The sequence below is a fragment of the Stenotrophomonas sp. YJH_SMC_10 genome, from assembly GCF_059371555.1.
Map to the genome: position 1 here is coordinate 1 of NZ_JCAFUS010000002.1, position 224230 is coordinate 224230.

The window sequence follows — 224230 nt, forward strand, 5'->3', positions numbered from 1 at the left end:
ACGCGAAGCCCTTTACATGGCGGCCCTGACGGCCATCCGGTACGAGCCAAGACTGCGCGCGTTTTACGCTGGCCTGAAGGCCAAGGGCAAAGCGAGCAAGGTGGCGCTCGTGGCGGTCATGCGCAAAATGCTGGTGATCCTCAACGCCCGTAAGCGGGACGCCGAGGTGGCCCTCGGCTGCCCCTGACAAGACAGTTGCTACTGCACTGCGGTTGCCACCCTGCCTGGACACGCCGTTCAGTAGATCCACGCCATGCGTGGATGGGGCCTCCGACATCGCGCCATGGTGCGAACCAAGGTTCGCACGCAACAGGAGGCAGTTCGCTCGCATTGACGCCGTTCAGTAGATCCACGCCATGCGTGGATGGGGCAACCTCAATACACATCGCGCCGGTAACGACCGGCCAGCAACAGCGCTTCCTTGCCCGCAGTACCCAGCACCTGCTCGATCACCGCATCCACGGCCGGGGCCATGCCCTGCAGGCTGCCGCAGACCAGGATCGTCGCGCCGTCATCCACCCACTGCCGCAGCGTTGTTGCTTCGGCCAGCAGCCGGTCCTGCACGTAGCGATGCGCACCGCCATCGCGGCTGAACACAGCATCCAGCCGCGCCAGCGTTCCGCTCGCCAGCATTGCCTGCAGCTCGTCGCCGAAATGGAAGTCGTGTGCGGCGGTGCGCTCACCGAACAGCAGCCAGGTGCGGCGTGCGCCCTGCTGGGCACGTTCGTGCAGGTGGGCGCGCAGGCCGGCGATGCCGGTGCCGTTGCCGATCAGCAGCAGCGGCACATCGGCGGGCACGCCATGGAAATTGTCGTTGCGGCGCAGGCGCAGCTGCACCGGCTCGCCGATGGCCACGTGGTCGCACAGCCAGCCGCTGCCGATGCCGGGCGTGCCGTCGGCGCGCAGCTGGCGGCGCAGCAGCAGCTCCACCGCGCCGTCGGCCATCACCGAGGCGATCGAGTACTCACGATGCGGCAGCGGCTGCAGGGTCGCCAGCAATGCGGGCAGGTCACCCGGCGGAACCAGCGAGGGCAGGTGCGAGCGCGCGACGCGCGCCAGCAAGGTCTGCCCGTCCTCCAGCACGGTGTCCGCATCGAAGCCCTGCGCGTGCAGCCAGGCGCGCGCGCTGGCGCGGGCATGTTGCGGGCCGATCTCGGCGATGTCGCCGGCCTGCCACTGCGCCTCTGCGCCGGCCGGTGGCTGCAGGCGCAACCAGTACACCGGACCGCCGGGGCTGCCCGGGTTCAGATGCTCGCGCTGCAGCAGCGTCCACGGCTGGTACGCGGCCGGGCTCCAGTCGGGCAGTTCACTGGCGCCGCCGCCGAGTTGCCCCAGCAACTGCTGCCAATGCCGCAGCGCCGCCGGATCGGCGTTGTCGACTTCGATCGCATCGAACAGTGGATGCGCGCCATGCTGGCGCAGCCATTGGTCGAGCTGGTGGCCGAATCCGCAGAAGTGGCCATAGCTGCGGTCGCCCAGTGCGAGCACGCCGTACTGCAGGTGCTGCAGTGACGGCGGCGCGGCCATCACCCCGCGCAGGAAGGGCAGGGCGTGGTCGGGCGGATCGCCCTCGCCGGTGGTGCTGGCAATGAACAGCGCGCGCTGGCTGTCGGCCAGCAACGCGGCGTCGACGTCGTGCAGACCGCGCACGCGCACGGGCATGCCGGCGCCGCGCAGGGCTTCGGCACTGCGTTCGGCCAGCTCGCGGGCAAAGCCGGTCTGGCTGGACCAGACCAGCAGGAGGGGCGCGGTGTCTCCGGTTGCGGCATCGTCGCGCGGGCGCCCACGCCACCACAGTGCAGCGCAGGCCAGCGCATACAGGGCCGTGGCGAGTGCCGCGATCTGCAAGTGTCGAATCGGTGGCGCGCCCTGCCACCATGCCTCACCGAGATGCAGGCGCAGCAACGCCCCGCCGATCAGCGCCAACAGGAGCAGGGCCAGGGTGTTGCCGAGCCACGCGCGCGACCGGCGTCCGCTCATGCGCCCTGCTCGTCGAGAAGACGCTGGAAGGCACTGCTGAGGAACTCCTGCGGGCCGCCTGCAGCGCGCTGCAGGTAGCGCGCCGCCAGGCCTTCGCGCTCGGCCAGCGCCATGCCCTGGTCGCGACCGAGTACGGTCAGCGCGGTTGCCCAGGCATCGGCGTGCATCGCATCGCCGGCCACCACCGTGACTGCCGCAGCGACCTGGCGCACCGGCCTGCCGGTACGCGGATCGAGGCTGTGGCTGTAAGCCTCGCCATCGGCGTGGTACTGGTGCCAGCGATCGCCGGAGGTGGCCACCGCCCGGCCATCCAGTGCCAGCACGCGAGGCGGGGTATCGGTCCGCGCATCTTCTTCCGGTGCGGACTCCACCAGCACGCGCCACGGCTGGCCATCCGGTTTCCGGCCATAGCCGGCCAGTTCGCCACCGACCTCGATCAGCGCGGCAGCGATGCCTTGTCCGCGCAGCCACGCGGCGACGTGATCGACGCCGAAGCCCTTGGCGATCGCGGAGAGATCCAGTTCCAGCCTACCCGGTTGCAGCAGCGCATCGCCCTGCCACTGCAGGCGCTGCCAACCGCAGCGCTCACGCGTGGCCTGCAGGGTGGCGGCATCGGGCTGGCGGCGTTCACCGGCATGTGCACCGAAGCCCCACAGTGCAACCAGCGGACCGACGGTGGGATCGAAGGCGCCGTCACTGGCCGCAGCGATGGCCTGTGCGCAGGCCAGAACGTGGCGGGTCTCGGCCGGCAGCGTGCACCACTGGCCGGCAGCGGCATGATTGAAGCGGCTGAGGTCCGAGCCGGCTTCCCACGTGCTCATCTGCGCGACCACATCATCCAGGCGCGCCTGGATGCCGGCATGCAGCGGATGCAGGTCGCGCTGGCGTGGCGCGACCAGCGACACGCTCCAGGTGGTGCCCATGGTGGTGCCGCCGAGGCGGGCGATGTCGAGCAGGGGATCGGTCATGGGGGTCTGCTGCAGGCGCGATGCCGGGGCCTGCCCGGCATCGCCGCCCACGTCGTTACTGCGGCAGCACTTCCAGCGTGGCGACGTAGCTCAAGCGGCGCTTGGCGGCCTGCTTCACCGACGTCTTGTTGTCCTCGGTACCGGTTTCCAGCCAGTACATGCCGGCTTCCGGCCAGGTCACCTTGATCTCGCCCTTGGCATCGCTGGTGACCTTCAGCTCGTCCTGCGCGTTGCGGTAGCGGGTGGCGCCACGCACGATCTCGAATTCCAGGCCGGCGGTCGGCTTGCCGTCGACCAGCACGCGGAAGGTCGCTTCCTCGCCGGCAAACAGGTCGTTCGGGTGGCCGACGGCCATCAGCTCGATGCCGCGGTTGGTCGGCTTCAGGGCGGTATCGTTCGGCGCACCGTTGGTGACGAAGGTCTCCACGCGGCCGACCGACTGGCTCAGTTCCAGCTTCTTCGCGTCCTTGGGCAGTTCGCCAAGGGTGGCGACGCTGCCGCGCCAGCGCTTGCGCTCGCCGTTCTGCTCGTAGGTGGCGAACAGGCCGTCATTGACCGACGCAATGCGGTAGGTACCCGGTTGCTTCAGTTCGATGTCGAACACGCTGCGGTACTTGCCGGTGGCCGCGTTCTGCGGCTGCACGGTGCTGCCGTCCGGCGCGGTGATCACCAGCGACTCCAGGCGCAGCGGCACGTGGTTGAAATAGAACAGGTCGTTGGAGACCGCACCGTCGACGGTGATCCACGGCGCGTTGCCGGCGATCACGGTCTGCGAGGGCAGCAGCCAGGCCTTGTGGGCCAGGGCGGAGAAGGGAAGGGCAGCGGCCAGGGCGGCGGCGAGGACGAGCGTGCGCTTCATGCGGAAGACTCCAGTTGGAAGGGGTCGGATCCCTTTCCAGCGGAAAGGGCTCTGACCCCGAGGGATAGGGCGATGGGGTCAGAGCCCTTCCTGCGGAAGGGATCCGACCCCGGCTCAGGCGGTTACGGTTTGACGGCGAGGGTGACCTGTCCCAGCTCGGTGGCGCCCTGCGCCTTGCCGTTCTGCGCGGTGGTCGCCGGCCAGGTGAAGGGAATCTTCAACAGTTCACGGCCGCCGACTTCGCGCACCGCTTCCACCACCAGGGTGTAGTTGCCCGGGGCCAGCTGCTTCAGGGCCGGCTGCCTGTCGTTGAACGACAGCGCGTGCTTGCCGGCCGGGCGGGTCGGGCCGGTCACGCCATCCACCGGAACCTGCAGGGTGCGGCCGCTCTTGCGCCACCACTGGCGCAGGTCGGGAAGCCACTTGGTGCCGTGGCCTTCGCTGTTGCTGGTCTGCTGGTACCAGACCGACAGGTTGGCCGCGACCTTCTGGTCGGCGCCTTCCAGCCACACCGCCACGTACGGGCGGTGGTACTCGGCCACGTTGAGCTTGGGCACTTCGACATTGATGTCGAGGGTGGCGGCATAGGCCGGCGAGGTGGCCAGCAGGCCGCTGAGGGCGATGGTCAGGGTGACGCGCATGGGGCGGCTCCGGGAACGGGGGAAAGTCAGTGGATCAGCAGCAGGGCGATCAACAGCGGGATCATCAGGCCCAGGCCGACCAGCGGCCAGGTCATGCGCCGCTGCCGCGCATGCAGGTGCAGCAGGAACAGCCCGGTGATGCAGAACACCAGGCAGGCCACGGCGAACAGGTCCAGGAACCAGCCCCAGGCCGGGCCCGCGTTGCGGCCCTTGTGCAGGTCGTTGAGGTAGGACACCACGCCGCGCGAGGTCGATTCGTACTCCACCGCGCCGGTCTGGCGATCGATGCTCAACCAGGCGTCGCCACCAGGGCGCGGCAGCGACAGGTAGATCTCTTCGGCCGACCACTCGGCCGGGCGTCCGCCGATGGCGATGCCGAGCTGCGCGTCCAACCATTGGCGGGCCGGGCGCGGAATCGGCGCGTTGCCGTCCTCGCGCGTGCCGAGCTGGCCCAGCAGCGCGGCCGGCAGCTCCAGATGCTGGTTCTGCACCTGGGGCCTGGCTTCGATCTTCGCCGCATGGTTGAGGGTCAGGCCGGTCACCGCGAACAGCAGCATGCCGATCAGGCACACCGCCGAACTGATCCAGTGCCACTGGTGCAGCGTCCGCAGCCAGAAGCCACGGTTCTGTTGCTGCGCCACGGTGGAAGAGGCAGGACGGCTCACGGCACGGTTCGGGGCGGACGGGGACTGCCCATTACATCATTGATGAGAATAGCTCGCAATTGCGTGTCGTTCTGTATCCCTGGAGCAGGTATTGCGGGTTGCCGGCCAGCTGCCAGCACTGCCGATCGGTAGATCCACGCCATGCGTGGATGAAGCGGAGCCGACCAGGGTCGGCACCCACCGGGGCAGGGCGCGGCGATCAGAACGTCGCGTTCAACGAAATCCAGTAGCTGCGGCGCTGGTCCTTGGTTGCGTAGTCGTCCACGCAGTTGAACTCGCTCTGGCTGATCAGCAGGCACGACTGCGAGACGAAGTCCTTGTCGAACAGGTTGTTGACCCGCGCGTTCACCGTCAGCCAGGGCGTGGCCTTCCAGCTGCCACCGAGGTGGAAGATCGTGTAGTCCTCGTAGTAGCGGGTGTGGCGGGCGCCGTCGGCGTCCAGCAGCGTGTCGCGGTAGCGGTCGTAGCGGCCTTCGCCGGTCAGCGACAGGCTGATCGCTTCGTTGAGCTGCCAGTTGAGGCTGGCATTGGCCATGTGCCTGGCCGGCATGGTACCGCTGATCGGCAGACCCTTCTGCGCGCCGCTGGTCTGCTCGCTCCTGGTCCAGGTGTAGTTGCCGCGCAGCTGCAGGTTGTCGAGCAGGTCGACATGCGCGGCCAGTTCGGCGCCACGGGTCTCGGCCTTGTCGATGTTCACGCTCTGGGTGAAGGTGCTGTAGCCCAGGGCCGCCCAGCCCGGGCCGATGTCCACGCAGTAGCCGCTGCCGGCGCGGGCCACTTCGCAGTTCGGGAAGGTGCCGCCGCTGGCGATCTTGTCCTCGAACGTGTTGAAGAAGCCGGTGACATTGAAGCCCCAGCGCTGGCCCTCGTAATAGGCCGCCAGCTCGTAGTTGGTGCTGGTTTCGGGCTTCAGGTTCGGCGAACCGACCAGCGGCAGCACGCCCTGGCCACCGAAGCCGGTGATGCCCGGGAACAGCTGGTCCGGTCGCGGGGTCTTGTAGCCGGTGCTGACGCCACCCTTGAAGGTCCACGCATCGCTGGCGTTCCACACCAGGTAGCCACGCGGACTGACGTGGCTGCCGAACACGTTGTGGTCGTCGTAGCGCAGGCCGAAGGTGGCGGTGAGGGTGTCGGTCAGCGCCCAGTTGTCCTCGGCGAACAGCGCCCACATGCGGTGCGTCTGCTTGACGTTGCTGCGGTAGCCGGCGCCGTCCATGCCGAACACACCGTCGACCATGTCGGTGTCGTTGTATTGGCCACCCACGGTCAGCGTGTGCGCGCCGAAGTCCAGGTCAAGCATGGTGTCGAGCACGTAGCCTTCCAGCTCCATGGTCCGCAGCGGACGCGGCAGGAATGCCTGCAGGCGTGCCATCTCGCTCGGGTTGAGGGCGGCCAGTGCATTGCCACGGCCGGCTGCACAGTTGCTGGCGGCGCCGGTGCGGCGGCAGACGTCATTCCACAGCGCCTGCAGGTTGGCGCGCTCGTCCAGGGTCAGCGGCAGCGAGCGGCCCAGGTTGCTGCTCCTGCTGTGGGTCAGCGAGGTCTGCCAGGTGCCGAAGCTGTAGCGGCCCTGGTGGGTCAGCGACAACTGGTCGCGCTCGTAGCGCTGGTAGGCGGTGTAGCCCACGCGCGGCTGCACCACGCGGCGGGTGAGCGTGCCGTTGCCGTTCGGGTTGGGAATGACCGCGTTGCCGACGCGCCACAGGCTGGCCAGGCTGTCGAGGGTGCCGGTCTGGCCCTCGCGGTTGTCGAACTTCTGCCGCGACACGTCGTAGTCCAGCCACAGTTCGTGGTCGTCGTTGATGCGGACGTCCAGCCGTACGCCGCTGTTCCAGTTGGTGTTGGCGACCGACTTGCCACCACCGCCGAAGCCGATGCTGCGCTCCCACAGCGTGCCATCCGGCAGCGGCAGCGCATCCCATTCGGGGTTGGATGCCTTGGCATCGTAGTAGCTGCCGCGTACCGCCAGGCTCAGGCGATCCTTCAGCAGCGGGCCGCTGAGGTAGAGGTCGGTGGTGCGTGCGTCGCCGAACTGGTCGTCCTGCTGCACGGTGAAGCCCTGGGTCAGCGCGCCGTGCCAGCTGTCCTGGTTGCGGCGGGTGATGATGTTGATGACGCCGCCCATCGCGTCCGAACCGTACAGCGTGGACATCGGCCCGCGCACGACTTCGATGCGTTCGATCGCATCCAGTGGCGGCAGGTAGGCGAACTGGCCGCCACCGAAGTTGTTCGGATAGATCTGGCCGACGTTGCTCTGGCGACGGCCGTCGATCAGCACCAGGGTGTATTCGGACGGAAGCCCGCGCATCGACACGGTGGCGCGGCCGTTCTTGTCGGTGGCCTCCAGGCCGACATCGATGCCTTCGACGTCGCGCAGCGCATCGACCAGGCTGGTGTACGGCCGCCTGCTCAGTTCCTCGCGGCTGACCACGCTGATGCTGGCCGGGGCATCGATCACCTTCTGCTCGAAGCCGGCAGCGGTGACCACCACCTCGTCCAGCGTCTGCGGGGCGCCGGAAGCGTCACCGTGGGCGAAAGCGGGGCTGGCGAAAGCCGCCAGCACGGCGCTGGTCAGCAGGGTGCGGGACAGGGACGAACGGACACGATGGCGCTGGGCCATGGCAGTTACCTCGAAGGATGCAGGGGGGCGCGATGCCGCGCGCGAACGGCGTGGCAGGCACGGAAGGCCCGGTCAGGGGCGGCAGGGATGAAGCAGGCAGCGGCGCGCGGGCACGACCGCGCAGGCGGTCACGTCGGGCCGTGGATCAGGCGAGCGGCGGCGCCTGGCCGCGTTGCTGGCGGCGCCCGGGCGCAGCGGCCCAGGGCGTGTCCGGAGCGGCCAGCGGCCAGTCCGGGCGCACGCCGGGCATGGCCGGCGTGGCGGGTACGAGTTCAAGCTCGGTGCGCAGCCATTGGCTGGCCAGCAGCAACGGCGTGCGTGCCTTCTCGGCTGATTTCACCGGAGCGGCAGCACATCGGCGCAGCTTGGCCGGTGCTTCTTCCAGCAAGGTGCCTTGGCCGCCGCGCTCTTCCAGCGGCATCTGCACGGCCATTCCTGCTTGGGCCTGTGGCAGCAGCGGCAGCGCGCCCAGCAGCAACGCCAGCATCGCCACCCATGCCAGCAGGCTGGCCAGCGCAGGACGCTGGCCGCGCATGGCGGTACCCATCGTGCGATGGATCAGTGGGCGAGGGCGAAGCGGGCGCAGCAAGCGAAGATCCCCAGGGGCCTGCCGGCAGGGGCCGGCATCAACGGGGCGTGATTGTAATGAGAGCCGTTAGCTGTTGCAAATGAGAATGATTGCCAAAGTGTCGCAGGCCGGCACGGCCAGGCTCAGACTTCGCTCCAGCGCCGCAGCAGGTTGTGGTACACGCCGGTCAGCTGCAGGATCGCCTCAGCGTCGGCGCCGGTCTGGCGCAGGCGCTCGATCGCGCCATCCATTTCCCACAAAAGGCGGCGCTGCACATCGTCGCGGATCATGCTCTGCACCCAGAAGAACGACGCCACGCGTGCGCCACGGGTGACCGGCCGCACCTGGTGCAGGCTGCTGGACGGATAGACGATCAGATCGCCGGCCGGCAGCTTCACTTCGTGCTCGCCGTAGGTGTCGCTGATGACCAGCTCGCCGCCTTCGTATTCGTCTGGCGCCGACAGGAACAGGGTGCAGGAGATATCCGAACGCAGCTGTTCGCCGTTGGCCAGGTTCATCACCGCGCCATCGACGTGGAAGCCGTAGGTGCCGCCGCCGCTGTAGCGGTTGAAGCGCGGGGGCAGGTACTTCAGTGGCAGCGCGGCGCTGAAGAACAGCGGGTGCCGGGCCAGCGCGACGAGGATGACCTCGCCCAGTTCGCGGCGCAGCGGCGACGCCTCGGGTAGCTGCTGGTTGTGCTTGGCCTGCGCGCCCAGATGGCCGACGGTTTCGCGGCCATCGGTCCAGTCGGCGGCATCGAGGCGGCGGCGGAAGTCGGCCACCTGGTCGGCGCTGAGGATGTCGGGGATGTGCAGCAGCATGCGGGACTCCTCAGAGCGACGGTGGCGCAACCAGGGCGCGCACCTGTGGATGCGGCGAGGCGGCCAGTTCCGGCACGATGTGCGCCATGAACGCCGGGCTGCCGTGGGCCAGTGCAAGCTGCAACCAGTGCACGGCCTGCTCGACCTGGCCGGCCTGCAGCAGGATCGAGGCGTAGTTGGCCTGGCCGCGGAAATCACCGGCCTCGGCCGCGCGCTGGTACCAGGCCAGCGCTGCCTGCGGATCGGCTGCGGTATCCAGCCCGTCTTCGAGGTGGCGGGCCAGCAGGTTCATCGATTTGGCATGGCCCAGGTGCGCGGCACGGGTGTACAGGGCCAGTGCCTGCGCGCGGTCCTGCGTGACGCCGCGGCCGGTGGCCAGCAGGTTGGCCAGGTTGTACAGGCCCCAGTCCAGCCCGGTGTCGGCTGCGCGCCGGTACCACACCGCCGCCAGTGCCGGATCCGGCGCGGTGCCCTGGCCCAGTTCATGGCAGCGGCCAAGCATGTTCATCGCCATCGGTGCGCCGTTGTTGGCGGCGGTTTCGTACCAGAGCAGCGCAGCCGAAGCATCCTGCGCGGTGCCTTTGCCTTCCATGTGCATCTGCGCAAGCAGCAGTTGTGCCTCGACCTGTCCGGCCTGCGCGGCGTCGCGGACGCGTGCGAACGCGGCCTGCGGATCGTGCTGCAGCAGCTCGGCCAGGGCGTCGCTGTCGATGGGGGTACGGTTCGCCATGGGGTGAGTATCGCCGGAAACAAAAACGGCGGCAGGAGAACCTGCCGCCGTGGTGGAACGAAGCTACATCAGAACTTCACGTTCAGTGCCAGGGTGGCCGAGCGACCCGGGGCGATGCTCGCGTAGTGCGAGGCATAAGCCTTGGTGAAGTAGGTCTTGTCGGTCAGGTTCTGCACGTTGAGCTGCAGGCTGATGTTGTCCTGGATCGCGTAGCTGGCCATCGCGTCGAAGCGGGTGTAGCTGGCGATCCACTTGGTGTTGGCAACATCACCGTACTGCTTGTCGGAGTAGAACGCACCGGCGCCGAGGGTCAGGCCGATCGGGAAGCGGTAGGTGGTCCACAGGTTGGCGCTGTGCTTGGCGGTGTTCGGGAACACGTTGCCGTTGTACGGCGAGGGCACGTAGACGTTGGACGGGCAGGTACGACCGACCGGTGCGCCACAGACGAAGCCGTTGTCCTTCAGTTCCGAGTCCAGGTAGGTGTAGCCGCCGTACAGGCTCCAGGCCTCGGTCAGCTGGCCGGTGAAGCCGAGCTCGAAGCCGTTGATTTCCTTCTTGCCGGCATTCTGGCTGGTGCCGTTGTCGACGGTCACGCGCGCGTTGTTCATCACGGTGTGGAAGATCGCCGCGGTGAGGTTCAGGCGCTGGTCGAACAGGTCCCACTTGGTGCCCAGTTCGAGGTTCTTCGTATCCTGCGGCTTGAGGTCGGCCACGGCGGCGCTCAGGCCGTCCGAACCATCGCCCCCGTCCATGCCCGGCGGCGTCGAGGAGGTGCCCCAGGACAGGTAGATGCTGCCGTTGGCAGCCGGCTTGAACACCACGCCGGCCTGGTAGTTCAGGAAGTCGTTGCTGTTGCGCACGCGGGTCGGCGCCTTGCCGGCCACCGGAGTGGTCAGGGTGGTGCGGAAGTCGTCGTAGCGCAGGCCCAGGTTGACCATCCACTGCTCATTGAGCTCGATGGTGTCGAACACGTAGGCCGAGGTGGTCTTGGTGCGCTGCTCGACGTCCAGTGCCTTGTCGCTGCGATACACCGAATGGGTGGCCGCCCACGGATCGCGCGGGTCCGGGTTGGCGAAATCGGTACAGTTGTAGCCGGTGGCCGCGCCGGTGGTCGGGCACTTGCTGTTGCCGGTGAGCGGGTTGCTGGTGCCCGGGGTCATCAGGTAGCTGCCGCGGGTCATCTTCTCGTCGCTGTACTCCACGCCGGCGCTGTAGCTGTGCTTGAGCACGCCGGTCTGGAAGGCGCCGGTCAGGCCCAGCTGGTCGGCGAAGCTCCTGACGTCGACGGCACGGCTGTTGGTACGGCGCCACAAGGTGCCGTAGTTGTTCGGGTTGCCCTGGCTGTCGTCCGGCTGGGTCCACAGGTAGTCGTTGCTGGTGTTGCCCAGGCGCGCGATGTTGCGCAGCTTGTGGCCGCCGAAGTCGTAGCTGGCATCCAGGGTGCTGATGTCGGCGCGGGTACGCTGGAAATCACGGTCGACCAGGCCGTAGTAGTTGTTGCGGTCCGGCACCATCGGGCGGCCGTCGACCCACTTCGACGCCGGCGCACCGCTCGGGTTGCCGTACGGGAAGCCACCGGCGTCCGGCAGGTCGTCGCTCTGCATGTGGTAGTGGCTGGCGATCAGCTGCGCCGGGCCGTTCAGGCCGAACGCGATCGACGGCGCGATGCCCCAGCGGCTGACGTTGGCGGCGTCGCGGCCGGCGATGTCCGATTCGTGCTTCATCAGGTTCAGGCGCGCGGCGATGCCATCGCCCAGCACGTAGTTGGCGTCCACGGTGCCGCGCGCGTAGCTGTCGGTACCGATGCCCATGCTGGCGCTGGTCTCGTTCTTCAGCTTCGGCGTCTTGCTTACCAGGTTGAGGCTGCCACCGCCGGAATCGCGGCCGCCGTAGGCCGAGCTCGGGCCCTTGACCACTTCCACCTGCTCCAGGTCGAAGATTTCGCGGGTCTGCGAACCGACGTCGCGCAGGCCGTCGACGAAGACGTTGCTCTGCGAATCGAAGCCACGGATGAAGGGGCGATCACCGGTGGGGTTGCCGCCTTCGCCGGCGCCGAAGGTGATGCCCGGCACCATGCGCAGCGCATCCTGCAGGTTGGTCGCACCGGTTTCGGCGATCAGCTTCTCCGACACGATCGACACCGACTTCGGGGTGTCCAGCAGTTCGGCGGTGAACTTCGGCGAGGACGGATTGAACCAGCTGCCGCGCACCTGCACCTTGTCCAGCTCGGTGGCATTGCGGGAGCCGGCGTCGGCGCTGTCGGCAGCCTGCGCAGCCAGCGGCGCGAAGCCCGCAGCCAGGGTAGCGGTGGCGAGCAGGGAAACGCGCGGGGCGTGCTTGCGGGACGTGATGTAGGTCATGGCGATGGGTCGTGGCGTGGATCGGGAAAGGGCGAGGGGCGAAGCGCAGGCAGCGCGTCGACACATGGAAGGCTTCTTCTGCAGGACCGGGCCGATGCCCGGCTGGCAGGAAACGCAATCAGGCGCACGGCAACGGCCGCAGGGCGCCTCAGCTGGCGTGCGGTGCGGGCGGCGCGTGGCCGGGGTTCAACCGCAGTGCGGGATCGTGCCGCTGCCAGCGCAGGGCGTCGGAGCGCCACAGCGGAATGTGCGCGACCAGGACGGCACGCGGGGGAGCCAGTGCGGTGCAGGGCGCGGCGCCCTCGCCATCCAGCGGCGGCTCCGGTGCCGGGGCGGCATGGTGCGGGCATTCGTCCACCGGCGGGGCGGGCAACGGCATGGCTTGCTGCAGCCCTTCAGCGTGCGCCTGCCAGCCGTGGGCCGCAGGCCCGTTGCCGCGCCCTTCGTGCAGCGCCGACCAGCCCAGCAGCAGCGTCAGCAGCGCGGCCACGACCAGCGGCCACCCTTGGCGGGCGAGCTGGCACAGCGTGGCGGTGGGCGCGGGCGAAGCCATGGCGCAGGGGCGGCGTCGTTACGAAGGTGTTACGTAGAATAACATCAACGATAATGATTCGCATATGCGCAATTGGATGAGCGGTCTGGAGGCCCGGAGAGGGTCGTGAAGGCCCCTCAGTGCGCTCCGCTGGCTTCCACCCCTTGGGCGGAGTCGCCGGCGGCCAGGGGGCGCTTCAATCGCGGTCGTCGCGGGTCCAGACGGCGTCGTGTTCGCGTTTCACCGGGAACTTGGGCACCGGCGTATAGGCCGGTGCGCACAGGGCGCGGCCATCGCGCACGTCGAAGCGCGCGCCGTGCAGCACGCATTCCACGCTGCCTTCGGTGGTGTTGAACTCGCCTGAAGACAGCTCGAACTCTTCATGCGTGCACTGGTCTTCCAGGGCGTACAGCTCACCGTCCAGGTTGAACACCACGATCGGCGCGCCGGTCACTTCGTCGAACACACTCTTCATTTCGCCCGGCAGCAGCTCGTTGCCGGCGCAGACGAAGGTCCAGGTATCGCTCACGCGGCGGCTCCGGCCAGCGGCTTTTCCAGGATCTCGAAGCGCAGGTCGTCGCGCTTGGGGATGCCGAAGCGCTCATCGCCGTAGGGGAATGGCTTCTTGATGCCGGTGCGCTGGTAGCCACGACGCTCGTAGAAGGCGATCAGCTCATCTCGCACGTCGATCACCGTCATCTGCATCACCGGTACCTTCCATTCGCGTGCGGCGTGCGCTTCGGCGGCGTCCATCAGCTGCTTGCCGACGCCGCCGCCCTGCTGCGCCGGGTCGACCGAGAACATGCCGAAGTAGCCCTTGCCGTCGACATCGGCGACGTGTGCGCAGGCCACCAGCTGGTCCCCGCGCTCGGCCAGCAGAATGGTCGAGCGCGGCCGGTCCAGGTCGGCCTGGATGCCTTCGGCGTCGATGCGGGCGCCATCCAGCAGGTCGGCTTCGGTAGTCCAGCCGACGCGGCTGGCGTCGCCCCGGTAGGCCGAGGTGACGAGGGCGATCAGGGCGGGGATGTCGGCCGGCGTGGCGGCGCGGAAGGTCAGGGTGCTCATGGCCCCATTCTAGGTGGGGTGTGGGCGGGCGCAAATGGGGGAGTGGGGTCAGATCCCTTTCGCAACGCGAAAGGGATCTGACCCCGGCATCTACTGACTCAACGGCAGGCCATGGACCGACTGGCACGGGCCCGGAATCGGCAGATGCTCGGGGTCAGATCCCTTTGCGCAGCGAAGGGCCCTGACCCCCTGCTACCAGGAGCAGCCCATGCCAAGGCCACGGCGCATCGATGCGCCCGGATATCCGCAACATGTCGTCCAGCGCGGCAACAATCGTCAGCCCGTGTTCTTTGCGGATGGCGACCGCGTCGCCTACCTGCGCCTGCTGTGTCATCACGCAGGTCAGCAGCAGTGCCGGGTCCACGCCTATGTGCTGATGGACAATCACATCCACCTGCTGGCGACACCCGATGTGTCCGGCGGCTTGTCTCGGATGATGCAGGCGGTAAACCGGGCCTACGTGCGCCGGGTGAACGATCGACAGGGCCGCACGGGAACCCTGTGGGAAGGACGTTTCCATTCCACGCAGGTGGATACGGATCGCTATCTGCTGGCCTGCCAGCGCTACATCGAGCTCAATCCGGTGCGGGCGGGGAGGGTGGCGCATCCCGGCGACTATCGCTGGTCCAGCTATCGGGCCAATGCGCGAGGAACGTGCAACGCGCTGCTTACACCACACCCGGCGTTCGATTTGATGGCCTTCGATGTGGAAGAGCGGCGAAGGCGGTATGTGGAGTTCATTGCGCAGGGCATTCCTGCGGGTGATCTGGTCGCGATCCGCGCAGCGTTGCAGTCACAGCGCCGGTTGGTGGGGACGTTGCTGGGGTCAGAGCCCTTTCGCGATGCGAAAGGGATCTGACCCCGGTCTTCCGGGGTTACCCCAACAGCTTCCGCACCTTGGTCAGCGCCGTCATGAACCGCTCGATCTCGGCATGCGTGTTGTAGAACGCGAGCGAGGCGCGGCAGGTAGCCGCGACGCCGAAGTACTGCAGCAGCGGGTGTGCGCAGTGCTGACCCGAGCGCACGGCCACGCCTTCCAGATCCAGAAGGGTGGCCAGATCGTGCGCATGCGCGCCATCGATGAGGAACGAGACCACGGCGGCCTTCTCCGGTGCTTCGCCGATGATGCGCAGGCCATCGACGCGGCGCAGTTCTTCGGTGAAGTGCGCCAGCAGTTCGGCTTCGCGGGCTTCCACGTTTTCCTGGCCGAGCTGCTGCAGGTAGTGGGCGGCCACGCCCAGTCCGATGAAACCGGCGATGTTCGGGGTGCCGGCTTCGAACTTGTGCGGGGCGTCGTTGAACACGGTGCCCTCGAAGCTGACTTCCTTGATCATCTCGCCGCCACCCAGGAACGGCGGCATCGCGTCCAGGTGCTCGCGGCGCGCCCACAGTGCACCGGTGCCGGTCGGGCCGCACATCTTGTGGCCGGTGATGGCGTAGAAATCGCAGCCGATCGCGGCGACGTCGACCTTGCGGTGTGGCACTGCCTGCGAGCCGTCGACCACGGTGATGATGCCGCGCTTGCGCGCCTCGCGGCAGATCTCGCGCACCGGGTTGACCGTGCCCAGCACGTTGGAGACATGGGTGACCGCCAGCAGCTTGACCTCCGGGGTCATCGCCGCGCGCAGCGCATCCAGGTCCAGTGCGCCGTCAGGCGTGATCTCGGCCACGCGGATGGTGGCACCGGTACGCTGCGCGACCAGCTGCCACGGCACGATGTTGGCGTGGTGCTCCATGCGCGACACCAGGATCACATCACCGGCCTTCAGCCGCGGCAGCGCCCACGAGTACGCCACCAGGTTGATGGCGAAGGTGGTGCCGCTGCACAGCACCAGCTCGCTGGGGCGCACGTTGAGGAAGCGCCCTAGCGTGTTGCGCGCGCCTTCGTAGGCGTCGGTGGCCTCGCTGCCCAGCGCATGCACCGCGCGGCTGACGTTGGCGTTGTAGCGGCGGTAGAACTCGTCCACCGCGCCGATCACCTGCACCGGCTTCTGGCCGGTGTTGGCATTGTCGAAATAGACCAGTGGCTTGCCATGCACTTCACGCATCAGCAGCGGGAAGTCGAGGCGGACGCGATCCCAATCGGGCGCGCCGGTGCGTTCTTCGATCGGGCGCGGGGTGGACAGGTTCATGCCACACCTGCCTCGGCCAGGGCCTTGTCCAGGCGGCGTGCCAGCTGCGCACGCAGCGCGTCCGGCAGGATCTTCAGCGGTTCGTGGCAGAACGCGGCGCTCAGCAGGGCCTGCGCCTGTGCCTGCGGCAGCCCGCGCGAGCGCAGGTAGAACAGCGCGTTGGCATCGAGCTGGCCGACGGTCGCGCCGTGCGCGGCCTTCACTTCATCGGCGTCGATCACCAGCGTCGGCTGGGTGTCGATCTCGGCATCGGCCGACAGCAGCAGGTTCTTGTTGGACAGGTTCGCGTCGGTGCCGTCGGCACCTTCGCGGATCTGGATGCCACCATGGAACACCACGCGGCTGCGGTTGGCGGCGACGCCGCGCCACAGCAGTTCGCAGGCGGTATCGCGCGCGATGTGGTCGATGCCCAGGCGGGTTTCGACGTGGCGGCGGCCGTTGCCGAGCAGCACGCCATTGGCGGTCAGCTGGGCGTTGTCGCCTTCCAGGCGGACGTTCAATTCATGGCGGCTGAGCGCGGCGCCCAGTTCCAGGTCCACGCGGTGGTACTGCGCGTCGCGGGCCAGCACCGCGTCGGTGCGCAGGAAGCTGGTCTGGCGTGCGCTGCCGGCCTGCACGCGGGCGTGCTTGAGCACGGCATCGCGGGCGACGTGGGCATGCAGCACGGTGTTGTCCAGGTGGGCGGAATCACCGACGCTGAAGCGGTGCTCGACCACGCCCAGGCTGGCGCCGGCGCGCAGTTCGATCAGGTGGCGGTGATGCCAGGCCAGGTCGGTATCGCCGGCGACGCTGGCAAACACCAGCTGCAGCGGCACGTCGACCTGTACGCCTTCATCCACGCGCAGCACCACGCCTTCATCGGCCAGCGCGGCATTCAGGCGGGCGAAGATCTCCTCGCTGCGCTCGTAGCGGCGGCCAAGGAAACGCACGGCGTCTTCGCCGGAGGCCAGTGCGGCCGACAGCGGCTGCAGCTGCACGCTGGCCGGCAGGGCCTGCACGTCGCTCAGCGCGGCGTCCAGGCGGCCATTGACGAACACCAGGCGCGGCGCCGGAATGTCCTCCAGCAGCGCAGCGTCCAGCGCCGGGCCCTGCAGCGGTGCCGCTGCGAACGCACGGCGTTCCAGCTGGCGCAGCGAGGTGTACTTCCAGGCTTCGTTGCGGGCGGCCGGCAGGCCGTCGCGCAGGGCCGCATCCAGCACTTCGCGGCGCGCATCGCTGCCGCAGAAGGCCTGGGCCATCGAATCAAGCAGGGCGCTCATCAGACCGCCGCCTCGGGCACGACCCGGTCCTTCAGGAAATCATAGCCGTGCGCTTCCAGTTCCAGCGCCAGCTCGGGGCCGCCGCTCTTGACGATGCGGCCATCGGCCAGCACGTGCACCACGTCCGGCTTGATGTAGTCCAGCAGGCGCTGGTAGTGGGTGATGACCAGGAACGAACGGTCGGTGCCGCGCAGTGCGTTGACGCCGTCGGCCACGCTCTTCAGCGCGTCGATGTCCAGGCCCGAGTCGGTCTCGTCCAGGATCGCCAGCTTCGGTTCCAGCACGGCCAGCTGGAAGATCTCGTTGCGCTTCTTCTCGCCGCCGGAGAAACCTTCGTTCACGCCGCGGTGCAGCAGTTCGTCCTTCAGGTGCAGCACGGCCAGCTTCTGCCGCACCAGCTTGAGGAACTGCATGGAATCGAGTTCTTCCTCGCCGCGCGCCTTGCGCTGGGCGTTCAGTGCCGCGCGCAGGAAGTAGGTGTTGTTCACGCCCGGGATTTCCACCGGGTACTGGAACGCCAGGAACAGGCCGGCAGCGGCGCGCGCTTCCGGGTCCAGCTCCAGCAGGTCGACGCCGTCGAACTGCACGCGGCCTTCGGTCACTTCGTAGCCATCGCGGCCGGCCAGGACATTGCCCAGGGTGGACTTGCCGGCGCCGTTCGGGCCCATGATGGCGTGCACCTGGCCGGGCTTCACATCCAGCGACAGGCCCTTGAGGATTTCCTTGCCGCCGATGCGGGCGTGGAGGTTTTCGATCTTCAGCATGGTGGGGATTTCCGTGGGGCGGGCCAGGGCCCGCCGGTAAAGAGAATGCGTTTGCGAGGGGCAGGGGCGGGCGCTCAGCCCACCGAACCTTCCAGCGAGACTTCCAGCAGCTTCTTGGCTTCCACCGCGAACTCCATCGGCAGTTCGCGGAACACCTGCTTGCAGAAGCCATCGACGATCATCGACACCGCGTCTTCCTGGCTGATGCCACGGGCGCGGCAGTAGAACAGCTGGTCGTCGGAGATCTTGGAGGTGGTGGCCTCGTGCTCAACGGTGGCGCCCGGGTTCTTCACCTCGATGTAGGGGAAGGTGTGCGCGCCGCACTGCTTGCCGATCAGCAGCGAGTCGCACTGGGTGTAGTTGCGCGCGCCGTCGGCGTTGCGGTCCACCCGCACCAGGCCGCGGTAGGTGTTCTGGCCGCGGCCGGCGCTGATGCCCTTGCTGACGATCTTGCTCTTGGTGCGCTTGCCGACGTGGATCATCTTGGTGCCGGTGTCGGCCTGCTGGCGGTGGTGGGTCAGCGCCACCGAGTGGAACTCACCGACCGAGTCGTCGCCCAGCAGCACGCAGGACGGGTACTTCCAGGTGATCGCCGAACCGGTTTCGACCTGGGTCCAGGTGACCTTGCTGCGCGCGCCACGGCATTCGGCACGCTTGGTGACGAAGTTGTAGATGCCGCCGACGCCGTTCTCGTCGCCCGGGTACCAGTTCTGCACCGTGGAGTACTTGATCTCCGCATCTTCCAGCGCCACCAGCTCGACCACTGCGGCGTGCAGCTGGTTCTCGTCGCGCATCGGCGCGGTGCAGCCTTCCAGGTAGGACACGTAGGCCTTGTCCTCGCACACGATCAGGGTGCGCTCGAACTGGCCGGTGTGGCCGGCGTTGATGCGGAAGTAGGTGCTCAGCTCCATCGGGCAGCGCACGCCCTTGGGAATGAACACGAAGCTGCCATCGGAGAACACCGCCGAATTGAGCGCGGCGAAGTAGTTGTCACCGACCGGCACCACGGTGCCCAGGTACTGGCGCACCAGCTCCGGGTGTTCCTTGATCGCCTCGGACATCGAGCAGAAGATCACGCCCTTCTCGGCCAGTTCCTTGCGGAAGGTGGTGCCGACGGACACCGAGTCGAACACCGCATCCACCGCCACGCCGGCCAGCTTGGCGCGTTCGTGCAGTGGCACGCCCAGCTTGTCGTAGGTGTCGAGCAGTTCCTTCGGCACGTCGTCCAGCGAGGCGTACTTCGGGCCCTTCGGCGCGGAGTAGTAGCTCAGCGCCTGCAGGTCGATCGGCGCGATCTCCAGCTTGGCCCAGTCCGGCATCGGCAGGGTCAGGAAGTGGCGGTAGGCGTCCAGGCGCCACTGCGTCATCCACTCCGGCTCCTCCTTCTTGGCCGACAGGGCACGGATGGTGTCCTCGTCCAGGCCCGGGGGCAGGGAGTCCGATTCGATCTCGGTGATGAAGCCAGCCGAATACTTGCGGCCGAGCTGTTCGTGGATCTCGCGGTTGGGCGTGTCGTCGTGGGCGACGTTTTCGATGGTTTCGGTGGCCATGGGGGCTGCCTGTGGATCAGGAGACGACATCGACAGCGATGGTGCGGCGCTGTTCGTCATCGGCAAGGGGAAGAGGGGGCAGGATCTGGGCGAGGGTGACATCGCGCAGGGCCTCGGAGACCACGTCGTTGATCAGCCGCCAGCTGCTGCGCGCGCCGCACTTGGGCGCCATGCCGCACTGGTGGTGGTCGTGGCTGCATTCGGTCAGGGCCAGCGGCCCTTCCATTGCTTCGACCACCTCGAACAGCGAGATCTCGATGGCCGGGCGGGTCAGCCGGTAGCCACCACGGACGCCGCGCAGGCCTTCGACCAGGCCGGCCTGGGCCAGCGGCTTGAGGACCTTGCTGACGGTGGGCGGCTCCAGGCCGGTGAATTCGGCCAGCTCGGTGGCGCTGAGCACCTCGCCCGGACGGGCGGCGAGCACGGTCAGCACGACGGTGGCGTAATCGGTGAGCTTGGTGACGCGCAACATGGGGATGCGAGTGGTTCTTAAAGCGGACTGAAATTGTACGCTTTTATTCGCCACCATCCAACCCGGGCATTCAGCCGGCGCTGGGGCCGCGCCGGGAGGACACGCCGGGGCCGTTGCCGGGCCGCAATCCTGCGCCAACGGGGTGATTTTCGCAAATCACCCGGAATGGGCGAGAATCAAGGTTCCATCCGCTGCAAACAGCCCGTGCCGATGCCGAAGAAGATCCAAGCCCGCAAGTCCGCCATCCATGGCAACGGCGTGTTCGCCGTGGCCCCGATCAAGCAGGGCGAGCGCGTGATCCAGTACAAGGGCCTGCTGCGCAGCCACGGCGACGTTGATGCCGATGACAGCGGCGACGTCGAAAGCGGCCATACCTTCCTGTTCACCCTCAACGATGACTGGGTGATCGATGCCAACTACAAGGGCAACGACGCGCGCTGGATCAACCATAGCTGCGACCCGAACTGCGAGGCCGTGATCGAGGAAGACGAGGACGGCGACAGCCGCGGCGACAAGGTGTTCATCGAGGCGCTGCGCGACATCACGCCCGGCGAGGAACTGACCTACAACTACGGCATCACCCTGGCCGAGCGCCACACCGCCAAGCTGAAGAAGATCTGGGAGTGCCGCTGCGGCTCGCCCAAGTGCACCGGCACCATGCTGCAGCCCAAGCGCTGACCCTTCCGGCGGTGCCGACCGCTGGCCGGCACGGATGCTCTCCACCTGCCGTGCACGGCAGGGTCACCGCCATGCAAGGCAGGTTCGTCCACGCTGTGCGCTCCCCAACTGGAGCGCACCCATGGCAGAACGATTGAAGGGCAAGCAGATCGCCATCCTGGCCACCCACGGCTTCGAGCAGTCCGAGCTGACCGAGCCCAAGCGGCTGCTGGAAGCGGAGGGCGCGCGGGTCAGCGTGGTGTCGCCCGCGAAGGAAGCGACCATCAAGGGCTGGAAAGAGAAGAACTGGGGCGACGCTGTCGCGGTCGACATTCCGCTGGATGAGGCGGATCCGGCGAGCTTCGATGCCCTGGTGCTGCCCGGGGGCGTCATCAATCCGGACACGCTGCGTACCGATGATGCCGTGCTCGGTTTCATCCGCTCGGTGGATGAAGCCGGCAAGCCTGTGGCGGCGATCTGCCATGGCCCGTGGCTGCTGATCAACAGCGGCCTGGCCGATGGCCGCGAGCTGACCTCCTGGCCGTCCCTGCAGCAGGATCTGGCGAACGCGGGTGCGAAATGGCGCGATGCCGAGGTGGTGGTCGACGGCAACGTCATCACCAGCCGCAAGCCGGACGACATTCCGGCCTTCAGCGAGGCGGTGGTAAAAGCGCTTGCCGCCTGACGCGTACCGGTAGTGCCGGCCGCTGGCCGGCAGATGCAGTCACTGCGCTGCCGGCCAGCGGCCGGCACTACCTCATTGGCCCGGTAGGACCTTACTTGCCCAGTACGCCTGACGGCACCAGGTTGCCCAGGTTCTGGTTGAACGTGACCACCAGCTTGCCGTTCTTCACCTGGGCCGACTGCACCTGCAGGGCGCCGAGCACCCCGGCCACGGCCGGGTCCAGCTTGTAGATCGGCTCACGCTGGGCGTAGTCGCTCAGCCACGCGTTGAGCAGGCTGCGGGTACGCGAGTCGAGGCGGCCACCCTGGCTGGCCGGGGTGAAATCGTCCACGCTCGGTTGCTGCAGGTGGAAGCCCTGGGTCTGCGCGTCATAGCGCAGGCCGCTGCTGAGCTTGACCGTGCCCAGTTTGGCCGGACTGCCGCCGGCAGTGGCCAGCGCCACATCCATGCCCAGGTTCAACCGTTCGCCGGCCGGCAGGCTCAGCTGTGGGTGGCTCATGGTCAGCGCGATCAGGCCGCCGAGGGCGTCCTGGGTGCGCGGGAAGCTGCCGTCCAGGTACTGCTGCACATCGCTGGCGCCGACGGACAGTTCGCGGCCGGAGATGGAAGGGGCGGCCTGTGCGCCGATCGCCGCAGCGATCAGCACGGTGGAGGCCGCGAGGCGGGTCATCAGGGAACGCAGGCGCATGGCAGTGACCGGTGAGCAGGATGGAGTGGATCAAAGAGTAGCCGCGCAGGCTGAATCGCGCGTGCATGCTGCAGCAACGGTTCAGTCCAGCGTTGGGCGCAGTTGTGCCGAGTGGATCTGCCAGGCACTGCCATCGCTGCTGGGCTGCACGCGGTACCAGCCGCTGAAGCGGAAGGTGCCGTTGGCGGTGACCGCGCGGACCTGCACCGGCACCTCAAGCAGCTGCGGTGGCTGCCGATCATCGCGCGCGATCGGGGGATCGCTGTGCAGGCGCAGGGTGCGCAGGTCCTGCAGCTGCCGCAGCGCGGCGTCGTCGGCGCGCCGTGGATCGCCGGGCGGAATCGTCCAGGCGGCGTCACTGGCGGCGCGGTCGCGGTTGAGCAGTGCGGCGACGTAGCGGTTGAGCATCGTCGAAGGCGGCTCTGCGCCGTCGTCGACGGCAGCCAGCAGCGGGATGTCGCTTGCCTGCAGCGCCGGCGGCTGCGGGCCAAGCGCCGGGTCGGTGGCCGCAGTGGCCGCAACGTCCTCGGACGCGTGGGCGCGTTCGCCGGTTACCTCGGCGGCCGGGCGCGAGCAGCCCGGCAGCACCCAGGGGGCGATCAGTAGCGGGATGATCTGGAACAGGGCCCTGCGCATGCCTGCCTCCTCCCCGAGGCAACCGTGGCGCGGCAGTGTACCGATTGGGCGGGGATCAGCGCGAGGAGGGCAGCTGCTCCAGCGCGTCCAGCGCCGGCAGCACCCGGGCGGCGATGGCCGCCAATGCGTGGCCGTCGGTCCCGGCGTGGCGCTGCACGATGTCGCGCAGCAGCTGGGTGGCGATCACCAGCGTCGCGCGCTCGTCGCCGCTGATGCCGGCGGTACGCGGGGCCGCTTCCAGCAGGCGCATCAGGTCGCGGCTGGCGCGATGTTCCAGTTCGATGGTGCAGCGCCCGGTGCACTGCAGCCCGTCCTTTTCGATCGGGGTCACCGAGATCCGGTAGCGGGTGGAGGGGCTGGCCATGAGGATGTGCTCGCCGTAGCTGTGGAGGATGTGCCCACCATAGGCAAGGCCACGGCCGGCGGCGACGGCCACCGCTGCACGCAGTGTTCCACCCGGTACGTTCCAGCGCCTGCCGGGGCGGCGCCCGGCCAATGGCGACGGGCTTGAACGGGGATCGCCCAGCGTGCGGCAACGCTGTGTTGCGGATTGCTCCGGGGCGACGTCCCGCGCATGGCGCGGATTCCCCGCAGGGCACGCGCAAAAAAAAACGGGACGGCCAGAGCCGTCCCGTCGGAATCCGCGTCGGGCGCGCGCTTAGAGCGCGGCGTCCTTCAGCTTCTTCAGCGGACGCACCTTCAGCTTGGTGGTGGCCGGCTTGGCGGCGAACCACTGCTCTTCCTTGGTGAACGGGTTGATGCCCTTGCGCTTCGGCTTGGCCGGCACATTGACGGTGGTGATCTTCAGCAGGCCCGGCAGGGTGAAGGAGCCTGCGCCCTTCTTGTGCACGGAGGAGGCGACGGCACTTTCCAGCGAGGCCAGCACAGCGCGGACGTCCTTGGCGACGACGCCGGAGGCTTCAGCGATGTGTGCAACCAGGCCGGACTTGGTCAGCACTTCCTTGATCGGCTTCGGAGCGGCCGGCTTGGCGGCTGCCTTCGTCGCGACTTTCTTCACTGCCTTCTTCGGGGCAGCCTTCTTAGCGGTCTTTGCCATGGTTTCCTGTTCCGTGAACGGTTGGTTGTTTGGTCGGCGCCGAACCCCGTCGGCAAGCGCAATGTAGGGCAACTCCGGGGCGCCGCCAATAGCCCGAAGCGCGGAAAGTGCATGTTTTTTCATATCCAGGCCGGTTCAGTACATGGCCGGCGGTGGGGATGGGGGCGTAGTGGCGCGCGCGGTGAGCGGCCCCTGTCCATCGAGCGGATGCGCGAAACCACTGAAAACAAGGGAAAAATGCGCTCCGGGCTGGCGAGGAAGTGTCCACGTGCGGGTGCGGGGACGACGTCCGGCCTGCGGCGGAGCGACGCAGGGCTAACGCGTGGCATGCGAGGGTGACCGTTCATCACCGCCACGCAGGAGCAGCACAATGGGAATCTCGCGACACGCCACCGCGCACTGGGAAGGCGATCTGAAGTCGGGCAAGGGAGCGTTGAGCACGCCGCAGAGCGGGCTGCTGGACAAGACCCGCTACGGCTTCAACAGCCGTTTTGGCGACGAAAAGGGCACCAATCCGGAAGAGCTGATCGCCGCCGCGCACGCGGGCTGCTTCACCATGGCGCTGTCGGCCAAGCTGGGCGAAGCCGGCTTCACCCCGACCTCGCTGGACACCGAGGCGAAGGTCGACCTGTCGCTGGAAGGCGGCCCGCAGCTGTCGCAGATCCGGCTGAAAGTGAAAGCGGTGGTGCCCGGCATCGACGCGACGCAGTTCCGCGCCATTGCCGATGACGCCAAGCAGAACTGCCCGGTATCCAAGGCGCTCAGTGCGGTGCCGATCAGCCTGGAAGCCGAACTGGGCTGAGCCGAGGTAGTGCCGGTCGCTGGCCGGCAATCGCATGATGCCGAGATCCATGTAGCAGCCGGCCAGCGTTATGGCGGCCTTCCTGGCCGCCACCCTCCGGGCCGTCGCGTCCGACGTTGGCAGTGGCTCGTGCCGCTGCCTTCGGCTCTACCACCCGCCAGCGCGATCACCAATCAAGGGTGCCGGTAATCACCGTCTGCACCTGGCCGCCCGACCAGACCTCGCCGTCCTCATCGACCCGCAGGGTCAGGCGCGCATCGTGGCCGACCTCGCGGCCCTGGCTGACTTCGAACGGTGCACGGCCGTGGGGCAGGGCCTGGCGCAGGTCCAGCCACGCGGCCAGCACTGCATTGGCAGCACCCGAGGCGGCGTCCTCGAAGCGCCGGCCATTGCCGACGAAGGCACGCACGGCCAGGTCGAATCCCTCGCGGCCATCGCTGAAGGCATAGGCGAACACGCCCATGCTGTCGGTGGACTCGGCCAGCGCCGCCACCGCGTCCCAGTCCGGGTGCAGAGCGCGCAACGCCGCTTCATTGGCCACCTGCACCAGCCACCAGCTGCGTCCGCCCTGCATCCGCGCCGGCGGCAGCGTGCCCAGCGGCCAGTCCTTCAGCGCCGCCTGCAGGCGCGGGTCGGTGGCCTCGGCGATCTCCGCCAGCTGCGCGCGCGGGGTGCGGATGGCGATGCGCTGCTGCGTGCCCTCGCCGCTGACGCGCAGGGGCAGGGCGCCGGCAATGCCGTCCTGCACCAGCACGCCATCCACGGCTTTGGCCAAGCCTGCCTGCAGCACCGCATGCGCCGTGCCGACGCTGGGGTGGCCGGCGAACGGCACTTCCTTCTGCGGGCTGAACATGCGCAGCCGGTAGCTGGCACCGGCGGCCTGCGGCGGGAACACGAAGGTGGTTTCGGGCAGGCGCGTCCAACGCGCGATGGCCTGCATGCTGGCGTCGTCCAGGCCCTCGGCATCGAGTACCACGGCCAGCGGATTGCCGGCACCGGCGCGCGGGGAGAACACATCCAGCTGCAGGAAACGGCGGGTGGTCATCGGGGAGGAACTCCAGTAAACAGGTGGCATAGCGTAGCGCGGGGCACCAAATAGGGGACGGAGGGAATTAAGTCGCTTTTGCCCCATGTGCCATAAGCGACTTAATTCCCTCCGTCCCCTTTTTTTGTGCGTCCCCTTTTTTTCGTGCGCTACCAGCGGACGCGGCCGTCGATGACCGGCTGCACCTGGCCGCCGATCCAGACCGTGCCCTGCGCATCCACCTCGACGTGTACGCGGCCATCGCGGCCGACTTCGCGGCCCTGGCTGGCAATGTAGCGGCCCTCGACGCCGGGCAGGGCATTGCGCTGACGCAGCCAGGCGCCGATCAGCGCGTTGGCGCTGCCGGTGACCGGATCTTCCGGCACGCTGGCGGCATCGGCCGGGCAGAATGCGCGCACCACGCGGGCGTGGCCGCTGCCGGCCTCGTCGGCGAACACCGCCACGCCGGTGGCGTCGGTGGCCAGGCTCCAGTCGCGCAGGGCAGTCATGTCCGGTGCCAGCCCGCGCACGGCAGCGGCGTCGCGCAGCGGCAGCAGCCACCAGCGTGCGCCGTTGTCCCAGAGTTCGGGGACGTGCCCGCGGGCGGCCAGTGCCAGCAGTGCTTCAGGTGCCCCCTCTGCGGCCGTCGGCAGCTGCCGCGCCGGCGGGCTAGCCAGCTGGATTTCCAGTGCCCCGGCCGGGCCGCTCACCCGCACCGGCAACAGTCCCGCCGCGCATTGCTGCAGCAGGGCGCCATCACGCGGTCGGGCCAGCTCGCAGGTCACCGCCGCCCAGGCCGCGCCGACGCTCGGGTGGCCGGCGAACGCCAGCTCGCGGGTCGGGGTGAAGATGCGGATGTGGTAGTCGGCGCCGGGCACGCTGGGGCGCAGGAAGAACACGGTCTCGGACAGGTTCAGCCAGGCGGCCAGGGCCTGCATCTGGCTGCCGGAGAGCGCGTCGGCGTCCAGGATGGCGCCCAGCGGATTGCCGGTGCCGGGGCGGGGGGCGAAGACATCGAGCTGCAGGTAACGAAGGACGGCCATCTACGGGGGTATTGCGCTTAGAATCAAAGGTTCCGCCCCCAAGGGCGGCTTCCCCACATTCTACATAGCCAATCCATGTCAGCTTCCCCCCTTGTCGATCGTTGGATCGTACTGAAGTTCGGCGGCACCTCGGTGTCGCGTCGTCACCGCTGGGACACGATCGGGAAGCTGGCAAAAAAACGCGCGGAAGAGACCGGCTCGCGCGTGCTGGTGGTGGTGTCGGCGCTGTCCGGTGTCACCAACGAACTGACCGCGATTGCCGATGGTGCGCCCGACAGCCGGGACCGGGTGGCAGCGCTGGTCGAACGCCATGAAGGCTTCCTGGCCGAGCTGGGCCTGGGCCGCGAGGTGCTGGCCGAGCGTTTGGCGGCGCTGCAGGGCCTGCTCGACGATGCGCGCGCGGCCACCCGTCCGCTCGCTTGGCAGGCCGAAGTGCTGGGCCAGGGTGAGCTGCTGTCGTCGACCCTGGGCGCGGCCTACCTGCACGCCTCGGGCCTGGACATGGGCTGGATGGACGCGCGCCAGTGGCTGGACGCGATGCCGCCGCAGCCGAACCAGAGCGAGTGGTCGCAGCGACTGTCGGTGAACTGCCAGTGGCGTGCCGATGCGGAGTGGATGCAGCGCTTCCGCGCGCAGCCGACCCGCCTGCTGATCACCCAGGGCTTCATTTCGCGGCATGCCGACGGCGGTACCGCCATTCTCGGCCGCGGTGGCTCGGATACCTCGGCGGCGTACTTCGGCGCACTGCTCGGCGCCAGCCGCGTGGAGATCTGGACCGATGTGCCGGGCATGTTCAGTGCCAACCCCAAGGATGTGCCCGATGCGCGCCTGCTGACCCGGCTGGACTATTACGAGGCGCAGGAAATCGCCACCACCGGCGCCAAGGTGCTGCATCCGCGCTCGATCAAGCCGTGCCGCGACGCCGGCGTGCCGATGGCCATCCTCGATACCGAGCGCCCGGAACTGCCGGGCACCAGCATCGACGGCAGCGCCGCTCCAGTGCCCGGGGTAAAGGCGATCAGCCGCCGCAACGGCATCGTGCTGGTGTCGATGGAAGGCATCGGCATGTGGCAGCAGGTCGGCTTCCTGGCCGATGTGTTCAACCTGTTCAAGAAGCACGGCCTGTCGGTGGACCTGATCGGTTCGGCCGAAACCAACGTCACCGTGTCGCTGGACCCGTCCGAGAACCTGGTCAACACCGATGTGCTGGCCGCCTTGTCGGCCGACCTGTCGCAGATCTGCAAGGTGAAGGTGATCGTGCCGTGCGCGGCGATCACCCTGGTCGGCCGTGGCATGCGTTCGCTGCTGCACAAGCTGTCGGACGTGTGGGCCACGTTCGGCCGCGAACGCGTGCACATGATTTCTCAATCGTCCAACGACCTGAACCTGACCTTCGTCATCGACGAGGCCGATGCCGATGGCCTGCTGCCGATCCTGCATGCCGAGCTGATCGACAGCGGTGCGATGCCGGTGGAAGAAACCGAAGTGTTCGGCCCGCGCTGGCGCGAGATTGCCGGCACCGTGCGCCCGCGCGGCACGCCGTGGTGGCGCGGCCAGCGTGCGCATCTGCTGCAGCTGGCCGATGCCGGTACGCCGCGCTACGTCTACCACCTGCCGACGGTGCGCGCCCGCGCCCGCGCGCTGGCCGCGATCAAGCCGATCGACCAGCGCTACTACGCGATCAAGGCCAACAGCCACCCGGCCATCCTGCAGCTGCTGGAAGCGGAGGGCTTCGGCCTGGAGTGCGTGTCGCACGGCGAGCTCAAGCATGTGTTCCAGCACCTGCCGGAGCTGTCGCCGCGGCGCGTGCTGTTCACTCCCAGCTTCTGCCCGCGCAGCGAGTACGAGGCGGCGTTCGCCCTGGGCGTGACCGTGACCGTCGACAACGTGGAAGCGCTGCAGCGCTGGCCGGACCTGTTCCGCAACCGCGAGCTGTGGCTGCGCGTCGACCTGGGCCGGGGCGAAGGCCACCATGCCAAGGTCCGCACCGGCGGCAAGGATTCCAAGTTCGGCCTGCCGATCGCCCGCGTGGACGAGTTCGTGCGCGCGGCCACCGAGCTGGGCAGCCGCGTGGTCGGCCTGCATGCACACCTGGGCAGTGGCGTGGAAACCGCGCAGCACTGGCGCCTGATGTGCGATGAGCTGGCCGGTTTCGCCCGCCGCATCGGCAGCGTGCAGACCATCGACATCGGTGGCGGCCTGCCGATTCCGTACAGCGACGAAGACGAGCCGTTCGACCTGGACGCCTGGGCCGAGGGCCTGGCCGAGGTCAAGGCGCTGCACCCGGCATTCCGCCTGGCGATCGAGCCGGGTCGCTACCTGGTGGCCGAATCGGGCGTGCTGCTGACCCATGCCACCCAGGTGGTGGAGAAGGACGGCGTGCGCCGCGTGGGCCTGGATGCCGGCATGAACACGTTGATGCGCCCGGCGCTGTACGACGCCTGGCATGACATCGAGAACCTCAGCCGGCAGGGGGGGTATGCCGAAGCGGCGTTCGATGTGGTCGGGCCGATCTGCGAATCCAGCGATGTGTTCGGCAAGCGCCGCAAGCTGCCGGTGTCCACTGCGCCGGACGACGTGATGCTGATCGCCGATGCCGGTGCCTACGGCTATGTGATGGCCAACACCTACAACCAGCGGGCGATGCCGCGCGAAGACGTGATCGAGTGATTGCCTTCCGCACCCTGCACCCGCCCACCGACACGTCCCGCGCGCATGCGCGGGCCTGTGCCTGACCGGATACACCATGACTGCTTTCGACAAACACCAGGTTTCCCGCTTCCGCTTCGTCCGCTGCGACTTCGCTGCGGATACCGGCGTGGCCCGGCTGGTCTACGCCTTCGATGACGGCCCGGAGATGGTGGAGACCATCACCGTGCCCGGCGCCCCGTTCGTGCTGGACCCGGCGCGTGCGGCAGCGGTGCAGCGCGCGCTGCAGCTGCTGCACCTGATCGCCGGCGTCAGCTACTACAAGGCCGGCGTACCGGATACGGTCAGCATCGACAGCTACAGCATCGATGCCGATACCGCCGCGCTGGTGGAGACCATTTACCTCAACGGCCTGGGCGAATTCGCCTACCGCAACGGCCTGAACCTGCGCGGCCGCTTCCGGTTGCCGGTGCAGGGCGAGGCCGTGCAGGCGCCGGCGCTGGGCCTGCAGCCGCACGCGCTGGTGGCCATCGGCGGCGGCAAGGATTCGCTGGTCAGCATCGAAGCGCTGCGCCGTGCCGGCGTGGACGAGACGGTGACCTGGATCGGTGGCTCGCAGCTGATCCGTGCGTGCGCCGAGCGCACCGGCCTGCCGACATTGAACCTGGGCCGCACGCTGGCACCGGAGCTGTTCGAGCTGAACCGCCAGGGCGCCTGGAACGGCCATATCCCGGTGACGGTGGTGAACTCGGCGATCATGGTGCTGGCCGCGTTGCTGCACGGCGTGGACCAGGTCGTGTTCTCCAACGAGCGCTCGGCCAGCTACGGCAGCCAGATTCCAGGCACCGGCGAAGTGAATCACCAGTGGTCCAAGGGCTGGGCCTGCGAGCAGGCGTTCGGCAGCCATGTGCAGAAGTACGTGGCGGCGGACCTGCAGTACTACTCGCTGCTGCGGCCGATGTCCGAGCTGGCGGTGGCCCGCCAGTTCGCCAAGAGTGACTTCTACGACGCGCATTTCTCCAGCTGCAACCGCAACTTCCACATCCTCGGCGAGCGCCCGGTGAACCGCTGGTGCGGCGTCTGCCCGAAGTGCCATTTCGTGTTCCTGGCGCTGGCCCCGTTCATGCCCAAGACGCGCCTGGTGCGCATCTTTGGCCGCAACCTGCTGGACGATGCCGAGCAGGCCGGTGGCTTCGATGCGCTGCTGGAATTCCAGGACCACAAGCCGTTCGAGTGCGTGGGCGAAGGCCGCGAATCGCGTGCGGCAATGGCGACGCTGGCGCAGCGCCCGGAGTGGAAGGAAGACGTGCTGGTGAAGCGCTTCTGCAATGAGATCCAGCCGCAGCTGGATGCCGCCGAACTGGAACTGGCACCGCTGCTGCAGCTGCAGGGCGAGCACCGTGTTCCGGCCGCGCTGTGGGAACGGGTGCGTGAAGATTTCGAAGCTTGAGGGAAAGCGCGTTGCGCTGTGGGGATGGGGCCGTGAGGGCCGTGCCGCGTTTGCGGTGCTGCGCGCGCGCCTGCCCACGCTGGCATTGAGCCTGTTCTGCCCGGCGTCCGAGGTCGAAGCGGCGCGTGCGGAAACGCAGGGTGCGCTGGACGTTCGCGGTGAGCCGTCGGCCGAGGCGCTGGCGGCGTTCGACGTGGTGATCAAATCGCCCGGCATCAGTCCCTACCAGCCGATCGCGCTGCAAGCAGTGGCGCAGGGCACCACCTTCATCGGTGGCACCGCGCTGTGGTTTGCCGAGCATGCAGGTGCTGATGGCATCGTGCGCGACACCGTGTGCGTGACCGGTACCAAGGGCAAGAGCACCACTACCGCGCTGGTCGCGCACCTGCTGCGCGCGGCCGGCCACCGCACCGGCCTGGTCGGCAACATCGGCCTGCCGCTGCTGGAAGTGCTGGATCCACAGCCCGCGCCCGAGTACTGGGCGGTGGAGTTGTCCAGCTACCAGACCGGTGAGGTGGCACGCAGTGGCGCCCATCCGCAGGTGGCGGTGGTGCTGAACCTGTTCCCGGAACACCTGGACTGGCACGGCAGCGAACAGCGTTACATCGAGGACAAGCTGCGGCTGGTGACGGAAGCCGCACCTCGCATCGCCGTGCTCAATGCCGCCGATCCGCACCTGGCTGCGCTGTCGCTGCCCGAGAGTGAGGTGGTCTGGTTCAACCAGCCGCAGGGCTGGCATATGCGCGGCGACATCGTGCATCGCGGCGAACAGGCCGTGTTCGATACCCGCAACACACCGCTGCCGGGCCGCCACAACCGCGGCAACCTGTGCGCGGTGCTGGCCGCGCTGGAGGCACTGGGCCTGGACGCGGCGGCGCTGGCACCGGCGGTGCAGGATTTCCGCCCGCTGCCGAACCGCCTGCAGCGCATCGGCGTGGCGAATGGCCTGACCTACGTCAACGATTCGATCAGCACCACGCCGCATGCCAGCCTGGCCGCGCTGGAGTGCTTCGCCGGGCAGCGCATCGCGCTGCTGGTGGGCGGGCATGACCGTGGCCTGGACTGGACCGATTTCATGCAGCACATGGCGCACGATGTGCCGCCGGTGGAGATCGTGACCATGGGCAGCAACGGCCCGCGCATCCACGCGATGCTGCAGCCGCTGGCCGATGCCGGTCACTTCGGCCTGCACGCGGCGGGCGATCTTGCCGAGGCGATGGCGCTGGCACGTACCGCGCTGGGCGAGCAGGGCGGGGTCGTGCTGCTGTCGCCGGGCGCGCCGAGCTTCGGGGCCTACCGCGACTACGTGGCGCGCGGACGTCATTTCGCCGCGCTGGCTGGATTCGATCCGGACAGCATCAGCGCGATTCCGGGGCTGGGTATCGCTTGAAGGTAGTGCCGGCCGCTGGCCGGCAACCTCCGGAGAAACTCATCCACGCATGGCGTGGATCTACTGTAGAGCCGAGCCCATGCTCGGCTGGATTTCAGTAGTCCTGATCGATGAACGCGTAATCGCCGTCAATCAGCTGCTCCAGGTAGGCGTCGAAGCTGGGCGCGATCACCGCGTAGCTGTCCGGATCGTGCAGGTAGCGCACCACTTGGCCGACCGTACCGCCCGGTGCGGGATCGAAATCCAGGTGCAGCATCGAGGTGCCGCCATTGTTCATGCAGTGCGAGAAGCACAGCCGGCGGCTCATCGGCAGATCGGCGTCGATGCCCTTGCCGAGGATCTCCGGCTCGTCATCCAGCCATTCTTCATAGATGGAACGGATGCTGTCGTCCCACTGCCGCTGGTCCTCGAAGATCTGCGCGACCGAGCGCAGGTAGTACGGATAGCCGCCGTCCTCAACGTCAGAGCCGAGCATCAGCACGCAGACCTCGCCGCCGGGGTACTCGCGGAAGTGGGTGCCATCCACGCGCGACAGCAGTTCCACCAGGCTGTCCGGCACCTGCGGCCACTGCACGCGCAGGCGCTGCAGGTCTTCGGCGCTGGCGCCCCGGACGTGGACCCATTGCGAGGCGTCGTCAGCAGGCAGGCGCGGGATCAGGCCAGACAGAAAGCGGTCAACAACGTTCATGCGGAAAAAAGGGGACGGAGGGAATTAAGTCGTATCCAACCACACCTGCGTCACGTCGCCAATGCAGAATGCGACGCGGGAGGGGCAAATGCGGCTTAATCCCCTCCGTCCCCTTTTTCTTGCGGAGCAGGCGCATGAATCGTTGGCGATGCGGTGTTGCGGTGATGCTGGGGCTGGCGGCGATGCCGGCGTGGGCGGCAATGAAGACCCAGCCGGTGGAGTGGAAACACCAGGGCACGACCTTCAGTGGCGTGCTGGTCTATGACGATGGCGAGCACGGGAAGCGTCCGGGCCTGGTGATGGTGCCGAACTGGAAGGGTGTGAACGAGTCGGCCATCGAGAAGGCCAAGCAGCTGGCCGGCGACGACTACGTGGTGCTGGTGGCCGATGTCTACGGCAAGGGCGTGCGGCCGAAGACCGATGCCGAGGCCGGGCCGGTGGCGACCAAGCTGCGCAACGACCGGCCGCTGCTGCGCGCACGTGCGCTGGAAGCGGTGAACGTGCTCAAGGCCCAGGCCGGCAAGGTGCCGCTGGATGCCGGCCGGATCGGTGCGGTGGGCTTCTGTTTCGGCGGTACCACCGTGCTTGAACTGGCTCGCGCCGGTGCGCCATTGGCCGGTGTGGTCAGCCTGCACGGCGGGCTGGGTTCGCCGCTGCCGGCGCAGGCCGGTGGCAGCCACCCGTCGGTGCTGGTGCTCAACGGCGCCGAGGACAAGAGCGTGACCGCCGAGGACATCGCTGGTTTCCAGAAGGAAATGGATGCGGCCAAGGTCGATTGGGAGTTCACCAACTACAGCGGTGCGGTGCACTGCTTCGCCGAGCGCGATGCCAACAGCCCGCCGGGGTGCCAGTACAACGAGCGGGCGGCGAAGCGCGCGTGGAAGGCGCTGGATGAATTCTTCGAGGAACGTTTCGAGAAACGCTGATCGGTGCAGCGGTAGTGCCGGCCGCTGGCCGGCATTCCCGTGGCATCGGCAGCCTCAGGAGGTTGCCGGCCAGCGGCCGGCACTACAATGCGGTCGATGCGAGGGGTCGGCACGGAAACATCAATGCGAGCGCTGCACCGCGTAGCGTGCCAGGCCGCGCAGGGCGGCCACGGCATCGTTGTCGCCCAGGCCATCGAGCGCGCGCTCGGCGGCCTCGGCATATTCCTCGGCACGCGCGCGGCTGTACTCCAGGCCGCCGGTAGCACGGATCGCGGCCAGCACTTCCGGCATCGCCGAGGCGTCGCCGTCCTGCACGATGGTGCGCAGGCGTTCGCGGGTAGCGGCGTCGGAGTGGGCCATCGCGTGGATCAGCGGCAGCGTGGCCTTGCCCTCGGCGAGGTCGTCGCCCAGGTTCTTGCCCAGCTCCTCTGCGTTGGCCGAGTAGTCCAGCACGTCGTCGGCAATCTGGAACGCATAGCCCAGGTGCATGCCGTAGTCGAACAGGGCCTGCTGGGTCGCCTCATCCACGCCGCTGGCCAGCGCGCCCAGGCGGGTGCCGGCGGCGAACAGCACCGCGGTCTTGCGCTCGATCACGCGCAGGTAGGCGGCCTCGTCGGTATCCGGGTTGTGCACGTGCAGCAGCTGCAGCACTTCACCCTCGGCGATGCGGTTGGTGGCATCGGCCAGGATCTGCATCACCGGCATGCGCTCCAGCTCGACCATCAACTGGAAGCTGCGCGAGTACAGGAAGTCGCCGACCAGCACGCTGGGCGCGTTGCCCCACAGCGCGTTGGCGGTGCTGCGGCCGCGGCGCAGGCTGGATTCGTCCACCACGTCGTCGTGCAGCAGGGTCGAGGTATGGATGAACTCGATGATCGCCGCCAGCTGGTGGTGCTCCGGCCCGGCCTGGCCGACCGCATGGCCGGCCAGCATCACCAGCATCGGGCGCAGGCGCTTGCCGCCGGCGGAAATGATGTGGTCGGCGATCTGGTTGATCAGCACGACGTCCGAGGACAGCCGGCGCCGGATCAGGGCGTCGACGGCGGCCATGTCGGCCGCGGCAAGCGACTGGATCTGGGGCAGGCCCAGGGCGGGACGGGTGTCTTCGGTGATGGTCATGCGATCAGGCTTTCAGGCTCACCACTGATTATAGGCGCTGGCCGTGAATTCGGGCGCAAACCGGCCCGCGCGGCAATTCCAGCCCGGCCTGCGCGGCCCTCCGCGTGAATACGTATGCAGGTTGCGCCATGCCCGGGAGCCCGCCGCTAAGCTTGCCGGATCAGGATTTCGGCCCGCTGCCGGCGGGTCCCGCATGCCCGGAGGGGGGCTGTCGATGTCGCACTATCCATGGTGGCGCGGAGCCGTCATCTATCAGATCTACCCGCGCAGTTACCTCGATGCCAACGGCGATGGCGTGGGCGATCTGCCCGGCATCATCCAGCGCCTGGACCACATTGCCGCGCTGGGCGTGGATGCGATCTGGATCTCGCCGTTCTTCAGGTCGCCGATGGCCGACTTCGGCTACGACATCGCCGATTACCGCGACGTTGATCCGCTGTTCGGCAGCCTGGACGACTTCGACCGCCTGTTGGCCAAGGCCCACGGCCTGGGCCTGAAGGTGATGATCGACCAGGTGCTGAGCCACACCTCGATCGAGCATGCCTGGTTCCGCGAGAGCCGCCAGGACCGCAGCAACCCGAAGGCCGACTGGTACGTCTGGGCCGACCCGCGCGAGGACGGCACGCCCCCCAACAACTGGCTGTCGCTGTTCGGCGGCTGCGCCTGGCAGTGGGAGCCGCGCCGTGAGCAGTACTACCTGCACAACTTCCTGGTCGACCAGCCGGACCTGAACTTCCATCACCCGGACGTGCAGCAGGCCACCCTGGACAACGTGCGCTTCTGGCTCGACCGCGGTGTGGATGGCTTCCGCCTGGATGCGATCAACTTCTGCTTCCACGACGCACAGCTGCGCGACAACCCGGCCAAGCCCGCCGACAAGCGGGTGGGCCGCGGCTTCAGCCCGGACAACCCGTACGCCTACCAGTACCACTACTACAACAACACCCAGCCGGAGAACCTGCCGTTCCTGGAGCGCCTGCGCGCACTGCTCGACCAGTATCCGGGGGCGGTCAGCCTGGGCGAGATCTCCTCGGAGGATTCACTGGCGACCACGGCCGAGTACACCCGCGATGGCCGCCTGCACATGGGCTACAGCTTCGAGCTGCTGGTGGACGACTACAGCGCCGCTTACATCCGCGATACGGTCTCGCGTCTGGAAGCGGCAATGACCGAAGGCTGGCCGTGCTGGGCGGTGTCCAACCACGATGTGGAGCGCGCGGTCAGCCGCTGGGGCGGCCACCCCGCCGACCCGCGCCTGGCGCGGATGCTGGTGGCGATGCTGTGCTCGCTGCGCGGTTCGGTCTGCCTGTACCAGGGCGAGGAGCTGGGCCTGGCCGAGGCCGAGGTGCCGTTCGAGGCCCTGCAGGATCCCTATGGCATCACCTTCTGGCCGAATTTCAAGGGCCGTGACGGCTGCCGTACCCCGCTGCCGTGGACCGATGCACCGCTGGCCGGCTTCACCACCGGCCAGCCCTGGCTGCCGATCCCGGCCGAACACCGGGCCGCGGCGGTCGCCGTGCAGGAGCGCGACCCGCATTCGGTGCTGGCGGCGTTCCGCGCGTTTCTGGGCTGGCGGCATACCCAGCCGGCCCTCCTGCACGGCAGCATCAGATTTCTTGAAAGCGCCGAGCCTGTGCTGCTGTTCGAGCGTATGCTTGCAGATGAAACCCTCCTGCTGGCCTTCAACCTGTCGGCCGAGGCGGTGAGCCATCCGCTGCCGCCGGGTAACTGGCAGCAGGTGGCGGTGCCGGGTCCGGATGCGGGCACGGTGCGGGGCAATGAACTCCAGCTGCCGCCGCGCGCGGTGTATTGCGCCCGACGCAGCTGACCGTTTTCTCCGGTGGCGGTACTTGCGGGGACGGGGCCGAAGTGCCCCGTCCCTTTTTTGTGGGTGGGGTTCCGGCGAAAGGCATCCGCGCAGAAGAAAACCCGCTGCCTGCGCAGCGGGTTTCCGGTCCTGCTCCCTTTGTGTTGCCGGCCAGCGGCCGGCGCTACCGTGTCCGAGCTGCCGGCCAGCGGCCGGCACTACCGGGTCCGGGCTGCCGGGCAGGGCCCGGCGCTACCTCAGAACTTGTAGTTCACGCCCAGCATGTAGGTGCGGCCCCACTCGATGTACTCCAGCGGGCGGTCCTTGCTGCCGGCGTAGGTGCGGTACGGCTCATTGGTCAGGTTGCTGCCCTGCAGTAGCAGGGTGAGACCGCGCAGGGTGCTGCTGTCGCTGAAGGTGTAGCTGATCTGCGCGTCGGTCACGTTCTCGCCGACCACGTAGCGCAGGCTGCGGTTGCCGTTGAAGTTGCCGATCTCGCCGATGAAGTCCGAACGGCGGCGCTGGCTGACGCGTGCTTCAAAGCCACTGCGCTCGTAGTAGGCGGTGAAGTTGTACACGCGCTTGGACAGCCCCGGCAGGCTGATCGGATCGCTGCCGACGCTGGACGCGCTTTCCGGGTCCAGGATGGTGATGTCGCTCTTGTTGAAGGTCGCGCTGGCCTGCAGGCCGAAGCCACGCAGGTTGTCGGTCAGCATGTCCAGCGGGAACGATGCGGTCAGCTCCAGGCCCTTCAGCGTGCCGCCCTTGCCGTTCTGCGGTGCGGAGAAGGTGCCGGTGGTCAGCACCGGCACGGTCATGCCCGGCGGCGGTACGTAGCTGCCCAGCAGCGCGGTGAAGTCGTAGTTGTCGACCGACTGCGTGTAGACGTAGCTCTTCAGGTCCTTGTAGAAGATCGCGGCGGCCACGTAGGCCTTCTCGCCGAAGTACTTCTCGTAGGACAGGTCCAGTGCGGTGGCGCGCCACGGATCCAGCAACGGGTTGCCGCCACTGCCGCCGGGGCGGCCGGTGGCGGTATCCACGCCGAACTCCAGGCCGGCACGCATCTGGTCCACGCGCGGCCGCGCAACCTGCTTGGCGGCGGCGAAACGCAGGGTCTGCTGGTGCGGGAACATGAAGGCCAGGTTCAGGCTCGGCAGCCAGTCATTGTAGGTGCGGCCGTTCGAGTACGGCTGCACGTTGTTGCCGGCCGACTGCGAGCTGTCCCAGTAGCGCGAATCCGAGCTCTGGTCGGTGTGCTGCATCTGCACGCCGATGTTGCCGCGCACGCCGACTTCGCCGATGTCGGTGTTGATGTTCAGGCGCGCCCAGGCGGTGGTGATCTTCTCCTGCACCGTCCACGACTTGGGAATCAGGTAGTCCAGGTTGTCGACCGGGTTGAAGGTCATGTAGCGGCCGACCGCGGCCGGCACGTTCCAGGCCGGGATGGTGCCGAGGCCGGCGAAGCCGAGGTTGACCGGGCGGTACTGCAGGTCCGAGGCGATGTTGGCATCGCCCTGCGCACCGAGCAGGATGTTGCCCTCGGACTGGGTCTTCACCTTGCGGCGGTCGGCGTAGTTCACGCCGATGTCGATGTCCGGCGCCCAGGAGGCGATGGCATCGGGCAGGGCGATGGTGGCGGCCAGCTTGCCACCCTTCAGGCGGTCTTCCACCTGCGGCACCTTGCCATAGCCGGAACCGTAGATGGTGTTGGTCAGGAACAACGCATCGGGATTGGAGTAGTTCAGGCCCGGGCGGATCTGCGAGAAGCCATCCTGGCGGATCGTCACGCCGATCGTGTCCAGCTGTGGCATCGGGGTCAGCTGCAGGTTGTTTTCCAGGTTCAGCTCATCGCGCGTGGCCTTGGAGTAGTTCAGGTCGGCGACCAGCTTGACGCCACCGAAGTTGAACTCGTTGTTCCAGCCAAACGCATCGATCTTGTCCTTGCGCTTGTTGTACATGCCACGCACCAGCGGATACACGCCGCTGGCGGTGCCGCCGGTGAACGAGCCGTTGGCGTTGATCTGCGGGTTGCTGATCAACAGGCCCGGCGTATAGCCGCCGTTGTAGTTGCTCAGGTTGAGCTCGAACTGGTTGGCGGTGTCGATCTGCTCGGCTTCGGTGTGGAACGCATCGAAGGTGCTGGTCCAGCTGTTGTTCGGGCGGAACTGGATGGTGGCCATCACGCCGTCACGCTTGTTGTTGCCGGTGCGGCGCAGCGCCTTGATGCCATCGGAGAAGTAGGTGCCGGCACCCACGCCCGGGCGGTCGCCCTTGTCGGTGTGCTCGGTGGTCCACGGCTCGTACAGGCCGACCTGGTTCTCCTGGATCGGCATGTCGCTGTGCGCGTAGCCGATGGCGATGCCAAGCGTCTTGTCCAGGAACTGGTCGATGTAGCTGGCGCTGAAGCGGTTGCCGTACGGATCGGTGTTGGCGGCGCGGCCCAGCGAGCTCTTCTGGTAGCGGCCACTGACCGCGATCACGCGCTCGCCGAAGCTGAGCGGGCGCGCCGTCTGCATGTCGATGGTGCCCGACAGGCCCTGGCCGACCAGCGCCGCATCCGGGGTCTTGTACACGGTCACGCCGTTGACCAGTTCGGACGGGTACTGGTCGAACTCGACGCCGCGGTTGTCGCCGGTGCTGACCACTTCGCGGCCATTGAGCAGGGTGGTGGCGAAGTCCGGCGACAGGCCGCGCACGCTGATCACCTGCGCACGTCCGGCGACGCGCTGTGCGGCCAGGCCGGGCAGGCGCGAGATGGACTCGGCGATGCTGACGTCGGGCAGCTTGCCGATGTCTTCGGCGGAAATCGCCTCGACCACCGAGGTGGCGTCCTGCTTGACCGCGATCGCGCTCTCGATGCCGCGGCGGATGCCGGTGACCTGCACCGTATCGAGGTTGGTGGCGGCGGTGCCGGCCGGCGTGGTGGTGTTTTGCGTGGACTGTGCCGACGCCAGTGTCGGCGCCAGGACAACGGCCAGCGCGATGCTCAGCGCGCTGCGCTTGTGGTTCAACATTTTCCCCTCCCAGGCAATGTTGCAGATCGATTTGTGAGCGTTCCGGCGGGGCCGTGAACGTGCGACGCGGTGGCCGCTGTCGTCGCCGCTATGGTAGGCAGCGCATTCTTCGCGGGAATCACCCTGCATACGTATTCAATGGCGTCTGCAGGGATGTAATCGCTTTCAGGTGCTGCTTGCGGTAGTGCCGGCCGCCGGCCGGCAATCGCACTCACCGGGTTGTCAGCCGGCAGCCGGCACTACCCGGGCGTTCAAAGCGGTGTGAAGCGAATGGCCTGCCCGCCACCCGGCGCCAGCACCAACGTCAGCAGGTCGGCGCTGGTCACCTCGCGGATTTCGCGGGTGAATGCGAATGGGTTGCTGCGGAAATCCGCGCCCTCGCCATCGCGGTAGATCTCGGCGCGATAGCGCACGCCTGGCTCCAGGAAGCCCAGCGAGACCGGCAACACGCGGCCGTGTTCATCCGTGATGCTGCCGAGGAACCAGTCGCGGCTGTTGCGGTCGCGGCGCACGATCGTCACGTAGTCGCCCACTTCGCCATCGAGCACGCGGCTCTGCTCCCAGTCCACCGCCACGTCCTCGATGAAACGGAACGCCTCGCGGTGCTGCAGGTAGTGTTCGGGCAGGTCGGCGGCCATCTGGATCGGGCTGTACAGCACCACGTACAGCGCCAGCTGCCGCGCCAGCGTGCTGGGGATGGCCTGGCCGTGGTGGCCCTTCAGGCTGAGGATGCCGGGGGTGTAGTCCATCGGCCCGGCCAGCATGCGGGTGAACACCAGGTTGACCTCGTGCTCGGGCGGGTTCGGCGGCTGGCCCCAGGCGTTGTACTCCATGCCGCGCGCGCCTTCGCGCGAGATCCAGTTCGGGTAGGTGCGGCGCAGGCCGGTGTCCTTGATCGGTTCATGCGGGTTCACCGACAGGTGCCGGCGCGCCGCCTCCTGCACCACCTTCAGGTGATGGCGGGCCATGAACTGACCGTCGTGCCACTCGCGCCACAGCGGTCCCCCCGCAGGATTGCGACGATCGACCTGGCCGTCGTCGCACACATAGCCGGTCTTGAACTGGTCCACGCCCAGCCGTGCATACAGGTCCAGCGCGGCACCCAGCTGGTCCTCGTAGTGCTCGATGGCGCAGCCGGTTTCATGGTGGCCGATCAGGTGCACGCCCTTCTTCAGGCCATACGCCGACAGCGCTTCAATGTCGAAATCAGGCGTGGCGCGGGTGAAATCGAAGTCGTAGCCATTGCCCACCCACATGCCATCCCAGCCCGGATTCCAGCCTTCCACCAGCACGCCGCGGAAGCCGTGCGCGGCCGCGAAGTCGATCACCTTCTTCGTCTTGGCGGTGGTGGCCGCGTGTTTCGGCCCGGTCGCCCAGCTCTCGTTGTCCAGGTGCATCGACCACCACACGCCGAGGTACTTGGCCGGCTTCACCCAGCTCACATCACCCAGCGCATTGGGTTCGTTGAGATTGAGGATCAGGTCCGATTCGACCAGGCCGCCGGCGCGGTCGGCGATCTGCAGCGTGCGCCAGGGCGTGGCGAAGGGCAGGGTGCGGCGCACCTTCCAGCCTTCGGCCGAGGGCGAAAGCTGCGCGCGCAGGCGTTGTCCCTCGGTCCGGCGCAGCCACATGCCGGCATAGTCCACCAGCGCCGCTTCGTGGATCGCCACGTGCAGGCCGTCGCGACTGCGCAGGGTCATCGGCGTATGCACCAGCGGCACTTCGCGCAGCGGCGTGCGCTGGTACAGGTATTCGTAGTGGATCGGCTCGCCGGCGGGAATCCACCAGGCGGTTGATTCGGGCGCGATGGCGAACTCGGTCAGTTCGTCATCGATGATGGCCTCGCGCAGGTTCGGTTGTTCAGGGAACACATAGCGGAAGCCAAGGCCATCATCGTAGACGCGGAACACCACATCCAGCCGCCGCTTGCTGCCGGTGGTTTCGGCGAGCTGTACGGTCAGCTCGTTGAAGTGGTTGCGGGTGAGCCGGCGTTCGCCCCATGGCTGTTCCCAGGTGTCATCGACGCTGCGCCGCTGCTGGCCCAGCAGGGCGAAATCGCGGTCCAGGCGGCCGTCGCGCAGGGCAAAGCCGAGCTTCGAATCCTCCACCACGGTGTCGCCCAGGCGCTCGACACGGTAGCGGGCGGTGCCGCCATCCAGCAGCAGACTGACCTTCAATACCTTGCCCGGCGATTCGACGCTGGCCACCTGTGGCGCGGCCTGTGCCAGCGTGGCCCACCCGATCAGGGCCAGGCCGAGCATGTGCGCGAACACCGCGCGTACAGCAGTGGATGACATCGGCAGTTCCCCTCCCAAGGCGCCGTTGGCAGACCCGGACCATAAGCCAGCGCGGCGGGCGCGCCACCGCGCGATGCCATGAATACGTATGCAACTGGACGCAGCTGACAGCCCCGCGTCTACCATGGGGCCAGGGCACCTTGAGGGAGGGGCCGCGCCCGCCCGCCGGCAACGACGGTGCGGACCTACAACGCGTGCAGAGAGGGAGGGAGGCCGACGGGCGCAAGCCGGTCCGCCGCTTCGATGCTGAAGATCATTTGCCTGACCGCTGCCCTGGGGGCAGCGCTGGGTTCGACCGCGCAGGCGGCCGACCTGCAATTCGACGGCCGCAACGCGCGCGCCGAAGCGGCTGCCAAGGGTGGCTTCGTGCTGCATGCGCCGAAGGGAGAGGTGCGCATCGCGCCCATGCCGATGCGCAGCCACACCGACAGCGTCATGTTCGATGCGTTGTTCGCGCTGGCCCAACAGGAGATGGACCAGGACCGGGTGGACGCGATCCGCGATCCGGCGTTCGACGAGGGCCGGCCGGTCCCGTGCGACTGCTTCCAGACCGGTGCGCGCTGGCCCTATGTGTGGACCCGCGATGTCAGCTTCGCCGCCGATCTGGCGCTGGCGCGGCTGGACCCGCAGCGGACCCGGCAGTCGCTGCAGTTCAAGCTGTCGGCCGCCCGTGACGGGCGTACGCCCGGCCTGTTCGTGGCGCAGGACACCGGTTCCGGCGGCAGCTGGCCGATCAGCAGTGATCGCGTGGTGTGGTTCCTGGCCGCGCGCCATCTGCTGGCGGATCGCGCGTTTGCCGACCAGGTCTGGCAGGCGCTGCAGGGCACGCTGGCACAGGACCGCGCAATGGTGTTCGACGCGCAGATGGGTCTGTACCGTGGCGAGACCTCGTTCCTGGACTGGCGCGAGCAGACCTATCCGGACTGGACCCGCGAGGACGTGCGCTTCATCGGTGATTCCTACGCACTGTCCACCAACGTGCTGCACTACCAGGCACTGCGCCTGGCCGAACGCCTGGCCGGGCAGCACGGCGACGCCCGTGCGGCCGACTACAGGGCGTGGGCCGATGCGTTGGCGCAGCAGATCGATACACGCTTCTGGCGCGAGGACATGGGCCAGTACATGAGCTACATCGGCGAAGCCGCGCACCCGGTGCCGTACGCCAAGGTGGATCTGCTCGGCCTGTCGCTGGGCATCCTGGCCGGGGTGCTGCCGCCCGAGCGCGCGCACCGCGCGCTGGCCGCGTACCCGAGGACACCGGCTGGCAGCCCGGTAGTGTGGCCGCAGGAGGCGCAGCAGCCGATCTACCACAACCGCGCGATCTGGCCGTTCGTCAGCGCCTACGCGCTGCGCGCGGCGCGGCAGCTGGACGATGCGCCGCGCATCGCCGCCGAAATCCGCTCGCTGATGCGCGGCGCCGCCCTGGCCGGTTCCAACATGGAAAACTACGAACTGGTCAGCCAGGCCGTGCACGTCGAGGAAGGCGCGCTGAGCGGCCCGGTGGTCAATTCCGAACGCCAGTTGTGGTCGGTGGCGGGGTACCTGTCGATGGTGGTCGAAGGCGTGTTCGGCGTGCAGGACGATGGCCGCGTGCAGCCCAAGCTGCCGGCCGCGCTGGTCCCCGAACTGTTCGGCAAGCACCGCCGCATCTCCCTGGAGGCCGATGGCAAGCGTTATGTACTGGAGCGCCCGAAGCAGGTGGGTGATGGCCTGCTGGTGGCGGGCACGGTGAAGACGCGGGGCACCACGACCACCGTACAGCTGGTGGCCGCGCCGTCGCGTACGTTGCCCGCCAGCACCGCCGATGCCAATGCGCGCGCGCCGGCGACCCCGGCCGTACCGCAGGTACGACGCAGCGGCAAGGGGTGGTCGGTGCCGGTGGCCGAAGGCCAGGTGCTGTGGCGGGACGGCCGGGCGGTGACAGCGATCACGCAGGGTGTGGCACGCATCGTCGATGATGGCCTGCAGCATTGCCTCAGCCTGACCATGCGCGACGGGGCGTTGGAGTCGCTGCACAGCCCGATGCGCTGCGTCGGTCCGCAGCAGCTGCTGAAGGGCGCAACGCGCTGGCAGTTCACCCCGGCCAAAGCCGGACAGGTACGCCTGCGCCTGCAGTACAGCAACCCCAGCGGGCCGATCAACACCGGGGTGACGGCTGCAGTGAAACAGCTGGCGCTGCAATGCCCGGGCCAGCCGCTGCAGCGGCGTACGGTCACCCTGCCGCACAGCGTAGCCGTGCAGGATTCGACCTCGGCGACGTTCCCGGTGACCAGGGGCCGCTGCACGATCACGCTTGAAGAGGGGTTCAACATGAGCGCGCTGCAGCACTTCGCGCATTACACCGGCGGCAAGGGCGGGCGCGATGGCGTGGTGAACCAGGCCCAGGTGCGGGCACTGACAGTGGCGCCGGTTGCGGCCGCAGAGGGCGCACCATGAACCGTCCGGCCAAGCCGCAGCTGTCGTTCTGGCAGATCTGGAACATGTGCTTCGGGTTCCTCGGCATCCAGTTCGGCTTCGCCCTGCAGAATGCCAACGCCAGCCGCATTTTCGAGACGCTGGGCGCGGACATGGATGCGGTGCCCGGGCTGTGGATCGCGGCGCCGCTGACCGGCCTGCTGGTCCAGCCGGTGATCGGCTACCTGTCCGATCGCACCTGGACACGATGGGGGCGCCGCCGTCCGTTCTTCATGATCGGGGCGGTGCTCACCACGCTGGCGCTGCTGGTGATGCCGAACTCACCGACGCTGTGGATCGCCGCCGGCACGCTGTGGGTGCTGGACGCGTCGATCAACGTATCGATGGAGCCGTTCCGTGCCTTCGTCGGCGACCAGCTGGCGCCGCGCCAGCGCCCCGCCGGCTACGCGATGCAGAGCTTCTTCATCGGCGTGGGTGCGATCGTCGCCAGCTTCCTGCCCTTCATCTTGGCTCATTTCGGTGTCGCCAACACCGCAGCCGCCGGGGAAGTGCCCGACACCGTGCGCTATGCGTTCTATTTCGGCGCGGTGGTGCTGCTGGCGGCGATCACCTGGACAGTGGCCAGCACCCGCGAATACTCGCCGGCAGAGCTGGCCGGTTTCGATGATGCCGAACCTCCGGCACACCACGCAGCAGCGGTGATCAGTGGTCCTGCACCGTGGACGCAGGTGGCCTTGTGGCTCGGGCTGGGTGTGTTGCTGGCCCTGCTGATCACCTGGCGGCAAGGCGACAGGATGCTGTACGTGCTGGCGGGCCTGTGCGCCGGCTATGGCCTGTTGCTGGCGGCCGCGCGCGCGTTGCCGGCCACCCACATGCTGGCCGCCATCGTGGGTGACCTGCGCGCGATGCCGATCACCATGCGTCGCCTGGCGTGGGTGCAGTTCTTCTCGTGGTTCGCGCTGTTCGCGATGTGGATCTACACCACCGCCGCAGTGGCGGGCACCCATTTCGGTTCGACCGATCCACAGTCGGCGGCCTACAACGAGGGCGCCAACTGGGTGGGTGTGCTGTTCGGTGCCTACAACGGTTTTGCCGCGCTGGCCGCAGTGCTGATTCCACCGTTGGTGCGTGCGATCGGCCTGCGCTGGAGCCACCTGGTCAACCTGTGGCTGGGCGGCGCCGGCCTGGTCTCATTGATGTTCATCCGCGATCCGCACTGGCTGCTGCTGTCGATGGTGGGCGTTGGCTTCGCCTGGGCATCCATCCTTTCGCTGCCGTATGCACTGCTGTCCGACAGCGTGCCGGCATCGAAGATGGGCGTGTACATGGGCATCTTCAATTTCTTCATCGTGATCCCGCAGCTGGTCGCTGCCAGTGCGCTTGGCTTTGCCCTGCGTGCCTGGCTGGGCGGCCAGCCGATGCAGGTGCTGGTGCTGGGCGGCTGCAGCCTGTTCGTCGCCGGCCTGTGCGTGCTGCGGGTTCCGTCCCGTCCGGAGGTGGTGTGATGCGTGGTGCGCTGTCTGTTGCTGTTTCCCTTGTACTGCTGGCCGGCCAGGCGGCGGCCGCGCCGCGCCCGGACTACGTCGGTACCACCGAGCCGTTCGCCAGTGATGCGGTGTACTTCGTGGTCACCGACCGCTTCGTCAACGGTGATCCGGCCAACGATCATCGCGACCAGGGCGGCGCGCACCGCACCTTCGATATTCCGGTGCCGTGCCCGGACAAGGTGGACGGCAATATCGGCTACCTCGGCGGTGACTTCCGTGGCGTGCTCGACAATGCGCAGTACATCCGCGACCTCGGCTTCGGCGCGGTGTGGATCACGCCGATCGTCGACAATCCGGACGAGGCGTTTACCGGCAGCAAGCCGATCAGCTGCACCAGTACGCTGACCGACCGCGGCAAGACCGGCTATCACGGTTACTGGGGCATCAACTTCTACAAGCTCGACGAGCACCTGCCCAGCAAGGACCTGGACTTCGCCGGGCTGGCCAAAGGGCTGCATGGCGCGGGCCTGAAGGTGGTGCTGGACATTGTCGGCAACCACGGCTCGCCGGCCTGGACCATGCCAACGCGGCAGCCGCAGTTCGGGCAGATCTTCGACAAGGAGGGCAGGCTGATCGCCGACCACCAGAACCTGCCGCCCCAGAAGCTGGATCCGAAGCACAACCCGCTGCACGCGTTCTACAACAACATCGGACCGGTCGACAGCAAGGACGGTTCGATCTTCGACGGCAATCTGGCCGAGCTGTCCGACTTCAACCAGGACAACCCGGCGGTGATGGATTACCTGGTGGGCGCCTACCTGCAATGGACCGCGCAGGGCGTGGATGCACTACGCATCGACACCATCGGTTGGCTGCCGCACCCGTGGTGGCACGCCTTCGTCAAGCGCATCCGGGCCGAGCATCCGGGCATGTTCATGTTCGGCGAGGCGTTCGACTACGATGCCGCGCGCATTGCCGAGTACACCTGGCCGGCCAACGCCAACGTCAGCGTGCTCGACTTCCCGTTGCGAGGGGCGCTGGAGCAGGCCTTCGGCACCGCCGGCAAGGGCTTTGAAGTCCTGGCCGAGCCGCTGTACCTGAGTGGCGGTCCCTACGCCAACCCGTACGAGCTGATGAGCTTCTACGACAACCATGACATGCCTCGCCTGCAGGCGAGCGACAACGGCTTCATCGATGCGCACAACTGGCTGTTCACCGCGCGCGGCATTCCGGTGGTCTACTACGGCTCGGAAACCGGCTTCATGCGCGGCCGCGCCGAGCACGCCGGCAACCGCGCCTACTTTGGCCAGGAGCGTGTCGACGCCGCGCCGCAGAGCCCGATCTTTGCGCCGCTGCGGCGCATCGCCAGGCTGCGTGAGGCCACTCCGGCGCTGCAGCGTGGCCTGCAGGTGAACGAGCGGCTGCAGGGCGACGAGGCGGTGTTCTTCCGCGTACTGCAGCACGGCGACGTGGCGCAGACCGCGCTGGTGCTGTTGAACAAGGGCGACCAGGCCCGGACCTTCACCGTGGCGCGTTACCTCCAGGCGGGCCGCTGGCGCGATGCGCTGGGCGGCGGCGAGGTGAAAGTGAAGAACCGCCTGCAGACTGAAGTGCCCGCGCACGGGGTGAAGGTCTACGTGCTGGATGCGCCGGTACAGCAGCCCGCGCTGCAGGCCGAGCTGGACAAGGCGGTGGCCGACCAGAAGGCGCGGGACGTGCGCCTGGGGCGGTAGTGCCGGCCGCTGGCCGGCAACCCATGAATCCATGGTCCCTTCAGATGCCGGCCAGCGGCCGGCACTACCGGGGCGACCCTATGCGGCACAATAGGCCCCCCTCACGCCGTGCCGCACCGCCATGACCGACCTCGCCCCGCAGACCCCGATCGAAACCCTGCTGAAGGCGGCGATGGACGGCGCGGTGCCGATCCGCGCCTTCATGGAGGCTTTCGTCGCCTCCGAGGTGGTGCTGCTGACCGGCAGCCTGGTGACCCCCGATGGCAGCGGCTTCGACCCGCTGCTGTTCGACAAGCAGGGCACCCTGCACGTGGCCGTGTTCACCGATCAGTCGCGCGTGGGCATCTACAGCCAGCAGGCCGAACACCAGATCCGCTGGCGGATGCTGGACGTGCTGCGCCGCGTGCCGGGTGGCTACGGCGTGGTGATCAATCCGGGCACTCCGCTGGGCTTCGAGATCTCGCCCAGCGGCGTCGGCGAGATCCTGAAGGACTTCGCCCCGGGTTGATTGTAGAGCCGCGGCCATGCTCGGCTGCCGTTCGCGCAATGCCGGATCCGTCGAGCACGGCGCGACTCTACACAGAGCTTCCCTTCGGGCGCCGTACGTGATCCCCTTGGTCAACACCGGGATCGAGGCGCTGCCATGGAATCGAGGGAATTGCCTGCCGACGCACCGGCACGATCACGCCATTCCCGCTCCGCGCTGGTCTTCCTGATCGCGGCCATTGTCGCCGCGCTGGTGTCCATGCCCGTGCTGCGCGCGGTGGGCATGGTGCTGTGGCCGGTGTTCGTCATTGCCTGGCTGATCAACCTGGGCGCGGCCTGGCATCTGGCCCAGTGGGCGCACCAGCGGGGTCGTTCGGCCTGGGCATTCGGGTTGCCGGCGGCGCTCGGCACCGTCGCCTCGATCGTGGTCTTCGTGCTGCTGGCGTTGCTGGGGCCAAAGCCCCCGGTGCGCTGAACCTTCGCGGCGGTCGTGGACAATGTGCCGAGCATGGCTCGGCACTACAGTAGGGCGAGCCAAGTCAGGCCACTCCAGGCCCCGCATGTGTTGCGCGGAGCGCCGGCGCATCGGTCGGCACCCCGTTCCTCACATCGTCACCTTGCGCCGGTTGTCATCGCTCACCCGGTCGATCAGCTTGTTGTACGGGTCAAAGCCCGCTTCATCCGGCTTTTCATCCACCGTCACCGTGATCTTCGGTGCGGCGCTGGTGATGTGGTGGCGCTGCAGGTACAGCACCTTCTGGTCGCGCTCCTTGCCCGACGGCCCGTTGGCGAATACGCCGACCTCGACCCAGTCATCCATCGTTCCGTCGCTTTCCTTGCCCTTGCCGTCGGCGTACTGCTTGGCCGCGTGCAGGTCCAGTGTCACGTCGTAGCGGCCGTCATCGCGCTTGCGGGCGCTGGCGGCCATCACCCGGTTGTCGTAGAAGCTGATCTTCTCGAACAGGTCGGTGACCAGCTGCTGGCGGTCGGCCGGGGTCTCGGCGCGGATGTAGCCCAGCAGCTCGCGTGAGGTGGTGTACGGCGGCTGCTGGTAGCCCTTGTCCTGCAGGAAGCGCTTCAACGCACGGTTCAGCGCCTGCTCGCCGATCTCCTCGCGCAGGCGGTAGAAGGCCAGCGAACCTTTCTGGTAGTGGATGTACTGCTGGTTTTCCACGCGTTCCAGCGGCTGTTCCTCGATGGCTTCGCCACCGCGGCCGGACAGGTAGCCGTCCAGTTCGCGCTTGAGGAACTGGCGCATGTGCTGGCGGCCGTACTCCTGCTCCATCACCATCAAGGCCGAGTACTGCGACAGCGATTCGGACAGCACGGTCGCGCCCTGCACGTTGGCGCCGATCACCTGGTGCGCCCACCACTGGTGCGCGATCTCGTGCGCGGTCACGTAGAACACGTAGTCCACCTTGTCCGGGTTGCGCAGGTCGGCGATGAAACCGATGGCCTCGGAATAGGGGATGGTATTGGCGAACGACTGCGCGAAGCGGGCATAGCCCGGGAACTCGATGATGCGTACCTGGCGGTGCTGGTACGGGGTGAAGTTCGCCTCGTAATAGGCCAGCGACTTCTGCACCGCCTCGATCATCCGGTCCACGTTGTAGCCGTGCGCCGGATCGAAGTAGACCTCGATCGGGATGTCCTTGTACTTCGCCTTGCGCACCTCCCAGCGTGCCGAGAGATAGGCATAGAAGTTCAGCATCGGCCGGTCCATGGCATAGCTGAAGCAGCGCCGGCCGTCGACCGTGGTCTCGTGCTGCAGGTAGCCCGGGGCCAGCGCCACCTGGTCTGGTGCGGTGCAGACCGTGGTGCGGAAGTCGAGCCAGTCGGCATCGTTGGCAATGTAGGTGTTGGCGCGCGCCGCTTCGTCCTCCAGCCTGGGCATGCGCCGGGGTTCACCCAGGCCGCGCTTGCGCCGCTCGTTGCGATCGGTGATTTCGGCGCCTTCGTTGTAGCCGAACGAGGGCAGCACGCGGCTGTTGAAGAAGGTGCCGTTGTCCACGATGTTGCTCGGCGCCTGACCGGCGGTGATGCCGTTGGGTTTCTGCACCACGCGGAAATGCACGTTGCGGGTTTCGCCCGGTTGCAGCGGCTTCTGCAGGCGGTAGATGCGGTAGCCGAGATCGGCATCGCGCAACGACAGCGTCTGCCCACCCAGGTCGACGTCGACCAGCTGCTTGTCATCGCCCATCGAAACATGCACGTCCTGGATCGGCGTGGCATGGGTATTGCGCACCGTCCAGTTCGCATCGATCACCATCGACTGCGATTCCGGGAACAGGTCCACGCGGTTGTCCACTGCCACGATGCGTGGCTGCGGCAGGGTGCGGTACTTCGACAGCTCGCGCTCGTAGCGGGCCTGGAGGTCCAGCTGCTGGTCGGGCGAGATGAACTCGTTGCGGATATTGGTGCTCCAGTACAGCCAGCCGCCCACGCCGGCGAAGGCCAATGCCGCAAGTCCGGCGAAGACGCCGGTCGGGCCGCGCAGGCGGCGGCCGGCCAGGGCCAGGCGCTGGCGCAGGCCCTGGCTGACACCGCGCACCCAGAACGCCGACGCCAGGCACATCAGGGTCAGCAGGAACAGTGCCCAGTAGCCCTGGAATGCCAGCTGCCCCGGCAGGAAGTGGCCGTAGCCGTTCATGTCCGAATAGGGAGCGTTGGGCCAGCCACCGAAGTTGTACAGGTTCTGCGTGTAGTCCAGCATGCCGAGCACGCCCTGGCCGATCATCACCACGATCAGCAGCGCGTAGCCGAGGAACTTGTTGTTGGTGAGCACCTGCAGCACCAGGGCCAGGCCTCCCATCAGGAGGTAGATCACCGAATCCATCGCCAGGCTGCGCAGGTACAGCAGTGGCTCCAGATGGGTGTAGCCCTTGACCAGCTGCACGCCCATCGCCGCCAGCGCACCGGCGGCCTGGAAGCAGATGATCACTGCCAGCAGCGCGGTGAACTTGGCCAGCAGCGGTACCCAGTTCGGCACCGGCATGGCATCGGTCACTTCGTTGATGCGCGCGCTGCGTTCCTTCCACACCAGCTCACCGGCGAAGAACAGCACGATGATCACCAGCAGCCAGCTGAAAGCGCCCTGCAGGCCCATGATCATCTGCGAGGTGACCGGCCAGATCGAGGTGCCGTACAGGGTCTGCCGGAACAGCGCGTTGGGCAGGAAATTGGCCATGCCCAGCACCAGCAGCACGATGAACGGCACGCTGCGCAGTACACCGCGTGTATCGAAGCGCACCTGGCGCAGGAACTGTTGCCACGCGGTGGTCGCGCTGAACGCCGGAACCACGCGCGGCAACGGGGTGCGGGTGGGCCGAAGCGCTGCGGCGTCGGCAACCGGCTGCGTCTGCCGGCGGCCCCAGCGACGACGGCCGCTGCCGCTGCGCTCGGTGCGGAACAGGGCGAACGTGGCGGCGAACAGCAGCGCCGTCACGCCCAGCCACAGCGCGCGGTTGGCCAGCAGGTAGCCTGCCAGGCCGGGAACGCCGCTGTTGTGCTCGGCGGTGGACCAGTAGCGGATGGTGCGCGACAGGGCGCGCATGCCCAAAGGCTCGCTGAGCACCGCCAGCCAGGTGTTGTCGATGTCGCGCAGCACCGCCGCGCTGGCGCCGAACAGCACCAGGTAGGCCACCAGCCCGATGTAGACCCACAGGATCGAACGCGTGACCGCCGCCAGCAGTGACAGCAGCGCGGTGGTGAACAACAGGTTGGGAATGACGATGACCGCAAAACTCCAGGCATAGCCCTGCCAGCTGATCGGCCCCATGCGCTCGGCGTCCACCCAGGGCATGAACGGTGCCAGCCAGAGCCCGAAAGCGACCAGCAGGTAGAACAGCAGGCCGGTGGCCAGGGCCGCGGCGATGCGCCCGGCCAGGTAGTCGCGGCGTTTCACCGGGCTGGCGAAGATCAATTCGGCGGTGCCCAGTTCGAAGTCACGCAGCAGCGCATTGCTGACGAACAGCGCAGTCACCAGCATGCCGAGCAGGGTGAAGATCCCCAGCATCTGTGCGATCACGGTCGGCGCGTTGCTGTGCACGTTGCCGCTGCCGCCACCGATCTGTACGGCGTCACTGGACGCGGCGGCGAAGGCGAGCAGGGCGAACAGCCCGGCCAGCAGCCACAGCAGGGGCGAGCGCAGCTGCTCGCGCAGCTCGAAACGGAAGAAGTTGAGGATCATGGCGTGCTCCGCTCAGGCTGCCGCGCGGGCACGGGCCTGCAGGCGCAGGCGCTGGAAGTACACGTCCTCGAGGTCGGGGGCCACGGCCGCGAAGCCGTCGCCGGGGTCGTTGGCGCTGTGCACATGGATCACCGGGCGGCCACCGACCAGTCGGGTCGACAGCACCACATGGCGCGCTTCATGCTCGGCCAGCTCCGAAGGATCGACCTGCTTGCGCCAGACCTGGTGCTGCAGGGCGTCGATCGCCTCGCTGGGGCGGCCGCTCAGCAGTACCTGGCCCTTGTTCATGATCGCCATCGTCGGGCACAGGTCGGTCACGTCCTCGACGATATGGGTGGACAGGATCACCGCCACGTTCTCGCCGATCGCGGCCAGCAGGTTGAGGAAGCGGTTGCGTTCCTCCGGGTCGAGGCCGGCAGTGGGCTCGTCGACGATCACCAGCCGTGGGTCACCCAGCAATGCCTGGGCAATGCCGAAGCGCTGGCGCATGCCGCCGGAGTAGGTGCCGAGCTTGCGCTTGCGCGCGTCCCACAGGTTCACCTGCTGCAGCAGCCCTTCGACCACTTCGCGGCGCTGCGCGCGCTGGGTCAGTCCCTTGAGCACCGCGAAGTGTTCCAGCAGGTCCAGCGCGCTGACTTTCGGGTACACGCCAAAATCCTGCGGCAGGTAGCCCAGGCGGCGACGCACCGCGTCCTTGTCGCGCAGCACGTCGATCGGTGCCTCGCCCGGAATGCTGAGGACGGCCGTACCGCTGTCGGCTTCCTGCAGGGTGGACAGCGTGCGCATCAGCGAGGACTTGCCAGCGCCGTTGGGCCCAAGCAGGCCGAACATGCCGCGCGGGATGTCCAGGCTGACGTTGTTGAGAGCGTGCACGCCGTTGGCGTAGGTCTTGGACAGCGAATCGATCTTCAGCATGCGACGTACACCTTTCCCTGGACGTTGTCTGCGCGTTATCCGCGCAATCGCCCCGGTCCGCATCCGCCGTTGGTCATGGGGGGGAAATCCCGCCGTCGCGCGTTGGCAGGGACAGCGCTTACCCGCGCAGGGACGATTCGCGTACCACCAGCTTCACCGGAATGCTCTGGCTGTCCACCGGCTGCCGGCCGATCAGCGCCAGCAGGCGTTCCACCAGCAGCTGCCCTGCCTGCTTGGTGTCCTGCTGCACGGTGGTCAGCGCCGGGGACACCGAAGCCGCCAGCGGGATGTCGTCGAAGCCGGTGACCGCCACGTCCTGCGGTACGCGCAGCCCGGCGTCGCGCAGGGCGCGGATCGCGCCGATGGCGATCAGGTCGCTGGCCGCGCAGATCGCATCGACCGGTTCAGCGCGCGCCAGCAGCGCCTGGCAGGCCTGCTGGCCAGAGGCTTCGGTGGTGATGGCGTCGTGCTGCAGCGCCGGTTCGGCGGCCAGGCCATGTTCCTGCAGGGCGGCGACGTGGCCGCGGTAGCGCTCCTGGAATTCGGGGTAGTGGCTGGAGGCATGGCCGAGGAAGGCGATGCGGCGGCAGCCCTGCTGCAACAGGTGGGTGGTGATGTCATGCCCGCCCTGGAAGTTGTCGCTGCCGATCGAGACACCGGGCTGGCCGGGCAGGGCGGCGCCCCAGCGCACGAAATGCGTGCCCTGTTCGACCAGCCGCTGCAGGCGGTCGCGCGATTCGTGGTAGTCGCCGTAGCCGAGCAGGATGATGCCGTCGGCCTTGTTGCTGTCCTCGTAATCGGCCTGCCAGTCGGTGGACAGCTGCTGGAACGAGACCAGCAGGTCCTGCCCATGCAGCGCGCAGGCGCGGGTGATCGAGCCCAGCATCGAATGGAAGAACGGGTTGATCAGCGAGTCGTCGTTGGTCGGGTCCTCGAAGAACAGCAGGGCCAGCGTGCCGGCATTGCGCAGGCGCAGGCTGGAGGCATTCTTGTCGACCTTGTAGTTCAGCTCGCGGGCAATGCGCAGGATGCGCTCACGGGTCTCGGCGTTGACCATCGGGCTGCCACGCAGGGCCCGCGACACCGTGGGCTGTGAGACTCCGGCCAGGTGGGCGATGTCCAGGGAGGTGGCTTTGCCTTTGATCGTCATGTGCGGGCGGAGCGGGCAGGTGGAAGGTGCCCGGGCATGATGCCATGCGCGGACGCGAATGCCCCTCTCAACGTCGGCCTGGGCGCAGGTAAGTCATTGCCGGACAAGGAAATCAGTCTGATCCTTCGGTGCGGTCGGGGTGTCCTGACCGGGCGGATGGCGGCGGCAATGGTAAGATGCGTCGTTCTCGCATTCCCCCAAATTTCACCAGGGGCGGCCCAGCGTACTGCACCCCGCCCGGGGCTGTGCTATCACTGGCGGTCTGCCCCTGGACAACGGACGAAGGTACCTATGGCGCGCGGCATCAACAAAGTCATCCTGGTCGGCAATCTCGGCAACGACCCGGACGTGAAGTACACCCAGGGCGGCATGGCGATCACCCGCATCAGCCTGGCCACCACCAGCGTCCGCAAGGACAAGGATGGCAACCAGCAGGAGCGCACCGAATGGCACCGCGTGGTGTTCTTCGGCAAGCTCGGCGAGATCGCCGGCGAGTACCTGCGCAAGGGCAGCTCGGTCTACGTCGAAGGCAGCCTGCGCTACGACAAGTACACCGGCCAGGACGGCGTGGAGAAGTACTCCACGGACATCATCGCCGATGAAATGCAGATGCTGGGCGGCCGCGGTGAAGGCGGCGGCGGTGGCGGTGGTGGCAACTACGGCGGCGATCGTCCGCAGCGCCAGCAGGCGCCGCGCCAGGAGTACGGCGGCGGCGGTGGCCAGCGTGGCGGCCAGGGCGGCGGCTATGGCAACCAGGGCGGCAACCAGGGCGGCGGTTACGGCAACCAGGGCGGCAACCAGCGCCCGCAGCCGCAGCAGGCGCCGCCGATGGACGACTTCGCTGACGACGATATTCCGTTCTGATCGGACGCTCGCCTGCAGCAGAAAAGAAAGCCCCGCTCATGCGGGGCTTTTCTTTTTCCGCGATTGCATCGGAGTTGTGCCTCGCAGCATCAGTTTTCGTGCACCGCAACTTGCAAGCATCCAGTTTCCTCCCCTATGGTGCAATCGATTGCATTGCTGTGAATCGTTGCGTTTGATACCGGTTGGGAGGCCGGGAGGTGGATGTCCATCCATACAATCAGACCGGTCCCGGCAGGTGGGCTGACACGGCGTGATGCGCTTCGTATCGCTGTCGCTGGAAGCGTGGCCCTGGGTACTACAGTGGGCGCGCGGACTGCATTCGCCACCACTGCACCGCTGAAGGGCAACCTGAAGCATTCCGTCGCACGCTGGACCTTCCCGCAGCTGTCGGTCGCCCAGCTCTGCGCGACGGTGAAGGACATCGGCTTCGCCGCCATCGACCTGGTTGGCCCGGAAGACTGGCCCACGCTGAAGGCCCATGGCGTGTACAGCTCGATGTGCAATGGCGCGGAGCTGGGCCTGACCCAGGGCTTTGCCGGCCGTGAGTTCCACGACCCGCTGGTGGAGCGCTACACGCGGCACATCGATCTGGTGGCCGATGCCGGTTACCGGAATCTCATCTGCTTCTCCGGCAACCGCAACGGCATGGACCCGCATGACGGCATGGCCAATGCCGAGGCTGGCCTCAAGCGCATCCTCGGGCATGCCGAGAAGCGTGGCGTCGTGCTGGTGATGGAGCTGCTCAACTCCAAGGTCGATCACCGCGACTACCTGTGCGACCACTCGGCCTGGGGCGTGGAGCTGTGCCAGCGGCTCGGCTCGGACAACTTCGGCCTGCTGTACGACATCTACCACATGCAGATCATGGAGGGCGACATCATCGCCACCATCGGCAAGCATCACGCCTGCTTCAAGCACTACCACACCGCTGGCGTGCCTGGCCGGCATGAGATCGGAGATCAGCAGGAGCTGAACTATGCAGCGATCTGCCGCGCGATCCGCGACACCGGTTTCGAGGGGTATGTGGCGCAGGAGTTCATGCCTGCCGCGCCCGATCCTGTTGGTTCATTGCGCGAGGCGATCCGCCTCTGCGACGTCTGAAACGATATCCACCCAGGTGAGAGACCCATGGCAGATAATCACTACGACGCCATTGTTGTTGGCTCGGGAATCAGTGGCGGCTGGGCAGCGAAGGAGCTGACCGAGAAGGGCCTGAAGGTCCTGATGCTGGAACGCGGGCGCAACATCGAGCACGTCAAGGACTACGTCAACGCGATGAAGGAAGCGTGGGATTTCCCGCATCGCAACCGGCCGACGCAGGCGATGAAGGCCGCGTTCCCGGTGCTGATGCGCGACTACGGCCTGGCCGAGAACCTGGAAGGAATGTGGGCCAACGAGCAGGACTCGCCCTACATCGAGACCAAGCGCTTCGACTGGTTCCGTGGCTACCACGTGGGCGGGCGCTCGCTGATGTGGGGCCGGCAGAGCTATCGGTTTTCCGACCTGGACTTCGAAGCCAACCTCAAGGATGGCATTGCCACCGATTGGCCGATCCGCTATGCCGACATCGCGCCGTGGTACGACCATGTGGAGAAGTTCGCCGGCATTGCCGGCACGCGCGAAGGACTGGACGTGCTCCCGGACGGCGAGTTCCTGCCGCCGATCCCATTGAACATCGTCGAGAAGGACGTGGCCGCGCGGATCAAGAAGGCCTTTGGCGGAACGCGGCACATGATCCACTCGCGCACGGCCAACATCACCCAGCCGATGCCCGAGCAGGGGCGCGTGAACTGCCAGTACCGCAACAAATGCATCCTGGGCTGTCCCTTCGGTGCCTACTTCTCGACCCAGTCGGCGACGCTGCCGGCGGCGATGAAGACCGGCAACCTGACGCTGCGGCCGTTCTCGATCGTCAAGGAAGTGCTCTACGACAAGGACCGCAAGCGTGCGCGTGGCGTGGAGGTGATCGACGCCGAAACCGGGCAGACCTACCAGTACACCGCCAAGGTCATCTTCCTCAACGCGTCGTCGTTCAACTCCACCTGGCTGCTGATGAATTCTGCGACCGACGTCTGGGACGGGGGACTGGGTTCTTCGTCGGGCGAGCTGGGGCACAACGTGATGGACCATCATTTCGGTGCGGGCGCCTCGGGCCGGGTCGAGGGCTACGAAGACAAGTACTATTTCGGCCGCCGGCCCTGCGGCTTCTACATTCCGCGTTTCCGCAATGTCGCGTCCGACAAGCGCGGCTACCTGCGCGGGTTCGGTTACCAGGGCGGTGCCAGCCGCACCGGCTGGTCGCGCGAGATCGCCGAGCTGAACATCGGTGCCGATCTGAAGGAGGCGCTGACGGTGCCGGGTGACTGGCGCATCGGCATGACCGGGTTCGGTGAAATGCTGCCGCACCACGACAATGCGATCCGCCTGGACCGCGACCGCAAGGACAAGTGGGGGCTGCCGGTGCTGGCGATGGATGTGTCCATGCGTGCCAACGAACTGGCGATGCGCAAGGACATGGCCGCCGATGCCGCAGAGATGCTGGAGGCGGCCGGGGTCAAGGACGTGAAGATGCACGACAACGACTACGCCCCGGGCAAGGGCATCCATGAGATGGGGACCGCGCGCATGGGACGTGATCGGAAGAGTTCGGTATTGAACGCGCACAACCAGGTCTGGGATGCGCCCAACGTCTACGTCACCGACGGTGCCTGCATGACCTCCAGCGCCTGCGTGAACCCCTCGTTGACCTACATGGCGCTGACCGCGCGCGCGGCCGACCATGCGGTGCGCGAACTGAAAGCGGGGAACCTGTGATGGACCGCCGCGAACTGCTGAAGATGATCGTCGCCGCCACCGGTACGGCCATGGTCGGCCTGCCGGCCCTGGTGCATGGCAAGGTTCCGGCAGCCGGGGCGATGCCCGCGTTCTCCGACGCCGATATCGGCATGCTCGACGAGATCGCCGAGACCATCCTGCCGCGGACCCGGACACCGGGTGCAAAGGATGCCGGCGCCGGCCTGTTCATGGCCACGTTCGTCAGCGACTGCTACACCGCCCGCCAGCAGGCAGCGTTCCGCACCGGCCTGGCCGACATCAACACGCGCGCAGGCGGTCGTTTCGTCTCGCTCACGCCGGACGCCCGCACCGAACTGCTGCGCCGCCTGGACGCGGAAGCCAGGGCACGCCCTGCCGAGGTGACCGAAACCGGGACGCCCGAACAGGGCGAGGCCATGCCGCATTACTTCACGATGATCAAGCAGCTGGCCATTTTCGGCTTCTTCACCTCCAAGGTCGGCGCGACCGGAGTGCTGCAGTACGTCGCCGTGCCGGGACGCTACGATGGCGACCTCGCCTATGTCCCCGGTACGCCGGCGTGGGGGACCAGCTGATGGACAACACCAGGATGATCCGCACAGTGCTGGCCACCGCCGGCCTGCTGGCCACGGCATCGGCATCGGCATCGGCATCGGCGCAGGACAGTGCCGACACTGCGCGCGACCCGAAGAAGACCGAAGTGTGGACCCCCGTACCCGCTGTCGTGGCCACGCCGCCAGGCAAGGCCCCCTCCGACGCGATCGTGCTGTTCGATGGCAAGGATGTGTCCGCGTGGGAATCGGAGCAGGGCGGGCGCGTGCCTTGGAAGGTTGCCGGGGGCACGATGACCGTCGTTCCGGGCAGCAAGGGCATCCGTACCCGGCAACGCTTCTGCGATATACAGCTGCATGTCGAATGGCGCACGCCCACTGACACGAAGGGCTTCGACGGCCAGAACCGCGGCAACAGCGGGATCTTCCTGCAGGAACGGTATGAACTGCAGGTGCTCGACAGCTACAACAACCCGACGTATGCCAATGGCCAGGCCGGCTCCATCTACAAGCAGGCCATGCCGCGGGTGAATGCCTCGCGCGCGCCGGGCCAGTGGCAGGCCTACGACATCCTCTGGAAGGCACCGCGCTTCTCGGCGGGAGGCGGGCTGATTTCGCCTGCGCGCATCACGGTGCTGCACAACGGCGTGCTGGTGCAGGATGACACCGTGCTGGCAGGCAAGACCGAGTACATCGGGGCGCCCTCGTATTCGCCCCATGCCTGTGCGCCGCTCTATCTGCAGGAGCATGACTCCAGGGTCAGCTACCGCAACATCTGGGTGCGCGAGCTGTAGCCCGGTCCGTTACTTCGCCAGGTAGCTGGCGATGTCATCGATCTCCTGCTGCGACAGCTGGGGGAAGGGCGGCATCAGGCCGCCGCCCTTCCTGATCTTGTCCTTGATCTGCGCGGCATCCAGGCGCTTGCTGACATCGGTGAGCGCCGGGAACGCACCCGGCATGCCAGCGCGGTCCGCGCCATGGCAGGCGGTGCAGTTGGCGGAGTAGAGCTTCGCTCCGGCGGCAGGGTCGTCCTTGCACCACGCAGCGGTTGCCAGTGTCGTGCCGCACAGGAGCACGGCCAGGGGCAGGATCGGTTTCAGGCGGATGTCCAAGCAAGGCTCCTTTGCGGATCAGCGCCGCGCACGAGCGGGCTGGCTGAGGGTCAGGTGTTCACGCAGGTAGTCCGCGCCGGTCTGGATGACCTTGCCCGGATCGCGTGGCTGGTCGTGCTCGACGATGTACCACTTCACGTTGGCCGCCGCTGCGGCAGGCAGGATCGCGTTCCAGTCCAGCACGCCCTGGCCCACCGCGGCGAATCCGCCTTCGTCTTCGGCCTGGCCCTTGGGCGCATTGTCCTTGGCATGCACGGCGAACAGGCGGCCGCTGAACTTGCCCAGCATCGCCGCCGGGTCCAGACCCGCACGCGCGACCCAGGCCAGGTCCAGCTCGGTCTGCAGCTCGGGCCCGGCCGCCGCGAACAGCAGCTCCAGTCCGGTCCTGCCTTCGAAGTCGGCCAGCTCGAAGTCGTGGTTGTGATAGGCCAGCTGCATGCCCTTGCCGCGCAGTTGCCTGGCGATCCGGCCCAGGTCCTGGCCCAGCGCGGTCCAGCCTGCGGCATCGGCCGGCCGGTCCTTCTGATCCAGGTAGGGCACCACCAGCGTGGTGTTGCCGATCGCGCGGTTGAACGCCACCACGCCATCAAGGTTGTTGCGCAGTTCGGTCAACGGGACATGCGACGAAACCGCCTTGATCGCGTAGCGGTCCAGCAACTGCTTCAACGCCTGCGCGCTGACGTTCTGGGTACCGACCGTTTCCACCGCGCGCACGCCCGCGTCGTGGACGATCTTCAGCTGCTGGTCCAGTGAGCCGGCGTTGCGCAGCGTGTACATCTGCACGGCGATGGGTTGCTGCGGGGCTGCTGCGTTCCGCGCGAAGGCGGGCAGGGCAGCGAGCAACAGCACGACAAGGCTTGCAGTTCTACGCACACGGATGTTCATCATGGGGTCCTCCCGGGATTCAACCGATGGCGGTCCAGGCGCGTGACCTGGCCGATGCAATGACACGATCGACGATCTGCGCCGAGCGCAGGCCGTCTTCGAAGGTGGGCAGGCCCTGCGGCCGCTCACCTTCAATGGCGCGGTAGGTGTCGGCGACGAACGCCTCGAAGCACTGGGCGTAGCCCTGCGCGTGCCCGGCCGGCAGCACCGACAGCCGGCGCTGTTCGGCACTGCCCGCGCCGGGCCCGCGCACGAAGATCTCCTCGCGCTGGTCGGGCAGGCCGATCCACAGCCGCTCGGCATCCTCCTGGTCGAAGGCGACGCTGGCGTTGGCGCCGTCGATCTCGAACCAGAGGCGGTTGCGGCGTCCGGCCGACACCTGGCTGACGGTCAACGACGCCAGCGTACCGGCCCGGGTCCTGAACATCGCGGCCGCCACGTCCTCGCTTGCGACCGCCTGCATTGCGCCCCCCGCGGCCGGTGTGCTGAAACTCTGCGCGCTGACCGCGCCGCGTTCGGCGATCACGGTGGCGAATGCCGCGCTGACCTCGGCGAAGCGTTCGCCGCTGACCCATTCGACCAGATCGCACCAGTGCGAACCGATGTCGGCGAACACGCGCGACGTGCCTCCCAGCGCAGGGTCCACGCGCCAGTTGTTGCTGGCCGGGTCCAGCAGCCAATCCTGCAGGTAGCTGCCATGGATCAGGTGCAACGGCCCCAGCTCACCCTGCGCGATGCGCGCGCGGGCCTCACGCACCACCGGGTGGTAGCGGTAGACGAACGGCACCGTGGCAACCAATCCGGTCGAGGCGGCCAACGCGGCCAGCTCCCGCGCATCCTCCAGCGTGGTCGCCAGCGGCTTCTCGCAGATCACGTGCTTGCCGGCCTCCAGTGCGGCCTGGGCCATGGCACGGTGCAGGTGGTTCGGCGTGCAGACGTGCACGACCTGCACCTGCGGGTCGGCCACCACCTGTTCGATGTCCCGATAGGCGAGCGGAACATTCCACGCCTCCGCCGTGTCGCGTGCACGCTGGGGGGAGGACGCGGCCACGCCACGGATCTGCGCACCGGCCAGCAGCGCCGCGCGACGATGCACGGCGCCGATCATGCCGGTGCCGATGATGGCGATTCCAAGCTGGGGCATCGGCCGGTCTCCTCAGGGTGTGGATGGTGCGGCCGCAGCCACCGGCCGGTCGCGGAACAGCAGCAGGAAGGCGACCAGCACCACCAGCGCGACGCCGGCCGGGAACAACCAGATCTGTTGCCAGTCCGGGCCTGCGGCGGTGGTGAAGTGCTCGACCACGGCACCGGACAGGAAGGTGCCGATCAACATGCCAACCCCATAGGTGGCCAGGGTGATGAAGCCCTGCGCGCTGCTGCGCGCGGCAGCGCCGGCGTGCGCATCGGTGTAGATCTGGCCGGTGACGAAGAAGAAGTCGTAGCAGATGCCGTGCAGCACGATGCCGATCACCAGCAGCGAGAAGCCGCCCCCGGCATCGCCAAAGGCGAACAGGACGTAGCGCACCACCCAGGCCGCCATGCCCACCGCCAGCATGGTCTTCACCCCCAGCCGCACGAACAGGAAGGGCATGGCCAGCATCAGCAGCACCTCGGAGACCTGGCCCAGCGACTGCAGGCCCGCGGCACCGCGCACGCCCAGGTCGTTGAGATAGGGGTTGGTGAAGTTGTAATAGAACGACAGCGGGATGCAGATGGCGATGGAGGCCAGGAAGAACACCAGGTAGGCGCGCGACTTCAGCAGCCGCAGCGAGTCCAGCCCCAGGATCTGCCCCAGCCCGGCGTCGCGCTGCTGTGCCAGTGGCGGTGTGTGTGGCAGGGTGAACGCATACAGCCCGAGCACCAGCGACGCCAATGCGGCCATGCGGAACGTCAGCTCAAGCCGATGCGCCTGCTCCCACCCCAGCCAGCCGATCAGCACGCCTGCGATGATCCAGCCGATGCTGCCGGCCACGCGCACCAGCGGGAACTGCTTCTCGGGCGACTGCATGTGCCGCATGGCCACGCTGTTGGCCAGTGCCAGGGTCGGCATGAACAGCAGCATGTAGCCCATCACGCAGGCCGAGAACACACTGAAGCTGGTGGCGGTGGACGCCAGCCACATCAGCACCGCGCCGGCCAGGTGCAGCACCGCGAGGATGCGCTGCGCCGCGAAGTAGCGATCCGCGATCAGGCCGACCAGGAACGGCGCCACGATGGCGCCGATGGACTGGCTGAGGAAGGCGGTCGCTACCTGGCTCGCACTGGCCTGCAGCGGGCCCTGCACCAGGTAGGTGCCGAGGGTGACGAACCACGCCCCCCAGATGAAGAACTGTAGAAACATCATCGCGCCCAGGCGCGACATGGCGTGCGTCATGGCTTGCCCTCCCGGGGCGGTCTTGGCTCAGATTCCCAGCATGCGGTGCAGTGACGCGGCGTCGGTGCCGCTGTCGGCAAAGTCGTCGAAGGCGCGTTCGGTCACGCGGATGAGGTGGTCGCGGATGAAGGCGGCGCCCTCGCGCGCGCCGTCTTCGGGGTGCTTCAGGCAGCACTCCCATTCCAGTACCGCCCAGCCGGGGAAATCGTACTGGGCGAACTTCGAGAAGATCGCCCTGAAGTCGATCTGGCCGTCGCCCAGTGAACGGAAACGGCCCGGACGATCGATCCAGTCCTGATAGCCGCCATACACGCCGCTGCTCGCGCTGGGACGATACTCCGCGTCCTTGACGTGGAAGATGCCGATGCGCGCGTGGTAGCGGTCGATGAAGCCCAGGTAGTCCATCTGCTGCAGCAGCAGGTGGCTGGGGTCGTACAGGATCTTCGCGCGCGGGTGGTGGTCCACCACGTCGAGGAAGCGTTCAAAGGTCGCGCCGTCGTGCAGGTCCTCGCCGGGGTGGATCTCGAAGCACAGGTCCACGCCGCAGGCGTCGAAGGCATCCAGGATCGGGCGCCAGCGGCGGCCGAGTTCGGCGAAGGCTGCATCCACCAGCCCGGGGGGGCGCTGCGGCCAGGGGTAGAAGTAGGGCCAAGCCAGTGCGCCGGAGAACGTGGCGTGTGCGGTCAGTCCCAGCCGCTGGCTGGCTTTGGCGGCCAACAGCAGCTGCTCCACCGCCCAGGCCTGGCGGGCGGCCGGATCGCCGCGCTTTTCCGGCGGCGCGAACCCGTCGAACAGCGCGTCATAGGCGGGATGGACGGCCACCAGCTGCCCCTGCAGGTGGGTCGACAGTTCGGTGATCTGTACGCCATGCCCGGCCAGCATGCCGGCAATGTCGTCGCAGTACGCCTGGCTGCGGGCGGCCTCGGCCAGGTCGAACAGGTGGGGCGCGGAGGTGGGGACTTGTACGCCAGAATAGCCCAGACCCGCGGCCCATCCGGCCAGCGTGTCCAGCCGATCAAAAGGAGCTGCGTCGCCGATGAACTGCGCCAGGAACAGCGCTGGACCCTTGAGCGTCTTCAACGTGATTCGCCCTCGATGCAATCGATTGCATTATCCTAGCAGGGCCTTACGCAGGACCTGTTGTGCAGTGCACAGCGGGCAGGAGAACTAACGCCATGGCCACCATCTACGACATCGCAAGACACGTCGGCGTGTCCGCCGGTACGGTGTCGCGCGCGCTTTCGCGGCCGGACAAGGTGCTGCCGGCCACCCGCGCGCGGATCGAACAGGCGGCCGCCTCGTTGGGCTATGTGCCCAACACGGTGGCGCGCACGCTCAAGACCCAGCGCAGTGGCAAGATCCTGGTCACCGTCCCGGACATCGCCAATCCGTTCTTCGCGCAGATCCTGCAGGGGGCGGAGGAGGCCGCGCAGGCGGTCGGCTATGCGGTCCTGCTGGGCGATACCCAGCATCAACCCGACCGCGAGGAGCGCTACGCGCAGATGCTCAGGCGCAACGAGGCCGACGGCATGATCGTGCTCGGTCATCGCCTGCCGCCCACCGCGCGCGAGATCGTCGAGCAGCGTGGCGCCGCCGCGCCGGTGGTCAACGGGTGCGAGTTCGACCCCGCACTGGGCATCCCCAGCGTCCACATCGACAATGCGGCCGCCGCACGCACCGTGATGGAGCATCTGTACGCGCTGGGACACGAGCGGATCGCCGTGGTCGGCGGGCCGCCCGACAACCCCCTGCACCAGCAACGGCTGGAAGGGGTCCGCGCGGCCGGCAGGGCGCGTGGCCGCCTGCGCCAGCTCAGCATCGTGCCGGGTGACTTCTCCGTGGAGTCCGGGCATGCGGCGGCAATGGCGCTGCTGCACGCCACGCCTGTTCCGACCGCGGTGTTCTGCTTCAGCGACCAGATGGCGCTGGGCACCCTCGCGGCCTGCCGGGACCTGGGCATCCGCGTGCCGGACGACCTGTCCGTCGTCGGCTTCGACGATCTGGCGTCGTCGCGTTACCTCACCCCGCCGTTGACGACCGTCCGCCAGCCCATGCGCGAGATCGGCGAGCGCGCGGTCAACCTGCTGCTCGCGATCATCGATCAGGCCGATGTACCGCTTCAGCAGACGCTGGAGTTCAGTTTCATGCTGCGCGGTTCGACGGCGGTGCCCAGGCCCGGGTGAGCGCGGAGCGGGGCGGCGGCGGGTAGCCATCCGGCGGTCGCGGCAGCGTGCAACCTTGATCCCGAATTGACGCCGGGCTGTCAGACTCATCGCAGGCAGCCCGGCAAGGGCCGTAGCAGCAGGTGCGATCGTCCAAGGGGGTCGGCAATGCCGTTCTTCACCGATTCGACGGAAGGCGCGGTCGAAGGCATTGGCGCGGCACGGCGCATTGGCTGGATGCGCTTCGTTGGCAATGGACTGGGGGCGATCCCCATCGCCTCGATCATGCTCGAACGGGGGGACGGCGGACCGGCGTGGAGCCTGCTGCTGCTCAACGCAATGGCGTGGCCGACACTGGCCCTGTTGCTGACCCGGCGCTCCCGCCAGCCGGCAGTCGTCCAGTTCCGCTGCATGGTGGCCGATTCCTTCTTCGGCGGTGGCTGGATCGCGTTCATGGCGCTGAGCGCCGTGCCCAGCGCGCTGTTCGCTGCACTGCTGGTGGCCGACAAGATCGCCGCCGGTGGCGTGCGCCTGGCGATGCGCGCCACGCTGGCGCTGCTGCTGGGCTTCGCGCTCGCCTGGTGGGCGCTCGGGTTTCCGTACCAGCCGGTGACGTCGCAGCGCACGATCGTGCTCAGTGTGCCGTTCCTGTTCGTCTATGGCATCGGCCTCAGCATCCTCAGCTGGCAGCTGGCGCGCCGGGTCAAATCGCAGAACCGCCAGCTGCAGCGGCTCAGCCGGATGGATCCGCTGGTCGAGCTGGCCAACCGTGGATTCCTGATCCTGCGCGCGCAGCAGGCACTGGACCGGGCGCAAGGCCAGGGCGGCTTTGCCTGCCTGCTGATGCTCGATGTGGACGACTTCAAGCGCATCAACGATTCGCATGGCCACCGCGCCGGCGACGAGGTGCTGCGCCATGTCGCGGCGACATTGCGCACGTTCGCGCGGCCGGGGGATACCCCGGCGCGGCTCGGCGGCGACGAGTTCGTGGTGCTGCTGCACGACTGCGCGCCCGCCGATGCGATGCACGTGGCCGAGCGCGTGCGCCTGCACCTGCTTGAAGCCGCGCGCCAGGCCACGCCGGGCGTGGAATTCAGCGTGAGCATCGGCATTGCCGCCACGCCGCGCGGGGGCAGTGTCGAGGACTGGCTGGCACTGGCCGACCGCGCGCTCTACCACGCCAAGCGGCAGGGCAAGAACACGGCCAGCTACGGCGAATGAGTGCAGCGGGCGGCGGCAGGGCGGCCACCGGATGAACGCGTAATACCCGTTCAGCCTGCACGCCGAATCGGTGGGTCAATCCTCTACCATGGGCCACCCCGCCCGGACGCGCTCCCATGCAAGATGCTCTTGTTGCCCCGCCCAAGCCCCCGATTGCCAGGATCGCGGCCTGGTTGATGATGCTGCTGGGCATGTGGCTGGCGCTGAAACTGGGCCTGGTGGTGACCCTGCTGTCCGGCCTGCTGGTGTTCCAGCTGACCCACGTTCTGGCGTCCACCGTGGAAGGCAGGCTGCCGCCGGGACGGGCACGGGCGATCGCGGTGATCGTGCTGTCGGCGATCATCATCAGCGCGCTGGTGCTGGCCGGGATCGGCGTGGCCTCGTTCTTCCGCAACGAGACCGGCGGCCCGGACGCACTGCTGGCGCGGCTGATGGAGATCCTCAACACCTCGCGCCACCAGGTGCCGGCGCTGCTGCAACCCTACATTCCCGAAGACATGCCAGCGCTGCGCGCGGCGCTGAACGACTGGGCCGCCGAGCATCAGCGCCAGCTGGGCGTGGCCGGTACCTCGGTGGTCCAGGTGGGTGTGCGCGTGCTGATCGGCATGGTGCTCGGCGCCATGATCGCGCTGTATGACGAACTGCCGCTGCCGAAGATGGGCCCGCTGGCGCAGGAGCTGATCGGGCGCACCAGCCGCCTGGCCACCGCCTTCCGCCAGGTGGTGTTCGCGCAGGTGAAGATCTCGCTGCTCAACACCGTGTTCACCGCCATCTTCCTGCTGGGCGTGCTGCCGTTGTTCGGCATGCACCTGCCGCTGTCCAAGACCCTGGTGCTGATCACTTTCCTGGCCGGCCTGCTGCCGGTGGTGGGCAACATCATCTCCAATACCATCATCACCATCGTCGCGCTGTCGGTCTCGTTCTACGTGGCGGTGGCGGCGCTGCTGTACCTGATCGTGATCCACAAGCTGGAGTACTTCCTCAACGCGCGCATCGTCGGTGGCGAGATCCAGGCCCGCGCGTGGGAACTGCTGCTGGCCATGCTGGTGATGGAAGCGGCCTTCGGCCTGCCGGGCCTGGTCGCCGCGCCGGTGTTCTATGCCTACGTGAAGCGCGAGCTGGTCGACCAGCGCTGGATCTGACGCGGCTGGGCAGGACGCCATTGCCACGATCCGAGTGCCGGCGAGGCCTTGCCGTTGGGTTCGCGGCGGGTGCGCCATACCCACGGGCACGGTTGGCCCGGTAGCGGCTTGGCGCCCGCGTAGCCGGCCGCTACAGTGAGCGCACTTCAGGGGAATATTGCATGGCCCGCAAGGCGTCGCCCATTGGATTGCGGACCTGGGTCTGGATCCTGGCCGGGCTGTTCGTGGTCTGTACGCTGCCCTTGATGGCCATCGCGCTGGTGCAGGGCACGCTGCGCTTCACTGCCGCCGAGGACAATCTGGTCAGCCTGCGCCAGCTGCGGCAGACCTTTGACCTGGCCAACCGGGTGTCGGCCGAACGCGGCCCGGCCAACAGCCTGCTGGGGGCAGACCCGGCCGATGCGGACGAACAGGCACGGCTGGCAGCACAGCTGGCGGTCGCGCGCCGGCGGGTCGACGCCGCCCTGCTGCAGCTGGACACCGTGTCGAGGGCCGATCCGGACGTGGTCGGCGCGCACGGGCTGCTGGCCGACGCGCGACGTCGCCTGCACTCGGCGCGGGCCGCGGTGGACCGGGTGGCGGCACAGCCGCAGGGTGCACGCCGGGTGGAGGACGTGGAGCGCGCGATCAGCAGCATGTTCGCCGTGGTGGACCGCCTGCACGTGCTGACCTCGGCGCAGATCAACGCACTGGTCAGTGCCGACCGCGAAGCAGCGATTCCCGCGATGCAGGGCCAGGTGCTGATCGACCTGCGCGAACATGGGGGCCGCCTGGCCTCGAACGTGATGGCGCCGGTGGCGGTCCCGGGGGCATGGCGTGATGAACAGGTCCGCGCCGCATTGCAGACCGAAGGCCGCCTGCTGGAGCTGTGGCGGCTGGCCGGCAGCCATGAAGCGGTGTACCGCAGTGATCCGGGGCTGTCCTGGCATTGGGACATGGCGCGCCGGCAGTTCTTCGGCGAATCGCTGCCGATGATCGAACGGCTGATCGACGATGGCCGGCGCGGCGTGCGCCCGCCGTGGACCGCCGCCGAGTTCACCGCACGCTATGTGCCGACCCTGCAGTCGCTGGAAGCGCTGCGCGATGGTTACCTGACCGTGGCCATCGCCCGTTTCGAGCACGCCCGCAACCGTGAAGCCATGCGCCTGGTGGTGCTGGTGGCAACGGCACTGGGTACGCTGGTGGTACTTGGCGTGGCCCTGCGCATTGCCCACCTGCAGATCCTGCGGCCATTGCTGCAGGCGCAGAAGCAGGTGGTCCAGATCGCCTCGGACGCGCCCGGTCCGGCGCAGCACGTGACCCACCCGCTGGCCGAGATGCAGCGCCTGTTTGATGCCATCGAAGTGCTGCGCGAAAAGTCGCGGGAGCGCTCGGCCCTGACCAGCGAGCTGCGCCAGCTGGCCGGCACCGATGAACTGACCGGGTTGTTGAACCGGCGCGCGCTGGACGAGAGGGTGCAGCAGCGCCACGCTGACGGCGGCAACAGCGCGGTGGTGATCCTGCTCGACGTGGACCGTTTCAAGGCGATCAACGACGGCCATGGCCATGATGCGGGCGACCAGGTGCTGGTGCAGGTGGCGCGCCTGCTGCAACGGCACCTGCGGCGCAGCGACAGCGTTGCCCGCTACGGTGGCGAGGAGTTCCTGGTGCTGCTGGCCGATGGCGATCTGGCCGGCGGGCGCCAGCTGGCCGAATCGCTGCGCGTGGCACTACAGCAACTGGACATCGCACTGGCCGGTGGCAACGTACTGCGCGTTACCGCCAGCTTCGGTGTGGCCGAGGGCGGGACCGATGCACTGGGCTGGCGCACGCTGCTGCGCGCTGCGGACGCGGCCATGTACCGGGCCAAGGCACAGGGGCGCGACCGCGTGCGCGTGGCCGGCGGTGGCCGCAACCTGCGCTGAGCAGTGCATCAGCCGATGCGTGCATGCACGCGCCGAAGCGTCCGCGCGATCATGCGGCGCGCAATCGGCCGTGGCACCGACAGCCCGCGCCAGCGCAACGCGCCCACCCGGAAGGTAGCGCTGGCGGTGGCCAGCACCTTGCCGGTCGGATCGGTCAGCCAGCCGCGGGTGAAGGCGATGCTGCCCTTGCTGTGCTCGACTTCGCCCCAGCCGATGATCCGCCCGGGCCGCGCCGGGCTGACGAAGCTGGTCTTGGACTCCACCGTGACCGCGATGCGATTGGCCGGCAGCGTGGCGTAGATTGCCGGCCCCATGCAGTCATCGAGCATCGCAGACAGGAATCCCCCCTGCACGTTGCCCATCGGGTTGGTCAGCAGCGGGCGGGCCTCGAATTCGACCTGGATGCGGCGCCGTGCATCGTCGTAGTCGACGAAGCGCCAGCCAAGCAGGGTGCCGGCCTGGGAACGCGGCAGATCACCGTTGACCACGCGGTAGAAGATCGATTCGGGATTCATGGCGGAGCCTCGTGGGGAGGGGGGAGGGGAACTCACCGGGACAACGACAGCACGGCCAGCACGAAGCCGAGGAGCGACAGCAGCACCACGGCCGCGCCGGTGGATACCGGGGTACGCGCACCGGTGCGTCGCCGCACGCCGGAGGCGACCAGCACCGGCGGGACGGTGGCGACCAAGCAGAACAACTGGAACGCCAGCAGCTGTGGCAGCGCGAAGTGACCGCCGAAGAAGATCAGCCAGGCCAGCATCACGCCGGCGCCGGCCAGCGCGATCCAGCCTGCCCCCACCACGCGGATGAGGGCCATCACCAGCACCTGCATGCGGGGTTCAACCGCAGCCCAGGGCAGGCCGACCGCCTGGCCGTGGTAGGGCATGAAATCGGAACGCCTCAGGTAGGCCGCGGCGAACAGCGCGACAATGACGAACGCCAGCAGGTAGCAGCCGAACGCGAGCCAAGCGAACAAGTCCATGTGGAGGCCATGCGGTTGCGGAGGAGTCGCCGCCCGCACGCCGGCGGCCATGCCGGTCGTGCGACGGGGTTGCGCGATTCTGGGGCAGCACGCCGTTAGGGACGCGTCGCGGCTTGCAGGGCCGTTCCTCCATCTGCCGTTAACGCCAGTGTGGTGTTGAGGCATGCGTCACGCACGCGCCATGCGCTCTATCTCGTTTCCTGTGAAGAGGCCGCAACTGGCCATCCACGCTTCGGTCACCGCGCTGCGCAGAGGCTGGGATTCCATCCGATGAAGGACGACGTCATGACCCAGCTCACCCTGCCCGAACTGGCCAAGAAAATGGCCGGCATTGATTTCACCCTGCTGCAGACCCATGCCGGTGGAGAGATTGCCGGCCGTCCGATGAGCAACAACGGCGACGTGGACTATGACGGTGACAGCTGGTTCTTCACTACCGAAGACACCGACATGGTGAGAGAGATTGAAGCTGACCCGGCCGTTGCCCTGGGGTTTTCCGGCAGCAAATCGTTGCTGGGCAAGCCGCCGCTGTTCGTGCACGTGCAGGGCAGGGCTGCGCTGGTGCGCGATCGCGCCACGATGAGCCAGCACTGGGTGAAGGACCTGGAGCGCTGGTTCGAACAGGGCGTGGATACACCGGGGCTGGTGCTGATCCATGTGCGCGCCAGCCGCATCCACTACTGGGATGGTGAGGACGAGGGCGAGCTCACAGTCTGACCCGGCGGTGGTAGGGCAACGCAGCCGTTGCGCGCCGCGCCCGGGCTTTGCCATCCTCCCCGCTGCGTTCCGCACCGTGGAGTTCCAATGCGCCCTGCCATCTGGCTGATCCTGGCCCTGCTGCCTGCCCTGGCGGCAGCGCCGCCTGCACGCGCAGCCAAGGCCAACGCACAGCCGCAGGACTCCTTCAGCGAGTTGTTCGATACCGCCTGCATGCAGCACATCGGCGCGCCGGCGCGGTTGCAGTCGTTGATGGAATCCAACGGGCTGTCGCCGCTGCCGCCGGCCGAGGCCGCGACCCTGCTGCAGGGGCAGCCGGGCGTGGCCTGGATGGTGCCGTTGGCCAGCGGCCGTTATGCGGTCAGCTGGGCCGATGATGGCACCTGCTCGGTGTATGCGGAGAAGGCCGACGCGGCAGTGGTGCAGAAGGGTTTTGCACGATTGGTGCAGGCCGCACCGAAGCCCTTGCAGGCACGCTCGCTGCCGGGCCGTGGGCCCTTGTCGGCCGACCAGGTGGCGATCCAGTACGGCTGGGCCGCGCCGGGACAGGCCAAGCTGCAGGCGCGCTTCCGGCTGGTGACGCGGCAGGCGCCGGAGGCTGGCGTGCAGGCGATGGCCTCGGTGACGCCCGGTGAGGCGATGCGGGAGCAGAGCACGCCGGGGCCCTGATCGGAACCCCCGAGCACGGTTCAGCCTTTCACGCTGGTTGTGGTATATCGTTTATCGATAAATCCACCCGGGGCGGCGAGGCCGCTCCAATGCCGGAGGCCGCTTGACCGCTCGTCCCGCCCGCGCCAGACCGGCGCGAGGCCTGTTTACCCTGGCCCAGGCCGCCGTCCAGGCGGTGCGCGCGATGTGCTGGCTGGGCATCCTGGCCGCACTGCTGGCCGTGCCGCTGGTCGCCCACGACCGCCGCTGGCTGCTCGACAGCGTCCATGACGCCGGTGCCGCCGCCGCGCACGGCAATGACCTGTTCCTGCATTTCTGCCTGGGCCTGGGCGCAATCGTCGCGCTGCTGGTGCTGTGCCTGCTGTTCCTGCGCCATCTGCTGCGGCTGCTGAAATCGGCGGCGCGCGAGCGGCCGTTCACCCACGCCAACGCACAGCGCCTGCAGCGCATGGCCTGGCTGATGCTGGCGATGGAGCTGCTGTCGATCCTGATCGGCGCCTACGCGGCCTGGATGGGCCCCGACTTCACCTGGATGGAGGTGGGCGGCGGCATGTCGATCACCGGCCTGGTGGCGGTGCTGATGCTGTTCGTGCTGGCACGCGTATTCGCTGTGGGCGCGGCGATGCGCGATGACCTCGATGGTGTCATCTGATGGCGATTGTCATCACCCTGGACCGCATGCTGCAGGAACGGGGCATGACCCTGTCCGAGCTGGCCGGTCGCATCGACATCACCCTGGCCAACCTGTCGATCCTGAAGACCGGCAAGGCGCGCGCCATCCGCTTTTCAACCCTTGATGCGATCTGCCGCGAGCTGCAGTGCACGCCCGGCGACCTGCTCGGGCATGACCCGGCGCAGGCGCAGGACGCGGACTGAGTGGACACCCTTTTCCCCTACCTACTGAAGAAACGGACCTGAAATGGAATGGTTGGCTGACCCCTCGATCTGGATGGGCCTTGCAACCCTGGTCGTGCTGGAGATCGTTCTCGGCATCGACAACCTGGTGTTCATCGCGATCCTGGCCGACAAGCTCCCACCGCACCAGCGCGACCGCGCGCGGGTGATCGGCCTGGCGCTGGCGCTGCTGATGCGGCTGGTGCTGCTGGCTGCACTGGCCTGGATCATGAAGCTGACCGCGCCGCTGCTCACGCTGTTCGACCACAGTTTTTCCGGGCGTGACCTGATCCTGCTGGGCGGTGGCCTGTTCCTGCTGTTCAAGGGCACCATGGAGCTGCACGAACGGCTGGAAGGACGCGAACATCACGAGGACGGCAAGAAGGTCTACGCCAGTTTCGCGATGGTGGTGGCGCAGATCGTGGTGCTCGATGCGGTGTTCTCGCTGGACTCGGTGATCACTGCCGTCGGCATGGTCGACAACCTGGGCGTGATGTATACGGCCGTGACCATCGCCATGGCGCTGATGCTGCTGGCCAGCAAGCCGCTGACCCGCTTCGTCAACAAGCATCCCACGGTGGTGGTGCTGTGCCTGGGCTTCCTGCTGATGATCGGCTTCAGCCTGGTGGCCGAAGGGCTGGGCTACAAGATCCCGAAGGGCTACCTGTACGCAGCGATCGCCTTCTCGATCCTGGTCGAGGCGTTCAACCAGTGGGTGCGTTTCAACCGCGAGCGCAACGAGCGCCGCCTGCCGTTCCGCCAGCGCACCGCCGATGCCGTGCTGCGCATGCTCGGCGCGCGCCCGGCCAATGGCCAGGACGATGAAGGCGTGGACGCGCAGGTGGACGCTGAAGAGCGCCTGCAGCCGGCCGAACACGAGATGATCCGCAGCGTGCTCGGCCTGGCCGATCGCCCGGTGTCGAGCGTGATGACCGTGCGCGCCGACGTGCAGTGGATCGACCTGGCGCGTGGGCAGGAGGACGTCGTGGCGCGCCTGGTGGCGTCGCCGCATACCCGCCTGCTGGTGGGTGAGGGTGACCTGGACAGCCTGCGTGGCGTGGTGCAGAGCCGCGATCTGCTGGCCGACCTGCTGCAGGGCAGGCCCCTGCACCTGGAAGGCAACCTGCGCGAACCGCAGTACGTGCTGTCCAGCGCCAGCGCATTGCAGGCGCTGGAGCTGATCCGCCAGCATCCGGTGCCGCTGGCCGTGGCGGTGGACGAGTACGGCAGCGTGGAAGGACTGGTGACCGCCAACGACCTGCTGGCGGCGATTGCCGGTGACCTGGTCGATACCCAGGACGAGCGCTATGGCGTGGTCGCGCAGGGCGAGGGCCAGTGGGAGGCCGACGGTGCATTGACCCTGGACGACCTGCAGCGCCTGGCCGGCGTGTCGCTGCCGCGCAGTGCCGACTACATGACCATCTCCGGGCTGGTGCTGGAGCAGCTGGGCCGGCTGCCGGACATCGGCGATGCGGTGGAGGTGGCGGGCGTGCGCATCACCGTGCTGGCGATGGAGAAGCGCCGTATCGCCCGCCTGCGGGTGGAACGCCTCGACGGAATGGCCTGACCCACCTGTTGTTGTAGAGCCGAGCCCAGGCTCGGCTCTACACAGCACGACCCGCAGCCGTCACCATGGCGGCCCGCTTTCTTTCCAGGATGGTTGCAGTGCTGAGTACGATCGGTTTGTTGATGGGCCTGTATGTGGCCTGGCGCCTGTTCTGGCCACTGCGCATGCCCACTTGGCTGAAGGTCGTGCTGTCGCTGCTGCTGGTGGGCGTAGCCGTGCAGCTGCGTATCGTCGCCACCTTCTGGGGCACGATGGCGTCGCCGGAAATTCCGAAGCTGGCCATCGCCACGCTGGCCACCGGCTCCACGGCGGTGTTGCTGCTGGCGTTGCTGATGCTGGCGATGGATGTGGGCCTGCTCGCGTCCCGCCTGCTGCGCTGGCCTCGTGCGGTCGCCGCATTGCGCACGCGGCGCTTGCGGCCGGCGGCTGGCGTGCTGGCCCTGCTGGTCAGTGGTTATGGTGTCAGCCAGGGCATGGCAGTGCCCCAACCCCGGCAGATCGACGTGAGCATTGCCGGGCTGCCCGCTGCGTTCGACGGCTATCGCGTGCTGCAGCTGACCGACATCCATGCCAGCCGTCTGCTGACCGGCGACTGGGTGCGCAGGGTGGTGGATGAGAGCAACGCATTGACGCCGGACCTGATCGTGATCACCGGCGATCTGATCGACGGCAGTGTCGGGGCCCGCCGTGACGACGCGCGCCCACTGGCGGACCTGCGGGCGCCGGACGGTGTCGTCGCCATCACCGGCAACCACGAGTATTACGCGCAGTACCAGGCATGGATGCAGGCGTTCCGCGCGCTGCACATGCAGGTGCTGGAGAACAGCCACCTGCAGGTGCGGCGTGGCGACGCGGCGCTGACCATTGCCGGGGTCACCGATCCGGTGGCCGCACGCTACGGCCTGCCGCTGCCGGATCTGGACGCCGCCTTGACCGGCGCCGATCCCGCCGCGCCGGTGATCCTGCTCGATCACCGCCCGCGCAATGCGGGCGAGGCAGCGGCGCGCGGCGTCAAACTGCAGCTGTCCGGCCATACCCACGGCGGGCAGATCATCGGCATGGACCAACTGGTGAAGCGGGCCAATGGTGGCTTCGTCTCCGGCCGCTACGACGTGGATGGGATGACGCTTTACGTGAGCAATGGTGCGGGCCTCTGGGCCGGTTTCCCGGCACGCATCGGCGTGCCGTCGGAGATCACTCTGGTGACACTGCGCCGCGCACCGTGACCTGAAGTGGGTCAGATCCCTTTTCCTGGGGAAAGGGATCTGGCCCCGGGTCGTCACGCCGTCCGCAGCGGTGGCCGCGCATGCGCGCTTCGGCGCAGCGCCTGCGCCCGCTTGGCGATCCAGCGCACCACGAAGGCGGTGAACAGCAGTGCCGACGGCACCGCATACCAGACGTTGCCCGGCACGCGCTTGAAGTACGAGTAGGTGAACACCGCCGCGATGATCCACATGCCGGTGACGTGCAGGCGACGCCAGGCGGTGGGCCCCATGCGCCGGGCAAGCCCCCGGTGCGAGGTGATGGCCAGCGCCAGGATGGCGAGGTAGCCCACCGTGCCTGGAAAGTTGGCCAGCGCGGATCGTGCAGGCCAGAACGCCGGATTGAGGATGCCGAAACTGGTGATGGCGACTGCGTGCAGCAGGTGCGAGAACGCGAAGGACAAACCGACGGTGCGCCGTTCGCGCAGCAGGAACCGGGTGAATGGGCCCGGTAGCAGGCTGGCGAACGACGATGCCGTGAACGCCGCCAGGAACAGCAGGAACGACGTGCGTGCAGTGACCCGGATCGCCGCACGGCTGCCTTCGGCTGCATCGGGATGCAGGGCGAAGGCCGCCAGCGCGAACGCGATCAGGACCACGGCGATGGCCACGAACAGGCGACAGCCGTGCAGGAAGGGAGTATTGGATGCAGCCATGGTGAGACCTCGAAGTAGGGGGCGGGTCGTGCCGGCCGCCGGCCGGTCAAGGAACGGGTAGTACCGGCCGCCGGCCGGTCAAGGAACGGGTAGTACCGGCCGCTGGCCGGTCAAGGAACGGGTAGTGCCGGCCGCTGGCCGGCAACCTCAGGAAGAAGGCAATGCAACCAGCACGCCTGCCGCGCACAGTTCGTCCAGAACGGGCGCGCAGGCCACGCGCAATGCATCCGTTGCCACGCCATGTGCCTGGGACAGCGCCCGCAGTGCCGCTTCCACAGCGGCGCCGTCGTCACCGAAGACCGATAGCAGCGCGTAGGCCAGCGGCGACAGTTGCTCGACCTGCAGGCTGAAATCGGCGAGGCGCCGGATCAGCAGCAGCGTGGGCGCAGCGCTCAGCACCGACCCCGGCCCCTCGTCCTCGTGCACCGGCCACTGGTAGCCAAGCACTCTTGCCAACGGCGACACCGCCAGCACATCACTGCCCACGGCAGCGCGGCACAGCGCACGCCCGGCGTCACGCGCTTCGATGTACAGCGACTGCCGTGTGCTCTCGTAGTGCGCCAGTTCCGCCGCCCAGCCCGGCAGTGCCAGCGTGTCCTGCACCGCCAGCCAGGCCGCGAACTCGTCGGCGATCCGTGGGAACAACGGGGTCTGGCAGGTGTGGCGGGCGTAGTAGTGCTCCACCGTGTCGCGCCAGCGCGGCGTGCCCAACTGCTGTCGCAGGTGCGGCAGGCTGCCGGCCAGCAGAGTGTCCAGGCTGTCGATGCACAGGCGGCGGTATACCGCCAGCCTGCGTGCCTCGATGCCATCGGGTGCGGCCGCTGATGGGTCGCGCACATGGTCGGCCCAACGCCGTTGCAGGGTGGCCAACGACTCAGCCATGGACCACCTCCGGCCAACGTGCCTCAACCTGCACCTGGCGGATCTGCGCAACCTCGGCCAGCAGCTCGGCCAGTGGCGGGAAGTTGAAGTCGCGTTCGAGCAGCGTGGGACGCACGCCCACCCGCATGTAGGCCTCGCGCAACAGCGCCCAGACCACGCCTTTCACCGGCGCACCATGGGTATCGATCTTGAAGCCATCGTCTTCATCGAAGTGGCCCGCCACGTGCAGCGAGGCGACACGCTGGGCCGGCACGCGGGCCAGGAATTCGAAGGCGTCGTAACCGTTGTTGCAGGCGTTGACGAAGACGTTGTTGACGTCCAGCAGCAGGTCGCAGTCGGCCTCGGTGAGCACGGCGTTGATGAAGTCGATCTCGCTCATGTCCGCGCCGGGAACGGCGTAGTAGGAGATGTTCTCCACGGCGATGCGCCGCCCCAGCACGTCCTGCACCTGGGCGATGCGACCGGCGACATGGTGAACGGCCTCGGCAGTGAATGGCAGTGGCAGCAGATCGTAGACGTGGCCACCGGCGGCGCAGTAGCTCAGGTGTTCGCTGTACAGCTGTACCTGGTGCAGGTCGAGGAAGGCACGGGTCTGCGCCAGCAGGGTACGGTCCAGCGGATCAGGACCGCCCAGCGATAGTGACAGGCCGTGGCAGGTCAAGGGGTGCCGCTCGCTCAGCTGGCGCAGCGCGGCGCCATGGGCACCGCCGACGCCGATCCAGTTGTCGGGGGAGACCTCGAGGAAGTCGATGCTGCCGGCCGGTGTTGCCAGCAGTTCGTCGATCAGTCCGCGGCGCAGGCCAAGGCCGGCAGCAGTGGGGGGCAGGGGCAGGGACATGGCGGATGCTCCAGCGAGAGGGCGCCGCCCTGATGGCGGCGCCGGTTGGACGTCGATCAGTCGGCAACGCGGGCGAACAGGCCCTTGGGCATCGGCTTGCCGTTGGCGGTGTAGACGCTGCGCAGGTAGTCGTGCGCCTCCTGTTCGCTGATGTAACCGTCGTGGTCGGTGTCGATGCGGTCGAATTCGGCGGCACGCGTGGCAGCCACAGCGTTGAACTCGGCACGCGAGACCCGGCCGTCGTGGTCGCGGTCGGTGCGGGCAAACGAGGCGTCGCCGCACTTGCCTTCGCCACACTGGCCCTCGGCTACCTTGGCCTTGCCGGCGGGCTTGCCGGTGGTGGTCTTGTTGGCCCCGCACTTGCCTTCACCGCACTTGCCTTCGGCGGCGGCGCTCATGGCCACCGCGCTGATCGCCAGCGGCTGGATCGCCGCGGCCTGGCCGGCCAGCAGCAGGCCACCGGCCAGGGCGATGCCGATGGCACCGATGCGCGGCAGGCGGGAGGAAGAAGTGTTCTTGGTCGAGACGGACATGGTGGTGACTCCTTGGGAAAGCACGCGGGGCGTGCGGGATGGACGCCGCCGAAGAGGCGACGGAAAGCGAAGCGCGCGGGAACAGGGGAGTCGCCTCAGGCGGCGCGGCGACGGCGCAGCAGATGGCCCAGCAGCAGCACACCGCCGAGCAGGGCACCGCCGAAGCCGATGCCGGGCAACAGCGCGGCAACCGGCAGCAGCAGGGCGATCAGGCTGACGCCCCAACCCAGGCCGTCATTGCCTGCCGTGGCGCGGCCGGGGCCGGCCAGCAGCCGGTCCACGCTGAGTGCGCCACCGCCGTTGAGGATCAACGGCAGCAGCATGGCCAGGAACAGCAGCGGCAGCTTGAAGTTGCCGTAGCCCTGGTCGGTGATCGCATAGCCCTGCCAGAGTTCACCCAGGCCGTTCCATTGGTCGGGCCAGTGCACGGCGGCGATGGCAACGATGGTGAGCACCCAGAAGACGTAGGCCACCGAGCGCGTGGCCAGGCCAAGCAGCAGCATCACTGCACCCACCAGTTCCAGCCACGTGGCCAACTGCCAGTTCAGCGACGCGGGCAGGGTGGAGAACGGGAACGGGAAGCGGCCTTCCAGGTCGGCGAACCAGTTCTGGCCGCCCAGCTTCTCGCGGCCGGATTCAAAGAACTCCCAGGCCAGCAGCGTGCGCAGCGCCAGCGGTGACAGCCAGCGGCCGACGGCGTCCAGTCGGGGGGTATATACGGAAGAGGCGGTGCTGATCATGGTGGTGTCCTGCGGGCCAGTGGTCGATGGAGGCCATTTCAGGCGGCGCAGGTATCGGCAACGTGTGCCGTTTTCCGGAGTTTTGTCAGCGACTGTGGCCGCGCCCGGGTTTCGTACAGTCAGATACAAAGACGATGCGTTGAGCCACATCGGGTCGTTGCGCGCCTGCGTGCGGGGAGCGATATCCACCCGGCAGCGCCCGGCCACGACCGGCGCCGGAATGTATCCCACTGTAGAAACCCGCCTGCGCCCTACAGTCCGGTACAACTCCGCGCCACGGAGAAACAGCGCCGATACACCGGCAGGCGGAAATGGCCACTCCCAACACCGGAGTGCTTCCCCATGATCCGTACCTCGTTGCTCGCCGCCGCTCTCGCCCTTGCCGGCGCCGCCGCCCCCGCCTTCGCTGGCCAGGCCGATACCGCTGCACCGCCCACCGTCATCCTGGTGCACGGCGCGTTCGCCGATGGCTCCAGCTGGAGCAAGGTCATCAGCACGCTGCAGGACTGGAAGCTGCCAGTGGTGGCCGTGCAGAATCCGCTCACCTCGTTGGCCGACGACGTCGCCGCCACCCGCCGCGCGATTGCCGCCGCGCCCGGCAAGGTGGTGCTGGTCGGCCACAGCTGGGGTGGCACGGTCATCACCGAAGCGGGCAATGACCCGAAGGTGCAGTCGCTGGTGTACGTGGCGGCCTTCGCGCCGGATGCAGGGCAATCTTCGGCGCAACAGGGCGAAGGTTTTCCGGTCGGTCCGGGCCTTGCCCGACTGCAGGAAAGGGACGGCTACCTGACGTTGCCGGCCGATGCCATCGCCCAGGACTTCGCGCCGGATGTGATGAAGAAGTCCGCCACGCTGCTGTACAGCACACAGGTCCCGTTGAAGGCCAGCGCGCTGAGCGACGTGGTGAGCGTTGCGGCGTGGCGCAGCAAGCCGAGCTGGTACGTGCTCAGCCGCGATGACCGCATGCTGTCGCCGCAGCTGCAGGCCGCGACCGCACGTCGCATCGGTGCACAGCTGCAATCGATCGGTAGCAGCCATGTGTCGCTGCTTTCGCATCCGGCGCAGGTGGCTGACAGCATCCTGGAAGCGGCGGGAGTGAAGCCGGCAGAGCTGCCGCTGGCCGAGCAGGGGGGCTGAGCGATGACCGCGCTGCGTGCGTACGCGCTGCCGTTGCTGATGGGACTGCTGGGTGGGGCTGCGCTGTTGATGGCCTGGCCGAGCCCGGAGGCCGATGCGCAACCGGCCCAGGCCGTTCCCGCTGCCGGGTTCGATGGTGGCGGGCCCTGGCACAACAGCACGCCGCTCACACTGGAGCAGTTGCGGGGGCAGGTGGTGCTGGTCGAGTTCTGGACCTACACCTGCAGCAACTGCCTCAACGTGGCGCCGTATGTACACCAGTGGCATGCACGCTACGCGCCGCAGGGGCTGCGGGTGATCGGCGTGCATACCCCGGAGTTCGCCTATGAAGGGCTGCCTGGCAACGTGCGCAAGGCCATCACGCGGCTGGATATCACCTGGCCGGTGGTGCAGGACAACCAGTACCGGATCTGGAATACCTGGGGCAACCGCTTCTGGCCCGCGCTGTACCTGCTCGACCGGCAGGGGCGGGTGGTCTACCGCCATTACGGCGAGGGCGACTACGCACGCACTGAAACCGAGATCCAGCGCCTGCTGGCCAGCCCCTAAGCCGCGCTACCATGGCCGCGCAGCGCGGCCCTGACCTCCGTCTTCATCGAGAACGCAATGAACCACGTACCGCATATCCTGGTCGTCGACGATGACAGCGAGATCCGCCAGATGCTGGCCGATTACCTGCAACGCAACGGCCTGCGCGTGAGCCAGGCCGACGGCGGCCGGGCCATGCGCGCGCTGATGGATACCCATGCCGTGGATCTGGTGGTGCTGGACGTGATGATGCCGGGCGAGGACGGCCTGAGCCTTTGCCGCAACCTGCGCGCCGGCAAGCATCGCGCCGTGCCGGTGGTGCTCTGACCGCCCGCGACGACGAAACCGACCGCATCATCGGGCTGGAAATGGGCGCTGACGACTACGTGACCAAACCGTTCTCTTCGCGCGAACTGCTGGCACGCATCACTGCGGTGATCCGCCGTACCCGGATGTTGCCGCCGAATCTGCAGGTGAGCGAAGCCGGTCGCCAGCTGGCCTTCGGCGAGTGGCGCCTGGATACCACCGCACGCCATCTGCTGGATGCGCAGGACACCGCATATCCACTCAGTGGCGCCGAGTTCCGCCTGTTGCGCGTGTTCCTCGACCACGCCAATCGGGTGCTCAGCCGCGACCAGCTGCTCAGCCTCACCCAGGGTCGCGATGCCGAACTGTTCGATCGCTCGATCGACCTGCTGGTCAGCCGCGTGCGCCAGCGCCTGGGGGATGACGCGCGCGAGCCGACCTACATCAAGACCGTGCGCAGCGAAGGCTATGTGTTCAGCGTGCCGGTGCAGTTGCTGGGGCCGGACGAATGAACACCGCCGCACGCCGCCCACGCTGGCCGCGCACGCTGTCGGCGCGGCTGCTGCTGGTGCTGCTGGGCGGACTGGCGCTGGCCCACGCACTGTCGTTCGGCCTGCTGTTCTTCGAACGCGACCAGTCCACCCGCAGCATGATGCTGCGCAACCTCGACGAGGATGTGGCCGTGAGCGTCGCGTTGCTGGAACACCTGCCCGCAGACCAGCGCGCGGCCTGGGTGCCGCGGCTGGAGCGGCGCACCTACCGTTACCTGCTGCGCCCGGCTGCGGCCGGACCCGGGCTGCAGACCGATCGCGCACGCCAGGTCACCACGGTCATCGATGACAGCCTGCAGCACCGCTATCCGTTGCAGGCGCGCCAGGTGGCTCGCCTGCCGGAGCGGTTCGAGGTGGAACTGCGCCTGCACGACGGCACCCCCGTAACCATTGAAGTCACGCCGTCGGGGCTGCCGCTGGCGCGTTGGTTGCCCGCCGTGCTGCTGGTGCAGCTGGCGCTGCTGCTGGTGTGCGCGTGGCTGGCAGTGCGCCTGGCCATGCGGCCGCTGCAGCAGCTGTCGCATGCGGTGGAGCATCTGCAGCCGGGCAAGGACGGGCCGGCACTGCCTGAAGATGGCCCTGCGGAAGTGGGCGGCGCGGCGGCCGCGCTCAACGCACTGCAGGCACGCATTCGTGGCCATGTCAGTGAGCGCCTGCAGATCCTGGCCGCGATCTCGCATGACCTGCAGACCCCCATCACGCGCATGAAGCTGCGGGTGGAGGCCCTGCCTGAAGACAGCACCCAGCAGCGGCTGCTGGCCGACCTCGACCACCTGGGGCAACTGGTGCGTGAGGGCGTGGCCTATGCGCGCAGCAGCCACGTCGCCAGTGGCGCGCCAGTGGCGATGGACCTGGGCGCATTCCTGGCCAGTGTCGTCGGCGACTACGAGGACATGGGCAAGCCGGTCAGTGGTGGTGCGCCCGCTGGACTGGTCGTGCAGACCTGGCCGCAGCCGCTGCGCCGGGTGGTCGGCAATCTGGTCGACAACGCGTTGCGTTACGCCGGTGCCGCCGAGATCGAGGCCGGCCGTGATGACGCCGGCAGAGTGTGGATCAGCATTTCCGACCGTGGCCCTGGCATTCCCGAGGACCAGCTGCAGGCAGTGCTGGCGCCGTTCCATCGGCTGGAAAGCTCGCGCAACCGCGATACCGGTGGCACTGGCCTGGGACTGGCCATCGCGGTGCAGCTGGCGCAGTCGCTGGGCGGCTCGCTGCAGCTGTACAACCGGGAGGGCGGCGGGCTGCGGGCGGAATTGCAGTTGCCGGGCTGAGTTGCTCGGTCCTTGGGTTCGCGGGCAGGCGCACGCCTGCTTCCGCTTCGACGACGAGGGCGTCACCGGCCATGAAGTCCAGTACATGCCGGCAATGGATGGCCGATGACCGGTATTTCACCCCGTCCGTGCCACGCTGCATGCAACGTGCCCAACCAGGATCGAAGCTGTTGAAGGCGAAGAGGCAATGACCGCGGCGCGGCAGCGCTCGATGTGGGTGGCGGGCCTGTCCACGGTGGTGGAGTGGTACGACTTCACCCTGTACCTGTATTTCGCCACGGTGTTGTCGCGGGTGTTCTTCGGTGGCGGCGAACAGGCCCTGCTGGTCACCCTGGCCGGCTTTGCCGTGTCCTACCTGATGCGCCCCTTGGGCGCGCTGTGTTTTGGCCACCTGGGTGACCGGCTTGGCCGGCGCTGGATGCTGCTGGCCTCGATGGCGTTGATGGCTGCGGCGATGCTGGCCACCGCGCTGCTGCCGACCGCGGCCACCGCAGGCACCCTGGCGGGCGTGCTGCTGCTGGTACTGCGCTGCGTGATGGCGTTCTCGGTGGGCGGCGAATACACCGGTGTCGTGGCGTACCTGCTGGAAAGCGCACCGGCGCGACGGCGGGGCCTGGTGACCTCGCTGGCCTCGGCGGCCAGTGAGGTGGGCGCGCTGCTGGCGGTAGCGATCTCCGCGCTGACCGTGGCGCTGCTGCCCACCGCGCAGCTGGACAGCTGGGGCTGGCGCATTCCGTTCTTCGTCGGCGCGGCGCTGGCCCTGGTGATCCTGGTTGCGCGCTCGGGCATGCACGAATCGCCCGAGTTCGAACGCCAGCGGCGCGAGGGCAGCATCCCGGCCACGCCGCTTCGGCACGTGCTGCGCAACCATCCGCTGGCGGTGGCGCGCACCTTTGCGATCTCCGCCTTGGGATCGATCACCTACTACGTGGGCATCACCTACGTACCGGCCTTCCTGCATGCGCGCGGCCACGATGAGGGCGATGCCCTGTGGCTGTCGACGATCGCGGCGGTCGCGGTCATCGCCATCACACCGTTGTGTGGCGCGTTGTCCGACCGGGTCGGACGACGGCCGATGTTGTTGGGCCTGACCGTGCTGGCGGCGCTGCTGCCGCTGTCCCTGTTCGCGTGGATGGCACAGGCGCCGCCGCTGGGCATCGCGTTGGCCGCGGTGCTGCTGGCCTGCGTGGCCGGCGGCGTAAGCGCGGTGGCGGCACCGGCCACGGCCGAGCAGTTTCCCGGCGAAGGCCGGGTCAGCGGTCTGGCGCTGGGCGTAACCATGGCTACGGCGGTGTTCGGCGGTGCGACGCCGTGGCTGGCGCAATGGTGGGTGGAACGCAGCGGCTGGGCAGCAGCGCCAGGCGCGATGATCGCGCTGGTGGCGGTGCTGGTGCTGCCGGTGCTGTGGACCCTGCCCGAGACGGTCCCGGGCAGGGCCAAGCGCTAGCGGGTCAGACCTTGAGGGTCTGCTCGATGTCGGCCAGTACCGCGGCCGCATCCACGCCGATGGCGATCGACTGCACCACGTGGCCGTCCCACACGCTGGGACCGAATGCCAGGCCTTCCGGCTTGGGAATGGTCATGCCGCGGGCAACGCCGTCGGTGGCCACGCGCACGCTGGCGCGTTCGAACTGGAACAGCTCCGGTCGGGTCAGCGCGATGCAGGCGCAGCAGTCGTGCACGACCATGCCCTTGTGGCCGGCCTGCAGGTAGAAGTCCACGTAGTCCTGCGACAGCGCGCGCACCAGTTCGGCATCGGCACCGCCGATCGCAGCCAGCGTGTCCAGGCCGTCACGGTCCATTTCCACGCGGGTGGTCACGTCCAGGCCGATCGCGGTGACCGGCCAGCTGGCGGTGAACACCACGTCGGCCGCTTCGGCGTCACCCCAGATGTTGGCCTCGGCGGCCGGGGTGATGTTGCCGTTGACATGGAAGGCGCCGCCCATGATCACCACCCCGCGCACCAGGCCGGCGATGTCCGGGGCCTGCTGCAGCGCCAGCGCCAGGTTGGTCATGCGGCCGACCGCGACCAGGGTCACTTCGCCCGGATGGGCGCGGACCAGATCGATGATCAGCTGATGGGCCGGGCGCGCATCGGCGGCCACGTCCAGACGGGCCGGCACCGGATGGTTGCCCAGGCCATTGTGGCCATGGATGTGCACTGGCCAGGCTTCCGGGGTGGCCTCCGGCTGCAGCGGGCCTTCGGCGCCGCGTGCGACCGGAGCGGCAAAGCCCCAGGCCTGCTTGAGGTACAGCGCATTGTGCGTGGTCGACTCCACCGAGGCATTGCCGAAGGTGGTGGTGACGCCGATCAGGTCAATCTGGGCGTGCTTGTGCAGGTACAGCAGGGCCAGGGCGTCGTCGACGCCCGGGTCGGTATCGAAAATGACTTTCAGCATGTTGTTGTTCTTCTTCTTCCGTGTGGTGCGGGGGGCGCCGGCGGCCCGCAGGCAGGCCGGCGCGCCCTGCATTGTCCCATCTTCATGACGGGCAGGGCCATTGCCGGAGGGGCAGGCCATAATGCACGCAGTCCAGGCACGGAGTCGCCGAATGCTGATCGTTGCCCTTCTGCTGGTGCTGCTGGTGCTGGGCCTGAACGTGGTGGCCACCGTGGTGATCGCCAGGCGCGATGGCCTGTCGGCGGGCGGCCGGACCGTGCAGTTGCTGCTGGTCTGGCTGCTGCCGGCGGTCGGCGCGATCCTGTGCATGGCGGCGGCCACGGCCGACGGCTCCGGGATCCGGGGCGACAACAGTCTCGGCGGTGGCTACGATCACGCGGGCGGCTACTCCGGCGACGGCGCCAGCCAGCACAGCCATGGCAGCCCGGATTGCGGCAGCGACGGTGGCAGCGGCGACGGCGGCAGCTGCGGTGGTGGCGATTGACGAGACGTTACGGGATGCCGGCCAGCGGCCGGCACTACCCAACCACGGCCACGTCCGGTAGTGCCGGCCGCTGGCCGGCAACCACATCCGCTCAGCCGCCGCCTTCGGCGGGCAAGGGCCCCCGGCACGTTCAACAGCCCAACCAAGCTCACGTCCGGTAGTGCCGGCCGCTGGCCCGCAACCACATCCCCTCAGCCGCCACCTTCGGCGGGCAAGCTCCCCCGGCACGTTCGACTGCCCAACCAAGCTCACGTCCGGTAGTGCCGGCCGCTGGCCGGCAACCACATCCGCTCAGCCGACGCCTTCGGCGGGCAAGCGCCCCCGGCACGTTCAACGGCCCAACCAAGCTCACGTCCGGTAGTGCCGGCCGCTGGCCGGCAACCACATCCGCTCAGCCGCCACCTTCGGCGGGCAGGCGCCCACGGCACGTCCAACAGCCCAACCAAGGCCCCGTCCCGGTAGTGCCGGCCGCTGGCCGGCAACCTCTTCCGCTCAGCCGCCGCCTTCGGTGGGCAACGGCGCCGGTACGTTCAGCAGCCCGCCTGCCGCCACATAGGCGGCCAAGGCCTGGCCCTGGCTGAGCAGGTGGCGTTCCATGGTGCGTTCGGCGGCCTGCGCGTCGCGGCGACGGAAGCACTCCATCAGCTCGCGGTGCTCGGCCAGCGATTGCGCGGTGCGCCCCGGGGTCAGCAGCTGGCGGCCGCGATGCATCTTCAGGATGCGGTGCAGGTCGTGGGTGATGCGGATCAGCCACGGATTGCCGGCGTAATGCTGCACGGTTTCGTGGATCAGGTAGTTGTTGCGGTAGTACTCGGCGATGTTGCCCTCGGCCGCCGCCGCTTCCATCGCCGCATGCAGGGCCTCCAGCTGTTGCACGCCGGCATCGTCGATGTGCCTGACCGCCTCGTGGGCGCAACGGCCTTCCAGCATGGCCATCACCGGGAACAGCTGGTTGAGGTCTTCCAGCGTCAGCCGGGTGACCCGGCTGCCACGACCGGCATCGATCTGTACCAGGCCTTCGGCTGCCAGCAGCTTCAACGCCTCGCGCAGGGGCGTACGGCTGATACCCAGTTCTTCGCACAGCGCGGGCTCGTCGATCCACTCGCCCGGCGGCAACCGGTAGTCATAGATGCGCTCGCGCACGTGTTCGGCCACCTCTTCGTACAGAGGCGCGCGCTTCTTCGGTGACCGCGGGGCAGGGGCAATGGCCATGCGCAGAGTGTAACGCCAGGTCGCGCCGGCCAGCGGCCGGCACGACCCGATGGCAGTTACATCCAGCCCGGCACCACGAACACCAGCCAGGCCAGCAACGGCCCCAGCGCCACCACCAGGCCGCTGTACACCAGGAAGCGACGGAACAGGCTCTCGCGCTCTTCCTTGGCTGCCGAAGCCACCACCAGTGCGCCATTGGTGGAGAACGGGCTGACATCGACGATGGTGGACGACACCGCCAGCGCGCAGATCACGCCAGCGGCGCTGAGGTGACCCTGCATCAGGAACGGCACGGCCAATGGAATCGTTGCGCCGAGCACCGCGGCCGACGAGGCGAATGCGGAGACGATGCCGCCGACGTAGCAGACCAGAAGCGCGCCGAGCAGCGGGATGCCGATGTCGGAGACGCCGTTGCCGATGAAGTCCACCGCGCCGGCATGTTCCAGTACGCCGATGTAGGTCACCACGCCGCAGATCAGCAGCACGGTGGACCAGCTGATGCCGTCGACCGCGCCCTTCTGGCTCTGCGGCGACAGCAGCGCCAGCGCCACCGCCACGGTGATCGAGACCAGGCCGACGTTGAGGTTGTAGATCAGCGCGGCCACGCCCAGGCCGAGCAGGCCGATCAGGGTGAACAACCGCTCGCGGGTCAGGCTGACCGCATCCAGTGCCGCCGGATCGTTGGACAGGGTGCCGCCGCCCGCCGCGACCAGCGCGCCATGGCCTTCGATCGCGAACTGGCGCGATGACGCCTGCGGGCCACCGGCCATCGCCAGTTCCGCACTGCCGATCGTTCCTGCTGCGGTGATCGAGCCGCGACGCAGCAGGGCGATGCCACCGAAAGCGAAGAAGCAGATCGTCGCCATCATGAAGTTGAAGCCCAGGCTGGTCAGGAACACTGCCATCTCGGTCACTTCCAGCCCGGCTTTCTGCACCACGCCATTGGTGATGCTGCCGTACACGCTGATGGGCGAGAAGCCGCCGGCCTGCGCACCATGGATGACCAGCAGGCCCATCATCAGTGGGTTGATGTTGTACTGCTTGGCAAAGCGCAGGGCGACCGGGCCGATGATCGCGACCGCCGCCGGGCCCAGCGCGCCGAACGCGGTGAGGACCGCGGTGATCACGAACATCACCCACGGAATGGCCACGATATGGCCGCGCACCGCTTTCACTGCCCAGTGCACCAGCAGGTCAATGGTGCCGTTCTTCTGCGCGATGGCGAACAGGTAGGTGATGCCGACCAGGGTCAGGAACAGATCGCCGGGAAAGCCGGCCAGGACCTCCTTGCCGCCCATGTCGACCCACAGCCCGCCGATGATGAAGGCCAGCGCGAAGGCGACGGCCCCCATGTTGATCGGCATTGCCGTGGCGACGATGAACATGATCACCAGACCGATGATCGTTGCGATTTGTGGACTCATGCGCCCTCCCAGACACGTGACTCACGTACAGCGCGGATGGAGACCCGCCATCCCCGGGGTAAGGCGACGTACAGCGTGTTGCGTGATACGTACTGCTCGAACCCGTTACTGCCGCCGTTCCAGCGCACTGCGGACCCAGGCCGCGGCGCCTTCAAGGCTCTGGAACTCTTCCACCGCGCGTACCTCACAGCACGGATAGGCCGGCGCGACCATGCGCGCCAATGCGTTGCCCGGGCCCAGCTGCAGGAACACCCGCGCGCCACGCTCGAAGGCCTGGCGCATCACCTGCGCCCATTCGATGGTCTGCGCCAGCTGCGCCGACAGCGTGTGGACCGCCGTTGTGCGATCCCGCACCGGTCGCGCGTCGATGCCGGCCAGCAGGGGCAGGCGTGGTGCCTGCATCTGCGCTGCTTCGAGCACGGCGGCAAACGATGCCACTGCGCCGGCCAGCAGTGGCGTGTGCGCGGGCACATGGACCGGCAACGGACGGATTTCGGCGCCGAAGGCCTGTGCGTCTGCCGCCAACGCGAGTAGCGACGGCCGTGCACCCCCCAGGATGAAGTGGTCATCACCATTGGCAATCGCGATGAACGCGCCGTGCGCATCGCACAGGCGCTGTGTGGCAATGCGGCCCAGCCCCAGGACTGCCTGCAGCCCGGCACCATCCGGACTGGCGGCATCCATCAGCCGCGCGCGCTGCGCGGCCAGGGCAAGGCAGGTCGTGGTGTCGAAGCTGCCGGCGATGGCATGTGCGGCCAACTCCCCGATGCTGTAGCCCGCGATCACTGTCGGCGTCGGCAACGCCTCGCGCAGGCCCTGCCAGTGCGCCAGGCTGGCCGCGCACAGCAGCGGCTGCGCCTGCGCATTGTCAAAGCGGTCGGCGGCCGCCGCGGCGGCGAATGCATCGCGGCCCAGCAGTTCGTCCGTGGCATCGAGCACCGGCCGCGCAGCAGCAACGTCGCGCACGCGATCGAACATCGCCGCATGTTGCGCGCCCTGTCCAGGGCAGAGCAGGGCAAGGCTCATGTGCCCTCCTGCTGCAGCAGGAACAGGCTGCAGGCAAGCAGGTCGGCGCTGCCACCGGGGCTGAGGTGGCGTGCAACGAAGGCGTCGGCGATGACGTGCAGGCGCCGCCGCCAATCGTGTGCGAAGGCACCACCTTCGGCCAGGAAACGACGGGCCTGCTGCTGCGCCCAGCGCAGGCCTTCAGCACCACCGCGATGCAGCAGGTTGAGGTCGTCGGTGTGTGCGACCAGCTGCATCAGCGTGTGGCACATCGCGGCCTCGCGCGCCAGCCCATTGGCCAGTGCATCGCGCAGGACCGGCAGCGCCACCTCGCGCAACAGCGGGTAGCCGGCGGCGGCCTGTTCGCGCACGCCTGGCACCTTGTGCAGGGCGCGCGCACGTTGGCCCGGGCTGCCTGCATCCAGCGGTGCCCGTGCGAAGTCCGCAGCCCAGCGACGGACCTCCAGGCAGACCTGCTCACCGGTGCCCGCATGGCCCAAGCGGGAGCGGCAGGCCGTGGCGGCCGCCACCAAAAGGCCGAGACTGAAGACCGCGCCACGATGGGTGTTGATGCCGCCGGTCGCGCGCAGCATCGCGGCTTCGGCGGCAATGCCACACCGGCGCATCGCCTCGAAGTCCGCCCCGGCTGCACCGAGGCGGGCCACGGCGGTGAAATAGTGGCGCAGTGCGAACAGGCTGCGCAGGAACGTACGCGCATCCATGTCGTGATGGCTGCCGCGGTCGAACGGCGTGACCAGTCCCGGTTTCGGTGCCAGGGCCAGTTCTGCATGCAGGCTGGCAACGGCGAGGCGCCCCAGGCGCGCGCAGTCCACGGCGGCGGCCGGCCGGGCAGTCGGCTGCGCGACGGCGTTCATGCGCTCACCCCGGCGGGGGCGAATACGGACTCTCGCAGTTCCAGCGCGGCGCCGGCCGGGCGCTTGACCAGTACCTCGCGACTGCGTCCCGCGTATTCCCGCCAGTTCACGGCGGCGCCGTCGGCCAGGCACAGTTCGCCATCGACCCGTCGGCCGTATCGCGTTTCCCATGCCTGCAGCCTTGCGGCCAGGGCATCGGCCTGCGCGGTGGTGTCGATCCGCCACAGCAGATCGATGTCCGAGCGCGCGTGCACATAGTGCAGTCCAGTGAGGTGCTGCCAGGCGAACGCTCCGAATACGCGCGCTGCGGCGATGTGCTGCAGTGCCTGCAGGGGCCGCTGCCAGTCCTGCACCAGGTCGCCTTCCAGCACCGCCTGAAGCGCCGGTGGTGGCGCAGTGCGCAGCACATCGTGTGCCGGCACGCGCAGGGCCAGGCGCAGTTTGCCCTCGGCGGGCGGCAGCGGTACGCCCAGACGCAGGCGGGGATCGGCATCGTCGGCGGCACGCCGGGCGACGATGGCCGGCAGGCCCTGCGCAAACCAGGCGGCCAAGCGCGGTTCATGCGCGGCGATGTCTGCCTGCCAGCCGGCGTACGCTGACAGCCAGACCAGCGTATGGCGGGGCAGCCGCTCAGGCATCGCCCTGGCTCACGGCTGCGGCCACGCGTGCGGCCAGCATGCGACCGCCGCGCTGAGCGCCGCGTGCGGCACGCAGGTCGCCTTCGACCGGCGCGCGCAGGGCCCGCAGCAGGTGCTGGGCAAGGTCGCCTTCCCACACCGATTCCACCACGCCCATCGCCACGTAGTTGGCCACGCCCGGTGCGAACACCGGCGAGCTCTGGCTGAGCGCCTGCAGCTTCTCCAGCGGTTGCTTGGTCACCCGTGCCATCGCGCGCAGGTCCATCACCCGCACCTGCGCATCGGGCAGGGCGTGAATGTGGTCGGCCATCAGGCCGAAGGACAGGAAGCCACCGCTGACCGATTCGCCGTAGACCAGCGTGACGAGGCGCGCGCCACGCCGGCGTGCCAGGTCGAGCGTCTGCGCCAGATGTGCAAAGTAGCCATTGATGCCCAGCAGCTCATCGCGCCGCGCCAGGCGCTGGCCGGCGGTATCGGCCAGCATCACGATCGGCCGCTGCGGGTGCGCGGCGGTGCTGGCCAGCACGGTTTCGGCCAGGATGAGCGCATGGTCGACGCCGACCTCGATGCGGTCGGTGGTGCCGATCACGGTCACCTCGCCATCGTCGGTGGCTGCGCTGCCGGTCAGTACCGAATCGTCCACCGCAATGGCGTGCCCACGAGGGAACAGCGCATCGAACAGGGTCTGCAGCGGTGCACTCATGGCAGGCTCCGGCCAGCGGTGGCGGCGAGGAAGGCATCGGTGTCCAGCACTGGCAGCCGCTCGGGTTCGGCGATGCCCTGGCGGGCCCATATCTCCAGACCGTCGCGGCAATCGCCCCAGGCCTGCACGCGTGCCTTCAACGCGGCGTGGCGGGCCTGCAGGGCGCCCAGCGCCGTGTCGGTATCGCTGCTGCTGGTGTCGGGCTGCAGCGCATTGGCTGCGGCCTGCGCGAACGCTGCGATGGTGTCGGGCACCAGCACCTGCGCCTGGTCGATCAGGTACCGGTGCTTGCCACCGGTCACGCGCCAGACCAGCGCGCGATCGCGTGAGTCGAACTCTTCCACGCCGCGTACGGTCTCGATCACTTCCGGGCCGGACAGCGACAGGCGCCCCTCTTCGGACATGATGACCGTGGTGCAGCAGCGGGCGACAATGCCCATGCCGCCGAAGGCGCCGTTGCCGCTGCCGATCAGCGCGATCACCGGCACGCCGGCAGCGCGTGCACCCAGGGTGGCGCGCATGATTTCGGAAATGGCGATCAGCCCGGCATTGGCTTCGTGCAGGCGCACGCCGCCGGTATCCAGCAGCAGCAGCACGCCGTCAGGCCGGGTGTCGGCGGCGCGGCGCAGCAGCCCGGTCAGCTTGGCGCCGTGCACCTCGCCCACGCCGCCGCCCATGAATGCACCCTGCTGTGCGGCCAGCAGCACGCGCTTGCCCCGCAGCGTGGCTTCGCCGACCACGATGCCGTCGTCGAACGCCGCGGGCTGGTCGAGTTGGGCCAGGTGCGGGCTCGTCATCCGCCGCGCCGGGCCGAGGAACTCGCGGAACGAACCCGCGTCGACCAGCCCGGCAATGCGTTCGCGTGCATCGGCTTCGTAATAGCTGTGGCGTTGTACGTGGCTCATGGCTTGCCTCCGGCCAGCAGGGTTTCCACGGCCTGGTCCAGGCGCAGGCTGACCACCGCCGGGGTGGCACCGGCGTCATTGATCGACACGCGCACGTCGCGCAGCGGATGGCGTTGCGCGAAGTCGGTGATCACCGCCTGCCAGATGCTGCCGAAGCCCGGCGCAGCGGTGATGATGCGCACGGTCATCGCACCCTCCTGTGCCACAGGCTCCAGCAGGATCTCCAGGTTGCCCGAAGCCAGCACGCCCACCAGCACCGCATCGTGCGGGAACTGCACGCGGGTGCGGCCGTCGAATCGATAGTCGAGGGTTTCCATGCTCAGCCCCTTACCAGTTGCGGAAGCGCTTGGGCGGGTCGTACAGGCCGCCGGACCAGCGCACCAGGTCCTTCACCGACCGCGCCGCCAGCAGGTCACGGCTGGCATCGCGCACCGAGATACCGAGGTCGTCGGGACGACGGATCACGCCGCGGTCGCGCAGGTTCTCCACCATCGCGCGGTCGCGGCCCATGCCCACTGCGGTGTAGCCGGCCACGCCCCGGATCGCCTGTTCGCGTTCTTCCGGGGTGCGGCACAGCAGCAGGTTGGCGATGCCTTCCTCGGTCAGCACATGGCTGACGTCGTCGCCATAGATCATCACGGGCGGCAGCGGCATCTGCGCGCGCTCGGCCAGTTCCCAGGCATCGAGCCGTTCGACGAAGGCCGGTGCCATGTGCTCGCGGAAGGTCTCCACCATCTGCACCACCAGCTTGCGCCCGCGCGGCATCTCGCCCGGGCGCGCGGCCTGCTGGCCGGCCTTGATCCAGGCGTCGCTGGCATGGCGGCGACCACGTGCATCCGAGCCCATGTTCGGCGCGCCGCCAAACCCGGCGATGCGGTCGCGGGTGGCGGTGGAGCTGTTGCCCTGCAGGTCGACCTGCAACGTCGAGCCGATGAACATGTCACAGGCATACAGGCCGGCGGTCTGCGAGAACGCGCGGTTGGAGCGCATCGAGCCATCGGCACCGGTGAAGAACACATCGCTGCGTGCGGCGATGTACTTCTCCATGCCCAGTTCGGAACCAAAGGAATGCACCGACTTCACGAAGCCCGATTCGATTGCCGGAATCAGCGCCGGATGTGGATTGAGCGCCCAGTGCTGGCAGATCTTTCCCTTCAGCCCGAGTGATTCGGCGTAGGTGGGCAGCAGCAGTTCGATGGCGGCCGTGTCGAAGCCGATGCCATGGTTGAGGCGGTTGACGCCGTACTCGGCGTAGATGCCTTTGATCGCCATCATTGCCATCAACACCTGGATCTCGGAGATCTGCGCCGGGTCGCGGGTGAACAGCGGTTCGATGTGGTTGGGACGCGGCGCCTGCACCACGAAGTTGACCCAGTCGGCGGGGATATCGACGCGAGGGAGGGTGTCGACGATCTCGTTGACCTGGGCAATGACGATGCCGCCACCAAACGCCGTGGCCTCGACGATCACCGGGGTGTCTTCGGTATTCGGCCCGGTGTACAGGTTGCCGTGGCGATCCGCGGCCTGTGCTGCGACCAGCGCTACGCGCGGGGTCAGGTCGATGAAGTAGCGGCCGAACAGCTCCAGGTAGGTGTGGATGGCGCCGATCTGGATGCGCCCCTCGGCCACCAGGTTGGCCAGCCGCACGGACTGCGGGCCGGAGAACGAGAAGTCCAGTTTCGAGGCGATGCCACGCTCGAATACATCCAGGTGCGAGGGCAGGGACAGCACCGACTGCACCATGTGCAGGTCATGGACCCGCGCCGGGTCGAGGTCGGCCAGCGCCTGGGCGAGGAAATCGGCCTGCTTCTGGTTGTTGCCCTCCAGGCAGACCTTGTCGCCGGGCTCCAGCAGCGCATGCAGCAGGTCGCCGATGTCGCTGGCGGCAACGCTGCGTCCCCGGGCCCACGGCGCGGCCCGTTCCAGGCGCGTCTGGCGACTGCGTTCCAACGTATCCCAGCTCGGGTTCATCGACCGGCTTCCGATGGGTGGTGAAATAATTACGCCATAATTATGGAGGTGCGCGCAACCTGCAGTGCAGCAAAAGGAAGGGCCCGCGCGAGGCGGGCCCATTCAGGGATCCGGGTAGTGCCGGCCGCTGGCCGGCTCCACGCGATGCGGGAGGACGGGGAGCCGGCCAGCGCCCGGCACGGCCCTTTCCAGTCGCTCAGAACTTCCAGCGCAGGCTGGCCGACACGAAGCGCGGCTCGCCGTAGTTGTTGTAGTCCAGGTTGGCCCAGTAGGTCTTGTCCAGCGCGTTGCGCACGCTCAGCGTCGCGGTCCAGTTGTCGCTGATGCGGTAGTTGGCGTTGAACTGCACCAGGGTGTACGCCGGCTGGTTCACCGTCACCGTGCCGCCGAGCGGGTAGGCGATGTTGTAGCCCTGCACTCTGCTCTGCCACTGCAGGCCACCGCCGACGCTCAGGCGCTCGAGCGCGCCGCGCAGCTGCAGCTGGGTGTTGAGCTGCAGCAGGTCCTTGGGCGGATTGGCGTACAGCAGGTCGGTGGCCGCGCGGGTCACCTTGACGTGGGTGTAGCCGGCATTGACCGTCCAGCCCGGCAGGATCTCGCCGTTGACGTCCATCTCCCAGCCGCGCGCCTTGGTGCCGTTGACGCCGATGTAGGCCGAGCTGCCGTCGCTCAGCGTGCCTTCCGGCACCCCCATGTCACGCACCGCGTAGTTGTCCTGCTTGGCTTCGAACACCGCCGCATTGGCGGTCAGGCGGCCCTCGAACCACTGCGTCTTGATGCCCGCTTCCAGGTTCGAACCCTGCACCGGCGCCAGCAGGTTCTCGTTGCGGTCCTTGTAGTTCTGCGGATTGAAGATCTCAGTGTAGCTGGCATAGGCCGACACGTTCGGGGTGATCTCATAGACCAGGCCCACGTACGGGGTGACCTCATCGCTCACCTTGTAGGCACCACTGGTGCCGGTGTAGGCGCCCGCCGCGTTGTAGGACCGGCTGAGGGTTTCCCATCGGCTCAGGCGCGCACCGGCAATCAGCGACAGCGGATCGGCCAGGTGCAGGCGGGTGGCCAGATAGACGCCGCTCTGCGTGGTCTTGGCCACGCGGCGTGCGCCGGTACGGGTGTAGGTCACCTCGGAGATGTCGCCGTTCCAGCTGTGCACGTTGGGAATGTAGTAGCAGCGTTCGCTGCCGCAGCGGGCCCAGTCGGTCGGGAAGTTCAGCGCCACGGTGTTCGTGGTGCCTTCCAGGTCCGACCATTGCGCGCCGACCGTGAGGTCGTGGTCGCGGCCGAACAGCGGGAAGCTGCCGGTCAGATAGGCATCGACATTGCGGCGGGTGTCCTTGGAATCACCGGCGGCCGCGCGCAGGTAGATGCCCGCGCCGGTCACCGGGTCCGGGTTGCCGGTGCCGTACAGGCGCACGTTCTGCACGTTGCCGCGGGTGTAGGCGGTGTTGACCTTCAACAGCCAGTTGTCGCCGAAGCGCTGTTCCAGGTTGGCGAAGGCGGTGTTGCTCTCGCGCTTCCAGTAGCTCCACTTCGGCGACAGGTTGGTCGAGCGCGGCAGGTGCGCGAAGTTGCCCTGGTTGTCGAAGAACGGCACCGTGCCCCAGGTCGAGCCGGTCGGGTTGTTGTCCTGGGTCTGGTAGCCAAGGGTGACCGTGGTGCTGTCGGTGACATCGCCTTCCAGCACCGCCATGCCGGCCATCTTGTTCTCGTCGTAGCGGTCGTAGTACAGCCCGCGATCGGTATAGGCGGCGACCACGCGGCTGCGGAAGCGGCCGTCATCGGTCAGTGGTGCGGTCACGTCGGCTTCCATGCGGCGGTAGTCCCAACTGCCGGCACTGACCGAGAACGATGCGTCGAATTCCTTGCCGGGGCGCTTGCGCAGCAGGTTGACCGTGGCCGACGGCACGCCGGCGCCGCTGAGCAGGCCGTTGGCACCGCGGATCACTTCGATGCGGTCGTAGAAGGCGGTGTCGTATTCCTGGTTGGTCGAGCCGCTGTAGGTGGGAATGCCGTCGACCTGGAAGTCGGTGATGGCAAAGCCGCGTGCGTAGTACAGCGGGCGCTGGGTGTCATAGAAGGACACGCTGACGCCGGTCACGTTGCGCATCACGTCGTTGATGCTGAACAGCGATTCGTCCTGCAGGCGCTGCAGGCTGATCGCGGTGGCCGACTGCGGGGTTTCCTGCAGGGTGATCGGCAGGCGCGTGGTGCTGGCCGGCGGAGCGGACTGCTCGGCACGCACGCTGACCCGGTCCAGGGTCTTGGCGTCGGCCGTGCCGTCGGCGGCGGCGAACGCGCTGGGCGTGGCCAGCAGGGCCATCGACGCAAGCAAAGCGGCCGGCAGCAGCGCACGGCGGGGCAGGCGGTTACGGAAGGTCAGGGACATGATGGGCTCGAAGCGTTGAGTCGGGGAAGGGCGGCAACAGTCGTCCAGCACCCGGGGCGGCGGCTTCGGGCACGGTCAGGTTCATCCGGGAGACGCGCGGTTACCGCGCAGGATGCAAATGTAAATAATTCCCAACAACATTACAATTCGCTTCATTGCGGGGCGCTGCCACGCTCAGCGCCGCTGGCAGGGTCGGACTCCGTTGCGGAAGGCACTGGGCTCCGGACCGTCGCCGCACAAACGCAAACGGCCACCCGAAGGTGGCCGCCTGCCTGCATCACGGGGAACGCGCCGGCTTACAGCGCCTGCAGTTCCTCGTTGGCGTTGCGCTTTTCCTTGGCTGGCGCCGGGGCCACTGGCGGTGCCGCGGCGGCCGGGCTGGGCGATGCGGCGTTCGCATCCACCGGCACCTCCAGGTACGGCAGGTGCAGGGTCTGGCTGGTCAGGGTACGGATCTCGTTCACCAGCGCGGCGCTGTCGTTGAGCTTGCGCCCGTACGACGGCACGATCTCGCGCAGGCGGGTTCCCCAGCCGGCCTTCATCTGCTCCGGGAAGGCCTTGGCCATCAGGTCCAGCATGATCGGCGGCGAGGTCGACGCACCCGGCGAGGCACCGAGCAGGGCCGCAAGGGTGTGGTCCTTGTCGGTCACGATCTCGGTACCGAACTGCAGCACCGGGCCCTTCAGCGGATCACGCTTGATGATCTGCACGCGCTGGCCGGCGGTGACCAGCTTCCAGTCGCCCGGCTTGGCATTGGGGAAGTACTTGACCAGCTCGGCCTGGCGGTCGGCATCGTTCAACCGCGCCTGGCCCATCAGGTACTGCACCAGGTCCAGGTTGTCCTTGCCCACTTCCAGCATCGGGCCGACGTTGTTGTGGTTCACCGACGAGTACAGGTCCCACCACGAGCCATGCTTGAGGAACTTGGTGCTGTACAGCGCGAAGGGCCCGAACAGGACCACCGGCTTGCCGTCCAGCTTGCGTGCATCCAGGTGCGGCACCGACATCGGCGGTGAACCGGTCTCGGCCATGCCGTAGGCCTTCACGCCATGGCGCGAGGTCACGTCCTGGCCCTGGAAGGCGAGGAACTGGCCACCGACCGGGAAGCCGGCGTAGTCCTTCGACTCCGGAATGCCGGACATCTGCAGCAGCTTCAGCGCGGCGCCGCCGGCACCGATGAACACGAAGCGGGCGTGGGTGGTGGACTCGGTGCCGGCCTTGAGGTCCTTCACCGTCACGTTCCAGCTCTTGTCGGCGTTCTGCCGCAGCGCGGTCACTTCATGGTTCAGGTGCAGGCTGAAGTTCGGGCTGCGCTGCAGGCCGCTGGTCAGCTGGCGGGTGATCACACCGAAGTTGACGTCGGTGCCCAGCGGCATCCAGGTTGCGGCAACCTTCTGCTTCGGATCGCGGCCTTCCATCAGCAGCGGGGCCCATTGCCTGATCTGCGCCGGATCCTCGGAGTACTGCATGCCGTAGAACAGCGGGTTCTTCACCAGCGCCTGCTGGCGCTTGTGCAGGTAGGCGATGTTGTCATCACCCCAGACGAAGCTCATGTGCGGGGTCGGGTTGATGAAGTCGCTGGGCTGGCTCAGCCGCCCCTGCTTGACCTGGTGCGACCAGAACTGGCGCGAGACCTCGAACGATTCGGCGATGCCGACCGCGCGCTTGGTCTCGATGCTGCCGTCGGGCAGTTCCGGGGTGTAGTTCAGTTCGGCGAACGCCGAGTGGCCGGTGCCGGCGTTGTTCCAGCCATCGGAGCTTTCACCGGCGACGCCGTCGAGGCGTTCGTAGACCTGGATGTTCCAGTCCGGCTGCAGTTCCTGCAGGTAGGTGGCCAGGGTGATGCTCATGATGCCGGCGCCGACCAGCACAACATCGACGGGCTTGTCGTTGCTGGCGGCGGGCACCGAGCGCTGGGTCAGCGGCCAGTACAGGAACAGCGCGGCGGCCAGCAACAGCAGCACGAGCAGGGCGAGAAGAGCCTTGCCAAATTTCTTCATGGGGGCGGGATCGTTGGCGGAGGGGAAGGGGTCAGGATGCGCGTGGGGCAGGGAAAGGGCGTGAAGAAACAACGCCTTGCAGCATCCAGCGGTGATTCTAACCGGCACCGGTCTGTTTTTGATGCAACGCAGCATCCGACCTTTCGCGGCCCCGTCGCAGGCAGCGTCGGGCAAGGCCAGGCAGCGCCCGAGTCAGACCCGTTCGATGATCGGCCGATCAGTATCCGCATCACCCATGGACCCGGTGTGGAAAAAGGGGACGGAGGGGATTAAGTCGCATTTGCCTTGGATGTCGTATCGGCCTAAAGCGACTTAATCCCCTCCGTCCCCTTTTTGCGCTGTGCGTCAGCGCTTGCGCCGGATCAGCGCCGAGGAGGCATCCAGCACGGCGCGGGTCAGCAGCGCCATGGTCTGTACGTCGCCCTTCCAGTGCTGCCAGTACAGCGGCACGTCTTCCCACGCGCGCTGGCGTACGTAGACCAGTCGCCCGGCGTCCAGGTGCCGCTTGACCAGCGGCAATGGATTCATCGTCCACCCCATGCCGCCCAGGTTGGCCTGCACGAAGGCGCGCGTGGACGGAATCCACCACGTCGGTGCGGTGCTGGGCAGGTCGTCGCCGGCCATGCGCCGGGCGAAGCGCGACTGCATTTCGTCCTTGCGGTTGAACACCAGTACCGGCGCCTGTGCCAGCGCCTGCGCGGTCACGCCCTTGGCGAAGTGGCGTTCGCGGAATTCGGGGGTGCAGGTCGCTGCATAGCGGATGCTGCCCAGCGCATGGATCTGGCAGCCCTGCACCGGCTCGTCCAGCGTGGTCACCGCGCCCAGCACCGTGCCCTGGCGCAGCAGCTCCACCGTGTGGTCCTGGTCTTCCACACGCAGGTCCAGGGTGGTGCCGGTGGTCTGCGCGAACTGGTAGGCGGCCTGCGGAAACCAGGTTTCCAGGCTGTCGTGGTTCACCGCCACCGGGATGCTGGCCTGGGGCAGGTCCTCATCGGCCAGGCCCATGCGGTGCAGCGCATCGTGTTCCAGCAGGGCGGTCTGCTCGGCCAGCTGCACCAGCAACTGGCCCTCGGCGGTGGCGGTGGCCGGGGTGCCACGCTTGACCAGCAGGCGGCCGATCCGGTCCTCCAGCGCCTTGACCCGCTGCGAGATGGCCGAAGGCGTGACATTCAGCGACTGCGCGGCGCGGTCGAAGCTGCCTTCGCGGATCACCGCGGCCAGGGCGCGCAGCTGGGCATGATCGATGCGCATCGAATTAAGCTCCGCTAATGTTGGTTTAGGAAGTTTAGCTCGTCTTTTTCATGTTGCGGCGCGACAATGGCGCCCGTTCCGGTGCTGTCCGCCTTCGCGAGGCACCGTCCCCCCAAGCAATACAAGGCAGTGAATCCCATGTTCTCGGTCATCTCCGCCAGCACCGGCCTCGGTGCCTGGTTCTCTGGTGCAGCTACCGGCATCGGCCTGTTCGCCGTGGTCGGCGCCCAGAGCGCCTTCATTCTGCGCCAGGGCATCCTGCGCAAGCACATCGTGCCGGTGGTCGCCACCTGCGCGGCCATCGATGCCATCTTCATCTTCGCCAGCGTGGCCGGCCTGCGCACGCTCACCTCGGCGCTGCCGTGGCTGACCAGCGCCGTGCTGTGGACCGGCGTGGCCTTCCTGGCCTGGTATGCGATGAAGTCGGCACGCCGTGCGATCGCCGGTGGCGGTGGCATGGGCGACGCCGACAGCGACGACGGCAGCCGCCGTGCGGTGCTGATCGCCGCGGTCGGCTTCTCGCTGATCAATCCGCACTTCTGGCTGGACATGATGGTGATCGGCTCCATCGCCGAGAACTTCGGCAACGCCCGCATGGCCTTCGCCGCCGGCGTGGTCACCGCCAGCTGCCTGTGGCTGACCGCGCAGGGCCTCGGCGCGCGCCTGCTGGCGCCGCTGTTCACCAAGCCCAGCACCTGGCGCGTGCTCGACGGCACCATCGCGGTGATCCTCAGCATCCTGGCCCTCATGTTGGCGGTGCGCGGGGTCCACTGACCCGGCGCACGCCCCCCGAACCCACGTCCTGACTCTCTCTCCAAGGTAGTGGCAACGACGGCACCGGCAACGGTGCCGTCGTCTTTTCCGGCTCTGGCGGGAAACCCATGGCCCTGCCTAGAATCGGCCACCAGGACAAGGTGTCCACAGGAGCAGGGGAAGGATGCACAAGACGATTCTGGCGGCCGCACTGGCCGTCATCGGGGGCGTTGCCGCAGGCAGCGTGGGGGCGGTGGACCTGACGCAGTACCTGCGTCGGGAGAGCTTCACCGATATCAAGATTTCGCCGGGGGGCGAGTATGTGGCGGCGACGGTGCCGATGGAGGACGCCACCGCGATCGCCGTGCTGCGGTTGAAGGACAAGCAGATGGTCGGCAGTTTCCGGCCACCCAGCCGCAACCATGCGCAGGAATTCGACTGGGTCAGCAACGAGCGCCTGCTGATCGGCCTGGCGCAGAAGTGGGGCTCGCTCGACCAGCCCAATCCCACCGGCGAACTCTACGCCATCGATGCCAACGGCAATCGCGGCGAACTGCTGGTCGGCTACCGCGTGGAGAGCAACGGCCCGGGAACCCGCATCCAGCCGAAGAAGGTCGAAGCGGTGGCCGCCTTCCTGGCCGACGACCTGCCGGGCGATGAGCGCAACGTGCTGGTAACCGTATGGCCGCTGGCCGAGGATCCGTTCACCCGCGTCGACCGCATGGATGTGACCACGGGGCGTCGCTCGCGGGTGGCGTCTTCGCCGGTACGGCGCGGCGAATTCACCACCGATGGCGCCGGCGAAGTGCACTTCGTGCACGGCTCGGGCAGCGACAACGTCAACAAGCTGTATTTCCGCGAACGCAGCGGCGACACCTGGAAGCTGATCAACGACGAGGCCGTCAGCAAGCGCATCGAAACCGCCCTCGGCTTCTCGGCCGATGACAGCGTGGCCTACCTCAACGTCGAGCAGACCCAGGGCCCGGATGCGATCGTCAGCTGGAACCCGCAGACCGGCGAGCGCGCCACGCTGCTGCGCGACGAGGTGGTCAACCCGTACCGCATCATCCATCGCCCTGGCACCCATGTGCCGGTCGGCGCCCTCTACCTGGGCGATACGCCACGTACCCGGTTCTTCGACGAGAAGTCGCCGGAGGCACGCCTGTATCGCAGCCTGGAAGCTGCCTTCGGGGGCGCCGTCTACATCACCTCCAGCACCCGCGACGGCCGCGTCGTGCTGGTGGAAACGTGGTCGGGCTCGAACCCGGGCGATTTCTACGTGTACGACACCGTGGCGCGCAAGGCCGACCATCTGATCAGCCGCAGCGACTGGATCGACGTCGAGCGCAGCGCCAGCGTGAAGCCGATTGCATTGAAGGCCCGCGACGGGCTGCCACTGCACGGCTTCCTGACCCTGCCGGCCGGCAGCAACGGCCGCAACCTGCCGATGGTGGTGATGCCGCATGGTGGCCCGTTCGACATCTTCGATTCCGGCCAGTACGACCGCGAAACCCAGATGCTGGCCGCCGCCGGTTATGCCGTGCTGCAGGTCAATTTCCGTGGGTCGGGCAACTACGGCCGGGCCCACACCCAGGCCGGTGCGCAGCAGTGGGGCGCGGCGATGCAGGATGATGTCACCGATGCCACCCGCTGGGCGATCAGCGAAGGCATCGCCGACGGCCGTCGCATCTGCATCTACGGTGCCAGCTACGGGGCCTACTCGGCGATGATGGGGGCCGCGCGCGAGCCCGGGTTGTACCAGTGCGCGGCCGGCTATGTGGGTGTCTACGATCTGCCGATGATGTACACCCGCGGCGACATCCAGGACCGCGGCTCAGGCGTGACCTACCTGCGCGAATGGCTGGGTGACCCGGCCAAGCTGGGCGCGGTGTCCCCGGTGAACCTGGCCGAACGGATCAAGGTGCCGGTGTTCCTGGCCGCCGGTGGCGAAGACAAGCGCGCGCCGATCCAGCATACCGAGCGCATGGAAGCGGCGCTCAAGCGCGCCGGCACGCCGGTGGAAAGCCTGTACTACAAGACCGAAGGCCACGGCTTCTACACCGAGGCGCACCGCAGCGAGTACTACGACAAGCTGCTGGCGTTCCTGGCGCGCAGCCTGGGGGGCAAGACCGCGACGACCGCGCCCGCGGCCGGCAAGGACAAGGCGCCCTGAGCTGACAGGGCGGCGGATGATCGTTCCGCCGCCCTGGTTTTCCACATGTGCGCGGGTTACTTCACCCCGTGCATCATCTTCTTCAGCAGCGGCGCGGCGAGGAAGGCGGCCAGCGCGCAACCCAGCCCGATCCACATCAGCAGCCAGAACAGGTGCGCATAGGCGCCTGCGGCAGCCACCATATCCAGCGATTCACCTTCCGGCACCTCGATCGCGGCCAACTTGCCGAACAGGGCCGCCAGCGTTTCCGAGAACGCGGTAGCCAGGAACCAGGTGCCCATCATCAGGCTCATCACCCGCGGCACGGCCAGCTGGGTCACTGCCGACAGGCCGACCGGCGACAGGCACATCTCGCCGCTGGCCAGCAGGAAGTAGGCCAGCACCAGCCACCACACGCTGGCCATCTCGCCGGTGGCGCCGACCTGCTGAGCAGCCAGCGCCAGCGGCACGAACGACAGCGCGGCAATCACCAGGCCCCAGGCCGACTTGACCGGCTTGCCCGGTTCCCAGCCGCGGCGGTCCATCCAGGTCCACAGCGCGGCGAAGGCCGGTGCCAGCAGCACCAGGAACAGGCCGCCGAGATAGGTGAGCGAACCGGCGGTCTGCGGAATCACCAGGCAGTCGCGCACCAGCAGCACCAGCATCAGCACGACAATGGCGGCAAAGAACGCGCGCGGTGCGGCCGAACCCGGGCGCCGTTCCGACAGGCGCGCGCTGACCACGAAGCCCAGCGGTGCCAGCAGCAGCGAGAGGATCGACCACGGCAGCGGCGTGCCGCCGGTGATCACCAGCGCGGGCACGATGTCCTTGGTCAGCAGGCGGTCGGTGAAGGTCACCCACGAGCCGTAGGACTGCTCGTACATCGTGAAGAACACCAGCGCCAGGAAGATCAGCACCATCAGCGCGATCATCTGCTGGCGCTGCACCGGCGTGCATTTCGTGCCGGTGAACCAGGCGAACCAGACCAGCACGCCGCCCAGCACCACCACCATCAGCATCAGCGCCAGGCTGATTTCACCGCCCAGCGCGAACGCGCCGTTGCCGGCAGCCCACATCAGCCACGCCACCGGCAGCACAGCAAGCACCGCGCACAGATAGATGAGCCATTCGCGCGGCAGGCCCAGCACCTTCTGCTTCAGCGCCGCCGGTTGCGGTGGTTCGGCATGGCCCTGCAGGTACTTCTGGCCCCACAGGAACATCGCCAGGCCGGCCAGCATGCCGACGCCGGCCGCACCGAAACCGTATTTCCAGCCGTAGGCCTCACCGAGGAAGCCGCACACCAGCGAAGAGAACAGCGCGCCCAGGTTGATGCCGGCGTAGAACAGCGAGAAGCCCGAATCACGGCGCGGGTCGTCCTTGGCGTACAGCTTGCCGACGATGGTGGAGATGTTCGGCTTCAGGAAGCCGACGCCCATGATGATCAGCGCCAGCGACAGGTAGGTCACCGCCAGCGCCGAGGTGTCGCGCACCACTTCGCCGTTCACCCGGTACGCGGCGTGGCCTTCGAAGGCCATGCCGAGGTGGCCGAGTACCAGCAGGATGCCGCCGAACAGCACCGCCCGGCGCATGCCCAGCCAGCGGTCGGCCAGCATGCCGCCGAACACCGGGATGCAGTACACCAGGCCGCCATAGGCACCGAGCAGGTCCAGGCCGGCCTTGTCGCCGAACAGGTGGTACTTGGTCAGGTACAGCAGCAGCAGCGCCTTCATGCCGTAGAAGGAGAAGCGCTCCCACATCTCGGTGAAGAAACAGACGTAGACGCCCTTGGGATGGCCCAGGAAGTCGTCGGAAGCGGAGGCGGCAACGGTCATCGACGGCAGGGACAGCGGAAAGGCCGCGATTATAGGCCTCCGGGCCTGGGCGGGCAGCCGCTGGTGGATCCACGCCATGCAGGGATCGCGCTTCCCCGGCGGCCGCCGCTCACAGGTATCGCAACCATGGCAGATCGCGCCTTCGCGCTTTGAACCGCGCGAAGGCCCGCGTCGGCGGGTACAGCCCCACGGCCAGGGCACAGGCCACCAGCAGCAGGCCGCTGACCGAATCCAGCGCATACAGCGTGCCCTGGGTCGGGCCCCACGCGGCCAACGCGGCCAGGTACAGCCCCTTCAACACGTACAGGTGCAGCAGGTAGAAGAACATCGGCGCGGCGCCGATATCGGCCAGCGGCTGCAGTGCCCGCGCCAGCGGCGGCCATTCGTACAGCCGCAGCAGCAACAGTCCCACCCCCAGGGTCAGCAGCAGGAACTGCAAGGACGGCGGGTACTTGGTGACGTTGAAGATGCTCAGCCAGGTACGCAGCGTGGTGGCCTGGTACTGCCAGGGCGCATCGCCGTAGTCGTTGGCGAAGCGCAGCAGCACGAACAGGGCCAGCGCGCCGACGCCCGCCCACAGCAGCCAGCGCTGGCGCTGCTCCGGCGCGCGCTCGCGGCCGAACCAGGGCCCCATCAGGTAGCCCAGCGCAATCACCCCGATCCAGGGCAGCAGCGGATAGGACGTGCGCAGGCGCAGCGTGCCGGCCTCGATCCAGTCACGCTGGTGCAGCACCTTCCATACCACCGCCAGCAGGCCGTTGCCCTGCACCCGCACACCATCCAGCAGGTTGTGCCCGGCCACCACCGCGACCGCGACCGCCAGCAGGACGGGGCGGGGCAGCCACAGCAGGCCGGCCAGCGCGATCATGCTCAGCCCGATGGCCCAGATCACCTGCAGGTACAGCGTTTGCGGCGGCAGCTGGAAGGTCCAGGCGAAATTCACCAGGGTCAGCTCCAGTACCACCAGGAACAGCCCGCGCTTGAGCAGGAACGCGGCGGTGGCCCCGCGCGGATCCGCCTGGCGCTGGCCGTACAGCCAGGCCGACAGCCCGGTCAGCAGCACGAACACGGGGGCGCACAGGTGGGCCAGCAGGCGGCAGGCGAACAGCGCAGGGGAGACCGTGGCGGCGTCCATCGGGTCGCTCACCTGGTGCTGCAGGAAGAAGGTCTCGCGCACATGGTCGAGCAGCATCAACAACATGACGGTGCCGCGCAGCTGGTCGATGGAGGCCAGCCGGAGAGAGGGGGAAAGGGACACGTGCGAGATTTTCGGGTGCGACAAGATATAACATAACATAATTGCGGCGGCCGTCAGGGCTGGCAGACGGCCGCGCTCCAGCCAGTGTTCTTGTCATGGTTGACGGGGATCACCCGAGTTGATCCATCGGGTGCAGCTTTCAGGCAGAACCTGGCCCTGTAGCCTCTGATCGGCCCATTCGTGGGAGCGTTGAGGTAGACCTCATACAGCGTTCCAGGAAGCAATGGCTGCGGAGACCTGAGCAGTTTGGCGGATGCGGGAAGAGCGCCGTAGACGATGCACTGCCCGGTCGCGAGCAGCTGTGAGGGAGCCGAGTCATACATGAACGACCAGGTTTCCGCCGTGTCGCCCTGATACACCATCAATGCGTGCAATCTGCGGGGTGATCGCATCCATTCCAGTGCCCGCGACGGCAGGCCAAAGCAGGGTTTACCCTCTCGATCCTCGATCACGGCGGCGCCGAATCCGCTGTAGGCGTTTGCATCGCCGATGGGCAGCAGCGTGCACAGGGTGGCGCTTGCTGCAACAACGGGGGCGCGCATCATCTTGATCAATGGGACATCTGCCATCCGGTCTCCTCCTGACGGAGTGTGTGGGGCCGTGCACGGTGTCGGACTGCGTGAATCGACTCAAGTGGGCGTCTAGCCCGAAATCCGTTGCCTGGGTGCACCGCCCGCTGGGGCGAGGCCGCCGGGCGCGGGCCACCTGTCCCGATGAAGCGGCGCACCGTGCATCACTTGGCCAGACACGACACCTCTGAAGGGGGCGAGCGCCTGCCGCAGCGCATCGTCGCGCCCCGGCCGGACGACCGGTACCAAGCGCACTGGACTTGCCGCCCCCTGAACGCTAGCGTGGCAGGGATTTTTTGCCAGCAGGGGCTTCCATGAACCACGACGCTGCGCCCAAGCAGCTCACCTTCCGCGCAGTGGCCCTGGCCATCGTGCTGGCGGTGGTGCTGTCGGCCGCAAACGCCTACCTCGGTCTGTTCGCAGGCCTGACCATCGCCACCGCCATTCCCGCCGCGGTGATTTCCATGGGCGTGCTGCGCCTGCTGGGCGGTGGCTCCATCCTCGAGAACAACATCGTGCAGACCGGCGCCTCGGCCGGTTCGTCGATCGCCGCCGGTGTGATCTTCACCATCCCGGCGCTGGTGATCATGGGCTACTGGCCGGACTTCAAGTACTGGTGGGTGCTGGGTATCGCCGGCCTCGGCGGCCTGCTGGGCGTGCTGTTCTCGGTGCCGCTGCGCCGTTCGATGATCGTCGAAGATCCCCTGCCGTTCCCGGAAGGCAAGGCGGCGGCGGAAGTGCTCAAGGCCGGTGAGAACCCGGGCCCGGGCCTGAAGATCCTCGCCATTTCGGCGGTGATCGGTGCCTTCGTGAAGCTGGCCGCGGAAAGCGGCATGCGCCTGATTCCCGATGCCTGGGCCACCTCGGCCTACGTCGGCAGCTCCAAGGTCACCGCCTTCATCGGCACCAACCTGTCGCCGGCACTGCTGGGCGTGGGCTACATCGTCGGCCTCAACGTCGGCATCGTGGTGGTGTCCGGCTCGATCCTGACCTGGCACATCGCCATTCCGATCTACCAGGCGTTCTTCATGAACACCGATCCGGCACTGGCCGCGTCGGTTGCTGCTGCTTCCTCGACCGAGGCCGCGTTCGCCATCTGGGGCGCGAAGATGCGCTACCTGGGCGTCGGCGCAATGCTGATCGGCGGCATCTGGACCCTGATCTCGCTGCGCAAGTCGCTGCTCAACGGCGTCAAGAGCGGCTTTGCCGCGGCCCGCAAGAGCGGTGGCCCGGTGCTGGCGCACACCGAGCGCGACCTGCCGATGAAGTGGATGCTGGTCGCCCTGGTGGTGTTCGTGCTGCCGCTGCTGGCCCTGTACCAGGCCATCGTCGGCCAGTGGCACGTGTCGATCCCGATGACCCTCATCATGATCGTCGCCGGCTTCCTGTTCGTCTCGGTCTCGGCCTACCTGGCCGGCCTGATCGGCTCGTCCAACAACCCGGTTTCGGGCATCACCATCTCCACCATCCTGTTCGCTTCGGCCGTGCTGGTGGTGCTGCTGGGCGCCGATGGCCTCAAGCCGGTCGGTGCTGGCGGGGCGCCGCTGGGTGCGGTGGCCGCGATCATGATCGGCGCGGTGGTGTGCTGTGCCGCCGCCGTCGGTGGTGACAACCTGCAGGACCTCAAGGCCGGCTACATCGTTGGCGCCACCCCCTGGAAGCAGCAGCTGATGCTGGGCATCGGCGCGTTCTCGTGCGCGCTGATCATGGCCCCGGTGCTGAACCTGCTGGCCACCGCCTACGGCATCGGCGTGAAGTCCGAGCTGCACCCCAACGCGCTGGCTGCGCCGCAGGCCAACCTGATGGCCTCGGTGGCCAAGGGCCTGTTCGGTGGTGAACTGCCGTGGACGTTCATCGGCATCGGTGCCGTGGTCGGTGCCGCCATCATCGCCTTCGACAGCTGGCTGAAGGCGCGCAACGCCCGCTTCCGCGTGCCGGTGCTGGCCGCCGCCATCGGCATCTACCTGCCGCTGGAGCTGATGGTGCCGATCTTCCTCGGCGGCCTGATCGCCCACCTGGTCGAGCGCTTCCACAAGGTGCGTGCCGATGACGAAGAAGGCCGCGACCGCGTGCACAAGCCGGGCGTGCTGTTCGCCGCTGGCCTGATCACCGGCGAAGCGCTGATGGGCATCGCCATCGCGATTCCGATCGTGGTCAGCAGCCGCGCCGACGTGCTGGCCGTGCCGTTCCACCTGCCGGGCGCACAGTGGATCGGCCTGGCCGTGCTGTTCCTGGTCGGCTGGCTGATCTACCGCACCGGCAAGTACGCCAAGGCGTAAGGGAAGGGTAGTGCCGGCCGCTGGCCGGCAACGCCAACGCAATGCCGGCCAGCGGCCGGCACTACCGCAGACCCCGCTTCGGCGGGGTTTGCCTTTTCTGGCGGCTGCTCGATCACGGCCATGACCGATGGCCTTGGCAGCCCCGGCCGCACGGGCCTACCATCGGTTTTTTGCCGTCCTGCGGAGACCCCGATGAAACTGCGTCATGCCCTGCTGCCACTGAGCCTGCTGGCCGCCCTGCCCAGCGTCGCCGCTGCCCGCGGCCTGGACGTCCGCGACATGGTGGCCATGGACCGCGTCTCCGCACCGGTACTGACCGCTGACGGCGGCACCGTGGTGTTCGCCAAGCGCAGCGTGGACGCCAACCTGAAAGCCTCCACCGCGCTGTTCGCGCGCAACCTGCGCACCCGCGACGCAGCGCCGCCGAAGCAGATCACCCCGGCCGGCTGGAACGTCAATTCCGCTTCGCTGTCGGCCGATGGCCAGACCGTCTATTTCCTCAGCGCCAAGAACGGCAGCCAGCAGTTGTATGCACAGCCGATCGGTGGCGGCACCCCGCGCCAGCTGACCGACTTCCCTGTGGACGTGGACAGCTATCACGTGTCGCCGCAGGACGACCGCGTGCTGTTCAGCGCCGGCGTGTTCCAGGCGTGTGCCTCGGACCTGGCCTGCACCGAGAAGAAGTTGAAGGACGCGGCCGGCGCCAAGGCCAGTGGCAAGGTCTTCGATTCGCTGTTCGTGCGCCACTGGGACACCTGGAACGACGGCCGCCGCAACACCCTGTTCGTCGCGCCGCTGCCGGCAGCCAAGGCCGGCGCGGTCAAGGGCGCGTCGGCGCTGAGCGCGACCATCGACGGCGATGCCCCGTCCAAGCCCTTCGGCGGCAATGATGACTTCGCGTGGTCGCCGGATGGCGCCAGCGTGGTGGCCAGCATCCGCGTGGCCGGCAAGCAGGAGCCGTGGTCGACCAATTTCGACCTGTACCGCTTCGACGCCGCCGGCAAGCAGGCGCCGGTCAACCTGACGGCCTCCAACCCGGCCTGGGATGCCGGCCCGGTGTTCAGTGCCGACGGCAAGACCCTGTTCTACCGCGCGATGAAGCGCCCGGGCTTCGAGGCCGACCGCTTCGGCCTGATGGCGATGGACCTGGCCAGCGGCAAGACCCGCGAGATCGCGCCGCAGTGGGATCGTTCGGCCGGTGGCATCACCCTGTCCGCCGACGGCGCCAGCATCTACACCACCGCCGATGACCTCGGCGAGCACCCGCTGTTCCAGATCGACGTGGCCAGCGGCAAGGCGACCAAGCTGATCGGCGATGGCAGCGTGACCGCGGTCGATGTGGCCGGCAACAGCGTGGCGATCACCCGCAACAGCCTGAAGAGCAACGACCAGGTGCTGGTCGGCCTGCTGCCGGCCGCGGGCGAAGCCATCGGCGAACTGCGCGCGCTGACCCCGGCCGCCGGTGAGGTGCTCAAGGACGTCAGCTTCGGCGACTACGAACAGTTCGAGTTCAAGGGCTGGAACAACGACACCGTGCATGGCTACGTGGTCAAGCCGCACAACTACCAGGAAGGCAAGTCGTACCCGGTCGCGTTCCTGATCCATGGCGGCCCGCAGGGCAGCTTCGGCAATGGCTGGAGCTACCGCTGGAACCCGCAGACCTATGCGGGCCAGGGCTACGCGGTGGTGATGATCGACTTCCACGGCTCCACCGGCTACGGCCAGGCGTTCACCGATGCGATCAGCCAGCACTGGGGCGACCGCCCGCTGGAAGACCTGCAGAAGGGCTGGGATGCGGCGCTGAAGAAGTATTCCTTCCTCAACGGTGACAAGGCCTGTGCGCTGGGCGCCAGCTACGGCGGCTTCATGGTCAACTGGATCGCCGGCAACTGGAACAGCCCGTTCAAGTGCCTGGTCAACCACGACGGCGTGTTTGACCAGCGCATGATGGGCTACGCCACCGAAGAACTGTGGTTCACCGAGTGGGAGCAGGGCGGCACGCCGTACCAGAAGGCCGCGAACTACGAGAAGTTCAACCCGGTCAACCACGTGGCGGACTGGAAGAAGCCGATCCTGGTCATCCACGGCCAGCAGGACTTCCGCATCCCGGTCGAGCAGGGCCTGGCCGCGTTCACCGCCGCCCAGCGCCAGGGCATCGAATCGAAGTTCCTGTACTTCCCGGATGAAAACCACTGGGTGCTGAAGCCGAACAACAGCATCCTGTGGCATGACACCGTCAATGCCTGGCTGAAGCAGCACATCGGCAACTGAGGGTTGTGGCGCCGCCCTCCGGGGCGGCGCTTCTGTTTTCTGGTAGTGCCGGCCGCTGGCCGGCAACCGCTTGCCGCTTCCCACCTGTACGAGATTGCCGGCCAGCGGCCGGCACTACCCAGAGCGCCTGCATGCCCTCGAACGCCCTGATCCAGAATGACATCGTCGTCTTCGGTTTGATCGCCGCCACGCTCGGTGCCGTGTTCTGGACCGCCTCGCGCGAGCAGGGCCTGTGGAAGCGCTTCTACACCTTCGTGCCGGCACTGCTGCTGTGCTACCTGATTCCCGGCATCTACAACACTGTGGGCCTGATCGACGGCCAGAACACCCGGCTCTACAACCCGATCGCGCGCGACATCCTGTTGCCGGCGGCGCTGATCCTGCTGACCCTGGCAGTGGACATCAAGGGCATCCTGCGGCTCGGCCCGAAGCTGGTGCTGATGTACCTGGGCGCCTCGGCCAGCATCATGCTGGGCGCAGTGGTGGCGTTCCTGGTGATGCGCGCGATCCATCCCGACACCGTGGCCGGCGACACCTGGGCCGGCATGGCCGCGCTGGCCGGCAGCTGGATCGGTGGCGGCGCCAACATGCTGGCGATGCGCGAAGTGTTCGACGTCAATGCGACCACCTTCGGCCAGTTCGCGGTGGTCGATGTCGGTGTCGGCTACGTGTGGATGGCGGCGCTGATCTTCCTGGCCGGGCGCGCGGCGAAGATCGACGCACGCAGTGGTGCCGATACCTCGGCCATCGACGAACTGAAGGAGCGCATCGCGCGCTTCCAGGCCGAGCACGAACGCATTCCCAGCCTGACCGACCTGATGCTGATCGTGGCCGTGGCCTTCGGTGGCGTCGGACTGTCACATGCGATCGGTGCGCCGCTGGCGGCCTGGTTCAAGGCCAACGTCAGCTGGGCCTCGCAGTTCAGCCTGGACGCGCCGTTCGTGTGGGTGGTGGTGCTGTCGACCACGCTGGGCCTGAGCCTGAGTTTCACCCGCGCACGCAACCTGGAAGGGGCGGGGGCATCGCGCCTGGGTTCGTTGCTGCTGTATTTCCTGATCGCCTGCATCGGCATGCAGATGGATCTGCTGGCGCTGCTGGATCGCCCGTGGCTGTTCCTGCTTGGCCTGATCTGGATCGCCGTGCACATCGTGCTGCTGTGGTGCCTGGGCAAGCTGCTGAAGGTGCCGTTCTTCTATTTCGCCATCGGTTCGCAGTCGAACATCGGTGGCCCGGCCTCGGCACCGGTGGTGGCGGCCGCGTTCCATCCGGCGCTGGCACCGGTGGGCGTGCTGCTGGGTACGATGGGCTATGCCACCGGCACCTACCTGGCCTACATCGTCGGCATCACCCTGCGCGCACTGGCCGGGCAGGGCTGATGGGGTAGTGCCGGCCGCTGGCCGGCAACCCGGTGATGCCTCACGGGTTCATGAGGTTGCCGGCCAGCGGCCGGCACTACCGATGCGCTACGCCACCGGCAAGCCGCGTTCGACCAGCCACGCCTTCGCGTCTTCGGCGTCCTGCTCGAACCACGCTTTCGTAGACCCCAGCCGATACGTATACCCCCAGGCATCCATGTCGGCCATCAGCCGCTGGCTGCCGACGCCGGGCAGCTGCCCGGCCAGCACGATCTGCAGGTAGCAGGTGGCGTCTTCCTCGGCCACCGAGTCGGTGGCGTCGGTATGCACCTGCGCCCGCCGCTCCGGCGGCAGCACGATCAGGTGGCAGGCCTCGTGCAGCATCGAGTGCACGGGCGTGTCGTCGCGCACGTACACGTTGCTGGCGATGATGCCGGCCTCGGGCTCGCCCCAGTAGCTGCCGGGAATCGGCTCGCCGGCCGCCACGTGGTGCAGCCGCAGGCCATGCGCGGCGAGCAGGCACTGCGCATCGGCGAAGGCGATGTCGCCCACGCAGGTGATGTCCACGGCGGTTGTCGTATCGGTCATGCGGGTCAGGCAGCCCCGCCCATGCAGGCACGGGCGGGGCAGGGGATCAGGGTTTGTCCGGGCCTTCCGGCAGCGCCACGGAGATGTCCAGCACATCGTGCTGGCCATCCTTCACCAGGTCGACCTTCACCGCATCGACGTCGATGTTCACGTACTTCTTGATCACTTCCAGCAGCTCGCGCTGCAGCAGCGGCAGGTAGTCCGGGCCACCACGGTGGCTGCGTTCCTGCGCGATGATGATCTGCAGGCGGTTCTTGGCGGTTTCGGCGGTGGTCTTCTTCGCTTTGAGGAAATCAAACAGGCCCATGCTTACCCTCCGAACAGCTTGCTGAAGAAGCCCTTCTTCTCGACGTTGGTGAAGCGCATCGGGCGTTCTTCGCCGAGGATGCGCGCGACGGCGTCTTCATAGGCCTGGCCGGCAGCGGATTCGACATCCAGGATGACCGGCTCGCCCTTGTTGGAGGCGTTGAGCACGTCGCCCGATTCGGGGATCACGCCGATCGCCTTCAGGCCGAGCACTTCCTCGACGTCGGCGATGCTCAGCATCTCGCCGCTTTCCACGCGCACCGGGGTGTAGCGGGTCAGCAGCAGGAAGGCCGGCACGTCCTGGCCGGATTCGGCCTTGTGGGTCTTCGAATCGAGCAGGCCGATGATGCGGTCGGAGTCGCGCACCGACGACACTTCCGGGTTCACCACCACCACCGCGCGGTCGGCGAAGTACATCGCCAGGAAGGCGCCCTTCTCGATGCCGGCCGGCGAGTCGCAGATGATGTAGTCGAAGCCATCGGCGGCCAGGTCCTTCAGCACCTTGCCCACGCCTTCCTGGGTCAGTGCGTCCTTGTCGCGGGTCTGCGAGGCAGCCAGCACGTACAGGTTGTCGAAGCGCTTGTCCTTGATCAGGGCCTGCTTGAGGGTCGCTTCGCCGTGCACGACGTTGACGAAGTCGTACACCACGCGGCGTTCGCAGCCCATGATCAGGTCGAGGTTGCGCAGGCCGACGTCGAAGTCGATCACGGCCACCTTCTTGCCGCGCCGCGCCAGGCCGCAGGCCAGGCTCGCGCTGGAAGTGGTCTTGCCGACGCCGCCCTTGCCGGAGGTGACTACGATGATTTCAGCCAAAGGACTTCTCCTGATGATTCTGTTTGGGTGCTGCGTCAGTCCAGCGCAGCGATCTTGATCTGGTCCTGTTCCAGCCACACCTGCACGGCCTTGCCGCGCAGGTTGTCCGGGACATCGTCCAGTACCTTGTAATGGCCTGCAATGGCGACCAGTTCCGCATGGAAATCACGGCAGAAAATACGTGCCGCGGTGTTGCCCTGGGCCCCTGCCAGCGCGCGGCCGCGCAGGGTCCCGTAGATATGGATGCTGCCATCGGCGATGACCTCGGCGCCGGCGCCGACGGTGGCCATCACGGTCAGGTCGCAGTTTTCCGCGTACAGCTGCTGGCCCGAACGCACGTTGCCCAGCTGCATGCGGCCCGGCTGCGGCGCGGCGGCGTCGGCCACCTTGGCCACCGGCGCTGCCGGGGCCGGCTTCGGCTCGGCACGGGCTGCCCGGCGCGGTTCCGGTGCGGGGGGCGGCGGGGCCTGCTCGGCCTCGGCACGCTCGTACTGCGCGCGGAACTTGGCGAGCAACGGCAGGCCGAGCTGCTGCGAGAGCAGGTCGATCGCGCTGGTGCCATAGGCCAGCGCCACCGGCAGCACGCCGGCGCTGCGCAGGCCGTCGACCAGCGCCTGCGCGGTGGCCACGTCCGGCACCTGGCTCAGGCCGCCGAAGTCGAGGATCACTGCGGCGCGGCCGAACAGCTTCGGGGCGCGGGTCACGCGCTCGCGCATTTCCTGCACGAGGCGCTCGACGTCAAGGGTACGGATGCGCAGGTTGGCGATGCCCACCTGGCCGATCTTCAGTTCACCGGCCTGTTCGTAATCGAAATTCACCGCCACGCTCAGGTCCCCGTCGGCCGCTGTGCCTGCGCCGGCAGTTGCCGGGCGCGTGTCCATGCCACATCCGGCAGCTTGCCGCCGTAGGTCTCCTTGACCCAGGGGTAGCTGCACAGTTCCTTGGCCAGCATGCTGGCGCGCACATCGACCTGCGGCATGGTGTTCTGGCCCAGCTCGCGGAAGCCGAAGCTGCCGTGGAAGAGCAGGGCGGCATCGGCGCCATGGTCGAGGAAGACTTCGCAGGTCATCTGCGGGTAGCGCAGCTCGGCGAAGCTCTGCGCGTCGGCGTAGAACGCACGGCCGACACCACCGCCACGGCGGCGGCTGGCGACCACGATGCGGTCGATGTAGAAGAACGGGGTGTCCAGCTGCTGCTTGAACCAGGCGAAATTGCTGCTGTCGTGCTGGCTGTCGCTGCCGAAGCCGATCAGGAAGCCGGCCAGGTTGCCGTCGCGCTCGGCGACGCGGAAATACTCAGCGGTCTCATAGAACAGGCGCAGGCGTGCCGCATCCAGGGGAAGGATGGCCAGGCCAGCGTTGTTGTTCAAAGCCAGGACGGAATCGAGCTCGTGCTCGCGCACGTCGCGGATGACAATCGACATTGTGACTCCGTGGGGTAACGCGGTTGGTCCATCAAGGGACCCTGCGCACGATTATTGCATGACCGGGGTGGGCTGCGGCATGAACAGGCGACCGGGCAGGCATGACTTCCGTGGGAGTGCGCGAGGCAGCCCGGGCCCGTAGAGTGCTGGCATGTTGGGAGTCCTCAGCCATACCCGCGTCCTCCGTCTGGCCGGCCTGTTCACCTGGGTCATGGTCGGCCTGCCGCTGGCCTACTCGCAGTTCGAGAACCTGCACAGCCGCAGCGACATGGGCGGCTGGGCGATCCTGCTGTTCGTCGCCTATCTGTCTTTCGGCACCGCCTATTACTGGCTCACCCGCATCCTGCGCAGCGACAGCCATACCAGCTGGCTGGACCGTGGCCTGCTGCTGCTGCTGACGATCTCGGCGCTGGGGGTCAGCTTCCTCAGCGGCTCGGGCCTGGGCAGCATCCTGATGATGGTGGCCGCCGGGGTCATCCCGTGGATGCTGTCGGTGCGGTTGGGAGTGCTGTGGCTGCTGGTCAGCCAGCTGGCGGTCGCGCCGGTCTACTACATGCTGCTGCGCTTCCCGCTGTTCGAAGCAGTGATGCAGTCGCTGCTGTATGGCGGCTTTTCCATGTTCATCTTCGTGACCAGCCTGGTCGCGCGACAGCAGACCGAGGCCCGCGACGAGCAGCGCCGGCTCAATTCGGAGCTGCGCGCCACCCGGGCCCTGCTGGCCGAGAGTGCGCGGGTCAACGAGCGCACCCGCATTTCGCGCGAGCTGCATGACCTGCTCGGCCACCAGCTGACCGCGCTGACCCTGAACCTGGAGGTGGCCGGCCACCTGGCCGAGGGCCAGGCGCTGGACCACGTCAAGCGCTCGCATGCACTGGCCAAGCTGCTGCTGGGCAACGTGCGCGAAGTGGTCAGCCAGCTGCGCGAGACCGGCGCCATCGACCTGGCGGCGGCGCTGCGCCCGCTGACCGAGAACGTGCCCTCGCTGGACATCCAGCTGGACATCGAGGATCCGCTGAACGTGGAAGACCCGCAGCGGGCCCACGTGCTGCTGCGCTGCACCCAGGAGATCATCACCAACGCGGTGCGCCATGCCAGTGCCCGCCACCTGTGGATCAAGGTGTACCGTGAAGCCCCCGACCGGGTGGTGGTGGAGGCCCGCGACGACGGCGTCGGCGCGGATATGGTCAACGTGGGCAATGGCTTGCGCGGCATGCGCGAGCGCCTGCAACAATGTGGCGGCCAGCTGCAGATCGAGACCCGCCCCGGTGAAGGCTTCCGGCTGCGGGCAACGGTGCCGGCAACGGTGCTGGTGGCCGCCCTTACCAAGGTTCCTGAAGGAGTGCGTTGATGATTCGCGTCTGCCTGGTCGACGACCAAACCCTGGTGCGGCAGGGAATCCGCTCCCTGCTGGCGCTCGACGACGGCATCGAGGTGGTGGCCGAGGCCGGCGACGGCCGGCAGGCGGTCGAGCTGATACCTCAGGTGCGCCCCGACGTGGTGCTCATGGACATGCGCATGCCGGTGATGTCGGGCCTGGAGGCCCTGCAGGTGCTGTCGCGGCAGGAACAGCTGCCGCCGACCATCATCCTCACCACGTTCGACGATGACCAGCTGGTGCTGGCCGGGCTCAAGGCCGGTGCCAAGGGCTACCTGCTCAAGGATGTCACCCTGGCGCAGCTGGTCGGTGCCATCCGCACCGTGGCCGATGGCGGTTCGCTGGTGCAGCCGGCGGTGACCCAGCGGCTGCTCTCCGGCCTGGAGCACATGCGCAACGAGTTCGTCAGCCTGGACCGGCCGGACCCGCTGACCGACCGTGAGACCGAGATCCTGCGGCTGATGGCCAGTGGCTTCTCCAACAAGGAGATCGCCAACTCGCTGGGCGTGGCCGAGGGCACCATCAAGAACCACGTCTCCAACATCCTCTCCAAGCTGGGCGTGCGCGACCGTACGCGGGCCGTACTGAAGGCGTTTGAACTCCAGTTGGTCTGAGAAAAATCCTTTTGGTACAAAGACTTGGGTGGCGCCCAGGGGTTCCCGCCAAGGTTGCCCCCTACTTGCCGGGCAGCGGTATGCGTTACCCTTCGAATTCTTTGTCCATACAAATACGCAGCCGGCACGGAAACCGGTGCGCCAATCCCGATAAACAATGCCCGCGAAGCCTGCTAGGATTGGCGCTTCGCTTCAATCAACCCGGCCGTGGGATCGGCCCCGGAGACTCTCTGAATGACCCGTATTATCGAGTTCCTGATCGCCTTGGGGATCGTGGCTGGCCTGTTCGTCATCATTGGCGTATGTCTGCCGGGCGAGCGTCACATCACCGAAAGCATCGAGACCAACCGCAAGATGACGATCGTGTACGACACGGTCAGCAGCCTGCGCCGCTTCAAGGACTGGAACCCGCTGGTACTGCGCGATCCCGCCGTTGAACTGAAGCTGTCCGGCCCGGCGTCCGGTACCGGTGCCACCCTCGACTTCAACTCCAAGGACCTGGGTACCGGTTCCTGGAAGATCACCGAAGCCGAAGAGAACAAGCGTGTTGTGATCGCCATCGAAGACGCCACCAAGGGTCACGACAAGGTCACCACCTTCAACCTGGAGCCGACCGGCAAGGGTGGTCGCAACGTCAAGATCACCCAGGACTACTCGGTGAAGTACGGCTTCGACCTGTTCGGCCGTTACGCCGGCCTGTATGTCAGCCGCCAGATCGGCGATGACATCAAGCTGGGCCTGTCGCGCATCGCCAACATGCTCGCCAGCGTTCCGAACGTCGACTACCGCACCCCGGAAGCCCCGCTGACCGACCTGGCCATCGTGGAAGTGCCGGCCGAGAACCTGCTGGTGGTCAACGCTGGTAACGTGGACCGCGGCCAGGATTCCATCACCAAGTCGATCAAGGACAACCAGGAGTGGATCAAGCGCGTGATGGAGGCCAATGGCCTTGAAGCCGCCGGTCCGTTCCGCATCATCACCACCGACTTCGGCCAGGAGAAGTACGCCTTCGACATCGCCCAGCCGGTGAAGAAGAAGGGTGCCGAAGGTGCTGCTGCCGACGAGCTGACCGTCAAGATCGACGGCGGCGCACCGGTCAAGTACGTGCACGTTGCTCCGCACCGTTCGGCGCATGCGGCCTACACCGGCCACATGGCGGGCCTGGACGTGGCCCGCAACGGCCTGCGTGCCTGGGCCGTGACTTCGGGCAACGAAGTCATCGACCGCCCGTACGAAACCTGGAAGGACGGCATCGACAAGTCGTTCACCCCGGAAGGTACCTACGACATCTACTGGGCCGTCAAGTAAGCCTCGGCTGTCCCATGTAGTGTTGGACACGAAAACGCGCCGCTGACTGCGGCGCGTTTTTTTTATTCCGCACCCGGTGACGGGTGCTGCGCAAGGAGCCTTCATGTTCAACCTTGAACGTCGCGCGCGTAAGCCGTCCCTGCTGGCCTGCGTGGGTGCGCTGCTGGCCGCTGCCTCGATCGGCCTGTCTGCCTACGCATCGCACGGCGTAGCCGACCCGCTGGCGCAGCAGCACCTGAACCTGGCAGCGCTGTATGCGTTCGCGCATGGCGCGGTGCTGGTGGCGCTGGGGCCGCGCGCGCACGGAGCGATCGCGCACCTGGCGCTGTACGTGCTGCTGCTGGGCGTGCTGCTGTTTTCCGGCAGTCTGGTGGGCGGGGCGTTGTGGCAGTGGCCGACGCGGATGGCGCCGATCGGCGGCACCAGCATGATGGCCGGCTGGGTGTTGCTGGCGATCAATGCGTTGAGGCGGTGAGGGCAATCCGGGGTACAGCCGAGCATGGCCCGGCATTACATGGGGGCGTTGCGCGGCAGCGGCTGTAGAGCCGAGCCATGCTCGGCTTCGAGCGAAGCGGTCCGCTTTTGTCTCTGCTCTCTCGTTCCATTCCGCGTGCGGGCGCCACGCGGGGCTCAGCCGTTGGCCCGTCTCCAGCACCAGTGCCAGGGTTCGTAGACGATGCCGTGCGGGTTGTCACGCGGGTAGCTCAGATGGAAGCCATGCCTGCCGGCATGGGCCTGTAGCCAGGCGAACGCGTCGGTGGCTTCAAATGATTCTTCGGCCGGTGCATCGCCCGGTGTGCCGATGTCCAGCGCGTGGCCGCTGTGGTGTTCGCTGAACCCCGGTGCGGCATTGACCTTCAGGATCTCCGCCACGCTCAGCCCGCGTGCCAGCTTCCGCTCGAAGATGCCCAACTGGTAGGCATGGCTGCGGAAGCCGGAGATTGCGTCGAGCGCGATGCCCTCCCGTGCCGCGTGCAGGCGCATCCGCCGCCATCCCTGCGCGGCACCGCGGCGCAGCCACAGCGGGCGGCCGAACCGGTCACGACCGGCGAAGTGCAGCAGGCACGGTTCGGGCTCCAATGGCAGGCCGCTGTCGTCGGCATAGCGCTGGGCATCCAGGCCCAGCTGCTGCAGGCGCTGCTGCAGGCCCGCCAGTGGCAACCACTGATCCTGCAGCGCAGCGCCGAACGGCCGCGCCGCCGCTGCATCGAGCAGCGCCAGAGCCTCCTCGACCCCGGGTTCACGCGGCAGGCGCGGTACCAGCGAATGCACGCCATGCGTCGTCACCGCCGCCAGGAAGCGGCCATCGCGCTTGCGCCGCAGCACCCACTGTGCCTGCGACAGCAGGCGGGCATCCAGGGTGCTGCGTGCGCGCAGCAGGTGGGCGGGCCACAGCTCGATGGCCTCGGTATTGATCAGCAGGGGCGCGCGTCGTTGCATCGCCGCAGCTTACTGCCGCGGCGCCGGTGCGGCCACCTTGCGCAGTGCGTCCAGCAGTACCTGCGGCCGGTCCAGGCTGAGCAGCAGCGCGCTGCCGTCGCGTACCGGCAGCACCAGAACGCGGCTGCGGTCGGTGACCAGGGCAAAGCCCTTGCCGCCGCCCTGCAGGCGGAAGTGCCCGGAGTAGAAGCCCGGCATCGCATAGCCGTTGGTCTTGAAGCGGATGCCATAGCGGCGGTCGCGGCCAAGATCGATCACCTCGGCCTGGTCCAGCCGCAACTGCGTCACCGGGATACGGCGGCGGTACATCGTCGAGCGCACGTCCAGCACGTCGTCGGCCAGTTCCACCCGGCGGCGGAAGAACGCCGCGCCCAGCCCGACGCCGAGCGCTGCAATGACCAGCAGGCTCCAGGCGGCGCTGCCGCCCATCCGGAACCAGGGCGGCGACAGCGTCACTTCAATCCAGGGTGCCGTCGCCGGTGCCTTGTACAGCTGCGCATACAGGCAGGCCACGAAGGCGGCGAGCAGGGGCAGCACGATCCACAGCACGCGCAACGGCGAGCTTTCGGCCACCTCGTACTGCTTCGGATCGCTGGCACTCATGGTTCAGGCCTGCTTCTTGAACACCAGCATCGCCGGGCGCATCGGTGCCGGGATGATGATGTTGACCAGTTCCCAGCCCAGCTGGCCCTGGCGGGTCAGCTCGGCCTGGACGTCCTCGGCCTTGAGGACGCCCATCATGGATGTCTTGACCTCGATGGTCTGGTAGCTCCAGCGCGTGCTCATTCCTTGTCCTCCGGCGATGGCGTGGGTTTTGGCAGGCGTCCTGCCTTGCGCAGGGCGTCGCGCAGCACGTACTCGATCTGCGCGTTGAGGCTGCGCAGCTCGTCGTCAGCCCAGCGCTGCGCGGCGGCCAGGACCTCGGCGTTGATGCGCAGCGGATAGGCTTTCTTCTCACTCATGAAGACTCCTGGCGGGGCGGTGGGGCGCCCCGTTGCGAGGGTGGTTCAGTACAGCGAACCGGCGTTGACGATCGGTTGGGTGCCGCGGTCCGAGCACAGCACGGTCAGCAGGTTGCTGACCATGTGCGCCTTGCGTTCCTCGTCCAGCTCAACCACGCCGTTCTTCTGCAGTTCGGCCAGGGCCATTTCGACCATGCCCACCGCACCGGCCACGATGCGCGTGCGCGCGGCGATCACCGCGTTGGCCTGTTGCCGCTGCAGCATCGCCTGGGCGATTTCGGCGGCGTAGGCCAGGTGGCTGATGCGCGCATCGATCACCTGCACGCCCGCGTCGGCCAGGCGCTCGGCCAGTTCGTTCTTCAGGTGCTGGGAGATCTCGCTGGCGTGGCTGCGCAGCGCCAGCTGGCCGTCCTCGTGCTGGTCGTAGGGGTAACTGGTGGCCATCGCGCGCAACGCCGATTCGGACTGGATATGCACGAAGCTCTCGTAGTCGTCCACGTTGTAGACGGCCTCGGAGGCGTCGACCACCTGCCAGACGATCACCGCGGCGATCTCGATCGGGCTGCCATCGAGCTCGTTGACCTTCAGCTTGCCACTCTCGAAGTTGCGCACGCGCTGGCTGACCCGGCGCTTGGCATAGAAGGGGTTGTTCCAGCGCAGGCCGTTGTCCTTCACGGTACCCACGTACTTGCCGAACAGGCTCAGCACCGCGGCCTGGTTGGGCTGGACGGTGTACAGGCCGGCCAGGATGAATACGCCCAGGACCCCCAGCAGCGCACCCAGCAGCATCAGCAGCAGGTTGGGCGAGCCGGTGCTGGCCTTGGCGGCCACGCCCAGTACGAACAGGGCAGCGCCGGCGAGGGCGACGAGCAGGGCACCGGCCAGCGTGCCGAGGCCGTTGAGGGAGGCAAGCGACTTCTCTTTCATGGCGGTACGTCCTTGAGGATTCGATTCAAGATATCAAAGTGATATCACATTTGGGCAACCGTTCGTCGGACGCCCTGCCCGGGGTGCCCGGCCAGCTAGAATGCCCCTCCGCCTTCACACCGTTGCTGGAACCGCCATGGCCAAGCTTGGAACTCCGTTGTCCCCCTCCGCCACCCGCGTGCTGCTGCTGGGCTCGGGCGAACTCGGCAAGGAGGTGGCCATCGAGCTGCAGCGGCTGGGCGTGGAGGTGATCGCCGCCGATCGCTATGCCGATGCCCCGGCCATGCAGGTCGCGCACCGCTCGCACGTGATCGACATGCTCGATGCCATGGCGCTGCGTGCGCTGATCGCCCAGGAGCAGCCGCACCTGGTGGTGCCGGAGATCGAGGCCATCCATACCGAGACCCTGGTCCAGCTGGAGCAGGAGCAGGGCCTGCGGGTGATCCCGACTGCGCGCGCCGCACGCCTGACCATGGATCGCGAAGGCATCCGCCGCCTGGCCGCCGAAACCCTGGGCCTGCCGACCTCGCCGTACCGCTTCGTCGATACCGAGGCCGAGTACCGTGCTGCCGTGGCCGCCATCGGCCTGCCGTGCGTGGTCAAGCCGGTCATGTCGTCCTCGGGCAAGGGCCAGAGCACCCTGCGCAGCGAAGCGGACATCGCCCCGGCGTGGGAGTACGCACAGACCGGTGGCCGCGCCGGCGCCGGCCGCTGCATCGTCGAGGGTTTCATCGACTTCGATTACGAGATCACCCTGCTGACCGTGCGCCATGCCGGTGGCACCTCGTTCTGCGCGCCGATCGGCCATCTGCAGAAGGACGGCGACTACCGCGAAAGCTGGCAGCCGCAGCCGATGTCGAGCGCGGCACTGGCGCGTGCCGAAGAGATTTCGCGCGCGATCACCGACGACCTCGGCGGCTGGGGCCTGTTCGGTGTCGAGCTGTTCGTGAAGGGTGATGAGGTGTGGTTCAGCGAAGTGTCGCCGCGCCCGCACGACACCGGCCTGGTGACGCTGGTATCGCAGGAGCTGAGCGAGTTCGCGCTGCACGCGCGCGCCATCCTTGGCCTGCCGGTTCCGGTGATCCGCCAGAGCGGCCCGTCGGCCTCGTGCGCGCTGTTGGCACACGGCGAGGGCGTGCCGTACTTCAACAACGTCGCCGCCGCACTGCAGGTGCCGGACACCGCCGTGCGGCTGTTCGGCAAGCCGAGCGTGCATGGCCACCGCCGCGTCGGCGTGACCCTGGCGCGCGCGGCAACCATCGACGAAGCACGCGCCATCGCGCGTGACGCCGCCGACGCCATCGGCGTCGAACTGCGCCCGTAAACCAAAAAAGGGGACGGAGGGGATTAAGTCGTTTGTGCCACAAACGACTTAATCCCCTCCGTCCCCTTTTTCCACCGTGCAGTCGACCAACAGTCGACTCTACCCAGTCGACGCTACCGCACGTCCACCCACACCAGGTGGTGGTCGCTGCCGTCGGCGATCTTCGCTTCCGGGCTCTCATTGGCCGGCCAGAAGATGCCGCTGCCCACGTACTCGAAACCGGTCGATGGCAGCACGTAGTCCAGGCGCATCGTGCCGGACTTCGGGCCGAAATCGCCGGTGGCGTGGAACGGTGCGCCCTTGCGCTCGATGCCCTTGGCCGCATAGGCCAGGCTGGTCTGCTCGCCGCCGACGCTGCGCGGGGTGGGGTAGCGCAGCACGCGGGCGTTCTCGATCAGCTCGACGATCGCCTCATGGCGGCCATCGCCATCGGCCGGGTCATTGTTGAGGTCGCCGAGGATCACAAAGCGCGCATCCTGCGCCAGGCCGCCGCACTGGCCCTTGTCGTCGCACAGCCAGGGCTTGTCACCTTTGGACAGGTATTCCTGCCACAGGCGCAGTTCGTCATGGTTGCGCGCCGCGTTGCGCTTTTCCGGGCCATCGAACACCGGCGGGGTCGGGTGCGAAACCAGCGCGTGCACCACGCCGGCCGGGGTCTTCACCGGCACGTCCCAATGCGACTTCGACGACAGGCGCAGCTGCGACCACACATGATCGTTGTAAAAGCTCTGGCCGGTACGTGGGTCGACCGGGCGGATCGCACCGGGCATCGCGCTCCACTTCAGCAGCTGGAAGCTGCGCACCTTGGCTTCATCGATCGGGTAGCGCGACAGTACCAGCATGCCGTACTGGCCCGGGTGCAGGCCGTAGCCCCACGCGTCATTGCCACGGCTGCGGCCTTCGCCGCCGACCACGCCGTTGTTGTCCAGGTCCAGGCCGCTGGGCACGCCGGTGTTCACCGGGGCCAGGTAGCGGTAGGCGAAGTGCAGCGGCTTGCCGCCACCGGGCTGGGCCACTTCCAGGTAGCGCTTCTGGAACAGGTCGGCGGCGCGATGGGCATCGTCGAAGTCGAACTCGTTCAGCAGCACCAGGTCCGGGCGCACCTGCTGCAGCACCGCGGCGATCTTGCGCGCGTGCTCGCTATCGCCTTCCAGCTCCTTGATCAGGCCGCCGGCGTCATCGGAGTACAGCGAGGTGTTGTAGGTGGCCAGGCGCAGCGCAGCGGACGGCTTTTCGGTCATCGCAGGGGACGTGGCGAAGGCAGGGGCCGTGGCGCCGCAGAGCAGGGCCAGGGCGAGGATCAGGGGATGGCGTCGGGTCATGTTCATGGGCCGTATTGTGCACCCGGCCCGGTGTCAGCGGTTTGTCAGCGCCCGTCCAGATCATTGTCGAAATCGTGCCAGCGGCGGCCGTCATACGCCTCCAGCGGATGGAAGCGGCGCTTGTAGTCCATCTTCTGGTGGCCGCGGATCCAGTAGCCCAGATACACGTGCGGCAGCCCCTCGCGGCGTGCCCATTCGATCTGCTGCAGGATCGCGAAGGTGCCCAGCCCGCGCGCGGCGTGGTCCGGGTCGAAGAAGGTGTAGACCGCCGACAGCCCGTGCTCGGTGACGTCGGTCACCGCCACCCCCAGCAGCTGGCTGGGCTGGCCGTCGTGGCCGGGCAGGCGCATCTCCATGAAGCGGGTGTGCGACCAGCTGCCGATCAGGAACTGCTCGAACTCGTGCGGGCCGTGGTCGTCCATGCCGCCGTTGGCGTGGCGGTGGGTGAGGTAGCGGTGATACAGCGCGAACAGGTCGTCGCGGGCGGTGGCGGCGGTGATCCGCACCTCCAGGTCGGCATTGCGGGCGGCGCAGCGGCGCTGGCTGCGGTCCGGAGCGAAGCGTGCCACCGGGATCCGCACTGCGACGCAGGCCTGGCAGTGCGCGCAGTGCGGCCGGTACACCAGGTCGCCACTGCGGCGGAAGCCCCAGCTCAGTGCCAGTGGATAGAGCGCGCCGAGGCGGCGGTCGTTCGGGTCCAGCACCAGGTCGCGTGCCACCCGGTCCGACCAGTACCCGCAAGGGTGCTCGCCGGTCTGGAAAAGTCGCAGTTCGTCGTCTCTGTCGCCATGGATCGCCATGGACACAGCATAGCCCCAGCCCGTCGCAGTGGCGGCGACTGTCCGCCGGATGAACGGAACCGGCAGCGGCGTCAACCGATGTCGCGTCCGGGCGTTGTTGTCCCTCGAGGGTGAAGTGATCACCCCGACGCTGTTCCCATCCCCAGGAGTGACCTCATGATCCGTACCCCCCTGCTGCTGGCCCTGTTGCTGGGCACCTCTGCTTCCGGAATCGCGCTGGCCGCCGACACCCCGGCCACGCCGGCACCGCGCCCGGCCAAGCTGGACACCAACGGTGACGGCGTCATCGACCGCAGCGAGGCGGCCGCCAACCCGCGCCTGGCAGCGAAGTTCGACGAGCTGGACAAGAACAAGGACGGCAAGCTCTCGCGCGACGAACTGCCGCGCTGGCAGCATGGCCGCCGCGGCCATGGCGGTGAGCGCTGGGCCACGCTGGACGTCAACAAGGACGGTCGCATCAGCCGCGAGGAAGCCAAGGCCGATCCGCGCCTGGCCGCGCGTTTTGACCAGCTTGATCTGAACAAGGATGGCTACCTGGACAAGGCCGACCGCGAGCTGCGCATGAAGCAGCATCGTGATGCCTGGTTCGCTGCCGCCGACACCAACAAGGACGGCCAGCTGAGCAAGGCCGAGTTCGATGCGGCCAAGGGCCCGATGCATGGCGGCCCCCGCCATGGCGGCCCGCGTGACGGTGGCGCACCGGCGCCGCAGCGCTGAGGCTCAACGCAGTGAATGACGACAACGCCGGCAGAGTGCCGGCGTTGTCCGTCATACGTTTCCGCTGCGCATCAGCGCATACACCACCAGACCGATCACGAAGACGTTCGCCCCGATGATGCCGGTGCGCCCGTAGACGGATTCGTATTGCCAGTTGGTTCCGCTGCGGCTGCGCCGCGCCGAATCGCGCGCGATCATGGGGGCCATCAGGCGCTGCAGCGGCACCAGGCACTGGTAGTTCACCGTACCCAGGCCGATGACGAGAATGGCAAGTTGCAGCCACAGCGGCACCTGCAGCATCAGCGAGACCAGCAGGCTGGTGCAGACGACCATCGCAGTGAACGTATTGAGGTGCACGAACCGTCGCACGGCCGCCCGCTCCTGCGGGGTGTCTGCAAAGCGCAGCAGGAAGCGGCCCCCCAGATAGCTGCCGATGATGCCACCGACGACGCCCCCGGCAACGGCGGCCCAGTTGCTGGCGGGTATCAGGTGCAGCTGGCTGGCGGCGGCCGTCAGTGAACCCATGGCTGCGCCGCCTGCGGCACTGACGCCGCCCAGGCCCAGCTTGCTGCCGCCCACGCCGACGCCGGTGCCGAGCAGGATCGCGGCGCTGGCGGTGCCGGGCGCGGCCACCAGGACCATCGACACCACCGCGGTGGCGAATGCAGCGCTCGGCGCGCTGCTGCGTGCGAACTCACCGAAGCGCTGCAGCAGGCCGTCGCGGACCAGGGCGCGGGCGCGCGACAGGCGCTTGCGCACGGCTGCGTCGCTGAGCCCGAGCAGGTCGGCCACCTGCTGCGAACGCTGGCCTTCGCGGTAGTACAGGAGCAGCACTTCGCGGCTGTCGGCGGGCAGCGCCGAGATGATGTCCTCGGCGGCGATCTCTTCCTCCACCCGCTGCAGGCGGTCGGCGGCACCCGGGGCCGGGTCGGCAGCCATGCCCATCGCCACCTCGGCCGCCTCGCCGGTCAGCGGTCGGCCACGCTGGGCACGCAGCCAGTCGCGGGCCAGGTTGCGGGTGATCTGCCGCAGCCAGGGCAGGAAGCTGGTCGAGCTGCGCAGCTGGTGCAGCTGCTGCCAGCCCTTGACGAAGGCTTCCTGTGCGATGTCTTCGCTGGCCTGGCGGTCGCGGGTGATGGCCAGCGCGATGGCAGTGACCGTGTTCTGGCAGGCCAGCACGATGCGGCCGTAGGCGTGCTGGCAACCGCTGGCGGCGGCGGGCAGTTCGCGTTCCAGGGTCTGGTCGATCGATGCGGCGAACGTCGTCATGGCGGCGGCTCTCCTGCTGGGATTGTGTCCCATGACGGAGCCGCGCGCGAAGTGTGACCGGCTTTCTGCACGGTCGTGCCGGCCCCCGGCCGGCAACCTCACGACAAAAAAGGGGACGGAGGGGATTAAGTCGTTTGTGCCACAAACGACTTAATCCCCTCCGTCCCCTTTTTGCAGTTGCCGGCCAGCGGCCGGCCGACCCGTGGGTTATTTCGATGGCTGGATGCGGACCCGGACTTCTTCCTCTTCCGGCGCTGCCTGCGGGGCCGGCTGGGCCGGCTGCGTCTGGGGAGCGGGCGCCGGCGCCACCGGGGCCGGGGCCGGGGCGCTGCGGTGGCGCAGGCCGATCACCAGCGCCACACCGGCGATCACCACCAGCAGGGCGATGCGGATGCGCCAGGCCCAGCTGCGGCCGCCGCCGCCCTGTTCCGGGGCATCGCGGAAGGCGAACTCGGCGGTCGGGTGGTCGCGGCGGGTGGTGTCGAGCAGGCGCGCCTCGCGCAGGATCTCGCGCGCGCGCGGCTGGTCGTAGGCGCGCACGATCCACACCGCCGGGTAGGCGTTGGCGTTGCCGAGGTCGGTATAGCTGAACTGCCCACGGCGGCGGGTCTTGTAAGAGCGCCCGTTGGTCACCTTGACGTCGATGCCATGCCCGCGCAGGAGCTCGGCCACGCCTTCGACGGTTTCCACACGCTGGCTGCTGAAGATCTGGCGCATCGGATCACTCCTTGGCCGGCACGGCGGCCGCCGCTGCCTGGTCGGGTACGACGCGGATCAGGCCTTCCTGCGCGGTGCTGGCCACCAGCACGCCGTTGCGGGTGAAGAACTGGCCGCGGGCCAGGCCCCGCGAATCCTGTGCGCTGGGGCTGTCCAGCGAGTACAGCAGCCAGTCGTCGGCACGGAACGGGCGGTGGAACCAGATCGCGTGGTCGAGTGAGGCCATCTGCACGTGGGGGTGGTAGTAGCTGATGCCGTGCGGGAAGGTCGCCGTGCCCAGCAGGTGGAAGTCCGAGGCGTAGGCCAGCAGGGCCTGGTGCAGCTCCGGGGCATCGCCGACCGGCTCGCTCAGGCGCAGCCACACCTGGTGGTAGGGCGGACGCTTGGGCGGGTTCAGTTCGTCGCGCGGATAGACATGGCGGAACTCGAACGGACCTCCACGCGACAGCCAGCGCTGCACCTTGATCGGCAGGCGTTCCAGCACCTCGGCCGGCAGCGGCCGGTTCGGTTCGATGTCCTCCGGCTGCGGCACTTCGGGCATCTTGTGCTGGTGCTCGGCGCCGGTCTCGGCCTGCTGGAACGAGGCCGCGCAGAAGAAGATCACCTTGCCGTGCTGGATCGCGGTGACCCGGCGTACCGAGAAGCTGCCGCCTTCGCGGGTACGGTCCACGTCGTAGACGATCGGGTGGTCGATGTTGCCGGCGCGCAGGAAGTAGGCGTGCAGCGAGTGCACGTGGCGGCCGTTGTCGACCGTGGCTTGCGCGGCGGCCAGCGCCTGCCCCAGCACCTGCCCGCCGAACACGTACTTGGTGCCGATGTCGCGGCTCTGCCCGCGGAACAGGTTGTCCTCCAGCCGCTCCAGCGTGAGCAGGTCGATCAGCTCGGAGACGACGGGTTCGGGCATGTCGTTCAAGGGGGCGGCCACAGCAGTGAAAGAGGGCCTGATTATACCGGTCAGGGCGGCGGCCCCATCTTCGGTAGTGCCGGCCGCTGGCCGGCAACCTCATGATCCTCTTGGGGGGGCTGCGGATGCCGGCCAGCGGCCAGCACTGCCGTTTACTTGCCCAGCCGGGCGACCAGCGCCTGCAGGGCGTTCTGCGCATCCGGGGCGAACCAGGCTTCGACGAAGCGGTCGAGCTGGATCAGGTCCGGGTGCAGCGCTTCGTGCAGGTCAGCGCGGGCAATCGCGCGCGTCAGCAGCATTGGCTGGCGCGGCTGCCTGAGCAGGTTCTGCAGCCAGGCCACGGCACGTGCCACCACCAGATCACCTTCGGCCAGCTCATCGACCAGGCCGATCTGCAGCGCCTGTTCGGCCGGCACCAACGCGCCGGTGGTCAGCAGCGCGCCAGCGCGGTGCACGCCCACCGCACGGCGCAGCAGGCGCTGGATGCCTTCCGGTGCAATCAGGCCGACCTGTACTTCGTTCAGGCCGATGGCATACGGGCGCGACGGATCGGCGCTGCGCGCCATCACCCGGTAGTCGCAGCACAACGCCAGCACGCAGCCACCCGCCGGGGCGTGGCCGGTGATCGCCGCGACCACCGGAATGCGGCTCTCGGCCAGCGTGCGCACGGCGCCAAAGAAGGCGTTCCAGGTGTCCAGCAGCTTGTGCTTGTCATCGCCATGCGAGAGCAGGTGCGGCACGTCCATGCCGCCGGTGAAGACGCGCTCGCTGCCCGACAGCACGATGCCGTGCGCGTCTTCGGCCATGGCCAGCTCGATGGCATGGATCAACTGCCGGCACAGGTCGGTGTCCAGTGCATTGACCGGCGGCCGCGCCAGGCGCAGTTCGCGGATGGGGCCATGGTTGATCACCTCGATGAGCGTCGTCATGCTGCGGTCTCGTTGCGAAGAAGGAACCTGGGCGATGATAACCAAACCATTCGTTGGCGTACTGTTGGTGCTGTGTGCGGCCGCAGCATCGGCTTCCGCTGCTGAGCCGGCCTGCGTCACGATGGAGCGGGGCTGGGCGCGGCTGCCACCGAATCCAGCGATGCCGATGACCGCCGGCTATGGCGTGATCCACAACGGTTGCAGCAGCGCGGTGGCAATCACCGGCGCGACCAGCAGTGGATTCGGAGATGTGTCGCTGCACGAGACCACGATCGTCGACGGGGTCAGCCGGATGCGGGCCGTTGAACGCCTGCCATTGGCGCCGGGCGCGCGTGCCGAGCTCAAGCCCGGTGGCCTGCACCTGATGTTGATGCAGGGCAAGGGCGCGCTGAAGGAAGGCCAGGCGCTGCCGCTGCGGCTGCAGCTGGAGGGCGGTGGTGAAGCGAACGCGACGTTGACCGTGCGCAAGGTCGCGCCGTAGCGGGATGGTAGTGCCGGCCGCTGGCCGGCAGCACGGGCAATGCCGGCCAGCGGCCGGCACTACCAAGGGGCTTACGACCAGTCGCACGAGACCGGCTCGTACAACATCACGATCGCATCGGTGAAGGTCGCGCCGTAGCGGGATGGTAGTGCCGGCCGCTGGCCGGCAGCACGGGCAATGCCGGCCAGCGGCGGGCACTACCAAAGAGGCTTACGACCAGTCGTACGAGAACAGCACGGTGCGGCTTTCCGGCTCGTACAACATCACGATCGCATCGGCGAAGGTCGCGCCGTAGCGGGATGGTAGTGCCGGCCGCTGGCCGGCAGCACGGGCAATGCCGGCCAGCGGCCGGCACTACCAAAGAGGCTTACGACCGGTCATACGAGAACAGCACGGTGCGGCTTTCCGGCTCGTACAACATCACGATCGCATCGGCGAAGGTCGCGCCGTAGCGGGATGGTAGTGCCGGCCGCTGGCCGGCAGCACGGGCAACGCCAAAGAGGCTTACGACCAGTCGTACGAGAACAGCACGGTGCGGCTTTCCGGCTCGTACAACATCACGATCGCATCGGCGCCGGTGGCGCACCAGTTGTAGCCGGCTACGTCGGCCACGGCGAAGAATTTGTTGCCATTGCGGGTGATGATCACCGTTTCGGCATCGTCCGCAGCGTTGGGGTCATCGGCCGCCTCGGTGAAGCCCAGTTCGAAGGCTGCGGGAATCTCCGCGGTCTCGGTCCAGTTGCCGAAACCAATGGGGCCACCCAGCGTATCCAGGTAATCGCGCTCGCTGGCCTCACCCTTGCCATAGCGCGAGTAGCAGGCGAGGCGACCGTGCGCGGCATGGTAGTCGCGGGCCTTGGCGTAGCTCTCGCGCATCTGCGCGATGTGTTCCTGTGCGTCCTTGTCCTGTACCGCATCGCCGATGAAATAGCCCTCGTTGCCAAGGAAGCGCATCTCGTTGCCGGCGGTCAGTTCGAAGGCGATCCAGTTGGTGCCGGTGAACTCGTTGTGGTGTTCTTCGGTGGTCTCGCCGATGCAGCCGTCATACGGCTCGATCGGGCACAGCATCGTTGCCACCTGGCCGGCCAGTTCCGGCCGCAGCAGGCCCAGGTCGATCTTCAGCAACGGCAGCAGATGCTGGCCGAGCCAGGCCTGGTCGGCGGGGAACACGTCGGTGGGAAAGGGGACCATGCCGGGCAGCAGGTCGCGCAGTTCGGTCTGGTGGATCATGTCAGTCCTTTGATCAGTGTCGGTAGTGCCGGCCGCTGGCCGGCAACCTCATTGCCGCCGAAGCGTGCCGACCAAGGTCGGCACCTACCAGGGTGTGTCAGGTAGAGGCGTTGCGGATCGCGTCGGGCAGCGGCGCGCTCTTGCCGGTCTGGGTATCCATCCAGACCACCACCACGTTGCCGTCGGAATACAGCTTCGACGCGTCCTGCTGGTCGACGATGCGGTGGCCGATGGTCACGCTGCTGTTGCCCAGGCGCTCGACGAACAGCTCGACCAGGATGTCGTTGGGCCACACGATCGGCAGCCGGTAATTGACGTTGGTCGCGGCCACCACCGGTGCGATGCGGTCGGTCATCGACACGCCGTCCACGCCGAGCATCCAGCGCACGCGCGCCTCCTCCAGGTAGGAAATGTACTTGGCGTTGTTGACGTGGCCCATGCTGTCCATGTCGCGCCAGCGCACGCTGATCGGGATGCGGGCCAGGATCTTGTGTTCGCTGCTCATCAGGCGTCCTTCTTCTTGCTGGCAGTTGCGGTCTTGCTGGTCTTGCCGGTGCTCTTGGCGGCCACCGCCTTCTTCGCCACCTTGGCGGGCTTTTCAGGCTTCACCTTGCGCGGCGGGCGGGCGTCGGGCTTGTTGGCCACGGCGGCCGGCTGCTCCGGGCGCGCGCTGGTGGAGGGCAGCATGCGGGCCAGGAACTGGCCGGTGTACGACTGCGGGCAGGCGGCCACGTCTTCCGGCGTGCCGGTGACCAGGATGGTGCCACCGCGATGGCCGCCTTCCGGGCCCAGGTCGACGATCCAGTCGGCGGTCTTGATCACGTCCAGGTTGTGCTCGATCACCACCACCGTGTTGCCCTCGTCGCGCAGCTTGTGCAGCACGCCCAGCAGCGCTTCGATGTCGTGGAAGTGCAGGCCGGTGGTCGGCTCGTCGAGGATGTACAGGGTGCGGCCGGTATCGCGGCGCGACAGCTCCTTGGACAGCTTCACGCGCTGTGCTTCACCACCGGACAGCGTGGTCGCGCTCTGGCCCAGCTTGATGTAGCTCAGGCCGACGTCGACCAGCGTTTCCAGCTTGCGTGCAATCGACGGCACCGGTTCGAACAGCTTCAGCGCATCCTCGACGGTCATTTCCAGCACGTCGTTGATGTTGAAGCCCTTGTACAGGATCTCCAGCGTCTCGCGGTTGTAGCGCTTGCCATGGCAGACGTCGCAGGGCACGTACACGTCCGGCAGGAAGTGCATCTCCACCTTGATCAGGCCGTCGCCCTGGCAGGCCTCGCAGCGGCCACCGCGCACGTTGAAGCTGAAGCGGCCCGGCGAGTAGCCACGTGCACGGGCTTCGGGCACCTGTGCGAACAGTTCGCGCAGGGGCGTGAACAGGCCGGTGTAGGTCGCCGGGTTCGAACGCGGGGTGCGTCCGATCGGCGACTGGTCGATGTCCACCACCTTGTCGAACAGGTCCAGGCCATCGATCTCCTTGTACGGGGCGACCGGGTGCGAGGAGCCATTGATCTCGTTGGCGGCCAGCGAGAACAGGGTGTCGTTGATCAGGGTCGACTTGCCGGAGCCGGACACGCCGGTCACGCAGGTCAGCAGGCCCGACGGAATCGCCAGGTCCACGCCCTTGAGGTTGTTGCCGCTGGCCCCGCGCAGGTGCAGGGTCATCTTCGGGTTCGGCTTGTGCCGGCGCGCCGGGATCTCGATCGCGCGCTTGCCCGACAGGTACTGGCCGGTCAGCGAGCGCGGTGCCTCCAGGATGTCCTGCAGCGTGCCCTGGCCGACGATCTCGCCGCCATGCACGCCCGCGCCCGGGCCGATGTCCAGCACGTAGTCGGCCAGGCGGATCGCGTCCTCGTCATGCTCCACCACGATCACCGTGTTGCCCAGGTCGCGCAGGCGGGTGAGGGTGCCGAGCAGGCGTTCGTTGTCGCGCTGGTGCAGGCCGATCGATGGTTCGTCGAGCACGTACATCACGCCGACCAGGCCGGCGCCGATCTGGCTGGCCAGGCGGATGCGCTGCGCCTCGCCACCGGACAGGGTGTCGGCCTTGCGCTCCAGGGTCAGGTAATCCAGGCCGACGTCGACCAGGAAGCCGAGGCGTTCGCCGATTTCCTTGACGATCTTCGCGGCGATCTCGCCACGCCAGCCGGGCAGGCTCAGTTCGCTGAAGAATTTCAGCGCCTCGTCGATCGGCAGCACCACCAGCTCCGGCAGCGGGCGGTCGGCCACGAACACGTTGCGTGCCGCCTTGTTCAGGCGCGCGCCATGGCATTCCGGGCACGGCTGTTCGCTGATGTACTTGGACAGCTCTTCGCGCACCGCCGGCGATTCGGTTTCCTTGTAGCGGCGCTCGAGGTTGGGAATGATGCCCTCGAAGCGGTGCTTGCGCTGGGTGCGGCCACCGGCTTCGGTGAAGTAGGTGAAAGTGATCGCCTCATCGCCGCTGCCGTACAGCACGGCCTGCTGCACGTTCTGCGGCAGCGAGTTCCATGCCGCGTCGACGTCGAACCGGTAGTGCTTGGCCAGCGAGGCGATCAGCTGGAAGTAATAGGCGTTGCGACGATCCCAGCCGCGCACCGCACCGGCGGCCAGCGACAATTCGGGGTGCACCACCACGCGCGAAGGATCGAAGAACTCGGCCATGCCCAGGCCGTCGCAGCCGGGGCAGGCGCCCATCGGTGCGTTGAACGAGAACAGGCGCGGTTCCAGCTCCGGCAGCGAGTAATCGCAGACCGGGCAGGAGTACTTGGAGGAGAACAGCGTCGGCGAAGCGTCGGCACTGTCCAGGCTCTGCACCGAGGCCATGCCATCGCCCAGCTTCAGCGCGGTCTCGAAGCTCTCGGCCAGGCGCTGCTTGATGTCCTCGCGCGGGCGGAAGCGGTCGATCACCGCCTCGATGGTGTGCTTCTGGCGCAGCGCCAGCGGCGGCACCGCGTCGATTTCATGCAGTTCGCCATCCACGCGCACACGCACGAAACCCTGCGCGCGCAGCTGGTCGAACACCTGGGCGTGCTCGCCCTTGCGGTCGCGGATGACCGGCGCCAGCAGCATGTAGCGCTGTTCCGGGTCCAGGGTCAGCACCTGGTCGACCATCTGGCTGACCGTCTGCGCCTCCAGCGGATAGCCGTGGTCCGGGCAGCGCGGGGTGCCGACGCGGGCGTACAGCAGGCGCAGGTAGTCGTAGATCTCGGTGATCGTGCCGACCGTGGAACGCGGGTTGTGCGAGGTCGACTTCTGCTCGATCGAGATCGCCGGGGACAGGCCCTCGATGTGGTCCAGGTCCGGTTTTTCCATCACGCTCAGGAACTGGCGCGCATAGGCCGACAGCGACTCGACGTAGCGGCGCTGGCCTTCTGCATAGATGGTGTCGAACGCCAGCGAGGACTTGCCCGAGCCGGACAGGCCGGTGATCACGATCAGCTTGTCGCGGGGCAGGTCGAGGTCGAGGTTCTTCAGGTTGTGCGTCCGCGCGCCGCGGATGCGGATGAAATCCATCGCCATGGGGGATCCGGTTGTGGGGGCGTTGGCTGGGTGCCGGGCCAGCAGGGAACGGCAATCGGTCAGCCTACCGAGGTGACCAGATGGGGGCAATGGGCCACAATGCCAGCCCGGTGTCTCATCGGGTGAGACAGGCCGTCAGGCAGGGGTCAGATCCCTCTTCACGGCGTGACAGGGGTTCTGGCGCTGTTCCGGTCCCGTCTCCTTCGGCGTTCAGGGGTTGACTTGACCCGCGCCCGCTGATCTGCGTACAATCCCGCTCCTGTCCGCCCTCGATGGCGGCAGCTCAGACCACAATAACTACAGAGGAAGGCCTGGTCATGTACGCAGTACTGGTCACCGGCGGTAAGCAATACCGCGTGGCGCAGGGCGAAAAGCTCCGCATTGAAAAGCTCGAAGTCGAAGTCGGCAGCGAGATCAAGTTTGACAACATCCTGATGCTGGGTGACAGCGACGGCGTGAAGCTGGGCGATGCGCTGAAGGGCGCTGCCGTCACCGCCAAGGTCCTGTCCCAGGGTCGTGCTGACAAGGTCCGGATCATCAAGTTCCGTCGCCGCAAGCACCACATGAAGCGTCAGGGTCACCGTCAGTACTACACCGAAATCGAGATCACCGGCATCGCCGGCTAAGCATCAGGAGAAGCAGTCATGGCACATAAAAAGGGCGTAGGCTCCTCGCGCAACGGTCGCGACTCCAACCCGAAGTACCTGGGCGTCAAGATCTTCGGCGGCCAGGCCATCGAAGCCGGCAACATCATCGTGCGTCAGCGCGGCACCCAGTTCCACCCGGGCACCGGCGTTGGCCTGGGCCGTGACCACACCCTGTTCGCCCTCGTGGACGGCAAGGTGGAGTTCTCGGTCAAGGGCGCCAAGAAGCGTCGCACCGTCAGCATCGTCTCGGCCGACGCCTGATCCAGGCATCGCCGGCACCCGTGCCCCGGCATGGGAGTGCTGCATGAAGAGCCCCGCTTCGGCGGGGCTTTTCGTTAGAGTTGAAGCAAGACCGGCTGGGCCGGGTTGCCGGCCCGCAGCCGGCATGACATTCAAGGCGGCGGCCAGCAGGCCGCGCCCATCGCAGGCATCGAAACAATGAAACTGGTAGACGAAGCAGAAATCGAAGTGTTCGCCGGCAACGGCGGCAACGGCTGCATTGGCTTCCGTCGCGAGAAGTTCATTCCGCTCGGCGGCCCGGACGGCGGCGACGGCGGTGCGGGCGGCAGCGTGTACATCCGCGCCGACGAAAACCTGAACACCCTGGTCGACTTCCGCCATGACCGCATCTTCAAGGCGCAGCGCGGCGAAAACGGCATGGGCCGCCAGGCCTATGGCAAGGGGGGCGAAGACCTGACCATCACCGTGCCGGTCGGCACCGTGATCATCAACGTTGCCACCGATGAGATCATCGGCGACCTGACCCGGCACGGCGACCGCCTGCTGGTGGCCAAGGGCGGGCGCGGTGGCCTGGGCAACATGCACTTCAAGAGCTCGACCAACCGCTCGCCGCGCCAGGCGCTGCCGGGCGAGCCGGGCGAAGAGCGTACGCTGAAGCTGGAGCTGAAGCTGCTGGCCGATGTCGGCCTGCTGGGCTTCCCCAATGCCGGCAAGAGCACCCTGATCCGTGCCGTTTCGGCGGCAACGCCGAAGGTGGCCGATTACCCGTTCACCACGCTGTATCCGAACCTGGGCGTGGTGAAGGTGGAGAACCACCGCAGCTTCGTGATTGCCGACATTCCCGGCCTGATCGAAGGCGCGGCCGATGGCGCCGGTCTTGGTGCGCAGTTCCTGCGCCACCTGCAGCGCACCCGCCTGCTGCTGCACCTGGTCGACATCTCACCGATGGAAGGCGGCGTGGAAGGTATTTCGCCGGTGGAGCAGGTGCGTGCGATCGAGCGCGAGCTGGAAAAGCACGACCCGGAGCTGCTCAACAAGCCGCGCTGGCTGGTGCTGAACAAGGCCGACCTGATGTTCGAAGACGAGGCGCAGGCCGCGGCCGAGCAGATCGTCGCCGAGCTGGGCTGGAAGGAGCCGTGGTTCCTGGTTTCCGCGCTGGGGCGCGAAGGCACCTTCCCGATCATGAGCCGGATCATGGCCTTCTTCGATCGCCAGAAGGAAGAAGAACAGGAAGCCCGCGACGCGCAGTAACGTCGACGGCTGGCCGACTGGCGTTGGCAGAAACCCGGCTCCGGCCGGGTTTTTTGTTGGGTAGTGCCGGCCGCTGGCCGGCAATCCCGGTGAACCGCCGGCCAGCGGCCGGCACTACCGGTCGCGCGGGCCCGCTGGGATCGCCCGGATCGCGCAGGCAACAAAAAACCCGGCCGAGGCCGGGTTCTTGTCTGCTGCCGCGCCCCGAAGGGCAGGGCGGCAACGCCGGATCAGGCGGCCTTGAGGGCCTTGATGCGGTCGTTCAGGCGGCTCTTGTGGCGAGCAGCCTTGTTCTTGTGGATCAGGCCACGCGCGCTGAAGCGATCCAGGATCGGCTGGGCAACGGCGAAGGCGGCTTCAGCGCCGGCGGCATCGTTGGCGTCCAGCGCCTTGATCACTTTCTTGACAGCGGTGCGCAGCATCGAGCGCTGAGCCACGTTGCGCGCGTTGCGCACGACGGTCTGCTTGGCGCGCTTCTTGGCGGACTTGATATTGGCCACGGTGGTGGTTTCCTGAAAAAATCGGTGTTATGGGAACAGCAAGCTGGCTAGTATGATGGCCCGAGAAATGCACGTCAAGTCGATTGTCAAGAGGGACGCTGAGTGAGTTCACCGAAGATGTTGCGGGGCCTGCTGTCGTTCAGCAGCATGACCATGGTCTCGCGGGTGCTCGGACTTGTCCGTGACCAGGTGATCACCACCACGTTCGGCACCAATGCGGTTACCGATGCGTTCTGGGTTGCCTTCAGGATACCCAATTTCCTGCGCCGGCTGTTCGCCGAGGGGTCCTTCTCCACCGCCTTCGTGCCGGTGTTCACCGAAGTGAAGGAAACCCGCAGCCACGCCGAACTGCGCGAACTGATGGCCCGTACCGCCGGCACCCTGGGCGGGGTGCTGATGCTGGTGACCGCCCTGGCGCTGATCTTCGCACCGCAGCTGGCGGTGGCATTCTCAAGTGGCGCTGATACCGACCCGGTCAAGCAGACCCTGCTGGTCGACCTGTTCCGGATGACCTTCCCGTTCCTGCTGTTCGTGTCGCTGACCGCGCTGGCCGGTGGTGCGCTGAACAGTTTCCAGCGCTTTGCGATGCCGGCGCTGACCCCGGTCATCCTCAACCTGTGCATGATCGCCGGCGCGCTGTGGCTGGCGCCACGCCTGGGCGGCACGCCGGAAAAGCAGATCCTGGCGCTGGGCTGGGCGGTACTGGCCGCCGGCATCCTGCAGCTGCTGTTCCAGCTGCCCTCGCTGAAGGGCATCAACCTGCTGACCCTGCCGCGCTGGGGCTGGAACCATCCGGGGGTGCGCAAGGTGCTGACGCTGATGGTGCCGACGCTGTTTGGTTCGTCGGTGGCGCAGATCAATCTGCTGCTGGATACCCTCATTGCCGCCAAGCTGACCGACGGCTCGCAGTCCTGGCTGTCGCTGGCTGACCGCTTCCTGGAGCTGCCGCTGGGCGTGTTCGGCGTGGCCCTGGGCACGGTGATCCTGCCGGCGCTGGCCCGCCACCACGTCAGCACCGACCGCGAGGGCTTCTCGCGCTCGCTGGACTGGGGCCTGCGCATGACCCTGCTGATTTCCGTGCCGGCCATGCTGGGCCTGGTGCTGCTGGCCGAGCCCCTGATCGCCACGCTGTTCCAGTACCGCCAGTTCACCGCCTTCGATACCCGCATGACCGCCCTGTCGGTATACGGCCTGAGCTTCGGCCTGCCGGCGTTCGCGCTGCTGAAAGTGGTGCTGCCGGCGTTCTATGCGCGGCAGGACACCAAGACCCCGGTGCGTGCCGGCGTGGCCGCGCTGGTGGCCAACATGGTGTTCAACTTCGCGCTGCTGGCGGTGCTGTACCAGGTAATGGTGCCCGACGCGCTGAAGGCGCAGGGCGTGATGACGGCGATCGGCAAGCAGCCGGGCCTGCACCTGGCGCTGGGCATTGCCAGTGCGCTGTCCAGTTACCTGAACCTGGGCCTGCTCTGGTACTGGCTGGGCAAGACCGATGTCTACCAGCGCCGGCCGGGCTGGGGCCGCTATCTGGTGCGGCTGCTGGTGGCCTGCCTGGCCATGGTCGGCGTGCTGCTGGCCCTGCTGCACTGGGTCCCCGACTTCACCGGCATGGACAAATGGCACCGGATCGGCGGCCTGATGCTGCTGGTCGGCGGCGGCGGCCTGACCTATCTGCTGGCCATGCTGGCGATGGGCTTCCGCCCGCGCGACCTGCGCGGTCATTGATCGCGGCGTGTGGCGGCTATACTTCAGGGTTACACCATTGAAGCGGCGGCCCCGACCGGGCCGGAACGAGAGTTGATGAGCAGGCTGTTCAGAAGCGTCGAGGGCGGGGAGCTGTTCCCCAACGGAAGCGTGGTCTGTATCGGTGCATTCGACGGCCTCCACCTGGGCCATCGCGCACTGGTCCGCCACGCCGTTGCCCGCGCGCGCGCCTTGGGTGTGGCCGCAGTGGCCGTGGCATTCGAGCCGCTGCCGCGCGAGTTCTTTGCGCAGGGCACGCCACCGCCGCGGCTGACCCTGGCCCGCAGCAAGGTCGAGATCCTGCACGAGCTTGGCGTCGATGCGGTCGGCCTGCTGCGTTTCGACGCGGCGATGGCGGCGATGCCGGCCGAGGCCTTCGTGCGCCAGCTGCTGGTGCACCGGCTGGGGGCCCGCGAAGTGTGGATCGGTCCGGAGTTCTGCTTCGGCAACCGTCGGCGCGGCGACCTCGCCCTGCTGCAGCGGCTCGGCGCAGAGCTGGGTTTCAGTGCCGGCGAGATCGAAGCGGTCGACCTGCACGGCGAGCGCATTTCCAGTACGCGCATCCGCCAGCTGCTGAAGGACGGCGATTTCGCCCGCGCCAACGACCTGCTCGGCCGTCCGTACACGATCAGTGGGCGGGTGGTGCGCGGGCGCCAGCTCGGCCGTACGCTGGGTTTCCCCACCGCCAACCTGCGCTTCCCGAAGACCCCGGCGCTGTCGGGCATCTACGCGACCTGGGTGCACGGCGTGTTCGACCAGCCGTGGCCCTCGGTGTCCAGCTTCGGCACCCGGCCGACCGTGGACGGCGTGGAGCCGCTGCTGGAAGCCCACCTGTTCGATTTCCAGGGCGACCTGTACGGGCGCCACATCGACGTGGAGTTTGTCGCCAAGCTGCGCGACGAAGAGAAATTCAATGATCTGGCGGCACTGACCGACCAGATGCACCGCGACGCCGAACAGGCGCGCGCCCTCCTTTCCGAACATAGATTGCGAGCCACTGCGTGAGCCAGGACTACAAGACCACCCTGAACCTGCCAGCCACCGAATTCCCGATGCGCGGCGACCTGCCCAAGCGCGAGCCGGGCATTCTGGCGCGGTGGGAAGCGCAGGGGCTCTACCAGCAGCTGCGTGACAACGCCGCCGGCCGCCCGCTGTTCGTGCTGCACGACGGCCCGCCGTACGCCAACGGCCGCATCCACCTGGGCCATGCGGTCAACAAGATCCTGAAGGACATCATCGTCAAGTCGCGCTACCTGGCCGGCTTCGATGCGCCCTATGTGCCGGGCTGGGACTGCCATGGCCTGCCGATCGAGATCGCGGTCGAAAAGAAGTGGGGCAAGGTCGGCACCAAGCTCGACGCGGTTGAATTCCGGCAGAAGTGCCGCGAGTTCGCCGAAGAGCAGATCGACATCCAGCGCGTGGACTTCAAGCGCCTGGGCGTGACCGGCGATTGGGACAACCCGTACAAGACCCTGAGCTTCGACTTCGAAGCCAATGAGATCCGTGCGCTGGCCAAGGTCGTCGCCAACGGTCACCTGGTGCGTGGCGCCAAGCCGGTGTACTGGTGCTTCGACTGCGGTTCGGCACTGGCCGAGGCGGAAATCGAGTACCAGGAAAAGGAATCGCCGGCGATCGACGTGGCCTACGCCGCGCGCGATGCGCAGGCCATCGGCCAGGCGTTCGGCGTGAGCGTGCCGGCCGATGTCGAAGTGGCCGTGCCGATCTGGACCACCACCCCGTGGACGCTGCCGGCCTCGCTGGCGGTGTCGCTGGGCGCGGAGATCAACTATGTGCTGGCCGAAGGCCCGGCGCACAACGGCAAGCGCCGTTGGCTGGTGCTGGCCGCCGCGCTGGCCGAGCGCGCGCTGCAGCGCTACGGCGTCGAGAGCGTGGTGCTGCACGGTGAAACCACCGGTGCGGCGCTGGAGAACCAGCTGCTGGCGCACCCGTTCTATCCGGAGCGCGACATCCCGCTGCTCAATGGCGACCACGTCTCCGACGAGGACGGTACCGGTGCGGTGCACACCGCCCCCGGCCATGGCCAGGAAGACTTCGTGGTCAGCCAGAAGTACGGCCTGCTGGACAAGTACAACGCCGGCCAGGTGACCCCGATCGACGGCCGTGGCGTGTACCTGGAATCGACCCCGCCGGCCGGTGACCTGGTGCTGGCTGGGCAGCACCTGTGGAAGGCGCAGGAGGCCATCGTGGGCGTGCTGCGCGACAACGGTTCGCTGCTGGCCTTCCACCCGATCCGCCACAGCTATCCGCATTGCTGGCGCCACAAGACGCCGGTGGTGTTCCGCGCCACCCCGCAGTGGTTCATCTCGATGGACAAGGCCAACCTGCGCAGCGATGCGCTGGCCGCGATCGACACCGTCGGCTGGTTCCCGACCTGGGGCAAGGCGCGCATCCAGAGCATGGTCGACGGTCGCCCGGACTGGACCATCTCGCGCCAGCGTACCTGGGGCGTGCCGATCGCACTGTTCACCCATCGCCAGACCGGCGAGATCCACCCGCGCTCGGTGGAGCTGATGCAGCAGGTTGCCGACCGCGTCGAAGCCGAGGGCATCGACGTGTGGTATTCGCTGGACGCTGCCGAACTGCTCGGCGCCGACGCGGCCGACTACGAGAAGGTCACCGACATCCTCGACGTCTGGTTCGATTCGGGCGTGACCCATGAAGGCGTGCTCGCCGCGCGTGGCTTCGGCAAGCCGGCCGACCTGTACCTGGAAGGGTCGGACCAGCACCGCGGCTGGTTCCAGTCCTCGCTGCTGACCGGCGTGGCGATCGACAAGCGTGCCCCGTACAAGCAGTGCCTGACGCACGGCTTCACCGTGGACGAGCACGGCCGCAAGATGTCCAAGTCGCTGGGCAACGGCATCGAGCCGCAGGACATCATGAACAAGCTGGGCGCGGACATCCTGCGCCTGTGGATCGCCTCGGCCGACTACAGCAACGAGATGTCGCTGTCGCAGGAGATCCTCAAGCGCAACGCCGACGCCTACCGTCGCCTGCGCAACACCGCACGCTTCCTGCTTGGCAACCTGGACGGCTTCGATCCGGCCCAGCACCTGCAACCGCTCGAGCAGATGGTCGCGCTGGACCGCTGGATCGTGCATCGCGCGTGGGAGCTGCAGGAGAAGATCAAGGCGGCCTACGACGGCTACAACATGGCCGAGATCGTGCAGCTGCTGCTGAACTTCTGCAGCGTGGACCTGGGCTCGCTGTACCTGGACGTGACCAAGGACCGGCTGTACACGATGCCGACCGATTCGCACGGTCGCCGTTCGGCCCAGAGCGCGATGTACCACATCGCCGAAGCGTTCACCCGCTGGGTGGCGCCGATCCTGACCTTCACCGCCGACGAGCTGTGGGGCTACCTGCCGGGCGAACGCGCCGGCCACGTGCTGTTCACCACCTGGTACGACGGCCTGGCGCCGCTGCCGGCCGATGCCCAGCTCAATGCCGCCGACTTCGACCAGCTGCTGGCCGTGCGCGAGCAGGTGGCCAAGGTGCTCGAGCCGATGCGCGCCAACGGCGCGATCGGTGCGGCGCTGGAAGCGGAGATCACCATCGCCGCCAGCGAAGAGCAGGCCGCACGCTGGCAGCCGCTGGCCGATGAACTGCGTTTCCTGTTCATCAGTGGCGACGTGCAGGTGCGCCCGGCGACGACCGACGAGGTGTTCGTCAGCGCCCAGCCGACCACCAAGGCCAAGTGCGTGCGCTGCTGGCACCACCGCGCCGACGTCGGCAGCAACGCCGACCATCCCGAGCTGTGCGGCCGTTGCGTGAGCAACGTGACCGGCGCCGGCGAAGTGCGGAGCTGGTTCTGATGGCCGCGCCCCGTCCGCATCCGAACGCCCTGATCTGGCTGCTGCTGTCGGTGGCCATCATCGGCCTGGACCAGTGGTCCAAGGCCTGGGTGCTGTCCAGCCTGCCGGAGTTCCAGCCGGTGGTAGTCATCGACGGCTTCTGGAACTGGTACCGCACCTACAACACCGGCGCGGCATTCAGTTTCCTGAGCGACGCCGGTGGTTGGCAGAAGTACTTCTTCACCGCGCTGGCCATCGCCATCAGCGGGCTGATGGCCTGGTGGCTGCGCGGCACCGCCCGCGGCAACTGGAAGGCCGCGGTGCCGTATGCGCTGATCATCGGCGGCGCCATCGGCAACGTGATCGACCGCCAGGTGCACGGCCACGTGGTCGACTTCATCCAGTGGTACGTGGGCAGCTACACCTGGCCCTCGTTCAACATCGCCGACTCGGCCATCGTGGTGGGTGCCATCGGCATCGCCCTGTTTGGCCTGTTCGACGGCAAGTCCGCCAAAAAGGCGGATAATGCCAACCCGAAACCGTAAGCCGGCTGCCGCCGGGAGACTGAACTGATGGATGTGCTGCTCGCCAACCCGCGTGGTTTCTGTGCCGGTGTCGATCGTGCGATCGAGATCGTCAAGCGCGCGATCGAAACGCTGGGCGCGCCCATCTACGTCCGCCATGAAGTGGTGCACAACCGCTTCGTGGTCGACGACCTGAAGCAGCGCGGCGCGATCTTCGTCGAAGAGCTCGACGAGGTTCCGGACAACAACACGGTGATCTTCAGCGCGCATGGCGTGTCCCAGGCCGTGCGCCAGGAAGCCGAACGCCGTGGCCTGAAGGTGTTCGACGCCACCTGCCCGCTGGTGACCAAGGTCCACTTCGAGGTTGCCCGCCACTGCCGTGCCGGCCGTGACGTGGTGCTGATCGGCCACGCCGGTCATCCGGAAGTGGAGGGCACCATGGGCCAGTGGAACCGCGAAGCCGGGACCGGCCAGATCTACCTGGTCGAGGATGTCGAGCAGGTCGCCACGCTGCAGATCAACCAGCCGGACAACTTCGCCTACACCACCCAGACCACGCTGTCGGTGGATGACACGCGTGGGATCATCGACGCGCTGCGCGAGCGCTTCCCGGCGATGCAGGGCCCGAAGAACGACGACATCTGCTACGCCACGCAGAACCGCCAGGACGCCGTGCGCGACCTGGCCAAGCGCTGCGACCTGGTGCTGGTGGTCGGTTCGCCGAACAGCTCCAACTCCAACCGCCTGAGCGAGCTGGCCCGCCGTGAGGGCGTGGAGTCGTACCTGATCGACGGCGCGCACGAGATCGACCCGCGCTGGGTGGAAGGCAAGCAGCACATCGGCGTCACTGCCGGCGCCTCGGCGCCGCAGGTGCTGGTCGACGGCGTGCTGGCGCGCCTGGCCGAGCTGGGGGCCAGTGGCGTGTCCGAGCTGGATGGCGAACCGGAATCGATGGTGTTCGCGCTGCCGAAGGAACTGCGGCTGCGGTTGGTCGACTGACCGCGGAAGCGCCTCATCCACGCATGGCGTGGATCTACTGAAACTGCTCTGGTGGGTGCGAACCTGGGTTCGCACGCTTTTTCGCATGCAAGGATGGGCGGCCTGCCCATGACCTTTGGCCATGGGGCAGGGCACGCTACAGGCCTAGCATCGGAGGATTCCCCGCTGTTGGAAGCTGCCTGATGAAGACCCGAGCCCTGGCACTGTCGTTGCTGTTTGCGCTGGCGGCCACGCCCGCGCTGGCGCAGGCCTCGCCGCCGGGGGATGCCGCAGCCGCCGGCCTGCTGCGCATCGATGTCGACGCGCGTGACCTGGCCCGGCGCATCTTCAAGGTGACCGCCACCGTACCGGCCAAGCCCGGCCCGATGACCCTGCTGTACCCGCAGTGGATTCCTGGCAACCATTCGCCCACCGGCCCGATCGACAAGCTGGCCGGCCTGCGCGTGACCGCCAACGGCAAGCCGCTGGCCTGGCAGCGCGACCAGTACAACGTCTATGCCTTCAAGGTGAACGTACCGGAGGGCGTCAGCGAGATCGTCGCCCACTTCGATTTCCTGTCCTCGCAGGGCGGCAGCCAGGGTCGGGTGGTGATGACCCCGGAAATGCTCAACCTGCAGTGGAACGCCAACTCGCTGTACCCGGCCGGCGTCGATGCGCGCCAGCTGCAGGCGCAGGCCAGCGTGACCCTGCCCAAGGGCTGGTCGTTCGCCACCGCTCTGGAGACCGCACGCCGCGACGGCGACACCGTGGTGTTCAAGCCAATCTCCTACGACCACCTGGTCGATTCGCCGCTGTTTGCCGGCGAGCACTACCAGCGCATTGATCTCGATCCGGGCGCGAAGGTACCAGTGCACCTCAACGTGTTCGCCGACGACGCCAAGTCGCTGAAGCCGAGCGAGGCGCAGATCACGATGCACCGCGCGCTGGTGCAGCAGGCCGACAAGCTCTATGGCGCGCGCCACTACAACCACTATGAGTTCCTGCTGGCATTGACCGACCGCCTCGGTGGCATCGGCCTGGAGCATCACCGTTCCAGCGAGAACAGCGCCGACCCGGGTTACTTCACCGAGTGGGACAGCAACGCCTGGATGCGTGACCTGCTGCCGCACGAGTACACCCACTCCTGGAACGGCAAGTACCGTCGCGGCGCCGACCTGGCCACCGCCAACTTCAACGTGCCCATGGGCGACAGCCTGCTGTGGGTGTACGAAGGGCAGACCCAGTTCTGGGGGCAGGTGCTGGCGGCACGCTCGGGGTTGTGGTCGGCTGCGCAGGCGCGCGACATGCTGGCCAATGTGGCCGCGACCTATGACCGTGGCCGCCCGGGCCTGGCCTGGCGTCCGCTGCAGGACACCACCAACGACCCGACCATCGCCCAGCGCCGCACGCTGCCGTATCGCAACTACCAGATGAGCGAAGACTATTACTCCGGCGGCCAGATGCTGTGGCTGGAAGTGGAAGGCAAGCTGCGCGAACTGAGTGGCAACCGCCGCAGCCTGGATGACTTCGCGCGCGCCTTCTTCGGCGTCGGCAATGGCGACTGGGACGTCAACCCGTACACCTTCGACGACGTGGTCGCGACCTTGAACGGCATCGCGCCGTACGACTGGGCGACGTTCCTGCGCGGGCGCCTGGACGGCCACGGCGCGTTGACCGGTGGCCTGGAGCTGGCGGGCTGGAGGCTGGTCTACCGCGATACGCCGAACGATGCCTACAAGGCGCAGGAGAAGCGCGCCAAGGCCGCATTGCTGGCGTACTCGCTGGGTGCGACGGTGCTCGACAACGGTACGGTCGGCGACGTGATCTGGGACAGCCCGGCCTTCAACGCCGGCCTGGCGCCTGGCATGAAGGTGATTGCCGTTGGCGGACGCGAGTACAGCAGCCAGCGCTTGAAGGATGCGGTAGCTGCGGCGGCGAAGGACAAGGCGCCGATCGTGCTGTTGGTGAAGCAGTTCGACCGGATCGACGCGATGAACATCGACTACCACGGTGGCCTGCAGTACCCGGTGCTGGAGCGTATCGCCGGCAAGCCTGACCGCCTTGCGGAGCTGTGGAAGGCGCGATGACGCCGCGCGCCCGCGATGGCGTGATCCTGCTGATGGCGATCCTCGCCATCCTCGGCGCGTTCCTGGACGGTGACGGGCGCTGGCTGCACTGGCTGGCCAAGCCCGCGACCACGCTGCTGATCGCGGCCATCGCCTGGCGGGTGTGTGATCCCGCGCAGCCGTTCTACCGGCGCGCGGTCCTGGCTGGCATGCTGCTGTCGTGCGTGGGTGACATCGCGTTGATGTTGCCGGTGGATGCGTTCGTGCCGGGGCTGGTGGCGTTCCTGCTGGCGCACCTCTGCTACATCGTGGCCTTCCGCGACGGCCTGCGCGCGGGCCGCGGACTGTTCGCCGCCGCCGTGCTGCTGGGTGCCTTTGCCATGCTCAACGTGATGGGCCTCTGGCCGCACCTCCCCGCACCGATGCGCATTCCGGTGCTGGCGTATGTGGTGGTGCTGGCCTCGATGGCGGTGCTGGCCCTGGCACGGCAGTGGCGCCGGCCACCGCCCGCTGCCGTGGAAGCCAGCAGCGCGCGCTGGGCGGCCGCCGGTGCGCTGCTGTTCGTCGCCAGCGATTCACTACTGGCTTGGGACCGCTTCGCCGGCGGCCTGCCACTGGCCAGCCTGCTGGTGCTCTCCACGTACTACGGCGCGCAGTACGCCATCGCCCGCTCGGTGAAATAGAAAAAGGGGACGGAGGGGATTAAGTCGTTTACAGCACCGTGGCGTAAACGACTTAATCCCCTCCGTCCCCTTTTTTTGGGGGGGCTATCGGTGGCTTACGTTGCCGGGCCGGCCCTGCGCATCGAACGACAGTCGTGCGGACTGGCGATCACCGGCGACCTCGTCCGGCAGCCAGGCCAGGGTGCCGCCCTTGCGCACGATCACATAGACGTGGCCGACGTCACCCGGTGTGCCCATCAATGCGTTGCGCTGTGCCTGCAGCGCCTGCGCCACGCGGGGTACGGCCTCGAAATCGATGTTGGCCAGCGCCGTGCTGCTGCGGCGCAGGGTGATGGTGGGCGCGAAGCGTTGCGGATCGACCGGGTCGCCCTTGCGCCATTGACCACGCTCGAAGTGGTAGCTGTCGACGCGGGTCGGCTGCTGCGGATCGACCAGGTCCAGGTTGATGCGGCCGTCGTCGTAGAAGTGGATGCTGTGGAACACCGTCAGCCGGTGCCCAGCCAGCGCAGGCATCTGTTCCAGTGCCTGGCGGGCGGCCAGCAGGTAGTCCGCATCGAACAACCGGTTGTTGCGTTCGGGCACCAGCGGCGGCCGCGGCTCGGTCATCGGCGCGAGCGACGCGGGCCTCTCACGCGCGGGCGGCATGGCGATCGGCGCGCTTGCGCTGTCGGCCTGCACCGAATGGCCCAGTGTTTCGCCGATCGTCTGCAGCGCACCACCGGCAACGGCGGCGCCGGCCAGCACCAGCACAACGGTGGAAAACACCACGGGTGTGGAAGGCGGCTGCTTCATACTCCCTCCAGGCGCACGTTGCTGCGGTCATCCGGGTCGTACAGCAGCGTGACCCGCTCGCGCGGGAGGCTGGCCAGCTCGATCAGCGGGATGAAGCGGCGCACGCGGGCCTGCTGTACCTCGCCTTGGCGGTCGATGTACTCCAGCTGGAACTCCACCTGCGGCTGCTCGTTGAGATAGGTGCCGGTCTGGCGCACCTTCAACACCCTGGCCTCTACGCCGATGCCGCGATACTTCAGCGCGTCACCGCGGGCATCGGCCTGTAGCAGCCGGCCGAGCAGGCGCAGGCCCAGCGCGTAGCCGCACAACACCAGTGGGCACACCAGCAGGGGATGGCCGAAAGACAGGAAGGTCCAGCCCAGGCCCTCGCTCTGCAGCCGATAGGCGACCACGTAGGCACTGGCCACCGCCACGATGCCGATCACCGCACCGACACCACGGCGCCAGAGGCTGCCGACATCCAGCTCCGGTTGCGCCCCCTCCAGCACCACATTGGGAAACGCGCCTGGCGCGCGGCTCAGGCGGGCCTCGATGCGCTTGCCGGCCACGAAACGCTGCAACTGCGGCTTGCTGTCCACCACCAGGAGTTGTTCGCTGATCGAGGTGCCGGACAGGTTCTCGAAGGCCAGCTGCAGTTTCCATTGCGCCAGGCCACGCACATGCACGCCGGTCTGCTCGGCCTGTTCGATCAATGCGTCGCGCGCTTCACCGTCGGCCAGGATCGAGCGCACGCGGTGCAGGGCACGCGGCGGGCCCAGCAGCAGGTAGTGCAGGAAGGCGAGCAGCAGGGCCAGCCACAGGATCACCGACAGCGCGAGCAGCAGCAGGGCCAGCCAGGGCGCGCTGCGGTCGGCCAGTTGCACCGGCCACGACGTGCCGACGTAGAGGATGCAGGGGAAGGGCAACGCGAAGAACAGCAGGAACGCGCCCCAGAACCAGAGATAGGCCTTCATGGGGGGGTGGGACCGATGGAACAGGTCGCGTAGGGTACTACGCTCAGCGGATCTGCAGCGTCAGCAGGAAATAGCGGCCGAGTGGATCATCCAGCCCCGGCATCTGGCCACCATTGCCGACCAGATAGTTCACCGGTTGCGTGTCGAGCACGTTGTGCACGTCCAGCGCGGCGACCACGCGCGGCCCCAGCCGTCGTGCGAGATGCAGGTTCCAGCGCAGCTGCCGGGGGTTCATGCAGTGGTTCTGCTCGCGCTGTTCCTCCGGGCATTCCGCACCGGGCAGCCAGGCGCGCGTGCGCCCGACCTGGTTGCCGCGCAGGGCAATGTCCCAGCTGCTGTTCTGCCACTGCACATTGAGCACCGCGGCCATCGTCGGCGTGACATGGCCGCGCAGGTCCACGGTAGCGTCCTGGCCACGCTCTCGGCGCAGCGCCTGCTGCTTCAGTGCATCGAGCGAGAACAGCCACTGGCCGGTGCTGCCGGTGTCGATGTGGTATTCCCCACGCAGTACAAAGTTGCGCGACGTGGTACGGCCGATGTTGTCGAAGGACAGGCGCAGGTTGTACAGGCGTCCCTCCTCGTCCAGCTCCCAGGTGCTGCGGTTCCACACCGCATCGGCCGGTTGCAGGGCCAGGATTTCATTGCGCAGCTCGACGATGTTGTGGGTCAGCGACAGCGAGAACGTGTCGGTCGGCGTCCAGGTCGCGCCGAGCGAATGGCTGCGCGACCGCTCGGCCTTCAACGCATCGTTCTCCACCACGTCCACGGTGACGCTGCAGCGCCCGTTGCCGCTGCTCTGCGCGCAGTCGGGCAGTGCGCTGGAGGCCGGCAGCTCGATCGCACCGAAGTAGCCCGGGGGGCGCCGCTGCTCGAACAGGCTGGGGGCCCGGTAGCCGCGCCCGCTGGCGAGCAGGAAGGACCACCGGGGCGTGGGGCTCCAGCGCACGCCCACGCGGGGGGAGAAGGCCTGGTAGTCGCCGTCGCGGTCCCAGCGTGCGGCCAGGTCCATGCGCAGCGTGTGCGCCAGGGGCAGGCCGAGCTCGGCATAGGCACCGCCGCTTCGGCGCGACAGGTGGCGCTGTTCCTGCGGCAGGCCCAGCGCCAGGTCGCCCTGGCTCAGCAGGGCGTCGGGATGCGAGGTCCAGCGCTCCTGGCGCAGGTCGATGCCGGTGGCCAGTTGTGCAGCACCGCCGGCCAACGGCATCAACTCGCGCTGTATGCCCCACCAGCCCTGCCACTGCTCGGTACGCCCGCGATTGCGGATCGAGGGGAACAACTGCGCGGCGGCCTCCGCCGGCAGCGAGGTGAAGCCGGGCAGGAAATCCAGCGTCTCCGCCGCGCGCAGCAGCGGTTCGGCACGCACCGTACCCGACGTGGTAAGGGTGACATCGCTGCGCTGTGCGCTGATCCCGGCCTCCCAGCTGCGCCGGCCCTGGTCGCGGCCGATGCCGACGGTGACGTCGGCGTCGGTGGCGCGTACATGCGGGCGCACGTTGCCGGCTTCGCGCAGCACGCTGTTGAAGGTGAAGCCATACAGGCCGATGGCAACGGCGGTCGGGCCCAGGTCGAAGCGTTGCCGGTTGTGGCTGGCCCGCGCCTCGGCGTAGGCATAGCGACCTTCACCACGCTCATGGCGATAGCGCAGGTAGGCCGCGGCGGTATCCGAAGCCGGTTGCAGCGAGCGCGGGCGCGCGCTGTCGAACCAGCAGGCACCGTCGCGTCGCTTCAATGGACCTTCGCAGCGCTTTGCCGGCCAGTAGCGTCCATCGCGGAACGCGCCGATCAGGTACTGCGAGGTTTCCGCATGCCACTCGCGGCGATCACCGGCCACGTGCTCGATGCGGTGCAGGTCAATGCCGGCGAACCAGCGATCCCCCCCTTCGCGCACGCCACCGGTCGCCGCCTGCACGCGATACTGGCCGGCGTCGCCGCGTCCGCTCAGGCCGGTCTGCAGCATGGCCTCAGGGCCGTCGGCCTGGTCGCGCAGGATGATGTTGACCACGCCGGACATCGCGTCGGCGCCATAGATGGCCGAGGCGCCGCCGCGCACCAGTTCGATGCGTTCGACGAAGCTGAGCGGGATGCCGCCCAGGTCGGTGAGGCCGCCCTGTTCCAGCGACACCATGGGATAGCGTGGCAGGCGACGGCCATTGACCAGGAACAGGGTCGCACGCGGGCCCATGCCGTCCAGGCTGGTGGTGGTGGCCGCACCGACCGGCAGGTATTGCGAATCGCCACCCCGCGAGGTGCTCATCGCCGGGTGCCCGTTCATGCCCGGCAAGTGCCGCAGCAGGTCGAACAGGCTGCCGTAACCGCTGCGCAGGATGTCATCGCGGTCGATGATGGTCACCGGCAGCGTGGTCTGCACGGAGGTGCGTGGCAGTCGGCTGCCGGTGACATGGATCGGCGCCAGTTCCACCTGTGGTGGCGCCTCGGCCGCTTTGCGCGGTGCAGGGACGGCGGGCGCGGCGCGCACTGCGACCGGCGGTGGCGACGGTGGCGCGGAGTGGATGCGGCGTATGACGAACCCGCCTGAGGGTGTGCGCAGGATGTTCACCGGCATGCCCGCGACCAGTTGCTTCAGGGCTGCGGCCGCATCGCTGTGGCCGCGGGTGCCGGAGGTGCGCAGGCCGTCCAGCTCGCGGGCGTCGAACAGCAGCGCGATGCCGCTCTGCCGTGCCCATTGCTGCAACGCCGGCGCCAGGGGCCCGGCACCCACGTGCAGCTCCAGCGTGCCGGCCTGTTCGGCCGCATCGGCAGGCGGCAGGGCGGCCAGGCTCAGCGAGATGCAGAACAGGCTGCGGAGCAGCCCCGCCTGCAGCGCGCCCGGTACTGCCATCACTGCAAGTCTCCTCAGTACGTGCGGCGCAGTTCCAGCGCGCCATCCGGTCGCGTCTGGCCAGCCACCGACCAGCCCAGTTGCAGTGCCGACAGCAGTTCCTGCGCGTCGCCGGCACGGAAGGTGCCACTCACCGCCAGGTTGGCGATCTCGGGATCGGCGATCACCAGCGACGCGTGGCCGTAGCGGTTCATGCGCTCGACCACGATCGACAGGGGCGTGGCATCGAACACCAGCTGTCCCTGCAGCCAGGCTTCGGCAGCCGCATTGGACGACAATGCCGGGCCGGGCTGGATGCGGCCCGATGGCAGCACCTGCAGCTGCTGGCCGGGTGACAGGGTGTGCTGGGCGCTTCCCGTGCTGACTTCCACCGCGCCTTCCAGCAGCGCGACTTCGACCAGGCCGCTGCGCAGGCGTTCCACCTGGAAGGTGGTGCCGATGTCGCGGATGGTGCTGTCGCCGACGCGCAGCTGCAGCGCCTTGCGCGACGGCGCGACCTGCAGCTGCATCCGGCCCTGTTCCAGCACCAGCTTGCGATGGCGCCAACCGAATCGCGCGTGCAGGGTGGTGCCGGCATCGAGGGTGACGGTGCTGCCATCGGCCAGCGTCTGCTGCCGGGGCTGGTGCGAATCATTGGCGTAGCGCAGCGGCGTGGGGTTGCCGTCGACGGCGACCATCCAGCCGATCCCGATCGCCAGGCAGATGCCTGCGGCAGCGGCCAGCGCTGGCAGCCAGCGACGTCGCGCCGGCCGCGCCGCTCGTGCCGCGGCGGTGCGCAGCCACGGATCGGCGGCCAGTCCTTCGCCCTGCTGGAACAGGGTCTCGGCCTGGATCCAGGCGCTGACATGGGCCGGGTCTTCGGCCAACCAGTCCTCGAACGACTCGCGCTCGCCCGGCGTACAGTCCGGCGCTTCCAGCCGCGCCACCCAGGCGCTGGCGCGTTCAAACAACAGGGTGTCTTCCCTTGGCCTGGCGTGGCTCATCCGTTGTCCCTGTCGTTGTGCAGCGGATCCGATCCGAGTTCCTGGCGCAGCCCCTGCAGGGCACGGGCGATGTGCTTTTCCACGGTCTTGGCAGTAATTCCACAGTGCCGCGCGATCTGCGTGTAGCTCATGCCGGTGATCCGGTTGAGCAGGTACACCTCGCGTGCGCGCTCGGGCAGCTTGAACAGGGCCTGCCGCAGCAGGGACAACATCTGCCCGGACTCGGCCTGGCGCAGTGGATCAGGCGACGTGCTGGAAGGCTCGTTGCCGCCATCGTGCTCGGCGAGGGACAGATGCGGCCGCGACTGCGACGAACGGCCGCGATCTGCCAGGCGGTTGCGGGCGATACGATACAGCAGCAACCGCAGCTCGTCGGCGCTGTGCGCGCGATAGCGGATCAGCCGCTCCATGCAGTCCTGCGCGATGTCCTCGGCGTCCTCCGGCCCGACACCGCGCGTGCGCAGGAACGCGCACAACGGCGCGCGCTCTTCCCGTACGAACGCAATGAACGCGTCCGCAGGCACGGACAGGTCCGGCGCGCGATGGATCAGAGGAGAGGGGGCGGACAGGGCTGGCCTCGGACGTCGGTGGCGGGTGCGTCTTCGAGTTTTACGCGACGATGACCGGATGGGGAAGAGTGTGCGTGGCCCCTGATTCCATTGTGAATGCATTCATGTTTCGACGTCCGCGCCGCTGGGGGAGATCGCGCGGTCCGGACGTTGAACTCCTGACCCGTGTGTTGCGGGTGGAGAGAGACCACATGAAGCACTCGAAGTTGAGCCTGGCCCTTGCGGGCCTGATCGGCATCACCGCCATCACGGCGGTTGATGACGTCATGGCAATGAATTATCACGTGCAGGACGACCGCGTCTTCCTCAGCGGCGGGGTCACCGTCGCCGACGTGGTGGCGCTGCCCGCGCTGCTGGCCAAGGCGCAGGCCGAAGGGCGCCCGATCCGCGAGGTCGTGCTGCGCACATCCAATGGCGGCGCGCTGATCGCCGGCGAGTGGCTGCAGGCGGTGATCCGCACCCAGGGGCTGGATACCATCGTGTCCGGCCACTGCATTTCGTCCTGCTCGATCATGCAGTCCGGCGGCGTCAACCGTTACCTCGGTGGCGATCTGCCGCTGGTCGATTCGGTGCAGATCCATGCCGCCAGCAGCGGTGGCAGGATCACCTACGCACCGTCTGCGCGCATGACCCAGATCTACACCGGCAACTACGGTGGCGGCATGGATGCGGGCCTGCTGCACAAGGCCATGTATGAGGTGGTGCAGCCCAATGGCCTGCTGGTGTTCCGCGACCCGGCGCGCACCACGGGTACCTCGGTCACCTTCGATCCGGATGGCAGCGGCAGCAAGCTGCAGTCGTTCCCGGGCCAGGACATCCGCAGCAACACCATCATCAACACGGTGGGCTACCGCGATCCGGGCGACACCCTGCGTGTCACCAGCAACGTCAGTGGTGACATCAACCCGGGCTACCTGCGCACCGCGCGCCAGCTGCAGGCCTTCGTCGACGACGATTTCGCGCGCTGGAACACCGATTGGGCCAGTACCTACATCAACTATGCGGTGAGCCTGTACAACGTCTCCACGCGCGGTCCGAACGGCATCGGTGCACAGTCGCTGCAGCAGCTGCTTGCCGATCCCGACCTCCAGGACGCGTTGCGCGGACAGCTGCGGCTGGCTGATCTGGATGCCTCGACCCTGGCCGGTTCCGCCGGCGTGATCCGTGTCAGCAATGGCGCCACCTGGCGCACTGCGGAAACCACCGGCGCTGATTTCATGCTGGTCGACAACGGCACCCTCGCACTGGAGGGCGGCGCACTGCGCACTCCCGAGCTGCGGGTGATGCCGGGCAGCATCGCGGTCGGCCATGGTGACATCGCATCGGTGGGCGTGGACACCGACGCGCTGCTGGACGGCACCGGCCCGTCCTACCGCGAAGACGGCTTCAACCGTCTGCGCGTGTTCGGCACGCTGATGCCGCGCGGTGGCGATCTGGTGACCCACGGCTACGTCAACATCATGCCCGGCGGGCAGGTGCTGTTCGATGTTACCGAGGCCGGGGGCGCCGGCAGTGGCCGGTTGCGCGTCGGCAGCTTCCACGATGGCGGTGCCGAAGCGGGGGCGCTGGTGATCGCGCAAGGCGCACACCTGGCCTTGAACGTCGCCCAGGGCTTCTATCCCGGTGCCTACCGCCGCGACCTGGTGGAGGGGCCGATCTACCAGGGTGGTTTCCAGGATGTCGTGCGGCTCGGCGATGCCGGCTACAGCGCCAGCATCACTGCGGGCGACGTGTTCCGCCCGCGCCACAATTCGCTGCTCAGCTTCAACGTCAACCAGACGGCCGATGGCCTGTGGCTGACCGCCAACCCGGGCTTCGATCAGCTGGGTCTGTTCGCCAACGGCACCTCCGGTGATGGACTGGGGCGCGCGCTGGCAGCCGCATCGGACCGCCAGGACAGTGGCCTGAAGTCGCTGCTCGGCGCGCTTCAGTTCACCGACCGCGATGTGATCGCACAGCAGGCTGGCGCCCTGCGCGGTGATGCACATGCCAGCCTGCGCCTGGCCGACAACGCACTGCTGGGCAGCATCGGCAACGTGGTGCAGCAGCACCAGGCGGCGATGCGCAGTGGCGGCGATGCCGATGGCCTGGCCTCGCAGGCGGCGCAGTCGGTCTCGGCGCAGCCGGGCATGCGCCATGGCAGCCTGTTCAACCAGTTGGCCATGCATCTGGTCGAGCCAGCGGGCGAGGCTGCTGGCGACAGCGGCGTAGCGGGTCGCAGCCGTGGCCTGTGGGCGCGCGGTTTCGCCAGCCATGGCCGCATCGACGCCGAGGGTGGCGTGGCCGGCCTGAGCCATAACATCGGCGGCATCGTGGTCGGTGCCGACACCCGCGTGGCCGATTACCGCGTGACCCTCGGCGTCAGCGCGGCCGCGGCCGACATGTCGACCAAGGCCAGCTCCGGTTTCAGTGGCGACGTGCGCGCGCTGGATGTGGGCGGCTACCTGGATGCGACCTATTCGCGTGGCTACCTGTCGGCGGCCGTGCGCTACACCGACCTGCGCCACGACACCCGCCGCAGCCTGTCGGCCATCGAGGGCCTGCAGCAGCCGTTGCGCGCCCGATACAGCAGCGATGCGATCTCGGCGCGGGTCGAACACGCGTTCTCCTTCACCACCGGCAAGGGACTGGTGATCCAGCCGCTGCTGCCGGTGGTGGACTACGCGCGGACCTCGGCCACCCGCTTCAACGAAGGGCAGGGCGCCGGTGCGCTGGTGGGGGGCAGCGGCAGCCTGGAGAGCATCCGCGTGGGCGCCGGCCTGCAGCTGTTCAAGACCTTCGAAGGCAACAACGGCGAGCGCATCACCCCGCGTGCCCGCGTGGTCTGGCAGAAGGAGCTGGGCGATTCGCAGGCGCGCTACAGCACCGGCTTTGCTGCGGCCCCAGACCTGGTGTTTGGTGCCAGCAGCCAGGCCGTGGGCGAGCAGGTGCTGGCCTGGAACGTGGGCGTGACCAGTCGCGCCAGCGAGCGCCTGTCGATCATGGCCGACTACGTGGGTGAGCGCCGCGACGGGCAGATCCAGAACGGCGTGATGCTGGGCCTGGGCTACAGGTTCTAAGGGGGACTCGGCTCCGGCGACATCCTTATCGCCGGGGCCATCCCACCAGGGCAGGTGCTGCGGTATGGTCGGCAGGGAACTCCCGCCAGGCCCGTCCATGCAGATCGCCGTTTTCAGTGCCCGCCCCTACGATCGTCGTTTCCTCGACGAGGCCAACCAGCGCGATGCGGCCGGGCAGGGCTTTGCCTTCGTGTACTTCGATGCCGCGCTGGACGTGCATACCGCAGCGCTTGCGCAGGATTGCGCCGCCGTCTGCGTGTTCGTCAACGACCGCCTGGACGCGCCGGTACTGCACGCGCTGCATGCCTTGGGCGTGCGCGCCGTGCTGCTGCGCTGCGCCGGCTTCAACAATGTGGACCTGGCCGCCGCGAAAGCGCTGGACCTGTTCGTCGCGCGGGTACCGGCCTATTCCCCCGAAGCCGTGGCCGAGCACGCGCTGGCGCTGGTGATGACGCTCAACCGGCAGACCCATCGCGCCTACAACCGCGTGCGCGAGGGCAACTTCATGCTCGATGGCCTGCTCGGACGCACCCTGCATGGGCGCACGGTCGGCATCGTCGGCACCGGCAAGATCGGCCTGGCTACCGCGCGCATCTTCCACGGCATGGGCTGCACCGTGCTGGGGTACGACCCGTATCCATCGCCGGCCTTTGCCGGCGTGGGCGAAGGGGTTGGACTGGAGGAGCTGCTGGCGCGCGCCGATATCGTGTCGCTGCATTGCCCACTGACACCCGATACCCAGCATCTGATCAACGACGCCTCGCTGGCGCGGATGAAGACCGGCGCGATGCTGGTCAACACCTCGCGCGGCGGGCTGGTGGATACCCATGCGGTGATCCGCGCGCTGAAGTCGCGGCGGCTGGGGCACCTGGCCATCGACGTCTACGAGCAGGAAAGCGCGTTGTTCTTCCAGGACCTGTCCGGCGAGATCATCGACGACGAGGCCTTCCAGCGCCTGATGACCTTCCCCAACGTGCTGGTGACCGGCCACCAGGGCTTCTTCACCGTGGAGGCGCTGCAGGAAATCTCGGCGATCACGCTTGGGAACCTGCGGGATTTTGCCGGGGGGCGGGCGTGTGCGAACCGGGTGGGGGCGAGCTGAGCGGGGTGGATTGACCGCCGGGGCGCGCAGCCCGTAAAATCGCGGGCTCCGCCGGAATAGCTCAGTTGGTAGAGCGGCGCATTCGTAATGCGTAGGTCGCAGGTTCGACTCCTGTTTCCGGCACCAGTTGTAGAAAAGCCCCGGCCTTGGTCGGGGCTTTTTGTTTGGCCGGTTAGCGGCGCGACGCCATCAACGCCGCGCCATCCCCGCATCCTTCGCCAGCCACCACGCGAGCTGCCGGAGATAACCACCTGCAGCTCCCGCCAATGCGCCAATCAGCAGGCGTGCAAGCGCCTTGGTCCCACGCGAGGCCCGCTCACGCACCCCTGGCAGTGCCGCCACCAGCTGCGCACCCAGCAACAGCACCAGCACCAGCACGTCCAGCCCCAGCGCGTCCACCACCGGCAGCAACGGCAGCAGATCCGGATTGCAGGCGAGCACGATCACCAGCGCGGCACCCAGCACGGCCATCACGCGGCGCCCGGCGGGCAGGGTGGTCCAGTGCAGCAGTCGGTTGATCAGGTGCATGGCATTCCTTGTGTCATGTGCCGAAATCCTCATCAGGCCCGATCGGCCGCACCGGCTGCCGCAGCACGGTTTTCAATCGTGCCGCCTCGGTCCTGCGCGGGTCGTTCAGGTAGATCTCATGATGGGGGCCGGCAAAGGTGTAACCCAGTGCGGGCATTACTTCGTCATGCAGGTGCGCCAGGACGGGTCCTTCGTCGTCGTAGGCGCCCACGTGCAACGTCTGCAGGCTGGGGCCTTCGGCAAGGCGTTCATGGCGGAGGCTGGGCGGGGCATCTCCCAGCTTCGCGCGCGCCTTGCTGATCGCCGCTTGCCACTGCGCAGGCCGGATGTCCTCAGGCGTGCGGATCATCACGGTCCAGGCCCACTCATCCTTGCGCCGCGCGACGAAGCTGGCCGGGTCCTCGGCGCTCCACAGCGCCTCCAGCGGTGGCACCACGTAGTCGCGCCCTTCGGCCTTCAGCGCGAACTTTAGTGCATAGCTCACCGAATACAGCCACTGCACGGCCTGTGCGTAGGCGGGAGCGGTGTTCGGGTCGCCGCGACCATCGACCATCACGTAGGGCAGGGGGGGTACATCGACCGGTACGAACCTGCCGGCGGGCGGTTGATAGAGCGCCTGGTCGCGCTTCCTGAAGTCGATCTTGTCCATCGGGGGCTTCCTCCTGTGCCGAGCATCCCATTCCGGTCACCCGGCCGCACGCTGAACCGGTTCAGGTGACTTTGCCGAACGAGGGCGAAGGGCCCCGCGAACGCCCGGGGCCGGGATGCCGCCCTGGGTCATGCGCCCGTCACACCTGCGCGGTGCGACAACGTGTCGCAGCCAGATTCGGGCCTTTCCTGCGCTCGATCAATGTCAATGCCTTTCTTAAATGGTGGGTGACGGCCTAAAATTGAAAGGCTGACTCGACCCCACCTCCCTGCCTGTCTTCCGGACCGGTGGGACCGGCTTTGGCCGGAACAGGCAGGGACGGGGAACGGCATTCCCTCGCAATTGGATCGACCGATGATTCCGTTGAAAACCCTTGGGCGCTGGTTGCGCCCGGGCCTGCTGCTTTCGTTGCTGGTGATGCTCACCGGCTGCGATGCCGTGGCCATCCTCAGTCCGAAGGGCCAGATCGGCCAGGATGAGAAGACCCTGCTGATCACGGCCACCGTGCTCATGCTGCTGGTCGTCATCCCGGTCATCATCATGACCCTGACGTTCGCTTGGAAGTATCGCGCCTCCAACACCAAGGCCCGCTACGAGCCGAAGTGGTCCCACTCGACGGCGATCGAGGTGGTGGTGTGGTCGATCCCGTGCATGATCGTGCTGGTCCTGGCGGTCCTGACCTGGCGCTCGTCGCACGCACTGGACCCGTACCGTCCGCTGGATTCGGACGTCAAGCCGGTCACCATCGAGGCGATCTCGCTGGACTGGAAGTGGCTGTTCATCTATCCGGAAGAGAAGGTGGCGGTCGTCAACGAAATCAAGTTCCCGGTCAACACGCCGCTGAACTTCAAGATCACGTCCGATTCGGTGATGAATGCGTTCTTCATCCCGCACCTGGGCAGCATGATCTACTCGATGGCTGCGATGGAGACCAAGCTCCACCTGATCGCCAACGAGACCGGTGAATTCCCGGGCATGTCCTCGCACTACAGCGGCGCGGGCTTCGCCAAGATGCACTTCACCGCCTACTCGGTCACCGATGCCGAATACCGCCAGTGGCTGGACCAGGTCCGCGCCGGCGAGCAGACCCTGGACAAGGCCTCGTTCAAGGCGCTGGGTGAAGCACGCAACGCCGAGTGGTATCCGGTCACCTACTTCGGCAAGACCGAAGAAGGCCTGTTCGACTGGGTCATCGCCAAGCACATGGGCGACAACAAGCATTACGGCATGAAGCACTCGCATGCCGGTGCCGCCGCTGCCGATGCCGCCACCCATGAAGCGCACGAGGGCCATGCCCCCAGTGACGCGCATGATTCCAAGGAATCGGGTGAAAACCTGGATGCCAACGAACACGAACACGCAGGCCATGCCGGCCACGCGGGTTCGGGAGAATGAACATGTTGGGAAAACTCTCTCTTGAGTCGATCCCCCACGATCCGATCGTGCTGACCACCCTGGTCGGCGCGATTCTTGGTGGCCTGGGCGTCGTCGCCCTGATCACCAAGTTCAAGCTGTGGGGCTATCTGTGGAAGGAGTGGTTCACTTCGGTGGATCACAAGAAGATCGGCGTGATGTACCTCATCGTCGCCTTCGTCATGCTGCTGCGCGGTTTCTCCGACGCCATCATGATGCGTACCCAGCAGGCCATCGCCGTCGGTGGCTCGGAGGGTTACCTGCCGCCGCACCACTACGACCAGATCTTCACCGCCCACGGCGTGATCATGATCTTCTTCGTGGCGATGCCGCTGATCACCGGCCTGATGAACCTGGCCGTGCCGTTGCAGATCGGTGCGCGCGACGTCGCGTTCCCGTTCGTCAACTCGCTCAGCTTCTGGCTGTTCGTGTCCGGTGCGGTGCTGATCATGCTGTCGCTGTGGATCGGTGAGTTCGCTGCCACCGGCTGGCTGGCGTTCCCGCCGTTGTCGGGCATCGAATACAGTCCAAGCGTCGGCATGGACTACTACATCTGGGGTCTACAGGTCGCAGGCCTGGGTACCACGCTGAGCGGTATCAACTTCTTCATCACCATCCTGAAGATGCGTACCCCCAGCATGAAGCTGATGCAGATGCCGGTGTTCACCTGGACTGCCCTGGTGACCAACGTGCTGATCGTCGCCGCGTTCCCGGTGCTGACCATCACCCTGGTGCTGCTGACCCTGGACCGTTACCTGGGTACGCACTTCTTCACCAATGACGGCGGCGGCAACGCCATGCTGTACATCAACCTGATCTGGATCTGGGGTCACCCGGAGGTGTACATCCTGGTCCTGCCGGCGTTCGGTGTGTTCTCCGAAGTCATCGCGACCTTCTCGCGCAAGGCGCTGTTCGGTTACAAGGGCATGGTCTACGCCACCGCCTGCATCGGCGTGCTGTCGTTCATCGTGTGGCTGCACCACTTCTTCACCATGGGCTCGGGTGCCAACGTCAATGCCTTCTTCGGCATCACGACGATGATCATCTCGATCCCGACCGGCGTGAAGATCTTCAACTGGCTGTTCACCATGTTCCGCGGTCGCGTGCACTTCACCACCCCGGTGCTGTGGACGATCGGCTTCATGGTCACCTTCGTCATCGGCGGCATGACCGGCGTGATGCTGGCGATCCCGGCCATCGACTTCGTGCTGCACAACAGCCTGTTCCTGATCGCCCACTTCCACAACGTCATCATCGGCGGCGTGGTGTTCGGCATGTTCGCCGGCATCACCTACTGGTGGCCGAAGATGTTCGGCTTCCGCCTCAACGAGTTCTGGGGCAAGTGCGCGTTCTGGTGCTGGTTCATCGGCTTCTACGTGACCTTCATGCCGATGTACGTGCTGGGCTTCATGGGCATGACCCGTCGCCTGCAGAGCACCGTCAACCCGGCCTACGAGCCGCTGCTGCTGGTTGCCGCCTGCGGTGCGTTCATCGTCGGCGCCGGCATCCTGTGCCAGATCATCCAGGTGGCCGTGTCGATCCGCGACCGCAAGAAGACCGTCGACCTGACCGGCGACCCGTGGGATGCCCGTACGCTGGAGTGGGAAACCTCTTCGCCGCCGGCCTTCTACAACTTCGCGACCCTGCCGGACGTCACCGAGCTGGACGATTTCTGGGAGCGCAAGCAGCGTGGTGAAGCCTGGCCGAAGCCGGCCAAGTACACCGACATCCACATGCCGCGCAACACCGGCACGGGCGTTGTCATCGGTGCCTTCAGCCTGGTGTTCGGCTTCGCGATGATCTGGCACATCTGGTGGCTGGCCATCGTCGGCTTCGTCGGCATGATCGCCACGTTCATCTACCGCACCTTCGACCAGGACGTGGACTACTGGGTCCCGGCCGCCGAGGTGGAACGCATCGAGAACGCACACCGCAAGCACCTGGAAGCCCAGGGCCTGGTGAAGTCGGAGCTGAAGGCATGAGCACCAATACCTCGACCCTGAGCCACGGGCACGCCGCGCAAACGGCGGCCCATGGCCATGACGACCACGAGCACCACGACACCGGCGGCAACACCGTCTTCGGTTTCTGGGTGTACCTGATGAGCGACTGCCTCATCTTCGCCTCGCTGTTTGCCACCTACGTGGTGCTGTCCGGCGGTACCGACGGCGGCCCCGGCGCGAAGGACCTGTTCGAGCTGCCGTTCGTGGCGTGGGAAACCGCGCTGCTGCTGACCTCGTCGCTGACCTTCGGCCTGGGCATGATCGCCATGCACCGCAAGCAGGTCGGCCAGATGTTCCTGTGGCTGGCGGTTACCTGGCTGCTGGGCTTCGGCTTCATGTGCATGGAAGTCTATGAGTTCCAGCACCTGATCCATCAGGGCTACGGTCCGGACCGCAGTGCCTTCCTGTCGGCGTTCTTCGCCCTGGTCGGTACCCACGGCCTGCACGTCAGCGCCGGCCTGCTGTGGCTGCTGGTGATGTTCGTGCAGCTGAAGAAGTACGGCCTGACCCCGACCAACAAGACCCGCATGGCGTGCCTGAGCCTGTTCTGGCACTTCCTGGACCTGATCTGGATCGGCGTGTTCTCCGTCGTCTACCTCAATGGAGCGCTGTAATGGCACATGACAACCACGCACACGACCACGGCACCGGCGGCGAAAGCCACGGCAGCGTGAAGTCGTACCTGATCGGCTTCGTGCTGGCGGTGGTGCTGACCGTCATCCCGTTCTGGATGGTGATGTCGGGCGACTTCTCCCGCACCGTCAACGGTGTGGTGATCGCGGTTACCGCGGTGCTGCAGATGCTGGTCCACCTGGTGTTCTTCCTGCACCTGGACCGCTCGTCGGAAAGCCGCTGGAACGTCAACGCTGCGGCCTTCACCATCGTGGTGATCGGCATCATCGTGGTCGGCACCCTGTGGGTCATGCACAACATGAACGTGCACATGATGCACTGACGTCCTGGCGACGTTGCCACGCAGAAAGGCCGCCCTCGGGCGGCCTTTTTGTTGGCGGGTGGAGGGCAGCACGTGCAACGCATGCCAGGGGGTAATGCCGGCCCGGAGATCCACACCATGCGGGGATGGGGTCAGAGCCCTTGCCCGCGGCAAGGGATCCGACCCGGCAGTGCCGGCACAGGGGGGTAGTGCCGGCCGCTGGCCGGCAATTACGCGAAGCCGGCCAGCGGCCGGCTCTACCAAGGGATCCACCCCTTACGGGCATGGGGTCAGGGCCCCTGCCCGCGGCAAGGCGCCGGCACAGGGGGTAGTGCCGGCCGCTGGCCGGCAATTGCGGGAAGCCGGCCAGCGGCCGGCTCTACCAGGAGATCCACCATGCGTGCATGGGGTCAGAGCCCTTGCCCGCGGCAAGGGATCCGACCTGGCGTGGCCGGCACAGGGTGGTAGTGCCGGCCGCTGGCCGGCAATTACGCGAAGCCGGCCAGCGGCCGGCTCTACCAGGGGATCCACCATGCGTGCATGGGGTCAGAGCCCTTGCCTGTGGCAAGGGATCCGACCCGGCAGTGCCGGCGCAGGGGGGTAGTGCCGGCCGCTGGCCGGCAATTGCAGGACGCCGGCCAGCGGCCGGCGCTACCAGAAGATCCACAGCACACGTGCATGGGGTCTCACCCCACCCGGCGCAGGAACTCGTCGGCGTCCATCGGCCGGCCCAGGTGGTAGCCCTGCAGCTGGTCGCAACCCAGCTCGCTCAGGTACTCGCGCTGCGCCTGCGTCTCCACGCCCTCGGCCACCACCTGCAGCTGCAGGGTGCGACCGAGCGCGATGATCGACGAGACGATGGCGGCATCTTCGGCGTTGCATTCCAGGTCGTGCACAAAGGCGCGGTCGATCTTCAGTTCGGTGGCGGGCATGCGCTTGAGGTACAGCAGGCTGGAATAGCCGGTGCCGAAGTCGTCGATGGCGATATGCACGCCCATCGCGGTCAGGTCGTTGAGGATCGCCAGGCTGGCATCAACGTCCTTCATCGCCGTGGTCTCGGTGATCTCCAGGGTCAGCCGCGCCGGTTCGATCCGATGCCGCTGCAGCACCTCGCGCACGCTGTCCAGCAGTGCCGGCGAGGCGAACTGCAACGGCGAGAGATTCACTGCCATGGTCCATTCCGCATGCCCCGACTCGTGCCATGCCCGCAGCTGCGCGCAGGCGCGGTCCAGCACCCAGTCACCGATCGGCAGGATCAGGCCGCTGCGCTCGGCAATGGGAATGAACACATCCGGAGCCAGCAGGCCCAGCTCCGGATGCTGCCAGCGCAGCAGCGCCTCGGCGCCGGTGGCCGGTGCGCCGGCGGCAGGGAACTTGGGCTGGTAATGCAGGATCAGTTCGTCGCGTGCGATGGCCTTGCGCAGGTCCTGCAGCAGGCGCAGCTGGCGGTTGGCGCTGAGCTGCATCGACGGGGTGAAGAAGGTGTAGCCGTTCCGCCCGGTTTCCTTGGTGTGGTACATGGCCGCATCGGCGTGGGCCATCAGCTCGCGCTCGTTGCTGGCGTCATCCGGATACAGGGCGATGCCCAGGCTGGCACTGACCTGCAGTTCAGCCGCATCCAGCGTGAACGGTTCGCCGGCGGCGGCGATGATGCGCTCGGCCACCACCACCGCATCGTCGGGAGTATCGATGGCCAGCACGATCACGAACTCGTCGCCGCCGAGGCGGGCGAAGGTATCCTGCGGCCGCAGCTGGCCCCCGATGCGCTGTGCCACCGCCACCAGCAGGCGGTCGCCGAGCTGGTGGCCGTAGGCATCGTTGACCGCCTTGAAGCCGTCCAGGTCGCAGAACATCACCGCCACTGCATGGTTGCGCCGCCGCGCCTTCTCGATGGCCTGCTCGATGCGGTCCTGCAGCAGCATGCGGTTGGGCAGCTGGGTCAAGGGATCGTGCAGCGCGGCCTGGATCAGCTTGTCGTTGGCGTGCGCGAGCGAATCGGCCAGCAGCCCGGTGCGCACGCGCATCTGCCGGTCGAACAGCGAGGCGACCAGGGCGATGCCCAGCGTTGCCACCGTGGTGACGATCACCAGCACGGCCAGCCAGCGTGTATCGATGCCACCGCTGCCGACCGCGCCACAGACGCTGCCTTCGGGGAAGCGCGCGGCAGCCATGCCGGTGTAATGCATGCCGACGATGGCCAGCCCCATCACCAGCGAAGCGAGCGCGCGCAGCAACAGGGTGTTGCGCTGCTCGGCGCGCAGGCGGAAGGCGATCCACAGCGCCGCGCCGGCCGCGCCGATGGCCACCGCAATCGAGGCAGCGAACCAGCCGGGGTGATAGTCGATGCCGGGCTGCATGCGCATCGCCGCCATGCCCAGGTAATGCATGGTGGCGATGCCCAGGCCCATCAGCACGGCACCGGCCAGCAGCCGGCGCCAGGGCAGGCTGGGCCGCGACACCAGCCACAGCGCATACGCCGAGGCGCCGATCGAGACCGCCAGCGAGTACAGGGTGATGCCAAGGTCATAGCCCACCGGGATCGGCAGGTCGAAGGCCAGCATGCCGATGAAGTGCATCGACCAGATGCCCAGCCCCATGGCCGCCGCGCCGCCGGCCAGCCACCAGCGCGCCACGCGCCCCTCGGCCGTGGCCAGGCGCCCGGCCATGTCCAGCGCCGTGTACGAAGCAAGAATGGCCACCAGCAGGGAGATGGTGACCAGGCTCTGACTGTAACTGCCAGTCATGTTGAATCCAGTGGGGAAGGGAGGGGGCGCCCGCAAGGCGCACGCCCGCGACCCCTATCGGCGCGGGTGGGCAGGACTTGAGCGGTCGCAGCAGCTGCGACCCGGCTCGGCTATCCTGCCACGCCCGTTCCCGTTGCAGGAAATCACCCCGATGGCAAAAGCCCGTACCGCCTACGTCTGCAATGAATGCGGCGCCGAATTCAGCAAGTGGCAGGGCCAGTGCACCGAGTGCAATGCCTGGAACTCGCTGTCGGAAATCGTGCTGGAAAGTGCGGCGGCAACCAAGGTGCTGGCGTCGCGCCGGGCGGGCTGGGCCGGCAAGGTCGATCCGCCGAAGATCACCGCCCTGAAGGACGTGGATCAGACCGAGCATCGCCGGGTCACGACCGGCATCGGCGAGTTCGACCGCGTGCTGGGCGGCGGCCTGGTCGAAGGCGCGGTGGTGCTGGTGGGCGGTGACCCGGGCATCGGCAAGTCGACTTTGCTGCTGCAGGCGGTGGCGAAGATGGCGGCCGAACTGCCGGTGCTGTACGTGACCGGCGAGGAATCGCTGGCCCAGGTGGCCGGCCGTGCGCATCGGCTGGAGCTGCCGCTGGATGGGGTCAACGCGCTGGCCGAGACCGGGGTCGAATCGATCCTGCAGCATGCCTCCCGGGCCGGCCCGCGACTGATCGTGGCCGACTCCGTGCAGACCCTGTGGACCGAGAGCCTGACCGCCGCGCCCGGTTCGGTCAGTCAGGTGCGCGAGAGCGCGGCGCGGCTGGTCCGGTTTGCCAAGGAAACCGGCACGGCCGTGTTCCTGGTCGGCCATGTGACCAAGGAAGGCGGCATCGCCGGCCCGCGCGTGCTCGAGCACATGGTCGATGCAGTGCTGTATTTCGAGGGCGAGAGCGGCAGCCGCTTCCGCCTGCTGCGCGCGTTCAAGAACCGTTTCGGTGCGGTCAACGAACTGGGCGTGTTCGCGATGGGCGACAAGGGCCTGAAGGAGGTCTCCAACCCATCGGCGATCTTCCTGTCCGGCGGCAGCACCCATCAGCCGGGCAGCTGCGTGATGGTCACCCGCGAGGGCACCCGGCCACTGCTGGTGGAGGTGCAGGCGCTGGTCGATGCGTCGCCGCTGTCGAATCCGCGCCGTGTCGCGGTCGGCCTGGAGCAGAATCGCCTGGCCATGCTGCTGGCGGTACTGCATCGCCACGGCGGCGTGCTGGTCGGCGACCAGGACGTGTTCGTCAACGTGGTCGGTGGCATCCGCGTGCAGGAGACCGCCGCCGACCTGCCGGTGCTGCTGGCCGTGCTGTCCTCGCTGCAGGACCGGCCGCTGGCGGAAAAGACGATTGCGTTCGGCGAGGTGGGGCTGTCCGGCGAGATCCGCCCGGTGCCCAATGGTGAAGACCGGCTGCGCGAGGCCGCCACCCATGGCTTCAAGCGCGCCATCGTGCCCAAGGCCAATGCGCCCAAGGGCGGTTCGGTGAAGGGGATGGAAGTGATCGCGGTGGAGCGCCTGTCCGAGGCCATCGACGCGGCGTGATGCACGGGGGGCCTGCCTGCGAGGCCTGCCTCTACAAACGTCATATACGGCAACGGTCAGGCTGGCTGTGCTAGTTTTTCCCGCTCGACGAAGGCGCCCTCTGGCGCCTTTCCGTGCCCAGGAGTAAACGATTACATGCAGGACACCGCGCTCACCGCCCCCAACGCCGAGATCCGTCGTGCCGGGGTCGATCTCAATGGACTGATGACGGTGCTGGGCAAGCACCTGTATTCCACCCCGGTGGTGGCGCTGCGCGAACTGGTGCAGAACGCGCACGACTCGATCATCCGCCGCCGCATCGAACAGCCCGGCATCGAAGTGCCGTCGCGCATCTCGGTGCAGGTCGATGCCGGTGCCGGCGTGCTGCGTATCATCGATACCGGTGCTGGCCTGACCCGCCAGGAGATCCACGATTACCTGGCCACCGTCGGCGTCGGCTATACCCGTGGCCTGCGCCAGAGCGGTGAGGATGACGAAGGCCTGATCGGCATGTTCGGCCTGGGTTTCCTGTCGGCCTTCGTGCTGGCGCGCCGGGTCAGCGTGCGTACCACCTCGTACCAGACGCCTGATCTGGGGCACCTGTACGTGTCCAGCAATGCCGAGCAGTACACCGTCAGCGAAGTGCCGGCACGCGCGGTCGGCACCGAAGTGGAACTGGAACTGCATCCGGATTTCCTGCCGCTGGCCAACGAGGCGCGCCTGCACGAGGTGCTGGGCCGCTACTGCGCGCTGCTGTCCGAACCGATCTTCATCGGTGCTGCGACTGAAGCGCTCAACCCCGAGCCGCCGCCGTGGCGGGGGCAGGGCGACGTGGCCGTGCACCCGGTGCAGGCACGCCGCCAGGCACTGCAGTTCGCTGCGCGCTTCGAGCACGATTTCGAACCGATCGTCACCGTGCCGCTGCGTGCCGACGGCAGCAGCGATGCCACCGGCCTGCTGTGGGTGCAGGACGGCGCGACCTATGGCACCAGTGACAACCGCAACCTGTCGGTGTTCGTGCGCGGCATGCTGCTGGATGACGATGCCCGCGACCTGCTGCCACCGTGGGCCGGCTTCATCGGCGGGGTGATCGAATCCTCGCGGCTGACGCCGACCGCCAGCCGCGAAGACCTGCAGCGCGATGACCACTACCGTGCCGTGCAGCATGCCTTGCTGGAGGCGCTGGTCGACGGCCTGGCCGACGTCGCGCGGCAGCAACCGGAAGCCTGGCGGCGGGTCCTGGCCCGCCACAACGAGGCCCTGCTGGGCGCAGCGCTGTGCGATGACCGCCTGTTCGAACTGCTGATGGAGCATGTGCGCGTGCCGACCTCGCAGGGCGACCTGCCGGCCAGTGCCCTGCCGGCGCGCGGTGCCGTGCATGTCATCCTCGACAACGGCGGTGGGTTCGAAGAGATGCTGTTCCGCGCGATGGGGGTGCCGGTCGCGCATGGCCACCGCTACGCAGTGGTGCCGTTCCTGCGGCGCTGGGCCCAGGCCAAGGGCCTGCGCCTGGTTGAACTCGGCACCGAGCAGGGCAACCGCGCACTGTTCCGCAGCGATGACAGCCTCGACGAGGCGCAGCTGGCCTGGCTGCGCGAACAGCTGGGCGATGGCGAGCAGCTGCTGCCGGCGCGCTTCAGCCCGGAGGCACTGCCGGTGGTGGTGGTGCCCGACCGCGAGGCCGAACTGAAGCAGCGCCTGGAGGACGACGAGAACGACAAGCGCGTCTCGATGGCCGCGCTGCGCCTGGCGCGCCAGTTCACCGCGCGCATCGAATCACGCGCGCCGTCGCGGCTGTACCTCAATCTCGACAACCCGGCCGTGCAGGCGCTGTTGCGTGCCCAGCGCGAGGGCCATCCCCAGGCCGCCGCCGCCGCACGCCTGCTGCGCTCGCTGAAGATCATCGTCGCCGCGCAGGGTCGCCCACTGGCGCGCGCGACGACCACCGCAGGCCCTGACCTCAATGGCGCCTTTACCGATATCGCCGGTGCCCTGCAGCAGATGCTGCGCTGAGCACCGCACCTTCTCATCCAGCCTTCGCTAGACAGGAGCATTCATCCCCATGGACATCTGGAACTGGGTCGAAAAACTGCAGGGTGACCTGCGCCAGGCCGGCCAGGCGCAGAACGCGCACCTGCTGAACCGTCTCGCCGACGAGGTCAGTGAACTGCAGATCGACCGCGTCGATGCGCTGCTGCCCGAGGCGCGTGCGCTGGGCAAGGCGCTGGACAACCCGTGGGTCGACGTCTATGTCGGCCACTGGGCCCTGCGCAACCGCGTCGGCAACCGCGTGGAAGGCGAGAGCGCACTCGGCGAAGCCGTAGCGCTGTTTGAACGGGCACATCGCGAGGACACGCTGGAATGCCCGCAGTCGATCTGCGTGACGCAGGACCTGGCGGCCTGCTACGGCAACATCGATGGCCCGGGCTGGGTGCCTGAGCGCATCGAGGTGTGCGACGAAACGCTGGGCCGCATCGATCCGAGCTGGGCCTGTTTCCAGTGCCTGAGCTGCGAGAAGGCCGATGCACTGCTCGATGATGGCCGTGGCCAGGAGGCGCTGGATTACCTGCAGGTGCAGGCCGATGCCGTGGAAGCCTGTGGCAAGGAAGTGTTCGACAGCTTCCCGGAGATGCAGATCAAGATCCTGCTCGCTGTCGGCCGCGCTGACGAGGCACTGGCGCTGATCGAGAAGCGCGAGGCTGAAGTGGCAGCCTCCGGGGAGTACGAGCCGGCCAACTGCACGGTGCCGCGTCGCCTGTCCAAGGCCTGGGCGCTGGCCCAGCTGGGCCGCGACGAAGAGGCGCTGCAGCAGCTGGTGCCGTGGAGCGAACTGACCCCGAACTACTGGCGGTTGTGGGCGAACACCGCCGCCGCGCTGTGCCAGCGTGACCCGGCACGCAATACCTGGGATCTGGGTACGCGCTTCAATACGATCATCGAACACTTCGCGCGCGTCGGATCGCATCGCCTGCTGATCGAAGTGGCAGCGTTGAGCCTGGAGCTGGCGCTGCAGCGCGGTGCGCGCTGGGTCGCGCTGCGCCAGCTGGAACTGGCCCGCACCCATCTGGCGCAGCTGCGCCAGGACCGTGGTGCCGAGGCCCTGGTGGCCGGCCTGGCCGCGCGCATCGAGGCATTGCCGGACGTCGCGCCGCTGCCGGTGCCGGCCGGCGAGCTGCTGGCATGGCTGGACGCGCAGGGCGAACAGAACCAGGCGCGCGACCCCGAGCGCGAGGCGCAGTGGTTGCTGCAGGCGCATGCCGAGCTGCCCGATGACGAGGCGCTGGCCGAGATGGCGGCCTCGGCGCTGAACGCCTGCGGCGCGCAGGCCGAGGCGCGAGCGCTGCTGTGGCGATTCGTACGCAGCCATGCGCAGAACGATGGCCCCGCGGCCTACACGCTGATGCGCTGGCTGGCCGAGCAGGGGGACGACGACGGCCTGCGCCAGCTGGCCGAGGTCTACCGCAGCAGCGTGCCGGTGTTCGCGCACTGGTGCGAGGTGCAGCGCGCACGCCGCGTGTCCGACTGGCCGGCGCTGGAGCAGGCGGCCCGATCGCTGCTGGAACTGTCTCCGGGCTCGCACGGCGCGCGCGGCACGCTGGCGCGCATGTACATGGAAACCGGTCGCTTCAGCGAAGCGCAGGCGTGCTATGCACAGCTGGTCGAACTGCTGGACGAGCCCAATGCCGCGCACTGGGACCACATGAGTGCGGCAAGCGCGGCACGCGACTGGGATGCGGTGCGCCGCTCGGCTGCGGCGCTTGGCATGGAGCTGTCCAGCCACGAGGGCGTGGTCGAGGAACCGTGGGGCTGGGTGATCATCCGCAGCGAAGAGAACGGCGAACCGATGGAGTACTACGCCCGCCGCAGCGGACCGGTGACCGCGCGCATCGTCGAGAATGCGCCGTCCAACCGCGCCCAGCAGGTGGGCGACTGGGTGGTGTTCGATGCCGCGCTGGTGCATCCGGCCCCCGAGGAGGAGGAAGCGCGCGAGCAGTTCATCCCGACCTATGCGCAGGTGCATGTGCTGGAGCGCGGCGGCTTCGCCCGCAGCTGGATGATCGATGGCGCGCACCCGGGCGAAGAGGCCTGGAATGCCTTCGTCGAGGCGGCCGAAGCACAGGGTTGGAAGGTGTGGTCGCACAGCCGCCCGGACTACACCGTTACCGACCCCGATGTGGAAGAGGGCACGCTGCCCGGCCTGCTGTTCACCGTCGCCCAGCCGCAGGACCATGCGCCGCTGGCGCTGCACCGCTTCCTGCAGCAGCACACCGCGACGTGGCCCCATCCGCATTGCTGGCTGCGCCTGGCTGAAGCCTGTGACCAGGATCGCCAGCCGCATCTGGACGTGATCGAGCGTTACGGCCTGTAAGCCGGGTATCGGGTAGTGCCGGCCGCTGGCCGGCAGCACCGGGATATCCTGTGTAGCCGGCCAGCGGCCGGCACTGCCTCAAGGAGGAATACATGCGGAAGACAGGGATGTTCGTGCTTTCCGGGCTGTTGCTGGCCCCCACCGTGCAGGCCGCACCGGCCTGCCAGGAACCCGTGGCCGTTGCCCGTGCCTTCTTCGAGGCGACGACCGTCGATGGCGACCTGCTGGAACCGCCACCGGCGCTGGTCAGCCCGGCGTTCGGCAAGGCACTGCGCGGCGAGCGCGCCTGCCAGCAGCGCGAAGAAGGCATCTGCACGATCGATTCCGATCCGTGGCTGGATGCGCAGGACGGCGACATTGAAACCCCGGTGCGTTACCGCTGGAAAGAGGCGTCGGCCACCGCGGGCCAGGTCGAGATGCGCTATGCGGTATGGAAGAAGGCCTACCTGACCCGCCTGCCGATGGTGCGCCAGGGCCACGGCTGCTGGCAGGTCGATGACATTCTCACCAACAGTGGACGCTCGGTACGGAAGATCCTGGCGCAGCCGCTGCCTTGATCGTCTGCGGCATCCACGCAGGGCGTGGTTCAGTTGCCGGCCCGGCCCGCGGCCGGTATTACCGGGCCATTACGCCTTAACGCGTATGCCCGAACACCAGTTCGATCACGAACTGGCTGCCGAAGAACGCCAGCAGCAGCAACAGCATCGCCGCCAGCGTCCAGTGCACGGCCTTCATGCCGCGCCAGCCGTAACGACGGCGTCCGACCAGCAGCACGCCGAACACGATCCACGACAGCACGCTCAGCACGGTCTTGTGCACCAGCTTCTGCGCCAGCAGGTCATCGACGAACAGCACGCCGGTGACCAGGGTCAGGGTCAGCAGCGCGAAGCCGACCGTGATCACCCGGAACAGCAGCGATTCCAGGTCGGCCAGCGGTGGCAGCGCGCGCAGCCACGGCCGGAACTCACGGCGGCGCAGCGCGCGTTCCTGCAGCCACAGCATGATCGCCAGCAGCGCGGCGATGCTCAGCGTGGCGTAGGCCAGCAGCGCCAGCCATGCGTGGCTGGCCAGGCGCCAGCCCAGCACCTTGCTCGGCTCGTGGCCGTAGCCGTGATAGGCCAGCAGCAGTACCGCGGCCAGTGGGAACACCACCACGCCCAGCGCCGACATGCGGCCGCGCGCGCCCACCAGCGAGGTCAGCCAGGCCATGCCCAGGCCGACCAGCGACAGCGCGGCGAAGAAGTGCATGTCCGGCCCGCCCGTGGTACGCATCGCCACCATCACGTGGTAACCGCCATGCAGCAGCATCGCCGGCAGGGCCGGCCACAGCCAGGTGGGCGAGCCGGAGGTTTCATCGCGGCCGAGCGCGCGCACCAGCAGGGCACTGGCAGCCAGGTAGAGCAGGACGGCGATGAGAACGATTGTCATCGTTGCAGTTTCGCATACCCCTGCGGTGGTGGCGACGGCCCCGTCGTCGCAGCCCGGGCAGACAGCCGGACCCGTTATACTGTGGGCCTTATTGTCCCCCGCTTTCAGACAGGTTGCGCCGCATGTTCGAGTCCCTGACCCAGCGCCTTTCCGGCACCATCGAGCGCCTGCGTGGCCGCGGCCGCCTGACCGAGGAGAACATCCGCGAGGCGACCCGCGAAGTGCGCATCGCGCTGCTCGAGGCCGACGTTGCGTTGCCGGTGGTGCAGGCCCTGATCGAGCGCATCAAGGTGCGTGCGGTCGGCCAGGAAGTGCTGAAGTCGCTGACCCCGGGCCAGGCCCTGATCAAGGTGGTGCGCGACGAACTGACCGCGGTCATGGGCGCCGAAGCCAGCGACCTGAACCTCAACGTGCCCGCCCCGGCCATCATCCTGATGGCGGGCCTGCAGGGCGCCGGCAAGACCACCACGGTCGGCAAGCTGGCCAAGCATCTGAAGGAAAAGCGCAAGAAGAAGGTGATGGTGGTCTCGGCCGACGTCTACCGTCCGGCCGCGATCGAGCAGCTGAAGACCCTGGCCGAGCAGGTGGGCGTGCTGTTCTTCCCGTCCAGCGCCGACCAGAAGCCGGAAGCCATCGTCCGCGCCGCCATCGACGATGCCCGCAAGTCGTTCGTGGACGTACTGCTGGTCGATACCGCCGGCCGCCTGGCCATCGACGAAGCGATGATGGCCGAGATCAAGGCCCTGCACGCGGCGGTGAATCCGGCCGAGACCCTGTTCGTGGTCGACGCCATGACCGGCCAGGACGCGGCCAACACCGCCAAGGCCTTCGGCGACGCGCTGCCGCTGACCGGCGTGGTGCTGACCAAGACCGACGGTGACGCCCGTGGCGGCGCCGCACTGAGCGTCCGCTACATCACCGGCAAGCCGATCAAGTTCGTCGGTGTCAGCGAAAAGCCGGAAGGCCTGGACGTGTTCCATCCGGACCGTATCGCCAGCCGCATCCTCGACATGGGCGACGTGCTGTCGCTGGTCGAGCAGGTGGAGCAGCAGGTCGACAAGGACAAGGCGGCCAAGCTGGCCGAGAAGGTCGCCAAGGGCAAGAAGTTCGACCTGAACGACATGCGCGACCAGCTTGAGCAGATGCAGAACATGGGCGGCATCGGCGGCCTGATGGACAAGCTGCCAGGCCTGGGCAACATCCCCGACCATCTGAAGCAGCAGGTCAGCCAGGGCAAGGAAGTGCCGCGCATGATCGCCATCATCAGCTCGATGACCAAGAAGGAACGGCGCAACCCGAACCTGCTCAATGGCTCGCGCCGCGCGCGCATCGCCAAGGGCTCGGGCGTGACCCCGGCCGACGTCAACAAGCTGATGAAGCAGTACATGCAGATGGAAAAGATGATGAGCAAGATGGCCGGCGGCGGCATGAAGGGCATGCTGCGCAGCATGAAGGGCATGATGGGTGCCATGGGCGGCCGTGGCATGCCGTTCCGTTGATGACGGCCCCGGTCGCAGTGTGATGTAGCGCCCGAGCCCACGCTCGGGCGGCGGCGCAAGCGCCGCAGCAGGCGGTCGGGCAACGGGCTCGACGCCACCCCTGTCCCGCGCGCACCATGGTGGCCTGTCCGAAACGATGGGCCGTCATGCAGAGTTCCGCTGTAACTTCCCGCGTCGAGGCGTTCTGCCGGCGCTTTGGCGTATCCGTTCCGATCCTGCTGGCACCGATGGCCGGTGCCTGTCCGGTGCCGTTGTCGGCCGCGCTGGCCAACGCCGGCAGCATGGGCGCGATGGGCGCGGTGTTGTCCTCTTCGGCCGATATCGGTCGCTGGATGGACGAATTCCGCGCCGCTTCGACCGGCCCGGCCCAGGTGAACCTGTGGGTGCCCGATCCCGCACCGACCCGTGATGTGGCCGCCGAGGCCGCCAGCCGCGCTTTCCTCGCGCAGTGGGGCCCGGACGTCCCAGCCAGCGCCGCCGACGCCACGCCTGCCGATTTCGAAGAACAGTTCGCCGCGCTGCTGGCGGCGCGTCCAGCGGTGGCCTCGACCATCATGGGCGTGCTGCTGCCGCGCCACGTGCAGCAGCTGAAGGATGCCGGCATTGCCTGGATCGCCTGCGCGACCACGTTGTCCGAAGCGCGTGCGGCACAGGACGCCGGTGCCGATGCGGTGGTGGCACAGGGCGCCGAGGCCGGTGGCCACCGCGGCGCGTTCGATCCGGCGCTGGCCGAGCGCCAGCTGGTCGGGTTGTTCGCACTGCTGCCACGCCTGGCCGATCACCTGCAGATCCCGGTCATTGCCGCGGGCGGTATTGCCGACGGCCGTGGCATCGCTGCCGCACTCACCCTGGGCGCCAGCGCCGTGCAGATCGGCACCGCCTTCCTGCGCACGCCGGAAGCAGCGATTGCGTCGGCGTGGGCCGATGGGCTGGCCGCCAGCGAACCGGAAGATACCTGGCCGACGCGTGCGTTCAGTGGCCGCCTCGGCCGCGGCCTGGCGACCCCGTATGTGCGCGCCGCTGCTGCCGAAGGCGCCCCCGCGCCGCGCCCGTACCCGGTGCAGCGTGGCCTGACCGCGCCGATGCGCAGGCAGGCCGTGCAGGAAAATCGCCTGGCGGCGATGCAGGCCTGGGCCGGGCAGTCAGCATGGATGGCGCCGGCACAGCCGGCCGCCGGCGTGCTGCGCGGCATGTGGGAACAGGCGCAGGCACTGCTGCGATGAGGGTCACCTGCAATGGCCAGCCGGCGCAGGTGGAGGACCTGCTGCCGGCGCTGGTGAACTACGGCCACTTCACCTCGCTGCAGGTGCGCGGCCATGCGGTGCAGGGACTGGACCTGCATCTGGCGCGGCTGTCACAGGCCACGCGTGCACTGTTCGGCAGCGAGCTGGATACGGGGCAGGTACGGGGCTGGATGGCAGAGGCGCTGCAGCAGGCCGGCCTGGCCGATGCCTCGCTGCGGGTGACGGTGTACTCGCGCCGGTTCGATTTCCGCAGCCCGCTGGCGGCGGTGCCGGTGGACGTGCTGGTGGCGGTGTCCGCACCGGTGGCCCTGGCCGCGCCCAAGCGCGTACGCAGCGTGGCCTGGCAGCGCGAAATGCCGCAGATCAAGCATGTGGGCACGTTTGGCCTGTTCGCTGAGCGGCGCGCGGCGATGGCGGACGGATTCGACGACGTGCTGTTCGTGACCGCCGATGGCGAAGTGAGTGAAGGCAGTACCTGGAACCTGGCCGTGCACGATGGTGAACGGCTGCTCTGGCCGCAGGCGCCGGCCCTGCGCGGGACCGCCGAGGCGCTGTTGAAGCAGCATTGGCCCGATGCGCAGTTGACGCGGCCGTTGGCGCTGGCTGAGCTGGGCAGTGTGAAGGCCGCTTTCGCCTGCAACGCCAGCGGCCTGTGGGCGCTGGAGGCCATTGACGGGCATGTCCTGCCTGGCTCGCAGGCGCTGGCTGAACAGGGCAGGGCGGTGCTGGCGGCGGTGCCTTGGGACAGATTGGGGTCAGATCCCCTTTGCGGCGCAAAAGCGATCTGACCCCGAGCGAGCTCCCCGGGGTTGGCTCGGCCGGGCTCTGCCGCTATAATCGCCCGCTTACCTCGCCATCCTGGCGACTGGGCAATAGGAAAAACACCATGGTCAAGATTCGACTGACCCGCGGCGGCGCCAAGAAGCGTCCGTTCTACCACATCATCGTCACCGACGTGCGCAGCGCGCGCGACGGCCGCAACATCGAGCGCGTTGGCTTCTACAACCCGGTCGCCCAGGGCGCCGAGAAGCGCATCGAGCTGGACCTGGCCCGCGTTGACCATTGGGTCAAGAACGGCGCCCAGCCGACCGACAAGGTCCGCAACCTGATCAAGGAAGCGACCAAGTCCCAGGCCGCTGCGGCCTGATCCTGACGGGCCACGCTTCGGCGTGGCCCTCTTGGTTGAAGCAGATGAAAGATATCGAGCGCCGCATCCTGCTGGGCAGGGTAGTCGGCGCTTTTGGTGTGCGCGGCGAGATCAAGCTCGAGTCCTGGACCGAGCCACGTTCCGCCATTTTCCGTTACCAGCCGTGGATCGTGCGCAGCCCGTCCGGCGTGGAAACCACGCTGGAAGGCGTGCGTGGCCGTGACAGCGGCAAGCACCTGGTCGCCCGTTTCCCCGGCGTCGAGGACCGCGATACCGTCGAAGCGATGCGCGGCACCGAGATCTACGTGGCCCGCAGCGCGTTGCCGCCGCCGAAGCCCGATGAGTACTACTGGGTCGACCTGGAAGGCCTGGACGTGAAGACCACCGAGGGCGTTGCGCTGGGCCAGGTCTCGCACCTGTTCAGCACCGGCGCCAACGACGTGGTGGTGGTCCGTGGCGACCGCGAGCGGATGATTCCGTTCGTGCAGCCGGATTTCGTCAAATCGGTCGATTTCGAGGCCAACCTGGTCGTGGTCGACTGGGATCCCGAGTTCTGAGCCTGAGCATGCGTTTCGACGTCATCACCCTGTTCCCCGAATTCCTCGCCCAGTCCGCTGGGTTGGGCGTGGTCGGGCGTGCGCAGGAGAAGGGGCTGTTCAGCCTGCATGGCTGGAATCCCCGTGATTACGCCGAAGGCAATTACCGCCGCGTGGACGACCGTCCGTTCGGCGGCGGTCCGGGCATGGTGATGCTGATCGAGCCGTTGCAGGCCTGCCTGCAGGCGATCCGTGAGGCTGATCCGACCCCGGCTCCGGTGATCTACCTCAGCCCGCAGGGTGCGCCGTTGACCCAGGCCAAGGTGCGGGAACTGGCGGCGCTGCCGCGCATGGTCCTGCTCTGCGGCCGTTACGAGGGCATCGACGAGCGTTTCCTGGAGGCCAATGTCGACCAGGAGATCTCCCTCGGCGACTACGTGCTGTCCGGGGGCGAGCTGGGCGCGGCGGTGATCATCGACGCCGTGGCCCGCCTGCAGGACGGTGCCCTGAACGATGCGGAATCGGCGGCGCAGGACAGCTTCGAGGGCGACCTCGGCCTGCTCGACTGCCCGCATTACAGCCAGCCGGCCCAGCACCCGCTGGGGGACGTGCCGGAGGTGCTGCGCTCGGGCAACCACGCGGCCATCGCCGCCTGGCGCCGCCAGCAGTCGCTGCTCCGGACCGCCCAGCGGCGCCCGGACCTGCTGGATGAACAGGCACTGGGCAAGGCCGACCGCAAACTGCTGGAGCAGGGCCGCCAGGCCCGGAACCAGAAGGCCAGCCCCTAGCGCAGGGCTGGCTTTATCGGCTATCATGGCCAATTCCCGCCAGCCCCGGTTGGCGCGCGCAGTACCCAAAACAAACGTGCAGCACAGTCCGGTGACTGCATGAGCCTACGTTGTCGATACGACACGCCCACCCGAACAAGAATCGGTGTAACCCATGAGCAAGCTGAACAAATCCATCGTCGCGGAATTCGAATCCGCCCAGATCACCCGTGAACTGCCGAAGTTCAGCCAGGGCGACACCGTTGTCGTCAACGTGAAGGTGAAGGAAGGCAGCCGCGAGCGCGTGCAGGCCTACGAAGGCGTCGTCATCGCCACCAAGAACGCCGGCCTGAACTCCTCGTTCACCGTCCGCAAGATCTCGCACGGCTACGGCGTCGAGCGCGTTTTCCAGACCCACAGCGCCATCATCGACTCGGTCGAAGTGAAACGTCGTGGTAAGGTCCGCGCCGGCAAGCTGTACTACCTGCGTGGCCTGGAAGGCAAGGCTGCCCGCATCAAGGAAGACCTGGCTGCCGCTGCTGCCGCCAAGGCTGCCCGTCTGGCCGACAAGGCCTGATAAACAACTTCGGTTGTTGCCGCGACGGCCACCTTCGGGTGGCCGTTTGCGTTTCCGGCATCGCATCGGCCACGATGAATTGATGAATGACATCAACCGGCATTACCCCGCCGTGATCCAGTCGGCGCTGCGCTTCCTGGACGGCAAGGGGCTGGCACGCGGGCAATCGGCGCCGTTGTTGCATCGGCTGCTGTGGCGCGCCGGCATCGCACTGCCGCCGCCGATCCTGGCTGGCTTCGGTACCAACGCGCTGGTGCAGGGCCTGCTGTTCGGGCTGTTCTGGACCGCGCTGATGTGGCTGATGCTGTGGCAGGGCAGCGAACGTCCGCTGGTGCTGTTGCTGGTGGCCGGCCTGTTGGCCGGAGCGCTGTTCGGCATGGTGATGGCGGCGCTGATGCGCTCGCTGCGTCGCCACCGCAAGCTGCCGGACTGGCGCCAGTTCCGGGCGCGGCAGGCCGACTGAGCCGATGGCGCACTGCGCCGTGACCGACGGCTACGGGCCGCGTTAGGCTGCCGCATCATCCCGATGCCCGTACCGTGCGATGCCTGCCAAGCGAACCGCACCTGCCGCTGCGCCCACCCTGCTGTCCGGTGGCAACCCGCAGATCGCCAAAGGCGAGGGCGATGCCCCGGTGCAGGCGTACATCGCCGCCATGCCGGACTGGAAACGCCCGATTGGCGCGCGACTGGATGCCCTGATCGAACGGGCCGTACCCGGCGTGCACAAGGCGGTGAAGTGGAACTCGCCGATGTATGCGGTGGCCGCCGGCGCGGGCTGGTTTCTCAGCTTCCATTGCTTCACCCGCTACATCAAGGTGGCCTTTTTCCGCGGCGCTGCACTGACGCCGCCGCCACCGGAGCCGTCCAGGAGCGGCGACACGCGCTACCTGCACATCCACGAATCCGGCCTGTTGGATGAAGCGCAGTTCCTGGACTGGGTGCGCCAGGCCGCCGCGTTGCCCGGCGAGCGCATGTAAGCCCGGCATTCCGATTCCCTTCCCGACGAGAGTCCCTGATGGCCACGCATGCTCCGAACTCTGCCGATGCTGGAACCCCGGCGGCCGAACTGATCGATGCACGCATCGCCGAGCTGGGGGACTGGCGCGGCGAAACGCTGGCACGCGTGCGTGCATTGATCCATGAAGCACTGCCGGACGTGCAGGAAACCTGGAAATGGCGCGGTACGCCGGTGTGGGAGCACGACGGCATCCTGTGCACCGGTGAGGCCTACAGGAAGGCGGTGAAGCTGACCTTCGCCCACGGTGCAGCGTTGGCCGACCCGAGCGGCCTGTTCAACGCCAGCCTGGACGGCAACACGCGGCGCGCGATCGACATTCATGAAGGCGTGATGCCCGATGCAGCGGCGTTCAAGGCGCTGATGCGCGCGGCGGCGGCGTTCAACGCGGCGAAGAAGAAGCGGTAGAGCCGGCCGCTGGCCGGCTGTTGCGCGATGCTGCTGGAGAGGTGTGAAGTTGCCGGCCAGCGGCCGGCACTACCGTGTCATTGGCCGGTCCATGAGGTTGCCGGCCAGCGGCCGGCACTACCGTGTCATGGGTTGGTCCGTGAGGTTGCCGGCCAGCGGCCGGCACTACCGTGGCGGCGCGGCATCCGGGTCGGCCACCGGCGATGGCGGGCAGGCCGGAATTTCCGACGGCGTGGCCAGCGCTTCGGCGTGTGACGGCTTGCCCAGCATCCTTGCCTTGCGCCAGCCGCCCCAGCGGTAATACGCCAGCGACAGCAGCATCGAGACCAGCGAGCTGACCGGGAAGCTCCACCAGATCGCATCGGCGCCCCAGTACGGCTGCAGCAGCTCGGCGAACGGCACGCGCACGCCCCACAGCGAGCCGGCCAGGATCAGCAGCGGCGGAATCACCGCGCCGGTGGAGCGCACCACGCCGGAGATCACGAAGCTGACGCCGAAGAACAGGAACGAGCCGATCACCACATGGTTGAGGTGACGGGCGATGTCCAGCGCCTGGCTGGCCGGCGGCAGGAACAGGGCCAGCAGCTGGCGATCGAACAGCACCAGCGGCAGGATCAGCGCACCGGTCAACAGGAAATTGAACAGCACGCCCTGGCGTGCAGTGCCGCGCACGCGGTCCCAGCGCTGCGCACCGACGTTCTGTGCGGCCATCGAAGAGCACGCCGCACCGATCGCCATCGCCGGCATCTGCAGGTAGTTCCACAGTTGCAGGGAAGCGCCGTAGCCAGCGGCGGTGTCGGTGCCGTACTGGTTGACCATGGTCATCAGCAGGATCACCGACAGCGAGATCAGCACCATCTGCAGGCCCATCGGCACGCCCTTGACCACCAGCGCCTTGAGGATGGCCATGTCGAGCTTGAACAGGCGCATGTCGGCGCGGCCCAGCCACAGGGTGTGGCGCTTGTGCCGCATGTACAGCAGCAGGCCGGCCAGCGACAGCGTCTGCGCGACCAGCGTGGCCCAGGCCGAGCCGGCGATGCCCAGCGCGGGAAGCGGCCCCATGCCGAAGATCAGCACCGGGTTCAGCACGATGTCCAGCGCCACCGACACCAGCAGGAAACGGAACGGCGTGCGCGAATCACCGGCACCGCGCAGCGCAGCGGTGAGGAAGGCGAACGCGTACAGCGTCGGCATCGCCAGGAAGATGATCTGCAGGTAGGCCTCGGCCAGCGGCAGCGAGGCGGCCGGCGTGCCCATCGCCGCCAGCAGCGGGTGGGCCATGAACCAGCCAGCGATGGCGATGATCACCGACAGGCCGATGAAGAACGTGGCGCTGGTGCCGACCACGCGGCGTGCCTGCGCGATGTCGCGCGCGCCGATCGCCTGGCCGATCAGGATGGTCGAGGCCATGCCGAAGCCGAACACCGAGCCGATCAGGAAGAACATGATGTTGTTGGCGTTCGCGGTGGCGGTCAGTGCCGCCTCGCCGAGGAAGCGCCCGACCCAGACCGCGTTCACCGAACCGTTCAGCGACTGCGCGATGTTGCCCGCCAGGATCGGCAGGGAAAACAACAGGAGATTGCGGCCGATCGGGCCGGAGGTCAGGTCAAGCGGCGCTTTGGCCATGGAGTGGTGATCGAATCCCGGGAGGCGCACACTAGCACCAAGCCGGTTTGCGGGATGTGGCAATGCATCAACGACTGCAGGTGAAGCGGAGGCTGGCGCTGGCCTTGATCGGCGCCGCGCTGGCCGCATGTTCGACAGGTGACCGGCTGGGCGATGCCCAGGTGCGGCCGACCGACCGTCCCGAGTGCCTGGTCGGCAGCCAGCGCCAGGATCTGTCTGCTGGCGTACCCACGTTGATCGGGGGCAGCGGCTGCCGCACCGACCCCGACAACCCGCGTCCCCTGAACAAGCGAACGGAGTAGTCCCTGCCGATGACCGAGCTTTCCCCGTTGTCGCCCAGCGTCCGCCTGGACATCTGGCTGTGGGCGGCCCGTTTCTTCAAGACCCGCAGCCTGGCCAAGCAGGCGATCGAGACCGGCAAGGTCAGCGTCGCCGGGCAGCGCCCGAAATCCTCACGCGCGGTGCGCGTGGGCGAGCAGCTGCAGGTCGACCGCGGTGAGGAGCATTTCGAGATCCAGGTGCTCGGCCTGAGCGACCAGCGCGGTCCCGCACCCGCGGCGCAGCAGCTGTATGCCGAGAGTGAGGCCTCCAAGGCACGCCGTGCCGAACAGCGCGCGCTGCGCATCGCGGCGCGCGATGGTTTCCAGCCGCCGGAGCACAAGCCGGACAAGCGCGCGCGGCGGTTGATACGCGCACTTGGCGATATCGACGCTTTGTAAGCTGCAGGGCGCCAGACCTGGTCCGGCGCCCCCCTTGGCTCAGCGCTTGCCGCCCAGCAGGCTGCCGCCGATCTTCAGCAGATCGCCCACCCCGAACTGGCCGTCACCGTCCTGGTCCAGCACGCTGCCAAGCAGGCCGCCGGCGATGCCGCCCTGCTGCTGCACCTGCTGCTTTTCCTGGCCAAGCGCCTGGCTGAGCGAGCCGGCATCGGCCTGGCCGCCACCGAGGCGCTGGGCAAGGAAGGCCATCACGATCGGGGCGAGGATCTGCAGCAGCTGGCTGGTGCGGCCGCTGTCGAGCTGGGTGGCCTGGGCCAGGCCGGTTTCCACCTTCTGCTGGCTGCCACCGAAGATGTGGCAGAGGATGCCGGCGCCGTCGCTGGCGGCACCACCGCCACCGCCGCCCAGCACCGAACCGAGCACGCTGCCCAGGTCCAGCCCACTGTGGTTGTTCTGCAGGGCGCCGAGCAGCGCCTGCGCGCCCTGCGGCTGCGAGGCGTTGTTGCCCAGCGCGCCCATCAGCACCGGCAGTGCGGCACTGATCGCGCCGGAGGCCTGGATATCGCTGATGCCAAGCTGCTGCGACACCTGCTGCAGCGGGGCGCCCTGCAGTTTGGCGAGAAGTTCATCGGTCAGGCTCATCTGCGGAATCCTTGGTTGGGGTGGGGCGTGCCGAAGGTACGATGCGGACCGTTAAAACGGCGACGCCGCCCCACGGGGAGGCGGCGTGCCGTACGCGGGGTAACCGATCAGAGCTCGATGTCTTCCGCGCCCGGGGTGGCGGCGGGGAACTCCGCTTCCGGCTGCGCCGGCTTGAACGGATCCGACGGCTGGCTGGCCAGTGCCTTCAGGGCCGCAGCGACGCCGGCACCGTAGGCCGGGTCGGCCTTGCTGCAGTTGTCGATGTGGCGCTGCTTGATGAAGTCCGGCGCATCGCCCAGGGCGCGGGCGGTGTTGGCGAACAGGCGGTCCTTCTGTGCCTGGTTGTAGCTGCGGAACAGGGCGCCGGGCTGGCTGAAGTAGTCGGCGTCGTCCTCACGGAAGTTCCAGAAGTCGGCGTCGCCGCGGATCTTCATCGGCGGTTCGCGGTACTGCGGCTGTTCCTGCCACTGGCCGTAGCTGTTCGGTTCGTAATGCGGCAGGCCGCCGTAGTTGCCATCCACGCGCATCGCACCGTCGCGGTGATTGCTGTGCACCGGGCAGCGCGCGGCGTTCACCGGAATCTGGTGGTGGTTGACGCCCAGCCGGTAGCGCTGCGCATCGGAATAGGCGAACAGGCGTGCCTGCAGCATCTTGTCCGGCGACGGGCCGATGCCCGGCACCAGGTTGCTCGGGGCGAACGCCGACTGCTCCACGTCCTGGTACCAGTTGACCGGGTTGCGGTTCAGTTCGAACTGGCCGACTTCGATCAGCGGGTAGTCGCTCTTCGGCCACACCTTGGTCAGGTCGAACGGATGGATGCGGTAGGTTTCCGCCTCCAGTTCCGGCATGACCTGGATGAACAGCTTCCACTTCGGGAAGTCGCCCTTCTCGATCGCGGCGAACAGGTCGCGGCCGTGGCTTTCGCGATCATGGCCGACCAGGATCTGCGCCTGCGCGTCGGTCAGCGATTCGATGCCCTGCTGGCTGACGAAGTGGAACTTCACCCAGAAGCGTTCGCTGTCGGCGTTGGTGAAGCTGTAGGTGTGCGAGCCGAAACCATGCATGTGGCGGAAGCTGCGCGGAATGCCGCGGTCGCTCATCACCACGGTCACCTGCAGCAGGGCCTCGGGCAGCAGCGTCCAGAAATCCCAGTTGTTGCGCGCGCTGCGCAGGTTGGTGTGCGGGTCGCGCTTGACCGCCTTGTTGAGGTCGGCAAACTTGCGCGGGTCGCGCAGGAAGAACACCGGCGTGTTGTTGCCGACCAGGTCCCAGTTGCCTTCCTCGGTGTAGAACTTCAGTGCGAAGCCACGGATGTCACGCTCGGCGTCGGCGGCGCCACGCTCGCCGGCCACCGTGGTGAAGCGGGCGAACATCTCGGTCTGCTTGCCGACCTTCTCGAACAGCTTGGCGCGCGTGTACCGGGTGATGTCGTGGGTGACGGTGAAGGTGCCGAACGCGCCCGAGCCCTTGGCGTGCATGCGGCGCTCGGGAATGATCTCGCGGTTGAGGTTGGCCAGCTTTTCCAGCAGCCAGACATCTTCCATCAGCAGCGGCCCGCGCGGGCCGGCGGTCCTGCTGTTCTGGTTGTCCACCACCGGCGCGCCGAAGGCCGTGGTCATCGGCGTGACCGGATCGTCGCCCTGCTTCTGTTTCGGCGTGGTGCTGAGCTCACGCTGCTGCTGGGCGGCGTCTGCAGGCGACGGCGCGGTGTGATACGGGCACTTGGGACTGTTGTTATCGGACTGGCTCATGGCTGGCTCCTGCGGGTGAAGACGTAGGGGAAACATCTTCACTCGACTTTAGCTAGCGCCAGATGAAATGAATAATCGAATGATCCGTTCAGTCTGATAGTTTCTGTCAATTGAAACGAAGAATCGGATTTGCAGAGCCTTTCGGACGGCCGCCCGCGCCGTGGCGGGAGGCCGAGGCCATGCGCGGCAGGGCTAGAGCAGTGCCTTCAGCCGGTACAGCGCTTCCAGTGCCTGCTTCGGGGTCAGCTCGTCCGGGTCGATGGCGGCCAGCGCTTCCTGGGCCTTGTTCGACGGCGCGGCGAACAGGCCGAACTGCTGCGGCGCATCCAGTGCCTGTGGCGCCACTTCGGCGGCATGGCTTTCACCACCGCGCTGCTCCAGCTCGGCCAGGCGACGCCGTGCCTGTGCCACGGTGGCACGCGGCAGGCCGGCCAGTGCCGCCACCTGCAGGCCGAAGCTGCGGTTGGCCGGGCCATCTTTCACCGCGTGCATGAACACCAGCGCCTCGCCGTGCTCGACGGCATCCAGGTGCACGTTGGCGATGCCGCTGCGGCCGCCTTCGTGCTGCTCGTCGGCCAGCGCGGTCAGTTCGAAGTAGTGGGTGGCGAACAGCGTGTAGCAGCGGTTCTGGTAGGCGAGGTGGCGAGCCACCGCGTCGGCCAGCGCCAGGCCATCGTAGGTGGAGGTGCCGCGGCCGATCTCGTCCATCAGCACCAGCGAATGGGCGGTGGCGTGGTGCAGGATGTAGCTGGTCTCGGCCATCTCGACCATGAAGGTCGACTGCCCGCGGGCCAGGTCATCACCCGCGCCGATGCGGGTCAGGATGCGGTCGATCGGACCGATCACCGCACGGCTGGCCGGCACGAAGCTGCCGATGTGGGCCAGCAGCACGATCAGCGCGTTCTGCCGCATGTAGGTCGATTTACCGCCCATGTTCGGGCCGGTGATGACCAGCATGCGACGGTCGGGATGCAGGTCCAGGTCGTTCGGTTCGAACGGCTGCTCACGCACCGCTTCGACCACCGGATGGCGGCCACGCTCGATCTTCAGGCACGGTGCCGTTTCCAGTTCCGGCCGCGACCAGTCCAGTGCTTGCGCGCGCTCGGCGAAGGCGGCCAGCACGTCCAGTTCGCTCAGCGCAGCGGCGCACTGCTTCAACGGTTCCAGCTGTTCGCCGAGGGTATCCAGCAGCTGCTCGTACAGGTACTTCTCGCGCGACAGCGAACGGTCGCGCGCCGACAGCACCTTGTCTTCGAATGCCTTCAGTTCTTCGGTGATGTAGCGCTCGGCATTGGTCAGCGTCTGCCGGCGGGTGTAGTGCACCGGCGCACGATCGGACTGGCCCTTGCTGATTTCGATGTAGTAGCCGTGCACGCGGTTGTAGCCCACCTTCAGGGTGGGAATGCCGCTGCTCTCGCGCTCGCGCAGTTCCAGATCGACCAGGAACTGGTCGGCATGGGTGGACAGGCGGCGCAGCTCGTCCAGCTCTTCATCGAAGCCGTCGGCCAGCACGCCGCCGTCGCTCAGTTTCAGCGGTGGCATCTCGGCGATGGCACTGGCCAGCAGCTGTGCGCATCCGTCATGTTCACCCAGCGCGGCATGCAGGGCCTGCAGGCGCGGTGAATCCAGCGGCGCCAGCACTTCGCGCACCGCCGGCAACAGGCCCAGGCCGTCGCGCAGGGTGGAGAAATCGCGCGGGCGCGCCGAACGCAGTGCGACGCGGGTGAGGATGCGTTCCAGGTCGCCGAGGCGACGGAACTGTTCGCGGATGTCGGCGTCGCTGCCGCGATCGATCAGGGTCTCCACCGCATGGTGGCGCTGCACCAGCACCTCGCGCAGGCGCAGCGGGCGGTGCAGCCACCGGCGCAGCAGGCGCCCGCCCATCGGTGTCACCGTGCTGTCGAGCACGCCCAGCAGGGTATTGCGGGTATCGCCGTCGACGCGCGTATCCAGTTCCAGGTGGCGGCGGGTCGCGGCGTTCATCGCAATCGCCTCGCCGGCGGTTTCCATCGCGATCGAGGTCAGGTGCGGCAGGCGCTGCTTCTGGGTTTCCTCGACATAGCCGAGCAGGGCGCCTGCGGCGGCGGTCGCGCGCGGCTTGTCGTCGATGCCGAAGCCGCTCAGGTCATGCAGCTTGAAGAAGGCCAGCAGCTGGCGGCGGCCGCTGTCGGCGTCGAACAGCCAGGGCGCACGGCGACGCACGCCGGTGCGCTGGCGCAGGAACTCCGGCCAGTTCTCCTCGTCCGGCACCAGCAGCTCGGCCGGCTCCAGTCGGGCCAGTTCGGCTTCCAGGGCGTCGTCGGTCTCCACCTCGTTGACCAGGAAGCGGCCACCAGCGAGGTCGGCCCAGGCCAGGCCGTAGCCCTGCTTGGTGCGTGACAGCGCCATCAGCAGGGTGTCACGGCGCTCGTCCAGCAGCGCCTCGTCGGTCACGGTGCCGGGGGTGACGATGCGCACCACCTTGCGTTCGACCAGGCCCTTGGCCAGCGCCGGATCGCCGATCTGCTCGCAGATCGCCACCGACTCGCCCAGCGCCACCAGCCGTGCCAGGTAGCCTTCGTAGGCATGCACCGGCACGCCGGCCATCGGGATCGGCGCGCCGCCGGAGCTGCCACGCTGGGTCAGGGTGATATCGAGCAGCCGCGCGGCCTTGCGCGCGTCGTCGTAGAACAGCTCGTAGAAGTCGCCCATGCGGAAGAACAGCAGCAGGTCCGGATACTCGGACTTGGCTGCGAAGAACTGCTTCATGAGGGGCGTGTGCTCTGCACTGGCCTTCGATGTAGACGGTTTCGCTTTTGAATCAGTAGTTTGCAAGAGAACTTCCTACGGTTTGTAGCGGTCGATCCCGGCAGCTGACGGCAAGTAACGGGGTTCTTCGTTGCGCCGCAGTTGCGGTGATCACTCAAAGAGGATCAAATCGATGTTGCGACGGACAGACGGCGGATCGACCATGGATACGGTTGTTGCGACGCAGGCAGAGGCCCCGCGTCGCCGAGGCACCAAGTTTAAGCTGACCTACCGCCAAATCTGCGAACTGAGCGTGGCCAAAGGCCCGGTCGAAGGCAAGCAGGGAAGGGTGGTCATCGCCCCTCGACTGCCCGGAGACGCCGGAAAGCCTTACCGCGTCCTGGACGGCAATCAGGGCGCGCCAACGGGCTTTGGCTTCTACGTGGGCACGACCCGCACCACTTACGAAGTCGTGGTCCGAGGCCCGGCCGGGGTTCGTCGGTTCTCCTTGGGCAGCGTCACCGACATTGGCCCCGAGCAAGCCTACGAGCTCGCTCGGCGGAAGTTGGCCGTGGTCCGAGAAACGGGCGAGCATCCTTCGAAGGAAGAGGCCCGAGCCGAGCAGCTGGTGGAGCTAAAGGGGCTCACGCTGGCGGACTGCTTTGCGGCCTACGTTGAGGACCTGCAGAAGCGCGTCCGCAACAAGAAAGCCAAGCCCGCCAGCATCCGGGCCATCCAGGACAGCTTGGCGCGGTTTGCCCGACCGGAAGTTGGGCTGGCGGACAAGCCCATTCTTCAGCTTTTGGACAAGGACATCCACCGTGCGTTCGACGGCCTGCGGCGGTCGTCTATGGTGCGCTCCAACCGGATCCCCACCCCCATGCGCCAAGCGCTGGCTGGTCAGCCGGATTGGGCCGAGCTTTCCACGCAACAGCTCGAAGCGTTGGGCGTGACCGGGAAGTACATCCAACGAGTCAAAGCGGCTGGTCTGGCGTCGACCGAACACGCGTTCACGGACGCGAAGAGGGCGGTCGACCTGGTGCTGAAGCGGGAACGAAAAGCGGCGGCTCAGCAGCAGCGGGAGCCGGTGCTGCGTTACAACCCGTTCCAAGTCATCCACGACGACGACATGTTGCGGGACTCGCAAACGCTGCGCCGCCACTACGAGCGTGCCGAGGTGCGCAACCCGTTGGGGGACGAGACGCTTCCCACGGTCCTCAAGGTGATCTTGGCCAGGCGGGACGAGCAAGGCGGCTTGAACGCCACCGGCGCGGACTACTTGCTGCTGACCCTGCTCTGGGGCACCCGCCGCGGCGAGGCCGCTCCCCTGCGCTGGTTTGACCGGTGCTCCCCGGGCGAGCTGCGCCAGTCGGAAGTGTCCTGGGTCTGGTTGGCCGGGCCGGATGAGGTCAACCCTTACACGAGGCGGGCAGGGTCTCAGGTCTACCTGTTTGACACCAAGAATGGCGAGGAGCGCTACCTACCGGTGGCCTACTTTGCTGAAAAGATTTTGCAGCGGCGTTTCGACGAGCGCGCGGACGAAACCAGGCTCAAGCAAGACTTGGCGGACGCGGAAGAAGTGTTGGCCGCCGCCCGAGCCAGGCGTGCTCGCCGGGATCTTCTGGACCAGCTGGAGAGAGAGGCGGAGAGGGCACGCCGCGCGCTGGACAAAACCATGTTCGTTTTCCCCGCCCGATCGGACCGAAGCACCACGGGGCACTACTCGGACAGCAAGAGCATCGTGGCAAACGTGCGCCGGGACGCGGGGTTGCTCGATCTGCGGGCGGAGGTCGACATTGGTCTGACCCTCCACGACCTGCGCCGGACGCTCGGCCGTTACGCCGCCCTCCTGTTCGGCGAAAGCCGAATCGTGTCCCAACTGCTCCACCACAGAACGTTGGGGCGAGGCGAGGATCGAATGGCCGCTGTATCGGAACGCTACACCGAGCAGGAGTGGTCCAAGCTCCGCGAGGCCATGGGCCGGGTTGAAGAGCACATGGTGGCCACGAGTCCCCGTGTTTGGAACCGCTTGAAAGGCACGGACAAGCCCCGCCTGGACGAGTCCGGCGATGCCCCAGTCTCGATTTTCTCAGCAAGAAACCGGCGCGACGCCCAGTAAGGAGCGACTCAATGGAATGCCAGCGTAAAGAAGAGGACTACCTCGAGCAGCGCTCTGCGGCACTGGATGCAGAGCTGAACAAAGCTGCCGCAGGCTTGCCGCCTCCTACGATCAGCACCAAGGCAGCGGCGCGTTACCTGGGGGTGCACTTCGACACGCTTGGCGAGTGGCGCCGTCGAATGCCTCCTGCAGGGCCGCCCTTTGTGAAAGGCGCCGGCCGCGCTGGAGGAGGGGCGAACGAGCACGTCCGTTACCCTTACACCGAACTCGTTGCTTGGCAGGCCTCACGTGTGGCGCGCAGTGTCAAAGAGCGCCGCCTTATCGACGAACTGGACGCAGCCCAGCAACGGGTCCGCGAGCTCGAAATTGAGTTGGCGCTGCGGCAGGCCCGGGACGATGCAAGCAGGCTGCAGAAGAAGTTGGGACGCATCGCTACGCTGGCCACGCTCGATGACATTGCCGTGGTTCCACATGAGTGGGCGTTGGTGGACGGCCAGGTGGCGGGGCATGTCTTGGTGGTGGACGACCAAGTGCTCAGCGGTGCGCTAGAACGTGGCGACGTGTGGGATGCCACAGTCGAGATGGCCCTGCAGGCGCCTTGGGTCGACAGGGAGACGCGTGAGCCCTACCACACCGCTTACGCAAAGGTGTTGCAGGTGGCGATGCATCAACTCTGCGAAGCGCAAGCCGCCCAGCGAGCCAATGATCTGGAGGTGCGTTGGACGACAGCGACGGTGCCTCAACGCTACAAACGCCCCTTCGCCGTAGATGGAAGTTGATCCCTTTCGTGCGGCAGGCATCGGCTATCTCACCCGACCCGCCTGTGGACGTTGCAAGCCGCGGGGCTAGGTCAGGACTTCGGAGGCCTTTGATTGCAGGATGCGCTCAATCCACGGCTGTCACTTGAATAAGTTCTTATCAAGGAGGAGTGATTTATGTATTCATCAACTGCACAGGCCATGGGGTACTCGGACCTCTATCGCTTGGATAGGGCGTTCAGTGAGCGGTTCGATGAAATGTGCGCCGCTGTGGATGCACTGCCTCCAGAATTGAGGGAGCGAGGCAAGGCGCTTGGTTATCCCCAGTTGCACAATGCATGCATCTTGGGTGAGCTGGATTTGGTGAAGGCACTCTTGGCCACAGGCCTTGATCCGGATGCTTACACCTACACAGATGGCGACGATGATCAGCCGCCGATGATTTGGGTCGCTCGTGCCGTTGGTCTCGATCATGCGATAAAGATTCTGATCGCTGAAGCATTGATCGTGTCAGGCGCGTCGGTTGAAGAGGGGGAGCCATATCAGGAAGCAGAAGACGCTGGTGATCACCAGTTCGCTGCCTATTTGGCTTCAAAGGCGGCGTTGTAGGTCTTTCGTCAGGAACACTCGCAGGTGCGCTGGTGCGGCCATCTAGCGGCGGGGCGGGCCAGCAGCGCGCACGGGAGTCGATCAGTTGGGCACCTGATAAGCCCAGTTCACTATTGCAGTTGACCACGGTTACAGGGGATCAAGAAATGCTGGTATGGCTAAGGAAGTGGTGGGGTCAAATCAAAGCTCGTTCCGCAGAATCGAAGACCAGAGCCGAGGAGCCGATTCATGCAGACCTGGACACCGGTTCGGACGCGGAGCAAGCGGGAGAACCTCCCAGTGATCAGTTCCTGGATGATCAGCCGATCACCGGTCGATTGTCTGACCGGTTTAATCGGGCGCCGTTCGCGTCCCGGTTGGCTCATACACTAGCCCTGCGCGCCGATCCGTCCAGCATCGTCGTTGGCCTGTACGGCCCTTGGGGAGATGGGAAAACATCTGTCCTTGAAATGATGGGAGAGGCACTGAAGGAGTATCCGCGGGTCATTCTTGTGCGCTTCAATCCGTGGCATTTCCAAAGCCAAGACGCCCTGTTGCGAGGGTTCTTCGCGACGCTTGCTGAGGCGATGGACGAATCCTTGCCCAATAAAAAAGAGAAGGTGGGCGAGCTTCTGAAGCAGTACGGAGGGCTTTTGTCTCTCGCGAACGTGACCTTCGCCGGTGCGGTTCAGATTTCCCCTGGGGAGGCCGCAAAGAGTGTGGGCGAGTCGTTGTCCTCTGTGAGTTTGGAAGAATTGCGCTCGCGAATAGATCGAATGCTGGGCCAATCCAAGCGCCGGTTGGTGGTTCTCGTTGACGACATCGACAGGCTGGATCGCGAGGAAACCCACGCCATCTTCAAGCTGGTCAAGCTGTCGGCCAGCTTCAAGCACACTTCGTACGTTCTGGCCTTCGACGATGACGTGGTTGCGGCAGCGTTGGGTGAGCGCTATGGAGAGGGCGGAGCCAAGGGAGGCCGGGCGTTTCTTGAGAAGATCGTCCAAGTGCCGCTCAACCTTCCCCCGGCAGATACCAACAGCTTGCGATTGATCGCCTTGGAGGGGGTTCAGAGGGCGGTTGATCAAACAGGGATCGTGCTCACTCAGAGTCAGGTGGACGCGTTCATCCGGCACTTTGATGACGTTATTGCGCCGGCACTCGGCACGCCGCGAAAAGCGAAGCTTCTATCAAACGCTCTCCTGTTTGCCCTGCCGATTCTGAAAGGCGAGGTGAACACCGTCGATCTGATGCTCATCGAGGGGGTTCGGGTGATTTATCCAGGCCTGTACGCTGCAATCCGATCCAATCGCGACCTTTTTCTTAAGGGCGGGCGGGCAGGCGGGCGCGACGATAATCAGAAGAAAGAAGAGGATATCTCCGCTTTGCTGGAGAAATCGCTTCCTCACATCTCGGTCGAAGAGCGCGGCTGGATCCGACGACGGCTGCTTGAGCCGCTGTTCCCCAGGCTGGGAAATTCGCTGTATGGCGGGGAGTGGGATTCGATTTGGGCTGCGGAGCAAAAGATCTGCGCGGGGGAGTACTTCCAGCGGTACTTTGCCTACGGAGTGCCATTGGGCGACGTGCCTGATCGCCTGATTGCAGAGTTCATAGGAAGCGCGCCGGCGTTGTCTGCCCCCGACGCAAGGGAAGCGCTGGAACGGTTTGCAGAGAGGCAGGGTATGCCACGCTTGGTTACAAGACTTCGCCAGAGAAAAGACACTATTAACGCTACGGAAGCTAGGGCGATAGCACTCGCCTTTGCAAGGAACGGGGATCTCTTGCCGCGGGAGCGGGGCATGCTAATGCCACTGGATACGCGCGGTTCGGCAGCCATTCTCATCGCGGACCTGCTTAGAAGGCTGCCCACGGGGAGCGAAAGGCAAGGAGTGGCGGAGCAGGTCATTCGGGAGGCATCGTCGGTTGGGTTTGTCTCCGAATGCTTGCGTTGGATTCATCACTACGACGACAAGCCCGCAGACCGCCGTGTGCTTTCAGACGAGGGTGATAAGGCTCTCGCAAAATTGGCCGTAGAACGAATCGAGGCTGAAAGCGCCGAAGCGCCATTCTTCCTCACCGAACCCAAGGACGTCCCCACGCTCTATTGGCTATGGTGCCAAGAGACATCGAATGCACATGTGCAACAGGCGCTACGTGCCCAGTTGGACACGTCGACGGACCGAGTGGACGCATTTTTGGCGTGTTTCGTGGGAGAGTCTTGGGGAGTTGAGAGTGGCATCCCCAGGCCTGGGGATTTTGAACGACGCCACTACGACTCAGTTTCCAAGCTTGTTGGCGCGGACTACATTGCTGCCAAGCTCAAGGAGCGGTATGGGGCTGAATTGGACAGTCCTGAGGAATACCCCGCTGAGGCAATGGATCAACCCCGCCGAGTCGCGCATCAGTTCATGAACGTACATATCTTCGTTACTCAGGAAAATGGCTCGTCGAGCGGCAGCGACGCAACTCATACAAGCGAAGAAACCATGGAGTAGTTTGTTTGAGTCATGGTCGGGGCACATGGCCACGGACGGCAGATCCGCAGTATTCGATCCAGGTTAGAAGATTGATTTGCCCATCGTGCTGAGGTTGCTCGCGGATTCCATCGCGCTCATTCGGGTGCGATGGCGCACAGGCGACGAACATACGTGGGATAGGCGCCCGACGCGGCGCCGACGATGACCACGTTGTCGTTGATGCGACGCGCTCTATCGCCAGGCTTTGTGGCGCACGCCGGGTCATCGTAGAGGTCTAGGAACACTGCTGACTTCCTCGCCACGGTTTCCATCCACGACGGCACAATAGTGGCGCTGCTCGTACTGGAGATGATGATTGCGATCGAAAAACCTGCAAGTACTCGTGCCAGAAGAAGCCAAAAGTCTTTGTCTTCCAGTGGTCCCCAAGTCAGAAGCACTTTTGCTCCCGCCCAGAGCATTAGAGCTACGGTGGAAAGTGTGCTGACGACAACCGCCACCACTGACACGACCCGTAGCACAGAAAGCGGCAGCAGCAACGCAACTGTCGTTGGGAAGTGCGAGGGGTCTTGACCCGTCGCCTCGTTCACCGCCATTCTGCTGATCCCCGTTGCTGCCGCCAGTACCATCACGCTCGCGCCGGTCATCAACAGCTTCACAAGTGGAAGCTGGAGCTTGGGTGTGACCCATAGGTATGCCTCGCGCAGAAAACCAAAAGCCAGAAGCCCACTTGAAGCGTAGGTCAGACACTCGGTCAGCAGTCCTCGTGGGGAGGCGTGAAAGCAGGCGATGGCCATCAGCAGAAGCGCTGAACCTCCGAAGTAAACCTTGATTGCCAACGACTGGCCTTCCCACCAAGCAGAAAAGCGTTGGTACCAGTTTGGGTTTTCCACAGCACCGGCCATCCATACCCCACCGTCTCTCATGAGAGAGGATCATCTCGTGCTTTTGTCGCAAAGGATGAGACTACCGATGCGTCAAGGCAGTGGGCAGGTCTATTCAGAGTCCGCCACTAGGCGAGCAATGGCTTCTTTTCGCTTGCCCGGCGGGAGCGCGGTCAGACCTTCAAGGGCTTGAGAAAGCTTGGCCTGTTGAGCCTCGCTTTGAACACCCAGCGCCAAAATGGCGTCTGCCATCGCCGGCGTCGTCGCCAGCAAGTAAGCCGGCGGCACGTCCAGTGCCTGCGCCAGCTCAAACAGTGCTTCCAGGCTCACCGTCATCGATTCGCTTTCATAGCGACTGATGCGAGCCGATGCAGTGTCTTTGTCCAGACCCATCCTGACCCCCACTTCGCGCTGGCTAAAGCCTCGAAGGATCCTGGCTTGGCGCAGTCGCGCCGCCACGATTCCTCGCGGAGTTGTTGGCGTAGTCACAGGCTGAACGGATGCAGTGCAGGCATGCACCGATGATGACCCAAGCCCTACGTCACGGGTAGACTCTACGTGTCACGTAAGTTTGTGGCAAGTCCATCCAAAGGAACGAGGGGCTGTATGAAGAACGGGGCAGTTCTGGCCGGCGCGCTCGCGCTGGCCGTATCGACGGGCGCCAGCGCCCAATCCACGACCGCATCGGGCTTGCTTCGGCAGCTCGGTGGGGCCATTTCTGGGAAGTCCGACTCGCAGGCCAAGGTGTCCCACCCCCTGTACGCCGAACCTGCAGGGATGTACTGGGACCTGGACGGGGACACCCTTGATGGTGTTCAACACCTGCGCGAAGGGCTGTCCTCCACCGGCGCGCAAGGGATCGACATGTGCGACATGGGCCTGCTGGCAATGGCCCATTCCGCCTACCAGTTGAGGCCTGACAAACGGCAGTGGTGCTTGCGGCAGGCGTGGGTGGCCGCAAAGAGGACGACGGGCAGCAAAGAGGCGGAGCCGTCAGCGGCGGTGATCGAGCAGCGCTTCGGGCCGGCCCTCGACGCGCGGCTCGAGCGGTTCAAAAGCGTTCGGCGGTATGCCGTTCGCCCGAACTTCAAAGCGCTCGGTGGGGTCAGCTACAACGCAGATCGGGGCGTCATGGAAGTGTTCGTGCCGATGCCGCAGATCTCGGTTGCTGGCTTGAGTGTCACGGGCAAGAACTTCGTCCCCTGGATCCGCAAGACGCCCACCGGCGTGTCCAGCCCTCCGAACGCCGGGCGCTACCGGTTGCTGATCCGGATGGACCCCGCTGAAGCGGCCAACCTCGCGCGGCAGGGCCGCTCGTTCCAAGACGACCGCGTGGTCTTCTCGGTCAATCGGGTCTGGATCGACGGCACGGAGCCCAAGATGGACGTGACCGTTGAGAAGGTGAGCTTGGGCTATCGGAACGAAACGATCGAAGTAGACGTTGCAAACGACTAGGGAGAAGGCGCATGAAGCGTGGAATGGTGGTCGCCACGGTAGCAGCTGTTGCCTTGATCGCGTGCGGTAAGGCGGAGCACGGACCGTCGCTAGAGCAGGTTGCAAAGGGCTACGAGCAGTATTTGAACGCGAACCTGGTGGCCGAACTTGGGCAGCGCGTGGAAGTGCGTGGCTGGAAGGACTTGAACGCCGACTGCAATCCGAGCGGGCCCGAGCGAACGACGTGCGTCACGGGCGGCACCCTCGATGTGATTGGTTTCCAGGGAGGGCGTCAGCTGAAGGAGGCTCCGGCACCTGTGCCGGCCCGGGCAGACCTGGTGTTTGAGAAGCGGGCGGGGCAGTGGGTGCTCATCGACGCACAGAAGAAGCCTTAGCCGGCCCCTGCAACGCGCCCAAGGTCTCGCTCATTTGGAGGTTCCATGAATGCCCATGCCCGCTCTCACTCAACCACGTCCCATATGCAGTGGGGCCTGCTCGCACCCGCAACGGTCCTCCTGGGAGGCGCTGGCCTCCTCGCCTTCGCAGGCGGTGCAGAAATTTTTGGAGAGCTGGGGCTTGCGTGGCAAGCTGTGGCGGCGTTCTCGGCTGGCGTTGGCGTGCTGGCGCTCCTCCTACTGCTTTACGTGCTGAACTGGCGGGCCGCGCGCGTTAGGGCAGCCAAGGCGGCCAACCCCTTCCTGGAACCGAAGCGCGGGGGCTTTTGGAAGGGGGCATTGATGGGCACGTTGGTTGTGGTAGCCGCCCAGATCGGAAGCATCGGCGTGGGGATCTTCTACCCTGGCCTGATCGAGTCGGAACGCAACTTCTTCGTGTCTGTCCCGCCGCTGGCGTTGGCCGCCCTCTACACCGTCTTTCCGATTGCGCCACTGGTGGGCGGGTTGATCGGGCGCATGTGGCGCTCTACCAGTCTGTAGGACGGGACGGGCGCTTCTGGCAATGTAAAAGGGTCAATTGATGATCGATCCGCTAGCACAGATGCTTCCATCCCTGCGCGGTTGCACGTCTTGCCGTAGGCTCATTAGCAATCTTAGGAACTTGATGCTTTTCAGTGGCACTGCTTCCTTGCAGTGTTACCGTCCCCTCAGTTAACGGCACTTCCATTGCCTCGCTTAGGGCTAGGCCTGGTTCTGCTCGTCGGTGGGTTGCATGAATAGTTGTGCCCTGCGATCTAGGCATTCGATGAACTTGAGCGCATCTTCCGACAGGGTCTTCGCTGATTCACGTACAAGCAACACTCCCGAATCGGCGTTCCAATCCAGCTCGAGACGGGCAGGGCCGCTCTCGTTGTATTGATCTTCGGCGGACCTAAGTCGGTCTATCTGGTCGGTTGTGAGAGCGCGGTACCAAAGTAGGCTCCGCTCGAGACTCGAGAGCGTTTCGATAGACTCTGCATCAAGTGCCTTCTTAAAATCGTCGCTCCATGAGATTGCATCGACGTAAAGGACCGTCAATTCAAGTTGCAGAATCATTGGTCTACGAGATCTTGAAAATCCAGGATTAGACCCGCCTTCAGGAGGGAATACGTGTGCCAGAGCCGTTTGCGGGTAGCATGCCTTCTCAGCGGTCGATCTCATCACCAGTATCTGTGCAGTGATCGCCTCGTCCTCCCGTCGTTTTCTTTCTTCGCGATTCGCGCTCTGGGATTTGGCCTCTGCCTCTTCGCGCTGTGTGGCCAACTTCGCTTCAGCAGTTCGAGCATCTTCGGCTTCGCGCGCGAAAGCATGAGCTGCCCGGCCGATCATTATTGTAGCGATCGCCGCAACGCATGCCGCCAGAGCCGCAATCCAGTCGGCGAAGCTGCCGAGCTCCTCCCCGAACCTTGGAAACGTCCAGTCGCGTCCTAGCTTAAAAAGCAACCATACACTTGCTGCGCCGACCAAAAACGCGAACGCTGTGACGCCTACAAGCTGCATGCTCTGATTTGTCTGACTGGGTTTCACGTGGCTTCCTTGCAAATTCGGTCATTCGGCAGATTTTGCCATGAGCTAGTGACAAAGTTCTCGTGAAGCGGTGTCTACGCAATGCTAAGCGGGGCGCTTTTGACACCGTGGAATGTGGCATACAAAGCCGAATGCCATTTGCTTGCATTCTAGGTTGCCAGCCGCGAGTCATGTGCCCGCCAAGCAACCCTTCCATTTAAATCAAAGTCGCACTCCCAGTGCATCCAGCGTCGGAGTTGTCATTGTTCCTGTCGCCCGAATGCCGTGGGCCAGTTGGAACATCCTCAATGCCGATTGGGTTTCAGGGGTAAGCACCCCGTCGATGGCACCCGGATCGTAGCCCTTGGAATAGAGCGCTGCTTGGACGCGCATGATCAGCAGCTTGAGCGCATCGGCGTCCCGTCCCTCCGCAACCGGCTTGTCGTAGGTGCCGGGCTCCAAGGTCAGGCTGTTCGTGGACCTCGAGTTTGATAGGGTGGCCGGCTCCAGATTCTGGGTTGGGTAGCTATTCAAATGGCTGCCGCCACTGCTGCCCGTGCCAGTGGTTCGTGGAGCTGCTGGGGCCACCGGTGCCGCTGGCGTGGTGTAGCGGGTGGGCGGTGGGGTATAGGTCGCCGGTGGCGGGGTGTAGGAGCGATACGAGCTTCCCGACCCGGACGAATGGGAGCGATGGGAACTGTGCGATCGATGGGAGCTGTGGCTGCGGTGCCCTGCATACAGGTTGTGCCGGCCTGCATTCAACGAGGTGCTCAGGACGGTCGCGTATTTCCCGTCCATCTCGGAGAGCCTGGAAAGGTCGGACTGGCCCTTTGGCGGCTCCGTGCCCAAGGTCCCCAAGGTGGCGGCGCCGACGATCATCAGTGCGTTGGACATGATCAGGTTTCCAGGACGGGAGAGACGGACCGGCTGGTCCAAGCCGGTGTGACCCACGAGAAGAAGCCGCCGCACCGCTGCCGAACCGAGCAGCCGTCACAGGCGGGCAGGTAGTCGTTCTTCCAAGGCGAAATGCTCTGCACGGCGTAGGGCCAAAGCGATCGGTCCAACGCGCACAGGGGCAAGTTGTAGAGCGAGACCGGAATTCCGCCCTCGGCCAGCAACCCCACCGCGTCGGACAGGACGTCGCCGTAGTCCGCCGGATCGGCCCAAATCTCACGCTGATGCGCTTTGGCAAACCCGATGGGCTCGATGCCCATCAGTGCGATGTGTTCGACGAAGGGCAGGTTGCGCCAGATGTAGCGGGCCAGCTGTATCAGCCGCTCGACCGTTGGCTTGACCAACACGACTCGGATCTCCACCCGCTGCTGGGCGGCTTCCAATGCGTAAAGCCCACGAAGGGTCTGAGCGAACGCCCCCTCGCTTTGCACCACGTAGTCGTGCAGGGCATAGCGGTCGCCGTAAAGCGGGATGCCCCAGCTCAGGTTGGGATGGAGGCCTGCAAATTTGGCATGCAAGCCAGGCTCACGCAGACGACCGTTGGACAGGATGTGCAGGTGGGTGTTGGGCAGCACGTGCGCGCATTTGGCCACCACGTCGACCAACCCGTCACCCAGCAGGGTCGGTTCCCCGCCGCTGATCGCTAGCGAAGGTTCCTCCGGATCGATGAGGTCGATCAGGTCCAGGAGGTGCCTCACCCGCCAATCGTCTTGAACGTCTCGGGGCGGCTGAGAGCACATCAGGCAGTAGCTGTTGCAGCGCTCGGTGGCGAACAACACATTGCCGGTGTCTCCGCGCCGATATCGGATCGCCACTTTCTTCTGCAGGGGATTGAGCTCCACCACGTCCCCTGGTTTGCAAACACCTGGCGGACCTTCCAGGCGAACGAGGGGAGTCTCACCGGCAGAGCGCAACCCGCCTGAAGGCAAGACTGCACCCCACGGCAGGCTTAGCAGGTCATTGCTGAGGTGGTCCTCCGGGACGTCCCGCAGGTCCAGGGCCAAGCGCTCCAAAGGTAGTGCTGATTGGGCAAACTCTGCCAGCGACACGACCTTGAGCAGGCTAGCCTTCGCCGACGGTGCCAGTTCGGCTCGGGTTTCAAGCGGCAGCATGGACGGCGTCCTCCACCGATGGCTTCGGGTTGGCCCAGGAACGCATCAACCCTTGGATGTTTCGATCAGCCTTCTCGTAGCGCTCCAGTAGGAAATCAAAGAGCCCCATGTTCCGTCGGCAGAAGTCGCTGCTGGGGCGATGGCCGATGGGATCCCCTTGGCGGGCGTAGTGCTCGATCGGATCGGCCCCGCACATCGGCACAAACGCGCAGTCGGAGCACGTCGGTAGGGCCTCGGCGACCCCGGCGTCCAGCAAGCGGCCCATGGCGGGCGAAGACAGCCATTGGCTGAGCGGTTGGCTGACGTGGCCCAAGGCAAAGGCATCGTCCCCCATGGCGGCCAGCATGCGTGCCTCGTCCGACGGATAGACCCGCCCATCATGGTCATAAATGAGGGCGCCCAACCCGGCTCCAGAAGGCGATCGGAGATCGACGTAGCCGTGCCCGAAGGACGTGAAGAGCTGGGAGAGGAGGAGAGACGCGTAGGACTCTTCCATGGCGTAACCGGCCAGGTTCACCGACAGCAAGTGGTCGAAGGCGCGCCGGTAGAAGGCAAGGAAGTCTTCCGTGGGGTAGCCGGTGCGCCGGGCCGTCTTGGTGGCGAAGCCGTAGGGGCTCAATGGACGTAGGGAGATGCTGTGGAATCCCAGCTTCCGGTATTCGTCGATGATGGCCTCAGGAACCTCAAGGCTCTGGCGGGTCAGAGTCGTCAGCGCCGAGACACCATCGTCTCCCAGCCAACGGCGCCCGCGTTCAATCCCCTCCACAGTCCGCCGGTAGCTGTCGCGGCCGGGCCGGGGGCGATTGGCGTTGTGAAGCCATTCGGGACCGTCCAGTGACGTAGACAGCTTGAAGTGATGTTCGGTCAGAAACGCCAGCTGGTCGTCGGTGAGGTCATGCAGAGTGGATGCCAGCACGAAGCGCAGGGTGCGTCGGGCGCTCCGATTGCGCTCGACGATCCGCCGGGTGATGGCCTCCACTTGCTCAAAATTGAGCAGGGGCTCACCCCCTTGGAACTCGATCGTCAGTTCTTGGCTCGGCCATTCGAACAACCGTTCCACCGCCTGTTCGGCATGCGCACGTTCCATGTCGTACGCAGTGGCGCTCGTGTCCTGTCGGGACACTTGGCAATAGTTACAGGTGTGATGGCACCGAAGAGATACCACAAAGATGTGCAGAGCGGGACCACCCATCAGGTAGGACTTTCGGCTGCGAATTTGGCTAAGCAGGGGCGCCAAGCTGCTTCGGTCGGTCCCAGCGACGGCCAGGTGCCGGGCTTCCAAATCTGCAAAGAGGGCGGAGTTGGTCGGCAACTGGTGGGTCACCAGGCACTGGACGTCCTCCATATTCATCAAGAGCCAGTCGCCGGCCATCGACGAGACAAAAGCCCGATCGTGATCCCACGGCAGGCGCCGAAACCTTAGGGGCAGCAATTGGTAAGCCGATGGGCCGGCGAAAGACTCAGCGGGCCTAAACCTCGACATGGGGCAACACCGGTTGTGCATGGTTCAGCGCTGCGCGAAGCAGCTCCTGCTGCAGCCCGCTAGTTTCAGCTCGGACCGTCGCTCGCAGGCGTTCGTCCAGCAAATCTCGGGAAAACCGGGTCCAGAGGTCCTCTGGCAGTTCGGAGCCGTCCAGAGACCAAAAGCCAACGGTGAGGTTGGCGCCTTGGCTGCGCACCTCCACACCAAGCTCGCCGGTATGGCGATGCACGGCCCGAGCCACGACGTCGTCTGAATACAGTGCGCGATCGATAATGAATTGCGAGCGTTCCATTGCCCATCCCCCCTTGGATGGAGAAACTTTGCTCCTGAAGGGCTGCTCTTGCAAGTTCCGCTCCTTAGACGTGCGCCATAAGCATCCAATACCGCCGTCGTCTACGAGTGGGGAGGCCGGTGCGCAGGCCGTGTCAGCGCAAAACAACTCCCTTGATGCCCCGCCACTGCATTGGGAGTGTCAGCACCGCTGGCGGAGGGCTCGGCCATAAGCGGACATCAGGCTTCAACATCAGCAGTCCAGTTGCGTCGATTCAGCTCATGCACTTCGGGGAGGCACGGCCCGGTCCTTGAGCCCTACCGGCATGGGCAGCAGCGCAAGTGCTACTCCTCCAACGATTAGCCCGGTGCCCGCCCAAGCCGCTCCTTTCATGACTTCCCCCAGCCACAGCGAGGCAAACAGCGCTCCGAACACGGGCTCGGTACCGGTCAACAGCGCAACGCGTGTGGCCGAACGATGCCTGGCCCCCAGGTTCTGGGCACCCGTCGCGAAGATGGTGCAACCAACGATCATCCAGGCTACTGCTGCCCAGAAGGTAGGAGCGTCCAGCACCGAGGGAACCGAGGGAAGCAAGCTACCCGCCATAAGCACAGAACCAGCGAACAGCGCGACCGTAAACGATTGAATTCCGGCCAGTGCCAACGCAGACACAGGAAAGCGGACCATCTGCTTCAGGGTCGCAACACCCATCAATGTCCGCGTCATCGCAGCGGACAAGAAGAAGCCATCGCCAAGGGAGAAGCTGATGCCACTGCCGGAGGTCAGCAGCAGCGTCCCCGCCAGAGCGACGACCGCATCCGCGATCTATCGGCGGCTTGGTCGCCGGCCCAACCAGCCCCATTCAAGCATCGACGTAAGGACGATGCAGAGACTGATCAGCAGTGCCGCATTGTAGGCCGAAGTCATCGTCACGCCCCCCCGCTGCAAGGGCCAGGCGTACCTATGGGTTGGCGCGCTTAGGATCGCGGCGGGATCTGCCGGTACAGCGGTCGCGGGCATGGTGGTGGCAGGCTCGACGTCGCTCGCCCTTTGGATCGCGATTGGTGCGGTGTGGGCTGCATCTTTGCTGTCGCGGGTTGATCAGCGAACCCTGTAGACAAGGAGCAGGCAAGTCAGCAGCGATGGACGTGCGCTTTCGATTACAAGCGGACGCTTAGAGGGTGGCATCGATGTCATCGCGCAGATCTTCTGCAGCCTGGAGGTTCATACCAAAGAGCATGCGCTTGATCTCGTTTGTCTTAACCGAGAAAACGGGAACTCCACGATGTCCCTGCACCATGGGGCTATGGCATCAAGGCGCGAATTTTCCTGCGTCGACGACCGGTTCGCAAGGAGCGTGCATCGTGCGGCAGGACGGCCGGTTGACAGACACAGTTCGTGCGCTAGGTTGCGTGCGCGAGTCACCAGGGCCCGCGCCACTCCTTCTTCTTGGCTCCAGTGCCGGCAATGAAGTTTCCCAGTATCGTTGAAATCTCCGAAATGCTGGCCCCCTTTGAAATGGCTATCGAGGTGGCTCAGGCCGGGGTGAGAGTTTACTTCCTTGACTCGGGCAGGGAGTTTGGTCGGTTCTCTGGGCCGGGAGCGTTCCTCGATGCTTGGGGTGAGCACGTGGCCACTGTTCTCCATGAGAATGAGAAAATCACCTTCGTTCAGGAGGTCTATATGAGCTCAAGCGAGGAGGCACGTTTAGATCTGCTGGAACTGGTGCGAGCGCATGTTCTGCACGCAAGTCCGGAGCTCAAGTTGCGTCTACTGGAGCTTGAGAGGGTTCCTGCAGAAACCCTTGCCCCAGACTGGCCGATTCGCTACGCGAAAATAAAATCCGGCCCGCGTTGGGCCAGGAGCTTTGAATTAGGTCTCATCGACTGTTTCGTCGCACTGGATCCCAGCTTAGAGCGTTGGGCTACAGAGCTGAGGCGCGAATTGGAGGAGTGGCTCGGTTTGGGCAGTGAACTAGATTAACATTGAGCGAACTCACTGGAGATTTTCGTGTGCACTCACTGCTTGAGGATGAGGGGCCCATCCGTGCCGCCTTCAGATTGACGCTGGAGCGAATCCAAGGCATATCCTCTATGGGGTTGCTTGACGAAGAAGCGCTGACAGCGTGTTTGCTTGGCGGCGTGTCCACGGTCGCTCCGCTGTTGGAGGAGATGTATTCCGACGACGGCATGATCGAGGAGGCGAGGCGCTCTGGGCAGTCTGAAGGGATTGAAGAAGGACAAGCAGAGGGTCATGTCGAAGCCAGACGACCGGACCTGCCGATTCTTTGGGGGAGCTACGAAAAATCGGGGGGCGGAGGAAATCCACGCAGTGAAACCGCCACAGGCGGCGACTTCGCATTGGTGATATGGCAGACCGAGCGCAGTGCGCGTTTGGCCATATTTCAGGCGAAGAAGGGCACTGTTTACAAGAGCGGCAATCGATGGACTCTGAACGTCCGGCGTGGCCCTTCAGAGAGTTCTCAAGGATTCACACAGTTTGTGATGCTGTTCGCAAATGCCTTGCGCTACAAGAAGGAAAAACTCCGCGCCCGCTCGAGCTTTTCTGTGGCAGAGACGCTGGGTAGCATCGGCTTGGAAAGACAATTGAAGGCTTTAAGAACAGTGACGTGGGTTCACTACTTGGCCTACATGGAGGGCATCTTCGCCTGCGTGCCATTCTCTGACTGCGGGGCCGCGTTACCGGAGGAGTTCGAGAAAAATCAAACATCCAACACAATAGAGATATCGCCGGAATCGCCTTCCTTCTATGAAGTCGTGGTCAAGGGGTTTTCTGGTGATAGCGATGCGTGGCTCACAATCGAGCGCGAAGGTCTCGAAGCGCTGCTTCCTTCGCTGTTGGATCTCATGCCTGTTCATGTTGTCGATGAAGAGGGTTGCGAGGGGCTGCAACTCGGCCTGGTTGAGGGCAAGCCATTTGTTGTGCCGAAAGTCAGGGAGGGGAGGTTCCGTATACGATAACGATCTCCGCGTAGCTTTTTCGGAAACGCAGGGTCTGAATCTGGTCATCACTGTGTATAGAACTTGCTCGGATCGCTTAGCTGCTTTGCAAACTGCCCCTCCGGGAAATCGGAAGTTCGACGGTTGGCGTATGCCGGCTTAGAAGGTCGTTCTGTTTGCCTCGCGCGAGCTCGGGCTTCTTGTGGAAGTGGGCCTCATGCAGCACCGGGACCTTGTTGCTGATGCTATGGCCGGTCAGCAGGGAAATGTCTTCGTCGGGCACACCTTATGATGGATGCTCTGTGGCGATGGTGTGCCGGAAGGCATGCAGGCCAATGCCCTTCCCAAAGCCAGACTCTTCAAGTAGGTGCTGAACTGGTTTAGCGCCGCTTGGCTGGGCGCCCGAAGCTCCGGCCAGCGTCATCCCCCATGCCTGTGAAAACACCCGGAGGTTCGGATGGCTGGCGATGACCGCCCGCAGCCCATACTCCAGTGCCTTGATGCAGCCGCGGTGGGCTTCTAAGTCGACCTCGCATGCCTCAAGGCGCGCGACCAACTGTTCTAGGGAAAGTTCGATAGGAGGGCTCGACAGGTGTGGGGGGGAGGTTGGATAGTGGGGCGCAGGCCGCCAGACTTTACCCATGAGCATCCTCAACGTTTTGCTGAGCGCTGACCAGTTGGTCGTGACCGTGGATACCTGGGCGGAGGACGCCCTGAGCGGCCAAGCTTCGGCAGGGGCGAAGGTGCTGCTCATTCCTCAGCACCAGATCTTGCTGGCGACCCGAGGGTCGGCCCAGTTCTTCCTGCGCATCTACCAGCTCTCGTTGGAAGCCAGTTTTCGAGCGGACTTCACCCTGGAGCAGCTGACGGCGGAGTTGGGGCGGGTCATTGACCAGCTTTGGCCGAACTACGCCAAAGCCGTGGCTGAAGCGGGCTTGCCGGCTGAATACTGCGCCACCGAGCTGGTGCTGGGCGGATGGTCCCCCAAAAGCGGGCGCATGATGGCCACCGCCTATGCCAAACACGACGCGGCGGTGCCTGCGGTGGTACAGCCGATCACGGGGCAGCTCTCGTCGCCTGGTGAGCCCTTGCAGGATTGGCCGCCCTCAATGGCAACGCCAGCCCTGTTCGAGGCGGGCCGGCGGCAGGCGCAGTGGCTCAACGAAAGGGCGGGCAGGCGAGTGGCCGGAGGGCGGTTGTTACTGGGGTTCCTTCAGCCGGGCCAGGCCGTCGTGAAAGACCTGGGCTATCTTTGAGAATTGGTTGCGCCGGTGTGCGTTCCGACAAACGGCCGGGTGTTGATTCGCCTTCGATCTTTGACCTGCGCTTTGGACTACTTGATCAAGTACTCGCTGGGCTCCTTCCCCTTCTGGACCAGCGCGGCAAGCCACCGCGGTTGGCGGCCACGGCCGGACCACGTTTCGCTAGGGTTGGCTGGATTGCGGTACTTGGGAGCGACCTTGCTTCCGGCCGACTTCATGGGCTTGCGGCCGGTGCGCTTCTTGGAGGTCTCGGTGGAGACCGTTGAAACCGCTCCGTAAAGCTCCTCAATCGTGTAACCGTGGTCTTTGACGTATTGGTTGATCTTGGCTCGCATGGCGGCAGCCTTGGGCCGAGTCAGCACTTTGGTTTGCTGCTTCTCTGCCTGAGTAATGAGGGCTTTGAGTTCTTTTGCCGACAGGCCGCTGACATCAATGGTCATCTGTGTGGTCCAAGCGTAGAGGGCTTTAGCGTAATTCCAAATGGAATTCGATGCGAATGCGCCCTGATCAGCCTAGGCCCCCTCCAGAACTTGGCTGGGGCCTGGGCATCAGCTGCTGGTATCACGGATGGAACTTGCTCGGGTCCTTCAACTGCTCGGCGAATTGCCCGCGCTCGTAGCGCGGCAGTTCCACGTTGGGCTGATACAACTCCAGGGCGCTGATCTGCTTGCTCCGGGTCACCTGCGGTTTCTTGTGGAGATAGTGCTTGCGCAACACCTGGACCCGATCCCGTGGATCGGTGCTGTGACCGGTGACCAGTGCAATCTCCCTCTCCGGAACATCGTTCACATCAAGCTCGGTCGCCAGGGTGTGGCGGAAGGCATGGAACCCGATCCCTTTGGCGAACCCAAGGCTCTTCAAGTAGCGGCCGAAATCCACCACGAATTGCTGGCTGTAGCGGGCGTTGGTCTCTCCGGTCTTCCGGTTCACGCCGGCAGAGAGGAGGGGGAACAGCCGCGGGTGGCCAGTGGCCTTCATGTCTTCGACGAACTCGAGGAAACCGGCGTCCAATAGGGGCTTGGCGATGGGGACGATGCGCATGCACCCGGCTCCCTTCATGCTTTGCCGGCTACGCCGTTGGCGCTTCGGATCCGCGGCGAGGTCTTCATCGATGGTCTTTTGGAAGGCGATGCACCAGATGCCGCGCTCCTGGAGGATGTCGGTCAGCTTCAGCTGGCACACTTCGTTGACGCGAGCGCCCGTGTAGAGGCCAATCATCGGTGCCCACCAGTGCTGCGGCTTTCTCGCCCAAGGGATGAAGGCTGCCGGGTCGAAGATGGCCTGCAGGTCTCCGTCCTCGAACAGGCGGATGGCCTTGTCGGGATCGATGGCGTGATCTTCTTTTGGTCTGCGGAAGGCCTTCATGGGCGAGGACGCGATGGCTTGCCCGTTGACCAGGTGGTTGAAGAAGGCGACCAAGAAGCGCCGATGGCGCTCTTCGGTGGCCGGAGCCAAGGGCGGCACGTCTTGCTCTTTGCCCAAGGTGATAGCGTCTTCGAAGCTGAGGCGTTTCAGCAAGGGATCCGACAACAGGTTTTTCGGAGCCCAGCGCAGCAGCTGCCACAACGCCTGGATGTGTTTGTAATCTACGCGGCAGGCTGAAATGTTGCCGCAGGTCAGCAGGAGAAGCTTCAGGGTGCGCTCGGTGGCGAGCACGGTCTTGGGATCCAGCTGCCGGCGGCGCATGTCCGCGAGGTGATCACCGATCTCTTTGGCCAAGGGACGAGCCGGTGTACCCATGGGCAGTTGCTGGGGATACCGGGTTCCGTTCTTCAGCGCGCTCTTGCGGCCGATTTCGTCCAGCGCTGTCAGGATGCATTCCTGTAGATTGATTGCAGCTTCGCGACCTTGAACCGTAGCTCGTTCAATCCGGAAACGACCAATGTGGATGCCCTCCAGATGAAGGGTGCCAAAGGGTGCGGCAATGTAATCGGTGAGGGCTGCGGAGGGTAGAGCGGTCATTGGTTCACTTCCATCTGGGGGATGGAAGTACGGATAAAACAGGCCGGAAATTCGTCAACCGGGTTGATACAAAAATTTTCGCCCCACTCAACACCCCTAGGTGTTGTTCTGGCTGCGAGGGTATCCTCACCATCCCGCTAAATCAGTTATCTCCGTGAAGTCCTTTAAAACAAGGTACTTCGAGCGATTTTCAAGCAATCAATAGCAGTCAATTGCGTACTGTTTGCATAATATTTACTAACAAGCGAGGGGCTTGGAATGCTGAATTTATATGAATGCGAGTTAAATGGATGGTGGCATTGTTAGGTTATTAGTTATTCGCTTTGGTCAGAGCTTGGATCGCCATCCTGGAAGTTCTTCTTCCTCATTTCCTCGGCCGCCCTCCTATCTCTGTCTCTCTCGCCTTGCCGATCGTCGCTGGAGAAGCTGTCCACTTTCAACCTGATCGATCCGCGCAAAACTGGGCTAAGTCGCTCGTCGATGTGCTTGAGCGAACTTGCGAGCTGGATCAGCGGGTCGTTGCCGAGGCGGCTAACGCCGGAGTGGTCGTTCATGCTTAACGTGTAGGTATTGGATTGAATTTCGCTCGCATTCGCTGCTTTGCGCCACGTGATCTCAACCTGATAGACATTCCCCTTGAGGTGCGCGAACTCGCAGAGATAGCTCGACAAGCCCTGTCCGGGCTTCAGGACACTGAGGCGCTGGAAAGGAATTGCGTTACCCGAGCGCCCCTTTCCGTTTGTAAGTGGAGGGTCGAAGTGGACCGCGATGTCGTAGGCAGTGGCGTTGCCAGTGTTGTCCACGTTGAGATCAAAGTAATTGAGAGACCAACGGTTGGGCACAAGGGTCGCTACCACATGGGGCTGAGCGGACGCCTCTGCCATGCGCTTGGTTTCAACGGCTAGGACACGGGTAACCCTGAAGAGAAAGTAGGTGGCGACAGCAGTGAGCACAGTGGCCAGCGCTCCGGTCCCCGCTACCAATAAACTAATCACCTGATCGGTATTCATATTGGCCTCTTGCTCAGGCCCGTAAGGGCAATGTTATGGCACTGTCGGCGGCATCTAGCTAGCAGGCCTCATAGTGGCGAGAACTCCCAACACGGACTTCGCTGCCTGTCGCTTTTCCACCTCTTCTCCAACCTTCTCCCTCCCATAACCCCAAACAGCGCCGGCAATGGCCGCTGCCGGGACGGCGGCAGCGATAAGAGGGGCCAAGCTGGGAAGTAGGGTGGCCGTTGCTGCGGCGCTCGCACCTATGAGACCGCCAGCCACGGCTGCGGCCTTCTTCGGGGCATATTTGCGCTCGATCTCCGCCAGGACCTTCTTCTGTCTTTGAACCAGGGAGCTCAAACCATGGCTGACTTCCCTAACCATTGCGTCGGTCTCAATGGGACCGGCCGTCGCCAGCTGACTGGTGTATTTATTAAGCTCCTCTCGGAACCAGCGGTGCTCATTGTTGACCAGTAGGTTGGCAAGCGTTGCAACCGGGATGTTGGCCAGCCATGAAAGGCTGTCGTCCTGAATTGACCTGAGGGTCTGAAAAGCCTGCTCAGATAGAATGTCTTTCGACCGGAGTTCCATTGCACTGGCCAAGGAAATCTTTTCGAAGTAGTGCCAATGAACCGGTTGGGACAGCAAGGGCTGAGCTCCCATTTCACTGGCATTTTCCAGTAGGTGATATTGGGGGCGCAGTCGCTCCAAAACCCCGTTGGTGAGCAATACGCCCGTGGGCAGCCGCTTCAGTTCTTCCAGAGCGTCAGATGCTCTGACGCCTTCAAGCTCCCGAAGGTATCGACTGGCGGCTTCGGTAGGGGGCAGAACGATGTTGGGCCGATCCCCGGGCGCAACAAAGAGACCGGAGGGCATCAATGCTGCGAGGAACGCGTCCTCTTGGTGCAAGGCATAGTCGAACACATCCTCGATGGAAGAGACTTCTCCGTTGCACAAGGGGCGGAGTAGCCTTACGGCCAGCTGTTCGATACCAAGTTTGGTGCGCGCATCCCGTTCCTCAAGCTGTTCTTCGAAGCTTGGGAAAACGAAGACGGGGGGCACGGGCAACTCAGCTTCAACCAAGGGGCGCAGACGAAGCACATAGAAAAGCTGGATGGCGAGCTGAAGATGGACAGCGTTAAGGCTCAGGTCTGATCCTACGAAGGGATAGATGGGATCGGGTATGAGCTGCGTGTCTGCGTAAAGACCCGTGATCCGGACGGCATTGAGAGCGGATGGTCCGAACGTCCTCTGGCCCCCTGTCACGAGCCTCATTCCACCCAGGGTCTTAGCATGTCGGAAGGTCTCTACCGCATGCTTCTGATAAAAGCCTTCAAGCTCTTTAATGGCGCGATTGACAGAAGAGGTAAATAGAATTGGTTGATCCTGGACGCGCGACAGGATGAGTGGCTTTATCTCCTTCTCGTCATCGATGAGGCCGTGCGCGCGACCCGTGATGCCACTAAAGAGATTGCTGAACAGCTGGAAAAGCTCTACCTGTAACTCAGAAGCAGGCTTTGGGCTTGCAGGGGAACTATCGTCTGATGCAGGCTGCCGGGCCATTGCGGTAGCAGCAGCGAACGACTTCGCCATCATGACTGTCTCTCTAGACAAGCCTGACGGGTCCACTAAACCCAGGGCAGTCAACGGTGCCGACGTAAGCTCATCCGCAATGCGTTGGAGGTGTGGGGGAAAATGCATTCGTCCCTCCAATATCGCCTGGCGAGCCAATAGCAGCGCATGAGCAGTTGACGAGTCCGTTTCATCCGCGCGATTCATGGAGGTTTCCAGGTCGATTGTCGGTGCTTGATAGGATATGCACGGCAAGCATGCCACTCAACCAAAGTGATCCACAAGACAGGACGGTGGAGCGCCTGTAGCTATTTTTACGAGCCACGGAGACGCTCAATGCCCCGTGATCGGGCGGCAGCGCGTAGCGCTTGGTTTTCCCTATTCGTAATGTGCTCTAACAATGCCCCAAGGAGCTCTGCATCGTCGAGTTCGTTGGCACCTGCCAAGAAGATCAAATCGGCTACCCGCTTGCGTCGCTTTGCTTCCTCTCTCCTCGCCGTTTCCCTAGCTCTTGATTGAAGGCGCTGGTTGGCTAGGAGCTCTCTCGCTTGCAGCTGAGCCAGTCGTTCTGTGGCTCGGTGGATTTGGTCTCGGTAGTGATTTGTCGCGGCCATATGCTTCTCCAAGAATGGTCCTCGAGTGAAACATGCAAACGGGCATCGTCAAGCTCTGAGCGGTCGCGAACATTCACTGGGCGTGGCAGTGTCGAGATGTTGAAGCTCACGACATTAAAGAGAAAAGCAAGAGCGCACCTAGGCGTTCCTGCGGAACGCGTGCGCAAAGGGCTTCGCCCCTTGAACCCCAATCGCTTCCAGCGCTTGCGAAAATCCAAAGCCACGGCATAAACAAAGCCACATCCACTGCTTTGGAGCCGCATGGCCATCTACCACGCCAACGTCAAAACCTTCAGCCGAGCCAAGGGGCACTCGTCCGTCGCGGCAGCCGCCTACCGTGCCGGACTTCTTCTCGAAGATACGCGCACCGGGCAGCGCCACGACTACCGTCGGCGAGACGGCGTGGTTGAATCACGCTGCATCATTCCCGACGACGCACCAGGTTGGGCCCTGGTGCCTGCCTCGCTTTGGACGGAAGCCGAGGCCGCGGAACGCCGCAAGGATTCCACCATCGCGCGGGAGTTCGAGTTTGCGCTGCCCCACGAGCTTGACGATGACCAGCGATCGTCTCTTGCCCTCGCCGTGGCGCGGGCGTTGGTAGATCGTTACGGTTTTGCCGCACAAGCCAGCATTCACAGTCCCGGCAGCAAAGGAGGCATGAATTGGCATGTCCACATCCTGGCAACCACACGCCGGCTTGGCCCTGACGGCTTCCTGGACAAAACCCGAGAGCTCGACGGAGGCCCTGCGGGCCGGGCCGAGGTCGAGTGGATCCGGGAGTTGGTGGCCGCGACGACGAATGCGCATCTTGAAGCTGCGAATCTGGACGTTCGCGTGGATCACCGCAGTCTTAAGGCCCAGGCCGACGAGGCGCTCGCGCGCGGGGATCTCGTGGCTGCCGCAGTCCTGTCACGCACCCCCACGCGTCACCTGGGAAAAGACGCGTCAGCCATCGAGCGCCGAGGGGAGTACTCAGAGCTAGGGGAGATGAACAGGTCCATTCAGGAGGCGAACCAACACGCCTTCGATGAAGTGCTAGCCCGGTTTGAACAGGAAAGCCGGGCTGCGGCGCCTGAGGGGCACAGTGAAGCGCAGGCGCACCGCGAGGCAAAGCGCTCGACCATCGATCAGACGCTTGCCTTCTCCGATGGGCAGATCGTTGTATCGCACGGGTTGGGCAAAGCCATCGGCGAGAGGCGCTCCGACGGCAGCACCGAGGGTGCTCCCAGGGAGGCCCCCTCGGTGGAGGCCATCCGGATTGAGGTGGTCCGTCAAGGCGACGCGCTCAGGGATGAATTGGCTGCCCATGCGCTCCATTCCACGCTGAAAGCGGTCAGTGCACTGGCGAGCGGAGAAGTCGTTCCCGAAGAGTGCAAGGAGCATCGTTCGGCGCTCAACGCACTGCTGCTGGGCTTGAAGCGGTTTGCAGCAGCATTGGTGCGTTTCCCCAAGCGTCTTAAAGCTGTGCGCCGTGCGATACGATTGCGGCACATGGCCGAACAGGCGTGGGACGACTTTGTGGCGAACCACCCAGAGCCTGGAGTGTCTTGGACAGCTCGTGAGTGGGCCAGGCGTCGCGGCCGCCGGTTGGCAGCTCTGGAGCAGCGGTCTGCTGAGTTGGCTTCAGCCCAAGCTGCCGCAACCCCGGAGCAAGAGGCGATCTGGGCCGAAGACCTACGTTTGCGCGAAGAGTGCTTGGAGGCCGCGAGCGTGGCTGTCTTGGAACGTTGCTCTGTTCGAGCCGAGCCAACCGGGGAGGCGCAGTCGGACTTCCAGGAGTGTCCCGTCGCGTCGGACGCGTCCCAGCCATCCGCCATTCCACGGCGCCCCAGGTTGCACTAAACGCAACGAGCCCCGCCTAGCGGGGCTCCTCTCGTTTCAGGTGGCATCCTTCAATGGATAGAAGGCCCCGAGTTCCGAGACACTGAAGGTGACGTGCTCTTCTTGGCGCGGCTCCGCCGCCATTCGTCTGTCGGGATGAACGTGCGGTCCACCACGGCTTCACGTGTGCGCGTCTGGGGCACCGGCGTTGGGGGTGTGAACTTGCCACGCCGTGGCTGGTCCTCCTCCCACTGTCGAATCAGTTCGGCGGACACGTCCAAGGCATGCCTGACGTCTTCGACGCGATCGCTCAATTGGCGAGAGGAGCCCTGGGACATGAGCCCGATAAGTAGTTGGCTGGCGATTTTGAACTGTGGGTGAGAGAACATGGTTGAGCTCCTTTGAGCCGAGGTGGTGTGCTCATCAAAGCACCATCGCCTCGCTTGGCAACCCAGAATTGTGGGCCTTCTTTCACAGAAGCCGAAGTTGGTCATGCTGGAAAATCATCAGCTTTGGCCGAGCTGAAAACGCGCATAGGCATGCCGATCGCACTTTCGTAGGGCTAGTCGATGACCGGCTCGCGCAAGGCCAGGAATTGCTCTGAAGACTAGATAGGGGAGCTCAGCAGGCTACCCTGCCTTGAGAAGCTTGATGTCCGCAATGCGCTGTAGCTGTTGAAGATGGTCTGGCTTGTTCTTGGCCAGCCAGCGCACAATTGCCGCGTTTTCCAAGAGGGTGGACCCAATGTGGGTTTTAACGATTTCGAGCTGGAGGCTGGCTGGGCCATAATTCTCCTCGAGCAGCTTCGTATCGGCTTGCAGCGCTGCCAGCTCCCGTTCCAAGCGTTGGAGAGCCTCGATAGGGGCACCGTTGGCCGTCTTTGCTGCCAATGGCTCTATCAACTGTTCGACCGGCGTGTTTTGGAGAAGCGCGGTTGCAAGCTTGATCGAGTAATCCCCCAAGTTGACCATGGTCTGGGCAGCGTCGATTTGCCGGAACGGCTTCATTTTCCGCAGCAACCGAAAGACGCCTGCGGCGGCGGGTTTGTCGGCCAGTATGGCGGTCGCTTCGTCGCAAACGCCATCCAGAAGCCGGAATTTGTCCCGGATGGAGCTGGCCGAGATGTTGAGCACCTGCGACAACTGTTCCACGGAAACCCCGCGCTCTGCTGCCCTGAGGATCATTCGGTGCTCTTGGACAACCGAAAGGCGGTTCACCTGCTTGTTGTAAGTGTAGCCCTCGTCGTCTGTTGAGATGAGGCAGGGGGCTACGGTTGCTCCCAGTTCCTTCAGAGCCTCCAAGCGCATTCGCCCATCCAGGATCAAGAACCGCCCGGCGGTGCCCCGGTCCAGGGAAACCACGATGGGTTCAACCAATCCCACCGTCCTGACCGAGCTCACGATCTGCTGATATTTGACGGAGGCCTTCGTACCTGCGGGCATGGCTACGCTGTAATGCAGCTGCGCCAGATGGATATCCACGCAATCCTTTTCAAAGCCCAGGCGTACGCCCGAAGGTTGCTTCTTGCTCATCGGGCCAACCCTCTGCGCGGCAGCAGGTCAGCCAGTGGTTGCGGGACGCTGGTCAGCCCCTCCGATTGGAGAAGTCCGCAGAACTCTTTGGAGGCAAACAGCTCTTTGAAGATCTGCCGGGCCAGGAGGAGCGATTGCTGCGTGAACTCGGCCTTCTTCTGGATGCGTTGATGCATCTCAACGTCCCGTTTGTAGAGCTTTGCAAGGTCCTCGGGAGTCAGCTTCTTTCGCGGTGTGCCGTGAGCATAGTAGTTTGTTCCCTTCTTTCCGCTTCTAGCTCGATGAGCCAAGATGTTTCGGACGACGGTCACCTTCTTTCCCTTGAGCTCACCGGCCTCGTAGGCGTCCATCAGCAACTGTTGCGCATCGCGATCACTTGCCCGGGAGATGTTGACGGCAAGGGCCAAGGAAATGTGGCCGGCCTCCGCGGCAGCGAGCAGACGTCGCTCTCCGCGCTCCATGAGGTTAGCCACGCTGTTCACCCAGGACGGAGTGCAGCCGAGCTTGGTGGCTATCTCCGGGTCCGAGTAACCCCGCTCTCTGAGCACCTGGACCTGTTCCATGGTCTCGGCCGCCCTGGGCGTGCGGCGGGCGACGTTCTCCACGATGCTCATCACGTGCCCGGTGTGCTCATCCACGTCCAAGATCAGGGCGGGGATGTCGCGGTGGCCCAACAGCTTGCACGCCTCAAGGCGGCCTTGGCCGCAGATCAGGGCATAGGAGAGGGATGTTTCATCGGGAGATGCCTTGCGAACGCTAACGGGGCGTTTGAGCCCCACCGTTTCGATGCTTCGGGTGATGCTTCGGTGGATGCGTTGGTTTCTGACACGCGGATTGGCGACGTGGATGTCGGCAATGGGGATCATCTGAACGCTTGTGCTTTTGTTCGTCATGCGGCCTCCAGCAATGCGGCCCGACCGGCCAAGGCGAAGAACTCCTCCAGCGTGTCCATGCGGTAGGCATCCAAGGAAAAGCCGTTGTCCTCCATGGAGGGCATGCCATCGGGAGTGAAGTCGATGGAGGGAAGCACGTAGTAATCGTGGGCATGACGGTTACCGGGATCCATCCGGATCACTACAGTCAGATGCGGCGTCAGGCTTGCATCCAGTCGGATGCGCCAGCGGTTGGAGCCGGCGGGTGTGGGCTTGCATCGTGCGATGACGACGGATGTGAGGAGCTCACCGTTCACCCGCAGCAGACCGGTATCCCGGCATGGCTCAACCCACCCGCCGTGTTGGGCGATGCCATCCACCACCAGTCGGACCATCTCGGGATGCCGCTGCCGAAGGGCACGGTTGATCTCCAGATAGGCGTAGTCGCGTTTGGGGGAGTAACCAACCAGGCTGTAGGCTCGGAGCAAACTTCCAAACCGATGGCGGAAGGCGCTGCTGGAGGGAACGCCTTCTTCTTCATCGATCAGCATCCCTGACAGCGCGCCATGCCGCTCGAGCAGCGAGCGCAGGGCTTCCAGCATCTGGCGGTCGTCCAAGTGGACCGAACGTGCCGCGATGACTGCTTGAACGCGCTCGAACAGATCAAACGGAACAATGGCTTCAAAGGCATGTTCCTTTCGCACCCACGCCTCTGGCGGGTTCTGAACGTGTTGCAGCTTCAGCTTGAACGAGGTCCGGTTGTAGACGTTGTGGCCGACGTATTTCTCATTGGTTAGTATTTGATGGATCGTCCCTCTGCTCCATAGGCCACCCACTTCATTGGGGATGCCTTCTCGGTTCAGGACGGAGGCAATGACTCGCTCGGGCATCCCGTCCTGCAGGAACAGCCGATAGATGCGCAAGACGGTTGCGACTTCTTGCGAAGGCCCGGGCACCAGGATCACCCGATCGGTCTGGATGCTCTTTTGTTCTCCTCGAGCGAGCACAGCCTTGGGCTGGAGGTGCTCGTCGACGAGTTGGCGGCGCAAGCCATACCCCGGCGTGCCTCCTTGTCGGAACCCGTGCCGCACGATGTTGCAGGCCCCTTTGAACACCTTGTCAGATAGCTCACGGCTGTATTCGGCGGCCATGCTGCGCTTGAGGCCAATCATGATGGTGGATGGCAACGAGCCATCGTTCTTGAACGCTTCCGCGCAATAGATGACCGGCACGCCATGGCTCTTACAGGTGTGAACGTAGGCGGCGGCCTCGTCGGGGTCGGGGAAGCGCCCCCAACGGCTGACGTCGTAGACCAAAATGGCGTTGAAGCCAGGGGAGGGGAGCTTCACATCCCGGAGAAGGGCTTGAAGAGCGCTTCGACCTTTGAGGTTTAGTCCACTCTTGCCGGAGTCCTCGTAGGTCTGGACGATCTCCATGCCGTGTGCCTTGGCATATTCGGCAATTGCCGCAGCCTGGTTCTCCGTAGAGTAGCGCTGATGCTCGGTCGACATGCGCACATACTGGGCAACCGGAATGTGCCGATCGGGAGACTGAATAGCATCGGTCACTGCGTGGTGCGAGGACACGGCCAGCGCTTCCCATCTAAGACTATGTATTCAGCGACCGTAGGCGGGTAGATTGACGGTCTTGTGACGCTTTGAGTTGTTGACTGAACCAATCAAGTTCGTGACGCACGGGTGTGGAGATTAGGCCGCGGGCACCGGAAGGCGCATTGGTTGCAAAGTGGACGCTTCAGGCACGTAAGCCAGCGCCACTTTCCTTTCCTCTATGTGTTCTCTACCCCGGAAATGCCGGTCGGGAGAGAGGCTGATCGGCGACGGCGTCGCGCGGGAGGCAGAGTGCTTCGTAGCTTCTGAGCTTCTGCTTTTAGGGACTTCCCGCGCTGCTGGTCCAGATTGCCGATGTTCTCAAGTTGGCCAACCAACCCGCGTTTGACCTTGGTATTGGCACCGGTGCCTTTAACCAGAGTTCGAGACTCGTGCATCTCCTTGTGTTTCCTGTTGGGCGCCCTGCTGATCCCATCGCGAAAGGCTCGTCCAGTAACAACTTTGGCGCTCGCCTTCCTAAAGACCTTTGCTTTCTCCACTTTCGAGGCAAAGCCGAACCTTCTTAGGACACGATCCAGCCACCGAACGTCACCGTGTCCGATGGTGTTGCCTGTGATTGCAACGTCATCCACGTAGAGCGAGAACGTGCCTCCCTGGTCCGCAACACGCTTAGCGATCAGGTCGAACATGTCACGGCAGGCCCAAAATGACAGAAGTACACTAGCAGGGGAGCCGGTCGCTAGTTTTCCGTTGTAGCAGACCAAGTCAGCCATCGCATCAGCAACATCCCCAGGGCATTGGAATACGTTTCTGAAAAGCTTGAAGACGCGTTGACGCGTGATGCTAGGGTAGAAATCGGAGACATCCACCGTCACCGTTGCGCCTTCCGCAAGCATGTGGCGTTCGGAGTTGGTGAGGTGAGAGCGCTTCGGGATACCAGAGTGCAGATAGTCCGGGACGCAGATCTGCTTGAGCAGCACGTTAAGTCGCTTCTGAAGCGGCTTAACGACCGCGTTTGGAGCTTGAATTAGACGTTTTTTCCCGGTCCGACGATGAGTTTGGTAGAACTCGCTGAAGTTGTCGGGCCGTTTGCACAGTGCTCGCAGGGCGCTTGGGGTTCCATCCCATTGAAGTACTCGCGCGAGTGCTTTTAAGGTCGGTAGTCGAAAGAACGCGGACGACGTGATGTCATAGCGGTTAGCGCTTTTCCGGGGGAGCGTCATCGTTAGAATCCAGTGTCCATTCCAGAATTTTCATCAGCCTCTTGGCGTTCTTCTGACGTCGCTCCGAGGAGCCTTCAAGGGCTTCGGCGAAGCTTAGGAATGTTGAAGGCGGCACATCGAATACTTCTGCGAACTTGTGTAGAAGCTCGACTGACGCAGCTTTCTTTCCTGACTCGATCTCAGATAGATGAGAGCGTGATATGCCCAGGCGCTCCGCCAGCTCACCTTGTTGCATTCGGTGAACCTCGCGGACCGTCTTTAAAGCCTTGTAAAGCATTTCCTCTCTTCCTGCATGTGTAGATAAAAAGGAGGGTGCTACTGATGAGTCTTAGAGTCCGAATGTCCTGCGCCGTGCTTAGCGATCAAGGTGGTCATACAACTTCCACACGATCATCAAGAAACGGAACAACCAAGGACCACCAAAAACTCGTTTGAACCATTTCAGCAGCAGCTGGCGCTTGTCATCTTTCCTGTCAACAGGTGAGACCATGTTGGTGTCCTCGATGCACCTTTCCGGGATTGGAAAGGCTCCGTTGCTACATCGAGAATGGGGAAACGCCAGTTACTACCCTCCTCCAATCTATGGCTGCGAGCCGTTGCCGCAGCCACCTGACCCTTCCCGATGGTCCCGGCCGTTGCCGGCCGCTGACGCGTCGCTCGGGGTGTTTTGGGCTATTCGCCCTCGAGTAGTCGCCTACTCACACCATGGCACGGATTGTTGCTCCCCGCGATGACGACATCAGCCTAACAGCTAAGCACCCGTCATGTCGCTCAGAGCGACATCATTTCGCTTCTTGTCGTTCAGTTATTGGTCATAGACCTGTTGCGGCGACGTTGCGTTGGAGCGCGGGTCTCGCGGGTGGCCGCCTAAGATCCTTGCGGCACAAGGCTCCTGGTGCCTAAGATCTTCTTTTAGTCGTTTTGCTTCATCAGCGGGGTATGTTCGGCGGACTTGTCTTTGGACATGGGGCTCGTGGATCAGGGCATCCGGCCGCGCCGGGCGGCAGCGGCAGCGGAGCGGGTACAGGGCCGTCCATGGTAACTGCTGGGGCCGGCGGGCGCCGCTGCGGTTGGCGGCCATTGGCCGTGAGGAGGCACGCAGTCAGGCCGGAACCAGGGTGATCTGCCGATGGCTGGCGATGATCTGCACGACGATCTCGAAACAGGTGGGGCCTTCGCCCTGTTGCAGGGCCTGCAGCTGGCGGGCGATGGCCTGGGTATTGAAGCTGCCCGGTGTGTCCAGCTTTGCCTGCAGCCATTGGCGGGTGGCCTCCATGCCCAGCGCCGTGCGGCTGTGGGCGATATCGGCGGCCGGACGTCACACCGCCATCGCGATACACGTCCGTGGATGCCCGGCTTCGCCGTAAATCATCTGCATCAGCCCATGGATATCAGAGGAACACTCCCGAGTAACACCGATTCGGAATTGCAGTGCAAGGGGCTACCTTCCGAAGTGGCGAAGAATCCATTTTCATACATGAGGCGGAAGATGGGGCGGCGCGTGCCTCTGGTGGCTTCTTCGTTGCGGAAGTTACTGCTGGATACCCGGTTGCCGTGCGCCGTCTCCGGCCCGCAGAAATAAACCTCAGGGTGGCGTGAACCTCTGCTGGAAAAGGGGCGTCATAAAGGAATGGGCTCTAGGGTCTATTTGTGCGCTACCTTCACAACGGTCTGCACAGTTTCATATTATTGGATCGAAATAAAAAATATCGGCCCATAAAGTTTCCCCTGGCTGCGCCGCCATCGATCGTACGGCCATGATCAAGGGAATTGAGATGCTCGCCTTACGCAACCTCCGAGTGGGATCCCGGCTGGGTGCCGGGTTTGGTTTGCTGCTGCTGTTCATCGTGGCCATCGTTGGCCTGGCGCTGTACGGAAATCATCTGAAGTCCGCCCAGTTCGAGAAAGTGGTGGACGTCAACATGGTGAAGATGCGGCTGTTGAACGACATGCTCGATACCAACAACGCGGTGTTGATGCACCGCCGGCTGATGGTGATCAAGCGCGGCGAGGATTTCGATAGGGATTATCAGAAGGCGCAGGAGCTGTCGCAGACCTACGATGGTATATGGGCCCGGTACATCAAGATCCCGCGCGATGCCACCGGCGATACCCTGGTGGCGAAAATCGACGCGGCACGCAAGGCCACAGATGCCTCCACCCAGCATCTGCATGAGCGCATGAAGGCCGGTGATTTCGACGGTGCGGCCAAGGAACTGCTGGCCGAGCAAGGGCTGGCAACCGCGTGGAACGAGGCCATCTCGTCCCTGCTGCGGCATCAGGAGGCACTCACCGAGCGCAGCCGCGAGGAATACCGTTCAACCGAATCCTGGACCGGCACGTTGTCGATCGTGTTCGGTGTGCTGAGCCTGATACTGGGTTCGCTGGCCGCATGGGCCATCACCCGCAGCCTGACCCGCCCGCTGGAGGGTGCGGTGAAGCTGGCCGACGGCATCGCCAACGGGCGGCTCGACAACAGCATCGACGCGTCCGGCAACGATGAGGTGACGCAGCTGCTCAGGTCCATGCAGCGCATGCAGGCACAGTTGCAGTCGGTGATGGCGGCGCAGGGCGAGCTGGCCCGCCAGCACGATGCGGGCAGCCTCAGCTATCGCATGGACGAGAGTGCCTTCCCCGGCGACTACGGGCGCATGGTGCATGAGACCAATGCGCTGGTCGGTTCGCACGTGCAGGTGCAGAACCGGCTGATCGAGGTGATGAAGCACTACGCCCGTGGCGACCTGTCGGTGGACATGGATGCGCTGCCGGGCGAGAAGGCGGCGATCACCCAAGCCATGGACGAGACCAAGACCAGCCTGTCGGCGATCAACGGTGAGATCCGCCGGCTGGCGACGGCAGCGGCGGCGGGTGACTTCAGCCTGCGCGGCGATGAAGATCGCTTCGCCCATGATTTCCGCGACATGGTGGCCGGGCTCAATCGACTGATGCAGACCACCGACGAGAACCTGGTGCAGGTGTCGACCCTGCTGCAGGCGATCTCGCGCGGTGACCTGACCGTGCGCATGCAGGGCGACTTCCACGGTGTGTTCGCCCGCATGCGCGATGACTGCAACGCCACCGTCGATCAGCTCACGCAGATTGTAGGCCGCATCCAGGCCAGCGCATCCAGCATCAACCTGGCAGCAGGCGAGATTGCCTCGGGCAACACCGATCTGTCGCGGCGCACCGAGCAGCAGGCGGCGAACCTGGAAGAGACGGCCGCGTCGATGGAGGAACTGACCTCCACCGTGAAGCAGAACGCCGAGCACGCACGCCAGGCCAACCAGCTCGCGATCGGCGCGCACGGTGTCGCCTCGCAGGGCGGCGAAGTGGTCGGGCAGGTGGTCACCACGATGTCGGCCATCGAAGCCTCGTCGAAGAAGATCGCTGAGATCATCTCGGTCATCGATGGCATTGCATTCCAGACCAACATCCTGGCCTTGAATGCGGCGGTGGAGGCTGCGCGTGCTGGCGAGCAGGGCAGGGGCTTTGCGGTGGTGGCCAGTGAGGTGCGCACGCTGGCACAGCGCTCGGCCGGCGCGGCCAAGGAGATCAAGGGCCTGATCGAGGAGTCGGTCGGCAAGGTCGCCGATGGATCGGCGCTGGTCCGCCAGGCTGGCACCACCATGGGCGAGATCGTGGCCTCGGTGCAGCGCGTGACCGACATCATGGCCGAGATCTCTGCCGCATCGCAGGAGCAGAGCTCGGGCATCGAACAGGTCAACCAGGCGGTGGTGCAGATGGACGAGACCACGCAGCAGAACGCGGCGTTGGTGGAAGAAGCCAGCGCGGCGGCGCGTTCCATGGAGGAGCAGGCCAACCTGCTGGCCGAGGCGGTTTCGGTGTTCCGCACCGGTGCGGCGACGGCGGCCGCTGCGGCGCGCCCGGTTCTGGCCGCGGTCACCGCGAAGGTGACGCCGGTACGTAGGCCGGCGGTGCTGGCGCCACGCATCGAGCCGACGCTGGCGGCCAACGCAGGGGGTTGGGAAGAGTTCTAGCAGGGGAGCTGCCATCAGGGAGACGGCGCCCATCACGATGGCTGATCGTGATGGGCGCGGATTTTTTCCTGAACGCGCGATGGCCGGTGGGTTGCCCGGCACGCGCATTTCACCTCCGGTTGCCAAGCCCGGGAGGACACTTGCGCCATACCGGAACTCAGGAGATTGCGATGAAGACCTCGACCCGATTGCTTGTGCTGGGCACCCTGCTGGCGGCATCGTCGGTGGCCGGCGCACAGACCTATGGGCCGCGCGACGAAGGACGCCGCTTTAACGACGGCAGCCGCGTGGTCTGCAAGAACGTGGAAGTGCAGCGCAACTCACGCGATCCCAACCGTATCGCCGGTACGGCCACCGGCGCGGTGATCGGCGGCCTGCTGGGCAACCAGGTGGGCGGCGGCAATGGCAAGAAGCTCGCCACCGTGGCAGGCGCCGTGGCCGGTGGTGCGGCGGGCCGGCAGATCCAGGGCAACCAGCAGCAGAAAAATGGTGATCGCGTGGTCGAACGCCGCTGCGAACGCGTCTATCGCTGATCGGTTGCTGCCACACACCATTCAGCCCTTCCACATCGCAGTACTCGAACGCCGGCCCTGTGCCGGCGTTCGTCGTTCCGGACCGGTACCGCTGGCTCCAGTGTCGTGCCTATACTGCGCCGACTCAACGGATGAACGTCCAGTGAACGAATCGGCTCCAGCTCCCCAACCGGCACCGCTAGCCGGGCATGACCCGATACCGGAAGCGACTGCCCATCCCCATCGCGTGCGTGATCGCACCGATGAACTGGAGCTCTTCATTTCGGGCCTGCTGGCGTTCGCGCTGCTGGCCGTGCCCGGTTATCTGTTCGACGCCTGGGCGCGCAGCAGCCTGCACACCGAAGGCATGTACTTCCAGATGCTCTGGTTCGGTTTCAGCATCAGTGTTGGCATGTGCTATGTGCTGGCAGTGGCGTTGATCATCCACCTCACGGTGCGTGGTTACTGGATCGGGCTGATCGGCCTCAGGTCGCACTTCCCCGATGGCATTGACTGGGCGCGCCTGCCAAGAATGGGGGCGGTCACGCGCGCCTTCCTGCAGGCCCGGGACGGAGGCCTCGATGGCAGCATCGAACGTGCCGATCGGCTGGCGACGATGCTGTTCTCGACCACTCTGCTTGCGGTGCAGACATTGGCGGGCACGCTGGTGTTGGCCGTTCTGACGCTCGGTGTGTCGATGGTGATCGGCGCGCTGTCCGGTGGCGCCGATCATGTCGCCATGCTTGCCCTGTGCAGCGTGCTGGCCGCAATGCTGGCACTGGCCGTGGCCCCCGGTATCCTGGAAAAGATCGTGGCGCGGC

At 66.5% G+C, this 224230-nt stretch carries 203 protein-coding genes, 1 tRNA gene and 3 pseudogenes (1 of these 207 cut by a window edge); 95 read left to right on the forward strand and 112 right to left on the reverse strand.

Going from position 1 to position 224230, the window contains the following annotated elements; genetic code table 11:
- Positions 1-187 (forward strand): annotated as a pseudogene (locus AC5P9C_RS03330) (IS110 family transposase); the annotation flags it as partial.
- A gap of 188 nt (positions 188-375) precedes the next feature.
- Here AC5P9C_RS03330 and AC5P9C_RS03335 read toward each other — a convergent pair.
- The 13 genes from AC5P9C_RS03335 to AC5P9C_RS03395 form a co-directional block, all read right to left on the reverse strand.
- Complete coding sequence (locus tag AC5P9C_RS03335) at positions 376-1980, reverse strand: sulfite reductase subunit alpha (protein WP_414615262.1); 1605 nt, start codon at positions 1978-1980, stop codon at positions 376-378.
- Positions 1977-2948, reverse strand: a complete 972-nt coding sequence (locus tag AC5P9C_RS03340; protein WP_053506964.1) for an FAD:protein FMN transferase — start codon at positions 2946-2948, stop codon at positions 1977-1979. The genes AC5P9C_RS03335 and AC5P9C_RS03340 overlap by 4 nt, the downstream gene beginning before the upstream one ends.
- Positions 2949-3003: 55 nt before the next feature.
- On the reverse strand, positions 3004-3807 hold the full coding sequence (locus tag AC5P9C_RS03345) for a DUF4198 domain-containing protein (protein WP_343543737.1): 804 nt from the start codon (positions 3805-3807) through the stop codon (positions 3004-3006).
- A gap of 122 nt (positions 3808-3929) precedes the next feature.
- Positions 3930-4448 (reverse strand): DUF2271 domain-containing protein, encoded by a 519-nt coding sequence (locus AC5P9C_RS03350; protein WP_049467441.1) that lies wholly within the window; start codon positions 4446-4448, stop codon positions 3930-3932.
- Between the two features lie 26 nt (positions 4449-4474).
- A complete protein-coding gene (locus AC5P9C_RS03355) occupies positions 4475-5113 on the reverse strand; it encodes a PepSY-associated TM helix domain-containing protein (RefSeq protein WP_164083473.1) in 639 nt (212 codons plus the stop codon).
- A 199-nt stretch (positions 5114-5312) separates the two neighbouring features.
- Positions 5313-7733 carry a TonB-dependent receptor domain-containing protein gene (locus tag AC5P9C_RS03360; protein WP_414615263.1) on the reverse strand — a complete coding sequence of 807 codons (2421 nt, stop codon included), beginning with the start codon at positions 7731-7733 and terminating at the stop codon, positions 5313-5315.
- A gap of 145 nt (positions 7734-7878) precedes the next feature.
- Positions 7879-8280 (reverse strand): hypothetical protein, encoded by a 402-nt coding sequence (locus AC5P9C_RS03365; RefSeq protein WP_064237800.1) that lies wholly within the window; start codon positions 8278-8280, stop codon positions 7879-7881.
- Between the two features lie 164 nt (positions 8281-8444).
- Complete coding sequence (locus AC5P9C_RS03370; RefSeq protein WP_049467433.1) at positions 8445-9122, reverse strand: Fe2+-dependent dioxygenase; 678 nt, start codon at positions 9120-9122, stop codon at positions 8445-8447.
- Between the two features lie 10 nt (positions 9123-9132).
- Entirely contained in the window at positions 9133-9852 is a 720-nt protein-coding gene (locus tag AC5P9C_RS03375) for a tetratricopeptide repeat protein (RefSeq protein WP_343541350.1), read from the reverse strand.
- A gap of 68 nt (positions 9853-9920) precedes the next feature.
- Positions 9921-12212 carry a TonB-dependent receptor gene (locus tag AC5P9C_RS03380; RefSeq protein ID WP_343541352.1) on the reverse strand — a complete coding sequence of 764 codons (2292 nt, stop codon included), beginning with the start codon at positions 12210-12212 and terminating at the stop codon, positions 9921-9923.
- A 148-nt stretch (positions 12213-12360) separates the two neighbouring features.
- Positions 12361-12765, reverse strand: coding sequence for a hypothetical protein (locus AC5P9C_RS03385; RefSeq protein ID WP_049467427.1), 405 nt, complete (start codon positions 12763-12765; stop codon positions 12361-12363).
- A 175-nt stretch (positions 12766-12940) separates the two neighbouring features.
- Complete coding sequence (locus AC5P9C_RS03390) at positions 12941-13273, reverse strand: non-heme iron oxygenase ferredoxin subunit (protein ID WP_049467425.1); 333 nt, start codon at positions 13271-13273, stop codon at positions 12941-12943.
- On the reverse strand, positions 13270-13809 hold the full coding sequence (locus AC5P9C_RS03395; protein ID WP_103283283.1) for a GNAT family N-acetyltransferase: 540 nt from the start codon (positions 13807-13809) through the stop codon (positions 13270-13272). The genes AC5P9C_RS03390 and AC5P9C_RS03395 overlap by 4 nt, the downstream gene beginning before the upstream one ends.
- Before the next feature lie 208 nt (positions 13810-14017).
- On the opposite strand from AC5P9C_RS03395, the gene AC5P9C_RS03400 reads away from it, so the two are divergent.
- The gene (locus tag AC5P9C_RS03400) at positions 14018-14668 is read left to right on the forward strand and encodes a transposase (RefSeq protein WP_150827402.1); all 651 of its coding nucleotides are present in this window, start codon (positions 14018-14020) and stop codon (positions 14666-14668) included.
- Between the two features lie 16 nt (positions 14669-14684).
- On the opposite strand, the gene AC5P9C_RS03405 is transcribed toward AC5P9C_RS03400, so the two are convergent.
- The 5 genes from AC5P9C_RS03405 to AC5P9C_RS03425 form a co-directional block, all read right to left on the reverse strand.
- Positions 14685-15941 (reverse strand): cysteine desulfurase, encoded by a 1257-nt coding sequence (locus AC5P9C_RS03405; RefSeq protein ID WP_343541357.1) that lies wholly within the window; start codon positions 15939-15941, stop codon positions 14685-14687.
- Complete coding sequence (gene sufD, locus AC5P9C_RS03410; RefSeq protein WP_343541359.1) at positions 15938-17200, reverse strand: Fe-S cluster assembly protein SufD; 1263 nt, start codon at positions 17198-17200, stop codon at positions 15938-15940. Before sufD ends, AC5P9C_RS03405 begins: the two co-directional genes overlap by 4 nt.
- The gene (sufC, locus tag AC5P9C_RS03415; protein WP_049467415.1) at positions 17200-17964 is read right to left on the reverse strand and encodes a Fe-S cluster assembly ATPase SufC; all 765 of its coding nucleotides are present in this window, start codon (positions 17962-17964) and stop codon (positions 17200-17202) included. Before sufC ends, sufD begins: the two co-directional genes overlap by 1 nt.
- Before the next feature lie 74 nt (positions 17965-18038).
- Positions 18039-19514 carry a Fe-S cluster assembly protein SufB gene (sufB, locus tag AC5P9C_RS03420; protein ID WP_057494207.1) on the reverse strand — a complete coding sequence of 492 codons (1476 nt, stop codon included), beginning with the start codon at positions 19512-19514 and terminating at the stop codon, positions 18039-18041.
- Positions 19515-19530: 16 nt separating this feature from the next.
- Complete coding sequence (locus AC5P9C_RS03425; RefSeq protein WP_005408436.1) at positions 19531-19986, reverse strand: SUF system Fe-S cluster assembly regulator; 456 nt, start codon at positions 19984-19986, stop codon at positions 19531-19533.
- Between the two features lie 210 nt (positions 19987-20196).
- Here AC5P9C_RS03425 and AC5P9C_RS03430 point away from each other — a divergent pair, with 210 nt between their 5' ends.
- Together AC5P9C_RS03430 and AC5P9C_RS03435 are read left to right on the forward strand one after the other, a co-directional pair.
- Positions 20197-20664, forward strand: coding sequence for an SET domain-containing protein (locus AC5P9C_RS03430; RefSeq protein ID WP_049467412.1), 468 nt, complete (start codon positions 20197-20199; stop codon positions 20662-20664).
- Positions 20665-20785: 121 nt separating this feature from the next.
- Positions 20786-21328: a type 1 glutamine amidotransferase domain-containing protein gene (locus tag AC5P9C_RS03435; protein WP_414615264.1), complete on the forward strand. Its 543-nt coding sequence runs from the start codon at positions 20786-20788 to the stop codon at positions 21326-21328.
- Between the two features lie 91 nt (positions 21329-21419).
- On the opposite strand, the gene AC5P9C_RS03440 is transcribed toward AC5P9C_RS03435, so the two are convergent.
- The 4 genes from AC5P9C_RS03440 to AC5P9C_RS03455 all read right to left on the reverse strand — a co-directional run bounded on the left by AC5P9C_RS03440 (position 21420) and on the right by AC5P9C_RS03455 (position 23709).
- Positions 21420-22016, reverse strand: a complete 597-nt coding sequence (locus AC5P9C_RS03440; protein WP_343543890.1) for a YceB family lipoprotein — start codon at positions 22014-22016, stop codon at positions 21420-21422.
- A gap of 81 nt (positions 22017-22097) precedes the next feature.
- Positions 22098-22652 carry a hypothetical protein gene (locus AC5P9C_RS03445; RefSeq protein WP_103283279.1) on the reverse strand — a complete coding sequence of 185 codons (555 nt, stop codon included), beginning with the start codon at positions 22650-22652 and terminating at the stop codon, positions 22098-22100.
- 55 nt (positions 22653-22707) lie between these two features.
- A complete protein-coding gene (locus tag AC5P9C_RS03450) occupies positions 22708-23016 on the reverse strand; it encodes a DUF3861 family protein (RefSeq protein ID WP_312558850.1) in 309 nt (102 codons plus the stop codon).
- 294 nt (positions 23017-23310) lie between these two features.
- A complete protein-coding gene (locus tag AC5P9C_RS03455) occupies positions 23311-23709 on the reverse strand; it encodes an HU family DNA-binding protein (RefSeq protein ID WP_005408442.1) in 399 nt (132 codons plus the stop codon).
- Positions 23710-24079: 370 nt separating this feature from the next.
- Between AC5P9C_RS03455 and AC5P9C_RS03460 the strand changes: the two genes are divergently transcribed.
- Positions 24080-24511 (forward strand): OsmC family protein, encoded by a 432-nt coding sequence (locus AC5P9C_RS03460; RefSeq protein ID WP_053462396.1) that lies wholly within the window; start codon positions 24080-24082, stop codon positions 24509-24511.
- Positions 24512-24677: 166 nt separating this feature from the next.
- Here the strand turns inward: AC5P9C_RS03460 and AC5P9C_RS03465 are convergent, their stop codons facing one another.
- Together AC5P9C_RS03465 and AC5P9C_RS03470 are read right to left on the reverse strand one after the other, a co-directional pair.
- Positions 24678-25556 carry a PhzF family phenazine biosynthesis protein gene (locus tag AC5P9C_RS03465; protein ID WP_312558848.1) on the reverse strand — a complete coding sequence of 293 codons (879 nt, stop codon included), beginning with the start codon at positions 25554-25556 and terminating at the stop codon, positions 24678-24680.
- A gap of 149 nt (positions 25557-25705) precedes the next feature.
- Positions 25706-26578 carry a PhzF family phenazine biosynthesis protein gene (locus AC5P9C_RS03470; protein ID WP_074726568.1) on the reverse strand — a complete coding sequence of 291 codons (873 nt, stop codon included), beginning with the start codon at positions 26576-26578 and terminating at the stop codon, positions 25706-25708.
- Between the two features lie 75 nt (positions 26579-26653).
- Here AC5P9C_RS03470 and AC5P9C_RS03475 point away from each other — a divergent pair, with 75 nt between their 5' ends.
- The 3 genes from AC5P9C_RS03475 to murD all read left to right on the forward strand — a co-directional run bounded on the left by AC5P9C_RS03475 (position 26654) and on the right by murD (position 32067).
- Positions 26654-29248, forward strand: coding sequence for a bifunctional aspartate kinase/diaminopimelate decarboxylase (locus tag AC5P9C_RS03475; RefSeq protein ID WP_164688142.1), 2595 nt, complete (start codon positions 26654-26656; stop codon positions 29246-29248).
- A gap of 76 nt (positions 29249-29324) precedes the next feature.
- Positions 29325-30677 carry a UDP-N-acetyl-alpha-D-muramoyl-L-alanyl-L-glutamate epimerase gene (murL, locus tag AC5P9C_RS03480; RefSeq protein WP_053462399.1) on the forward strand — a complete coding sequence of 451 codons (1353 nt, stop codon included), beginning with the start codon at positions 29325-29327 and terminating at the stop codon, positions 30675-30677.
- Positions 30658-32067, forward strand: coding sequence for a UDP-N-acetylmuramoyl-L-alanine--D-glutamate ligase (gene murD, locus AC5P9C_RS03485; protein WP_329849962.1), 1410 nt, complete (start codon positions 30658-30660; stop codon positions 32065-32067). Before murL ends, murD begins: the two co-directional genes overlap by 20 nt.
- A gap of 94 nt (positions 32068-32161) precedes the next feature.
- Here murD and AC5P9C_RS03490 read toward each other — a convergent pair whose 3' ends face one another.
- The gene (locus tag AC5P9C_RS03490) at positions 32162-32755 is read right to left on the reverse strand and encodes an SMI1/KNR4 family protein (protein WP_414615265.1); all 594 of its coding nucleotides are present in this window, start codon (positions 32753-32755) and stop codon (positions 32162-32164) included.
- A gap of 134 nt (positions 32756-32889) precedes the next feature.
- On the opposite strand from AC5P9C_RS03490, the gene AC5P9C_RS03495 reads away from it, so the two are divergent.
- The gene (locus AC5P9C_RS03495; RefSeq protein ID WP_401736272.1) at positions 32890-33681 is read left to right on the forward strand and encodes a dienelactone hydrolase family protein; all 792 of its coding nucleotides are present in this window, start codon (positions 32890-32892) and stop codon (positions 33679-33681) included.
- Between the two features lie 120 nt (positions 33682-33801).
- On the opposite strand, the gene AC5P9C_RS03500 is transcribed toward AC5P9C_RS03495, so the two are convergent.
- Positions 33802-34800: a polyprenyl synthetase family protein gene (locus AC5P9C_RS03500; protein WP_049467389.1), complete on the reverse strand. Its 999-nt coding sequence runs from the start codon at positions 34798-34800 to the stop codon at positions 33802-33804.
- 214 nt (positions 34801-35014) lie between these two features.
- On the opposite strand from AC5P9C_RS03500, the gene AC5P9C_RS03505 reads away from it, so the two are divergent.
- The gene (locus AC5P9C_RS03505) at positions 35015-36628 is read left to right on the forward strand and encodes an alpha-glucosidase family protein (protein WP_088476198.1); all 1614 of its coding nucleotides are present in this window, start codon (positions 35015-35017) and stop codon (positions 36626-36628) included.
- Positions 36629-36864: 236 nt separating this feature from the next.
- Here AC5P9C_RS03505 and AC5P9C_RS03510 read toward each other — a convergent pair whose 3' ends face one another.
- Together AC5P9C_RS03510 and AC5P9C_RS03515 are read right to left on the reverse strand one after the other, a co-directional pair.
- Complete coding sequence (locus tag AC5P9C_RS03510; protein ID WP_057494194.1) at positions 36865-39621, reverse strand: TonB-dependent receptor; 2757 nt, start codon at positions 39619-39621, stop codon at positions 36865-36867.
- A gap of 251 nt (positions 39622-39872) precedes the next feature.
- Entirely contained in the window at positions 39873-41924 is a 2052-nt protein-coding gene (locus tag AC5P9C_RS03515) for a glycoside hydrolase family 97 protein (RefSeq protein ID WP_414615221.1), read from the reverse strand.
- Positions 41925-42161: 237 nt separating this feature from the next.
- Here AC5P9C_RS03515 and AC5P9C_RS03520 point away from each other — a divergent pair, with 237 nt between their 5' ends.
- The 5 genes from AC5P9C_RS03520 to AC5P9C_RS03540 all read left to right on the forward strand — a co-directional run bounded on the left by AC5P9C_RS03520 (position 42162) and on the right by AC5P9C_RS03540 (position 48514).
- The gene (locus tag AC5P9C_RS03520; RefSeq protein ID WP_343542258.1) at positions 42162-44354 is read left to right on the forward strand and encodes an MGH1-like glycoside hydrolase domain-containing protein; all 2193 of its coding nucleotides are present in this window, start codon (positions 42162-42164) and stop codon (positions 44352-44354) included.
- Positions 44351-45838, forward strand: coding sequence for an MFS transporter (locus tag AC5P9C_RS03525; RefSeq protein WP_053462406.1), 1488 nt, complete (start codon positions 44351-44353; stop codon positions 45836-45838). Before AC5P9C_RS03520 ends, AC5P9C_RS03525 begins: the two co-directional genes overlap by 4 nt.
- Positions 45838-47553 carry an alpha-amylase family glycosyl hydrolase gene (locus tag AC5P9C_RS03530; RefSeq protein WP_343542262.1) on the forward strand — a complete coding sequence of 572 codons (1716 nt, stop codon included), beginning with the start codon at positions 45838-45840 and terminating at the stop codon, positions 47551-47553. Before AC5P9C_RS03525 ends, AC5P9C_RS03530 begins: the two co-directional genes overlap by 1 nt.
- Before the next feature lie 121 nt (positions 47554-47674).
- On the forward strand, positions 47675-48061 hold the full coding sequence (locus AC5P9C_RS03535) for an SseB family protein (protein ID WP_074726559.1): 387 nt from the start codon (positions 47675-47677) through the stop codon (positions 48059-48061).
- A 135-nt stretch (positions 48062-48196) separates the two neighbouring features.
- Positions 48197-48514, forward strand: coding sequence for a hypothetical protein (locus tag AC5P9C_RS03540; RefSeq protein WP_074726558.1), 318 nt, complete (start codon positions 48197-48199; stop codon positions 48512-48514).
- Between the two features lie 129 nt (positions 48515-48643).
- Here AC5P9C_RS03540 and AC5P9C_RS03545 read toward each other — a convergent pair whose 3' ends face one another.
- From AC5P9C_RS03545 to AC5P9C_RS03555, 3 genes are all read right to left on the reverse strand, one after another.
- On the reverse strand, positions 48644-52228 hold the full coding sequence (locus AC5P9C_RS03545; protein ID WP_414615218.1) for a M1 family aminopeptidase: 3585 nt from the start codon (positions 52226-52228) through the stop codon (positions 48644-48646).
- A 12-nt stretch (positions 52229-52240) separates the two neighbouring features.
- Positions 52241-53143, reverse strand: a complete 903-nt coding sequence (locus AC5P9C_RS03550) for an ABC transporter ATP-binding protein (protein WP_343543016.1) — start codon at positions 53141-53143, stop codon at positions 52241-52243.
- Positions 53144-53261: 118 nt separating this feature from the next.
- Positions 53262-54293, reverse strand: coding sequence for a LacI family DNA-binding transcriptional regulator (locus AC5P9C_RS03555; protein ID WP_049467371.1), 1032 nt, complete (start codon positions 54291-54293; stop codon positions 53262-53264).
- A gap of 291 nt (positions 54294-54584) precedes the next feature.
- Here AC5P9C_RS03555 and AC5P9C_RS03560 point away from each other — a divergent pair, with 291 nt between their 5' ends.
- The 5 genes from AC5P9C_RS03560 (at position 54585) to AC5P9C_RS03580 (ending at position 59316) form a co-directional block, all read left to right on the forward strand.
- On the forward strand, positions 54585-55157 hold the full coding sequence (locus AC5P9C_RS03560; protein ID WP_005408464.1) for a single-stranded DNA-binding protein: 573 nt from the start codon (positions 54585-54587) through the stop codon (positions 55155-55157).
- Positions 55158-55358: 201 nt separating this feature from the next.
- Positions 55359-56258: a hydroxypyruvate isomerase family protein gene (locus AC5P9C_RS03565; RefSeq protein WP_053462411.1), complete on the forward strand. Its 900-nt coding sequence runs from the start codon at positions 55359-55361 to the stop codon at positions 56256-56258.
- Positions 56259-56285: 27 nt separating this feature from the next.
- Positions 56286-57971 carry a GMC oxidoreductase gene (locus AC5P9C_RS03570; RefSeq protein ID WP_049467361.1) on the forward strand — a complete coding sequence of 562 codons (1686 nt, stop codon included), beginning with the start codon at positions 56286-56288 and terminating at the stop codon, positions 57969-57971.
- The gene (locus tag AC5P9C_RS03575; RefSeq protein WP_049467359.1) at positions 57971-58546 is read left to right on the forward strand and encodes a gluconate 2-dehydrogenase subunit 3 family protein; all 576 of its coding nucleotides are present in this window, start codon (positions 57971-57973) and stop codon (positions 58544-58546) included. The genes AC5P9C_RS03570 and AC5P9C_RS03575 overlap by 1 nt, the downstream gene beginning before the upstream one ends.
- Positions 58546-59316, forward strand: coding sequence for a 3-keto-disaccharide hydrolase (locus AC5P9C_RS03580; RefSeq protein WP_343543764.1), 771 nt, complete (start codon positions 58546-58548; stop codon positions 59314-59316). The genes AC5P9C_RS03575 and AC5P9C_RS03580 overlap by 1 nt, the downstream gene beginning before the upstream one ends.
- Positions 59317-59325: 9 nt before the next feature.
- Here the strand turns inward: AC5P9C_RS03580 and AC5P9C_RS03585 are convergent, their stop codons facing one another.
- From AC5P9C_RS03585 to AC5P9C_RS03605, 5 genes are read right to left on the reverse strand one after another with little or no spacing between them, the layout of a single operon-like run.
- Positions 59326-59622, reverse strand: a complete 297-nt coding sequence (locus AC5P9C_RS03585) for a c-type cytochrome (protein ID WP_049467461.1) — start codon at positions 59620-59622, stop codon at positions 59326-59328.
- A gap of 30 nt (positions 59623-59652) precedes the next feature.
- Positions 59653-60519 carry a sugar phosphate isomerase/epimerase family protein gene (locus AC5P9C_RS03590; RefSeq protein WP_414615222.1) on the reverse strand — a complete coding sequence of 289 codons (867 nt, stop codon included), beginning with the start codon at positions 60517-60519 and terminating at the stop codon, positions 59653-59655.
- Between the two features lie 19 nt (positions 60520-60538).
- Positions 60539-61663, reverse strand: a complete 1125-nt coding sequence (locus AC5P9C_RS03595) for a Gfo/Idh/MocA family protein (RefSeq protein ID WP_197647995.1) — start codon at positions 61661-61663, stop codon at positions 60539-60541.
- 12 nt (positions 61664-61675) lie between these two features.
- The gene (locus tag AC5P9C_RS03600) at positions 61676-62893 is read right to left on the reverse strand and encodes a nucleoside permease (RefSeq protein ID WP_103283267.1); all 1218 of its coding nucleotides are present in this window, start codon (positions 62891-62893) and stop codon (positions 61676-61678) included.
- A gap of 27 nt (positions 62894-62920) precedes the next feature.
- Positions 62921-63973 (reverse strand): sugar phosphate isomerase/epimerase family protein, encoded by a 1053-nt coding sequence (locus AC5P9C_RS03605; protein WP_343541159.1) that lies wholly within the window; start codon positions 63971-63973, stop codon positions 62921-62923.
- A gap of 95 nt (positions 63974-64068) precedes the next feature.
- Between AC5P9C_RS03605 and AC5P9C_RS03610 the strand changes: the two genes are divergently transcribed.
- The 4 genes from AC5P9C_RS03610 (at position 64069) to AC5P9C_RS03625 (ending at position 69322) form a co-directional block, all read left to right on the forward strand.
- Positions 64069-65076 (forward strand): LacI family DNA-binding transcriptional regulator, encoded by a 1008-nt coding sequence (locus AC5P9C_RS03610; protein ID WP_049467352.1) that lies wholly within the window; start codon positions 64069-64071, stop codon positions 65074-65076.
- Positions 65077-65223: 147 nt separating this feature from the next.
- Positions 65224-66276 carry a sensor domain-containing diguanylate cyclase gene (locus AC5P9C_RS03615; RefSeq protein WP_414615219.1) on the forward strand — a complete coding sequence of 351 codons (1053 nt, stop codon included), beginning with the start codon at positions 65224-65226 and terminating at the stop codon, positions 66274-66276.
- Between the two features lie 116 nt (positions 66277-66392).
- The gene (locus AC5P9C_RS03620) at positions 66393-67418 is read left to right on the forward strand and encodes an AI-2E family transporter (RefSeq protein ID WP_049467349.1); all 1026 of its coding nucleotides are present in this window, start codon (positions 66393-66395) and stop codon (positions 67416-67418) included.
- A gap of 161 nt (positions 67419-67579) precedes the next feature.
- A complete protein-coding gene (locus tag AC5P9C_RS03625; RefSeq protein ID WP_343541161.1) occupies positions 67580-69322 on the forward strand; it encodes a GGDEF domain-containing protein in 1743 nt (580 codons plus the stop codon).
- Positions 69323-69330: 8 nt separating this feature from the next.
- Here AC5P9C_RS03625 and AC5P9C_RS03630 read toward each other — a convergent pair whose 3' ends face one another.
- Both AC5P9C_RS03630 and AC5P9C_RS03635 read right to left on the reverse strand, forming a co-directional pair.
- Positions 69331-69837 (reverse strand): PaaI family thioesterase, encoded by a 507-nt coding sequence (locus AC5P9C_RS03630; protein ID WP_049467345.1) that lies wholly within the window; start codon positions 69835-69837, stop codon positions 69331-69333.
- Positions 69838-69869: 32 nt separating this feature from the next.
- Positions 69870-70307, reverse strand: coding sequence for a hypothetical protein (locus AC5P9C_RS03635; RefSeq protein ID WP_049467343.1), 438 nt, complete (start codon positions 70305-70307; stop codon positions 69870-69872).
- 285 nt (positions 70308-70592) lie between these two features.
- Between AC5P9C_RS03635 and AC5P9C_RS03640 the strand changes: the two genes are divergently transcribed.
- The 6 genes from AC5P9C_RS03640 to AC5P9C_RS03665 all read left to right on the forward strand — a co-directional run bounded on the left by AC5P9C_RS03640 (position 70593) and on the right by AC5P9C_RS03665 (position 75380).
- Positions 70593-71024, forward strand: coding sequence for a pyridoxamine 5'-phosphate oxidase family protein (locus AC5P9C_RS03640; protein ID WP_343541163.1), 432 nt, complete (start codon positions 70593-70595; stop codon positions 71022-71024).
- 87 nt (positions 71025-71111) lie between these two features.
- Entirely contained in the window at positions 71112-71693 is a 582-nt protein-coding gene (locus AC5P9C_RS03645; RefSeq protein ID WP_074726551.1) for an NMCC_0638 family (lipo)protein, read from the forward strand.
- Positions 71694-71877: 184 nt separating this feature from the next.
- Positions 71878-72345, forward strand: a complete 468-nt coding sequence (locus AC5P9C_RS03650; RefSeq protein WP_049467337.1) for a DUF2975 domain-containing protein — start codon at positions 71878-71880, stop codon at positions 72343-72345.
- Positions 72345-72569, forward strand: coding sequence for a helix-turn-helix domain-containing protein (locus AC5P9C_RS03655; RefSeq protein WP_005408494.1), 225 nt, complete (start codon positions 72345-72347; stop codon positions 72567-72569). The genes AC5P9C_RS03650 and AC5P9C_RS03655 overlap by 1 nt, the downstream gene beginning before the upstream one ends.
- Positions 72570-72612: 43 nt before the next feature.
- Positions 72613-74154, forward strand: a complete 1542-nt coding sequence (locus tag AC5P9C_RS03660; RefSeq protein WP_343541164.1) for a TerC family protein — start codon at positions 72613-72615, stop codon at positions 74152-74154.
- Between the two features lie 89 nt (positions 74155-74243).
- On the forward strand, positions 74244-75380 hold the full coding sequence (locus AC5P9C_RS03665; RefSeq protein ID WP_495205105.1) for a metallophosphoesterase: 1137 nt from the start codon (positions 74244-74246) through the stop codon (positions 75378-75380).
- 53 nt (positions 75381-75433) lie between these two features.
- Here the strand turns inward: AC5P9C_RS03665 and AC5P9C_RS03670 are convergent, their stop codons facing one another.
- The 5 genes from AC5P9C_RS03670 to AC5P9C_RS03690 all read right to left on the reverse strand — a co-directional run bounded on the left by AC5P9C_RS03670 (position 75434) and on the right by AC5P9C_RS03690 (position 79065).
- Positions 75434-76072 (reverse strand): ferric reductase-like transmembrane domain-containing protein, encoded by a 639-nt coding sequence (locus tag AC5P9C_RS03670; RefSeq protein ID WP_343541166.1) that lies wholly within the window; start codon positions 76070-76072, stop codon positions 75434-75436.
- Positions 76073-76219: 147 nt separating this feature from the next.
- A complete protein-coding gene (locus tag AC5P9C_RS03675) occupies positions 76220-76954 on the reverse strand; it encodes an HvfC family RiPP maturation protein (RefSeq protein ID WP_343541169.1) in 735 nt (244 codons plus the stop codon).
- Positions 76947-77792 carry an HvfB family MNIO-type RiPP peptide maturase gene (locus tag AC5P9C_RS03680; protein ID WP_164688164.1) on the reverse strand — a complete coding sequence of 282 codons (846 nt, stop codon included), beginning with the start codon at positions 77790-77792 and terminating at the stop codon, positions 76947-76949. Before AC5P9C_RS03680 ends, AC5P9C_RS03675 begins: the two co-directional genes overlap by 8 nt.
- 56 nt (positions 77793-77848) lie before the next feature.
- Positions 77849-78325 carry an HvfA family oxazolone/thioamide-modified RiPP metallophore gene (locus tag AC5P9C_RS03685; protein WP_414615220.1) on the reverse strand — a complete coding sequence of 159 codons (477 nt, stop codon included), beginning with the start codon at positions 78323-78325 and terminating at the stop codon, positions 77849-77851.
- A gap of 95 nt (positions 78326-78420) precedes the next feature.
- Positions 78421-79065 carry an HvfX family Cu-binding RiPP maturation protein gene (locus tag AC5P9C_RS03690; RefSeq protein WP_049469733.1) on the reverse strand — a complete coding sequence of 215 codons (645 nt, stop codon included), beginning with the start codon at positions 79063-79065 and terminating at the stop codon, positions 78421-78423.
- Positions 79066-79407: 342 nt separating this feature from the next.
- On the opposite strand from AC5P9C_RS03690, the gene AC5P9C_RS03695 reads away from it, so the two are divergent.
- The 5 genes and pseudogenes from AC5P9C_RS03695 to AC5P9C_RS03715 all read left to right on the forward strand — a co-directional run bounded on the left by AC5P9C_RS03695 (position 79408) and on the right by AC5P9C_RS03715 (position 84305).
- A complete protein-coding gene (locus tag AC5P9C_RS03695) occupies positions 79408-80202 on the forward strand; it encodes an alpha/beta fold hydrolase (protein WP_343542368.1) in 795 nt (264 codons plus the stop codon).
- Between the two features lie 3 nt (positions 80203-80205).
- On the forward strand, positions 80206-80751 hold the full coding sequence (locus AC5P9C_RS03700; protein ID WP_312580393.1) for a redoxin family protein: 546 nt from the start codon (positions 80206-80208) through the stop codon (positions 80749-80751).
- A gap of 57 nt (positions 80752-80808) precedes the next feature.
- Positions 80809-81548: pseudogene (locus AC5P9C_RS03705) on the forward strand (response regulator).
- Positions 81545-82858: a sensor histidine kinase gene (locus tag AC5P9C_RS03710; RefSeq protein WP_343542366.1), complete on the forward strand. Its 1314-nt coding sequence runs from the start codon at positions 81545-81547 to the stop codon at positions 82856-82858. Before AC5P9C_RS03705 ends, AC5P9C_RS03710 begins: the two are co-directional and overlap by 4 nt.
- A 187-nt stretch (positions 82859-83045) precedes the next feature.
- Positions 83046-84305: an MFS transporter gene (locus AC5P9C_RS03715; RefSeq protein WP_053462433.1), complete on the forward strand. Its 1260-nt coding sequence runs from the start codon at positions 83046-83048 to the stop codon at positions 84303-84305.
- Positions 84306-84309: 4 nt separating this feature from the next.
- Here the strand turns inward: AC5P9C_RS03715 and AC5P9C_RS03720 are convergent, their stop codons facing one another.
- A complete protein-coding gene (locus AC5P9C_RS03720; protein ID WP_053462647.1) occupies positions 84310-85257 on the reverse strand; it encodes a nucleoside hydrolase in 948 nt (315 codons plus the stop codon).
- Positions 85258-85408: 151 nt separating this feature from the next.
- Here AC5P9C_RS03720 and AC5P9C_RS03725 point away from each other — a divergent pair, with 151 nt between their 5' ends.
- Positions 85409-85741: a hypothetical protein gene (locus AC5P9C_RS03725; RefSeq protein WP_343542363.1), complete on the forward strand. Its 333-nt coding sequence runs from the start codon at positions 85409-85411 to the stop codon at positions 85739-85741.
- A gap of 492 nt (positions 85742-86233) precedes the next feature.
- Here AC5P9C_RS03725 and AC5P9C_RS03730 read toward each other — a convergent pair whose 3' ends face one another.
- The 12 genes from AC5P9C_RS03730 to AC5P9C_RS03785 all read right to left on the reverse strand — a co-directional run bounded on the left by AC5P9C_RS03730 (position 86234) and on the right by AC5P9C_RS03785 (position 100114).
- On the reverse strand, positions 86234-86953 hold the full coding sequence (locus AC5P9C_RS03730) for a GntR family transcriptional regulator (RefSeq protein WP_049441166.1): 720 nt from the start codon (positions 86951-86953) through the stop codon (positions 86234-86236).
- Between the two features lie 56 nt (positions 86954-87009).
- Complete coding sequence (locus AC5P9C_RS03735) at positions 87010-88377, reverse strand: SLC13 family permease (protein ID WP_049465216.1); 1368 nt, start codon at positions 88375-88377, stop codon at positions 87010-87012.
- A gap of 105 nt (positions 88378-88482) precedes the next feature.
- Positions 88483-89403: a malonate decarboxylase subunit epsilon gene (mdcH, locus tag AC5P9C_RS03740; protein ID WP_414615319.1), complete on the reverse strand. Its 921-nt coding sequence runs from the start codon at positions 89401-89403 to the stop codon at positions 88483-88485.
- Positions 89400-90257, reverse strand: coding sequence for a triphosphoribosyl-dephospho-CoA synthase MdcB (gene mdcB, locus AC5P9C_RS03745; protein ID WP_414615318.1), 858 nt, complete (start codon positions 90255-90257; stop codon positions 89400-89402). Before mdcB ends, mdcH begins: the two co-directional genes overlap by 4 nt.
- Positions 90254-90895: a malonate decarboxylase holo-[acyl-carrier-protein] synthase gene (gene mdcG / locus AC5P9C_RS03750; RefSeq protein ID WP_343542667.1), complete on the reverse strand. Its 642-nt coding sequence runs from the start codon at positions 90893-90895 to the stop codon at positions 90254-90256. Before mdcG ends, mdcB begins: the two co-directional genes overlap by 4 nt.
- Positions 90888-91598: a biotin-independent malonate decarboxylase subunit gamma gene (gene mdcE / locus AC5P9C_RS03755; protein ID WP_343542668.1), complete on the reverse strand. Its 711-nt coding sequence runs from the start codon at positions 91596-91598 to the stop codon at positions 90888-90890. Before mdcE ends, mdcG begins: the two co-directional genes overlap by 8 nt.
- On the reverse strand, positions 91595-92503 hold the full coding sequence (locus AC5P9C_RS03760) for a biotin-independent malonate decarboxylase subunit beta (RefSeq protein WP_414615317.1): 909 nt from the start codon (positions 92501-92503) through the stop codon (positions 91595-91597). The genes mdcE and AC5P9C_RS03760 overlap by 4 nt, the downstream gene beginning before the upstream one ends.
- Positions 92500-92820, reverse strand: a complete 321-nt coding sequence (gene mdcC, locus AC5P9C_RS03765) for a malonate decarboxylase acyl carrier protein (RefSeq protein ID WP_343542670.1) — start codon at positions 92818-92820, stop codon at positions 92500-92502. Before mdcC ends, AC5P9C_RS03760 begins: the two co-directional genes overlap by 4 nt.
- 10 nt (positions 92821-92830) lie before the next feature.
- Positions 92831-94474 (reverse strand): malonate decarboxylase subunit alpha, encoded by a 1644-nt coding sequence (gene mdcA / locus AC5P9C_RS03770; RefSeq protein WP_074726540.1) that lies wholly within the window; start codon positions 94472-94474, stop codon positions 92831-92833.
- A 196-nt stretch (positions 94475-94670) separates the two neighbouring features.
- Complete coding sequence (locus tag AC5P9C_RS03775; RefSeq protein ID WP_343542674.1) at positions 94671-96863, reverse strand: TonB-dependent siderophore receptor; 2193 nt, start codon at positions 96861-96863, stop codon at positions 94671-94673.
- 296 nt (positions 96864-97159) lie between these two features.
- Entirely contained in the window at positions 97160-98863 is a 1704-nt protein-coding gene (gene mqo / locus AC5P9C_RS03780; protein ID WP_414615316.1) for a malate dehydrogenase (quinone), read from the reverse strand.
- Positions 98864-99208: 345 nt separating this feature from the next.
- On the reverse strand, positions 99209-100114 hold the full coding sequence (locus AC5P9C_RS03785) for a LysR family transcriptional regulator ArgP (RefSeq protein ID WP_049416399.1): 906 nt from the start codon (positions 100112-100114) through the stop codon (positions 99209-99211).
- Between the two features lie 138 nt (positions 100115-100252).
- Here AC5P9C_RS03785 and AC5P9C_RS03790 point away from each other — a divergent pair, with 138 nt between their 5' ends.
- Together AC5P9C_RS03790 and AC5P9C_RS03795 are read left to right on the forward strand one after the other, a co-directional pair.
- A complete protein-coding gene (locus AC5P9C_RS03790; protein ID WP_049465197.1) occupies positions 100253-100888 on the forward strand; it encodes a LysE/ArgO family amino acid transporter in 636 nt (211 codons plus the stop codon).
- A gap of 163 nt (positions 100889-101051) precedes the next feature.
- Entirely contained in the window at positions 101052-103040 is a 1989-nt protein-coding gene (locus AC5P9C_RS03795; protein WP_414615315.1) for an alpha/beta hydrolase family protein, read from the forward strand.
- Positions 103041-103096: 56 nt separating this feature from the next.
- Here AC5P9C_RS03795 and AC5P9C_RS03800 read toward each other — a convergent pair whose 3' ends face one another.
- The 3 genes from AC5P9C_RS03800 to AC5P9C_RS03810 all read right to left on the reverse strand — a co-directional run bounded on the left by AC5P9C_RS03800 (position 103097) and on the right by AC5P9C_RS03810 (position 106678).
- A complete protein-coding gene (locus AC5P9C_RS03800; protein ID WP_053462445.1) occupies positions 103097-104851 on the reverse strand; it encodes a peptide MFS transporter in 1755 nt (584 codons plus the stop codon).
- A gap of 109 nt (positions 104852-104960) precedes the next feature.
- Positions 104961-106148: an acetyltransferase domain-containing protein gene (locus tag AC5P9C_RS03805; RefSeq protein WP_414615314.1), complete on the reverse strand. Its 1188-nt coding sequence runs from the start codon at positions 106146-106148 to the stop codon at positions 104961-104963.
- A 14-nt stretch (positions 106149-106162) separates the two neighbouring features.
- Entirely contained in the window at positions 106163-106678 is a 516-nt protein-coding gene (locus AC5P9C_RS03810) for a hypothetical protein (protein ID WP_343540624.1), read from the reverse strand.
- Between the two features lie 314 nt (positions 106679-106992).
- Here AC5P9C_RS03810 and AC5P9C_RS03815 point away from each other — a divergent pair, with 314 nt between their 5' ends.
- From AC5P9C_RS03815 to AC5P9C_RS03825, 3 genes are all read left to right on the forward strand, one after another.
- Positions 106993-108957 (forward strand): OPT family oligopeptide transporter, encoded by a 1965-nt coding sequence (locus tag AC5P9C_RS03815; protein ID WP_343540626.1) that lies wholly within the window; start codon positions 106993-106995, stop codon positions 108955-108957.
- Positions 108958-109149: 192 nt separating this feature from the next.
- A complete protein-coding gene (locus AC5P9C_RS03820; protein ID WP_343540628.1) occupies positions 109150-111228 on the forward strand; it encodes a prolyl oligopeptidase family serine peptidase in 2079 nt (692 codons plus the stop codon).
- Between the two features lie 131 nt (positions 111229-111359).
- Entirely contained in the window at positions 111360-112604 is a 1245-nt protein-coding gene (locus tag AC5P9C_RS03825) for a DUF819 family protein (protein WP_049465185.1), read from the forward strand.
- A gap of 87 nt (positions 112605-112691) precedes the next feature.
- Here AC5P9C_RS03825 and AC5P9C_RS03830 read toward each other — a convergent pair whose 3' ends face one another.
- Genes AC5P9C_RS03830 through AC5P9C_RS03850 form a run of 5 tightly spaced genes read right to left on the reverse strand, consistent with a single transcriptional unit; the run spans position 112692 to position 115713 of the window.
- Positions 112692-113171, reverse strand: a complete 480-nt coding sequence (locus AC5P9C_RS03830) for a hypothetical protein (protein ID WP_014036355.1) — start codon at positions 113169-113171, stop codon at positions 112692-112694.
- 46 nt (positions 113172-113217) lie between these two features.
- Complete coding sequence (gene minE / locus AC5P9C_RS03835; protein ID WP_005408532.1) at positions 113218-113478, reverse strand: cell division topological specificity factor MinE; 261 nt, start codon at positions 113476-113478, stop codon at positions 113218-113220.
- Between the two features lie 2 nt (positions 113479-113480).
- On the reverse strand, positions 113481-114290 hold the full coding sequence (gene minD, locus AC5P9C_RS03840) for a septum site-determining protein MinD (protein ID WP_006424120.1): 810 nt from the start codon (positions 114288-114290) through the stop codon (positions 113481-113483).
- Positions 114291-114325: 35 nt separating this feature from the next.
- The gene (gene minC / locus AC5P9C_RS03845) at positions 114326-115171 is read right to left on the reverse strand and encodes a septum site-determining protein MinC (RefSeq protein ID WP_049464940.1); all 846 of its coding nucleotides are present in this window, start codon (positions 115169-115171) and stop codon (positions 114326-114328) included.
- Positions 115117-115713: a GNAT family N-acetyltransferase gene (locus tag AC5P9C_RS03850; RefSeq protein WP_005415684.1), complete on the reverse strand. Its 597-nt coding sequence runs from the start codon at positions 115711-115713 to the stop codon at positions 115117-115119. Before AC5P9C_RS03850 ends, minC begins: the two co-directional genes overlap by 55 nt.
- A gap of 151 nt (positions 115714-115864) precedes the next feature.
- On the opposite strand from AC5P9C_RS03850, the gene AC5P9C_RS03855 reads away from it, so the two are divergent.
- The 4 genes from AC5P9C_RS03855 (at position 115865) to AC5P9C_RS03870 (ending at position 119485) form a co-directional block, all read left to right on the forward strand.
- A complete protein-coding gene (locus AC5P9C_RS03855; protein ID WP_049464938.1) occupies positions 115865-117061 on the forward strand; it encodes a sensor histidine kinase in 1197 nt (398 codons plus the stop codon).
- Entirely contained in the window at positions 117061-117702 is a 642-nt protein-coding gene (locus AC5P9C_RS03860; RefSeq protein WP_006424175.1) for a response regulator, read from the forward strand. The genes AC5P9C_RS03855 and AC5P9C_RS03860 overlap by 1 nt, the downstream gene beginning before the upstream one ends.
- 234 nt (positions 117703-117936) lie before the next feature.
- Positions 117937-119010, forward strand: a complete 1074-nt coding sequence (locus AC5P9C_RS03865; RefSeq protein WP_049464936.1) for a polyketide cyclase — start codon at positions 117937-117939, stop codon at positions 119008-119010.
- Between the two features lie 103 nt (positions 119011-119113).
- Entirely contained in the window at positions 119114-119485 is a 372-nt protein-coding gene (locus AC5P9C_RS03870; RefSeq protein ID WP_049464934.1) for a DUF423 domain-containing protein, read from the forward strand.
- A 155-nt stretch (positions 119486-119640) separates the two neighbouring features.
- Here the strand turns inward: AC5P9C_RS03870 and AC5P9C_RS03875 are convergent, their stop codons facing one another.
- From AC5P9C_RS03875 to AC5P9C_RS03895, 5 genes are read right to left on the reverse strand one after another with little or no spacing between them, the layout of a single operon-like run.
- A complete protein-coding gene (locus AC5P9C_RS03875; protein WP_343540635.1) occupies positions 119641-120450 on the reverse strand; it encodes a M15 family metallopeptidase in 810 nt (269 codons plus the stop codon).
- Positions 120451-120459: 9 nt separating this feature from the next.
- The gene (locus tag AC5P9C_RS03880; RefSeq protein WP_343540637.1) at positions 120460-121053 is read right to left on the reverse strand and encodes a PH domain-containing protein; all 594 of its coding nucleotides are present in this window, start codon (positions 121051-121053) and stop codon (positions 120460-120462) included.
- A gap of 3 nt (positions 121054-121056) precedes the next feature.
- Positions 121057-121236: a DUF4177 domain-containing protein gene (locus tag AC5P9C_RS03885; RefSeq protein ID WP_049464927.1), complete on the reverse strand. Its 180-nt coding sequence runs from the start codon at positions 121234-121236 to the stop codon at positions 121057-121059.
- Positions 121233-121412: a type II toxin-antitoxin system antitoxin gene (locus tag AC5P9C_RS03890; protein WP_005408543.1), complete on the reverse strand. Its 180-nt coding sequence runs from the start codon at positions 121410-121412 to the stop codon at positions 121233-121235. Before AC5P9C_RS03890 ends, AC5P9C_RS03885 begins: the two co-directional genes overlap by 4 nt.
- A gap of 45 nt (positions 121413-121457) precedes the next feature.
- Entirely contained in the window at positions 121458-122339 is an 882-nt protein-coding gene (locus tag AC5P9C_RS03895; RefSeq protein ID WP_064237890.1) for an SPFH domain-containing protein, read from the reverse strand.
- Between the two features lie 136 nt (positions 122340-122475).
- On the opposite strand from AC5P9C_RS03895, the gene purT reads away from it, so the two are divergent.
- Positions 122476-123663 (forward strand): formate-dependent phosphoribosylglycinamide formyltransferase, encoded by a 1188-nt coding sequence (purT, locus tag AC5P9C_RS03900; protein ID WP_049464923.1) that lies wholly within the window; start codon positions 122476-122478, stop codon positions 123661-123663.
- 113 nt (positions 123664-123776) lie between these two features.
- Here purT and AC5P9C_RS03905 read toward each other — a convergent pair whose 3' ends face one another.
- Positions 123777-124991 (reverse strand): endonuclease/exonuclease/phosphatase family protein, encoded by a 1215-nt coding sequence (locus AC5P9C_RS03905; protein ID WP_053462453.1) that lies wholly within the window; start codon positions 124989-124991, stop codon positions 123777-123779.
- Positions 124992-125029: 38 nt separating this feature from the next.
- Complete coding sequence (locus AC5P9C_RS03910; RefSeq protein WP_005408547.1) at positions 125030-125785, reverse strand: arginyltransferase; 756 nt, start codon at positions 125783-125785, stop codon at positions 125030-125032.
- A 156-nt stretch (positions 125786-125941) separates the two neighbouring features.
- Between AC5P9C_RS03910 and AC5P9C_RS03915 the strand changes: the two genes are divergently transcribed.
- The gene (locus tag AC5P9C_RS03915; RefSeq protein ID WP_057494147.1) at positions 125942-126502 is read left to right on the forward strand and encodes an EF-hand domain-containing protein; all 561 of its coding nucleotides are present in this window, start codon (positions 125942-125944) and stop codon (positions 126500-126502) included.
- A 51-nt stretch (positions 126503-126553) separates the two neighbouring features.
- On the opposite strand, the gene AC5P9C_RS03920 is transcribed toward AC5P9C_RS03915, so the two are convergent.
- The 4 genes from AC5P9C_RS03920 to AC5P9C_RS03935 form a co-directional block, all read right to left on the reverse strand.
- Positions 126554-127771 (reverse strand): RNA polymerase sigma factor, encoded by a 1218-nt coding sequence (locus AC5P9C_RS03920; RefSeq protein WP_343540641.1) that lies wholly within the window; start codon positions 127769-127771, stop codon positions 126554-126556.
- A gap of 207 nt (positions 127772-127978) precedes the next feature.
- Positions 127979-128488: a pathogenicity-like protein gene (locus AC5P9C_RS03925; protein ID WP_343540643.1), complete on the reverse strand. Its 510-nt coding sequence runs from the start codon at positions 128486-128488 to the stop codon at positions 127979-127981.
- A 4-nt stretch (positions 128489-128492) separates the two neighbouring features.
- Positions 128493-129392 (reverse strand): acyl-CoA thioesterase II, encoded by a 900-nt coding sequence (gene tesB, locus AC5P9C_RS03930; protein ID WP_343540645.1) that lies wholly within the window; start codon positions 129390-129392, stop codon positions 128493-128495.
- Between the two features lie 152 nt (positions 129393-129544).
- Positions 129545-130321, reverse strand: a complete 777-nt coding sequence (locus AC5P9C_RS03935) for an enoyl-CoA hydratase/isomerase family protein (RefSeq protein ID WP_049469053.1) — start codon at positions 130319-130321, stop codon at positions 129545-129547.
- A gap of 34 nt (positions 130322-130355) precedes the next feature.
- Here AC5P9C_RS03935 and AC5P9C_RS03940 point away from each other — a divergent pair, with 34 nt between their 5' ends.
- Positions 130356-130802: a copper chaperone PCu(A)C gene (locus AC5P9C_RS03940; RefSeq protein ID WP_053462458.1), complete on the forward strand. Its 447-nt coding sequence runs from the start codon at positions 130356-130358 to the stop codon at positions 130800-130802.
- Positions 130803-131306: 504 nt separating this feature from the next.
- On the opposite strand, the gene AC5P9C_RS03945 is transcribed toward AC5P9C_RS03940, so the two are convergent.
- From AC5P9C_RS03945 to uvrA, 3 genes are all read right to left on the reverse strand, one after another.
- Positions 131307-132032: an enolase gene (locus tag AC5P9C_RS03945; protein ID WP_164688185.1), complete on the reverse strand. Its 726-nt coding sequence runs from the start codon at positions 132030-132032 to the stop codon at positions 131307-131309.
- Between the two features lie 97 nt (positions 132033-132129).
- Entirely contained in the window at positions 132130-132537 is a 408-nt protein-coding gene (locus tag AC5P9C_RS03950; protein WP_206631636.1) for an acyl-CoA thioesterase, read from the reverse strand.
- A complete protein-coding gene (gene uvrA / locus AC5P9C_RS03955; RefSeq protein WP_049469058.1) occupies positions 132537-135536 on the reverse strand; it encodes an excinuclease ABC subunit UvrA in 3000 nt (999 codons plus the stop codon). The genes AC5P9C_RS03950 and uvrA overlap by 1 nt, the downstream gene beginning before the upstream one ends.
- Positions 135537-135853: 317 nt before the next feature.
- Here uvrA and rplU point away from each other — a divergent pair, with 317 nt between their 5' ends.
- From rplU to cgtA, 3 genes are all read left to right on the forward strand, one after another.
- Entirely contained in the window at positions 135854-136162 is a 309-nt protein-coding gene (rplU, locus tag AC5P9C_RS03960; protein ID WP_005408557.1) for a 50S ribosomal protein L21, read from the forward strand.
- Between the two features lie 18 nt (positions 136163-136180).
- The gene (rpmA, locus tag AC5P9C_RS03965) at positions 136181-136444 is read left to right on the forward strand and encodes a 50S ribosomal protein L27 (protein ID WP_005408558.1); all 264 of its coding nucleotides are present in this window, start codon (positions 136181-136183) and stop codon (positions 136442-136444) included.
- Between the two features lie 177 nt (positions 136445-136621).
- The gene (gene cgtA / locus AC5P9C_RS03970) at positions 136622-137674 is read left to right on the forward strand and encodes an Obg family GTPase CgtA (RefSeq protein ID WP_053506132.1); all 1053 of its coding nucleotides are present in this window, start codon (positions 136622-136624) and stop codon (positions 137672-137674) included.
- Between the two features lie 230 nt (positions 137675-137904).
- Here cgtA and rpsT read toward each other — a convergent pair whose 3' ends face one another.
- On the reverse strand, positions 137905-138174 hold the full coding sequence (gene rpsT, locus AC5P9C_RS03975; protein WP_005408560.1) for a 30S ribosomal protein S20: 270 nt from the start codon (positions 138172-138174) through the stop codon (positions 137905-137907).
- 117 nt (positions 138175-138291) lie between these two features.
- Between rpsT and murJ the strand changes: the two genes are divergently transcribed.
- The 7 genes from murJ to AC5P9C_RS04010 all read left to right on the forward strand — a co-directional run bounded on the left by murJ (position 138292) and on the right by AC5P9C_RS04010 (position 147977).
- On the forward strand, positions 138292-139896 hold the full coding sequence (murJ, locus tag AC5P9C_RS03980) for a murein biosynthesis integral membrane protein MurJ (protein WP_343542296.1): 1605 nt from the start codon (positions 138292-138294) through the stop codon (positions 139894-139896).
- Between the two features lie 75 nt (positions 139897-139971).
- Positions 139972-140919 carry a bifunctional riboflavin kinase/FAD synthetase gene (locus tag AC5P9C_RS03985; RefSeq protein ID WP_049469065.1) on the forward strand — a complete coding sequence of 316 codons (948 nt, stop codon included), beginning with the start codon at positions 139972-139974 and terminating at the stop codon, positions 140917-140919.
- Positions 140916-143747, forward strand: coding sequence for an isoleucine--tRNA ligase (gene ileS, locus AC5P9C_RS03990; protein ID WP_053462462.1), 2832 nt, complete (start codon positions 140916-140918; stop codon positions 143745-143747). Before AC5P9C_RS03985 ends, ileS begins: the two co-directional genes overlap by 4 nt.
- Positions 143747-144271 (forward strand): signal peptidase II, encoded by a 525-nt coding sequence (gene lspA, locus AC5P9C_RS03995; RefSeq protein ID WP_053506130.1) that lies wholly within the window; start codon positions 143747-143749, stop codon positions 144269-144271. The genes ileS and lspA overlap by 1 nt, the downstream gene beginning before the upstream one ends.
- 27 nt (positions 144272-144298) lie before the next feature.
- Complete coding sequence (gene ispH / locus AC5P9C_RS04000; RefSeq protein ID WP_049466122.1) at positions 144299-145249, forward strand: 4-hydroxy-3-methylbut-2-enyl diphosphate reductase; 951 nt, start codon at positions 144299-144301, stop codon at positions 145247-145249.
- 182 nt (positions 145250-145431) lie between these two features.
- Positions 145432-147315 (forward strand): M61 family metallopeptidase, encoded by a 1884-nt coding sequence (locus AC5P9C_RS04005; protein ID WP_414615306.1) that lies wholly within the window; start codon positions 145432-145434, stop codon positions 147313-147315.
- Positions 147312-147977, forward strand: a complete 666-nt coding sequence (locus AC5P9C_RS04010; protein ID WP_343543669.1) for a lysoplasmalogenase — start codon at positions 147312-147314, stop codon at positions 147975-147977. Before AC5P9C_RS04005 ends, AC5P9C_RS04010 begins: the two co-directional genes overlap by 4 nt.
- 84 nt (positions 147978-148061) lie before the next feature.
- Here AC5P9C_RS04010 and AC5P9C_RS04015 read toward each other — a convergent pair whose 3' ends face one another.
- The 5 genes from AC5P9C_RS04015 to AC5P9C_RS04035 are packed head-to-tail and all read right to left on the reverse strand — an operon-like array spanning position 148062 to position 154068.
- Positions 148062-148769 carry a hypothetical protein gene (locus AC5P9C_RS04015; RefSeq protein WP_343543667.1) on the reverse strand — a complete coding sequence of 236 codons (708 nt, stop codon included), beginning with the start codon at positions 148767-148769 and terminating at the stop codon, positions 148062-148064.
- Positions 148766-149722 carry a hypothetical protein gene (locus AC5P9C_RS04020; RefSeq protein ID WP_343543673.1) on the reverse strand — a complete coding sequence of 319 codons (957 nt, stop codon included), beginning with the start codon at positions 149720-149722 and terminating at the stop codon, positions 148766-148768. Before AC5P9C_RS04020 ends, AC5P9C_RS04015 begins: the two co-directional genes overlap by 4 nt.
- Before the next feature lie 43 nt (positions 149723-149765).
- Positions 149766-152561, reverse strand: coding sequence for a TonB-dependent receptor plug domain-containing protein (locus AC5P9C_RS04025; RefSeq protein WP_414615307.1), 2796 nt, complete (start codon positions 152559-152561; stop codon positions 149766-149768).
- 14 nt (positions 152562-152575) lie between these two features.
- On the reverse strand, positions 152576-153544 hold the full coding sequence (locus AC5P9C_RS04030) for a FecR family protein (protein WP_414615305.1): 969 nt from the start codon (positions 153542-153544) through the stop codon (positions 152576-152578).
- Positions 153541-154068, reverse strand: a complete 528-nt coding sequence (locus AC5P9C_RS04035) for an RNA polymerase sigma factor (RefSeq protein WP_074726204.1) — start codon at positions 154066-154068, stop codon at positions 153541-153543. Before AC5P9C_RS04035 ends, AC5P9C_RS04030 begins: the two co-directional genes overlap by 4 nt.
- A 236-nt stretch (positions 154069-154304) precedes the next feature.
- Here AC5P9C_RS04035 and AC5P9C_RS04040 point away from each other — a divergent pair, with 236 nt between their 5' ends.
- The 3 genes from AC5P9C_RS04040 (at position 154305) to AC5P9C_RS04050 (ending at position 158400) form a co-directional block, all read left to right on the forward strand.
- A complete protein-coding gene (locus tag AC5P9C_RS04040; protein ID WP_414615304.1) occupies positions 154305-157172 on the forward strand; it encodes an autotransporter domain-containing protein in 2868 nt (955 codons plus the stop codon).
- A gap of 97 nt (positions 157173-157269) precedes the next feature.
- Entirely contained in the window at positions 157270-158274 is a 1005-nt protein-coding gene (locus AC5P9C_RS04045; RefSeq protein WP_343543148.1) for a 2-hydroxyacid dehydrogenase, read from the forward strand.
- A 50-nt stretch (positions 158275-158324) separates the two neighbouring features.
- Positions 158325-158400, forward strand: a tRNA-Thr gene (locus AC5P9C_RS04050).
- 63 nt (positions 158401-158463) lie between these two features.
- Here the strand turns inward: AC5P9C_RS04050 and AC5P9C_RS04055 are convergent.
- Together AC5P9C_RS04055 and AC5P9C_RS04060 are read right to left on the reverse strand one after the other, a co-directional pair.
- Positions 158464-158802, reverse strand: coding sequence for a hypothetical protein (locus AC5P9C_RS04055; RefSeq protein ID WP_313287917.1), 339 nt, complete (start codon positions 158800-158802; stop codon positions 158464-158466).
- Positions 158803-158815: 13 nt separating this feature from the next.
- On the reverse strand, positions 158816-159451 hold the full coding sequence (locus tag AC5P9C_RS04060; RefSeq protein WP_343543151.1) for a GyrI-like domain-containing protein: 636 nt from the start codon (positions 159449-159451) through the stop codon (positions 158816-158818).
- A 354-nt stretch (positions 159452-159805) separates the two neighbouring features.
- Here AC5P9C_RS04060 and cyoA point away from each other — a divergent pair, with 354 nt between their 5' ends.
- The 4 genes from cyoA to cyoD are packed head-to-tail and all read left to right on the forward strand — an operon-like array spanning position 159806 to position 163822.
- Positions 159806-160846 carry a ubiquinol oxidase subunit II gene (gene cyoA / locus AC5P9C_RS04065; protein ID WP_014646391.1) on the forward strand — a complete coding sequence of 347 codons (1041 nt, stop codon included), beginning with the start codon at positions 159806-159808 and terminating at the stop codon, positions 160844-160846.
- A 2-nt stretch (positions 160847-160848) separates the two neighbouring features.
- The gene (cyoB, locus tag AC5P9C_RS04070; protein ID WP_053462474.1) at positions 160849-162846 is read left to right on the forward strand and encodes a cytochrome o ubiquinol oxidase subunit I; all 1998 of its coding nucleotides are present in this window, start codon (positions 160849-160851) and stop codon (positions 162844-162846) included.
- Positions 162843-163481, forward strand: coding sequence for a cytochrome o ubiquinol oxidase subunit III (cyoC, locus tag AC5P9C_RS04075; RefSeq protein WP_414615302.1), 639 nt, complete (start codon positions 162843-162845; stop codon positions 163479-163481). Before cyoB ends, cyoC begins: the two co-directional genes overlap by 4 nt.
- Positions 163481-163822: a cytochrome o ubiquinol oxidase subunit IV gene (cyoD, locus tag AC5P9C_RS04080; RefSeq protein ID WP_049465797.1), complete on the forward strand. Its 342-nt coding sequence runs from the start codon at positions 163481-163483 to the stop codon at positions 163820-163822. The genes cyoC and cyoD overlap by 1 nt, the downstream gene beginning before the upstream one ends.
- A 665-nt stretch (positions 163823-164487) precedes the next feature.
- Here cyoD and AC5P9C_RS04085 read toward each other — a convergent pair.
- Positions 164488-166545 (reverse strand): putative bifunctional diguanylate cyclase/phosphodiesterase, encoded by a 2058-nt coding sequence (locus AC5P9C_RS04085; RefSeq protein ID WP_057493927.1) that lies wholly within the window; start codon positions 166543-166545, stop codon positions 164488-164490.
- Positions 166546-166696: 151 nt separating this feature from the next.
- Here AC5P9C_RS04085 and radA point away from each other — a divergent pair, with 151 nt between their 5' ends.
- From radA to AC5P9C_RS04105, 4 genes are all read left to right on the forward strand, one after another.
- On the forward strand, positions 166697-168073 hold the full coding sequence (radA, locus tag AC5P9C_RS04090; RefSeq protein ID WP_495205071.1) for a DNA repair protein RadA: 1377 nt from the start codon (positions 166697-166699) through the stop codon (positions 168071-168073).
- Between the two features lie 135 nt (positions 168074-168208).
- Positions 168209-170065, forward strand: coding sequence for an ATP-binding protein (locus AC5P9C_RS04095; protein ID WP_414615066.1), 1857 nt, complete (start codon positions 168209-168211; stop codon positions 170063-170065).
- A gap of 49 nt (positions 170066-170114) precedes the next feature.
- Positions 170115-172421 (forward strand): tetratricopeptide repeat protein, encoded by a 2307-nt coding sequence (locus AC5P9C_RS04100; RefSeq protein WP_053462478.1) that lies wholly within the window; start codon positions 170115-170117, stop codon positions 172419-172421.
- Between the two features lie 92 nt (positions 172422-172513).
- Positions 172514-172978: a YqhG/Tai3 family protein gene (locus AC5P9C_RS04105; protein ID WP_343543360.1), complete on the forward strand. Its 465-nt coding sequence runs from the start codon at positions 172514-172516 to the stop codon at positions 172976-172978.
- Positions 172979-173054: 76 nt separating this feature from the next.
- Here AC5P9C_RS04105 and AC5P9C_RS04110 read toward each other — a convergent pair whose 3' ends face one another.
- Complete coding sequence (locus AC5P9C_RS04110) at positions 173055-173849, reverse strand: cytochrome C assembly family protein (RefSeq protein WP_049465473.1); 795 nt, start codon at positions 173847-173849, stop codon at positions 173055-173057.
- A gap of 122 nt (positions 173850-173971) precedes the next feature.
- Here AC5P9C_RS04110 and ffh point away from each other — a divergent pair, with 122 nt between their 5' ends.
- From ffh to AC5P9C_RS04160, 10 genes are all read left to right on the forward strand, one after another.
- Positions 173972-175348, forward strand: coding sequence for a signal recognition particle protein (gene ffh / locus AC5P9C_RS04115; RefSeq protein ID WP_005408591.1), 1377 nt, complete (start codon positions 173972-173974; stop codon positions 175346-175348).
- A 146-nt stretch (positions 175349-175494) separates the two neighbouring features.
- Positions 175495-176571 (forward strand): NAD(P)H-dependent flavin oxidoreductase, encoded by a 1077-nt coding sequence (locus AC5P9C_RS04120; RefSeq protein ID WP_064237920.1) that lies wholly within the window; start codon positions 175495-175497, stop codon positions 176569-176571.
- Positions 176568-177380: an aminotransferase class IV family protein gene (locus AC5P9C_RS04125; RefSeq protein ID WP_343543136.1), complete on the forward strand. Its 813-nt coding sequence runs from the start codon at positions 176568-176570 to the stop codon at positions 177378-177380. The genes AC5P9C_RS04120 and AC5P9C_RS04125 overlap by 4 nt, the downstream gene beginning before the upstream one ends.
- A gap of 98 nt (positions 177381-177478) precedes the next feature.
- On the forward strand, positions 177479-177739 hold the full coding sequence (gene rpsP / locus AC5P9C_RS04130) for a 30S ribosomal protein S16 (protein WP_005415733.1): 261 nt from the start codon (positions 177479-177481) through the stop codon (positions 177737-177739).
- A 44-nt stretch (positions 177740-177783) separates the two neighbouring features.
- On the forward strand, positions 177784-178296 hold the full coding sequence (gene rimM / locus AC5P9C_RS04135; protein WP_053462482.1) for a ribosome maturation factor RimM: 513 nt from the start codon (positions 177784-177786) through the stop codon (positions 178294-178296).
- An 8-nt stretch (positions 178297-178304) separates the two neighbouring features.
- Positions 178305-179063 carry a tRNA (guanosine(37)-N1)-methyltransferase TrmD gene (gene trmD, locus AC5P9C_RS04140; protein ID WP_049465481.1) on the forward strand — a complete coding sequence of 253 codons (759 nt, stop codon included), beginning with the start codon at positions 178305-178307 and terminating at the stop codon, positions 179061-179063.
- A gap of 154 nt (positions 179064-179217) precedes the next feature.
- Positions 179218-179619: a 50S ribosomal protein L19 gene (gene rplS, locus AC5P9C_RS04145; RefSeq protein ID WP_005415736.1), complete on the forward strand. Its 402-nt coding sequence runs from the start codon at positions 179218-179220 to the stop codon at positions 179617-179619.
- An 82-nt stretch (positions 179620-179701) separates the two neighbouring features.
- Positions 179702-180082, forward strand: a complete 381-nt coding sequence (locus AC5P9C_RS04150) for a DUF6404 family protein (protein WP_053462484.1) — start codon at positions 179702-179704, stop codon at positions 180080-180082.
- 79 nt (positions 180083-180161) lie between these two features.
- Positions 180162-180596, forward strand: coding sequence for a DUF1801 domain-containing protein (locus AC5P9C_RS04155; protein ID WP_154330246.1), 435 nt, complete (start codon positions 180162-180164; stop codon positions 180594-180596).
- Between the two features lie 38 nt (positions 180597-180634).
- A complete protein-coding gene (locus AC5P9C_RS04160; protein WP_414615067.1) occupies positions 180635-181042 on the forward strand; it encodes a DUF1801 domain-containing protein in 408 nt (135 codons plus the stop codon).
- Positions 181043-181207: 165 nt separating this feature from the next.
- On the opposite strand, the gene AC5P9C_RS04165 is transcribed toward AC5P9C_RS04160, so the two are convergent.
- A complete protein-coding gene (locus tag AC5P9C_RS04165; RefSeq protein ID WP_049464911.1) occupies positions 181208-182668 on the reverse strand; it encodes an MATE family efflux transporter in 1461 nt (486 codons plus the stop codon).
- Positions 182669-182730: 62 nt separating this feature from the next.
- Between AC5P9C_RS04165 and AC5P9C_RS04170 the strand changes: the two genes are divergently transcribed.
- Positions 182731-182970: a hypothetical protein gene (locus tag AC5P9C_RS04170; RefSeq protein WP_053462487.1), complete on the forward strand. Its 240-nt coding sequence runs from the start codon at positions 182731-182733 to the stop codon at positions 182968-182970.
- Between the two features lie 9 nt (positions 182971-182979).
- Positions 182980-183387 carry an RNA-binding S4 domain-containing protein gene (locus AC5P9C_RS04175; protein WP_053462488.1) on the forward strand — a complete coding sequence of 136 codons (408 nt, stop codon included), beginning with the start codon at positions 182980-182982 and terminating at the stop codon, positions 183385-183387.
- Positions 183388-183426: 39 nt separating this feature from the next.
- Here the strand turns inward: AC5P9C_RS04175 and AC5P9C_RS04180 are convergent, their stop codons facing one another.
- The 3 genes from AC5P9C_RS04180 to mutS form a co-directional block, all read right to left on the reverse strand.
- Complete coding sequence (locus AC5P9C_RS04180) at positions 183427-184029, reverse strand: DUF937 domain-containing protein (protein WP_343543446.1); 603 nt, start codon at positions 184027-184029, stop codon at positions 183427-183429.
- A 107-nt stretch (positions 184030-184136) separates the two neighbouring features.
- Complete coding sequence (locus tag AC5P9C_RS04185) at positions 184137-185780, reverse strand: catalase (protein ID WP_049464902.1); 1644 nt, start codon at positions 185778-185780, stop codon at positions 184137-184139.
- Positions 185781-185972: 192 nt separating this feature from the next.
- The gene (gene mutS, locus AC5P9C_RS04190) at positions 185973-188594 is read right to left on the reverse strand and encodes a DNA mismatch repair protein MutS (RefSeq protein WP_495205072.1); all 2622 of its coding nucleotides are present in this window, start codon (positions 188592-188594) and stop codon (positions 185973-185975) included.
- Between the two features lie 136 nt (positions 188595-188730).
- On the opposite strand from mutS, the gene AC5P9C_RS04195 reads away from it, so the two are divergent.
- The 4 genes from AC5P9C_RS04195 to AC5P9C_RS04210 all read left to right on the forward strand — a co-directional run bounded on the left by AC5P9C_RS04195 (position 188731) and on the right by AC5P9C_RS04210 (position 194464).
- Positions 188731-190626, forward strand: coding sequence for a site-specific integrase (locus AC5P9C_RS04195; protein WP_495205073.1), 1896 nt, complete (start codon positions 188731-188733; stop codon positions 190624-190626).
- Positions 190627-190637: 11 nt separating this feature from the next.
- On the forward strand, positions 190638-191405 hold the full coding sequence (locus AC5P9C_RS04200) for a nucleotide-binding protein (protein WP_495205074.1): 768 nt from the start codon (positions 190638-190640) through the stop codon (positions 191403-191405).
- A 156-nt stretch (positions 191406-191561) separates the two neighbouring features.
- Entirely contained in the window at positions 191562-191993 is a 432-nt protein-coding gene (locus tag AC5P9C_RS04205) for a hypothetical protein (protein ID WP_495205075.1), read from the forward strand.
- Positions 191994-192112: 119 nt separating this feature from the next.
- Positions 192113-194464 (forward strand): KAP family P-loop NTPase fold protein, encoded by a 2352-nt coding sequence (locus AC5P9C_RS04210; RefSeq protein WP_495205076.1) that lies wholly within the window; start codon positions 192113-192115, stop codon positions 194462-194464.
- Positions 194465-194580: 116 nt separating this feature from the next.
- Here AC5P9C_RS04210 and AC5P9C_RS04215 read toward each other — a convergent pair whose 3' ends face one another.
- Together AC5P9C_RS04215 and AC5P9C_RS04220 are read right to left on the reverse strand one after the other, a co-directional pair.
- Positions 194581-195348 (reverse strand): hypothetical protein, encoded by a 768-nt coding sequence (locus AC5P9C_RS04215; RefSeq protein WP_495205077.1) that lies wholly within the window; start codon positions 195346-195348, stop codon positions 194581-194583.
- 90 nt (positions 195349-195438) lie between these two features.
- Positions 195439-195786, reverse strand: coding sequence for a helix-turn-helix domain-containing protein (locus AC5P9C_RS04220; protein ID WP_483675347.1), 348 nt, complete (start codon positions 195784-195786; stop codon positions 195439-195441).
- 147 nt (positions 195787-195933) lie between these two features.
- On the opposite strand from AC5P9C_RS04220, the gene AC5P9C_RS04225 reads away from it, so the two are divergent.
- Genes AC5P9C_RS04225 through AC5P9C_RS04235 form a run of 3 tightly spaced genes read left to right on the forward strand, consistent with a single transcriptional unit; the run spans position 195934 to position 197696 of the window.
- A complete protein-coding gene (locus tag AC5P9C_RS04225) occupies positions 195934-196782 on the forward strand; it encodes a hypothetical protein (protein ID WP_495205078.1) in 849 nt (282 codons plus the stop codon).
- 11 nt (positions 196783-196793) lie between these two features.
- Positions 196794-197156, forward strand: a complete 363-nt coding sequence (locus AC5P9C_RS04230) for a hypothetical protein (protein ID WP_495205079.1) — start codon at positions 196794-196796, stop codon at positions 197154-197156.
- A gap of 45 nt (positions 197157-197201) precedes the next feature.
- Positions 197202-197696, forward strand: coding sequence for an ABC transporter permease (locus AC5P9C_RS04235; protein WP_495205080.1), 495 nt, complete (start codon positions 197202-197204; stop codon positions 197694-197696).
- A gap of 201 nt (positions 197697-197897) precedes the next feature.
- Here the strand turns inward: AC5P9C_RS04235 and AC5P9C_RS04240 are convergent, their stop codons facing one another.
- The 6 genes from AC5P9C_RS04240 to AC5P9C_RS04265 form a co-directional block, all read right to left on the reverse strand.
- Complete coding sequence (locus tag AC5P9C_RS04240; RefSeq protein WP_495205081.1) at positions 197898-198722, reverse strand: hypothetical protein; 825 nt, start codon at positions 198720-198722, stop codon at positions 197898-197900.
- Positions 198723-198923: 201 nt separating this feature from the next.
- Complete coding sequence (gene hxsA, locus AC5P9C_RS04245) at positions 198924-199595, reverse strand: His-Xaa-Ser repeat protein HxsA (protein WP_495205082.1); 672 nt, start codon at positions 199593-199595, stop codon at positions 198924-198926.
- A 2-nt stretch (positions 199596-199597) separates the two neighbouring features.
- Entirely contained in the window at positions 199598-200767 is a 1170-nt protein-coding gene (gene hxsC, locus AC5P9C_RS04250) for a His-Xaa-Ser system radical SAM maturase HxsC (protein WP_495205083.1), read from the reverse strand.
- Entirely contained in the window at positions 200754-202271 is a 1518-nt protein-coding gene (hxsB, locus tag AC5P9C_RS04255) for a His-Xaa-Ser system radical SAM maturase HxsB (RefSeq protein ID WP_495205084.1), read from the reverse strand. The genes hxsC and hxsB overlap by 14 nt, the downstream gene beginning before the upstream one ends.
- Entirely contained in the window at positions 202237-202542 is a 306-nt protein-coding gene (locus AC5P9C_RS04260; protein ID WP_495205085.1) for a hypothetical protein, read from the reverse strand. The genes hxsB and AC5P9C_RS04260 overlap by 35 nt, the downstream gene beginning before the upstream one ends.
- 258 nt (positions 202543-202800) lie before the next feature.
- Complete coding sequence (locus tag AC5P9C_RS04265) at positions 202801-203346, reverse strand: EamA family transporter (protein WP_495205106.1); 546 nt, start codon at positions 203344-203346, stop codon at positions 202801-202803.
- A 642-nt stretch (positions 203347-203988) separates the two neighbouring features.
- On the opposite strand from AC5P9C_RS04265, the gene AC5P9C_RS04270 reads away from it, so the two are divergent.
- Positions 203989-204504 (forward strand): hypothetical protein, encoded by a 516-nt coding sequence (locus AC5P9C_RS04270; protein WP_495205086.1) that lies wholly within the window; start codon positions 203989-203991, stop codon positions 204502-204504.
- Positions 204505-204506: 2 nt separating this feature from the next.
- On the forward strand, positions 204507-205502 hold the full coding sequence (locus tag AC5P9C_RS04275) for a hypothetical protein (protein ID WP_495205087.1): 996 nt from the start codon (positions 204507-204509) through the stop codon (positions 205500-205502).
- A 47-nt stretch (positions 205503-205549) separates the two neighbouring features.
- Here AC5P9C_RS04275 and AC5P9C_RS04280 read toward each other — a convergent pair.
- A pseudogene (locus tag AC5P9C_RS04280) lies at positions 205550-205877 on the reverse strand (integrase); the annotation flags it as partial.
- Positions 205878-206122: 245 nt separating this feature from the next.
- Here AC5P9C_RS04280 and AC5P9C_RS04285 point away from each other — a divergent pair.
- Positions 206123-206737: a hypothetical protein gene (locus tag AC5P9C_RS04285; protein ID WP_495205088.1), complete on the forward strand. Its 615-nt coding sequence runs from the start codon at positions 206123-206125 to the stop codon at positions 206735-206737.
- Positions 206738-206814: 77 nt separating this feature from the next.
- On the opposite strand, the gene AC5P9C_RS04290 is transcribed toward AC5P9C_RS04285, so the two are convergent.
- The 5 genes from AC5P9C_RS04290 to AC5P9C_RS04310 form a co-directional block, all read right to left on the reverse strand.
- Positions 206815-207183 (reverse strand): H-NS histone family protein, encoded by a 369-nt coding sequence (locus AC5P9C_RS04290; RefSeq protein ID WP_495205089.1) that lies wholly within the window; start codon positions 207181-207183, stop codon positions 206815-206817.
- 121 nt (positions 207184-207304) lie between these two features.
- Entirely contained in the window at positions 207305-208705 is a 1401-nt protein-coding gene (locus AC5P9C_RS04295) for a site-specific integrase (protein WP_495205090.1), read from the reverse strand.
- Between the two features lie 314 nt (positions 208706-209019).
- On the reverse strand, positions 209020-209715 hold the full coding sequence (locus tag AC5P9C_RS04300; RefSeq protein ID WP_049417398.1) for a DUF8453 domain-containing protein: 696 nt from the start codon (positions 209713-209715) through the stop codon (positions 209020-209022).
- A gap of 54 nt (positions 209716-209769) precedes the next feature.
- Positions 209770-211476 (reverse strand): hypothetical protein, encoded by a 1707-nt coding sequence (locus AC5P9C_RS04305; RefSeq protein WP_495205091.1) that lies wholly within the window; start codon positions 211474-211476, stop codon positions 209770-209772.
- Between the two features lie 107 nt (positions 211477-211583).
- On the reverse strand, positions 211584-211883 hold the full coding sequence (locus AC5P9C_RS04310) for a conjugal transfer protein TraD (RefSeq protein ID WP_080352909.1): 300 nt from the start codon (positions 211881-211883) through the stop codon (positions 211584-211586).
- A gap of 261 nt (positions 211884-212144) precedes the next feature.
- Between AC5P9C_RS04310 and AC5P9C_RS04315 the strand changes: the two genes are divergently transcribed.
- A complete protein-coding gene (locus AC5P9C_RS04315; RefSeq protein WP_495205092.1) occupies positions 212145-213725 on the forward strand; it encodes a MobA/MobL family protein in 1581 nt (526 codons plus the stop codon).
- A 608-nt stretch (positions 213726-214333) separates the two neighbouring features.
- On the opposite strand, the gene AC5P9C_RS04320 is transcribed toward AC5P9C_RS04315, so the two are convergent.
- The 6 genes from AC5P9C_RS04320 to AC5P9C_RS04345 form a co-directional block, all read right to left on the reverse strand.
- Positions 214334-215236, reverse strand: a complete 903-nt coding sequence (locus AC5P9C_RS04320; protein WP_495205093.1) for a plasmid partitioning protein RepB C-terminal domain-containing protein — start codon at positions 215234-215236, stop codon at positions 214334-214336.
- Positions 215233-216129, reverse strand: coding sequence for a plasmid partitioning protein RepB C-terminal domain-containing protein (locus AC5P9C_RS04325; RefSeq protein ID WP_495205094.1), 897 nt, complete (start codon positions 216127-216129; stop codon positions 215233-215235). The genes AC5P9C_RS04320 and AC5P9C_RS04325 overlap by 4 nt, the downstream gene beginning before the upstream one ends.
- Positions 216126-217694 carry a recombinase family protein gene (locus AC5P9C_RS04330; protein WP_495205095.1) on the reverse strand — a complete coding sequence of 523 codons (1569 nt, stop codon included), beginning with the start codon at positions 217692-217694 and terminating at the stop codon, positions 216126-216128. Before AC5P9C_RS04330 ends, AC5P9C_RS04325 begins: the two co-directional genes overlap by 4 nt.
- Before the next feature lie 200 nt (positions 217695-217894).
- Complete coding sequence (locus tag AC5P9C_RS04335) at positions 217895-218899, reverse strand: reverse transcriptase family protein (protein ID WP_495205096.1); 1005 nt, start codon at positions 218897-218899, stop codon at positions 217895-217897.
- Entirely contained in the window at positions 218874-219176 is a 303-nt protein-coding gene (locus AC5P9C_RS04340) for a helix-turn-helix domain-containing protein (RefSeq protein WP_074900852.1), read from the reverse strand. Before AC5P9C_RS04340 ends, AC5P9C_RS04335 begins: the two co-directional genes overlap by 26 nt.
- 825 nt (positions 219177-220001) lie before the next feature.
- The gene (locus tag AC5P9C_RS04345; RefSeq protein ID WP_414615069.1) at positions 220002-220175 is read right to left on the reverse strand and encodes a hypothetical protein; all 174 of its coding nucleotides are present in this window, start codon (positions 220173-220175) and stop codon (positions 220002-220004) included.
- 499 nt (positions 220176-220674) lie between these two features.
- Between AC5P9C_RS04345 and AC5P9C_RS04350 the strand changes: the two genes are divergently transcribed.
- From AC5P9C_RS04350 to AC5P9C_RS04360, 3 genes are all read left to right on the forward strand, one after another.
- Complete coding sequence (locus tag AC5P9C_RS04350; RefSeq protein ID WP_343543705.1) at positions 220675-222897, forward strand: methyl-accepting chemotaxis protein; 2223 nt, start codon at positions 220675-220677, stop codon at positions 222895-222897.
- A gap of 170 nt (positions 222898-223067) precedes the next feature.
- A complete protein-coding gene (locus AC5P9C_RS04355) occupies positions 223068-223430 on the forward strand; it encodes a glycine zipper 2TM domain-containing protein (protein WP_103282658.1) in 363 nt (120 codons plus the stop codon).
- A protein-coding gene (locus tag AC5P9C_RS04360; protein ID WP_343543346.1) for a hypothetical protein crosses the window boundary here: on the forward strand, positions 223384-224230 show its 5' portion. The gene runs 719 nt beyond the window's last position; the window shows 847 of its 1566 coding nt (coding positions 1-847); the start codon lies at positions 223384-223386; the stop codon falls past the right edge of the window. The genes AC5P9C_RS04355 and AC5P9C_RS04360 overlap by 47 nt, the downstream gene beginning before the upstream one ends.

Bases quoted from the DNA above. Each gene is read 5' to 3' on its own strand.
- AC5P9C_RS03385 (WP_049467427.1), bottom strand. From the start codon at position 12,765: ATGGCTTCGCCCGCGCCCACCGCCACGCTGTGCCAGCTCGCCCGCCAA.
- AC5P9C_RS04015 (WP_343543667.1), bottom strand. From the start codon at position 148,769: ATGAAGCAGCCGCCTTCCACACCCGTGGTGTTTTCCACCGTTGTGCTG.
- AC5P9C_RS03815 (WP_343540626.1), top strand. From the start codon at position 106,993: ATGAACCACGACGCTGCGCCCAAGCAGCTCACCTTCCGCGCAGTGGCC.
- AC5P9C_RS03905 (WP_053462453.1), bottom strand. From the start codon at position 124,991: ATGAACATGACCCGACGCCATCCCCTGATCCTCGCCCTGGCCCTGCTC.
- AC5P9C_RS03545 (WP_414615218.1), bottom strand. From the start codon at position 52,228: ATGATCCTCAACTTCTTCCGTTTCGAGCTGCGCGAGCAGCTGCGCTCG.
- AC5P9C_RS03555 (WP_049467371.1), bottom strand. From the start codon at position 54,293: ATGACGATCAAAGGCAAAGCCACCTCCCTGGACATCGCCCACCTGGCC.
- AC5P9C_RS03715 (WP_053462433.1), top strand. From the start codon at position 83,046: ATGACCGCGGCGCGGCAGCGCTCGATGTGGGTGGCGGGCCTGTCCACG.
- AC5P9C_RS03575 (WP_049467359.1), top strand. From the start codon at position 57,971: ATGGACCGCCGCGAACTGCTGAAGATGATCGTCGCCGCCACCGGTACG.
- AC5P9C_RS03345 (WP_343543737.1), bottom strand. From the start codon at position 3,807: ATGAAGCGCACGCTCGTCCTCGCCGCCGCCCTGGCCGCTGCCCTTCCC.
- AC5P9C_RS03630 (WP_049467345.1), bottom strand. From the start codon at position 69,837: ATGAATCCCGAATCGATCTTCTACCGCGTGGTCAACGGTGATCTGCCG.
- AC5P9C_RS03395 (WP_103283283.1), bottom strand. From the start codon at position 13,809: ATGAGCACCCTGACCTTCCGCGCCGCCACGCCGGCCGACATCCCCGCC.
- AC5P9C_RS03610 (WP_049467352.1), top strand. From the start codon at position 64,069: ATGGCCACCATCTACGACATCGCAAGACACGTCGGCGTGTCCGCCGGT.
- minC (WP_049464940.1), bottom strand. From the start codon at position 115,171: ATGGACACGCGCCCGGCAACTGCCGGCGCAGGCACAGCGGCCGACGGG.
- AC5P9C_RS03440 (WP_343543890.1), bottom strand. From the start codon at position 22,016: ATGCGCCTGCGTTCCCTGATGACCCGCCTCGCGGCCTCCACCGTGCTG.
- AC5P9C_RS03660 (WP_343541164.1), top strand. From the start codon at position 72,613: ATGGAATGGTTGGCTGACCCCTCGATCTGGATGGGCCTTGCAACCCTG.
- AC5P9C_RS03760 (WP_414615317.1), bottom strand. From the start codon at position 92,503: ATGAGCCACGTACAACGCCACAGCTATTACGAAGCCGATGCACGCGAA.
- AC5P9C_RS03775 (WP_343542674.1), bottom strand. From the start codon at position 96,863: ATGTCCCTGACCTTCCGTAACCGCCTGCCCCGCCGTGCGCTGCTGCCG.
- AC5P9C_RS04055 (WP_313287917.1), bottom strand. From the start codon at position 158,802: ATGCACCTGATCAACCGACTGCTGCACTGGACCACCCTGCCCGCCGGG.
- AC5P9C_RS03635 (WP_049467343.1), bottom strand. From the start codon at position 70,307: ATGGACTTGTTCGCTTGGCTCGCGTTCGGCTGCTACCTGCTGGCGTTC.
- AC5P9C_RS03600 (WP_103283267.1), bottom strand. From the start codon at position 62,893: ATGACGCACGCCATGTCGCGCCTGGGCGCGATGATGTTTCTACAGTTC.
- AC5P9C_RS03570 (WP_049467361.1), top strand. From the start codon at position 56,286: ATGGCAGATAATCACTACGACGCCATTGTTGTTGGCTCGGGAATCAGT.
- AC5P9C_RS03810 (WP_343540624.1), bottom strand. From the start codon at position 106,678: ATGGCAGATGTCCCATTGATCAAGATGATGCGCGCCCCCGTTGTTGCA.
- AC5P9C_RS03445 (WP_103283279.1), bottom strand. From the start codon at position 22,652: ATGCGCAGGGCCCTGTTCCAGATCATCCCGCTACTGATCGCCCCCTGG.
- AC5P9C_RS03670 (WP_343541166.1), bottom strand. From the start codon at position 76,072: ATGGCTGCATCCAATACTCCCTTCCTGCACGGCTGTCGCCTGTTCGTG.
- AC5P9C_RS03365 (WP_064237800.1), bottom strand. From the start codon at position 8,280: ATGGGTACCGCCATGCGCGGCCAGCGTCCTGCGCTGGCCAGCCTGCTG.
- AC5P9C_RS04155 (WP_154330246.1), top strand. From the start codon at position 180,162: ATGCCTGCCAAGCGAACCGCACCTGCCGCTGCGCCCACCCTGCTGTCC.
- AC5P9C_RS03985 (WP_049469065.1), top strand. From the start codon at position 139,972: ATGAGCAGGCTGTTCAGAAGCGTCGAGGGCGGGGAGCTGTTCCCCAAC.
- cyoB (WP_053462474.1), top strand. From the start codon at position 160,849: ATGTTGGGAAAACTCTCTCTTGAGTCGATCCCCCACGATCCGATCGTG.
- AC5P9C_RS03695 (WP_343542368.1), top strand. From the start codon at position 79,408: ATGATCCGTACCTCGTTGCTCGCCGCCGCTCTCGCCCTTGCCGGCGCC.
- radA (WP_495205071.1), top strand. From the start codon at position 166,697: ATGGCAAAAGCCCGTACCGCCTACGTCTGCAATGAATGCGGCGCCGAA.
- AC5P9C_RS03935 (WP_049469053.1), bottom strand. From the start codon at position 130,321: ATGACGACGCTCATCGAGGTGATCAACCATGGCCCCATCCGCGAACTG.
- AC5P9C_RS04105 (WP_343543360.1), top strand. From the start codon at position 172,514: ATGCGGAAGACAGGGATGTTCGTGCTTTCCGGGCTGTTGCTGGCCCCC.
- rimM (WP_053462482.1), top strand. From the start codon at position 177,784: ATGAAAGATATCGAGCGCCGCATCCTGCTGGGCAGGGTAGTCGGCGCT.
- AC5P9C_RS03875 (WP_343540635.1), bottom strand. From the start codon at position 120,450: ATGCAACGACGCGCGCCCCTGCTGATCAATACCGAGGCCATCGAGCTG.
- AC5P9C_RS04195 (WP_495205073.1), top strand. From the start codon at position 188,731: ATGGATACGGTTGTTGCGACGCAGGCAGAGGCCCCGCGTCGCCGAGGC.
- AC5P9C_RS03925 (WP_343540643.1), bottom strand. From the start codon at position 128,488: ATGCGCCAGATCTTCAGCAGCCAGCGTGTGGAAACCGTCGAAGGCGTG.
- AC5P9C_RS03425 (WP_005408436.1), bottom strand. From the start codon at position 19,986: ATGTTGCGCGTCACCAAGCTCACCGATTACGCCACCGTCGTGCTGACC.
- AC5P9C_RS03915 (WP_057494147.1), top strand. From the start codon at position 125,942: ATGATCCGTACCCCCCTGCTGCTGGCCCTGTTGCTGGGCACCTCTGCT.
- AC5P9C_RS04270 (WP_495205086.1), top strand. From the start codon at position 203,989: ATGAAGTTTCCCAGTATCGTTGAAATCTCCGAAATGCTGGCCCCCTTT.
- AC5P9C_RS03940 (WP_053462458.1), top strand. From the start codon at position 130,356: ATGATAACCAAACCATTCGTTGGCGTACTGTTGGTGCTGTGTGCGGCC.
- AC5P9C_RS04170 (WP_053462487.1), top strand. From the start codon at position 182,731: ATGCATCAACGACTGCAGGTGAAGCGGAGGCTGGCGCTGGCCTTGATC.
- AC5P9C_RS03565 (WP_053462411.1), top strand. From the start codon at position 55,359: ATGTCCATCCATACAATCAGACCGGTCCCGGCAGGTGGGCTGACACGG.
- AC5P9C_RS03885 (WP_049464927.1), bottom strand. From the start codon at position 121,236: ATGAGCACGCGCTGGAGCTACCAGACCATCGAGGTCAAGACATCCATG.
- AC5P9C_RS03675 (WP_343541169.1), bottom strand. From the start codon at position 76,954: ATGGCTGAGTCGTTGGCCACCCTGCAACGGCGTTGGGCCGACCATGTG.
- AC5P9C_RS03655 (WP_005408494.1), top strand. From the start codon at position 72,345: ATGGCGATTGTCATCACCCTGGACCGCATGCTGCAGGAACGGGGCATG.
- AC5P9C_RS03470 (WP_074726568.1), bottom strand. From the start codon at position 26,578: ATGGCCGTCCTTCGTTACCTGCAGCTCGATGTCTTCGCCCCCCGCCCC.
- AC5P9C_RS04095 (WP_414615066.1), top strand. From the start codon at position 168,209: ATGCAGGACACCGCGCTCACCGCCCCCAACGCCGAGATCCGTCGTGCC.
- AC5P9C_RS04205 (WP_495205075.1), top strand. From the start codon at position 191,562: ATGTATTCATCAACTGCACAGGCCATGGGGTACTCGGACCTCTATCGC.
- cyoD (WP_049465797.1), top strand. From the start codon at position 163,481: ATGGCACATGACAACCACGCACACGACCACGGCACCGGCGGCGAAAGC.
- minE (WP_005408532.1), bottom strand. From the start codon at position 113,478: ATGGGCCTGTTTGATTTCCTCAAAGCGAAGAAGACCACCGCCGAAACC.
- AC5P9C_RS04160 (WP_414615067.1), top strand. From the start codon at position 180,635: ATGGCCACGCATGCTCCGAACTCTGCCGATGCTGGAACCCCGGCGGCC.
- AC5P9C_RS03880 (WP_343540637.1), bottom strand. From the start codon at position 121,053: ATGAGTGCCAGCGATCCGAAGCAGTACGAGGTGGCCGAAAGCTCGCCG.
- AC5P9C_RS03700 (WP_312580393.1), top strand. From the start codon at position 80,206: ATGACCGCGCTGCGTGCGTACGCGCTGCCGTTGCTGATGGGACTGCTG.
- AC5P9C_RS04010 (WP_343543669.1), top strand. From the start codon at position 147,312: ATGACGCCGCGCGCCCGCGATGGCGTGATCCTGCTGATGGCGATCCTC.
- AC5P9C_RS03865 (WP_049464936.1), top strand. From the start codon at position 117,937: ATGACCCGTATTATCGAGTTCCTGATCGCCTTGGGGATCGTGGCTGGC.
- AC5P9C_RS03460 (WP_053462396.1), top strand. From the start codon at position 24,080: ATGGGAATCTCGCGACACGCCACCGCGCACTGGGAAGGCGATCTGAAG.
- AC5P9C_RS03730 (WP_049441166.1), bottom strand. From the start codon at position 86,953: ATGGCCATTGCCCCTGCCCCGCGGTCACCGAAGAAGCGCGCGCCTCTG.
- AC5P9C_RS04030 (WP_414615305.1), bottom strand. From the start codon at position 153,544: ATGAGCCACGCCAGGCCAAGGGAAGACACCCTGTTGTTTGAACGCGCC.
- hxsA (WP_495205082.1), bottom strand. From the start codon at position 199,595: ATGTCCAACGCACTGATGATCGTCGGCGCCGCCACCTTGGGGACCTTG.
- AC5P9C_RS03950 (WP_206631636.1), bottom strand. From the start codon at position 132,537: ATGAGCAGCGAACACAAGATCCTGGCCCGCATCCCGATCAGCGTGCGC.
- sufB (WP_057494207.1), bottom strand. From the start codon at position 19,514: ATGGCCACCGAAACCATCGAAAACGTCGCCCACGACGACACGCCCAAC.
- AC5P9C_RS04235 (WP_495205080.1), top strand. From the start codon at position 197,202: ATGAATGCCCATGCCCGCTCTCACTCAACCACGTCCCATATGCAGTGG.
- AC5P9C_RS03465 (WP_312558848.1), bottom strand. From the start codon at position 25,556: ATGACCACCCGCCGTTTCCTGCAGCTGGATGTGTTCTCCCCGCGCGCC.
- AC5P9C_RS03435 (WP_414615264.1), top strand. From the start codon at position 20,786: ATGGCAGAACGATTGAAGGGCAAGCAGATCGCCATCCTGGCCACCCAC.
- AC5P9C_RS03530 (WP_343542262.1), top strand. From the start codon at position 45,838: ATGCGTGGTGCGCTGTCTGTTGCTGTTTCCCTTGTACTGCTGGCCGGC.
- AC5P9C_RS03505 (WP_088476198.1), top strand. From the start codon at position 35,015: ATGTCGCACTATCCATGGTGGCGCGGAGCCGTCATCTATCAGATCTAC.
- murL (WP_053462399.1), top strand. From the start codon at position 29,325: ATGACTGCTTTCGACAAACACCAGGTTTCCCGCTTCCGCTTCGTCCGC.
- AC5P9C_RS03450 (WP_312558850.1), bottom strand. From the start codon at position 23,016: ATGGCCAGCCCCTCCACCCGCTACCGGATCTCGGTGACCCCGATCGAA.
- AC5P9C_RS04085 (WP_057493927.1), bottom strand. From the start codon at position 166,545: ATGACTGGCAGTTACAGTCAGAGCCTGGTCACCATCTCCCTGCTGGTG.
- AC5P9C_RS03510 (WP_057494194.1), bottom strand. From the start codon at position 39,621: ATGTTGAACCACAAGCGCAGCGCGCTGAGCATCGCGCTGGCCGTTGTC.
- AC5P9C_RS03520 (WP_343542258.1), top strand. From the start codon at position 42,162: ATGCTGAAGATCATTTGCCTGACCGCTGCCCTGGGGGCAGCGCTGGGT.
- AC5P9C_RS03725 (WP_343542363.1), top strand. From the start codon at position 85,409: ATGCTGATCGTTGCCCTTCTGCTGGTGCTGCTGGTGCTGGGCCTGAAC.
- mdcH (WP_414615319.1), bottom strand. From the start codon at position 89,403: ATGAGCCTTGCCCTGCTCTGCCCTGGACAGGGCGCGCAACATGCGGCG.
- AC5P9C_RS03795 (WP_414615315.1), top strand. From the start codon at position 101,052: ATGCACAAGACGATTCTGGCGGCCGCACTGGCCGTCATCGGGGGCGTT.
- AC5P9C_RS03825 (WP_049465185.1), top strand. From the start codon at position 111,360: ATGCCCTCGAACGCCCTGATCCAGAATGACATCGTCGTCTTCGGTTTG.
- AC5P9C_RS04125 (WP_343543136.1), top strand. From the start codon at position 176,568: ATGAGGGTCACCTGCAATGGCCAGCCGGCGCAGGTGGAGGACCTGCTG.
- rpmA (WP_005408558.1), top strand. From the start codon at position 136,181: ATGGCACATAAAAAGGGCGTAGGCTCCTCGCGCAACGGTCGCGACTCC.
- AC5P9C_RS03370 (WP_049467433.1), bottom strand. From the start codon at position 9,122: ATGCTGCTGCACATCCCCGACATCCTCAGCGCCGACCAGGTGGCCGAC.
- AC5P9C_RS03890 (WP_005408543.1), bottom strand. From the start codon at position 121,412: ATGAGTGAGAAGAAAGCCTATCCGCTGCGCATCAACGCCGAGGTCCTG.
- sufC (WP_049467415.1), bottom strand. From the start codon at position 17,964: ATGCTGAAGATCGAAAACCTCCACGCCCGCATCGGCGGCAAGGAAATC.
- AC5P9C_RS03375 (WP_343541350.1), bottom strand. From the start codon at position 9,852: ATGGCGAACCGTACCCCCATCGACAGCGACGCCCTGGCCGAGCTGCTG.
- AC5P9C_RS04060 (WP_343543151.1), bottom strand. From the start codon at position 159,451: ATGGACAAGATCGACTTCAGGAAGCGCGACCAGGCGCTCTATCAACCG.
- mdcA (WP_074726540.1), bottom strand. From the start codon at position 94,474: ATGAACCCGAGCTGGGATACGTTGGAACGCAGTCGCCAGACGCGCCTG.
- AC5P9C_RS03640 (WP_343541163.1), top strand. From the start codon at position 70,593: ATGACCCAGCTCACCCTGCCCGAACTGGCCAAGAAAATGGCCGGCATT.
- AC5P9C_RS04335 (WP_495205096.1), bottom strand. From the start codon at position 218,899: ATGACGCTCCCCCGGAAAAGCGCTAACCGCTATGACATCACGTCGTCC.
- murJ (WP_343542296.1), top strand. From the start codon at position 138,292: ATGTTGCGGGGCCTGCTGTCGTTCAGCAGCATGACCATGGTCTCGCGG.
- mdcC (WP_343542670.1), bottom strand. From the start codon at position 92,820: ATGGAAACCCTCGACTATCGATTCGACGGCCGCACCCGCGTGCAGTTC.
- AC5P9C_RS03580 (WP_343543764.1), top strand. From the start codon at position 58,546: ATGGACAACACCAGGATGATCCGCACAGTGCTGGCCACCGCCGGCCTG.
- rplS (WP_005415736.1), top strand. From the start codon at position 179,218: ATGAGCAAGCTGAACAAATCCATCGTCGCGGAATTCGAATCCGCCCAG.
- AC5P9C_RS04200 (WP_495205074.1), top strand. From the start codon at position 190,638: ATGGAATGCCAGCGTAAAGAAGAGGACTACCTCGAGCAGCGCTCTGCG.
- hxsB (WP_495205084.1), bottom strand. From the start codon at position 202,271: ATGCACAACCGGTGTTGCCCCATGTCGAGGTTTAGGCCCGCTGAGTCT.
- AC5P9C_RS03870 (WP_049464934.1), top strand. From the start codon at position 119,114: ATGTTCAACCTTGAACGTCGCGCGCGTAAGCCGTCCCTGCTGGCCTGC.
- AC5P9C_RS04180 (WP_343543446.1), bottom strand. From the start codon at position 184,029: ATGAGCCTGACCGATGAACTTCTCGCCAAACTGCAGGGCGCCCCGCTG.
- AC5P9C_RS04110 (WP_049465473.1), bottom strand. From the start codon at position 173,849: ATGACAATCGTTCTCATCGCCGTCCTGCTCTACCTGGCTGCCAGTGCC.
- AC5P9C_RS04005 (WP_414615306.1), top strand. From the start codon at position 145,432: ATGAAGACCCGAGCCCTGGCACTGTCGTTGCTGTTTGCGCTGGCGGCC.
- AC5P9C_RS03615 (WP_414615219.1), top strand. From the start codon at position 65,224: ATGCCGTTCTTCACCGATTCGACGGAAGGCGCGGTCGAAGGCATTGGC.
- lspA (WP_053506130.1), top strand. From the start codon at position 143,747: ATGGCCGCGCCCCGTCCGCATCCGAACGCCCTGATCTGGCTGCTGCTG.
- sufD (WP_343541359.1), bottom strand. From the start codon at position 17,200: ATGAGCGCCCTGCTTGATTCGATGGCCCAGGCCTTCTGCGGCAGCGAT.
- AC5P9C_RS03710 (WP_343542366.1), top strand. From the start codon at position 81,545: ATGAACACCGCCGCACGCCGCCCACGCTGGCCGCGCACGCTGTCGGCG.
- AC5P9C_RS04225 (WP_495205078.1), top strand. From the start codon at position 195,934: ATGAAGAACGGGGCAGTTCTGGCCGGCGCGCTCGCGCTGGCCGTATCG.
- AC5P9C_RS03685 (WP_414615220.1), bottom strand. From the start codon at position 78,325: ATGTCCGTCTCGACCAAGAACACTTCTTCCTCCCGCCTGCCGCGCATC.
- AC5P9C_RS03400 (WP_150827402.1), top strand. From the start codon at position 14,018: ATGCCAAGGCCACGGCGCATCGATGCGCCCGGATATCCGCAACATGTC.
- rpsP (WP_005415733.1), top strand. From the start codon at position 177,479: ATGGTCAAGATTCGACTGACCCGCGGCGGCGCCAAGAAGCGTCCGTTC.
- ffh (WP_005408591.1), top strand. From the start codon at position 173,972: ATGTTCGAGTCCCTGACCCAGCGCCTTTCCGGCACCATCGAGCGCCTG.
- AC5P9C_RS03665 (WP_495205105.1), top strand. From the start codon at position 74,244: ATGGTTGCAGTGCTGAGTACGATCGGTTTGTTGATGGGCCTGTATGTG.
- cyoA (WP_014646391.1), top strand. From the start codon at position 159,806: ATGATTCCGTTGAAAACCCTTGGGCGCTGGTTGCGCCCGGGCCTGCTG.
- AC5P9C_RS03895 (WP_064237890.1), bottom strand. From the start codon at position 122,339: ATGAAAGAGAAGTCGCTTGCCTCCCTCAACGGCCTCGGCACGCTGGCC.
- cyoC (WP_414615302.1), top strand. From the start codon at position 162,843: ATGAGCACCAATACCTCGACCCTGAGCCACGGGCACGCCGCGCAAACG.
- AC5P9C_RS03625 (WP_343541161.1), top strand. From the start codon at position 67,580: ATGGCCCGCAAGGCGTCGCCCATTGGATTGCGGACCTGGGTCTGGATC.
- AC5P9C_RS04260 (WP_495205085.1), bottom strand. From the start codon at position 202,542: ATGGAACGCTCGCAATTCATTATCGATCGCGCACTGTATTCAGACGAC.
- AC5P9C_RS03920 (WP_343540641.1), bottom strand. From the start codon at position 127,771: ATGACGACGTTCGCCGCATCGATCGACCAGACCCTGGAACGCGAACTG.
- AC5P9C_RS03855 (WP_049464938.1), top strand. From the start codon at position 115,865: ATGTTGGGAGTCCTCAGCCATACCCGCGTCCTCCGTCTGGCCGGCCTG.
- AC5P9C_RS04310 (WP_080352909.1), bottom strand. From the start codon at position 211,883: ATGGCCGCGACAAATCACTACCGAGACCAAATCCACCGAGCCACAGAA.
- AC5P9C_RS04350 (WP_343543705.1), top strand. From the start codon at position 220,675: ATGCTCGCCTTACGCAACCTCCGAGTGGGATCCCGGCTGGGTGCCGGG.
- AC5P9C_RS03830 (WP_014036355.1), bottom strand. From the start codon at position 113,171: ATGACCGATACGACAACCGCCGTGGACATCACCTGCGTGGGCGACATC.
- AC5P9C_RS03360 (WP_414615263.1), bottom strand. From the start codon at position 7,733: ATGGCCCAGCGCCATCGTGTCCGTTCGTCCCTGTCCCGCACCCTGCTG.
- rplU (WP_005408557.1), top strand. From the start codon at position 135,854: ATGTACGCAGTACTGGTCACCGGCGGTAAGCAATACCGCGTGGCGCAG.
- AC5P9C_RS04290 (WP_495205089.1), bottom strand. From the start codon at position 207,183: ATGACCATTGATGTCAGCGGCCTGTCGGCAAAAGAACTCAAAGCCCTC.
- AC5P9C_RS04285 (WP_495205088.1), top strand. From the start codon at position 206,123: ATGAGCATCCTCAACGTTTTGCTGAGCGCTGACCAGTTGGTCGTGACC.
- AC5P9C_RS04025 (WP_414615307.1), bottom strand. From the start codon at position 152,561: ATGGCAGTACCGGGCGCGCTGCAGGCGGGGCTGCTCCGCAGCCTGTTC.
- AC5P9C_RS03595 (WP_197647995.1), bottom strand. From the start codon at position 61,663: ATGCCCCAGCTTGGAATCGCCATCATCGGCACCGGCATGATCGGCGCC.
- AC5P9C_RS03645 (WP_074726551.1), top strand. From the start codon at position 71,112: ATGCGCCCTGCCATCTGGCTGATCCTGGCCCTGCTGCCTGCCCTGGCG.
- AC5P9C_RS03335 (WP_414615262.1), bottom strand. From the start codon at position 1,980: ATGAGCGGACGCCGGTCGCGCGCGTGGCTCGGCAACACCCTGGCCCTG.
- AC5P9C_RS03690 (WP_049469733.1), bottom strand. From the start codon at position 79,065: ATGATCAGCACCGCCTCTTCCGTATATACCCCCCGACTGGACGCCGTC.
- AC5P9C_RS03720 (WP_053462647.1), bottom strand. From the start codon at position 85,257: ATGCTGAAAGTCATTTTCGATACCGACCCGGGCGTCGACGACGCCCTG.
- AC5P9C_RS03790 (WP_049465197.1), top strand. From the start codon at position 100,253: ATGTTCTCGGTCATCTCCGCCAGCACCGGCCTCGGTGCCTGGTTCTCT.
- mdcB (WP_414615318.1), bottom strand. From the start codon at position 90,257: ATGAACGCCGTCGCGCAGCCGACTGCCCGGCCGGCCGCCGCCGTGGAC.
- AC5P9C_RS03620 (WP_049467349.1), top strand. From the start codon at position 66,393: ATGCAAGATGCTCTTGTTGCCCCGCCCAAGCCCCCGATTGCCAGGATC.
- AC5P9C_RS04165 (WP_049464911.1), bottom strand. From the start codon at position 182,668: ATGGCCAAAGCGCCGCTTGACCTGACCTCCGGCCCGATCGGCCGCAAT.
- AC5P9C_RS04215 (WP_495205077.1), bottom strand. From the start codon at position 195,348: ATGGCCGGTGCTGTGGAAAACCCAAACTGGTACCAACGCTTTTCTGCT.
- AC5P9C_RS03550 (WP_343543016.1), bottom strand. From the start codon at position 53,143: ATGCTGAAGATCGATTCGCTGTCCAAGACCTACGCCAACGGCGTGCAC.
- AC5P9C_RS04185 (WP_049464902.1), bottom strand. From the start codon at position 185,780: ATGAGCCAGTCCGATAACAACAGTCCCAAGTGCCCGTATCACACCGCG.
- AC5P9C_RS03860 (WP_006424175.1), top strand. From the start codon at position 117,061: ATGATTCGCGTCTGCCTGGTCGACGACCAAACCCTGGTGCGGCAGGGA.
- AC5P9C_RS03910 (WP_005408547.1), bottom strand. From the start codon at position 125,785: ATGGCGATCCATGGCGACAGAGACGACGAACTGCGACTTTTCCAGACC.
- AC5P9C_RS03735 (WP_049465216.1), bottom strand. From the start codon at position 88,377: ATGAGTCCACAAATCGCAACGATCATCGGTCTGGTGATCATGTTCATC.
- AC5P9C_RS03475 (WP_164688142.1), top strand. From the start codon at position 26,654: ATGTCAGCTTCCCCCCTTGTCGATCGTTGGATCGTACTGAAGTTCGGC.
- purT (WP_049464923.1), top strand. From the start codon at position 122,476: ATGGCCAAGCTTGGAACTCCGTTGTCCCCCTCCGCCACCCGCGTGCTG.
- AC5P9C_RS03850 (WP_005415684.1), bottom strand. From the start codon at position 115,713: ATGTCGATTGTCATCCGCGACGTGCGCGAGCACGAGCTCGATTCCGTC.
- cgtA (WP_053506132.1), top strand. From the start codon at position 136,622: ATGAAACTGGTAGACGAAGCAGAAATCGAAGTGTTCGCCGGCAACGGC.
- AC5P9C_RS04020 (WP_343543673.1), bottom strand. From the start codon at position 149,722: ATGAAGGCCTATCTCTGGTTCTGGGGCGCGTTCCTGCTGTTCTTCGCG.
- mdcG (WP_343542667.1), bottom strand. From the start codon at position 90,895: ATGCCTGAGCGGCTGCCCCGCCATACGCTGGTCTGGCTGTCAGCGTAC.
- AC5P9C_RS04325 (WP_495205094.1), bottom strand. From the start codon at position 216,129: ATGACGAACAAAAGCACAAGCGTTCAGATGATCCCCATTGCCGACATC.
- AC5P9C_RS04045 (WP_343543148.1), top strand. From the start codon at position 157,270: ATGCAGATCGCCGTTTTCAGTGCCCGCCCCTACGATCGTCGTTTCCTC.
- AC5P9C_RS04355 (WP_103282658.1), top strand. From the start codon at position 223,068: ATGAAGACCTCGACCCGATTGCTTGTGCTGGGCACCCTGCTGGCGGCA.
- AC5P9C_RS03800 (WP_053462445.1), bottom strand. From the start codon at position 104,851: ATGACCGTTGCCGCCTCCGCTTCCGACGACTTCCTGGGCCATCCCAAG.
- AC5P9C_RS03525 (WP_053462406.1), top strand. From the start codon at position 44,351: ATGAACCGTCCGGCCAAGCCGCAGCTGTCGTTCTGGCAGATCTGGAAC.
- AC5P9C_RS04040 (WP_414615304.1), top strand. From the start codon at position 154,305: ATGAAGCACTCGAAGTTGAGCCTGGCCCTTGCGGGCCTGATCGGCATC.
- AC5P9C_RS03945 (WP_164688185.1), bottom strand. From the start codon at position 132,032: ATGATCCACCAGACCGAACTGCGCGACCTGCTGCCCGGCATGGTCCCC.
- AC5P9C_RS03590 (WP_414615222.1), bottom strand. From the start codon at position 60,519: ATGAACATCCGTGTGCGTAGAACTGCAAGCCTTGTCGTGCTGTTGCTC.
- AC5P9C_RS03495 (WP_401736272.1), top strand. From the start codon at position 32,890: ATGAATCGTTGGCGATGCGGTGTTGCGGTGATGCTGGGGCTGGCGGCG.
- AC5P9C_RS04320 (WP_495205093.1), bottom strand. From the start codon at position 215,236: ATGAGCAAGAAGCAACCTTCGGGCGTACGCCTGGGCTTTGAAAAGGAT.
- AC5P9C_RS04305 (WP_495205091.1), bottom strand. From the start codon at position 211,476: ATGAATCGCGCGGATGAAACGGACTCGTCAACTGCTCATGCGCTGCTA.
- AC5P9C_RS04120 (WP_064237920.1), top strand. From the start codon at position 175,495: ATGCAGAGTTCCGCTGTAACTTCCCGCGTCGAGGCGTTCTGCCGGCGC.
- AC5P9C_RS03540 (WP_074726558.1), top strand. From the start codon at position 48,197: ATGGAATCGAGGGAATTGCCTGCCGACGCACCGGCACGATCACGCCAT.
- hxsC (WP_495205083.1), bottom strand. From the start codon at position 200,767: ATGCTGCCGCTTGAAACCCGAGCCGAACTGGCACCGTCGGCGAAGGCT.
- mdcE (WP_343542668.1), bottom strand. From the start codon at position 91,598: ATGAGTGCACCGCTGCAGACCCTGTTCGATGCGCTGTTCCCTCGTGGG.
- AC5P9C_RS04300 (WP_049417398.1), bottom strand. From the start codon at position 209,715: ATGAATACCGATCAGGTGATTAGTTTATTGGTAGCGGGGACCGGAGCG.
- AC5P9C_RS04295 (WP_495205090.1), bottom strand. From the start codon at position 208,705: ATGACCGCTCTACCCTCCGCAGCCCTCACCGATTACATTGCCGCACCC.
- AC5P9C_RS03500 (WP_049467389.1), bottom strand. From the start codon at position 34,800: ATGACCATCACCGAAGACACCCGTCCCGCCCTGGGCCTGCCCCAGATC.
- ispH (WP_049466122.1), top strand. From the start codon at position 144,299: ATGGATGTGCTGCTCGCCAACCCGCGTGGTTTCTGTGCCGGTGTCGAT.
- AC5P9C_RS03405 (WP_343541357.1), bottom strand. From the start codon at position 15,941: ATGAACCTGTCCACCCCGCGCCCGATCGAAGAACGCACCGGCGCGCCC.
- mqo (WP_414615316.1), bottom strand. From the start codon at position 98,863: ATGAAGAAATTTGGCAAGGCTCTTCTCGCCCTGCTCGTGCTGCTGTTG.
- AC5P9C_RS03430 (WP_049467412.1), top strand. From the start codon at position 20,197: ATGCCGAAGAAGATCCAAGCCCGCAAGTCCGCCATCCATGGCAACGGC.
- trmD (WP_049465481.1), top strand. From the start codon at position 178,305: ATGCGTTTCGACGTCATCACCCTGTTCCCCGAATTCCTCGCCCAGTCC.
- AC5P9C_RS03680 (WP_164688164.1), bottom strand. From the start codon at position 77,792: ATGTCCCTGCCCCTGCCCCCCACTGCTGCCGGCCTTGGCCTGCGCCGC.
- AC5P9C_RS03535 (WP_074726559.1), top strand. From the start codon at position 47,675: ATGACCGACCTCGCCCCGCAGACCCCGATCGAAACCCTGCTGAAGGCG.
- AC5P9C_RS03650 (WP_049467337.1), top strand. From the start codon at position 71,878: ATGTGCTGGCTGGGCATCCTGGCCGCACTGCTGGCCGTGCCGCTGGTC.
- AC5P9C_RS03350 (WP_049467441.1), bottom strand. From the start codon at position 4,448: ATGCGCGTCACCCTGACCATCGCCCTCAGCGGCCTGCTGGCCACCTCG.
- uvrA (WP_049469058.1), bottom strand. From the start codon at position 135,536: ATGGCGATGGATTTCATCCGCATCCGCGGCGCGCGGACGCACAACCTG.
- AC5P9C_RS04340 (WP_074900852.1), bottom strand. From the start codon at position 219,176: ATGCTTTACAAGGCTTTAAAGACGGTCCGCGAGGTTCACCGAATGCAA.
- AC5P9C_RS04230 (WP_495205079.1), top strand. From the start codon at position 196,794: ATGAAGCGTGGAATGGTGGTCGCCACGGTAGCAGCTGTTGCCTTGATC.
- AC5P9C_RS04315 (WP_495205092.1), top strand. From the start codon at position 212,145: ATGGCCATCTACCACGCCAACGTCAAAACCTTCAGCCGAGCCAAGGGG.
- AC5P9C_RS03785 (WP_049416399.1), bottom strand. From the start codon at position 100,114: ATGCGCATCGATCATGCCCAGCTGCGCGCCCTGGCCGCGGTGATCCGC.
- AC5P9C_RS04345 (WP_414615069.1), bottom strand. From the start codon at position 220,175: ATGGAGGCCACCCGCCAATGGCTGCAGGCAAAGCTGGACACACCGGGC.
- AC5P9C_RS03455 (WP_005408442.1), bottom strand. From the start codon at position 23,709: ATGGCAAAGACCGCTAAGAAGGCTGCCCCGAAGAAGGCAGTGAAGAAA.
- AC5P9C_RS04150 (WP_053462484.1), top strand. From the start codon at position 179,702: ATGAATGACATCAACCGGCATTACCCCGCCGTGATCCAGTCGGCGCTG.
- AC5P9C_RS03820 (WP_343540628.1), top strand. From the start codon at position 109,150: ATGAAACTGCGTCATGCCCTGCTGCCACTGAGCCTGCTGGCCGCCCTG.
- AC5P9C_RS03340 (WP_053506964.1), bottom strand. From the start codon at position 2,948: ATGACCGATCCCCTGCTCGACATCGCCCGCCTCGGCGGCACCACCATG.
- AC5P9C_RS03380 (WP_343541352.1), bottom strand. From the start codon at position 12,212: ATGACCTACATCACGTCCCGCAAGCACGCCCCGCGCGTTTCCCTGCTC.
- AC5P9C_RS03490 (WP_414615265.1), bottom strand. From the start codon at position 32,755: ATGAACGTTGTTGACCGCTTTCTGTCTGGCCTGATCCCGCGCCTGCCT.
- AC5P9C_RS04100 (WP_053462478.1), top strand. From the start codon at position 170,115: ATGGACATCTGGAACTGGGTCGAAAAACTGCAGGGTGACCTGCGCCAG.
- AC5P9C_RS04175 (WP_053462488.1), top strand. From the start codon at position 182,980: ATGACCGAGCTTTCCCCGTTGTCGCCCAGCGTCCGCCTGGACATCTGG.
- AC5P9C_RS03560 (WP_005408464.1), top strand. From the start codon at position 54,585: ATGGCGCGCGGCATCAACAAAGTCATCCTGGTCGGCAATCTCGGCAAC.
- tesB (WP_343540645.1), bottom strand. From the start codon at position 129,392: ATGCCCGAACCCGTCGTCTCCGAGCTGATCGACCTGCTCACGCTGGAG.
- AC5P9C_RS03805 (WP_414615314.1), bottom strand. From the start codon at position 106,148: ATGTTATGTTATATCTTGTCGCACCCGAAAATCTCGCACGTGTCCCTT.